General features: G+C 44.7%; 188 protein-coding genes and 4 pseudogenes (2 of these 192 only partly in view). 33 read left to right on the forward strand and 159 right to left on the reverse strand.

All coding sequences use genetic code 11. From position 1 onward, the window contains the following. From N288_RS21465 to N288_RS21475, 3 genes are all read right to left on the reverse strand, one after another. Positions 1–754 carry the 5' portion of a hypothetical protein gene (locus tag N288_RS21465; protein ID WP_009792766.1) on the reverse strand. 416 nt of this gene lie to the left of the window's left edge, so the window shows 754 of its 1,170 coding nt (coding positions 1–754); the start codon lies at positions 752–754; the stop codon falls past the left edge of the window. A gap of 124 nt (positions 755–878) precedes the next feature. Beyond that, positions 879–2,246 carry a type IV secretory system conjugative DNA transfer family protein gene (locus tag N288_RS21470; RefSeq protein WP_009792765.1) on the reverse strand — a complete coding sequence of 456 codons (1,368 nt, stop codon included), beginning with the start codon at positions 2,244–2,246 and terminating at the stop codon, positions 879–881. Continuing rightward, positions 2,246–2,983 carry a hypothetical protein gene (locus N288_RS21475; protein WP_009792764.1) on the reverse strand — a complete coding sequence of 246 codons (738 nt, stop codon included), beginning with the start codon at positions 2,981–2,983 and terminating at the stop codon, positions 2,246–2,248. The genes N288_RS21470 and N288_RS21475 overlap by 1 nt, the downstream gene beginning before the upstream one ends. A 461-nt stretch (positions 2,984–3,444) precedes the next feature. Between N288_RS21475 and N288_RS21480 the strand changes: the two genes are divergently transcribed. Then, positions 3,445–4,164, forward strand: coding sequence for a hypothetical protein (locus tag N288_RS21480; RefSeq protein WP_009792763.1), 720 nt, complete (start codon positions 3,445–3,447; stop codon positions 4,162–4,164). Between the two features lie 833 nt (positions 4,165–4,997). Here N288_RS21480 and N288_RS21485 read toward each other — a convergent pair. Together N288_RS21485 and N288_RS21490 are read right to left on the reverse strand one after the other, a co-directional pair. Beyond that, complete coding sequence (locus tag N288_RS21485) at positions 4,998–5,210, reverse strand: hypothetical protein (RefSeq protein ID WP_009792761.1); 213 nt, start codon at positions 5,208–5,210, stop codon at positions 4,998–5,000. Positions 5,211–5,217: 7 nt separating this feature from the next. Further along, positions 5,218–5,862 carry a competence protein CoiA gene (locus N288_RS21490; RefSeq protein ID WP_009792760.1) on the reverse strand — a complete coding sequence of 215 codons (645 nt, stop codon included), beginning with the start codon at positions 5,860–5,862 and terminating at the stop codon, positions 5,218–5,220. 189 nt (positions 5,863–6,051) lie between these two features. Here N288_RS21490 and N288_RS21495 point away from each other — a divergent pair, with 189 nt between their 5' ends. Continuing rightward, positions 6,052–6,909 (forward strand): UBA domain-containing protein, encoded by an 858-nt coding sequence (locus N288_RS21495; RefSeq protein ID WP_009792759.1) that lies wholly within the window; start codon positions 6,052–6,054, stop codon positions 6,907–6,909. A gap of 114 nt (positions 6,910–7,023) precedes the next feature. Here the strand turns inward: N288_RS21495 and N288_RS21500 are convergent, their stop codons facing one another. The 4 genes from N288_RS21500 to N288_RS21515 all read right to left on the reverse strand — a co-directional run bounded on the left by N288_RS21500 (position 7,024) and on the right by N288_RS21515 (position 12,991). Then, the gene (locus N288_RS21500; RefSeq protein ID WP_009792758.1) at positions 7,024–8,817 is read right to left on the reverse strand and encodes a dynamin family protein; all 1,794 of its coding nucleotides are present in this window, start codon (positions 8,815–8,817) and stop codon (positions 7,024–7,026) included. Next, positions 8,792–10,864, reverse strand: a complete 2,073-nt coding sequence (locus N288_RS21505; protein WP_009792757.1) for a dynamin family protein — start codon at positions 10,862–10,864, stop codon at positions 8,792–8,794. The genes N288_RS21500 and N288_RS21505 overlap by 26 nt, the downstream gene beginning before the upstream one ends. A gap of 9 nt (positions 10,865–10,873) precedes the next feature. Then, the gene (locus N288_RS21510; protein WP_009792756.1) at positions 10,874–11,329 is read right to left on the reverse strand and encodes a hypothetical protein; all 456 of its coding nucleotides are present in this window, start codon (positions 11,327–11,329) and stop codon (positions 10,874–10,876) included. 798 nt (positions 11,330–12,127) lie between these two features. Then, the gene (locus N288_RS21515) at positions 12,128–12,991 is read right to left on the reverse strand and encodes a DUF4839 domain-containing protein (protein WP_022544468.1); all 864 of its coding nucleotides are present in this window, start codon (positions 12,989–12,991) and stop codon (positions 12,128–12,130) included. 208 nt (positions 12,992–13,199) lie between these two features. Here N288_RS21515 and N288_RS21520 point away from each other — a divergent pair, with 208 nt between their 5' ends. Continuing rightward, positions 13,200–14,855: a hypothetical protein gene (locus tag N288_RS21520; protein WP_022544469.1), complete on the forward strand. Its 1,656-nt coding sequence runs from the start codon at positions 13,200–13,202 to the stop codon at positions 14,853–14,855. A gap of 276 nt (positions 14,856–15,131) precedes the next feature. Beyond that, positions 15,132–16,052: a hypothetical protein gene (locus N288_RS21525; RefSeq protein WP_035402077.1), complete on the forward strand. Its 921-nt coding sequence runs from the start codon at positions 15,132–15,134 to the stop codon at positions 16,050–16,052. A gap of 505 nt (positions 16,053–16,557) precedes the next feature. Here N288_RS21525 and N288_RS21530 read toward each other — a convergent pair. Further along, positions 16,558–17,820 (reverse strand): ComEC/Rec2 family competence protein, encoded by a 1,263-nt coding sequence (locus N288_RS21530; RefSeq protein ID WP_009792750.1) that lies wholly within the window; start codon positions 17,818–17,820, stop codon positions 16,558–16,560. A gap of 445 nt (positions 17,821–18,265) precedes the next feature. Between N288_RS21530 and N288_RS25905 the strand changes: the two genes are divergently transcribed. After that, entirely contained in the window at positions 18,266–18,478 is a 213-nt protein-coding gene (locus N288_RS25905) for a patatin-like phospholipase family protein (protein ID WP_022544471.1), read from the forward strand. Between the two features lie 1,305 nt (positions 18,479–19,783). Here N288_RS25905 and N288_RS21540 read toward each other — a convergent pair. Beyond that, entirely contained in the window at positions 19,784–21,013 is a 1,230-nt protein-coding gene (locus N288_RS21540; RefSeq protein WP_009792747.1) for a multidrug effflux MFS transporter, read from the reverse strand. A 552-nt stretch (positions 21,014–21,565) separates the two neighbouring features. On the opposite strand from N288_RS21540, the gene N288_RS21545 reads away from it, so the two are divergent. Then, the gene (locus tag N288_RS21545; protein WP_009792746.1) at positions 21,566–22,573 is read left to right on the forward strand and encodes a hypothetical protein; all 1,008 of its coding nucleotides are present in this window, start codon (positions 21,566–21,568) and stop codon (positions 22,571–22,573) included. Positions 22,574–24,128: 1,555 nt separating this feature from the next. On the opposite strand, the gene N288_RS21555 is transcribed toward N288_RS21545, so the two are convergent. Next, the gene (locus tag N288_RS21555; protein ID WP_009792744.1) at positions 24,129–24,425 is read right to left on the reverse strand and encodes an AAA family ATPase; all 297 of its coding nucleotides are present in this window, start codon (positions 24,423–24,425) and stop codon (positions 24,129–24,131) included. Between the two features lie 402 nt (positions 24,426–24,827). On the opposite strand from N288_RS21555, the gene N288_RS21560 reads away from it, so the two are divergent. Together N288_RS21560 and N288_RS21565 are read left to right on the forward strand one after the other, a co-directional pair. Continuing rightward, positions 24,828–25,457 (forward strand): GIY-YIG nuclease family protein, encoded by a 630-nt coding sequence (locus N288_RS21560; RefSeq protein ID WP_022544472.1) that lies wholly within the window; start codon positions 24,828–24,830, stop codon positions 25,455–25,457. Positions 25,458–25,516: 59 nt separating this feature from the next. Further along, on the forward strand, positions 25,517–26,260 hold the full coding sequence (locus N288_RS21565; RefSeq protein WP_022544473.1) for a hypothetical protein: 744 nt from the start codon (positions 25,517–25,519) through the stop codon (positions 26,258–26,260). 211 nt (positions 26,261–26,471) lie between these two features. Here N288_RS21565 and galE (N288_RS21570) read toward each other — a convergent pair. Beyond that, positions 26,472–27,473, reverse strand: a pseudogene (gene galE / locus N288_RS21570) (UDP-glucose 4-epimerase GalE). Between the two features lie 174 nt (positions 27,474–27,647). On the opposite strand from galE (N288_RS21570), the gene N288_RS21575 reads away from it, so the two are divergent. After that, positions 27,648–28,064: a hypothetical protein gene (locus tag N288_RS21575; RefSeq protein WP_009792739.1), complete on the forward strand. Its 417-nt coding sequence runs from the start codon at positions 27,648–27,650 to the stop codon at positions 28,062–28,064. A 1,163-nt stretch (positions 28,065–29,227) separates the two neighbouring features. Here the strand turns inward: N288_RS21575 and istB are convergent. From istB to N288_RS21725, 30 genes are all read right to left on the reverse strand, one after another. Next, positions 29,228–30,001, reverse strand: a complete 774-nt coding sequence (gene istB / locus N288_RS21580) for an IS21-like element helper ATPase IstB (RefSeq protein WP_009792737.1) — start codon at positions 29,999–30,001, stop codon at positions 29,228–29,230. Continuing rightward, on the reverse strand, positions 29,998–30,966 hold the full coding sequence (locus N288_RS25585) for a Mu transposase domain-containing protein (protein ID WP_022544475.1): 969 nt from the start codon (positions 30,964–30,966) through the stop codon (positions 29,998–30,000). Before N288_RS25585 ends, istB begins: the two co-directional genes overlap by 4 nt. A 34-nt stretch (positions 30,967–31,000) precedes the next feature. Further along, positions 31,001–31,531, reverse strand: a complete 531-nt coding sequence (locus N288_RS25590) for a transposase (protein WP_009792735.1) — start codon at positions 31,529–31,531, stop codon at positions 31,001–31,003. Between the two features lie 545 nt (positions 31,532–32,076). After that, positions 32,077–33,078 carry a UDP-glucose 4-epimerase GalE gene (galE, locus tag N288_RS21590; RefSeq protein WP_035402071.1) on the reverse strand — a complete coding sequence of 334 codons (1,002 nt, stop codon included), beginning with the start codon at positions 33,076–33,078 and terminating at the stop codon, positions 32,077–32,079. Positions 33,079–33,522: 444 nt separating this feature from the next. Beyond that, on the reverse strand, positions 33,523–34,647 hold the full coding sequence (locus N288_RS24435) for a NeuD/PglB/VioB family sugar acetyltransferase (RefSeq protein WP_009792733.1): 1,125 nt from the start codon (positions 34,645–34,647) through the stop codon (positions 33,523–33,525). Then, positions 34,648–36,645, reverse strand: a complete 1,998-nt coding sequence (locus N288_RS21600) for a dehydrogenase E1 component subunit alpha/beta (protein ID WP_022544476.1) — start codon at positions 36,643–36,645, stop codon at positions 34,648–34,650. It abuts the gene before it with no gap. Positions 36,646–36,701: 56 nt separating this feature from the next. Next, the gene (locus N288_RS21605) at positions 36,702–37,355 is read right to left on the reverse strand and encodes a helix-turn-helix domain-containing protein (protein ID WP_022544477.1); all 654 of its coding nucleotides are present in this window, start codon (positions 37,353–37,355) and stop codon (positions 36,702–36,704) included. Positions 37,356–37,540: 185 nt separating this feature from the next. Further along, positions 37,541–38,551 carry a UDP-glucose 4-epimerase GalE gene (gene galE, locus N288_RS21610; RefSeq protein ID WP_022544478.1) on the reverse strand — a complete coding sequence of 337 codons (1,011 nt, stop codon included), beginning with the start codon at positions 38,549–38,551 and terminating at the stop codon, positions 37,541–37,543. An 88-nt stretch (positions 38,552–38,639) separates the two neighbouring features. Beyond that, positions 38,640–39,653 (reverse strand): Gfo/Idh/MocA family protein, encoded by a 1,014-nt coding sequence (locus tag N288_RS21615; RefSeq protein ID WP_009792729.1) that lies wholly within the window; start codon positions 39,651–39,653, stop codon positions 38,640–38,642. A 32-nt stretch (positions 39,654–39,685) separates the two neighbouring features. Next, positions 39,686–40,816, reverse strand: coding sequence for a DegT/DnrJ/EryC1/StrS family aminotransferase (locus N288_RS21620; protein WP_009792728.1), 1,131 nt, complete (start codon positions 40,814–40,816; stop codon positions 39,686–39,688). A 17-nt stretch (positions 40,817–40,833) separates the two neighbouring features. Next, the gene (locus tag N288_RS21625; RefSeq protein WP_009792727.1) at positions 40,834–41,397 is read right to left on the reverse strand and encodes an N-acetyltransferase; all 564 of its coding nucleotides are present in this window, start codon (positions 41,395–41,397) and stop codon (positions 40,834–40,836) included. A gap of 59 nt (positions 41,398–41,456) precedes the next feature. Further along, complete coding sequence (locus N288_RS21630; protein WP_009792726.1) at positions 41,457–42,782, reverse strand: nucleotide sugar dehydrogenase; 1,326 nt, start codon at positions 42,780–42,782, stop codon at positions 41,457–41,459. 344 nt (positions 42,783–43,126) lie between these two features. Beyond that, positions 43,127–44,389: a lipopolysaccharide biosynthesis protein gene (locus N288_RS21635; protein WP_009792725.1), complete on the reverse strand. Its 1,263-nt coding sequence runs from the start codon at positions 44,387–44,389 to the stop codon at positions 43,127–43,129. Further along, positions 44,370–45,479 carry a glycosyltransferase family 4 protein gene (locus N288_RS21640; protein WP_009792724.1) on the reverse strand — a complete coding sequence of 370 codons (1,110 nt, stop codon included), beginning with the start codon at positions 45,477–45,479 and terminating at the stop codon, positions 44,370–44,372. The genes N288_RS21635 and N288_RS21640 overlap by 20 nt, the downstream gene beginning before the upstream one ends. Then, on the reverse strand, positions 45,480–46,703 hold the full coding sequence (locus N288_RS21645) for an O-antigen ligase family protein (RefSeq protein ID WP_009792723.1): 1,224 nt from the start codon (positions 46,701–46,703) through the stop codon (positions 45,480–45,482). Then, positions 46,700–47,881, reverse strand: a complete 1,182-nt coding sequence (locus N288_RS21650; RefSeq protein WP_009792722.1) for a glycosyltransferase — start codon at positions 47,879–47,881, stop codon at positions 46,700–46,702. Before N288_RS21650 ends, N288_RS21645 begins: the two co-directional genes overlap by 4 nt. Positions 47,882–48,063: 182 nt before the next feature. Beyond that, positions 48,064–49,191, reverse strand: a complete 1,128-nt coding sequence (locus N288_RS21655) for a glycosyltransferase family 4 protein (protein ID WP_009792721.1) — start codon at positions 49,189–49,191, stop codon at positions 48,064–48,066. Positions 49,192–49,285: 94 nt separating this feature from the next. Continuing rightward, positions 49,286–49,930, reverse strand: coding sequence for a sugar transferase (locus tag N288_RS21660; protein ID WP_009792720.1), 645 nt, complete (start codon positions 49,928–49,930; stop codon positions 49,286–49,288). Beyond that, on the reverse strand, positions 49,930–51,060 hold the full coding sequence (locus tag N288_RS21665) for a DegT/DnrJ/EryC1/StrS family aminotransferase (RefSeq protein WP_009792719.1): 1,131 nt from the start codon (positions 51,058–51,060) through the stop codon (positions 49,930–49,932). The genes N288_RS21660 and N288_RS21665 overlap by 1 nt, the downstream gene beginning before the upstream one ends. Before the next feature lie 184 nt (positions 51,061–51,244). Beyond that, positions 51,245–53,065, reverse strand: a complete 1,821-nt coding sequence (locus N288_RS21670; RefSeq protein ID WP_022544480.1) for a polysaccharide biosynthesis protein — start codon at positions 53,063–53,065, stop codon at positions 51,245–51,247. Between the two features lie 274 nt (positions 53,066–53,339). After that, positions 53,340–54,104 carry a tyrosine-protein phosphatase gene (locus N288_RS21675; protein ID WP_009792717.1) on the reverse strand — a complete coding sequence of 255 codons (765 nt, stop codon included), beginning with the start codon at positions 54,102–54,104 and terminating at the stop codon, positions 53,340–53,342. A gap of 98 nt (positions 54,105–54,202) precedes the next feature. Then, positions 54,203–54,907 (reverse strand): CpsD/CapB family tyrosine-protein kinase, encoded by a 705-nt coding sequence (locus N288_RS21680; RefSeq protein WP_009792716.1) that lies wholly within the window; start codon positions 54,905–54,907, stop codon positions 54,203–54,205. After that, a complete protein-coding gene (locus N288_RS21685; RefSeq protein ID WP_009792715.1) occupies positions 54,897–55,637 on the reverse strand; it encodes a YveK family protein in 741 nt (246 codons plus the stop codon). The genes N288_RS21680 and N288_RS21685 overlap by 11 nt, the downstream gene beginning before the upstream one ends. 580 nt (positions 55,638–56,217) lie before the next feature. Further along, the gene (locus tag N288_RS21695) at positions 56,218–60,801 is read right to left on the reverse strand and encodes an endonuclease (protein ID WP_022544481.1); all 4,584 of its coding nucleotides are present in this window, start codon (positions 60,799–60,801) and stop codon (positions 56,218–56,220) included. A 70-nt stretch (positions 60,802–60,871) separates the two neighbouring features. Further along, complete coding sequence (locus tag N288_RS21700; RefSeq protein WP_009792712.1) at positions 60,872–63,484, reverse strand: 5'-nucleotidase C-terminal domain-containing protein; 2,613 nt, start codon at positions 63,482–63,484, stop codon at positions 60,872–60,874. A gap of 495 nt (positions 63,485–63,979) precedes the next feature. Then, complete coding sequence (locus N288_RS21705) at positions 63,980–66,385, reverse strand: S-layer homology domain-containing protein (RefSeq protein WP_009792711.1); 2,406 nt, start codon at positions 66,383–66,385, stop codon at positions 63,980–63,982. Positions 66,386–66,944: 559 nt separating this feature from the next. Beyond that, positions 66,945–68,042, reverse strand: a complete 1,098-nt coding sequence (locus N288_RS21710; protein WP_009792710.1) for a glycosyltransferase family 4 protein — start codon at positions 68,040–68,042, stop codon at positions 66,945–66,947. Next, on the reverse strand, positions 68,039–69,499 hold the full coding sequence (locus N288_RS21715; RefSeq protein ID WP_009792709.1) for an O-antigen ligase family protein: 1,461 nt from the start codon (positions 69,497–69,499) through the stop codon (positions 68,039–68,041). Before N288_RS21715 ends, N288_RS21710 begins: the two co-directional genes overlap by 4 nt. A gap of 180 nt (positions 69,500–69,679) precedes the next feature. Next, the gene (locus N288_RS21720; protein WP_009792708.1) at positions 69,680–70,393 is read right to left on the reverse strand and encodes a WecB/TagA/CpsF family glycosyltransferase; all 714 of its coding nucleotides are present in this window, start codon (positions 70,391–70,393) and stop codon (positions 69,680–69,682) included. 22 nt (positions 70,394–70,415) lie between these two features. Next, positions 70,416–71,690 carry a nucleotide sugar dehydrogenase gene (locus tag N288_RS21725; protein WP_009792707.1) on the reverse strand — a complete coding sequence of 425 codons (1,275 nt, stop codon included), beginning with the start codon at positions 71,688–71,690 and terminating at the stop codon, positions 70,416–70,418. A 346-nt stretch (positions 71,691–72,036) separates the two neighbouring features. Here N288_RS21725 and csaB point away from each other — a divergent pair, with 346 nt between their 5' ends. The 3 genes from csaB to murJ all read left to right on the forward strand — a co-directional run bounded on the left by csaB (position 72,037) and on the right by murJ (position 75,941). Further along, positions 72,037–73,146: a polysaccharide pyruvyl transferase CsaB gene (gene csaB, locus N288_RS21730; protein ID WP_009792706.1), complete on the forward strand. Its 1,110-nt coding sequence runs from the start codon at positions 72,037–72,039 to the stop codon at positions 73,144–73,146. Between the two features lie 13 nt (positions 73,147–73,159). Beyond that, positions 73,160–74,332, forward strand: coding sequence for a glycosyltransferase family 4 protein (locus N288_RS21735; protein WP_009792705.1), 1,173 nt, complete (start codon positions 73,160–73,162; stop codon positions 74,330–74,332). A gap of 79 nt (positions 74,333–74,411) precedes the next feature. Further along, positions 74,412–75,941 (forward strand): murein biosynthesis integral membrane protein MurJ, encoded by a 1,530-nt coding sequence (gene murJ, locus N288_RS21740; protein WP_035402059.1) that lies wholly within the window; start codon positions 74,412–74,414, stop codon positions 75,939–75,941. A gap of 620 nt (positions 75,942–76,561) precedes the next feature. Here the strand turns inward: murJ and N288_RS21745 are convergent. From N288_RS21745 to N288_RS21755, 3 genes are all read right to left on the reverse strand, one after another. After that, positions 76,562–77,794: a DUF4367 domain-containing protein gene (locus tag N288_RS21745; protein WP_009792703.1), complete on the reverse strand. Its 1,233-nt coding sequence runs from the start codon at positions 77,792–77,794 to the stop codon at positions 76,562–76,564. Then, on the reverse strand, positions 77,754–78,305 hold the full coding sequence (locus N288_RS21750; protein ID WP_009792702.1) for a sigma-70 family RNA polymerase sigma factor: 552 nt from the start codon (positions 78,303–78,305) through the stop codon (positions 77,754–77,756). The genes N288_RS21745 and N288_RS21750 overlap by 41 nt, the downstream gene beginning before the upstream one ends. A 345-nt stretch (positions 78,306–78,650) precedes the next feature. After that, positions 78,651–80,126, reverse strand: a complete 1,476-nt coding sequence (locus tag N288_RS21755; RefSeq protein ID WP_022544483.1) for an S-layer homology domain-containing protein — start codon at positions 80,124–80,126, stop codon at positions 78,651–78,653. Positions 80,127–80,500: 374 nt separating this feature from the next. Here N288_RS21755 and N288_RS21760 point away from each other — a divergent pair, with 374 nt between their 5' ends. Beyond that, complete coding sequence (locus N288_RS21760; RefSeq protein ID WP_009792699.1) at positions 80,501–84,748, forward strand: S-layer homology domain-containing protein; 4,248 nt, start codon at positions 80,501–80,503, stop codon at positions 84,746–84,748. Between the two features lie 99 nt (positions 84,749–84,847). Here the strand turns inward: N288_RS21760 and N288_RS21765 are convergent, their stop codons facing one another. From N288_RS21765 to N288_RS21800, 10 genes and pseudogenes are all read right to left on the reverse strand, one after another. Next, the gene (locus tag N288_RS21765; protein WP_022544484.1) at positions 84,848–89,221 is read right to left on the reverse strand and encodes an S-layer homology domain-containing protein; all 4,374 of its coding nucleotides are present in this window, start codon (positions 89,219–89,221) and stop codon (positions 84,848–84,850) included. Between the two features lie 426 nt (positions 89,222–89,647). Beyond that, positions 89,648–91,618 carry an S-layer homology domain-containing protein gene (locus N288_RS21770; RefSeq protein WP_009792696.1) on the reverse strand — a complete coding sequence of 657 codons (1,971 nt, stop codon included), beginning with the start codon at positions 91,616–91,618 and terminating at the stop codon, positions 89,648–89,650. A gap of 141 nt (positions 91,619–91,759) precedes the next feature. Further along, complete coding sequence (locus tag N288_RS21775; RefSeq protein ID WP_022544485.1) at positions 91,760–92,761, reverse strand: C40 family peptidase; 1,002 nt, start codon at positions 92,759–92,761, stop codon at positions 91,760–91,762. A 198-nt stretch (positions 92,762–92,959) separates the two neighbouring features. Further along, complete coding sequence (locus tag N288_RS21780; protein WP_009792693.1) at positions 92,960–94,882, reverse strand: S8 family peptidase; 1,923 nt, start codon at positions 94,880–94,882, stop codon at positions 92,960–92,962. A gap of 174 nt (positions 94,883–95,056) precedes the next feature. Further along, positions 95,057–96,448 carry an N-acetylmuramoyl-L-alanine amidase gene (locus N288_RS21785; protein WP_022544486.1) on the reverse strand — a complete coding sequence of 464 codons (1,392 nt, stop codon included), beginning with the start codon at positions 96,446–96,448 and terminating at the stop codon, positions 95,057–95,059. A 310-nt stretch (positions 96,449–96,758) separates the two neighbouring features. Next, the gene (locus N288_RS21790) at positions 96,759–101,159 is read right to left on the reverse strand and encodes a S8 family serine peptidase (protein WP_022544487.1); all 4,401 of its coding nucleotides are present in this window, start codon (positions 101,157–101,159) and stop codon (positions 96,759–96,761) included. A gap of 269 nt (positions 101,160–101,428) precedes the next feature. Beyond that, a complete protein-coding gene (locus N288_RS25745; RefSeq protein WP_022544488.1) occupies positions 101,429–101,560 on the reverse strand; it encodes a hypothetical protein in 132 nt (43 codons plus the stop codon). Between the two features lie 62 nt (positions 101,561–101,622). Then, positions 101,623–102,501, reverse strand: coding sequence for a helix-turn-helix domain-containing protein (locus N288_RS21795; protein ID WP_009792689.1), 879 nt, complete (start codon positions 102,499–102,501; stop codon positions 101,623–101,625). Positions 102,502–102,687: 186 nt separating this feature from the next. Further along, positions 102,688–103,692, reverse strand: a complete 1,005-nt coding sequence (locus N288_RS25910; RefSeq protein WP_410110758.1) for an S-layer homology domain-containing protein — start codon at positions 103,690–103,692, stop codon at positions 102,688–102,690. Between the two features lie 228 nt (positions 103,693–103,920). Further along, positions 103,921–107,541 (reverse strand): annotated as a pseudogene (locus N288_RS21800) (bifunctional 2',3'-cyclic-nucleotide 2'-phosphodiesterase/3'-nucleotidase); the annotation flags it as partial. Positions 107,542–107,901: 360 nt separating this feature from the next. On the opposite strand from N288_RS21800, the gene N288_RS21805 reads away from it, so the two are divergent. Then, on the forward strand, positions 107,902–108,471 hold the full coding sequence (locus N288_RS21805; protein WP_022544490.1) for a transposase: 570 nt from the start codon (positions 107,902–107,904) through the stop codon (positions 108,469–108,471). Between the two features lie 118 nt (positions 108,472–108,589). On the opposite strand, the gene N288_RS21810 is transcribed toward N288_RS21805, so the two are convergent. Both N288_RS21810 and N288_RS21815 read right to left on the reverse strand, forming a co-directional pair. Then, positions 108,590–109,759, reverse strand: a complete 1,170-nt coding sequence (locus N288_RS21810; RefSeq protein ID WP_009792686.1) for a synaptonemal complex protein 1 — start codon at positions 109,757–109,759, stop codon at positions 108,590–108,592. Positions 109,760–110,107: 348 nt separating this feature from the next. Continuing rightward, the gene (locus N288_RS21815; protein ID WP_009792685.1) at positions 110,108–110,335 is read right to left on the reverse strand and encodes a hypothetical protein; all 228 of its coding nucleotides are present in this window, start codon (positions 110,333–110,335) and stop codon (positions 110,108–110,110) included. Between the two features lie 210 nt (positions 110,336–110,545). On the opposite strand from N288_RS21815, the gene N288_RS21820 reads away from it, so the two are divergent. Together N288_RS21820 and N288_RS21825 are read left to right on the forward strand one after the other, a co-directional pair. Beyond that, positions 110,546–112,168, forward strand: a complete 1,623-nt coding sequence (locus tag N288_RS21820; protein ID WP_009792684.1) for an SWIM zinc finger family protein — start codon at positions 110,546–110,548, stop codon at positions 112,166–112,168. After that, positions 112,161–114,989 carry a DEAD/DEAH box helicase gene (locus tag N288_RS21825; RefSeq protein WP_009792683.1) on the forward strand — a complete coding sequence of 943 codons (2,829 nt, stop codon included), beginning with the start codon at positions 112,161–112,163 and terminating at the stop codon, positions 114,987–114,989. Before N288_RS21820 ends, N288_RS21825 begins: the two co-directional genes overlap by 8 nt. 3 nt (positions 114,990–114,992) lie before the next feature. Here the strand turns inward: N288_RS21825 and N288_RS21830 are convergent, their stop codons facing one another. After that, a complete protein-coding gene (locus N288_RS21830) occupies positions 114,993–115,409 on the reverse strand; it encodes a hypothetical protein (protein WP_022544491.1) in 417 nt (138 codons plus the stop codon). 201 nt (positions 115,410–115,610) lie between these two features. Here N288_RS21830 and N288_RS21835 point away from each other — a divergent pair, with 201 nt between their 5' ends. After that, on the forward strand, positions 115,611–116,021 hold the full coding sequence (locus tag N288_RS21835; RefSeq protein WP_009792681.1) for a helix-turn-helix domain-containing protein: 411 nt from the start codon (positions 115,611–115,613) through the stop codon (positions 116,019–116,021). A 129-nt stretch (positions 116,022–116,150) separates the two neighbouring features. Here the strand turns inward: N288_RS21835 and N288_RS21840 are convergent, their stop codons facing one another. Further along, positions 116,151–120,047 (reverse strand): S8 family serine peptidase, encoded by a 3,897-nt coding sequence (locus N288_RS21840; protein WP_009792680.1) that lies wholly within the window; start codon positions 120,045–120,047, stop codon positions 116,151–116,153. A gap of 210 nt (positions 120,048–120,257) precedes the next feature. On the opposite strand from N288_RS21840, the gene N288_RS25285 reads away from it, so the two are divergent. Next, positions 120,258–120,407 (forward strand): hypothetical protein, encoded by a 150-nt coding sequence (locus tag N288_RS25285; RefSeq protein WP_156917030.1) that lies wholly within the window; start codon positions 120,258–120,260, stop codon positions 120,405–120,407. Between the two features lie 80 nt (positions 120,408–120,487). On the opposite strand, the gene ssb is transcribed toward N288_RS25285, so the two are convergent. After that, on the reverse strand, positions 120,488–120,853 hold the full coding sequence (gene ssb, locus N288_RS21850) for a single-stranded DNA-binding protein (RefSeq protein WP_009792678.1): 366 nt from the start codon (positions 120,851–120,853) through the stop codon (positions 120,488–120,490). Positions 120,854–121,118: 265 nt separating this feature from the next. Between ssb and N288_RS21855 the strand changes: the two genes are divergently transcribed. Beyond that, positions 121,119–121,550 (forward strand): YwpF-like family protein, encoded by a 432-nt coding sequence (locus tag N288_RS21855; RefSeq protein WP_009792677.1) that lies wholly within the window; start codon positions 121,119–121,121, stop codon positions 121,548–121,550. A 31-nt stretch (positions 121,551–121,581) separates the two neighbouring features. On the opposite strand, the gene N288_RS21860 is transcribed toward N288_RS21855, so the two are convergent. From N288_RS21860 to N288_RS21885, 6 genes are all read right to left on the reverse strand, one after another. After that, positions 121,582–121,971 carry a hypothetical protein gene (locus N288_RS21860; RefSeq protein ID WP_035402049.1) on the reverse strand — a complete coding sequence of 130 codons (390 nt, stop codon included), beginning with the start codon at positions 121,969–121,971 and terminating at the stop codon, positions 121,582–121,584. Between the two features lie 110 nt (positions 121,972–122,081). Next, entirely contained in the window at positions 122,082–122,417 is a 336-nt protein-coding gene (locus tag N288_RS21865) for a hypothetical protein (protein ID WP_009792675.1), read from the reverse strand. Between the two features lie 231 nt (positions 122,418–122,648). Then, positions 122,649–123,083, reverse strand: a complete 435-nt coding sequence (gene fabZ / locus N288_RS21870) for a 3-hydroxyacyl-ACP dehydratase FabZ (protein ID WP_009792674.1) — start codon at positions 123,081–123,083, stop codon at positions 122,649–122,651. Positions 123,084–123,180: 97 nt separating this feature from the next. After that, positions 123,181–123,447, reverse strand: coding sequence for a DNA-directed RNA polymerase subunit beta (locus N288_RS21875; RefSeq protein WP_009792673.1), 267 nt, complete (start codon positions 123,445–123,447; stop codon positions 123,181–123,183). Between the two features lie 15 nt (positions 123,448–123,462). After that, on the reverse strand, positions 123,463–124,287 hold the full coding sequence (locus N288_RS21880; RefSeq protein WP_009792672.1) for a flagellar hook-basal body protein: 825 nt from the start codon (positions 124,285–124,287) through the stop codon (positions 123,463–123,465). A 49-nt stretch (positions 124,288–124,336) separates the two neighbouring features. Continuing rightward, the gene (locus tag N288_RS21885) at positions 124,337–125,176 is read right to left on the reverse strand and encodes a flagellar hook-basal body protein (protein WP_009792671.1); all 840 of its coding nucleotides are present in this window, start codon (positions 125,174–125,176) and stop codon (positions 124,337–124,339) included. Positions 125,177–125,446: 270 nt separating this feature from the next. Between N288_RS21885 and N288_RS25290 the strand changes: the two genes are divergently transcribed. Beyond that, on the forward strand, positions 125,447–125,617 hold the full coding sequence (locus N288_RS25290; protein ID WP_022544492.1) for a hypothetical protein: 171 nt from the start codon (positions 125,447–125,449) through the stop codon (positions 125,615–125,617). Positions 125,618–125,774: 157 nt separating this feature from the next. Here the strand turns inward: N288_RS25290 and mreB are convergent, their stop codons facing one another. Continuing rightward, complete coding sequence (gene mreB, locus N288_RS21890) at positions 125,775–126,776, reverse strand: rod shape-determining protein (protein WP_009792669.1); 1,002 nt, start codon at positions 126,774–126,776, stop codon at positions 125,775–125,777. 441 nt (positions 126,777–127,217) lie between these two features. Then, positions 127,218–127,490, reverse strand: a complete 273-nt coding sequence (gene spoIIID, locus N288_RS21895; RefSeq protein ID WP_009792667.1) for a sporulation transcriptional regulator SpoIIID — start codon at positions 127,488–127,490, stop codon at positions 127,218–127,220. 732 nt (positions 127,491–128,222) lie between these two features. Here spoIIID and N288_RS21900 point away from each other — a divergent pair. Then, entirely contained in the window at positions 128,223–128,903 is a 681-nt protein-coding gene (locus N288_RS21900; protein WP_009792664.1) for a LysM peptidoglycan-binding domain-containing protein, read from the forward strand. An 89-nt stretch (positions 128,904–128,992) separates the two neighbouring features. Here the strand turns inward: N288_RS21900 and N288_RS21905 are convergent, their stop codons facing one another. The 6 genes from N288_RS21905 to N288_RS21930 all read right to left on the reverse strand — a co-directional run bounded on the left by N288_RS21905 (position 128,993) and on the right by N288_RS21930 (position 135,088). Next, positions 128,993–130,663 (reverse strand): sodium:solute symporter family protein, encoded by a 1,671-nt coding sequence (locus N288_RS21905; RefSeq protein WP_009792663.1) that lies wholly within the window; start codon positions 130,661–130,663, stop codon positions 128,993–128,995. Between the two features lie 40 nt (positions 130,664–130,703). After that, a complete protein-coding gene (locus N288_RS21910; protein WP_035402044.1) occupies positions 130,704–131,006 on the reverse strand; it encodes a DUF4212 domain-containing protein in 303 nt (100 codons plus the stop codon). Between the two features lie 124 nt (positions 131,007–131,130). Beyond that, positions 131,131–131,313, reverse strand: coding sequence for a hypothetical protein (locus N288_RS21915; protein ID WP_009792661.1), 183 nt, complete (start codon positions 131,311–131,313; stop codon positions 131,131–131,133). Between the two features lie 152 nt (positions 131,314–131,465). Then, on the reverse strand, positions 131,466–132,068 hold the full coding sequence (locus N288_RS21920; protein WP_009792660.1) for a pyroglutamyl-peptidase I: 603 nt from the start codon (positions 132,066–132,068) through the stop codon (positions 131,466–131,468). Between the two features lie 12 nt (positions 132,069–132,080). Next, on the reverse strand, positions 132,081–133,649 hold the full coding sequence (gene ggt, locus N288_RS21925) for a gamma-glutamyltransferase (RefSeq protein ID WP_009792659.1): 1,569 nt from the start codon (positions 133,647–133,649) through the stop codon (positions 132,081–132,083). A 473-nt stretch (positions 133,650–134,122) separates the two neighbouring features. After that, positions 134,123–135,088 carry a M23 family metallopeptidase gene (locus N288_RS21930; RefSeq protein WP_009792658.1) on the reverse strand — a complete coding sequence of 322 codons (966 nt, stop codon included), beginning with the start codon at positions 135,086–135,088 and terminating at the stop codon, positions 134,123–134,125. 139 nt (positions 135,089–135,227) lie between these two features. Here N288_RS21930 and N288_RS21935 point away from each other — a divergent pair, with 139 nt between their 5' ends. Then, on the forward strand, positions 135,228–135,647 hold the full coding sequence (locus tag N288_RS21935; RefSeq protein ID WP_022544495.1) for a VanZ family protein: 420 nt from the start codon (positions 135,228–135,230) through the stop codon (positions 135,645–135,647). Positions 135,648–135,668: 21 nt separating this feature from the next. Here the strand turns inward: N288_RS21935 and spoIID are convergent, their stop codons facing one another. The 34 genes from spoIID to rpiB all read right to left on the reverse strand — a co-directional run bounded on the left by spoIID (position 135,669) and on the right by rpiB (position 169,992). Beyond that, complete coding sequence (gene spoIID / locus N288_RS21940; RefSeq protein WP_022544496.1) at positions 135,669–136,697, reverse strand: stage II sporulation protein D; 1,029 nt, start codon at positions 136,695–136,697, stop codon at positions 135,669–135,671. A gap of 270 nt (positions 136,698–136,967) precedes the next feature. Continuing rightward, positions 136,968–138,275, reverse strand: coding sequence for a UDP-N-acetylglucosamine 1-carboxyvinyltransferase (murA, locus tag N288_RS21945; protein WP_009792654.1), 1,308 nt, complete (start codon positions 138,273–138,275; stop codon positions 136,968–136,970). A 33-nt stretch (positions 138,276–138,308) separates the two neighbouring features. After that, positions 138,309–139,058, reverse strand: a complete 750-nt coding sequence (locus tag N288_RS21950) for a YwmB family TATA-box binding protein (protein WP_009792653.1) — start codon at positions 139,056–139,058, stop codon at positions 138,309–138,311. 256 nt (positions 139,059–139,314) lie between these two features. Beyond that, positions 139,315–139,551, reverse strand: coding sequence for a DUF1146 family protein (locus tag N288_RS21955; RefSeq protein ID WP_009792651.1), 237 nt, complete (start codon positions 139,549–139,551; stop codon positions 139,315–139,317). Between the two features lie 204 nt (positions 139,552–139,755). Continuing rightward, positions 139,756–141,270 (reverse strand): NADH-quinone oxidoreductase subunit NuoN, encoded by a 1,515-nt coding sequence (nuoN, locus tag N288_RS21960; protein WP_009792650.1) that lies wholly within the window; start codon positions 141,268–141,270, stop codon positions 139,756–139,758. Between the two features lie 6 nt (positions 141,271–141,276). Beyond that, positions 141,277–142,791: a complex I subunit 4 family protein gene (locus N288_RS21965; RefSeq protein ID WP_009792649.1), complete on the reverse strand. Its 1,515-nt coding sequence runs from the start codon at positions 142,789–142,791 to the stop codon at positions 141,277–141,279. Next, the gene (gene nuoL, locus N288_RS21970) at positions 142,788–144,653 is read right to left on the reverse strand and encodes an NADH-quinone oxidoreductase subunit L (protein ID WP_009792648.1); all 1,866 of its coding nucleotides are present in this window, start codon (positions 144,651–144,653) and stop codon (positions 142,788–142,790) included. The genes N288_RS21965 and nuoL overlap by 4 nt, the downstream gene beginning before the upstream one ends. Before the next feature lie 141 nt (positions 144,654–144,794). Further along, positions 144,795–145,109, reverse strand: a complete 315-nt coding sequence (gene nuoK, locus N288_RS21975; protein WP_009792646.1) for an NADH-quinone oxidoreductase subunit NuoK — start codon at positions 145,107–145,109, stop codon at positions 144,795–144,797. Then, positions 145,106–145,630: an NADH-quinone oxidoreductase subunit J gene (locus tag N288_RS21980; RefSeq protein ID WP_009792645.1), complete on the reverse strand. Its 525-nt coding sequence runs from the start codon at positions 145,628–145,630 to the stop codon at positions 145,106–145,108. Before N288_RS21980 ends, nuoK begins: the two co-directional genes overlap by 4 nt. Next, a complete protein-coding gene (nuoI, locus tag N288_RS21985) occupies positions 145,627–146,046 on the reverse strand; it encodes an NADH-quinone oxidoreductase subunit NuoI (protein WP_009792644.1) in 420 nt (139 codons plus the stop codon). The genes N288_RS21980 and nuoI overlap by 4 nt, the downstream gene beginning before the upstream one ends. A 67-nt stretch (positions 146,047–146,113) precedes the next feature. Continuing rightward, positions 146,114–147,121 (reverse strand): NADH-quinone oxidoreductase subunit NuoH, encoded by a 1,008-nt coding sequence (nuoH, locus tag N288_RS21990; protein WP_009792643.1) that lies wholly within the window; start codon positions 147,119–147,121, stop codon positions 146,114–146,116. Next, positions 147,121–148,221 carry an NADH-quinone oxidoreductase subunit D gene (locus N288_RS21995; RefSeq protein WP_009792642.1) on the reverse strand — a complete coding sequence of 367 codons (1,101 nt, stop codon included), beginning with the start codon at positions 148,219–148,221 and terminating at the stop codon, positions 147,121–147,123. The genes nuoH and N288_RS21995 overlap by 1 nt, the downstream gene beginning before the upstream one ends. A gap of 3 nt (positions 148,222–148,224) precedes the next feature. After that, complete coding sequence (locus N288_RS22000) at positions 148,225–149,637, reverse strand: NADH-quinone oxidoreductase subunit C (protein WP_009792641.1); 1,413 nt, start codon at positions 149,635–149,637, stop codon at positions 148,225–148,227. 4 nt (positions 149,638–149,641) lie between these two features. Next, positions 149,642–150,154 (reverse strand): NuoB/complex I 20 kDa subunit family protein, encoded by a 513-nt coding sequence (locus tag N288_RS22005; RefSeq protein ID WP_022544498.1) that lies wholly within the window; start codon positions 150,152–150,154, stop codon positions 149,642–149,644. Beyond that, positions 150,145–150,519 carry an NADH-quinone oxidoreductase subunit A gene (locus N288_RS22010; RefSeq protein ID WP_022544499.1) on the reverse strand — a complete coding sequence of 125 codons (375 nt, stop codon included), beginning with the start codon at positions 150,517–150,519 and terminating at the stop codon, positions 150,145–150,147. Before N288_RS22010 ends, N288_RS22005 begins: the two co-directional genes overlap by 10 nt. A gap of 1,214 nt (positions 150,520–151,733) precedes the next feature. Further along, positions 151,734–152,141: a F0F1 ATP synthase subunit epsilon gene (locus N288_RS22015; protein ID WP_009792638.1), complete on the reverse strand. Its 408-nt coding sequence runs from the start codon at positions 152,139–152,141 to the stop codon at positions 151,734–151,736. Positions 152,142–152,163: 22 nt separating this feature from the next. Beyond that, entirely contained in the window at positions 152,164–153,585 is a 1,422-nt protein-coding gene (gene atpD, locus N288_RS22020; RefSeq protein ID WP_009792637.1) for a F0F1 ATP synthase subunit beta, read from the reverse strand. Between the two features lie 172 nt (positions 153,586–153,757). Further along, complete coding sequence (locus N288_RS22025) at positions 153,758–154,618, reverse strand: F0F1 ATP synthase subunit gamma (protein WP_009792636.1); 861 nt, start codon at positions 154,616–154,618, stop codon at positions 153,758–153,760. Between the two features lie 157 nt (positions 154,619–154,775). Beyond that, entirely contained in the window at positions 154,776–156,284 is a 1,509-nt protein-coding gene (gene atpA, locus N288_RS22030; RefSeq protein ID WP_009792634.1) for a F0F1 ATP synthase subunit alpha, read from the reverse strand. A gap of 24 nt (positions 156,285–156,308) precedes the next feature. Beyond that, on the reverse strand, positions 156,309–156,845 hold the full coding sequence (locus tag N288_RS22035) for a F0F1 ATP synthase subunit delta (protein ID WP_009792633.1): 537 nt from the start codon (positions 156,843–156,845) through the stop codon (positions 156,309–156,311). Beyond that, positions 156,842–157,375: a F0F1 ATP synthase subunit B gene (atpF, locus tag N288_RS22040; RefSeq protein WP_009792632.1), complete on the reverse strand. Its 534-nt coding sequence runs from the start codon at positions 157,373–157,375 to the stop codon at positions 156,842–156,844. Before atpF ends, N288_RS22035 begins: the two co-directional genes overlap by 4 nt. A gap of 217 nt (positions 157,376–157,592) precedes the next feature. Next, the gene (atpE, locus tag N288_RS22045) at positions 157,593–157,805 is read right to left on the reverse strand and encodes a F0F1 ATP synthase subunit C (protein ID WP_009792631.1); all 213 of its coding nucleotides are present in this window, start codon (positions 157,803–157,805) and stop codon (positions 157,593–157,595) included. 76 nt (positions 157,806–157,881) lie between these two features. Continuing rightward, entirely contained in the window at positions 157,882–158,592 is a 711-nt protein-coding gene (gene atpB, locus N288_RS22050; RefSeq protein ID WP_009792630.1) for a F0F1 ATP synthase subunit A, read from the reverse strand. Positions 158,593–158,613: 21 nt separating this feature from the next. Further along, on the reverse strand, positions 158,614–158,988 hold the full coding sequence (locus N288_RS22055) for an ATP synthase subunit I (protein ID WP_009792629.1): 375 nt from the start codon (positions 158,986–158,988) through the stop codon (positions 158,614–158,616). A 6-nt stretch (positions 158,989–158,994) separates the two neighbouring features. Then, positions 158,995–159,216 carry an AtpZ/AtpI family protein gene (locus N288_RS22060; RefSeq protein WP_022544500.1) on the reverse strand — a complete coding sequence of 74 codons (222 nt, stop codon included), beginning with the start codon at positions 159,214–159,216 and terminating at the stop codon, positions 158,995–158,997. A 327-nt stretch (positions 159,217–159,543) separates the two neighbouring features. Beyond that, positions 159,544–161,784, reverse strand: a complete 2,241-nt coding sequence (locus tag N288_RS22065; protein WP_009792627.1) for a S8 family serine peptidase — start codon at positions 161,782–161,784, stop codon at positions 159,544–159,546. Positions 161,785–161,838: 54 nt separating this feature from the next. Next, positions 161,839–162,825: a nuclease-related domain-containing protein gene (locus N288_RS22070; protein ID WP_022544501.1), complete on the reverse strand. Its 987-nt coding sequence runs from the start codon at positions 162,823–162,825 to the stop codon at positions 161,839–161,841. Between the two features lie 607 nt (positions 162,826–163,432). Further along, positions 163,433–164,581, reverse strand: a complete 1,149-nt coding sequence (wecB, locus tag N288_RS22075; protein ID WP_022544502.1) for a non-hydrolyzing UDP-N-acetylglucosamine 2-epimerase — start codon at positions 164,579–164,581, stop codon at positions 163,433–163,435. A gap of 15 nt (positions 164,582–164,596) precedes the next feature. After that, positions 164,597–165,226 carry a uracil phosphoribosyltransferase gene (upp, locus tag N288_RS22080; RefSeq protein WP_009792624.1) on the reverse strand — a complete coding sequence of 210 codons (630 nt, stop codon included), beginning with the start codon at positions 165,224–165,226 and terminating at the stop codon, positions 164,597–164,599. Positions 165,227–165,389: 163 nt separating this feature from the next. Continuing rightward, positions 165,390–166,631 carry a serine hydroxymethyltransferase gene (locus tag N288_RS22085; protein WP_009792623.1) on the reverse strand — a complete coding sequence of 414 codons (1,242 nt, stop codon included), beginning with the start codon at positions 166,629–166,631 and terminating at the stop codon, positions 165,390–165,392. Between the two features lie 132 nt (positions 166,632–166,763). Beyond that, the gene (locus N288_RS22090; protein ID WP_009792622.1) at positions 166,764–167,762 is read right to left on the reverse strand and encodes an anti-sigma factor; all 999 of its coding nucleotides are present in this window, start codon (positions 167,760–167,762) and stop codon (positions 166,764–166,766) included. Beyond that, complete coding sequence (locus N288_RS22095) at positions 167,743–168,288, reverse strand: sigma-70 family RNA polymerase sigma factor (RefSeq protein ID WP_035402039.1); 546 nt, start codon at positions 168,286–168,288, stop codon at positions 167,743–167,745. The genes N288_RS22090 and N288_RS22095 overlap by 20 nt, the downstream gene beginning before the upstream one ends. Before the next feature lie 679 nt (positions 168,289–168,967). Beyond that, on the reverse strand, positions 168,968–169,531 hold the full coding sequence (locus N288_RS22100) for a TIGR01440 family protein (protein WP_009792620.1): 564 nt from the start codon (positions 169,529–169,531) through the stop codon (positions 168,968–168,970). A 20-nt stretch (positions 169,532–169,551) separates the two neighbouring features. Further along, the gene (rpiB, locus tag N288_RS22105) at positions 169,552–169,992 is read right to left on the reverse strand and encodes a ribose 5-phosphate isomerase B (RefSeq protein ID WP_009792619.1); all 441 of its coding nucleotides are present in this window, start codon (positions 169,990–169,992) and stop codon (positions 169,552–169,554) included. Positions 169,993–170,202: 210 nt separating this feature from the next. Between rpiB and N288_RS24440 the strand changes: the two genes are divergently transcribed. Beyond that, on the forward strand, positions 170,203–170,718 hold the full coding sequence (locus tag N288_RS24440; protein WP_009792618.1) for a C40 family peptidase: 516 nt from the start codon (positions 170,203–170,205) through the stop codon (positions 170,716–170,718). A gap of 27 nt (positions 170,719–170,745) precedes the next feature. Here the strand turns inward: N288_RS24440 and N288_RS22115 are convergent, their stop codons facing one another. From N288_RS22115 to N288_RS22205, 20 genes and pseudogenes are all read right to left on the reverse strand, one after another. Then, positions 170,746–171,378 (reverse strand): NUDIX hydrolase, encoded by a 633-nt coding sequence (locus N288_RS22115; protein WP_009792617.1) that lies wholly within the window; start codon positions 171,376–171,378, stop codon positions 170,746–170,748. Positions 171,379–171,496: 118 nt separating this feature from the next. After that, positions 171,497–172,444: a methyl-accepting chemotaxis protein gene (locus N288_RS22120; RefSeq protein WP_410110759.1), complete on the reverse strand. Its 948-nt coding sequence runs from the start codon at positions 172,442–172,444 to the stop codon at positions 171,497–171,499. Further along, positions 172,436–172,789: pseudogene (locus tag N288_RS25915) on the reverse strand (HAMP domain-containing protein); the annotation flags it as partial. The pseudogene N288_RS25915 and the gene N288_RS22120, both read right to left, overlap by 9 nt. A 16-nt stretch (positions 172,790–172,805) precedes the next feature. After that, positions 172,806–173,243, reverse strand: coding sequence for a low molecular weight protein arginine phosphatase (locus tag N288_RS22125; RefSeq protein ID WP_035401974.1), 438 nt, complete (start codon positions 173,241–173,243; stop codon positions 172,806–172,808). 745 nt (positions 173,244–173,988) lie between these two features. After that, on the reverse strand, positions 173,989–174,546 hold the full coding sequence (locus N288_RS22130) for a manganese efflux pump MntP (protein ID WP_022544503.1): 558 nt from the start codon (positions 174,544–174,546) through the stop codon (positions 173,989–173,991). Positions 174,547–174,766: 220 nt separating this feature from the next. Further along, positions 174,767–175,807 carry an L-threonylcarbamoyladenylate synthase gene (locus N288_RS22135; protein ID WP_009792612.1) on the reverse strand — a complete coding sequence of 347 codons (1,041 nt, stop codon included), beginning with the start codon at positions 175,805–175,807 and terminating at the stop codon, positions 174,767–174,769. A 176-nt stretch (positions 175,808–175,983) separates the two neighbouring features. Then, on the reverse strand, positions 175,984–176,424 hold the full coding sequence (locus N288_RS22140; RefSeq protein ID WP_009792611.1) for a GNAT family N-acetyltransferase: 441 nt from the start codon (positions 176,422–176,424) through the stop codon (positions 175,984–175,986). 157 nt (positions 176,425–176,581) lie between these two features. Next, positions 176,582–176,968, reverse strand: a complete 387-nt coding sequence (gene gsiB, locus N288_RS22145; RefSeq protein ID WP_022544504.1) for a glucose starvation-inducible protein GsiB — start codon at positions 176,966–176,968, stop codon at positions 176,582–176,584. A 186-nt stretch (positions 176,969–177,154) separates the two neighbouring features. Continuing rightward, positions 177,155–177,853 (reverse strand): stage II sporulation protein R, encoded by a 699-nt coding sequence (gene spoIIR / locus N288_RS22150; RefSeq protein WP_009792609.1) that lies wholly within the window; start codon positions 177,851–177,853, stop codon positions 177,155–177,157. Positions 177,854–178,468: 615 nt separating this feature from the next. Then, positions 178,469–179,347, reverse strand: a complete 879-nt coding sequence (gene prmC / locus N288_RS22155) for a peptide chain release factor N(5)-glutamine methyltransferase (protein ID WP_009792607.1) — start codon at positions 179,345–179,347, stop codon at positions 178,469–178,471. Then, a complete protein-coding gene (prfA, locus tag N288_RS22160) occupies positions 179,340–180,413 on the reverse strand; it encodes a peptide chain release factor 1 (protein WP_009792606.1) in 1,074 nt (357 codons plus the stop codon). Before prfA ends, prmC begins: the two co-directional genes overlap by 8 nt. Positions 180,414–180,799: 386 nt before the next feature. Then, on the reverse strand, positions 180,800–181,261 hold the full coding sequence (locus tag N288_RS22165) for a hypothetical protein (RefSeq protein WP_141195050.1): 462 nt from the start codon (positions 181,259–181,261) through the stop codon (positions 180,800–180,802). A 139-nt stretch (positions 181,262–181,400) separates the two neighbouring features. Next, entirely contained in the window at positions 181,401–182,021 is a 621-nt protein-coding gene (locus N288_RS22170) for a thymidine kinase (protein ID WP_009792604.1), read from the reverse strand. 163 nt (positions 182,022–182,184) lie between these two features. Then, positions 182,185–182,397, reverse strand: coding sequence for a 50S ribosomal protein L31 (gene rpmE / locus N288_RS22175; RefSeq protein WP_009792603.1), 213 nt, complete (start codon positions 182,395–182,397; stop codon positions 182,185–182,187). Between the two features lie 156 nt (positions 182,398–182,553). Next, complete coding sequence (gene rho, locus N288_RS22180; protein ID WP_009792602.1) at positions 182,554–183,828, reverse strand: transcription termination factor Rho; 1,275 nt, start codon at positions 183,826–183,828, stop codon at positions 182,554–182,556. 431 nt (positions 183,829–184,259) lie between these two features. After that, positions 184,260–185,222 carry a class II fructose-bisphosphatase gene (gene glpX, locus N288_RS22185; protein WP_009792599.1) on the reverse strand — a complete coding sequence of 321 codons (963 nt, stop codon included), beginning with the start codon at positions 185,220–185,222 and terminating at the stop codon, positions 184,260–184,262. Positions 185,223–185,259: 37 nt separating this feature from the next. Continuing rightward, positions 185,260–186,546, reverse strand: a complete 1,287-nt coding sequence (locus N288_RS22190; RefSeq protein WP_009792598.1) for a UDP-N-acetylglucosamine 1-carboxyvinyltransferase — start codon at positions 186,544–186,546, stop codon at positions 185,260–185,262. Between the two features lie 319 nt (positions 186,547–186,865). Further along, positions 186,866–187,513, reverse strand: a complete 648-nt coding sequence (gene fsa, locus N288_RS22195; RefSeq protein ID WP_009792597.1) for a fructose-6-phosphate aldolase — start codon at positions 187,511–187,513, stop codon at positions 186,866–186,868. Between the two features lie 110 nt (positions 187,514–187,623). Next, positions 187,624–188,481, reverse strand: a complete 858-nt coding sequence (locus tag N288_RS22200; RefSeq protein WP_009792596.1) for a class II fructose-bisphosphate aldolase — start codon at positions 188,479–188,481, stop codon at positions 187,624–187,626. A 300-nt stretch (positions 188,482–188,781) separates the two neighbouring features. Further along, on the reverse strand, positions 188,782–189,156 hold the full coding sequence (locus tag N288_RS22205) for a response regulator (RefSeq protein WP_009792595.1): 375 nt from the start codon (positions 189,154–189,156) through the stop codon (positions 188,782–188,784). A 442-nt stretch (positions 189,157–189,598) separates the two neighbouring features. On the opposite strand from N288_RS22205, the gene N288_RS22215 reads away from it, so the two are divergent. Then, positions 189,599–190,129 (forward strand): DUF2529 domain-containing protein, encoded by a 531-nt coding sequence (locus N288_RS22215; RefSeq protein ID WP_022544506.1) that lies wholly within the window; start codon positions 189,599–189,601, stop codon positions 190,127–190,129. 264 nt (positions 190,130–190,393) lie between these two features. Here N288_RS22215 and N288_RS22220 read toward each other — a convergent pair whose 3' ends face one another. The 10 genes from N288_RS22220 to N288_RS22265 form a co-directional block, all read right to left on the reverse strand. Further along, positions 190,394–192,001 (reverse strand): CTP synthase, encoded by a 1,608-nt coding sequence (locus N288_RS22220; protein WP_009792592.1) that lies wholly within the window; start codon positions 191,999–192,001, stop codon positions 190,394–190,396. A gap of 221 nt (positions 192,002–192,222) precedes the next feature. Beyond that, positions 192,223–192,789: a DNA-directed RNA polymerase subunit delta gene (rpoE, locus tag N288_RS22225; RefSeq protein ID WP_009792590.1), complete on the reverse strand. Its 567-nt coding sequence runs from the start codon at positions 192,787–192,789 to the stop codon at positions 192,223–192,225. Positions 192,790–193,138: 349 nt separating this feature from the next. Further along, entirely contained in the window at positions 193,139–193,318 is a 180-nt protein-coding gene (locus N288_RS22230; RefSeq protein WP_224948820.1) for a hypothetical protein, read from the reverse strand. A gap of 169 nt (positions 193,319–193,487) precedes the next feature. Beyond that, positions 193,488–196,754, reverse strand: coding sequence for a fused isobutyryl-CoA mutase/GTPase IcmF (gene icmF, locus N288_RS22235; protein ID WP_009792588.1), 3,267 nt, complete (start codon positions 196,752–196,754; stop codon positions 193,488–193,490). Continuing rightward, positions 196,751–197,428 carry a TetR/AcrR family transcriptional regulator gene (locus N288_RS22240; protein WP_009792587.1) on the reverse strand — a complete coding sequence of 226 codons (678 nt, stop codon included), beginning with the start codon at positions 197,426–197,428 and terminating at the stop codon, positions 196,751–196,753. The genes icmF and N288_RS22240 overlap by 4 nt, the downstream gene beginning before the upstream one ends. Positions 197,429–197,550: 122 nt before the next feature. Beyond that, positions 197,551–198,690 carry an acyl-CoA dehydrogenase gene (locus tag N288_RS22245; RefSeq protein WP_009792586.1) on the reverse strand — a complete coding sequence of 380 codons (1,140 nt, stop codon included), beginning with the start codon at positions 198,688–198,690 and terminating at the stop codon, positions 197,551–197,553. 42 nt (positions 198,691–198,732) lie between these two features. Beyond that, entirely contained in the window at positions 198,733–199,863 is a 1,131-nt protein-coding gene (locus N288_RS22250; RefSeq protein WP_009792585.1) for an acyl-CoA dehydrogenase, read from the reverse strand. A 38-nt stretch (positions 199,864–199,901) separates the two neighbouring features. After that, positions 199,902–200,753, reverse strand: a complete 852-nt coding sequence (locus N288_RS22255) for a 3-hydroxybutyryl-CoA dehydrogenase (protein WP_009792584.1) — start codon at positions 200,751–200,753, stop codon at positions 199,902–199,904. A gap of 37 nt (positions 200,754–200,790) precedes the next feature. Next, complete coding sequence (locus N288_RS22260) at positions 200,791–201,978, reverse strand: acetyl-CoA C-acetyltransferase (protein ID WP_022544508.1); 1,188 nt, start codon at positions 201,976–201,978, stop codon at positions 200,791–200,793. Positions 201,979–202,329: 351 nt separating this feature from the next. After that, entirely contained in the window at positions 202,330–204,441 is a 2,112-nt protein-coding gene (locus tag N288_RS22265) for a (Fe-S)-binding protein (protein ID WP_009792581.1), read from the reverse strand. A 275-nt stretch (positions 204,442–204,716) separates the two neighbouring features. On the opposite strand from N288_RS22265, the gene cls reads away from it, so the two are divergent. Both cls and uvsE read left to right on the forward strand, forming a co-directional pair. Continuing rightward, a complete protein-coding gene (gene cls / locus N288_RS22270) occupies positions 204,717–205,856 on the forward strand; it encodes a cardiolipin synthase (RefSeq protein ID WP_009792579.1) in 1,140 nt (379 codons plus the stop codon). A 63-nt stretch (positions 205,857–205,919) separates the two neighbouring features. Beyond that, entirely contained in the window at positions 205,920–206,876 is a 957-nt protein-coding gene (uvsE, locus tag N288_RS22275) for a UV DNA damage repair endonuclease UvsE (protein ID WP_022544510.1), read from the forward strand. A gap of 934 nt (positions 206,877–207,810) precedes the next feature. On the opposite strand, the pseudogene N288_RS22285 reads toward uvsE, so the two are convergent. From N288_RS22285 to speE, 5 genes and pseudogenes are all read right to left on the reverse strand, one after another. Then, positions 207,811–207,989: pseudogene (locus N288_RS22285) on the reverse strand (XapX domain-containing protein). Between the two features lie 127 nt (positions 207,990–208,116). Next, positions 208,117–209,787: an arginine--tRNA ligase gene (gene argS / locus N288_RS22290; RefSeq protein WP_009792576.1), complete on the reverse strand. Its 1,671-nt coding sequence runs from the start codon at positions 209,785–209,787 to the stop codon at positions 208,117–208,119. Beyond that, entirely contained in the window at positions 209,784–210,236 is a 453-nt protein-coding gene (locus N288_RS22295; RefSeq protein WP_323131895.1) for a YwiB family protein, read from the reverse strand. The genes argS and N288_RS22295 overlap by 4 nt, the downstream gene beginning before the upstream one ends. Before the next feature lie 491 nt (positions 210,237–210,727). Further along, complete coding sequence (gene speB / locus N288_RS22300; RefSeq protein ID WP_022544513.1) at positions 210,728–211,603, reverse strand: agmatinase; 876 nt, start codon at positions 211,601–211,603, stop codon at positions 210,728–210,730. Between the two features lie 42 nt (positions 211,604–211,645). Further along, positions 211,646–212,473 (reverse strand): spermidine synthase, encoded by an 828-nt coding sequence (gene speE / locus N288_RS22305; RefSeq protein WP_009791651.1) that lies wholly within the window; start codon positions 212,471–212,473, stop codon positions 211,646–211,648. Between the two features lie 264 nt (positions 212,474–212,737). Here speE and N288_RS22310 point away from each other — a divergent pair, with 264 nt between their 5' ends. Beyond that, positions 212,738–214,810 (forward strand): transglycosylase domain-containing protein, encoded by a 2,073-nt coding sequence (locus tag N288_RS22310; RefSeq protein WP_022544514.1) that lies wholly within the window; start codon positions 212,738–212,740, stop codon positions 214,808–214,810. Positions 214,811–214,973: 163 nt separating this feature from the next. On the opposite strand, the gene N288_RS22315 is transcribed toward N288_RS22310, so the two are convergent. Then, positions 214,974–215,486 carry a YwhD family protein gene (locus tag N288_RS22315; RefSeq protein WP_022544515.1) on the reverse strand — a complete coding sequence of 171 codons (513 nt, stop codon included), beginning with the start codon at positions 215,484–215,486 and terminating at the stop codon, positions 214,974–214,976. 72 nt (positions 215,487–215,558) lie between these two features. Next, positions 215,559–216,221: a site-2 protease family protein gene (locus N288_RS22320; RefSeq protein ID WP_035401327.1), complete on the reverse strand. Its 663-nt coding sequence runs from the start codon at positions 216,219–216,221 to the stop codon at positions 215,559–215,561. Positions 216,222–216,436: 215 nt separating this feature from the next. On the opposite strand from N288_RS22320, the gene N288_RS22325 reads away from it, so the two are divergent. After that, positions 216,437–216,625: a 2-hydroxymuconate tautomerase gene (locus N288_RS22325; protein ID WP_009791655.1), complete on the forward strand. Its 189-nt coding sequence runs from the start codon at positions 216,437–216,439 to the stop codon at positions 216,623–216,625. A gap of 47 nt (positions 216,626–216,672) precedes the next feature. On the opposite strand, the gene N288_RS22330 is transcribed toward N288_RS22325, so the two are convergent. The 3 genes from N288_RS22330 to N288_RS22340 form a co-directional block, all read right to left on the reverse strand. After that, entirely contained in the window at positions 216,673–217,179 is a 507-nt protein-coding gene (locus tag N288_RS22330; RefSeq protein ID WP_009791656.1) for a YwgA family protein, read from the reverse strand. A gap of 49 nt (positions 217,180–217,228) precedes the next feature. Then, positions 217,229–218,527 carry an HD domain-containing protein gene (locus N288_RS22335; RefSeq protein ID WP_009791657.1) on the reverse strand — a complete coding sequence of 433 codons (1,299 nt, stop codon included), beginning with the start codon at positions 218,525–218,527 and terminating at the stop codon, positions 217,229–217,231. 302 nt (positions 218,528–218,829) lie between these two features. After that, positions 218,830–219,054 (reverse strand): YuzB family protein, encoded by a 225-nt coding sequence (locus N288_RS22340; protein WP_022544517.1) that lies wholly within the window; start codon positions 219,052–219,054, stop codon positions 218,830–218,832. Between the two features lie 316 nt (positions 219,055–219,370). On the opposite strand from N288_RS22340, the gene N288_RS22345 reads away from it, so the two are divergent. Next, positions 219,371–220,150, forward strand: coding sequence for an RsfA family transcriptional regulator (locus N288_RS22345; RefSeq protein ID WP_009791660.1), 780 nt, complete (start codon positions 219,371–219,373; stop codon positions 220,148–220,150). A 105-nt stretch (positions 220,151–220,255) separates the two neighbouring features. On the opposite strand, the gene N288_RS22350 is transcribed toward N288_RS22345, so the two are convergent. Together N288_RS22350 and pta are read right to left on the reverse strand one after the other, a co-directional pair. After that, positions 220,256–221,110 carry a lipoate--protein ligase family protein gene (locus N288_RS22350; RefSeq protein WP_022544518.1) on the reverse strand — a complete coding sequence of 285 codons (855 nt, stop codon included), beginning with the start codon at positions 221,108–221,110 and terminating at the stop codon, positions 220,256–220,258. Between the two features lie 398 nt (positions 221,111–221,508). Beyond that, positions 221,509–222,486 carry a phosphate acetyltransferase gene (gene pta, locus N288_RS22355; RefSeq protein ID WP_009791662.1) on the reverse strand — a complete coding sequence of 326 codons (978 nt, stop codon included), beginning with the start codon at positions 222,484–222,486 and terminating at the stop codon, positions 221,509–221,511. A gap of 454 nt (positions 222,487–222,940) precedes the next feature. Here pta and hemQ point away from each other — a divergent pair, with 454 nt between their 5' ends. The 3 genes from hemQ (at position 222,941) to gerQ (ending at position 225,081) form a co-directional block, all read left to right on the forward strand. Continuing rightward, positions 222,941–223,684: a hydrogen peroxide-dependent heme synthase gene (gene hemQ / locus N288_RS22360; RefSeq protein WP_022544519.1), complete on the forward strand. Its 744-nt coding sequence runs from the start codon at positions 222,941–222,943 to the stop codon at positions 223,682–223,684. Between the two features lie 451 nt (positions 223,685–224,135). After that, positions 224,136–224,558 carry a cell wall hydrolase gene (locus N288_RS22370; RefSeq protein WP_009794337.1) on the forward strand — a complete coding sequence of 141 codons (423 nt, stop codon included), beginning with the start codon at positions 224,136–224,138 and terminating at the stop codon, positions 224,556–224,558. 22 nt (positions 224,559–224,580) lie between these two features. Then, a complete protein-coding gene (gene gerQ, locus N288_RS22375; protein ID WP_009794338.1) occupies positions 224,581–225,081 on the forward strand; it encodes a spore coat protein GerQ in 501 nt (166 codons plus the stop codon). Positions 225,082–225,116: 35 nt separating this feature from the next. Here gerQ and N288_RS22380 read toward each other — a convergent pair whose 3' ends face one another. The 4 genes from N288_RS22380 to N288_RS22400 form a co-directional block, all read right to left on the reverse strand. Further along, complete coding sequence (locus tag N288_RS22380; protein WP_009794339.1) at positions 225,117–225,488, reverse strand: DUF423 domain-containing protein; 372 nt, start codon at positions 225,486–225,488, stop codon at positions 225,117–225,119. 23 nt (positions 225,489–225,511) lie between these two features. Then, a complete protein-coding gene (locus N288_RS22385; RefSeq protein ID WP_009794340.1) occupies positions 225,512–225,793 on the reverse strand; it encodes a YwdI family protein in 282 nt (93 codons plus the stop codon). Between the two features lie 476 nt (positions 225,794–226,269). Next, positions 226,270–226,944 (reverse strand): uracil-DNA glycosylase, encoded by a 675-nt coding sequence (locus N288_RS22395; RefSeq protein WP_009794342.1) that lies wholly within the window; start codon positions 226,942–226,944, stop codon positions 226,270–226,272. After that, positions 226,928–227,704, reverse strand: a complete 777-nt coding sequence (locus N288_RS22400) for a DUF4230 domain-containing protein (protein WP_022544521.1) — start codon at positions 227,702–227,704, stop codon at positions 226,928–226,930. Before N288_RS22400 ends, N288_RS22395 begins: the two co-directional genes overlap by 17 nt. Before the next feature lie 178 nt (positions 227,705–227,882). Between N288_RS22400 and N288_RS22405 the strand changes: the two genes are divergently transcribed. Continuing rightward, entirely contained in the window at positions 227,883–228,206 is a 324-nt protein-coding gene (locus N288_RS22405; protein ID WP_009794344.1) for a general stress protein, read from the forward strand. Positions 228,207–228,305: 99 nt separating this feature from the next. Here N288_RS22405 and N288_RS22410 read toward each other — a convergent pair whose 3' ends face one another. The 4 genes from N288_RS22410 to mobA form a co-directional block, all read right to left on the reverse strand. Continuing rightward, positions 228,306–229,325 carry a ThiF family adenylyltransferase gene (locus tag N288_RS22410; RefSeq protein WP_009794345.1) on the reverse strand — a complete coding sequence of 340 codons (1,020 nt, stop codon included), beginning with the start codon at positions 229,323–229,325 and terminating at the stop codon, positions 228,306–228,308. 13 nt (positions 229,326–229,338) lie between these two features. Beyond that, positions 229,339–229,569: a molybdopterin converting factor subunit 1 gene (gene moaD / locus N288_RS22415; RefSeq protein WP_009794346.1), complete on the reverse strand. Its 231-nt coding sequence runs from the start codon at positions 229,567–229,569 to the stop codon at positions 229,339–229,341. After that, positions 229,562–230,026: a molybdenum cofactor biosynthesis protein MoaE gene (locus N288_RS22420; RefSeq protein WP_009794347.1), complete on the reverse strand. Its 465-nt coding sequence runs from the start codon at positions 230,024–230,026 to the stop codon at positions 229,562–229,564. Before N288_RS22420 ends, moaD begins: the two co-directional genes overlap by 8 nt. Before the next feature lie 71 nt (positions 230,027–230,097). After that, positions 230,098–230,686, reverse strand: partial view of a molybdenum cofactor guanylyltransferase gene (gene mobA / locus N288_RS22425; protein ID WP_009794348.1) — the 3' portion only. It continues 8 nt past the right edge of the window; only the last 589 of its 597 coding nucleotides appear in the window; the start codon falls outside the window, past its right edge — the gene reads right to left on this strand; the stop codon is at positions 230,098–230,100.

Genomic DNA, 230,686 nt, shown 5'->3' on the forward strand with positions numbered 1-230,686 from the left:
GGATAGTCCAAATAATAAATTCTGTATCAGTTAATATGGAGACACTTTGACCGAGCTCCACTAGGTATTTCTCGTTACCATTTATCTTAATTTCCTGACCAACTGGTAATATAATAGAATTGTCCGCTAAATTTTGTATTTTTATATCTTCGTAATTATGGGAAGACTCCACTTCTTCTACATACTCAATTGTCCATAATAGTTTACCTGCAAAAATCGGAGCATATTTTTTAAATAAGACTATTGCTTTTTGTTTGTCACACTTAAATAGTTCACCTATATTTCTTAGCACATCTAGAATGGAATTATTTCCGCTAGCTGAAATCCATACCTTGTACTCTTCCTCTGACAGAAACACTCTCTCACCAGCATTATTATGAGCTCCTACGCACCAATTTCCCTGTTCAAAGCCTAATGCAACTCCATTACGAACTACCATATACCCTTTCAGTTCTTCCCGAAATGGACCCTTAATTTCCACCAGCAACTTACTCTCTCTATAGAAGTCTACAAGGGCTTTGAATTCTTGTTCTGAAAGAGATAGCCCTAATTTATTGATTTTAATCTTCCAGCCTTCAAAAGTTGAGGTTGCATCAAGCAAAGAAAGGATTTGCATTTGCTTCTTTGATAATTGGATAGGATTCAGCGTTGAACCAATAATATAGCTATCCTCCTTATCCTCCCACTTACCAAATTTCCTTCCGACACCTATCACAAGCGATGATTCCTTTTTCTTAAGAACCTTCTTTAACATGAACAATACCTCCTTGACACTAATCACAATAATTAACTATTTTTGTGGAATTTTAAAAAAGAAGTCAAATAAGGATTATCCTCATTTGACTTCTTTAATTAAACCTTGATAAAATTTGTGGTTATTAAATCGTATCCTCATACATTAACGGATAAAACAGAAATGGTTCATCGTTATATGGAGAAACAATACATTGACCAATTTTTAAATTAGTAATGTTCCAATCTTCTATCACATTTCCATCGTTTAATGTATCAATAACGCCTTTACCAGCATTTGAAGAACCAATACTGACAATCTTTTTTGTTCTACCATGACGGTAGGCAACCAATGTGCGGCTGGCTTCGTCAAATAATCTAAACGTGAAAATCGTGCCGAAACCACTTATGATACTTCGGCCCAGTGACGGTCCGTATACATGATCAACCTGCCCAACATTCTGAATGCCAGCAATTACTTTTACGCCGAGCGATCTTCCAAAGTTCAACGCATTATCCATATAACTAAGCTTTGGAATTAAAGGAAACTCATCAAGGATAAAGAAGATATTTCCTTGCTCACTTGATTCCTTTCTGCCTAAAACATCCTTCATGGCCAGGTCTAATAAAAGAGTAAAAACTGGGCTTAATACATTTCCGCTTGCCATATCATATTCCAAAAAGATTGCTTTCCCTTGCTTTCTTTTAATTGCTTCTGTAATTGAAAAATCCCCTGATTTTGCAAATCCACCAGAAAAAATATTGAAGATGTTTTGGTAAAGGTGCATAAAAAAGCTTTGTTTAGAAGAGGTACTATTTTCTTTATGGATGTAATTTCTTACCCAAGTTAAATCTTCGTATTCCTTTAATAAATTTCTAACCGTAATATCTGTCGCTCTTCTTAACCAGCTTACAAGTTTTTCGTTATCCCAAGTCTCACCTTTCGTTTCAATATTCCTCACTTGACTGCTGAGAATCGCTGCGAACAAATCCCTCGCACCAGCTGCAAAGATAGGAGAACTCGAACCCTCGATATCCTCTTTAAATAGAGTAGTTGCAATTTCGCGGACTGTTTCGTCTCTTTTTTCCGGGGCAGTAGCCATTATATCTTGATAAATGTTCCAATTCACCGTTCCTTCAGGTGGATTGGCTTCATTTGAAATAACATAATCACCAGGCTGATAAAATTTCTCCAGATAATCTCCTTTAGCATCAAAGAAAATAAATACATCATTACTCGTTGCACTTTTGCGGGTGGCATTTATTATTTGATACAGTGTTTGAGACTTTCCACTCCCGATTGAGCCTAAGCAAAGAATATGTCTTGCTAATAGATCATCATGGATTAGTACACCCGTTCCATCCTGACCCCGGATCCCAACCTTTGACTTTAAACCATTCCTCTTGTATTTAGGCTCCATACCTGGGATCTCTTCATTTCTCCACTTGATTTCACCCGGCTCCAAAAACTCCAAAGCCTGGCCTTCAATAACATCATTTCTTAAATACCCCATTAATTAAAGTACTCCTCGTCGCTGCTGGCTTTTCGGAGTTCTTGTACATTATTTGAAGCATTCTCCTGTTGACCTTTTAGACTCTTTACTACTTTTGATCCCTTTGAATTCTCAGCTTTTGTCGTACTTCCCATCCAGCGAATCGCTGCATGTTCACCCTTTGCTTGAATATCAAGTACCAGTGCACCGATCTCTTTGATCATCGCCAATGTGTCTTTTCCCGGAGCAGCAGACACTGACATCCAAGCATGGTTACCATCGAAGCCTTGCTTGCTGAATAGTGCGGAAATAATACTGCCAGACTGCGCCGCAGCACTTATGCTAATCGAGCTTGGTGTTTGATTATCCGCCATTATAATCATACTCATCATGCTAGTTTTTAACGGATTCTTAATCAATTTATAGACAATAAAGGCGGGAAACAATAATCCTAAATAAAATACAGGTAAAAGACTGCCTAGAATCAATGTAACTATCGTAAAGACTGCAATCAAAACGATTTGAGAGAAGTTATTTCCGCCACCAATGAATGCGTGAACACCAGTCACATGGTCCATCTTAACATCTTTGACAATCATACTCTGACCCTTCAAACCCTTTGCTTCACCACTAAAAATTAAGCGCCGGTCTGTAGCAATGATGTACCCTTCTGTTTTGGGATTATCAAGCGTTGTTGCTTCATACTGACGAATTACCTTCTCCCCATCAGCCAAGGCTATTCCTCTTACGTATTCCATCCCTTTACCCCCTTTTCATAATTGAAATATACCAGAACATGGAAATTGTACCACATCCATTTTACCAGGACAATATAATTATTTATTTATTCTAAATATTATAAATTATATTAGGCTGAAGAATAGTTTTTAAAATTTCCAGCTCTTAACATATATGCGGCAGCAGAAAAAAAAGCACTCACTTTCTCCTATTTGCAGTTTAATGAATGGTTTATTATGACACTTTCCAATGCTTGAAAACAGTTCGGTTCCCCAGCAGGAATATCTTACAGCACTCAAATATTTCTCTTTTTGATATGGCAACCTATGTCTCCCATCTCAATCTCTTTCCGTTTATTCACGCCCTAATTTGAAAAAGGAAAAGGCTTTTAAAATCATATTATCAACCAGAATATTTTAAACGTATAAGGGAACGGTTACAGGAATATATTACCAGCATTACGCGATGGGGAGGACACCAAATGGAGAGAAATGACTTGTTGGCAAACATTCAATGGACAAAAGAAGTGGTGATGGAATTAGAGGGGGCCGTAGAGAAGCATAAGGGTATTAAAAGTCATCAACATTTATTATTAAATTACAAACCTTTAGAGGATTTCTATAACCCCTTTATGTTTCGGTTTTATTTTGTTCCCATTTTGTTTATCACTTTAACTTTGTATGTCTTTGGTGATCCCTTGGCGAGTCTTTATTATATATTGAATCCTAGTGAAACGGTTTCATTGGGGATACTGGTCGCTTTAATTCTATTCCTTATCGTTCCGTTGGTTATTTACTTTACATTACTTAGAATCCTATCAAGATATTTGATAAAAAAGTCAGAAGTGGAGCGAATGGAAGAGGTAAGAAAATGTCAGTCCTCCATTGATATGTTTCAAGACAATATTCAAGAATTAAATGAACTTATAACAGAAAGAACGATTTTACCACATGCATATCGAAATTCTTATTGTTTAATAAAATTTGAAGATTACTTTCTTAAACACAGGGCCGACTCCTTAAAAGAATGCATCAATCTATTTGAGCAGGATGAAGCGAATGAAAGGCAACGGCACGAAGCGAACATCCGTCACCAGGAGCAGTTGCAGGTAATGGAAAAACAAAACAAAGAAATGGTGAGGGCTGTTAACAAAGTGAAGGATCAAGTAGAGAAGAGCCGTACAGACTATTTCCGCCATTAACATAAAATAAGCAAGCGACAGGAGTATTTTCTCTGTTGCTTGTTTTGTTTTGGAAACAGAGACTATTCTCTGCACTATGCAGTTTCTTCATTATATATTTGATGGAGATTTCCAGAGGGAGAATTACGTGGTTGGTAATAAAGCAATAAGAATGAAGAATGTGGAGCATTACTCTGCGGGCATCTTTCAAAATCAGGTCAATGAACAAAGAATATATATTTGAGAAAATCCCATTAAACATACACTCTAGAGCTGCACCATCGCTAAAAGAATAGAGAACCTTCCAATTACAAGGTTTTAATATCTTAAGTATATTACATACTGGTTCATGTACCGCAGAGACCCCCACAAAAGAGTGAAGTTCTTAAACATCACTCTTTGTGAAACTATTATGTGAAACAATATTATTCGGGAGGTACCTGTCACCTCCTAAGGTTTTAACAAGACTTCCTACCTTTACTTCAATACTTAACCAAATTTGGGGTCAGGCTCCAATTTGCATCGGATAAAGTTGAGCTCATTAACAACATGAGGATTCCCATTACCTGCTTTTTAACTTGCTTTTGCTACTCTACTTACCACTCCTCTTTATGATGTTTACTAAGTAAGTTCTCAACGTATTTGCAAACCGTGCTTTCTTGATAACCCAAAATTGCTGCTGCTCCTTTTGCGTACTCATTCCTTAACAAGTACGAACCACCTGGCTTATTACATGCAGTAGCCAACTCATTAAAAACGATATCCTTCCAATTTGGTCTTTTTGGTCTAGCCTCTCTTCCAATATTTGTTTAATTCCATATATCACTTAGAGGAGTAATTAACATTATTCAATTCTAAATTATGTAAAGAATCAATACTGCAAGTGACATTAATCTATCAATTAGTAGCCCTGGAATTTCACATTTTCTGATGGCTTCAACTTCTAAATCGAATGTTAGAGTGGACTCTGAATAATTTGATTTATCAATGTCTACAGATTCCACATCCTCCACCCCAAAAAACTCTCCATATAAATTAATTCCAACCTTCTTCAAACTCATTCCCATGACAGCCTCATTTACTGTAGTAGGTACGATTATTCACCCGCTCTAATCCTCTAAATATTTCAATGAAGTCGGTTGCCGGATTAAATGAGACTAATGTAGGTTGATTAAAGGATTTCTCAATTAAAGCTTCAGCAGCTCTCTTGACGGTATATGTAACCAATCCCGAAGAGTTAATTAGATTTTCGCCTATTATCCATATATCTTTAATACCAGCTTTCTGATAGAGCTTTTTTCTTTCCTGTATCTTCTCTGGGCTTATATTAGAGCGCTGATATTCCACAACCCACTGAACTCCATTTTCAAATTCAATAAAAACATCAGCAATCTGCCTCGTTTCCGGTATATAATGCTCAATTTCGATACTTCTTACCTTATGATTCAACAAGCTTTCGAGGTAATTAAATAGCTTTACTTTTCCTAATCGGTGACTTTCAGTTTCGCCCCCACCTTCATAAATGCACTCCAATGTCTGCCTGTGACTGAAGTGCGGAATTCTCTTCGGAACTTCGGCCCAGTTGATAACGACCTTTCCATTGCAATAAGGACAAATATATTGATCTTTATTAGTATCCGACTTCAGCCTGCTTCTTTGATCTTTATAATGAGTTGATGCAAGGTTAATCAATTCATCCCTTAATAAGGCTTTTAGCATATATCCCACCCTTTCGGTGTTTATCCAATATGAAAATTATACCAAAAATTCCAGTGATGAAAGGGAGGAGTCGGCGAGTTTATAAACAAGAATGATAGTCATCATCGTATATTACCAAAATTTTCTTTTATCTATATTAGTTTACTATTATACTTAGTCTAGTTAACGACAAACATTCGGAGGAATTCCATGTCAGGCAGCAATGAGTTTTTACAAATCCCATATGAAGAAAGGCAGCTAATCTTAGTTGTCAAAAATGAAGATGAAAAAATAGAGAAAATAAAGAAGTTACAAAGAGATAAGGAATTTGGCAAAAAACTATTATCTGGTTTGTCAGTTGCACAAGCATTGGCTTTTGTAGCACCAGGTGGATTTTTGGTTAAATCAGCTTTATCAGTAGCAGCTAGTATAATAAAAAACCAGGCTTTAAATAGTACTAAAAAATCAACTAATAAGAGGGAAGGAATATTTTATATTGCCACAATGAAAGAAGTAGAAGCAGTTAAGTTCCCTACAGTAAGGCCAGTTAACGAAAAGGTCTATGCCGTGAATCCTGCGGCACTAGATATATATTATGAGGCTCCTGGATTCCATAAAGCAGTCGCTGATCATAAATTTGCGGAAGCCATTAACCTGCTCCAGTCATTAGGTGCTACCAAAATTGAAGCAATAAACTTAGAAGATAAAGGGAATTCTGCTGGTGGTAACGTTTCTTTTAATCTTTTTGGAAAAGGGGATCTCAGCTCCCAAAATAACCTTTCATCCAAAAAAGTTTTTAATGCAACTTATAAACCCAAACATGAACCAACTTTGCCGGCAGAATTAAATTGGTTTCATATTGAGAAACAGTGGCAAAATATTGCAGATGGCAGATTGAATAGAGGGTTGGAATCATTCGAGCTTGAATTAGAAATTAATTCGGATTTTGGAGTAGATGCAGACCTGATGGTAAAGGTTGATAAAGCATTAAACTTAGGTTTAAAAGCTGAATATAGTGATTTTAAAAAGACTTATTTAAGAATATACGGGGAATTTAACCCTATATAAGATTAGGAGCCTCTCCTGCAAACTAACTTTCACAATAGAACCTCCAGCTGTACCATTACAGTTGGAGGTTTTTGCAACTCTAGCGGGGAATGACAGGTGGAATAAGGGGGAAAACTATATCGTAACTTTCACCAAACTTCCAACTTGTATATCTGCCAGATAGCTTTTGACTCTTGATTTAATATTGGAAAGTTCTTCTTCTGAGTAGCCATTGGCAAGGGACTGGCAGAATTCATTGTATAAATGGTTGGCAATTTTATTGCTTTCTGATTCCAGGTCCTTCAAGACTTCTGGTATAATTTTTAGTTCGATGTGGCGCTTAATGTTTTTTATTGCTTCATCCACACTCTTCATGAATTCTTTCTTCTGCTTGCTGAAGCTAAGCAGTTTCACAACCGCTCCAACGGCAGCACCTGTTATTAATACAGGGGGCAGGATGGCTCCCAGAGCGGTTCCCAGCGAAACTGAAGCTGCATACGGACCAAGCCAAGCTGTATAAGCAGCTACGGTTGTCCCATAGGCACCGGCAATGACCATCCCTTTCCCCATGCCATCCTTCATCTGTTCTTGTCCCGTTGGTACCTCTTTAGTAATGCTTTGAATGGACAGCCACAGCTGCTGGTTTGAATCATTGAAGTGTTCGTTTAAGTCTTGCTCCATACGTCTCTGGATGACATCCATCGCACTTTGCCATTTGCTTTGAAACTGCTTGTCAATAGATTTGTATTTTTCCGAGATGGTTCTTCTGATCTTGTCATCGGATAACTCTTGTTTAAATAATTCTTCGATTTGCTTTTTATCCTGTTTATTAGAGAGTAGCTTTAAATCCTGGATTTTTGATTTTAGTATTTGTTCTTCATCAGCCAAGAACTCCAGTTCAAACCAGTTTCGCAATTCTGCTGCCATATCTCCTTTGATTTGGCTGTTGAAATGGTTGATATCATTTTTTCTCTTTTCCATATTTACAATCAAATCATCTGCTGCGTCAGCAAAGTGTTTATGTATCGCTATCTCCTTTTGCAGCAGGGCCTCCATTGAACTTTTTAAAGACTCTTCGTGTATAGAATCATTTTGCTCTACTTCTTCTTCCAAAAAGGTGAATAGCTTTTTATATCCAGACTGCTCCAATAACAAAGGCTGGTTTTCAGTGATGCCTTTAAAGGCTTGCTTGGCTGAAAGAGGGAATACATCGGTGATGTATAAGTTTAAGCGAGTGTCTAGATAATCAACAAGCTTTCCGATGTCTCCTATTACTTCATCAATCCTGTTGATGATTCCGACAATAGGTTTTCCAAGTTCATCGACTTCCTCTACTTTATCTTCAATATCAGCCTGGCCCAGATGGTGAGCACTGAATACCCAGACTACGACATCCGACTGTTGAATGTAATCTTCTGTCTTCTTTGCATTTTGTTTGCTTACTGTTGCCAATCCCGGTGTATCGACAATGTGCAGTTTCTGTAAGTTCGGAAGGGGAAAGCCAAGTTTAATTTCCTCAACATCTTTGAAAAAGTCCAAATCCCCATGATGCTCTTGAAGAAGATCATAAATTTCCTCAGGAGAGCCATTAATCTCTGTACAATTGGATCGAATGATTTTCCCCACTCTTTCCGGGCTGTGATAAATCTCAATAATACTGGCGGTAGCCTCTGCTATATTAACAGGGGATACTTCAGCTCCTGCCAAGGCATTTAGCAATGTGGACTTCCCCGCTTTAACTTCTCCCATTAGCACGACCTTCACTGGCGTCTGGCATTTATCTACGAGCACTCCTGCATCTTTTATGATCTGATCAAGCAGACTGTTAATTTGAATGACTGGGATCTCTAAATTGTCCTGACGAAGCGGGGATCCAGCAAACCGTTTTTCCTTTTCCTGAAATTCAAGTTGAAGCTTTTGAGACATCATACTCTCTCCCATCATAAGATAAGGACACTGACTTCTTATTTTTCTCCGAAAGCAGCGCCTGTTCTTTTCTTTTTGATTTTATATAGATCTCTTCTGCTATAAATTCTTTGAATGAAGTCTCGACTTTCCAGTTGCTTAACTCAGGTCTGAATGCTTCAATTTCATCAAGAAGGAGTCCAGCCTCTTTGCCGTCCCCATGAAGACCGGCGAAAGATACAAATGCTATTTCTTCAATCTGTCCTCTGATTCCCCTAAAAGTTTCTCCAACATTGTTTCTGTATTCAGCTTTCATATCCTTAGCCGATTTCTCAAACGAAGTTCGCAAATCTCTTTTTAAATCACTTAGCTTAAACTTTCTGGCTAGCCATTTATTAATCCCTAAAAATCCAGATAGCGGGCCCAGCAAAAGGCCAATTGGCCCGAGAAAAATTGTAGAGATAATTGCAATACCAGTCCCGGAAGCGAAACTCCAGCCGTCTGTATCAAAATTTGCTTCTGTGATCGTATGGCTTCCGGCAGCAGCATTGCGGTTCAATTCTGCCAGCTCCTTCCCTTCAAGCAATTGATACTTAGAAAACTCGACTTTTCCGCGATAATAATTGAATATTTCTACAGACTGTTTGTCCGTCTTATTGTATAAATCCTCTACTTTCTTCGTTAAATGACTGATTTCAAAAATTTTGTCTTTGATTTTCCTTTCCCTTCCGCTCTCACTTTCGATATCAAATAATGAATCTGCATAAAGATCAATGTTCGAATCCACTAACTGCTTGTGGGCTTTTAAAATACTTTCCATCTCTCTCAACAAATCATTTTCTTTATTTTTTATTTCCGAAATAAATTTCCCCATAAGCATATCCAGCTTTTCTTTATCATCTTTAAGTCTTGAAAAATATGCATTGATATGATTTGCAGTAGAATGCAGCAATGATTTTAGAGAGAACTTTTTGCTCATCATCCTGATCTCTCGGCTCTTTCTTAAAAAAGCGGACTCAATTTCTGCTAGCAGGTTTTCAATTCCACTTTTTTCAATCAGGTCTCGATCTTTATTTTCAAAACCATTGAAAGCTTCCTGTGCCGAAATCGGAACAATTCTGGAGAAGTATCCTTCATATATCCGCTCTGCCTCTTTCACAATACGTTGGACACCCTCTTCCCCATGGTTTTCCCTTATGTTATCGATTCTGTTTAAGACTTCAATGATATTCTGGGGATTAATTTGCCCTACTGCATTTAAGTGCTCTGATAACTCCATAATGAGCTCCTTTGATTTTTCAGCGGAAATGGTATTGGCATCGAGCATCCATAGTACCCCATCTGCTTTATGGTAGTACTCACGAACACTTTCCTTTACTTCACCCATGACCTTCTGAACAAGTCCAGGAGTATCCACCAAGAAGAAATTTTCAAGCAGGGGAGCAGGATTAACTGGCCAATGCACTTCAGCTAGCTTAGACACGTACAGAATTTCTTCCATAAGGGCCTTTTTGTATTCCTTCAGTTCTTCTTTGCTTACTCCCTTTTTTTTGAACTCTCTCAGCTTTTGATTAACCTGCTTTTCGGAGTCAATTCTTTTGAGTTCTTCACTCTTGATTAACGTCTGTGCAAATTTTACTGAAACTCTTCTCTCCTTACCGTCTTTATACTTCATTTTTGCCATGGTTTCTTGAGGATCCGATTTGAATACATCAATTTTCCATGTTTTCGGCAGTTCATCAACTTCTGCGGCTTTTTGCTGCATGAGAGCATTCAGCAGGGTGGATTTTCCATACTTCCCCATACCTACAACAAAAAGCATGAATGGCTCATCCATACTTTTAACAAGGCCGCGGAATTTCTCCACATACTCCCTGAAACCTTCATTCATAGGAAGCAAGATAGTAGATTTCTTATAACCTGAGAGTCCATATATAAATTCTTCAACCTCTTCTGATATCTCAATAAAACCTTGCGTCTCTTCCTCGATCTGTTGGGTTATATATTTAATATATCTGTCTGAGATCTGATCATATAGAGATTTCATTCTGTTCATATTTTCAATAGACATACTCTTCACCTAACCAAAAATAAAGATGAGAATGACCAGCAGATTTGCCAGTACAGATGATCCCAAAGTATAATACAGGAATTTATGGGTCCTGGCTGCCTGGCTTTCCATCTCCATTTTATGAGCACTTATCTCTTCCGTCATTTTTCTTATGATTGCATTTTGCATGCGATCTGTCTGAGTGCTTAATTCATTACTTTTCTCAAAAAAGAGGGCTCGAAGTTCTAACATCTCATGCTCCTGTCTTTCTCGGTGAAACTCTGATATTTCGTTCAATTTAGTAATTTGTTCTTTAAAGCTTTCACTTTCTTTTATAAATTGATTCACCATTGGCAATACTTCTACAAATGTTTTCGTAGACCAATGAATTTCTTTCATAATACCTTTTTGGAGCACTTCCTCTGTCAGTTCTTCAATCATTGCTTGATATTCATGATATAAATCATTCGCTTCTGTTGTCTGCACTTAAAAGTCCCCACATTTCTATTAATTTAGGTTTCTAACTTTTACGTAATAAAACACCATTGCATAGCGCTTAAACTGTCCGGCTGTCTTATGTGATATCTCAATAAATAGGCCTATAGATTCACAATCTTTCTTTAGACAGGTATTTCGAGTATGTAAATTATCATTTATAATGATATTATACCCGAGACTTTAGATTGACATAACTACAATTTCCAAGAAATTGAATATTTTCATTGCGGTAATAGGGATTGCTTCTAACTTGGCTTCTATCAAGCTGATCAGACTGAAGGAATATTTAACACTGTTGTCAATCAATATTCTAGTCGAGTAAAATACCCTGTGAATTATTCATTGATGATGCCAAGTAAATTTTGTTAATTTAATATAAAATGTAAAATACTAGAAATTAGCTGCTATTTAGGCAGAAAGAGTAAATGCGAGAGATGTCAGGGAACGGTAAGGTACTAGATGGTTCTTTTCCAGGCGGTGTAAAAACTTGCCCCCAGTACCAAGGTAATGAGAGCTGGTGGAAATAATACTTTAATCTATTACTAGTAAAAAAATCCTCTTAACAGCGCTGTTAGGAGGATTCTTTATCTTAAGGACTTAGTAAAGAGAAATATTAGAGGACGAACCAGTTGGTAAGCAGGATGTCATTGATCGCACATTTTATTTGCTGTTATCAACCTGTTGAACCTGTGAAATAAGAAAATTGGGGGAGTGAAAGGAACCTATAAATATTTCATTATATTAACACTGTCCTGCCCAATTAATAAAATTTATTTTCCAATAATTTTATTTTATTTCAGTAGAAACTGGCTCAAGCCTGAATAGTCCAGTTGATTCATTGTATTCTTTAACTTTAGCAGTAATATGAAGATTTTGCCCCTGACCCAGAGTATCCGGTATGTTAGAACCAGTAAGATTTAAATCGGACGTAACATTGACATCCTTGAATTGAAAATTAGGTCCACTAAAAGTCGTCTCACCATTATCACCAGCTAATATCAGGATATTATATCTTGTTTTCTTATTCCCATGAAGCATCATATTTGCGATATATCCATCAAATTCAATGGTTCTACCTGCATATTTTTTCGCAAATTCACCGATAATTGGATCAGCTTCATTCTTCACTGCCAAGACAGCCGCTAAATCTTCATTATTTTCTGCCGTTAATATTTCCTGATCGCTTTTGGCAAATGTTTCATTGCCTGATGGGCCATTTGTCTTAGAACGCTTTTCTTCAGCAGACTCGGTATCTCTTTTCTTTTCTTCAGCAGATTCGGTATTTTTTTTCTTTTCTTCAGCAGACTCGGTGTCTTTTTTCTCTCTTTCTGGGAAAGTGTGGTATGTTATGACTACTTCTACGTCGTTAGAGTACCATACATCTGGCGAATATTCTTTATCTCCATCAACTGAGACAGATTCAACTTCGCCATCTTTTGTCAACCAACCAGTTATTAAATCTTCCAGCTTCTTTATTTTAATGTTCTTGAATCCCTGCTCCTTAAAAACATTAACAACTGCTTGGTAATCACTACCTTTTTGTATACTTGAACCTGACGGTGTTTTTGCTTCCCCCTCATGTGAATTTCCAGCACACCCCATCAATGTGATAATAATAAAACTTAAAAAAATACTAATTATTATTTTCATTTTGTTCCTCCTCATTTCATACATAGATCATACCAGAAGCTAAATGGATATGTTACTATTTTCCATATTTTTCGCAGTATGTAGTCTAGTAAGTAAAAACAATTTAACATGAATAATGTCAACAACTACCCAAACCATATTTTCCCACATTTCTCCATTCATGATACAATAACAAATATTAGCTATGCAGAGTGTGCGGAGGGAGAACATGGTTAGCAAAGATTCAATTTTACAGGTTCTCGGAAGAGACCTTGATACACTTATAAAATCCTATGAAAATCAAATCACACAGTTAAGAAGAGAGAATCAGTCCCTTCTCAGCAAGAAAAAGGAGTTAGAACGTGAGAACCAGGACTTGCAAACACAAGTCCTACGTTCATCTCGGGTACAAGTGGACATACGTGATGAAGAGTTCTTCCAGTCCCTCTTCTCTCAAATGATCAATGGTATTAGTTGTGAGCTTATTGATAAATGGTTTCTTTCTTCAACTGAAATGACATCGTACATTTTATTGTTAACACTAAAAAATATGGTACAAGATCAGGATTATGAGATGTCTCGCTACATCATTGATTGTCTTGCACATAACCAAGCACCTCTGTTCTATGAAAGTAAGCAGAACGACGATATATTTGAAGAAATTTTAATCATGATTTTCTTGAATGACAATCAAGATATCAATTCTCAATTTGATGAATTACTCATGTCTGCACTTGATTTACTCAAACTGCTTCATAAAACGACGAAAAAGAAATTAATTATTGATTTTGTTAAAGATTATCTTGCAGATCTCACCGATAATATCTTTTATTTGAATGAACCATTGATTATGACGAATTTTCTACGGGTATGCTTTGTTTATCATTTAATAGATGAGTTACGTGAAATCCTTACTTATATGCTGAAGATCGAATGGGGATTTTTAGATAGTAAGCTCTCGAAGGAGGAATTCACCTTTTTGCTATGGTATTCCTATCTTTTTAACCTTGATCAAGAATTGCTTGAAAAGGCAGTATTCAGTATGAAGTGGTTCCAAAATTCAAAGGATTTATCATTATATTATTATTTGCAAGATTGTCTTAATCAAAAGATATCCCACAAAAAATCTACTTTTAAATTGAAAAAACAAGAGTTACAAGCAAGTCGATTACTTATTAATGTGGAAATTGAGGAGATTGTGGCAAAGATAGAAAAGGAATTAATAGCCTTTGCGCCAAAACCCAACCGAGCTCCTTTGTATGACAGCAATTTGAGAGTTGTGAAAGATAATTATTTTGACACGGTTATTAAGCAAATTGGTCTAAAAGAGAAACTTATGACACTGCCACTCTATCAGTCTATTAATGATAATTTTGCGAGTAAATACCTACAAGTAATGGTATGGATGTCTGAGGACGGAAGAGCTGCCTATCTATCAGAGAAACACCTGAGAGAAATCAAGAAGCAGTATTATCCGGTAAAACCAAAGGTCAAAGAGTATTCGATGCCAATCGTCAAACAAATGACAACTCCTGCTACAACGAAAATTTCTGATAAGTTTAAGTGGCCAAATACGGATATCGGGGAGAAAACCCATGCAGAAGAACTCGACGATACCAAATTAAATGAACACAGTGCCCTCAAACTGATGGGATATCAAATCACCGGCCTCACACGTGACAAGAGATGGTCGATTCTGAAAAATGCTGTTCCAACATTAGGGTTAAAAAAAGTAGCCACAATTATTGCCTATAATGTCAAGCTTAGAAAAGGACAAAAGAATGGAATGAATAAATTCCAATATGCTATTACTGAGTGGGAGCATGACTTAAAGAAACTTAAGGAAACTTACTATAAGAAGGATTTTAAGTGGCCAATTTCGTAAGAGGGCTGGTGGGGTTTCAGAAGCTTTAAATTGCGTGGTGATACCTCAACATCTCATCCCAAATTTCGCATGACTTTATAGAATAATAAATTAGCTATCCTGGGTACAAAATGAAATACACAGAATTATTCTGCGGTTAGCGTCTGTAATTTACTGGTACAATCTTTCTTGCTAGGTGGTTAAAATAGTGACAGTGGTAAAATTCACTGGCGGGATTTTTTTGAAAAGGCTGGAATTGAATAGTATCTAACAGGAAGGAAGATACAAGTGAATAACATGCGTTCAAAGATTGTACCGAAAGAAACTGTCCCAACTTTGGAATCTGATGGGTGTATAACTTTTGAAGAAAATCTCCCATACCCTTTTGTCCATTATCCTTCAAGATTTGGTTCCTTTTTGGGTTTTCAAGAGAATGAAAACACTCCTATATATTTTTGTTCATGCCAAAGAAAAGGTTTGGAAATTTACCTTTTTAACCAAGAATTTAAGTTTGGGCATATTCCAAAGTCCCTGCGATACAATTTGGGAGAGCCTTCTCAAAATACACTTCTATTCAAAGACAAAGTATGTCATGTGTGCAATAAACACTGCCCGAAATTTGCATTTGGAAAAACTCTCAGAGGGACAAAGTTTTATTCAATCTATGGATATTACATACATGGATTATCTTTTGAATACGGAATTGGTTCTCTTGGCAGAGTATATGCACCAGAGCTTATACCGCATGAAATAGTTCCAAACCTTATTACACGTTCATATGTTGATAAAATGCTCGATGAAGAATCTTTAACAGATTTCTTGCGTTATTGTGAAGATGTAATACGGATTCGCATGGGTTACTTTGCAATCGGCAAGCAATGGACAACGGAAGTTAAACTCCTTGAAATCATAAAGAAACTCTATCCAAACCATACGGTTCTCCATCAATATCCCCTCGACCATTTAAAAGCTGATATTTTCATTGAGGAATTAAGCCTTGTAATTGAATATCAAGGAGAACAGCATTTCAAACCAGTTGCTTTTATGGGCGGAAACGAAGCATTAGAAATTACTAAAGCAAGAGATAAGGGAAAAGCTGAATTATGTAATTACTATAAACTTGGAATTGTTTATTTTGACTATAATGATGACTTAAATGAAAGAATGGTTAAAGAGAGAATTTCATTGTATATGAAAAAAAGAAATGATTATTATTGATTACTAAGGTTCCATGGAGGGGAGTTGTACAGAAGGATAAGGTAAACGTCTATGTATCTAAGGTTTTGAGGAATTAGTGCTGGCTTTTAATCCAATCTTACCTTTTAGGATATGATTCAAATCTACATGAACCATGTTCCGCAGTATGTTTCCGTGCCCTCAAGGTCAAAATCCCCCTCTAATCTATTTCAGCTTTGAGCGCTAGTGGCATGCTACCAGTTTACAATTCCAATGAGGTTAAGAAATTTGGTATTCGAATTAGACATGGGGAAAATATTAAGGGTCAAATTCCACAGGAGTCCACTAAAAAGGGTGAGGCTCTTCAATTTCACCCTTTGTAGAACTATTATGTAGAAAGAAATTTCAAAGGTACCTGTGACCGCATTTGTCAAAATGGCCACGAGGGCAATAGCGTCGATTCAACTAGGCGGTGGCCATCGTGGGTCAATCTCCGTTTAATTCGGTAACAATTTCAATACATTATACAGTACGTTTATCCATTCACTTAAAGGATGATTTCTGGATCTTTAACTCCTTCATCAGTTCTTACCCAAGTAAATCCATGATTATCTAGTTGACTTTTTGTTTCTTCAAAAGGATGGCCATAATTATTCTTACCTGTCGATGTAATAGATGCCCCCGGCATTATCATTAAATCTTTTAAGGCTCTTGTTATACTACCAGCTTTTCCACCATGATGAGGCGTTACTAAATTTAAAGGTATATTCTCCGGCAATTCTGTATACATATTTCTAAAAACTTGATAATAAGTGTGGTCAGCTGGAAGAATTACGCTTTGATATTTGCCTATAACTGCAAGAGATAATCCAGACTTATTTCTATCACTAGACCGTTCACCTCTAAATAGGGCCAGATTATCAGTACTTTTAATTAGTTTTGAGCTAATTTTTCTTCCAATAAGCTTTTTGCTACATTCTGGAATACGAATAACTTTATTTTGTGGAAAGAGTTTTAACACTTTCTCACTTGTTTTATTCGGCAACCTATAGGGAACAATAATGTTTCTAAACTTATTAAAATCTAACTTTGGAAATTTAACCAGGGCTAAGTAATGGTCGATATCCCAATGACTAATTATCAGAACGGGATGATGATTTAAAGGAGTATTATTGATTAGATTTTTCACAACATTAACATCATAATATATTGAACATCCAATATCATAAATAATTTTACAAGATCCGTTTGAATACACTTCATTCCAGTTTGCTTGTCCTACATTTCTAATTATTATTTTAAGCTCTTCATTTTTTATTTTCACATCTTCTATTATTTTTATAACATCTTCTTCCCAGTTAAAGTAGCCAGCTTCTGGCAGAATTGATCTTTGTGAAGCAGCACTTGTTTCGAAACTTATATCATTATCACCTCTTAAAGTAATAAAGAATGCTGTAATTTGTTCAAGCATTATTCCATTTTCATTAATGGGGGAATTCTCAAATGTATGTTTTTGATCAAATAATTCCTCTGGGATGGGGTAATGAAACCCCTCCTTTGGTTCTGCTTTTTTACTAATTCTAATGTTTCTTATGTATAACATTGTACGGTTTTCGCTTTGCTGTGGATTCACATTCTTGCGTAGACAAAATTGTTCAAAGTGTTGTTGTGAAACAAAGTCTAAAAGCAAAATTTCTTTCTCAGGAATATACTTTTCAATATAAACTCTAATTTCCTTACCAAGTTCATCAGTTTTTTTCTCTTTTAAATTCTCTACATTTCTTTTAACATTATCAATATTTTGTCGCACGAGAAGCTTAGCCCCCTATAATAAGAGTACCTACATAACCCCTGTCACTTACATTTTCATGTAGTAACTGGGAGAGTTATACCCATTATTCGCAGCGTAAATATACACTTTCCAATCCGGCATCCATAAAGCACCTACTTTATCCTCTAGACTGTATCTAATAATTGCAGAAGTGTTGTTTGGACTTTCACCATTTCCAGCCTTTTCTATGCAGCTTTAATATCACTATTTTTCATATCTGGCCATAAAATTTCAATCCATGCAGAGCCTCGTTCCTCTTCCCCTTAATTCAAAAGACAAATTATCTTTTCCCCTTTTTAAGCCTTTCTTTTTAGGAAGTAGTTTTCCAATAATCCACATTACAAATATACCATAATTTACCGATTGGTGTTAAATTAGTTTATAAAGCTATATTTTTTAAAGAAGTATAAAGAGGGGTGAGATAATGTCCAACTTCAAAATATCCTTTTCAGGCGGAGGCTTCCGGGCTACCTTCTTCTGTTTAGGTGCCTTTCGTAGACTGGTTCAATTAGGTGTTAGTTCCAACGTATCACATATTAGTTCAGTTTCTGGTGGAAGCATAACTGCTGGTTTGATAATGTTAGCTTTATCTGAAAGGGACTTTAAAGATACAAAGGATTTTTTGATAATCGAGTAACAAATAAATTAATTAAGCTTGGTCATGTAATCTTAGAAATGAACTCATTCGCTCCTCATTAAAATTCAATAAAAATAATTTAAAATTCGAACTTCCACGTACTCATTTCAGCCGCTGCTTCCAAAATTATTAGACGATAAAGTATTTGATGGCAAACACATGAGCGGGCTTGTTTCTTTTCCTGAATGGAGTTGTAATACGACATGTTTGAACACTATGAAACGATTCCGATTTAAACAAAGTGATATGTATGGTAACCACCTTGGTTACTGTAATGACATTAATGATATAACAGTTTCACAAGCTGTAGCTTCATCTGCTGCATTTCCAATGATGTTTGCTCCATATGAATTAAATGTACAGAATAAAGATTTTTATTGATAAGTATGATGGTAATAAAGTAAATAGATTAGATACCTTATATTTTACAGATGGCGGGGTTTATGACAATCTCGGATCTGAAAACTTGTTAAAAGAGACAATACCTTTCCTGATTTTTGACGCATCAGCAACAGCAAACAATTGGGCTTCAAACTATAAACCTAGTTATTTACAAAAATACTGGCGTATCCTAAATGTTAGTATGGCACAGATAGTTCTTCTTCGAAGAAGGTTAGTTTTTCATCAGGCAAATTCTCATGGTATACTTCAGAAATTATAAATACTGAAGAAAAATCCCGGAACTTTTCTAGGGATTTACCCTCTTTTAGATATCTGAATATTCAGATGTCTAAAAGATGGTTGCAGGTTTAAGAACGGACCTTGACTCATTTCACAAAATAGAATTCAAATTTTTTAATGTGGGCAGGTGCCTTAAAAGCAGACTTTGCCATAAAAGTACTATTACCAAGTATTATAAATAATAATCTTTGGGAAGATATCTCTGTTATTCCTAAGTACAAACCTGAAGAAATAAATCTAATTTTAAAAAGTGGAGGGAAAACTAAAGTAATACGAAAGAATACATAAGGAGCCAATAATGTTTTACCAATCTAAAATGACCAAAACTTGATGATTGAAATCGTCCGATTTTTGTTGAAAACATAAATAAAATACAAATACTGGATTTTCAGTGCTGTTACTCTTTAGCAACTTTAGATGGAGTGGTGGGCATGAAACATAGGGACGTATCTCCCCGTTTTTGTAATTCAAACAGCCTTCATACAGATACTTTAATACTACATCAAAGGTGGGGATTAGGCTCCAATATTTAGAGCCAAGGAACTGTCTCATAGCCTCCAAAATAAAACACCTTTCTGCTCGGATCCGTTACCAAGCAGAAAGGTGTTTTTTTTATTGAATATATTACAAGTTATTATGAACAGGAGCATCTGATCCTTTTTGACGCAAAGACCCTTTCCTCACCAACAAAAAGTAAGACAAAAAAGCCAACAAGCTAGCAGCCAAAATAATAATCCCCATTGGAAGAGCTGAGTACTCACCCGCAACTCCAACGAGTGGAGCTGTTATGGAACCAAGAAGGAACGGCAGCACCCCTAATAAAGCAGATGCACTTCCGGCCACATGCCCTTTCGTTTCCATCGCGAGAGAGAATGATGCTGTTCCAATAATACTGATGGACATGACTAAAAAGAAAATAGGAAGCGCAACTAACAGAAGCGGTGCCTTTAGTAAAAGGGCTGTCAGTAAAAGAATAGCAGCTGTATTGGAAAGCCCTAATCCAATTTTCAAGAATGTTTTTTCCGGTATATAATCTGCTAATCGGCCAACCAGTTGAGTTCCTATGATTAAGCCCACTCCATTTACGCCGAATAAGAAGCTGAATACTTGAGGGGAAACTCCATAAATGTTTTGGTAGACAAAAGAAATACCTGACACATAGGCAAAGATCCCGGCTGTTATAAATCCTTGAGTAAAGGCATATCCCGCAAATTCACGATCCTTTAATAACATGCCAAAGTTCCCGATGACTTGCTTGAAATTTCCAGGTACCCGTTTTTCAGCTGGCAGCGATTCTTCCAGTTTCAAGCTGACAATGAAGGTGAAAATTATGCCGATACCAGCCAGGACAATGAAAACTCCTTTCCAGCTCGTAAACGTCAGAATCGCACCGCCTATAATGGGCGCGATAATAGGACCAAGATTTCCAACCAACATTAAAGAGGCGAAAAACTTTGTAAGTTCCCGTCCGCTAAACAAGTCCCGTACAATGGCTCTTGAGATGACCAGCCCCCCTGCAGCTGCAAAGCCTTGAAGAAAACGGGAAACGATCAATGTATATATATTGGGTGCGATGGCACAAGTGACAGAGGATAAAAAATACAAAGTAAGGAAGATGAGCAATGGTTTACGGCGGCCATGCACATCACTCATAGGTCCTATAACTAATTGACCTAATCCGAGTCCTAATAAACAAGTGGTCAAGCTGATTTGAACCAGCGAAGCATTCGTATGAAAATCATTAACTATAGTAGGAAATGAAGGCAAATACGTGTCAATCGTAAATGGACCTAAAATGGCAAGTGACCCCAACAGAAAAGCTAGCTGTACTCTTTTTTTCTTTGATAAGTTCAATTTTCTATCGCCTTTCTAATGAAGTAGATTAATGGTTTGGAAGTTCCTTTGTCATTGTATAACTTTATGAAAGGTTTTTCACATAATATGCCGCGTTTCTTTAAATTTAAAGAGCCAAGGGGACAGGTTCCCTGGCTCATTTTTTAGAATGAGCCAAGGTACCTGTCCCCTTGGCTCATACTGCAGCGCATTCTGCTATCGGTAAATGTAATGGCACAGCCCGGCCATCCCTTGACTAAACAAACCTGATAAACCTGGTCAGCCCTCACCATTATCTTTATTTTAAAAATCCCACACATCAACCCAACCCTCTTTGTAACACATTTGTGAAACAAGAAAATGCGGGGTGTGACAGGCACCCAAACCTTTTTTTACTTTGCAAAGTTCTGCACACTTATTTTGCAATACACAGTCCCTAAGGTTGACAAAATACTTTAAGGAAAACGTCGTATAAATATGGGTCGACAATTAGACATTTATGGTTTATATATGAAAGGGTAATACTGGTTATTCCCACAAAAATTTCCATAACCTAGGAGGTGTTAGCCGCATATGGAAGTGCAGAAGGCGAGGACTGTAAAAAACCAGAAACAGGTGTTTCAAAGATATTTGTTCCTTATCACAATTATTTCATCAATGCTAATGTCAGGTTTAATCGGATATACAACTAGTCATATAGTTATCAACAATAGTGTGGGTGGTGAGCCAAAAGAGATTAATACTAAAACAGAGTTTAATACAGCAACAGAATATTTTGCTTTGAAAAACCAAGTAAAAGAGGCTAGAAATAATTCGTTAAAAGTAATAGATACAGAACTACCAAAAATAATTAGCGACCTAGAAAAGTACAATGAGGATATAAATGTATTAGTTGAAAATATTGAGTGGCTAAAGGAAAATTTAGATCTAATAAGGGATTCTATAGGCAAAATTGACTCAGCATTTTCCGTCGTTAAAGGAGTCAACACTGTTGTTGATATTCCTATTGTAGGTAACATAGGTGATAACTTAAGTATTAAAATAAGTACTAATTTAGCTTTAACAAAGATTCAACTTGATGAAATTAATAGTATATTACTTGATTTGGAGAATTTAACAGTTATACAAAAAGAAATGAGTGATTCTCATGAAAAGTTAAATACTTTATTTGAAAAATATCAAAAAGAAAAAAACATTGAACAGTTACTTCGAATTGAACAAGAGCTTAACTCGAACTTAACTTTTCAGATTGACGAATTAAGAAAGTCTACCATAGAAGCTCGTAAAGTTTTTGAACTATCTTCAAGTGTTTTAATCACAGTAGATAAAACTGGATCGCTTTTTAATTCAATAAAGGAAATTGGGAAAAATACGCTGGATGCAATTCAGTTTTGGAAAGAAAATGAAGTTCCGGCCGATATAAACAAAAAAATAGAAAAAGATTTAGTCGCTTCCATGGAAAAGATTCAAGAGTTACCTAATGAATTGACTACGCGATCCAAGAGTAGCATTTCATCAATAAGCACTGTTCAAAGAGAGCTACAGACTATAAAGATAGCACGAATGATCATTACTGAGTGAAAGGGGGGCCCTTTTTCGCAAAAGTAATAAAGGGACGGTTCAACCTTTCCTTTCTGAGCGGTGATTCGAACTCCAAACTATAAGGGAACTCAAAAACCTGCTACTATGTTTTTAGACCAAGAGAACCGTCCCCTAGTCTACTAATACTGCTTTGCTTGAGTGCAAGATTGTTGTTTTGTAAATGTTAATATCTTTCTATAATATTTTATTTCATAGTATAAATAAGCTATTCAATAAAAAATAATAATCCATAATTAGCACGATTGTGAAAACCTATGCCTAATTCCTCGGTAAAGATAAGGCGGATTAGGCATTTTTCCTTCAAATCTTTGACATACTTCTGAAGTTTCAGCACTATAAGCAAACTCGAAATTTAAACCTTCGGGTTTGTAGGAAAGCCGATTTAAAAAGCAAAGGGAAAATAGAAAACGTTGTAGGATTTATTAAATACAATTTCGCCAAGTATAGAGTGTTCAATAATATTGACTCTTGGAATGAGCAAGGATGGGAATGGTTAAATCGTACAGGTAATCGAAAAATTCATAACATAACAAAAAAAGACCGGTCGAAGTGTTCTCCTTGGAAAAGCAACACTTAAGACCAATCTCAGGAAACATTAATTTCCTAAAAAATCATGCAAATAGTATAACAATAAGCGTCCATAAGGACAATACTATACGGTATTTATCCGGAACTTTTCATAAGCATGAAATGGTCTAAATAAAAGAAACACAAGACAGAGAACTATTAATCTATAACTCTGAGACAGGAGAACTCCTGGCCAAACATCAGGTTCCGGATGGTAAAGGACAATTAATTAAAGACAGAAAGCATACAAGAGATCGCTCAAAAGGAATCGATGCATTTATTGATACTGTGGCAAACCGATTCGAAGAAACAGAAACGGCCTACGATTACTTGGATAAATTTCGTGAGAAGTGTCCACGGTATATTCGTGATCAGTTACAAATGAAACTAAAAGAAACAAAACAAAATAACGAGCTGCTTCTAACAGCAGCCCTCTCGAAATGTATCAAGAGAAACTTATATAGTGCAACAGATTTCAGCGATATCATTTTATACCTCAAGCGACAACGACAGGTTCATGATACAACAAACGACAAAGCTGAGACTGTTTCACCATTAAATAGCATATCCGGTTGGATAATAGAAACCGAAGCACAAATAGAAATGTAGATGCCTATATGGTCTTACTGGAAGAAGGTGACCAAAGTTTAATCAGCTTCAGGAGGTCCAAGATAAATTAAGGTCCCTTCGGTTAGCTGAAAACAGCTTATCGATTGCCAGAGTTAATAAGAGAAGCTGAGAAAAGGGACTTATCCTTTACTCAGTTCCTATTAGATGTAGCAACCTATGAACAAAAATGCAGAGATGAAAAGCAGCTGGAAAGGCAATTTAAGTGGTTGACGATTACATAACCCTGACGGACCTGGTCAGCCCTCACCATTAACTTTATTTTTGAAAAACCAAACATCGACCCAACCCTTTGTGAAACACATCTGTGAAACAAGAAAATGCGGGGAGTGACAGGCACCTAAAACCTATCCTCACTTTCATACATTAACTTTCCTTTGATCATTTTTAGAGTTATCATCACATTATCTTTAAATGTTATTTTTGCTTTAAAGTCCTTTTCATCCTGCCAAAACAAGTTTGTGAATTTCTGATTACTAATATCCTCTATTACTTCTAGGAAAAATCTAATTAAATTTGATTTACCTGCATTGTTTGGACCAATTAATAAATTGATCGATCCTAAGTGATCAAATATAACCTCTTTGTATGATCTAAAACCCGCAATTTCAATTTGTTTTATGTGTTGAGTAGACACTCTGTTACTCCTTTTTATATTAGTTTACAGAAATATTTCTTCCTGTTATGCAAAATATGTATTAGGTGCATGTAAAAACATTTCCATTTCAGTAATCCTTCTATTAGCAAATCTATCATGAGCTAATTCACTAAAATAATCATTCCTTTAAATCTCTTAACCTCTCATAATAGCCACATCTGGAATCCCGAATGAGAAATATAAGGCATTAGTTGCCCCAGAACGAAGGGAAAATATTTATTTAGTGTCCTTCAAGGAGGAGCAAACCAATGAGCCAACCTTACAAATCACTTCCATGGTTTAGGTAAGGACTATGAACTTCCTGTGCATATTGAATCTAGCCAACATACAAACTGGCATAAAAGAAATGAAAGAATCAAACAAAAAACGTTGGGAGTATATGTGATTTTTGATGCATATAGCGGTAATTACCACCAGCCTTGTAGCAGTGAAATGTTTAACAAGCAGCGGTCTTGTTTATATATTGGTGAAGGTGATATTCGTACACGACTCAATTCCCACAATAACACTGGTAGATTCGGAAAATTAGCTAGGGAAATAGTTTATTATAGAGTTGAAGATCAACTTGAAAGAAAGCTATTAGAACGAATTTTAATTTATCACTATAAGCCTCTTTTTAATAAAGAAAAAGGATTATACGATAGACCTAATGAGAAGGTTGAAATAATAGGAACAATGAATACGATAAGAAGCTCTGTGCTTAGAAATATTGGAATACTAAAATCATTTCTACAATTACATTGCCCAAGTTTAACTGGGAAAGATGAAGAAGAAATTTTACAAGAGATGTTAAATGTATCTTCACTTAATATAGTAGCTGAGGATATACGTCGAAAAGCCGATACACTGGCAAGACTCAAAGACTTAAAAGAATTTTGGGATGAGGACATGCCACAGTACCGCAATAAAAGTATTGAGGATATACTATCCAAATTGCTTAAGGAGGCGCCACTCGACTATGTTGAAGACGATGTACAAGCTGCTTGGATGTCATATATGTCGAAGAGCTAATTACACATTTGATTACTCAGTTGGATAATATTAAAAACTTAATATATGAGAAGGTGACCATGCTGATAGATTTACTCTCTATTGAAGACTCATGCAGAACGCAAAAAGAAAGCGAAAAATTCACAAATGTAAATGACTGTTTAATATCTGAACTAATAAAATTGGTTCCCGAATCTAAAGAATTATTTAATGCTGTAATTTGTAAAGCACTGAAATGTAATAAAATACTTAAAATTAGGATAGCTAAGAAAGCCGATTCTTCTTTTGAAGCTTACACTAAATCATATAAAAATGAGATCACTATTTGTTTAACAAGTCCGATTGAGTTAGAAAAACTATCTTCAATTTTAGTACATGAATTAGGTGAGGCAGATTATGTAACAAGTCAATTCCCCTTCCTAGATGATCCAGAGATCCAAGAAATGTACAAAATTGTCGAAATATTTAGCCATCCTCATATTAGACAACTAGCCACCTATCACAAATTAGAGTCAATTGAGGGCCTTTATAGGGAACGTTTGACAGAATTTTTCTTACATAATGACTATATTAAAGAGTACTTAAAACCGTGGAAAATAATTCTAATGATTTGTTGGGCAATCCAGACGTTTCCTGTTATTAAAGAGTACAAAGAGAACTTAAAAGGATACCAGGATTATAAAAATTCAGTTGAAAGAATTCTAGTGATAAGAGATTCTCTAAACACAAACTTTTGTACTAAAGAAGAGGTAAGATTTGCATTTGAAGAAATCGTTGAACATCTAGAGTCTCTCGGTATGCCGGATCCCGGAGAAATAAGTTAGTTTTCAGGATGCTTACGGAAGGTTATCTTCACTATTTTTCACAAAAATAGTTTTGCACAAGCCTCTAAATTAAATCAAATTATATCAAAACAGACAAAAGCAGCTAGTTTACACCAAACTACTGCTTCTGTCTTCGGCTCTCTCAAGGTATTTTATTCTTTCCAATAAAAATCTGTGACACAAGAAAACGGGTAGTGACAGCCATTCAAAACTACTTCACTCCCACCAACCCACGCTCAAACCCCCAAGCATCTTTACACATCTCATAAATCCCTTTCTCCGCTCGCCATCCAAGTTCTAGTTCTGCCTTAGATACATCAGCATAACACTACGCAATATCCCCAGGACGACGGTCCACAACCTCATAAGGAATCACTACACCGGTGGCTTCCTCAAACGCATGCACTAGTTCCAACACACTCGTTCCCTTACCTGTACCTAAATTATACACATGTACTCCAGGTGTTAACTTCTCTAACGCTGCCACATGCCCTTTAGCTAGATCCACTACATGTATATAATCACGCACACCTGTACCATCTACCGTGTTATAGTTGTTGCCAAACACCATTAGCTTTTCACGTTTTCCTCTTGCCACTTGAGTAACAAAAGGCATTAGGTTATTGGGAATCCCATTTGGTGCTTCTCCAATCTCTCCACTTTCATGTGCTCCTACTGGATTAAAATAACGAAGAATTGACACACCGAGATTAGGCGTTACATTGGCCACATCCATTAAAATACGTTCACTCATGGCTTTCGTTTCTCCATAAGGATTGGTGGTAGGTAGTAATGGTAATTCTTCATGAAAAGGAACTTGATTATCTCCATACACAGTAGCAGACGAACTAAACACAAATTTATTTACACCATATAACGCACAGTACTTCGCCAGCAGCATCGTACTTACTAGGTTATTTTGATAATACATTACAGGCTGCTGCACAGATTCTCCTACTGCTTTGTATCCCGCAAAGTGAATCACCCCAACAAAATCGTGTTGCTCAAACAGAGCTTGAACAACCGGCTCTATCGTTACATCTGCTTGAATAAACGTGACATTTCTTTTGGAGATCTGTTCAATTCGGTCAATAACATTACTAGAACTGTTACTCAAATTATCAACAATAACCACATCATAACCACTAGCAAGCAACTCCACACAAGTATGAGAACCAATATATCCAGCCCCACCTGTGACCAACACTTTCATCATCTACAAGCCTCCTAAAAAAGCCCTGCCAAATGGCAGGGCTTCCTCATATTTAAGTAAAAAAATGTTCGAGCATTTGGTTTCAAGTTATCAATTCGACAAATATCGGGAAGTGACAGGCACCTTGATCTATGGAGAGAAAAAACAGGCAAAAATAAAAATAAGCCTGTTGATATGAAACTTGAAGAATATATAAACGGGTTTTTTGCGGATATCATGGTATTTGAATTTTTTCAAATACTCGGTAGAAGTATAGTGGTTGAAGTAGATGGTGGGCTTAACCATCCAGACATGCCTAGAATCCCTTTATATAAGGAGAATTCTAAACAACTATGTGAAGGCGAAATAAAAAGATGGGCAAACTATGGACTTCAGATGGGTTGGTATTTGCATTGTAAACACAATGACGCCAGGAAAAATAAATGTTTCGAAAAAAAAGATATGATTGTAATTCGTATTAGAGGCGACTGGATTAAAAATGATTATATTTCTGCAAAACAGGCAATTTATGATGCTCTAGATGAATTATTATGTAATCCACCTGACCATGCAAAATTAATACGGTTAGAACCATCAAGCAATATAAATTAAGAAGGCTAAATGCCTTCTTTTTTCTGTTAAAATTACAGGAAAGCACTAACTACAAACATAGCAAAATTCTGCTGCACTTTAAGGAGGGCCCTTCGAGTATACTTGAAAGCCTACGAAAGAGCCTTTTCGCTCGTATTCACTAAAACGGATATTAAAGAAGCTATTTTGTAAGATAAAGCGTACACCCAACTCAAAGATAAAAGAAGCACCTAACTGCTTCATTTCCCCCCCACCCTCTTTAAGGAATGCAATTTAAAGTTACCTGGTAAGAGCAATGGTAGTATTACATGGCGAAATGGGATTTTGTAGATCTTAATCAAACCTTATACCGACACTTTAGCCCTTCACCGAATGTGGGGTCAGGCCCCGCTCTCCTCCATTTATTATTTCAATTTATATATGAAATGTATGAGCTGCATTTATCCTTATATCTAATACTGGATCGTCTCCTTCATCGGAGTGAAATTTTGACCTTCAGCGAAGAACAGGACAGTATCAGAATGAAATACAGAAAAGCGTTATTTGATAACCAGAGTGTTGAATCTTAATTGATGAAAACTGTTTAATCTTATTTACTAAAAATTGTGGAATTCTACTTGACGGTTACACCCGGCCAACCCTTAACTAACACTCTTTACAAAACTGACAGACCTGGTCAACCCAACCCTCTGTGAAACACATCTGTGAAACAAGAAAATGCGGGGAGTGACAGGCACCTAAATCTGGGCTTTATATTTAAGTAAAAAATGTTCGAGTTATCAATTCGACATATATCGGGAAGTGACAGGCACCATAAACTAAGGCTATGGCCTCTTGCAACTTTTCCTGCCACACGTGCCCTTGCTAACTTAACCACTTTCTTTACCCTCCTTCTACTCATTTGCAGCACCTCTACTTAGTTGTTATAAACAGTATATGTGAAAAGACGAAATGAAGCGTGCTACTTACGCATATTTTATCTAACTAAGCATTAAGCAGTCAAATAATTGGAATAAATATACATAATACTCAAATGTGGAGTCAGGCCCCCGATTTCCCTTGGCTGTAATCAGATAAGGGATGGGTGTTAAGGGTGGTCAACTTTTTGATTAGCGAAAACCGCTTGTAACCGTCAAGTAGAAATCAACAGTTTTTAGCAAATAAGATTAAACAGTTTTCATCAATTAAGATTCAACACTCTGGTTATCAAACAACGCTTTTCTGTATTTCATTCTGATACTGTCCTGTTCTTCGCTGAAGGTCAAAATTTCACTCCGATGAAGGAGACGATCCAGGATGGCTGTCGTAAGTGTCGGATCCCCAAGGAACTTTCCCCATTCTCCAGGACCTTTATTAGAGGTAAGGATAAATGCAGCTTTGTCATACATCTCATATATAAATTGAAAGAATAAATGGGCATCCTGTGGTTCATAAGCCATATACATGACATCATCAATGATAATCAGATCAGATTTGACTATACGGTTATATCTTGTTTTAGATTTACTAATGTACTCTCTTGATTTTAAGACATAAATTAAACGATCCATTGATATAAAAGAAACCTGGTACCCACGCTCTATTGCGTGGATACCTAAGGCAGTTGATAGATGGGTCTTGCCGACACCTGTTGGTCCCATCATAATTAAGGTATAAAATTCATCAACCCATGATAAATGTTTTAAAATATTTAGCTGTTTTTCTCCAATCGCTGTCTGTTCCTCAAGTCTAAAGTTTTCAAATGTTAAAGCTTCTGGAAACTCAGCCCACTTCATTAATCTTTCACTGTTTTTTCTTTCCCTACAACGCATTTCATGACTAAGAAACTCATGGATAAATTCATGATAGGTCCATCCCTTTGCCTCAGCTTCCCTTAGAAGAGAAGGTAATTCCTTGGCTGTCTCAGCCAGACGTAAGGTTCTGCATTTATCCTGAAGTGATTCGTAAGGTTGACTCATTGATTTGCTCCTCCTTGAAGGACACTAAAATAAATATCTTCCCTTCGTTCGGGGGCAACTAATTCCTTATATTTCTCGTTAGCGATTCCAGTTTCTTTATGTTTCTTTCGGCTATGGATTTCTAAAGTAATGGCAATATCCCTAAGATCATTTGCACTAGTCAACCGCAACCGTTTCATTTCGCTAAGTGCCTCATCGATGAAAGATGGATGTTTTAAAATGACAGATTGTACAACTTTAAGCTGATCTACTATATGGCGTGGATATTGATCAGAGAGAATTTCAATCAGCCAACTTGCAGCTTGTTTATCGGTTAACATTTCTTTGATTTGCTGTATTAATAGATCCCGTTTAGGCTGTTCACGTTCCCGATGGGAAGGCTCTGAAATAACAGCACCACTTCCTTGTGCAATTTTATGCTTGGCTAGTGGTTGCCCATTTTGCTGCAGTCGTATGTATAGATACTCAGTATCTGTTTCGACATAAGCTATATTGGGAGCTCCTTTTCGGTAAGTACCGCGCGGTACGCTGTACCTGTTCCCATCAAACCGTATAACATTGTCTTTGTTTATAGTTCTTGTTATACTGGTACCTAAGATATCTTCAAAAATGTAAGTACCGGAGACCGGTTGTAGGTGTGGCTTTTCCAGGGCGAACACCTCGACAGGTCTCTTTTTTATATTATGATGTACTTTATAATTCCCGGTTCTCTTTAACCAACTCATACTAGATTCCTGCCAATCTAGTAGATTATCAAAAGTACGGTTTTTCGCAAAGTTATTCTTTACATATTTAACTACCTGCTCTATTTTCCCTTTAGACTCTGGATCAGACTTTCTGCATAGGTAGACCTTAAACTTTCTTGTCTGTTGATATTTTGTGAATTCCACCGTCATGATAAGATCTCCAGCGTTTTCACTAACAGCGAGTAAACGATCTTGGTCGTAGACGATTTCAATAGACATGCCCCCATAAAAACGGAAGGCATTTTCATGCATTCTAATAAGATCTGATGCTCGAAAAGGTCGGTCTAGCCCATTCTACATATTTATATCTTGAATGGGCTAAAACGAATCCAATAAAGTAGAGCCGTTTAAATGTTCCATTCGTTGTAGAGACCTTCACCTGGCCAAAATCTACTTGTAACTGTTGAGCCATTGGAAGGTCCGGGACTGTACTATAACTTCTCTCAGAAACCATTTTAGGGATATGATAAGCTTCACGTAACTCATTGACATAATTCCTCACAGTTCCTTCTGAGACAGCACTAACGTCTAATTTCTCCCCCAACCAGTCCAATACTTGAGCTCCTGATAAGTCTGGGTGTTCCTTTAACCATCCAATGATTTTTTCCCGAAAGGGATCTAGCTTTTTACTCCGGCTTTGTAATGAGATTGAAAACGAGTAAAACTCTTCTGGTGACATCTTTCCATATTCAATTACTCTATTCCTAGAAATCTTTAATTTTCTAGCTATCGCACTATTTGTAAAACCCTCACTGCGAAGCTTGTGAACCTCGTTGTAGATCATCAGTCTTTCCACTCCTGTTTATTCCTCACTTTCCATAGACTGCTTTAAGTATATAGAAAGGGGATCAATTAAGATAAACTGTTGATTCTTAATTGTTGGAATCTGTTTATCTTTATTTGTGGAAAACTGTTGATTCTAGTTTATCGTTTACACCGCTAAAGTGGTCAACTTTTATTTTAGCGTTTACATGGGGCCATGGTTAGATCTCTTACAAACACTTTAGCCCTTTACCGAATGTGGGGTCAGGCCCCCGATTTCCTTAAGTTTATCAATAATTTAGTGGCCCTAAAACTTTAAAGAATCTAGAGAGATAATCTTCAATTACTTCAGTAACCTCACTAAGTATTTATTCAACAATAAAAGCCAAAAAAGCCCTACCAGATTCCTAGATAGTTAATCTGTAGGGCTTTTTTATACAATGGTAAACCTTTTGGCGTAGCCTGGTAACTTCCTTGGCGGGCAGCGGTAAAAAAGGGAGCAAAGATGGTGAGATTTCTTGGCTGTATTCCCACAAGAAAATGCGAGTAGTGACTGACAACATCTAACTACTTCACTTCTACCAACCCACGCTCAAACCTCCAAGCATCTTTACACATCTCATAAACCTCTTTTTCCGCTCGCCATCCAAGCTCACGTTCTGCTTTAGTCACATCAGCATAACACTCCGCAATATCCCCCGGACGCCGATCCACAATCTCATAAGGAATCGCTACACCAGTGGCTTCCTCAAACGCATGCACTAACTCCAACACACTTGTTCCTTTACCTGTACCTAAGTTGTACACATGTACTCCAGGTGTTAGCTTCTCTAACGCTGCCACATGCCCTTTGGCAAGATCCACAACATGTATATAATCACGCACACCTGTACCATCTACCGTGTTATAGTCGTTGCCAAACACCATCAGCTTTTCTCGTTTTCCTTTTGCCACTTGAGTTACAAAGGGCATTAAGTTATTAGGAATTCCATTCGGCGCTTCGCCAATCTCTCCACTTTCATGTGCTCCTACAGGATTAAAATAACGAAGAATTGACACACCGAAATCAGGCGTTACATTGGCCACATCCGTTAAAATCCGTTCACTCATGGCTTTCGTTTCCCCATAAGGGTTGGTGGTAGGTAATAATGGCAATCCTTCATGGAAAGGTACTTGATTATCTCCATACACAGTAGCAGACGAACTAAAGACAAATTTATTTACACCATACAACGCACAGTACTTCACCAGCAGCATCGTACTTACCAGGTTATTTTGATAATACATTACAGGCTGCTGCACAGATTCTCCTACTGCTTTGTATCCCGCAAAGTGAATCACCCCAACAAAATCGTGTTGCTCAAACAGAGCTTGAACAACCGGCTCTATCGTTACATCAGCTTGAATAAACGTGACCTTTCTTTTGGAGATCCGCTCAATCCGGTCAATAACATTACGAGAACTATTACTCAAATTATCAACAATCACCACATCATAACCACTAGCAAGCAACTCCACACAAGTATGAGAACCAATATATCCAGCTCCACCGGTGACCAACACTTTCATCATCTACATGCCTCCTAAAAAAGCCCTGCCAAATGGCAGGGCTTCCTCATATTGAAGTTAAAAAATCTTCGACCATTTTGTCTCAAGTTATCAATTCGACAAATATCGGGAAGTGACAGGCACCTCATACTAAGCCATTTTATCAATAATACTATTTGTAATACTTTCTATATCCTCTTTTGATAGTTTCACAGCGTTTCACCTCCCCTTGAAAATTATACCATTCAGGAGACAAGAAACGAATAACGAGCGATAATGCGGTTTTCTTATTATCTCCCTACTAGTTCCTCTTATTAATTTCCCTTCATAAAATGTAAAAAGCCCACCTCCCTGATTTGGAGATGAGCCTGATTGGTTGTTTTTCTTCTATAGAAATGAAACCAAACTACAAATTATTCATTGACATCAATCTGATAAAGAGCTGCTTTATCTACTTTTAAGATATTAATAATGATCTTTAATGTACTGATTATCATTTATATTTCTAGTAATTCTACAGTTATTTTGAATAACCACATTACTTCCGATTTCAACTTGTAAGTACACAGTAGTGCCCATACCTACAATAGTATTATCTCTAATTGTTACGCCTCCTGCTAGAATAGCACCTGGGGTAAGATGTACATTGCTATAGATAGTTGAGTCATGGGAAACAACTGTGCCACAATTAATAATGTTGTTACTACCTAACTTAACTTCACTTCCAATAACGGCATTAGCCATCACTTGGTTACCTTCACCTAATAAAGCAGACGGTTCAATTGCTGCCTTTGGATGAATGATATTTGGGAAACGAAAACCTTTGTCTTTTAGTAGATTAAATATCTGTTCTCTTAAAGTATGGTTTGTTATAGCACCAACACCAATTACGATTAAACGATATCCTTCATCATATAATTGATCTAAAATACTTTTATCTCCTAAAACAGGAACGCCCACTACATGGGAACCAACTTCTAGACCATCGTCGATAATACCAGCAATGGATAAGTTATGCATTTGTCTGATGATATCGATACACATTTTTGCATGGCCACCGCCACCATATATTAAAACCTTTTGAGAGTGATCACTGATATTTAAAGGTGTACGTTCATTGTTCATTGGCTGAGATTTAGTCGCTTTTGATTTTTTCTCTTCACTAATTTTATAAATATCAACTTCTTTTAAAATAACACCTTTAGGAAGTTGGTCATAACTAATATTTAATTTTTCAACCAGTGCTGCGGCTTTCTTAGTTAATTGAACATCACCAGGTATTTCTGATTGATTTTCCTTGGACTCATTAGATTGATTTTGCTTGAATTTTTCAACTAGGTCTCTATTCTTTTCAGTCGTTATAATAGCAATCGTAGTCCCTGGCGTTACCTCTTCTCCTTCTTCTACGAGACGATATAAAAAGCCATTACTTTCTGCTTCTAATTCAATAGTTGTTTTTGTTGTTTCTACTACTACTATTCCCTGACCGTCTTTAATTCCTTCGTCATCCTCGATAAGCCACTCACTAATAGTCGCAAATTCATCATTTGGTCCTAATGTAGGGACCTTTAATTCAAAAAAATCAACCATTTAAAACAACTCCTTAATTTTTTCTGCAACTTGTTCTGTATTAGGCAACATCTTAAGTTCAAGAGGTTTGCTACTTGGAATTGGACAATCTGGAGCTGCAATTCTTAAGGTCTTTTTAACGGTAGGCACAACTTGTAATTGCGCCAGAACTTCTGCTCCCCAACCAAACTTTCTTGTGCCTTCCTCAATGGTCACGATCGTATTCGAACTACCTACAAAGCCTTTAATTTCATCTATTGGTAGTGGAGATAATAATGAAGGAACAACGACATCCACTAATATTTCTTCGTCAATAAGGAGTTGCTTGGCCACTTCTAAAGCAACAGGAACACTTCCCCCATATGCCACAATCGTTACATCAGGCATATCAAAGTTTGATAGACTTAGATGAAGGGTTGGAAACAGTGTATTTGATTCTCTAACAGAAAACACGTCCAGTTTATTATTTTCTGGTCGTGTGACATATTCACTATATAAAGCTTTATTTTCAATAAATAGCAGTGGGCTTCTATGTTTTAGCACAGAACGTTTGAGAAGTTCACCTGGCTCATGAATATTAGATGGTGATACAACCGTTAATCCTGGAATGCCAAAAAACATCTTTTCAATGGATTGACTATGGGTTGGACCATACCCGCGTTTTCCACCCATAGGTGCCCGTACTACTAATGGTACTTCTACTTTATTGTTATACATCCACTGGTACTTACTTGCGTGATTTAACAATTGATCAGCACCAAGCGCTAGGAAATCCCCAAACATGATTTCTGCAATAGGTTTAAGACCACGCATGGCTAAGCCAGTTGATAATCCTAAAATGCCTCCCTCACTAATAGGAGTCGTTAGCACTCGATCAGGATACTTGGTTGACAATCCTTTACTTACTTTAAAAGCACCTCCATAGGGATCAAGAAGATCTTCACCAATAAGGAGAACATCTCCATCCTCATTAAACAACTCATGTAACGCATTGTTTAATGAATCGACTCCTCTATATTTCTTTGCCCTTGGTAGATTGTTCAATAATTGATTCTCATTTTTAGGAGAAATAGTAATAATATTTTCATATTCGATATTGTTTTCAGAAGTGTATTCTGCATCTTTTGCTTCTTTTATTGCATTTTGAATATCTGATGTTACTTCAGCCATCACAGTTTTTTTCGTTTCATCTGATACATTTTTGCCTAAAATAATTACCGGGTCCTTCTTCTTCCATGCATCTATTTCTGCTTGATCCCTGAAGTCGTCACCCTTACTATGTGGAACAGTTCTATAAGTATCTATTATTTGGAAAAAAGGTTTTCTTTTGTTGCGCACATAATCAAATCTTTTTTCAAATACTTGATACAACTCTACTGCGTCATTACTTTCAATTTGATCCGCTTCAATTCCAAAGCTCTTTGGTCTCGCTAGCATAGATCCACTTATACCTAGTTCATTTGGTGTAGTTTGAGCATATCTATTATTTTCTAAAATGAATAGAATTGGGATATCCCACAAAGAAGCAAAGTTCATAGACTCATAAACTAATCCTTCACCTAAAGTACCATCACCAATAAATACAACCGCTATATTATCCGTTCCTGTTAACTTATTAGCAAGAGCTGCTCCTGTTGCATTCCCTACAATTCCGCCTTGAATCCCATTTGTATAAAAATCATTGTAACAGATATGCTGGCTTCCACCTCTACCACCAACTACCCCAGTAACTCTTCCCATTACTTCAGCAATTAATTGATCAACTGGCGCTCCGTAAGCAATGTAATGACCATGACACCTATGATTACTAAATACAACATCTCCGTTTTTAATATGTGCCATGGATGCAACAGCATTAGCTTCTTGGCCAATCGATGTATGGGTTGTCCCAAAAAGTTCCCCCTTTGAAAATAGATCAAGTAACGTTTCTTCAAGGGTTCTTATCGTTATCATTTTTTTGTACATGCTATCGATAGTTTCTTGAGACAGTTTAACATCGTTAATTACTGTAGTATTCATACTAATCATTCATCTCCTCATTTTTGGTTTGATAAATTATTCATTTGGTAAATTTATTAATGTGAATCTAATATTCCGTTTGACGCTAAGACGTTAATCAATTTTTCTTCTGGATAATTTAATTCGCTCAACCGTGCTTTTATCTTATCTTCAAATGCCATACTCGTAATAATTAGAGCATCGGCAGTGTATTCAAAAATTCGAGAAGGACTAATTATTTCACACCCTAATATATCCTTACCATGCTTTTGTGAATCATCGTCCAAAATAGCGAGTATCTTAAAATTGCTATCTTTCCTCGTTTCTTTTATTGTAATAAGGGTTTCAGCAACTTCTCCAGCACCATATAACAAGATCGATTGAAGTTTTTTTTCTTCAATCTTCTTAAAAAATGATTCAATATTTTGTTTAGCAAAGTTATAGTACTTAATTAATTCATAAAGGTAGGACATTAATAAATAATTTTTTCTATCAATTCCTTCCTTGCTAATATGATAAGTAACATTTTTAATTGATATATATCGCCTAGTTAATAAACCCCTGTTTTCCATATCACCTAAATACTGATTGATCATGGATGGTGCGACGTTTATTAACGAAGAAAGTTCTTTTTGCGTCAATTTTTCATTGTCCTCGATGGCTTCAAGTATCTTTAATTCCTTTAAAACACTTGTAGGGTTTAAAAAGCTAATATCTATGGTCAGATTCATAGCCTTCTCTCCTTTCATTCATTCGACGAACGAATGATTTTATTGTACCATTGCTCCTTCTATTATTCTAGCCCTTCATACAGAGGAGTTCATAATTCTTTTGTAGTGAGTACTTATTTACTTAGATCACACCGATACAAATAAACCCGCCAAGTCACATATGACTTAACGGGCATAATCATCATCTATTTAGATTCAACTAAATCCTTATAATTCTTTTCGAATCGCCAAGCATCTCTGCACATAGCGACAATATCACGTTTTGCTATCCAGCCGAGTTCTCTTTTTGCTTTTGAAGCATCAGCATAACAAGAAGCGATATCTCCAGGTCTCCGCTCTACTATTTCATAAGGGACTTCAATACTATTTGCTTCTTTAAAAGCTTTCACTAACTCTAATACGCTGGTACCTTGACCAGTTCCCAAATTATAAACATGAGCACCTTCTTTAAGATTATCTAACGCTGCAACATGTCCTTCTGCCAAATCCAATACATGAATATAGTCTCTTACACCGGTACCATCTATTGTTGGATAGTCGTTACCAAAAACTCGAAGTTTCGCTAGTTTTCCTTTAGCTACCTGAGTAACATATGGCATAAGGTTATTTGGGATACCGTTAGGAGCTTCACCAATCAATCCACTTTCATGAGCTCCTATTGGATTAAAATATCGAAGAAGAGCAACCGAAAATTTCGGATTTGCTTTAGCTATATCCGAAAGAATCCTCTCACTTATCGCTTTTGTTTCACCGTAAGGATTAGTAGTAGATAAAAGATCCATTGTTTCTACAAATGGCACAGTGTTGTCTCCATATACAGTTGATGATGAACTGAAAACAAAACGGTTTACACAATATTTCTGACATGCTTTAACAAGAATCATAGTGCTAACTATGTTGTTATAATAGTAAGTTAATGGTATGTCTACTGATTCGCCTACTGCTTTTAAGCCAGCAAAATGAATAACACCATCTATTTTATTTTTATTAAAAACTTCATCAACAGCTTGTTCATCCGTTACATCAATCTCAAAAAAAGTTATTTCTTTATTTGTAATATCTGTAACTTTCTCAACGGTCTCACGCTTACTATTACAAAGATTATCAGCAATTATTACTGAATGCCCTGCTTCCAACAAAGCAATACAGGTATGGGACCCTATATATCCTGCACCACCGGTAACTAATATATTCACAAGTATAATTCACCACCTTTTACGCTTTTAGACTATTAACTTATAAAAAATCCTTTAACCCTGAGCTAAAAAATCTAAAGAATAACTATCATCTATAATTAACTGGTTGATTTAACTTAGCAGATTCATAGAGAAATAGTACTAATTTAAGAACACTCTTACCGTCTTTACCGGTAACAGCTGGCTCCCGATTTTCATTAATAGCATTTATCATGTCCTCAATAATCCATTGGTGACCTGGAGTTCCCCAAGGGTCTGCTTTAATACTATCTTTCAAATCCTTAGTTTCATCATCTGTCATATCCATAATATCAAGATGCTCAAAATACAATGCGTTTGTACCACCAATTTTCACGGTACCTTTTTCACCGAATATTGTAATAGACTCTTCATAGTTTTTAGGATATACAGTAGTTGAAGCTTCTACCGTTCCAAGTGCGCCTGAATCAAACTTTATTGTTCCGACAGACACATCTTCAGCTTCTATATTCCTAAGTCTTGTTGCTTCCATACTAAACACTTGGTCAGGAGTTCCCATAAACCATAACAATAAATCAAGATTATGAATTGCTTGATTCATTAGTACTCCACCATCATGCTGTTTAGTTCCTCTCCAAGGAGCTTGGTCATAATATTCCTGATTTCTGTTCCAATTCACTATACAGCTTGCATGGCTAATCTTTCCTAATAACCCCTGGTCCATAATTTTTCTCAACTCTTGAACAACCGGTCTAAAACGATTTGGATGAACCACCGCTAATTTCACATTATTTAAGTTACAAGCGCCTATGATTTTATCGGTATCTTCAATTGACATCGCAATTGGTTTTTCTACAATAATATGCTTTTTTGCTTCCGCTATTTGAACTGCAATGGAAGCATGGAAACCACTTGGAGTACAAATACAAACTATATCAATATCATCTACTTCAAGCATTTGTTCTAGTTCTGTATAAGGTTCTGCATCATATTCTTTTTTGTAAAATTCCATTGTAGCTGGAACTTTATCACAGACTGCAACAAGCCTTGCAGCATCAGTTTTATCAATTGCTGCTGCATGCTTTTTGGCTATAAAGCCACATCCGACAATTGCAAAATTCATAATGAAGCCTCTTCCCTTTTCATATATTGATGCTAAGCATTTATAAATTCTTGTATTACATCACATACCTTTGTAATTTCTTCCTCTTTTAAATATGGGTGCATTGGGAGTGAAAGAACAGTGTCACAAAGTTTGTTTGTAACAGCATAATCTTCCTCATCAAATGGTAGATCTGCGAATGCCAGTTGAAGATGCATTGGTTTAGTATAGTAAATCATACTTGGAATATCATCTTCCTTCAGCTTGGCCTGTAGTGCATCTCGTTGTTCTTTCGAATTAAGTTTGATTGTATATTGGGCAAAACTAGAGTAATAACCTTCTGGAATATAAGGTATTTCTACAACATCTTGCAATTTTTCACTATACAGTTGATATGCTTTATTTACTCCATCAAGCTCATGCTCTTTAAACGCATGCAATTTTACTTGCAAGATAGCTGCTTGCATCGTATCTAGTCTGGAATTAACACCAATTCTAACATTGTCATATTTATTTACACCTTTTCCATGAACTTTATAGGAACGAAGCAATTCAGCTGTTTCGTCACTATTAGTAAAGATTGCTCCGCCGTCTCCATAACAACCTAAAGGCTTAGCTGGGAAAAAGGAAGTAGTTGCAGCGTCACCGAAACTGCAAGCCATTCTACCATTAATATTTCCACCAAATCCTTGTGCACCGTCTTCTAATACAAGCAAATCGTACTGTTTAGCAACCTTCTCAAGCTTATTATAATTAGCCGGGAGCCCAAATAAATCAACTGGTATAACTACTTTTGGATTTAATTTTCCTGCATTTTTCACTTTTTCAATTGATTGTATAAGCTTATTAGGATTTATATTAAAGGTCTTTTCATCAACATCTACAAAAACCGGTGTAGCCCCATTAAAGGAAACTACTTCTCCTGTTGAGAAGAATGTAAAGTCAGGTACGAAAACAGCGTCACCCTCCTTTACATCCCAAGCCATTAAAACCAATGACAAAGCATCTGTTCCATTAGCACAAGTAATACAGTGCTTAACACCTACGTATTCAGCTAGTTCTTTTTCAAGTTCATTTACTGGTTTGCCACCTATATATTGGCCAGTGTTTAGCACATTTTGAATAGCATAATCAATAGCTGATTTATACTGAGTATATTGAGCTTTTAAGTCGCGAAACTGCATACTTTTCCTCTTTCCCTTTATTTAATTTCAAATAAACTACCATCTTTTAATTCATAAGACCTGTTACATTTTTTACAATTATAGTCTTCCTTTAAAGGAAGACCGCATTCACAAACCCAACCAATTTGTTTTGCCGGAACCCCAGCCATTAATGCATAGTCTGGAACATTTTTTGTTACAACGGCTCCAGAGGCAACCATTGCCCAGGAACCAATAGTATTACCACATACAATCGTTGCGTTTGCTCCTATAGAGGCGCCGTATTTAACTAATGTCCTTTTATATGAAGCACTACCTTTAGGATATTTACTTCTTGGAGTTAAATCATTGGTAAATACCATTGATGGACCACAAAACACATAGTCCTCTAATTCTACACCCTCATATACTGAAACATTATTTTGAATCTTTACTCCGCTACCAATTTTCACGTTGTTTGATATATTTACATTCTGCCCGATTGAACATTTTTCTCCAATTTCGGCACCAGAATGGATGTGACTAAAATGCCATATCTTCGTTCCTTCACCAATTTTTACATTCTCATCAATGTAACTACTTTCATGTACAAAATAATGCATTCGAATGTCTCCTTATCTATCCCTAAAACTAGGTAAGGAAGGCCCATTTGGCTACCTTCCTATAATAACTCAATATTTTCTCTATTTGTTATATCTTTCATTGCATTTTTTGTATCGAAAATAGCTTTGGCATGCTCTTGTACCAGAGAATAATCTACCATTGTATGATCAGTTGTTATCATAACTAGATCTGCTTTTTCAATGAGTTCTGCTGTTAATCCATTTTCTCCTCTTTTAATATCTCCATGATCGTTATACTCCGGTATATAAGGATCAAAATAAGTAACTTTTGCTCCTTCTTTTTCTAACTCTTTTATTACTCTAAGTGCGGCACTCTCTCTATAGTCATCGATATCTTTTTTATAAGCCACACCTAGTACAAGAACCCTGGAACCATTCATTGCTTTTTTAACTTTATTTAAGATTTTACTTGCTCTCTCAACGCAGTATTCAGGCATTCGATCATTCACTATCATAGATGATTCAATCATTGATGTATGAAAGCCATATTCACGTGCCTTCCAAGAAAGATAATATGGATCAAGGGGGATACAGTGGCCCCCAAGGCCTGGTCCTGGATAGAATGCTTGGAACCCATATGGTTTGGATTTAGCGGCTTCTATAACTTCCCAAATATTAATCCCCATCTTTTCACTTAATATTGCAAGTTCATTGACCAAGCCGATATTGATATTTCTATATATGTTTTCAAGAATTTTTTCCATCTCTGCAACTGCAGGTGAAGATACACGATGGATTGGTGCTTCTAAAATACTCTCATAGAGTGCTGCAGCTACATCTGTACATTTAGGAGTAATCCCACCCACTACCTTAGGGGTGTTTTTTGTTTTAAAGGTAAAGTTCCCCGGATCCACACGTTCTGGTGAATAAGCCAAGAAGAAATCTTCACCACATTTCAATCCCGATTCTTCTAGTATTGGTTTAAGAAGTTCTTCTGTTGTTCCTGGATAAGTTGTAGATTCTAATACTATTAACATGTTTTTATGCATGTAAGGCACAATACTCTCAGCTGAAGTTTTAACATAACTGATATCAGGTTGTTGATACTTGTCTAGAGGAGTTGGAACGCATATACTTACACAGTCTGCTTGAGCTACTTTTTCGAAATTTGTAGTAGCCGATAAATAGCCAGAATTGACCAGAGACTCAAGGTCTTCATTTACCACATCACCAATATAGTTTTTCCCCTCGTTGACCATCTCTACTTTGGATTTTTGAACATCAAAACCTATAGTTTTATAACCTGCCTTTGCTTTTTCTACGGCTAATGGGAGACCTACATAACCTAGACCTATGACTCCAAGTGTTGCAGTTTTATTTAATAATTTTTCCTTTAAGTCATTTTGTAATATTGTACTTTTCATTATAAAAATTCTCCTTTAGTAAAATAAAAAAAGCTAATTCCTTTAGCTACTACAAGTGGGCTAATATGTTAATTAGCATTTAATACAAGATTTGAATTAACTTCTTTTATATTAAATTTATTGCAATCAGTCTTGAAAATTTTGTTTACGGATTCTTTTTAGGAGTCCTTTCCCTCTCTTAAATTGCCAACAAATGGATTTATCTACTAGTTTGAATTAGATTCAATAATATAATTCTCGGAAAAACATCTTTGAATTAATAATGTGCCAGCTTAAATATAATAAAAGGCTTCTGACAATTACGTATAAAATTAATTACTAATTTTATTTTAATTATTGATAACCTATTCTTCTGTTTCTCCATTTCTAATCAGATCATTTTCTTTACAAATTCTATAAATCCAATAAATTATAAAAATGTAATACACTGACATTAGTAATGAGACAATCTTTAAAGAATTACTGAATCCCCAAAAGTAAAATCCTAGAAAGAATATTGTAAAATATCCTATATTTGAAACTATTGATAGAATTGCAAATGTCCCTTGACGGTTTAGTAAGGTTGGAATTAAGGATAACGGTGATGATATAAAGTTAAAGAATATAAAAGGCATCAAATATTCTGCATACATACCAGCATCCTTCCATTCATCACCAAAAAAGAATATAAATAATTCTTTACTAAAGAAAAAAAGAATAGTGAATGGGATAATGCCTATTACGGTTAATATAATGATCAACTTTTTTAGTGTTGGTAAAATTAATTTTTTTGAATTTATCTGCTTTGCTAGTTCCTGATAATATACTTGTCCAATTGTTGTTCCTAGAATAGAAATCGGTGCTCTAACTACTCTGATTAAAAAAGCATAATTACCTACCAAAGCTGATGAATATAAAACTCCTAATAAAAACACCGTTCCCTGTTGGTTTAATGCATCGAACAATGCATGAGGTGCATTTACTAAAGGGAATTTTTTATATTTTCTCAATATAAAATTAACATTAGAACTATTATTGAGATCAAATACTTTTTTCAGTATAGAGTATTTAACATAATACACTGCTTGAATAAAAATCCCGATAATAAAGCCTAATATTAAACCAGTATAACTTGGAAATAATTTCCCGTATAGAGTTTGAAATGTAATCATTGATGCAGAGTTATTGAACTTCCCCATACTAATAGCTTTATATTTTTCATTTCTACTTAAAATATAATAAAAGATTTCAGAAATAGATATGAGAACAGCCAACAAAAGTACTAGGGTTACTATAATAATATTTGTATCTGAAGCCACAACATAGAAGATCCCAATAATTATGAATATAGGTAAAACAGCCATTAGAATTCTTAATGCCGAGTTCGATATCATATTAGCTTCTTCTTGAGAGTCTGGAATTATTATTGCTCTTTCTACTTTAAAAGTAAAAAAAATACTTATTATGATAGCTACAGATAAAATAACTGAATATATGCCAAACTCTTTTGGTGTATATATTCTAGACAAAATGGGAGAAGCAAGGATTGGTATTGCTTGAGCTAATACTGTACCACTCAACAGTGTAGTAACATTTTTAAATACTTTATTATCTTTTAGTAACTTCATATAATTCTGTCCATATTTCTATTAAGTATTCTGCAAAAATTTCAACTCTATGATTTTTTTTGCATGACTCCTTTGCCTTTTTTGCTAATTTAGATCTTAAATCAATATCTTTCATTAACAACTCTAATCCATCCGTTAGTTCAGTAACATTCTTCCCGCTAATAAGGATTCCATTTGAGGGATTAACAAGTTTATTGGTTTCACCAACATCAGTTGCAATAACAGCATTTTCACAACTAATAGCTTCTAGTAAGGACTGCGAAGGATAGTTTTCATTTTTCTGGAGCGAACAAAAAATCACAGATTTAGATAATACTTCTTGTGTTTTTCTAGTACTATATATATATACGGATTCTTCTAGCCTGTTCTCAATGATAAATTTTTTTAATACAGGTTCTAGCTTTCCACCTCCCACTAAATGAAATTCCCACCCCTTACGTACATTCTTCTTCAATTTATTAATAGCTTTCAAAAATAGCATAGGATTTTTTGATTCAATAAATCGACCACAAAAAGTTATGATATTCTCTTTTTCTGTTGGCATATAACGTTTATAATCTGTAAATGAACAAGGACTAACTCTTATTTTATTTTTATGTTTAATGCCATAAGTTGAATTTCGAAAGCTCTCATAAAGTGAATCAATAGTTTTAGCATGTTTAAAAAGATACTTTCCAATGACCTTTGTCATTAAATCTAACTTATCATTAGTTGAAAAATAGTATAGTGCTACTGTAATAACAAAAGGGATTCTCTTAAAAACCAAAAATTTATAAAATGGAATCAGCGACTTCTGTATCAATGGTAAATGGACAATATCAATTTTGTCTTTAATAATTTGTTTTTGTACCCATATGTTGAATTTAAGTATTTCTATTTTACTTCCATTATAGTCATCATAACTAACAATATTTTGCTTTATATTTGGCCCTATTAAATTTACAATTTCCTTTTCTAGCTGCTTATTTACATATAGGTAAACTTCATTTTCTTGGCTAACTAAGTATTCTACTACTCGAGCAAATCTTCTCTCTGCTCCTCCCCCCATACTTAAGGAAGCTCCTCCGTACATGACTATTCCTATCTTCAATTAACTCCCCCCCTTAAATTTCACAAAAGTTATTCCAAAAAGCATCCACCATGTCCATAATTGCAAAACATTTCCTACAGTTAAACTAATCGGAATAAAAGAAACTAATATTGACAAGTAAATAATTCTATTCTCATGGTTAGCAATTAAATTTGTAACTATACTCTTAGAGTATAGGAAAACAAATAATAATGATCCGAGAATTCCTGTTTCAACAAGAATCTGAATCCACCAATTGTGAAAGGCTAGAACTTTACTATTTAATACTTCTTCATATATTACTGAGTATGAGGAACCAAAACCGTGTCCCAAAAGAGGGTTCTCTTGAAATTTTTCTATACCTACTTTCCAAACCATGTTCCTGCTACCAAAGCTAGAATCTGCACTTTCCCATACTTCACCCGAGAAAATATCAGAGATCTCATATAATTTCAGCTCAATTTCCCTTGGTAAATAATCTTTCTCTAAAAGGAATATAGTTAAAACTGTAATTATTACGCAAGAAATTATAACTTTAATAAAATATGTTCTCTTCTTTGTAAAGTGGAATATAAATATTAAGTAAACTAGCGTTAAAGACACTACTATCCCTTTAGATCCTGTTCGAAAAACAAAGTATATAACCAAGATATTTATAAAAACATTAAACACTAACTTTATTTTTTTTGATGTTAGCGTCCGTTGAATTATAAATGGAAGTAATAATACCATTGTTGCTCCAAAGAACGCAGGGTTAAAAAATAGGGATATTATTTCATTCTTAAATTCGGATTGCGTTGAGATTTGTAGCCGAAATCCTAGAATAGCATCTAATGAAGCAAACATTAATGAAATTAGTAGAATAGTATATGCAAGGCGGTATTCAAGATTTTTTGTTTTTATATATATTCCCAAGTAAAAAAGTATATAAGAAATAATCAGGAAAGTGAAAGCCTGTATAGCCCCTGCCTTATCATTGTTCCATGAAATACTAAGGAATGAAAATACTATTAATATCATAAAAACAGGTTCTGTTCCTAGATTTACAACTTTTATTTTTTGATTTTGAATAATCTTAAACGAAGTAACAACTAATGCTAGTATTAATAAAATTCTATTAACACTAATCGCAGTTCCTAAAACACTAAAGGGTAATAGTAAAGATGCATCAAATGGAAAAAGTATTGCCACAATGAACCAAAGTTTAACTAGAAAGTTACCTTTGTAATGATTAAATATCATCATAATCCTCTAATTAAACTTTCATAGGTCTCTTTTAGGAGTAAAATAGAGTCTTTTTGGTTATACTTTTTTTCTATTTTTTCCCTATTTTTTAACCCCATTTTAATAATATCCACATTATGCTTAATAAATATGTTTTCTAATATTGTCAGTAATTGTACTTTATCTTTAGGTTTAAATAAAAAACCATTTTCCCCTTCTTCTACTATTTCAGGTACACCTCCAACATTGGTTGATATCACCATTCTTTGACACGCACCTGCTTCCATAATGACAGTTGGGAGTCCTTCACTATGACTAGGCAAGATAAGAATCCCAGATTTTTTAATTTCAGTAAGAACACTTTTATTATTAAGGGATCCTAGTAAACTTATATTTTTTATATTATTAACCTTAATAAAGTTCTCAATATTTTCTTTTTCTATACCGTCTCCAATTATCTTCAGTCTTATTTCTTTAGAAGAAAATTTATTATTGAACATTTTAATGGTATCAATTAAATCTAAAACTCCTTTAGAGTTTAGTAGGTTACCGACATAAACCATTTCTCTTAAATTTATCTGACTGTTCTCTTTAATAGTCTCGTCAATACTATCTATATTTATCCCAATTTTATTTGTAATTACATTTACGTTTGAACTAATCTTTTTTACCTTTTTCCTTAAGTCTTCACTAACACTAAGGACTAAATCCATATTGGTGAGAGCATGTTTTATAGCATTATAATACTTATTATTTAATGTAGGATATTTATTAATATCACTCCCATGGACTGTTAATATAGTTGGTATATTAACTTTTTTTCTTATATTTGCCACTGCGACACCCACTGGTATTGCAAAATGTGCATGAATCAAGTCAAATTTTACATCACTTTTGTGAATATAAGATAAAATTAACCTTTCTATTTGCTTTGCAGCAAAAACTTGGGAAAGATTTCTTGGTAGATTCAGAAATCTTTTCCTTACATAGTTTAACTTGCTGTTAGTTTTAGTTTTGTTCTTACTTAAATTACTCATATTTTGTATAAGGTCAGATATCAAAGAAGTACAATGCAAAACATAAAAATTATAATCTTTATATTCACTTTTAAAATAATTTATTTGATTTTCTATAAAAACCCCACTGTATTTTTGAGTACTAGTAGGAAAAAAAGGGGTAATTACAAGAATATTTTTCATTTTACTTCTCCTTGATACATTTTTAATAATCCATTCTCACATGTTACTCTTACTCAACATATACCTATACTTTTAATGAATAAGAAACATCTTTTAAAAATATCAATGTCATTCATATTTTTTGTATGGATTACTATGTCGAAAAAAACTCACAATTTAAAGCATAGTATCTCTAAGTTTATTTACTTTATCATTGTTAAATAAATATTTCTCATTTCTATTAAAACATCATTAAGTGAGTATGCCTTGACAAACATTAAACTATTTTCCCCAAATGTTTTTCTAAGATTTTGTGATTTATATAACTCTTCAATTGCTCTAGCAAAGCCTTCTATATCATTTTCCCTTAATATATAACCATTTTCCCCCTCATGCACTAAATCCCGATTCCCTCTACACTCAGTGGCGATTATTGGTAATCCAGTGGCCATAGCTTCCAGAATATTGACCGGTAGTCCTTCTCTTCGAGAAGATGAAACACCAATATCTGAAATAGCTAATAGATTAGGTATATCGTTTCGATAACCTAAAAAATTCACACTATCACTTATCCCAAACTTATTAGCCAATTCTCTATAACTGTCTTTTAAAGGACCCTCTCCAGCCAGTAATAACTTTACATTTGGTATTTTATTTATAATTTGGTAAACAGCGTTAATAAGCAAGTCTTGATGTTTGTTATAATTCAGTTCGGCAGCAAAAAATAGTATAAAATCTTCGTTATTATAAGAATATTCCCTTCGAAGAGACGATTTTCTTTCAGAATCCTGTACTGAAAACTTGTTCAATTCAATACCGACACCATGAATTTTATAAATAGAATTTTTGCTTTTTAGTTTAAATTTATTAGCAAAAACATAATCTTCTTCGTTCATTGTTATGATTGCATCCGTGTACTTTGCTGCAATTTTTTCCATGGGGTAAAATAATAACCAGTTCTTTATTGGTGCACCCTTAAAAAAGTGAAAACCGTGAGCAGTATATAAAATCTTCAAATTAGACATTTTTCTACATGCAACCCTTGTTAATAATGATGCTATTGGAGTATGAGTATGAATAATGTCATAACCTATGTTTTTTACAATTTTTTTTATTTTTTTGTAAGCATTTAAATTCTGTTTTTTCAAGGGTGACCTTTGAAATTTAATATCGTGAATTTCACATCCTAATTTAATTAACTCTGGATTTACTTCTCTTATAATATTAAATGCAACATCAACTTGGTGTCCTTGTCTTACCAAAAGTCGTATATGAGGTATCAAAAATGCATCAACTGTACTGGAGACTGTTGTAACAAATAATATTTTCATTATCTAATTCCTCATTTTAAATATGGTTTCCCATTAATATATTTTATGTTTAATACTTATCATAAATCTGTAGAGAAACTACTTTGTCTAATTTTTAATCATTTATTCTCTCCGCTTTACTACCTTTAAAGTACTCCATTGTAGCAGCAGTCTCTGAATTAATTCCTTCTCTTAAAGTAACCTTTTTTATTGTCGAAAAAATAATCTTCCAATCATTTTTAAAACTCAAATTATCCACATACTTTAAATCTAAATTAAACTTATCTTCCCAACTAATAGCATTTCTACCACTCACCTGTGCTAAGCCGGATAAACCAGGTCTTACTTTATGCCTTTTCTTTTGTTGTTCAGTATACAAAGGAAGATACTGCACTAACAATGGTCTTGGACCTATAATGGACATATCCCCCTTCAAAATATTAAAAAGTTCCGGCAGTTCATCAAGAGATGTAGAACGCAGCAGTTTACCAAACTTCGTCAATCTAACACTATCAGGTAGTAACTCCCCATTCTTATCTCTCTCATTCGTCATTGTCCTAAATTTATACATCATAAAAATCTCTTCGTTCAACCCAGGTCTCTGTTGTTTGAAAAGAACAGGACTGCCTAACTTCGTTCTAACAAGTACGGCAACTACTAAAAGTATCGGACTAAGAACAATAATGGCAATCAATGATAGAGTAAGATCCATAGGTCTTTTTAAAAACCTTCTATATATACCGCCCTTGGAGTTTCTCATTACCTAAACCACAACCCCTTAATAGCCTTCACAACTCTTTCTAAATCCTCATCCGTCATTTTAGTATCCGACGGCAAACATACACCATTCTCAAACAACTTCACCGATATACCTTCACCAACAAAATCATACTTCTCAAAGAAAGGCTGCAAATGCATCGGCTTCCAAACTGGTCTTGACTCAATATTCTCTTTTTCAAGAGCATCCATAATATCAATCGGTCTTACCTTGCCATTTAATGTTATAGAGCTTAACCAATAATTCGATTCATCCCACTCATTACTAGGCATGAACTCTACGCCCTCAAGCTCACCAAGCTCTCTTTTATAGAACTCATAAATGGCTCTCTTCTTAGCAACCCTCTGATCCAATACCTTAAGCTGCCCTCTCCCAATCCCAGCAACAACATTACTCATCCGATAATTAAAACCTAATTCACTATGCTGATAATGCCTTGCTTGGTCCCTGGATTGAGTTGCCCAGAATCTTGTCTTAGCAATTCGCTCTTCATCATTAGAAACCAGCATCCCACCACCAGAAGTAGTTATAATCTTGTTTCCATTAAAAGAGAAGATCCCATAATTACCGAGGGTCCCTGTTTGCTTACCTTTATAGTAAGTTCCCAATGATTCAGCAGCATCCTCTATAACCGTTACATTATGGTTTTTACAAATTCCCATAATTTTGTCCATATCTGCTGAAAGACCATATAAATGAACGACAATAACTGCCTTCACTTCTGGATAGTTTTTAAAGGCTTCTTCCAGCGCTTTTGGACTCATATTCCATGTTTCATAATCGCTATCTATAAATACAGGAATTGCATTTTGGTAGATAATTGGATTTGCTGTTGCAGAGAAGGTAAGGGTTGGACAGAATACTATATCTCCTTCTCCCACTCCTGCTGCCTTGAGTGCTAGATGAATAGCTGCAGTTCCAGAGGAAAGAGCAGCAGCCGCTTTAGACCCAACCTTTTCAGCTAGTTCTCTTTCAAAACCATTTACATTCTCACCAAGTGGTGCAATCCAATTTGTATCAAAGGCTTCCTTAACATATTGCATCTCATAGCCTTCATCGCTCATATGTGGAGATGAAAGGAATATTCTATCTTTTACTTTTGTGGATTCCATCTTGATACTTCCTTCCTGTTGAGGTATTAGTAAATTAGGACTTAGCTAGAAGCTTATCTTCCAGTTAACTACTAAAATACTAATTACAATATCGCATAGTGCGTCTTCTAATTAAGCCGAATGGATAAAAAGAATCTAGACATACTTAAAATACATAGTATGCCTAGAATGTATTTAACTAATTTCACTTCGCTATCGAAAAAATCTTATTCTCTCTCCGATTAGCCACATTAATCACAAACTCACTAATCTCCTGCACTGTCATCGTTTCAAATCTATCAATTAAATAATGCACTTCATGCTCCTGCTCGAGCACAGCTTTCCCAATATGTATTTTCGGAAATACTGCTTTTGTATGCACTTCTTTTTCATTGAGAAGCTCTTCAAACATTTTCTCCCCAGGACGGATTCCTGAGAAGTTGATGCCGATTTCTTCTATAGTATAGCCTGACAGCTGGATGAGGTTTTTCGCCAGGTCGACGATCTTGACTGGCTCTCCCATATCGAGGACGAAGATTTCTCCGCCGCGCGCCAGGGCCCCTGCCTGCATGACCAGTCTGGATGCTTCCGGGATGGTCATGAAATAGCGGGTCATATCCGGGTGGGTGACCGTTACCGGGCCGCCTGCCTGGATCTGCTTTTTGAATAGCGGGATAACACTGCCGCGGCTGCCAAGGACATTGCCGAAGCGGACGGCGACGAATTTCGTTTTGCTCTGCTCGTCCAGCGCCTGGATGACCATTTCGGCAATCCGCTTGGTAGAGCCCATTACGTTGGTTGGGTTGACTGCCTTATCGGAAGACACAAGCACAAATGTGCCGACCTCAAATGTATCAGCTGCCTCGGCCACATTCTTCGTACCGATGACATTGTTTTTCACAGCTTCTTTAGGATTGTATTCCATGAGCGGCACATGCTTATGAGCTGCTGCATGGTAGACCACATCCGGCTGATGCTCCTGCATCACTTCAAAGATCCTTGCCCGGTCCTGGATATCAGCAATAACCGGCCGGATTTCCAAATTCTCGATTTTGAGATTACGGAGTTCCATGTCGATCAGGTAGATGCTGTTCTCCCCATGGCCGACGAGAACGATTTTCTTCGGATGGAATTTAATCACCTGGCGACAGATCTCAGAGCCGATGCTTCCGCCTGCCCCTGTCACCATAATCGTCTTGCCTGTCAGCTTTTGTGAGATGCTTTCTGTATCAAGCTGGACAGGCTCCCTGCCAAGAAGATCCTCAACCTGGACATCGCGGAACTGATTGACCGAAACGTTTCCAAGCATAACATCCTCAATCAGCGGCATGATCACCGTTTTGGCATCTGTTCCTGCACACTGTTCATATATTTTCTTCATTTCTTCCTTATTCATGGAAGGAATGGCAATGATGATTTTATCGATTTGCAAAGTTTCAACGGTTTTACTGATGCGCTTAGAACCTCCGACTACCGAAAGCCCGTGTATTTGGAGACGGAATTTCTTCGGGTCATCATCGATAAAGGCAACCGGCTTGATTCCAGCGTCTGTATTTTTCAGCAGCTGGCGGGCAAGCATGGTTCCTGCTGCTCCTGCGCCAATGATCAATGCCCTGGACTGTTCAACCTGCGGCTTGATATAGCGGTCGCGGTAGACACGCCATGCAAAGCGAGAGCCCCCAATCAGGAGAACGTGAAGCATCCAGGCGAGCATAAGTGCCCGGAAGTAAATGTCCTGTATGACAAGCTGCTGAACAACGGCTGTCATCATAATGGAAAGGCTGACTGCCTTTACAATGCTGACAAGCTCGCCTACGCTCGCATATTCCCAGGCTTTGTTATAGAGCCTGTAGATGCTGGCGAAGATATGATGGCTTAAGAGCAGGGTAATGGATGTCAGCATCAATGTTTCGTATTTAAAAATCTGAAACGTGGGATGAAGGGTAATATAACTAAGATAAATAGCGGACAATACAATAAGTGAATCCAACGCAACCAGAAAAGTTAAGCGTTTCTGAAATGTCATCCATAATCCTCCTATAGCTTTAGTATAATAAAGTACACATGCAAATAAATATCTAATGAAAAAACACGAAGGTTCATGTGTTTCCATTAGATATTTATCATTTTTATGTAAAAGGGCATCCAACCCGCCCTCACACCACTCCAATGACGACAAGCGTCTAAGGAAAAGATCCCTGATCCCACAGAATGGCCGAGTGCCCCCTTGGATAACGGCGAGGAGACATCACCGGTTCTTTATGTAAAATTCAAAATGACTGATATTTCGAACGATCAAATTAGAACAGACCCATGAACTTCTTCTTTTTAACCCGGCTGGGTATTTCTTTAATTACGTTCTGCCCCTGAACAAGGAGCTCTGCATTCTCTGTAAATAAGAAGACCGTATCAACACCGTATCTGCTGTCAATCTCAGCGAAAGCCTCCGCCATTTTGAAGCCCCGCTTTGTGGTGTTATGGGCATCTGAAGCGATAAAGTGCGTCAGATTGGCTTCAATCAGCTGATGGGAAAAGCCTTTGATCTTCTTCCCGAAGTACCCGCATAAGCTGGCAGCTGTCACTTGTGTTAATGACCCTTTTTTGACCAATTGGTATAACACGTCAGGACGTTCCATGATTTCAGCATTGCGCTCTGGATGCACAATGACCGGTGTCAGGTCTTTCATCTGCAGATCATATAAGAGCTGCTCTGTGTAGCGCGGTACATGCCCGCTTGGCAATTCAATGAATACATAAGGCGAATTGGCAAGGGGAAGGATTTCCCCTTTATCCAGGTCAGCCAGCAGATCCCCATTAATCCGGGTTTCCTGTCCGGCCAGAATTTCAAGGCCGATTTTTTCCTGCTTCAGTACATCATTCACTAGAGAAACTTTATTCTGTATCTCTACTTTAGTATTATCGTAGCTTTCATTTCTATGATGGGGTGTCGCAATGATTGTATGAATCCCTTCTGAAACAGCCTGCCTGGCCATTTCTATCGTTTCACTCATATCCTTGGCTCCGTCATCAACTCCGGGCAATATATGACAATGGATATCAATCATTGCGTCAAACCCCTTCCAATTAAATGTTAATAATCTAGGACTTTTTTAATATACCATTCTGCTCCTATAGGGTAAATAAGAGATTTTGTCGAATCTTCTTATTTTCCGCCATAGTAGTAATAGTAATGCGAATCCTGAAGCTTTTTCTGATTCAGCACCGCTCCAAGCAGCTTGCCCTTGGATGTTCGGAGAAGCTCTGTCGCTTTTTCTGCCTGTTCCATTTCTGTGTAGCCGCTGCTGATCACGAGCATGGTGCCCTCTACCTTGTTAGCCAGGATCTGGGCATCAGCTACAGCAAGAATCGGCGGAGTATCGAATAGGACGACATCAAATTCCTTCTGGACATTTACCAGGAATTCTTCCATCGCCTGTGAACCAAGTAGTTCAGCAGGGTTTGGCGGAATCGGTCCGCTTGTCAGCACAGAAAGATTTTCAATCGCTGTTTCTTTAACAGCTTTTAACAGACTGGAGCTTTTCGTCAATACATTTGTCAGGCCGTTGTTGTTGGTCAGGTTGAAGGTATAATGGGCAGTCGGCTTCCGCAGGTCGGCATCAACGAGCAGCACCCGCTTGTTCTGCTGTGCAAACACGACAGCAAGATTGGCCACTGTTGTGGACTTCCCTTCCCCCGGACCGGATGAAGTCACCAGGATGGAACGGACATCCTGATCAACGGATGAGAATTGAATATTGGTTCTTACGGTCCTGTACTGCTCGGCAATCGGAGATTTTGTGTTATAAGCTGCCACCAGCTTTCTCCTGCTGTCATTCACAGATGCTTTCGGCTTATTCTTAAACAGCATCCCGTTCACCTCCACGCTGCTTTCGTGCTGCTTTCTCTTCCATGGCTCCTGTTTCTTCATTAATAATGGCAATCGTGCCAAGTACAGGCAAATCCAGGAGCTTCTCGATATCCTGCTCTGTTTTTACCGTGTTGTCCATGTACTCTAATAGGAAGGCAAGTCCAACTCCTGCCATCAAGCCGACTACAAGGGCAATAGCCATATTCAGCAATTTGTTCGGTTTGATAGGTGCCGGATTGTCAGTGAGCTCTGCTTTCGCCAGAATTTTGACGTTATCAATATTCATGATTTCAACGATTTCACGCTTGAAGACATTGGCCGTCGTGTTGGCGATATCAGCTGCCATGTTGGGATCAGGGTCTTGGACTGTAATTGCGAGCACCTGTGAATCCTTCTGGCTGCCGACCGTAATCTTTGAATCCAGCTGGCTTGTCGTTATATCAAGATCCAGCTCTTCTTTAACTAAATCAAGAATGGCAGGACTCTTTATGATGACATTATAAGTATTGATTAATTGCAGATTGGTCTGGATTTCACCAGGATTATATACCGGCTGGTCGCTCTTGGCCTGGTTAACCAGCAGCTGTGTTGAAGACTGGTAAATGGGAGTGAGATAAAAGTAACTGATGAGACCGCTCGTTGCTACAGCAACGAAGGCGATAGACAAAATGAGACCCAGACGCTTCCTTAATGTCTGGAAAAGCTCTTTCAAACTTATTGTTTCCTCCATTGGGTTCCTCCTGAAAAAAATGTAAGGTTATTGTAAAACACATAGTATTATAGCATATCATATATCAAAAAATGGTTATAATGGCATGATTTTTACAAGATCCGCTCGACTTTGACAGCAATCTGGCAATTATTTTCCTCATTAGTCCATTAAACTATAAAAAACTGCATATTTATAGATTAAATTGAATTTTGGAAGAAATTACAATATGCTGTCCTGCCGTTCAATTCCTTAAAAAAAGCACTCCAAGGAGTGCCAACGGAAATTTGGGAATTGAATATGGGGAATGTGATAGCAGCAGGAAAATTCTCATGGCCAGAAGGTGCCAAGGAAATCGCAGCTGACTATCTCACTCTTTTTTCAATTGATAACCTTACATCCATATTATCACCTTATCTATACAGATTGTCTAATCATGCTGTATTCCCAGCATTTTTGTATTCTGGGTATTTTTTGAATAAATAGACCGCGAAACGTCTTTTTATATAACTGTAGGCATATAGTAAATTTTTAGTTCTTTATTCTGTTGATTTTTCCAAAATAAAAAATCAGCTTCCCTCTTAGAAGGAAGCTGATCTCATTAATTGGCTGTTCTGAAAATCTGATTGGCCCACTCAGGATGGTCGATGAACGGATTGCGGTTTTCCTGGATACTGTAGATGACGTTATTGCGGTTCATTTCAAACGCATCAACAGGATCCTGTTCATTCCACTCGAGCAGGACAGACAGCTTGCCATGGTAAGGATTCGAGCCGTTGTTAAGCAGGTCATTCAGCTCAAGATCCACCCTGTCTCCATTTTCGTAGCGGACTGCCATATAAAAGAGCATTCGCGCTACATCGCCTTTTACGCGGTCAGGCGGCTCAAAGGAATTGGCGCTCCTTTTGCAATCGCTGCAGTTCGTTACAGCACTGCCGCCATTGGCAAAGTCCAAATTACCGCGCGTGCTGTTGACCTGGACATCTGTTGGGCGGAGATGGTGGATATCTGTTCCCGGTCCATTGGTTGTACCGAAATCGCCATGGGACTTGGCCCAGACATGCTCCCGGTTCCAATCGCCGACATTCCCGCCGTTTCTGTCTTTAGATCGGGAAAGGCCGGAATAAAGAAGAATGACGTTGTTCGGGTTGTTTGGATCCTCATCTGTTTCTTTCAACGCATCCCATACCTGGCTGTAAGAAAGAACTTTATGAGTCTTGATAATATCGTGCAGAGCAGCCTTCAGCTCACTGCCTGTCTTGCCTGCAGCAGCGGTATAATAGGAATCAACCGGCTGTTCAGTCTGTTCTCCTGTAACAGTTAATTGAAAAGTAAGCTGAGCTTCTTTATCGCCATCAGTGGCTTTAACTGTTACCTGATACGTGCCTTCCTCAGACTCAAGGAAGGTAAGCGTGCTGCCGAATACATTTCCCCTTGTGGATGTATAGGTGAGCTCATCCCCGTCCGGGTCAGTAAAATAATTGCTCAAATCAATTGTTAAAGATTTGTTTACTTGAACAGTTTGATTGCTGATTGCACTGGCTGCCGGAGCCCCGTTTTCTACAGGGTGAAAAGGAGAAGCAATAGCTTCCCCTTTCACATTAGTGAACTTGATATTCGATGTATCGACGCCGTCTGTAACTGTCCATTTCTGAACGTTTTCAGCACCGCGGATATCTTTTACATTGCTATTGTCGATGACTACTTCTTGCACCTCTGCACCGCTTAAGTCAATGATTGCACCGCTCTGGGCAGGGCTGATAATGACCTTCGTGGTTTTAAGGCCTGCACCTTTAAGGGTTACAGACGTTTTCAGAACGATTCCTTCACGGATGACAGAAGAAGCATCCATGTTAACAAGAGAATTGTGTGCTGAAACTGTCAGCTTCTTAGTAGAGAAGCCTGAAAGATTATACACTTTGTCATACACTGGCTCTGCCTTCGGCTGAAGAGCTGTCTGGATTAATACAGGGTCATGGTCACTTGCACGGCCATGCTCTTCCATGAAGCCGGAGTTGATGTGGACGATGTCCACAGCTGTTGCAGCTGCCAGATTATTGGATACCAGGATATGGTCAAGAACCTGGGCATTGCCCTGGTAAGAGTATGAATAGCGCTCTTCTGCCGGGACTTGTTCAATCATGTTAGTCAGTTCTTGACCTTTAAGAGCCTTCAATGGATTTGAGAATTCAAAGTCATTGAAGTCACCTAGCAGAACGATGTTAGCATTTGGATCTTCTGCTTTAACATCCTTCACAAAACCATTGACGATATTGGCAATCTTCATGCGCTGCACTTCACTGCCAAGCACTGGAGGCTGTACCTTGCCGAATAGTGGCTGGTCTCCGCCTTTGGAGTTAAAGTGATTAGCAACAACAATTACACTTTCACCTTTGAACTCAAACTGTGCTGCAAGCGGCTTGCGGCTTGATTTATATGCTTCGTTTGTCGGATCAATCCGGCCGGGATTCAGTGTAAGCTTGCCGTTTTCAAAGCCGACAGATTGAGTGGAAGTTCCTTTTGGAGCTCCTTCTGTAAGAGATACTCGCTCTGCATTATATAGGAAGCCAACACGGATGTTTCCGCCTGGTGCCCCGCCGTCCTGATTGTTTACAGGTGCAATGTCAGTATAAGAATACTGCGGACCGCCAAGCTCCTTGATTTTCGCGGCCAGTACATTAAAGCTTTCTGTCGCATCTGTTGTGCCATCATTTGTTTCACCGTTGTTGTCCTGTACTTCAGTCAAGCCGATGATATCCGGCCGTTTCAGGTTTTCGACTACAGCTCTTGCCAAACGTTCAATCTTATCAGCAGATACTGCAGGCGAGAAGTTCTCTACATTATAAGAAGCAATTGTCAGCTTGTCTTCTTCTTTTGTAAGAGAAGTAGTTTCACGCTCGATGTCAGCTTCTACAAATTCAGGCAGATCAGTTTTGTCTGTCAATACTTTATAGTTGCTGAATCCATAGCTGACTACACCCTGGACAGACCCGTTAAAATGGTCGCCCATTTTGGCAACAAAGCTTTCATCATCAATCAGAAGAGTCACTCTTTCAGGGTTCATGTCTTCTTCTGTAATGCGAAGGCCGCCATTGTCAGTGTTTGTTTCATAGCTGCCTGGAACAACTACAAGCTCACCATACTTCTGAGGAGCTACAACCTTAGGGCTGTTTACTTCAACCAGCATGCCTTCAAGGCTTTCCCAGAAGTCGATACCGTCTTCTTCCGGATCAAATTCTGCAAATCCGTCATTATCAATGATTTCAGTTGGAATCTGGCGGTCTACACCAAGGATGACCGGCGCAGGAAGCTCTGCTTCCGCTTCTGTCACTTCAATTGCAGACGCACTGATTTCTGTTACAGGCAGATCCGTTTGTGCTTTTTCTGCATAGCCGTCAAGGACATATTCCTTAACAGTTCCGCTGACCTTAACTTTATTGCCTACTGTAAGACCATGGTTGCTTCTGTAAACAAGGATACCTTCAGCCGTCTTATCATTATCATCCGGCTGCGGATCTTGCATATAGAAGTTTCTTGAATCTACTACTTTGGTAACGATACCTTCTATATTATTGACGTTTGAGTCCTGATATAAAGAGTAATGTCCTTCTCCCTGGATATCATGGATGCGGATTTCCTCTTTCTGGATTGCATAATTGAAAACCGCTACATCACTGTCAGTCATCCCGCTTTTCACGGCAACTGCTTTAATAGTAGTCGCTTCTGAGATGGTAATTGGTCCACTGTATACAGTGCTGTTTTCATCAGGGTTCGAGCCATCCGTCGTGTAATAAATGGCTGCGCCTTCTGTACCCGTTGTCAGTGTTACTGCATCTCCCTCATTTACAAGGCCGGAAGCCGGATTTGCTACCACTGCCTGCACCTTGCTGGAATCAAGGATGATATCGCCGGCATTGCGGGGGATCAGCTGGAATGCATTATTATAAGCGCTCAATACACCGGTAATAGAATCATAGGTTGTATTCACTGCCAATAATGAGCTATCCGATGGACGAATCTGGAAAGTAACTCCGTCAGCATCCGTTGCAGTGTAGTTCCCTCCTGAGAAGGATCCTACAGACACATCTGTTAATGTTACAAGAGTCGACTCAATGTCTTCATTGAAGTCTGCAGCCTTTACTTCTGCCGCTGCAGGAACTTCTTCTTTACTTAGTACCTTAACATCACTAGGCTTTACATTGATTTCTAAAAGTGAGCTGTACTCAGTAAGCTCTCCGGATGCCTGGACACGGTCACCAGGGTTGACGCCAAGGTTTGCCCCATAAAGGACAATTCCTGCCGTTTCATCCTGGATATAAGTTGCACTTCCAAGAACCGCTGTAACGATTCCAGTGGTCATGACATTTGTCCCCTGCTGCATCGCTCTTACTTCAGCTATTGATTTAGCAGAAAGAATCGTATATTCAAAGCTTGCAATCTCGCTGTCTTCTAATTCAGATGCAGAAGCAAAGGCTTTGATTGTTGTGTTTTCATTGATGGTGATTGGGTCTGTGTATGTGCTGCTTGATGTGGTTGGGGCTGAACCATCAGTTGTATAGTAGATCGTTGAATCTGCTGTTGCAGAAGTCAAAGCCACTTCTGTTCCCGCAGCAACAGCACCTGGTGCAACACTTGCTTCAACTCCTGCTGTTTTAGTTGCTCCCGCTTCATTGCTTGTCCATGAGATATTATCAACGACTACCTGTTTTGTAGCAGCATTAGCTACTTTAATCGTGAAAGGTCCTGCAACATTCAGGTTATTGACTGTGAATGTATGAACAGCATCGTCACTGAAGGCTTCTGATTTACCAATGGATTGTCCATTTATGAAGACTTCCACCTGACGGTCAGCAGTACTTGTGAATGCTTTTTTCAGATCAATGGAAATACTGCTGATTCCGCCACTAATTGAAGATGATTCAACTGCTTTGCCCGGATCTCTGAACATAATCCCTGTTCCGTCAATACCATAAGTATCCTGATTTCTTGCGCCAGTATAGGTCCAGGTGATTCCATCTACGCCAACAAAGCTTCCATCAACATAGCTTGACCCGGTAAGGCCAAGATTATCAAAGGTTTCTGTTTTTTTGGTTTCAGCCAAAGATACTGAGCTTGGCAGCAGTATGTTCAGCGACAAAACAAAAATCAGGAACAAAGAAACTTTTTTCATGAATTTATTATTCAAGTGAGTTTCCCCCATTAGTTTTAATTTGCAATGTAAATCCTTCTGGCGGACCAGAAGGATTCTGCAATGATTAATCTAAAAACTCAGTCTCACCATCAACCTCAACATTGTTAAATTCAATGGTAGAAGCGTCGCCTTTGATGTACAGGTTTCCTTTTACATGTGCATACTCAAGTTTCGCCGTGCCAGTTGCATCCACCATTACATCACCGTCATACACTTTAGGCGCAGCTGCAGTTCCGCTGAAATCAGCACCGTCCACTTCAGCTGGTTCTTCTGCTGTCGCTTTGTCAATGATGCGGCCTTCAACAGAAGGATTAACAATATCGTTCGGCTGGGCATTGATATAATCCCTCAGCATTTCCCAGTCAACATAACCAGGCTCGCTAACTCTTCCTTCTTCATAAGCTTTCGCAAACATTGTGTAGCCGTCTCCGCCTTTAGCAGTGAAGACATTCGTAGCCACTACATATGTTTTAGTAAGATCCAGGTCATTGAACGTTCCATTTTCATTTACTTGGACAGAAAGTACCCTTTCTCCAACCGGCTTACTGCTATCATACGTATATTTCATGCCTGATACCTGAAGGAATCCGCCGAATGCACCAGGTGCATCTTTAACGCTGAGTTCAAGAGCAGCCTTAATCTCATCCCCAGTCAACTGCATTAGTCCAAGTGAGTTGCCGAATGGCAGTACTTCAAGAACCTTGGCTAGGGTAATATCCCCCTCCGGAACTGTCACACGGATTCCTCCTCCATTTTGAAGGGCTATGACTGTATCAGGATTGATCGTTTTTGCTTTTGCCAGCATCCCATCAGTGATGAAGTTGCCAAGGTTGGTTTCCCCTGTACGTGCTGCCGGGTTGCCTCCGATCAAATCTACTGCTGCTTGTCCAACTACTGTGTTTTGTTTTTCTGTCACAACTGGCTTATATTTTGTTTCAAGAATCTGCTTTGCCTGTGCATCTTCGGCAAACTTGCCAATATCCAGCAGTTCACCTGCATGGCCGATCACTTTGCCATCTTCATCAAATTTCACATCAAGCGTACCAAGGAACTTGCTATATTCGTTAGCTTGAACGATGATAGTTGGCTCTTCCCCAGTATTATCAATAACAGGATCTGCCAGCTTATCATGAGAGTGTCCGCCTACAATAACGTCAATTCCTTCGACTTCTTTAGCCAGAGTCAAGTCATTGTCACCGCCGCCATCATTATAACCAATATGGGTAAGTGCAATGATCTTATTGATTCCCTGCGCTTCAAACGCCTCAACAGCCTTCTCTGCCTGTTCGATATAGTCTTCAAATACTACATCTTCTCCTGGGCTGGAGATATCTTTTGTTTCTGCAGTAGTCAAACCGAAGATCCCAATCTTTTCTCCATTAACTGCTTTTACAATTCCGTTATAAATTTCGCCATCTTCCGGGTTCGAAGAAATTTCGTCATTAAACTGGTCTTTTAGATTTTCATCTGCGGAAAAATCAACGTTTGCAGAAACAAATGGGAAGTTTGCACCTTTTACGAATGGAGCCAGTGTTTCAGTACCCTTATCAAATTCATGGTTACCGAATGTCATGGCATCATAGCCGATCAGGTTCATGAACTCTTGATCTGCAAGACCGTTGAATTCATTGAAGTACAATGTGCCTGAGAAAACATCCCCGGCATCAAGCAATAATGAATTCTGGTGATTTGCTCTTTCTTCTTTAATGGCTGTAATTTTCTTGGCCACATTGTCCAAGTGTGCGTGTGTATCGTTTGTATGCATAATATTCAGATCATACGTCCCATCTCCACTCGCCGGAGGAGGCGTTACAGGAGGGACTGAAGGAACTTCGAATGAAATATTCCCAACAACTGCGTTGCCGCTGAATGAGTTCAGCTTATATATTTTTCCAGGTTCCTGGAAGGATGTTTTTAATTCAACCATTGTATATCCAGCTTCCGCTGCAGGCATAACTTTAGCTTCTTCCACTTTCAGTCCGTTATCGAACATAAAATCAGAAGCTTTTACATCAGCTGCATCACCTTTAATTTTGACACGCAGCACGGTGCTGCTGACTGATGTTACGCTTACGACCTCAGGGGATGCTTGAGTTGTAATGGAGGCTCTATGTAGGAAGATCGCATAATCCCCGCGTTTTGCATTTAAGTTAACGCCAAATTCTGTATCTGAAATGCCTTCTGTAACACTATTGGCAGCCAAAGCTTGAACTGCTGACTCATAACGTTCTGTGACATCTTTAAACTCTATACTCGTTGAACCTTTTAAGTTAAAGCCTTTATGAATCCAGATAGCCAGCTCTCCGCGGGATATTGGGCTGTTCGAGTCAAACATATTGGCTGTTTTACCTGAAGTGATGCCAGCTGCTTTCAGCGCATTCACCGCACCTGCTGCACGGGCAGGAACATCCTTAAAGCCTGATGCTGGTGCTCCTTGAATATTTAACCCGAGGACATTCGCCAGTAATACAGCAGCATCGACACGTTTAATCTCTGCGCTTGTGCCAAACATAGTCGAGGACATACCATTTGCACCTTTAGAAACCACGAAATCTACGGCTTCCTTATAACGATCTGTTACATCCTTAAATCCGACAGCACTTGCAGCCGGGGCAACTGCTGATACTACGACAGCTGCTGTAGCTGCAGTCGCAATAAATTTACGGTGTTTCGACATAATTTTTGCCTCCTTGGATATAGTTAGTTTTGACAACCAGTTAGATATTTACCCTAAAATTTACTTACTATTCAATAAATTAGTAAAAAATCTTTAATTAAGAATAGTAAGTACTCAATCTCTCTCATTATAACAAAAGACCTAGTTTTTTTGCATGATATTTTACAATTTTTACGGATTTTTTACTTAAATTCTTAGTTTTTGTCGAATATTAATTTAAAGTAAAGTCTATAATATTCGTGTTTAAGCAATAAAAGCGCTTACATTATTTTTTTAAAATAATAAAATATATTAGCGTTTTCAACTTCTTTATTATATTTAGTCTATGTTTGGGTAGCAGATTAAGTATGAATGTTATTCTGAAATTATTTCTGTTTAATATGCTTTAAAGAGATGTCAGATCTTCAGTTAGTATGACAAAATCAGGATTCTCTTAAAAATATTTATAACACAAAAAAAGGAACCGCAGGAGCGGTTCCTTTTTTTGTAAATCTATTATTTTGTAACTGTAACAGTACCAGTAGTTGCAAGGCTGTTGCCGTTAGCATCTACAACGTTGTTTCCAGAAAGTACTTCAAGAACAACTGGCTTGCTAAGATCAGTTACAACATTAGAGAAAGTGATTGCTAAAGTCTTGTCTCCAGCAGTGTAATCCCAGTTAGTAACAGTGCGGTCTACGCCGTCAACTTTAACTTTGAAGTCTACAGTAGCATCTTCAAGGTTAGCTTCTTTCATTGCTTCAGAGAAAGTAACTGTTACTGTGTTAGCTGCAGTTAATTTAGCTGCAGAAATAGTTGGTTTAACATTCTCTTTGAAAGGAGTCAGTGCAGTGTAAGTGTCCATGGCATTGCCATTAACGTCTCTTACACCAGAAACAGATACAGTGCGAGTTCCATCAATCAGGATAGAACCTTCTCTTAAAGTCAACTCAACAGTTTGCTGGTTGCCTTTGAAGATTGCAGAAGTGAATACTGTTTCACCTTCCACTTTGTAGTTAGCAAGGTTAAGAGCTGTAGCAGCTGTTACAGGCTCGTTGAAAGTTACAGTTACTTTGTCTGCATTCACAGAATAAGCAGATACTGAAGGCTTATCAGAATCAGAAGCAGATCCCAGAGTGAATGTAGCAGATTTAGCAACTGAATCATTGCCAGCTAGATCTTCAACAAGTCCGGATGGAAGAGTCACAGTGTAGCTGCCAGGGTTGTTTCCAGTCAACTCAACTTTAACTGCTTCGTATTTGCCGTCGTTGTTTACATCGTGAGAAGAAACTGTGCCAAGGTTAGACACTTCACGTGTAACAGAGTTAGCATCTACATATGTGCCATATACAGCTTTAGCTGCAACTGGAGTTACTTCTTCATTGAAAGTAACAACCAGGTACTGCTTGTTGCTGATCGTTTTAACTTCGTGGCTTACATATGTTGGTGCAGTAGTATCAGCTTTGAACTCTACCAATTGAGAGAACGCAGCACCTTCGTTGCCGCTGATGTCTTTATAGCCAGCAGCTACAGCAACTGTTTTAACACCAGTTTGAGCAGAGCCAAGAACTACATTGTACTTAGTAGAGTCTTTTGAATCTACAGTAACAGTAGTGCCGGCAATTGAAGTTACGTCAGTTCCGTTAACAGTGATTGTTGGGTTAGCAGCCAATGCTTCAGAGAATTTCACTGAGAAGCGAGTAGTGTCTTGAACATCTACAGAGCTAACTGTTGGTTTTACACTGTCAGTTTTAACTTTTTGAACATTAGCAACCACTGGGTTTGGAGATACCAGGTTGCCTGAGTAGTCAGTAGCACCTACAACTGTTACAGTGATGTTTTTGTCCATTGCCACATTCGCATTTGATAAGTTTACAGTGATGAACTTATCCCCAGGAGTGTGTGAGTAAGTTGCGTTCGCATCGCTGATTTGAACGTTTCCAGCGCTTTGGATTGGCTCAGAGAACCAAACTTTTGCAGTATAGTAGTTATCGTAAGTTACAGTTGTCAGTGTAGGACGAACTGTATCTTCGTAAGAGTAAACTGAAGTGAATTTCTTTGTTTTAACATCTGCATTTGCAGCTGTCTTAACAGCATCAACGACTACAACGCCGTCTTTAACTTCTACTAGATTTGCTGAAGCATAACGCAATGTAACAGTTTTGCCGTCTTCAGAAAGAGTAGCCTTAGTTGGGCTAGTTCCATTGATAGAGTAGCGTGCTACAGTTTCAGCATCAGTTTTGTTAACAGCTGTGTTGAATTTAACTTCAACTTCTAAAGCGTTAAGAGGAGTTACGCTAGTAACAACCGGCTCTTTTACTACTTCAGCAGCTCTCTTAAGGAAGATCGCAAGGTCACCGCGAGTGATGTTCATGCTTGTTCCGAAAGTTGTAGCTGTTTTACCTTGAGTAACTTCGAACTCGTAAAGAGCCTTGATGTAAGGACCGAAGTTAGGGCCAAGGTCAGTGAAAGGAACTGCAGCATCTGATTTCAGATCGTAAGCGTTAGCAAGGATCTTCGCCATTTCGCCGCGAGTTAAAAGTGCATTAGGTTCGAAAGTTGTAGCTGTTTTACCAGAAAGAACGCCTTCTGATTTAAGTGCAGATACAGCAGCATCGTAGCGGCCAGTATCAGTGAAGCCTGAAGCTGGTACGTTAGTCAGGTCAAGCTTAAGAGCTTTAGCCAGCCAGATTGCAGCATCACCGCGTTTTACGTTGTCGTGAGTGCCGAATGTAGTATCAGTAGTACCTTGAGTGATTCCGTTTGCTACAAGGTAGCTTACAGCTTCCTGATATTTAGCAGCTACATCTTTGAAATCAGATACAGAAGCTGCGCTTGCAGCAGGCGCTACAGCAGAAGCAACGATTGTTGCAGTAGCAGCTGTTGCGATGAACTTGCGGTAAGACTTAGGTTGATAAGCCATGTGTTTGTTTCCTCCCTGTTTTGTAAATAAAGGTTTTTAATATTTTCGAAGATTGAATCTTCGATGAACACAATTTGTTGCAGTTTAGCAGCTTCCTATTTCCGTCAAATTCCCCCATGTTTCGCGTTGCTATGTAGGTGAAAATGGAGCATTCCTGGAAGAAAAACAGTGCTTCTCTCCTAAATGACAGAATAGAACTACTATACACGTATTCTATTCTACCAAAAATGGATGATATTTCAACTGTTTTTTACAATATTCTCCCTGCAAACTGTTTTTTGCCAGAAAACCCACTTATGCCATGCATTAGGAGTGTAATACCAGCAACAAAAATTATTATACAGGTAATTTACTTTAGATGGAAGAATTACCATGGCAAAATAATACTAGTTTGACATAGTAATTGTTTCCAGCACTTCCACCTCTTATTATAGACGATGTGAGTTTTGATTTAGTTTCAGGTTTTTTATATTATTTTCCAAGAAAAAAAGCATGCAGAAGAGCTGCATGCTTTGCTGAACTCACCTTGCCAGTGTATGCACATCGGCTTTGGTGTATGCTATATTTTTTTGTATGTTTCCAAAGTCTGATCGGCGAGCTGTTTGACAGAATAAAGAGCCGATGCTTTTTCGTAGAGTTTTTCTCCCATTTTTGAGAGTTTTCTCTGATCCTTCTCTTCAGCTGCAGCCAGAATGGCTGACTCTATCGCAGATGCATCTTTGACAGGCACAATCCAGCCCAGCGAAGGATCGGAAATCAAATCCTTCACACCGCCCACATCTGTAGAAATGACCGGAACATGGGCGCGGGCCGCTTCCAGAATGACGAGCGGAAAGCTTTCGCTGTAGGATGCCAGCAGCTTGACGTCAGATAGGGACAGATATGAGTGAACATCATCATGGAAGCCGAGGAAGCGGACTTTTTCCGCGATCCCTTTCCTGGCAGCTTCCTTTTCAAGCTCCTCCCGTATCGGTCCGTCGCCGATCAAGAGCAGCGTTGTATCCGGTCTTTTTTTCAAAAGGCTCTGGAAAGCATCAAAGACAACGGTGTGGCCTTTGATTGGATGCAGGCGCGCCACCATGATGACGGCAAACTCCTCTTCTGAGAGCCCTAAATCTCCCCTTGTCAGATTGTTTTTCAATTCTTTATCAAAGGAAATGCCGTTATAGATAGTCGTAATTTTCCCTGCCGGGATGCCAAAGCCGGTGATCATGCTTTTGAAGCGTTCAGATACGGCAAAGAAATGATCAATTTTACGGATGACATTCATATTGATTGCAGTAAAGACACGACCTTTAATCCCGCCTTTGATAAAGTCCTGCTCAGGATTGCTGTGGATTGTGGTGACCCATTTGAACGGAATCATTTTTCTCACCATATAGGCGAAAAGGTTTGCCCTCGGCCCATGAGTATGGACAATGGTGATTCCTTCATCTTTGATCACCTTTTTAATCCTCGATAAGATGGACAAGTCATAGCGGGATTTCTGGTTGAAGAAGACCAGCGGGATTCCAAGCTCCCTTGCTTCCTGTGCGAGCTTCCCTTCCTGGAAGACGCCAAGCAGGATGTCCTCAGACTTTAGATGGCTTAATAAAGAAAGAAGGTGGTTTTTTGAACCACCTGTCTCCCCTCCGCTGATTAGATGCAATATTTTCATGACTGCTCATTCCTTTTGACTGTAAATGTTCCGGCAACAGCTGCCAGCATCATGAAGAAATACGTTGTATATGTTTTATCTTCCCAAATATTGTAGAGCAGCGCACAGGCAAATACCGCCAGCAGGACGCTCATAAGGGCGATTGCCGCTTTAGATTCCTGTCTGTTTTTCCACAGGAAGAACAGCATGCCTAAGAGAAAGACAGCAAACAGGATGACGCCAACTGCCCCTGTCTGGGCAATGATCTGAATATACTGGTTGTCCGAATAGATGTCATTCTCGATGCCATAGTCATCATAGATCGGTGAAGAATAGCTCTTTGCCGCTGAATCGCCGTAAGTGGCAAAGCCTGTGCCGATAACGGGGTGGTCTTTGAAGATTTCAAAGCCCTTGTTCACAATGAATAGACGGCCGGTTGTCTTGCTGAGCTCAACGGTCGACATCTCGAATGTTTCCTTGAAGCGCCGCTCCTCATCTGAAGGCTGTTCAGTCTGGTCTGCAGGCGTTTCGGTGCGCGGTACATCCTGATCCAGGCCCTGGAGCTTAAAGTAGTTCGCTCCTTTTGTCACGGGAATATTGACCAGGACAACTGCAATCAGGATGCCGATTACGATATTGCGGGCCCTCTTCCACTCTTTTGTGAGCAGGATATAGACAACAAAAGCAATCACAAAGCCGATATATGTCCCGCGTGAATAGGTCAGCGTGATGACGCCAAGCATAAGCACAAGGCCGATATTGATGAACAGCCTTGTCTTGCCATTATTGACGAGCTGTTTCAGGTACACGCCAAGCATGAACGCAATGGACAGGTACACAGCCAATACGTTCGGATTGTCGATCAGTCCGTAGATCCTGACGCGGTTATTGTAGGACAATGAGCGCCCGACCCATTTTTCCGGCATGAGGAGCGTCCTCAGGGAGAGCTTCTCTACGAGGCCGTGCAGACAGAGCAGGATGGCCATGAAGAAGGTTGTCCAAAGAAACTTCAGTATATCTTCTTTTGTAATATTCAGGCGCCTTACAACATAAAACACGATATACGTGATCAGGAAGGCTCTGAGCTGAAACACGATGGCAGTTAGCGATACACCGGTCAGGAACGCCGAGATGGCTCCCACTGCACAAAAGGCGAAGAACGCCCATTCGAAAATATGGAATTCAAATATCTTCTTCCATTCTTTCTGAAGAAGATATTTCAGCACCACACTTGCGAATGCCGCCAGGATGATCAGATCTCCTGCCATCTTCAGCGATGGATTTATTTCAATCAAAAACGAACGGGTCGGAAAATAAATCAGCAGGTTCAGCAGGCCATTCTTCGGCGAGAAAAACGCATACAGGGCCAATAGCGCCGATACCCCAAGCCCGACAAGTGAATGGGGAATTACGAGTGCAAGGATGATCAGAGGCACGCTTATGAGTGCAAAAGGAAAATCTCTCCATGAAATATTCATCAATCTAGGTCCTTTCTTGCCTTTTACTTTGCTTATGCAGGATAAAAGGCTTGAAAAGTAGTCTTTCAAGCCTTTTGTGTTCTAAGAAGGCAGTCCAATAAAGTTCTCTCCATTTATAACATGGGGAACTGGAGCAGTCTATATTAAAAAGTTGAAAATCCTGTGAATCTTAACCAATCCCTACCGGCGGGACATGATCTTCAGAAGGAACCTCGGCAGGGCGAGCTGCCGCTTGAAGCGGTGCGGCTCCTTCATCAGGCGGTAAAGCCATTCAAGGCCGAGCTTCCGGTAAAAGGACGGTGCCCGCTGCACCTTGCCGGCAAAGACGTCAAAGCTTCCGCCGACACCCTGAAATACTTTAACGTTAAGGTTCGGCATATGCTCACGGATCCACAGCTCCTGCTTCGGGCTGCCCATGGCAACGAACAGCAGCTCGGCGCCTGATTCATTGATTTTCTCAACAAGCGCCTGCTGGTCCTGGACATAGCCGTTTTCATAGCCGGAGATGATGAGCCCCGGATATTTTTCCTCAAGCTTCCGTTTAGCCTCTGTGACAACCTCTTCCTTGGCGCCATACAGAAATACTTTATGGTTTTCCTCAGCAGCGAAGCGGATCAATCTTTCCATCATATCCACGCCGGTCACCCTGGAGGTGATGCTCCCGCCCTTGAGCTTAGAGGCAAGCAGGATGCCGACGCCGTCAGGGATCTGATAGGTGGACCCGTTGATCAGGCCGCGCAGTTCTTCGCTTTCTTCCGCTTTGATGACTTTTTCAGGATTTACGGCAATAATGGTCGACTGTTTCCCTTCCATCATCCTGGTTCTGAGATCATCAATAATCTCTTCATAATTAAGAGGGGAAACATCGACCCCTAAATATTGCTCTTTTCCCATTCTACTCATCACTTTCTTTTACTCATAATGTAATGGGCGCCAGCATGGAAAGGTCGCCGATGCGGTATACCTTTACATGATCAGCATCCATGTCTGTACAGTTCTTCGTATCAAACACAACAGGAGAAGCCATGCCTGCAAAATCCTCTGCCTTCAGTTCGCGGAACTCAGAATGGTCTGCAAGGACAGCGACCACATGGGCACCGTTCACTGCTTCCTCAAAAGAAGACAGCTCAAAATCCACCTGGTGGTTCTGTACATGCGGATCATAGGCATGAACCTCGAAGCGCGGATTGCTTTTCAGCATTTCGTAAATTTCAAGTGCCGGGCTTTCGCGCACATCATCAATATTGCCTTTGTACGTCAGGCCGAAAACAGCGATCTTCGGCTTTTCCAGCTGTACAGTAAGCTTCTCGATATTCTCAACCACAAAATGAGGCATAGAGTTGTTGATGCGGCGGGCTTCCTGAATCAATGGCGATTCTGCCTGCGCTTTTTCCACGATGAAGTAAGGATCGACTGCCAGACAGTGGCCGCCTACTCCTGGTCCAGGCGTATGAATGTTCACGCGCGGATGCTTGTTGGCAAGCTCGATGACATTATGCGCATTGACGCCAAGCTTCTGGCTGATTTTCGCCAGTTCGTTGGCCAGTGCGATATTGACGTCGCGGAAGGTGTTCTCCATCAGCTTGGACATTTCAGCAGTCACTGCTTCTGTTTCAATCACATCGCCTGTGACGACGGCACGATAGACATCTGCCGCTTTTTTCGCAGCAACCGGTGTCGTTCCGCCGACGATGCGTGTGTTTTCAATCAGCTCAATCAGGATTCGGCCTGGGAGCACGCGCTCTGGGCAATGGGCCACATAAATATCATTCTGTGTATCAAATCCGCTTTCCCGAAGGATCGGTGCCACAACATCATCCATCGTTCTTGGCGGGATCGTTGATTCAACAATGACGACATTGCCTTTTTTCAAAAATGGTACGATTGACTTTGTAGCATTGACAACATAGTCGACATTCGCTGTATAGTCTTCGTGGATCGGCGTCGGTACGGCAATGATGAAGACATCTGCTTCCTCAGGTGCTGTGGAGGCGCGCAGTTTGCCTGTCTCCACTACCTCTTTCACAAGCTCCGGAAGGCCGACTTCTTCTATATGGACTTCCCCTTTGTTCAGTGAATTGACGACACGTTCGCTGACATCCATGCCAACTACTTCATAGCCGGCTTTTGCAAAAATGGCCGAAGTTGGCAGGCCAATATATCCTAATCCAATTACACAAATCTTTTCCATCAAATAGGACCTCTCTTTATAAGCTTCAATAGTGATATACCGGGCTTTTTTGTTACCCGGTGAACAATCTCAAATAATTTCTAACATAGTATAACAAATCCTGACAAACCTTGCATCATTGACATTGTCTGAAAGCAGTTATAATGATAAAATATTGTTTAGCTTTTTAGGGGGCGTTTTCACCGGCTCCTTTTCTTTTATGTTGCGAAAATATTCTGCTTTGCATTCGCAATTTTTTACCAAGAGGCTTAATTTTAATGCCGGATGAAAGCATATGTGCATACTAAAAGAAAAGCTTTCTGGCGGGAAATGCAGCCTTAACCCACTATAAGGAGGAAATACTTCTTTGAAGATTGTCATCTCAGGATTCTACGGACTTGGAAACACAGGCGACGAAGCCATCCTGGAATCTATTGTCGATAATTTGCGCGATCAATTGAATGAACCAGAAATTACCGTTTTTTCACTATCTCCGGAACAGACTGCAAAGGAACATCATGTCAAAACCGTTTACCGGGGCTGGCGCCAGGATTTTAAAGGCAAGGTCAGAGCACTGAAGGAAGCCGACCTGCTCGTGTCCGGCGGCGGGGGACTTTTGCAGGATACATATCCGACTAAGTTTATATTCGGACCGCTTCCTTATTATTTACTGATTGTATTCCTTGCCAAGCTTTGCGGCACAAAAGTCATGTTCTTCTCCCAGGGTATTGGACCTGTCAACTCCACCTGGGGCAAGATACTAATGAAGGTTTTTGCCAATATGGCCGACTTCGTTACAGTCCGTGACCAGTTCTCTAAGGACCTGCTGCACAAGCTTGGCGTCAAACGGCCTGAAACGGTTGTCACATCAGATATCGTATTTGCTTTCCATCCGAAAAAAGATACAAGCTGCATCGACAGCCTTGATCTTGAACGAAAGGATAATCTGGTTGCCGTTTCTGTGCGTCCATGGTTTGAGAAGGTAAAGCAGTTTGAACAGATTGGCCAGATCCTTGACCGCTTGATTGAAGAGCGTGATGTAACTCCTATATTCGTGCCGATGGAAGGCCATCATGATGATGAGGCGAGCAAAAAGGTGCTTGCCCACATGAAGCATGCTGACAAATGCCATATCCTCGGGACGAAATTTACGCCAAATCAGTATTTAAACTTTATCGGCGAATGCCAAATGACGATCGGCATGCGCCTTCATGCCCTGATTTTCTCAACGCTTATGGGTGTTCCGCATATCGGCCTCAGCTACGATAAAAAGGTGGAAAGCCTGCTGAAGCGCAGCGGGATGTGGGAATTCTCGGCCGTCCTTGAAGAAATGGATGCTGAAGAGCTCACCAAGAATTCACTTCACCTTCTGGATAACCGCGATAAATACAGCACGGTGGTCAAAGCAAATGCTGAAGGTATGAGAAAAGAAGCTGTCCGCAATGTTGAGCTGCTGAAAGAAAACTTTTTACGTTAATGGAGGCGCCAAAATGAAAATATTAATTGCTACCGCATACGATTATCCGCACGCGGGTGGACTTTCCACCCATGTAGCGACATTAAAGGCCGGGCTTGAAGAGCGCGGGCATGAGGTTGATGTCCTGTCTTTTTCTGATATCAGCCCTGCCGTCCGCAAGGTGTATGCCCAGGGGCCAAGCTTTGTCATTCAAAAGCTTAAGAAAGGACGCGGCATCCTGTGGAGCCATCATGCCCGGAAGAAGCTGATCCAGAAGCTGATTGAAAAGAACAAGCATAAGCAGTATGACCTGATCAATGCACAAGATCCATTTACCACGCTTGCTGCCATCGAAACGGGCATCCCGACTGTCTCGACTGTCCACGGCTATATGGCATTCGAATCTGTCAGCAAGGGCAGCATCATTGAAGGAAGCCCTGAGGCAAAGGAAATGCAGGATATCGAGATCAAGGCCTATAAAGGGACACGGAAGATCGTTACCGTCGACCAGCGCCTGAAGGACTATGTAAAGGAAATGTCGGGCGTGGAAGGCAATGCCATCCGCAACTTCATCGATATTCACAGCTTCAAGCCTGATAAAGATAAGAAAGGCCAGCTTCGCGACCAGTACGGGGTATCACGAGACGAGCATGTCTTGTTCGTGCCGCGCCGCCTGACAAAAAAGAACGGGGTCATCTACCCTGCCCTGGCTTTGCCTGCTGTGCTTGAAAAGTATCCAAACACCAGATTAATTTATGCCGGAAGCGGCGAAGCGTTAAATGAAATTAAGCAGATTGTCGCGGAAAATAAAATGGAGGACCGTGTTACCCTGCTCGGTGCCGTCCCTCATGAAAAGGTAAAAGATTATTATGCCCTCTCCGATATCGTTCTTGTGCCGAGCGTCCACTCTGCAGGCGTGGAGGAAGCTACCTCCATTTCGGCTCTTGAAGCGATGGGCTCCGGCTCTCCGCTTGTCGCCTGTGCAGTCGGCGGCCTGAAGGAGATTGTCGATCCCGGCAAGGACGGCTTATTGGTTGAGGAAAAGAATGTAGAGGAGCTTTCCGAAGCTATTCTGTACTTCCTCGAAAATCCGGAAAAAGGTGAAGAAATGGCGAAAAATGCACGCGAAAAGATTGAGAAGGAATATTCTCACCTTGCCGCTGCAGCCAAATATGAGGAAATCTACCTCAGCGCGCTGAAGAAATAATTGTGAAGAGCCTCAGGGAGAGCACCAGCTTTACCTGGGGTTTCCTTCTACCCTTAAATAGAAAGTGAATGAAGAATCCATGTCAGGATTAAAAAAAACCGCCATCTGGATTACGCTGCTTGCCCTCGTCCTTAAGCTGTCAGGCTTCCTGCGCGAGAGCATCATTGCGAGAGAATTCGGCGCAACCGATTTCACAGACGGCTATTTGCTTGCTTTTTCTTTTATCACACTTGTTGTGGCCATGATTTCAGGCGGATTCAATAATGTGTTTCTGCCCTTGTATATAAAGCACCGGAATGCTGACACAGCTGCCACCGAGCGGAATGCGAGCGGCATCATGAATGCGACAGTGCTAGTCTTCCTGATTGTTACGGTTGCCGGCTATTTCTTCGTCCCGTATATCGTCCCATTCATCTACGGATCGATGAACGAGGTGCAGGAGAAGGTCGCCGTCGATATCACGCAATTCTTCTTCCTTTTCATGACAGCGATTGCCTTGAACGGAATTCTGGAATCCTACCTGCAGGGCAGGCGCGTGTTTGTTCCATCCCAGATTTCGAAGCTCCTGGCAACATTGATGGGTGCCGTTTTCGCCCTGCTATTCTCTGATTCCTGGGGCATTAACAGCCTTGCCTACGGCTTTATCGCTGGTACGCTTCTTGGAACCGTCCTGCAGATTTTTTATCTCAGGAAAAGCGGCTTTCATTGGGAGCCGACGATCAAGGTGGATAAAGTATTCCGCAACACCTTTCTTGCCCTTCTTGTACCGGCCTTGCTCAATTCAGTCGTCGGGCAGATCAATATGTTCGTCAATAAAACATTTGCCGCCGGGACGATTTCCGGTGCTGTCACTTATCTGAATAATGCTTCCCTCCTGGTGAGCATCCCGCAGGCGATCTACGGCACGACGATTGCTGCGATCATCTTTACCCTGCTGTCAGAGCAGGTGGATAACCATAAAAAATTCCAGCAGACCTTCTTCATGGGCATGCAGATCTCCCTTGTCACCCTGATGCCAATCGCCGTCGGGCTCCTGCTTGTCGGTGATGCGGCCATTGCCTTCATCTATGAAGGCGGGAGATTTACGGCCGAAGACACGCAAAATACCTATCTTGCACTTCTCTTGTATCTGCCATTGATTGTGACGCAGGGCCTGCAGTACATCGTCTCGAAGTCAATGTATGCCCGCGGGAAGACGGCGATCATCCTCCGGATCAGTGTAACGACGATTCTATTGAATGTGCTGCTCAACTGGCTGTTTGTCGGTCCGTTCGGCTATCCGGGGCTTGCTTTGACCAGCTCTGTCGTCTCCTTCTATTATCTGGGCGTATCTACCTATGTGGTCTACAAGGACTTTGATGCAGGCGAAAGAAGGAAGCTTATCTCCTTATTCATCCGCGTGCTGCTGCCATCTGTCATCATGGCAGTGCCGCTCTACCTGATCAAGCAGTTCACACCGGTCTCCGATTGGCTGCCGCTGTTCGAGCTGAGTATTCTTGTACCGCTTGGCGCCATCCTTTATGCGGGAGGATTATATTTCTTCTACCGCCAGGGATTTGTTCAGCTGCTTTCTGTTGTCCGGAAAAAACGGGGCGGAAGCTCTGCTTGAGTATAGCGCGAAAAGCGCCAGCTATCTTGCTGGCGCTTTTTTCTATGGCTCTTTGTTGCTATTCTGCCGTCCATATTAATGATGATAAAATACTCTTTCAGGAGGCAAATGCTGCTCCTGCTTTCCACTTTCTTATGTGAAATATTAAAAACCAGGTTGGAAGGACTGTATTTCTTATTCCGATATATACTGCTCAATTGTGGGGCATCAAGAAAAGCTATTTAAGAGCCACTTTTTACTTCCCCTCAAAGAGTGGACCTTCCTGGCCTGAACGAGGTAATCAGTGCCAGGTTGAAAAATAGGCGGAGAATTTCCCTCTAATTTCCAAAAACCTCTAAAAAAAGCTCAAATAGACGGAGAATTTCCGTCTATTGGCTCAAAGAATAAGAAAACCGGCAGTTTTGCTCCGCTTAACGGGAATTTCTCCCCTTATTTACACCCACGAGTGCCATATTCAGCAGCATAACCGGAAAATCTCCGCTTATTTTCAGGCATGCTGTTCACGGACTTCCTGTTTTTTCAAAACCATTCCTTCACTATCCTGCCGCGTTGGCTGATTAAGCCTCTTTTTACACACAATACTATAAAATGTAATTTATTCCTTAAAGGCAAAAGAGCCTTTAATATTGGTGCTCAAAATCAGTCATGATCCACTTGTTTTCCACCTTGCTGATTGTGATGACGATGGTGAGGACACCGTGAAGATCGCTTTTATGTTTCTGGGTGATTTTATATTCTGAAGGGCTGGTCTGCTTCAGTTCATAAGGCTGTGATGTGTCCAGGAATATCGGCCCTTCGGTAGCAACAAGATAAAGTCCATCCGCCTTTTCTTCAACTATATAGCCAAATCTTTTCTTTGCGAGCTGTTTGGTCATAATGGAAGAAAATTCAGTGTAAAACTCTTCCTCTGTTTTGAAGGTTGGATGCTTCAAATTAGCATCAAACTTTTTTAACTGCTGATCAAACAGCGTCATGGAACTTGCCGAGAGCCCGCTTGCTTCTGCCCTGCTCAGCCCGCCCTGCTCCACTGGTTCTTCTTCCTGCTGATGATCCTCAGGTTCGTTTGCTTCAGGCTGTTCTTCCTGTTCTTCCTCTGTTTCCTCTGTTGGCGGAAGATTGTTCTGTTCTGGATCTTGTTCTGTGTTTTCCTCTGGTTCCTTGTTTTCGTTCTGGTCCGGCTGATTGTCGGGGGCCTCTGCTTCTGTATCTTCCTGCTTTTCGGTGTCTTCTATATTTTCGAGCAGCAGGCTGTTATACCCTTTGGCTTCAAGGATGGAGTCTGCAATCTTGAATAATTCTTCTTCCTTTAGGTCTCCCTGCTTCTCAACGACCTGATAGAAGCCTTCCGCTTCCCAGATGATATACGACTGCCCGTCTTCTCCATGATAATAGGTGCCGGCCAGATTATCTGCCAGCATGAGGTCAGAGCCTGCCTGCTGATCGTCCGACAATTCCTTGCGCATCTGATAGGAAAATGTATTCTGCTCGTTCGCCGAATTGGTGAATATATGCTCATATAACTCTCCTACTGTATGCATATGCTTAAACACATAATTTTCCGGTATATAGGGAGGTGTGATCAGCTCCGGTTTCTTTTCGGCAGTTTGCTGCTGATCTTCTTCCTGCTGGTTCACCAATGAATAGACCCCTGCAGAGGAAGCGGCAAGAAACACGGCTGTCAGCATAACAGGAACCCATTTTCCTGCCTTCTTTCGGGAATGTCTTTGGGCTGTCCTTGTTTCCTTCTGCCTTATGGTTCTCATAACATTTGCTTTCATATCAGGAGTAAATCGGAATTCCGCAAGTTTTCCGCTATGCTTTTGATCTTTTACTTCTTCCAGTTCTTTCTCCATTCCACTCACCTCTCTTCGTCAAAGACTTTTTTAATATTTCCTTGCCTCTTGTCATGCGCGATTTCACGGTATTCAGGTTCAGCCCGCATATATCGCCGATCTCTTTCTGGGTGCATTGCTGATAATAATATAAGAAAATGATTTCGCGGTATTTTAAGGGAAGCTGCAATATTTCATTCAGCAGCTCTGTCTTTTCCTCCTGTTCGATTAAATCCTGTTCGGCACTGCTGCTGCCGCCCGTGAAATAGGAGGAAATCACATCGCTGGCATGCATTTTCCGGTAATGCCAGCTGGTGACATAATCTTTGCAGTGATTAACTGCCACTCTGTAGAGCCAGGTATCAATGGATGAATTTCCCTGGAAGGTATCCAGCTTTTCATAGCATTTGATGAAGATTTCCTGTGCGAGATCTTCTGCGGTCTGATGATTGCGGACATACGAATAGGCAAGATGGAGCACATCCGTGCCATGCCGGTCCATCAAATCGCTGATGATTTCATGTTTATCCAATCATGTCCCTCCTCTCGGGGAGATTTATTTATTTTTTAGACGAGGCGTGGGGGAAGAAGGTTGATTTTATTTTTTTGGGTGGGCATGGAAAAGCGCCGGGGTTTTGGCCGGCGCTAAGATATAAACTATTATTTTTAATGGAGCTGTTGATTTCCGTTGCAGGCACTTCGCTTTCCGCGGTGCGGCGCTGAGCCTCCTGGCGCTGCACGCTGCGGGGTCTTAGCTTTGCAGCTGCAATCCCGCTGGATTCTGCGTGTCTGGAACGAAGATCCACAGGGATTAATTATTTTTCTGCAGTTCTTCAACCGAGTAAGATCACATAGCATTTGCCCTTTAAACCACTTATTAGTTTTTCGCTTCCTTCATCTTAACGGAGCGTTCGAGAAAGAGCGCGTATTGGCCGCGGTCGACTGTATTGTTTCCGTTGTATGGAACCGAGTTGGTGATTTTGTTATAAGCAAGCTTGCTGATATCCGTGCGGTTTGGATGGAATGGAGCGATTCCAGCGAAATGATAGCCTGCTGGCGGCTGGTTATAGGTGTCCCCGAATGAACGGACCAGAATGCTCGCCATTTCCGATCTTGTAAGCGGATCATAAGGTTTGAGCTTTCCGCCTGCGCCCATGATGCCGTTCGCTTCCGCGATGAGCATATATTCATAGCCCGGGCTGCCCGGCTTCATATCATCAGCTTTCATCTTATAGCCTGCCGGCAGCTTCAGGTCCAGCGCCTGGACAATCAGCTTGGCAGCATGATAGCGCAGCAGCTTCACTTCAGGGCGATAAGTGCCGTCCGTGTAGCCGTTAATGGTATCCCTTGTCTGCAGGAAGGTCACCGCCCGGGAAACTTCCTTATTATACACATCTTTGAAATAAGTTAATTCATTGGAAGTGACAAGATTGGAGGAGGCCATATACCCTTCGAAGCCTGTCCCCTTCACTTTGTAGAATACATATTGGTTATAGATGCTCGATCCGCTTTCGTACGGTCCGCCTGTGATTTCTACCGGTGTATAATGCAGGATGGCTTCCGGTGTCGCATCAGTGATAGAATCACGCAGGTTGGAAGTAGAACGGGCAGTGTTATATGTATATGCGACTGCTTTGTTCTTATAGTTCTGCGTTGTTTTCGTGCTGGTTGGCCATGTATAGTCGACTCCTGCCGGGAATGTCATCAGCTCAGGACGAGATGCATCCGGATAGCGGATATCCAGCTTCGGCGTTTCCCCCAATTCCACCAGGCTGTTTTCCCTGATTGTCTGGAATACCTTCTCCTGGTAGGCATTGCCGCCTGCATGGTTCGGGTCATTTCGTTTGGAGAGCCCATTATAGCTCATGATTGCAAAATACCAATCTTCAATCTTCTCTTTCTCATGATTGTTCACCTGAGGAAGATTGCTGTTATTCCACTTGCGAAGCAGCTGATCTGCTCCCTGCTCGATATTGTAGCGCGTATCCTTTTTCAATCTTTCCACGTCAACGTTATATTGGCTGATTTCTGATGGCGTCAGCGTCAGCTGCATAATGCCGATTCCGCCGTCATTGGAAATGATCGGAGACCCATTGCCGTCAAACTGCATCATACCTGTTTCCACATAAGCGATCGCCTTCAGAATTTCTGCCGGGATGCCTTTCTGAACAGCCACCTCGCGCAGCATCTTCTGCACCTCGGCAATATTCACCTGGGCATTTGCTGCCGTGATCAGCGGCTGGACAGAAGAAGCTGCCTTTGTCACTCCTTCAGCCTGCACTCCTGCACCCGCACCCAGGCTGAGCATAAATACACCGGCCGCAGCCATTTTCACTAGTTTTTGAGATTTCATGCTATCCCTCCTCTTCCAGTATTTTAACATATTGGGAGATTGGGAAGAAATATTTGTCATTATGGAGGGTAAATTTTGGTAAAAAATGTATAGTTGGGCGAATAAATGAAATTTTGGGGCGAATCACCTTTAATTTGGGTAGAATCAACGAGATTTTAGGGCGAATCAGCAAAACATTAGGCGGAATCCTTTTGAAAAAGATAGAGGAATGAAAAATTCACCTGCTGATTCGCAGAAATTAGGTCATTCTTCCTATCTCCGGCTAAATCCTGTCCTGAATCAGCCGATATTTAATATAGTGAATGATAAAAATGACTCTATCAATCAGTCTTTTACCTTTTGCTATATCTTATTGACTTGTGAGGGAAAACTCTATGCTAGATAAGCATAAATCTTACCGTAAATTCATGGCGGCTTCTGTAACAGGTGTTATGGTCGCAAGTGCCGTATCACCCCAGCTTGCAGGCGCCCAGCAGCCTGTGCTTTTTTCTGATGTAGCACCAAAGGATTATTACTACGAAGCGGTCACCAGCCTTTCAAAAAGGGGAATTGTGAAGGGCTTCGGACAGGGAGAATTCCGGCCCGGCGAAATGGTGACAAGAGCCCAGGCGGCCAAAATGGTTGCTTTAGCATTAGATTTAAAGACCGATCAATTAACAGATCCAGGATTCAAGGATGTACCAAAGACCAATTGGGCCTATCGCTATATCACCGCCCTGAATAATGCCGGAATTCTTCATGGCTATGGCAGCCAGTTCAAGCCGAATGACCCGATTACCCGGGCACAGCTGGCAAAAATTCTGACGCTTGCTTTTAAACTGCAGGAAAGCCCGCTGAAGGATCAGCGTTTTACTGATGTGCATGCTAAAGACTGGTTTGCAGGCTATGTGCAGCCGCTGATTGAAAACAAAATTACGCTCGGAACGACGGCTAACACTTTTTCACCTTCCCAAATCGTGACCCGCGGCCAGATGGCGGCATTTATATATAGAAGCGAACAGGCTGTCAATACCATGCAATCTGCCGCTGTCATTAAAGAGATTACAGAGGAACAGCTTATTACAGATAAGGGGATTTTTCTTCTCTCTCCTGAACAGAAAAAATGGATCACTCCAGATAATGCCCAGATTCTTAAAAATGCAGTCATTCACTATCAAGCTGATGAACATGTAATAGAGAAGATTGCCTCTATTGAAATCAAGGCCAGCGGGAAGCCCGCTGCAGAGAATGCCGCTGAGTTTTCCGGAAACCTGTTATTTGACGGGAAAGGCGCTGTGATTGAAGGGAATGTAAAAGTGTCAGGCGATTTCCTATCCTTGAAGAATCTGACCATCATGGGGGATTTAGAGATTGCAAAAGAAGTAGAAAATGACTTCTATATGGAAGATGCCATCGTCCATGGGAAAACCCTGGTTAATGGCGGCGATTCAAATACGGTGGTGTTCAAAGATTCCCGTTTAGGGTCTGTGGATGTGAATAAGCCTGAAGTGCGGGTCGAATCGCTCGGCCATTCTGCTGTTGGAGAGCTTGCTATTCATACCAATGCTACTATCACCGCAGATTCTGGCGTCACTTTTCCGAAGGTATCCATTACAGGCAGCGCAAGCCAGATCAATCTGCAGGCTAATATTGATTCTCTCACTATTTCCAGCAGCAAAGCACTGAATCTCACTGGATCAGGTAATGTAAATAAATTAGAGGTGAGCTCCACCGTTCCTGTTTCACTGGACTACACTGGACAGGTTCAGACCTTGTCTATCACCCAGGCAAAAACCAGCCTGGCGATCGGGTCTAATATGCAGATACAAAACCTTGTGACACCGGCAAAAGTGGAGGCGCAGCAGGTTGTAAAGAACTTTGAAGCCATCCAGTCCCAGGTCGCCAACCTGAACGGGTCAGCCAATCCGGCCGCTGCACCAAGGAATAATCCTCCTGTGCAGGCAAATCCGGTATCAAATAAAACCATTAACCTGGAAGACGGCCCTATTGTGATCGACGTATCAGAGGTTTTCACTGATGCCGATCAAGAGCCCCTTACCCTAACTGCGATGTCCCGTGCACCCGGGGTGGCTGCCGTGCAGCTGGCTGGAACACAGCTGACCATCACACCTGCAGCTGCGGGTACAGCACTCATCCAGATGTCTGCAACCGACGGGAAACAGTCGGCTGTTTCACGATTTAGCGTTTTTGTAAATACAAAGCCGTCCGGTACAGACCTTCCTGCCCAAACCCTGACACTTGGCTCTGCAGGCGGGACGCTTGATTTATCCTCTTATTTCCAGGACGGAGATGGCGACACGCTGACCTATACAGCTGTATCAGACAATCCGGCCATAACTGAGGCTGATATCGATGTCAGTACGCTTTCCATTTCTGCTGTCAGTGCAGGCACTGCCACAGTCACAGTGACAGCGGATGACGGCCGCGGAGGAACCATCAGCAAGACATTGCAAGTGCTGGTGAACCGCGCTCCTGAAGCGTTTCTGAACATTATCGACCAGACCGGGACGATTGGCGAACCGGATATAGAAATAGATATAAAGAATGTCTTCCGGGATCCTGACAGCGATTCTTTAACCTATGAAGTGACGTCAAGCCACCCTCCCGTTGCCGGCGCTTCACTGGACGGTACAGTTGTCAAATTGCATCCTGCCGGACCAGGTGAATCAGCCATAACCATCAAAGCCAGAGACGGAAAAGGCGGTTCTGCAGAGATTTCATTTACAATCAATGTCAACCAGGCACCAGCGGGGACTTCTATCGCTGATCATATTCTCACCCTTGGTTCTGAAGAAAAAACAATTGATCTCGCCAGCGTGTTCAGCGATCCTGACGGAGATGCGTTAACTTATAAGGTCGTATCACAGGATTCTTCCATTGCAGGTGCAGCCGTCAGCGGTTCTCTATTGAAAATAAAGGCTGAAACTGCCGGAACCTCCGTCATTACTGTTACAGCGGAGGATGGAAAAGGCGGGAAGACATCCAGAAGCTTTACTGTGCGGATCAACAGGAATCCTGTTGCCAGCCCGATTGCAGATCAGACGCTTTCCTTGGGGAGTGCAGCCAGGATCATTGATTTGTCCCAAAATTTCACAGACTCTGATGGTGATGAATTATCATTAAGTGCCGTATCAGCGGATTCCAGCATCGCTCAAGCGGCGCTCACTGGAAAGGTCTTAAAAATCTCTTCGATTGGGACTGGGGAGACTACTTTGACCGTCACAGCTTCTGATTCTTTTGGTGGAACTGTCTCTCAAGCTTTCAGTGTTACAGTAAAACCAAACGAAGCACCTGTTGTTCAGCAGGTAATCGGGGACAGGAAGTCAAAGCCGGCTGATGAAATTGTCATCGATCTTGCTGATGTGTTCACCGATCCGGAGCAGGATGAACTCATCTATGAGGCAGAATCATCCAATCCTTCTAGTTCAGACGCTGAAATATCCGGCAGTTCACTCACAGTCACCGGCGTCCAGGATGGGAATGCTGTCATCACCGTGACAGCAGCCGATGCTTCCGGCAACAAGGTCAGCACCACTTTCACGGTTACCGTTTCATCGAATGCTGCGCCTTCAGTGTCCGGCTCTATCCCTGAACAGGTCATTGGTGCAGGGGTGCCGGGAAATCAGTTTTCAATTGACCAATTATTCTCTGACTCCGACGGCGATCAGCTGACCTATTCAGTAACGGCAGCGGACGGAGCCCTTGTCAATGCCAGCATCAATGGGAATCTCCTGACCCTTATGCCGGGAACAGGCTATGGAAAAACGACTGTCACTGTCCAGGCAGATGACGGCAACGGCGGGACAGCAGCAGCCATTATTGCCGTAAACGTCGCCAAAGTTGCACAATACAAAAAAATCACAGCGAAAAAGGGTATTGCAGATGTGTCTTATGATATGACATCCCTCTTCCCGGCCCAGAATAACCTGACCGTCTACCGCCAGATCAAAGGGCAGCTGACACAGAGCGGCACCCAGCCTCTGAACGGAAAAGTGTTTAAGATAGTACCAGGTGAGACAGGATCTATTGTGAATTGGTGGATTACAGCGGAGGATGGAACAGCCGTATTTATTGAACTCACCGTTCAGGAACAGCAAGGCCCAGAAGTCTTTTTCTCAGAATACACCCGGGGAGAAGATGGCAGGATTGCTTTAGAGATTTATAACAAAAATGACAATGCGCTGAACTATCAAGTGATAGGATACCGGTACAATACGAAAACCAGCCAGATGGAAATAATGAAAAACAGTGATATTACTCCTCAACCTTTTGGAAGAGTCAGCGGAATTTATCCGGGTATGTACGGGATGGTCATTAACTATACGTTCTATGATTTAATGGATATCGCACCGGTCCCATACTACAATGACGAATTGGCCATGACCACTAACGGCAAAGACGGCTATGTTATTTGTGCCTTCGAGCTTTTAAAGAACGGACAGGTGGTTGATGTCATCGGAGATAAAAACTGGACACCAGGCTCCACTTCTGAAATCCTGCCTGAATTTGGCACAATGATCCGGAAGAAGGGGATTGGCACAGGGTCCACTTCCTTTGATTTGAGCGGGGAATTCGATGTGACTCCGACAACATATGCCAATCTGGGTAGTCATACACCTTGATAGATTGGAAGCTGCCTTGGATGGGGCAGCTTCTTTTTACATAACAAAGAGCCAGCATTGTAAAAGATGCTGGCTCTTTGTTTTGAGGCAATATGCTATTTAAGGAGCAGGAGGATATGTGCCGATATCATCAATATAATCCGTAGGTAATTCTATCCACTGGCTATCATCATAAGCTGCTGACCCTTGTGTTACTCCGCTTTGTCTTACCAGTGTTTTATCCTTGAAATATTTTACAGAGTCGATTAACTGCTCTCCATACATCAGTTGAACATCAACGTATTCAACACTTCTTTCAGGCTCTATAGGAAAAGGAATGCGTAAAACTTTAGATGGGATTTCTTCATCAGTCCACCAGAAGTTAGACTCTACAATTGCCAGTATTTCTTTAGACTCTAGTGTAAGTCCAAAGCTTTCAAATGTAATATCTTCCCCGGCAACCACCAGCTTTAGCTGTGATAGATCAACTTCAGCCGCCGTAGGATTATAAATCTCTAAAGCCAGGTCAAATAATCCCCAGACCGTTTCAGAAATGAATAGGTTGGGAGCAGCTGGAGAAGCACTTTGGACAGTTAATTGGAATGTCCTGCTGACTGTTCCCCCTTTGCCATCCTCAGCAGTGATTGTAATTGCCGCTGTTCCTGCATTTACAGGTGTGATTGATAAGGCAGTTCCTGTCATATTCACAACAGCAACTTCTCTATCTGAAGAGTCGGCTTTCAATGTTAGGGCGTCGCCATTAGCATCCCCAAATACCTGGCTCAAATCCAATATCATTGGGGCTCCGCCTGCCATCACTGTCTGATCCGGAATTCCATTCTTAACTACGGGAGCCTGATTCGGTTCCTCTACTGTTATATAAAAGCTTTCCTCTTCACTCCCGCCCCGGCCATCAGCTGCTGTAACACTGATCACGGCTCTTCCTTTGTTTAACGGCGTTAATTTCAGATATGTTCCGTTCACATCCACTGCTGCAATTCCGCTATTGTTGGAGATGGCTGTCAGAGTAAGTTTGTCTCCATCAGGATCTGAAAAGACATTGCTTATATCTATCATAAACGGTGCTTCTCCAGCCACAGCCGTCTGATTGACTATTTCCTTTGCCAATACAGGCGCGCGGTTCGGACGCTCTATTGTTATCGTGAAACTTTCTTCCACGGTTCCGCCGCGTCCGTCATCAGCTTTTACCGTGATGGTGGCTGTTCCAGCGCTTAACACTGTTACCTTCAGGTCAGTTCCGGCAACCTCCGCTGATGCTATTGTGCTGTCTGATGAGGCTGCTGTCATCGTGAGGCCGTCCCCGTCGGCATCCCCAAATACCTGGCTCAAATCCAGTATCATCGGAGGTCCTCCTGCCATCACCTTCTGGTCAATCATTTCTTTGGCCACTATTGGAGCACGGTTCGGCTGCTCTATTGTTATCGTAAAGCTTTCTTCCACCGTTCCGCCGCGTCCGTCATCAGCTTTTACCGTGATGGTGGCTGTTCCAGCGTTTAACACTGTCACCTTTAGGTCATTTCCGACAACCTCCGCTGACGCTATTGTACTGTCTGATGAGGCTGCTGTCATCGTGAGGGCGTCCCCGTCGGCATCCCCAAATACCTGGCTCAAATCCAGTATCATCGGAGGTCCCCCTGCCATCACCTTCTGGTCAATCATTTCTTTGGCCACTACTGGAGCACGGTTCGGACGCTCTACTGTTATATAAAAGCTTTCCTCTTGACTTCCGCCGCGGCCGTCAACGGCTGTAATAGTAATCGTCGCTCTTCCTGCGTTTAACGGTGTTAACTTCAGGCCTGTTCCGATTACTTCCGCTGTTGCTATGCCAGCATCGTTAGTGCCGGCAGTTATAGTGAGTGTGTCTCCGTCAATATCTTCAAATACATTGGTCAAATCTATTAAAGACGGTTCATCACCTGCTATAGCCGTCTGATTGACTATTTCATTTTTCAATATAGGCGCATGATTCGGCCGCTCTGCTGTAATTGTAAAACTTTCTTCCACCGTTCCCCCGCGTCCGTCATCAGCTTTTACCGTGATGGTGGCTGTCCCAGCACTTAACACTGTCACCTTTAGGTCATTTCCGGCAACCTCCGCTGATGCTATTGTGCTGTCTGATGAGGCTGCTGTCATCGTGAGGCCGTCCCCGTCGGCATCCCCAAATACCTGGCTCAAATCCAGTATCATCGGAGGTCCTCCTGCCATCACCTTTTGGTCAATCATTTCTTTGTCCACTACTGGCGCGCGGTTCGGCTGCTCTACTGTTATCGTAAAGCTTTCTTCCACCGTTCCCCCGCGTCCGTCATCCGCTTTTACGGTAATCGCCGCTGTTCCCGGGGCAGATGGCGTCAGCGTTAAAGTGGTTCCATCCGCACTTGCAGCCGCTACCCCTGAATTTGAAGATTCCGCTGTAATAGTCAATGAATCATGATCGGCATCCATAAATACATTGCTTAGATCTACTGTGATCGGTGCTGTTCCAGCCACAGCCATCTGGTCCGCTATCTCATTAGCTACCACGGGAATGCTGTTTGGCTGCTCAACATTCACAAAGAAACTCTCATAGACAATTCCGCCCCTGCCGTCATCAGCGGTTACTGTGATAGTGGATGCCCCTGCAGTAACAGGTGTTATCAGTAGCGTTGCACCCTGGAGGGAAGCATCTGCTACATCTGCAGCTGAGGAAACCGCAGTTAATTGAAGGGCATCACCATCAGGATCGGTAAATACGGAGCCCAATTCAATTGAGAAAGGGGCACTGCCTGCTGTCAAGTTTTGATCGGACACTTCAGCCGCTACAGCAGGCGCCCTGTTTGGGATGACAGTTGCGCCGCCTGGTACATAATCCGGATTGTCCTTGCCACCGATTTTTTGTATATTGTTTTTAACACTTTCATAGTTTGATATGGCCTCGGCTGGCTCCACTCCAGCAGGAAGCTGCATATCAGCAATCCTTGTATATCTGCCAAGAATGAATCTGGAATCCTTATCGACAGTCTTCAAAAGTCCAACTTGGCCTGTGGATTCAACCCTCACAATAGAAGCTGAAGAGGCAGCCATTTGACCGAAGCTGGCATTTCCGCTTATCGTAATGTCTCCATTGCCAATGATACGTACTTCTTCTACATTTGAATTAATTTCAACACTTTCCACACCGGCTTCGATCGTGATCTTCGGAATAATCGTTTGGGATTCTGCAGTGAATCTTGTTTTGCTGCGGATCAGCACAGAATCTGCTTTTGTTTCGCCTGAAGCTTCGACGATTGCATTCCCTTTTGTAATCTCAAGTACCCCTAAGTTTGAATTATGAAAGACAATATGGGAAGCTGCAGATAGATCCATCGTGTCTGCTTTAGCCTCATACTGGCTTTGGGCTGTTTTATAAGAAAGGGAGTTATATACCTTGCCTGAATCCGCAAGAGTCGCTGCAGCTCCATCCGAGACGATAGTTTTTCCGGAAACACTTATGTTTTCTGTGTAAAATGAATGCTGCACTGACTTTATGATTTCAAGATTTCCTTTGATATTCATATCTTTGAGAATGATAAAGTCACCATTTACAATCAAATCGGCATCAATCAGAGCATTGTTTCCATTCAATGTTCTATGATTATAGGTACTGCCATTTGGGCTTGCTTGCCCGCCCGCTGTCAGTTCGACCGAAGTTAATTTAACAATCTTGTCTCCGTCAGGGCTGAATGTGATATTCGCTCCTTTAAGGGCTCCTTCATTCTCGGCATTAAACCATGATTTCAAAGATGCAGTTAAGGAGAATGTGCCTTTATCCGTCACTACAAGCTGATCAGTAATGCGCGATACCGCTGCTGTAATTTGCAAAGGCTTCGCGGCAAGCTCGCTGCGGTAAATAAAAGCTGCCATCTGGCCCCGGCTTACTTTCTCATTCGGTGAGTAGGTTTTTGCTGTTGTCCCATTAGTGATGCCTTTTTCTATTAAAGGCTGCAGGTAGCCTGCAAACCAATCTGAAGGATTTACATCATGGAACCGCTTATCTTTCAGGGGACTTGATTTAAAATCATAGCCCAGAGCTATTATTTTTGCCATCTGTGCACGTGTAATGGGTTCATTCGGCTTGAACTGGTCTCCATATCCCTTTACGATGCCCTGCTCAGCTAAAGCAGCAATATAGCTGTATGCCCAGTTGTTTTTCGATACATCTTTAAACCCTGGGTCCTTAACATGGTCTGTTTTTATATTTAGAGCAAGCGTAAGCATTTTGGCTGCCTGGGCACGGGTCACACTTTCATTCGGTTTAAAAATGCCATTCCCAAAGCCCTTGATAATTCCTTTTTCCGACAGGCTGGAAACAGCTTGATAATAGTAATCGTTATTTCTCACATCTGAAAAACTGGTACCTTGTGCGTAAGGAAGGAGAGGCGAAACCGAACCTGCCACCATGACACCTGCTGATGCTGCTAAAAAAAATCTCCAATTAGACCTATGCTTATACCGCATATCATTTCCTCCAACATAATAAAATGGCAAAAATAGAACAGCATTGTTCATTAAAACCTATTAACAAACACAGCTACTACAATGATTATCGGCAGATTTCAGTCTACATTTAGAGCATTTTAGTTCGAATTAACTATATTTTAGAATAGTCAGCTGCCCTTTTAGGAAGAAATATACTAAATACAGACTGCATACATCCCGGTTTACAGCTGCCCTTTTCTGGGAAAAGAAGCTAAGCCGGGGCGGGGGTTCCTCCGAGCAAAGCCAACGTGTTCCCCGCTTCCGGCTTTGTCTGTTTAAGTGCATAAAAAAACCGGCTGCAGCGATTTCGAATCGTCTGCAGCCGGCAAAACCTTTCAGGGGGATTAATAGTCAGTATCCCCATTTGTCTTTCTTTTATTCAATGATGCTTAAAGTCTTTTAAAATTATTTCACTATCGGCATCAGTTTGATGTACTGAGCTGACACATAGGCTTCAGAGATAGTGTTGTGGTCCGAGATAATCTTGCTCCAGCCATTGCTTGTGCTTTGCACCACAATCGGCATGCCTGCATTTTTGTACGTATATTGCAGGTTCAATGCTGAAACCTCAGGTGTGCTGCGCACATTCAAGCCTGAAGTAGTTGTTTCACTAATCTGGTAGAATCCAAAATCTTTCTTGCCTAAATAACTGTCCACCCTATACATATGGCCGGCGATCTTCTGGCCCCAGAAAGGATCTGACGCATATTTCACATTAAATCCGCGGGATTTGTTTCCTGTCGCACCGCCGTTAGGGTAGGCGCCGAGCGGGTTAATGTAATTTTTGTTCAGGTACCTTGTGGCCAGGGCATCGATCGCTTCTGCCGGTGCAGCAAATTTCTCTGCCTCATTCAGGTTGCTGTCATATGCCTTCAGTCCAAAAAGGTTGTTTCTTTCCTGTGAAAGCCTGCTCATGCCATAGTCGCTTTCGTGCATGGCCATGGAAAGAATCAAGAGGCCATTAATTCTATGCTTTGCTTCGGCTGCTTTAATGGCAGCGCCAAGTCCCTTGATCTTACTGAGCTTTGCAGCATCCTTATAGCGTACAAAGGCTGCCGGATTGCTTCTGTATAATGCATCCAGTTCGCCGAGCCTCATATCAATGAAACGATTCAGCTCTTCTGCCGTATAATTCGTTGTTGTCCTGGCAGGGAGATAATTGAAGTATTGATAGGCTGTCCCGATTGTTTGTCCGGTTGTATTTGTAAATGTTCCTCCATCCCAGCTGTAGTACTTGTTCCCGGCTGTAAGGAATGAAGGAGCCTTGCCCATGGAATATGAAGCATAGGTATTGGTTGAAGGCGTGTAGATGGAATGAACCAGCTCACCATTCACATTGACAGAATAATAGTTTCTGCCGGCTACCTGCTGATTGGGAATCAGATAAGCTTCGGTGTGCTTTACATATGCAGTCATCCCCGCAATGATCACTTTTACATAGTTTTCATTAGAATCTACATATTTCATTTCCTGCTGGGCAGGGACATAGGTAATATTATTCTTAAAGCTTGAATCGCTGTATATATACGTTAAAGAGCTGCCTACCGGCGGTCTGGAAATGACAAGTCCCGCTGACATTTTGACGATCTGTTCATTCAGCGTCACCACCTGACTGGAGCTTGATACAGCTTTATTGGCCGCATCAAAGGTTGAGTATGAACGGGATCCCGGCTGAAGGTTTCCACTGCTATCGATTGTCGACACCCGGAAAGCGCCTGATTCGGGCTCTTCTCCCCCAGGGCCCTCTCCCACAAAGGATTCAGCTGTTTTAATCATCCTGTATATAAAGGCTGCTGCCTCTGCGCGGGTAGCTGACTTCTGCGGAAGAAAGCGGAAGCTTCCATCGCCGTTGGGCACGCCCTTTATAATCTGGTCATATAGGTTTCTTGCTACTGCCTGCCTGAAGCTTTTATTAATCTGGCCGGCATCTGTAAAACTTAAAGGAGCCTCAGTTCTGTCCACATTCAAGTAGATAAGCGACCTGTCAATCATGACCGCCATTTGCTCTCTCGTGACCGGATCATTCGGCCCGAATTTCCCATTGGCATATCCTGTCACAATTCCTGCAGCACCTGCGCTGTTGATTCCCGGCGCCAGACTTGAGGATAGAGGCACATCCGCAAACGACACAGGTCCTTCAGGAAGCTTCAAGGCCCTTGCTACAAACGCAGCAAACTGCCCCCTGGTCACCATCTCGCCGGGCTTATATACTCCGTCTCCAAATCCGTTGATAATGCCTTCACTTACCATCGCACGCATTTCGGTCTCCAAAGTAATCCCTGAGATATCATCATTGGCAAATGCTGACTGCCCGGTAAAAGAAAACAGGCTGACTGCCAGCATAAGAGCGAAAAGCATGCTGAATTTGTTCTTCATTTTTCTCCCCCTAAGATTTTACAAGATTCCCTCTTATTCTACCAAAACTACCATGGCAAAATGAACATGAAATTCAAGTTTCCGGAAAAAAAAGCAAGAAAAAAACCAGGAGTGCGGGACTATCCTCCTGGTTTGCATGAATTATCTGGAATTATTCATAGAGTTATAGATTGCCGCTGAAAAGACGGCTCTTGTTGCGTTGCTTGACGAACGGTATTGGCTGCCGCCAAAGATGGAAGTCGTATCGATCTGGTGCATGACCATGATGGCATTGAAAGCCCAGTAGCCAGGACTGACATCTGTATACACGGTGCTTGCGGCTGTGACACCTTTATTCTTGAGATTGAAGGCCCGCTGAATGATGACGGCCATCTCTGCACGTGTCATATTGCTGTTTGGACGGAATGTGCCATCGGCAAAGCCGGTGATAATCCCGGATTCTCTTATAGCTGCAATATCATTGGCAAATTGATAGTTTGGCGATACATCCTTAAAAGCATTCAGGCTGGAAGCATCCTTTTTCAGCACTCTGTTGATGATGGCCGCAGCCTGTCCTCTTGTAACCGGGTTCTCTGGAAGGAAGGTTGAATTCTCAAAGCCTTTAATGATGTTCTGGCTGCTGAGCGCATTGACTGCTGCATATGCCGGATGATTGGCATCAAGGTCTGTATACTGCTGTGATGCCGCTGCCGCTGCAACCACCCTTTTCGCACCTGCAAACTTTGGTCCCCAGTATGTACTGCTCAATGAATCAATCTTGATGCCGCTGCTCGTTGTTGCACTGATGAACTGATTGTCGCCTATGTAAATGCCTGAATGGGTGATACCTGCTTTATCATATGTTTTTTCAAAAAAGACAAGGTCACCGACCGCCAGATCAGACTTTGAAACCGGAGTGCCGACATTATACTGATCAGCCGATACACGCGGGAGAGTGATGCCCACTTTTCCAAAAACATAGAAGAGGAATCCTGAACAGTCAAAACCGCTTGGAGCAGTGCCCCCATATTTATATGGCACACCAAGATTGTCTTTTGCTATAGCTGCGATCTGTTCCTGCTGTGACGATGCAAACGCTGATGATACAGGCAGGATAGCAAAAACCATCACTGCAATGAGTAGTTTTGACAATAACCGTTTCATTTTTTCACCTCTGGGCTTTTTTTCATAAATAATATCGAAATATGAATTTTATAGGCTTATTTTATCAGATAATTCCGGACTATTACTTTACGATTATGTTACAAATGGGTTTGATGGGAATATGTGACGAAAAAGGAGGGTATATATGTAAGTTGGCATATCTGAACATAAAAAAGACAGGCATAAAGCCCGTCTTTTTTATCTTAAACCTTTATTTTCCGCCCTTGCCAGGAATACGGCATAGGAGGAGCGGAGCATCTTTTCTCCCGGCTTGAATGTACCATCAGGATAGCCTTCTGAAATATGAGCTCCGGCGATTTTCAGAATTTCCTTTGAACCGGCTATGCTTGGGCTCACATCTGAAAATGAGACATTTGAAGCCTCAGGCAGTTTATAGCCTCTCGCTATCAAAATGGCCATTTCTGCGCGTGTCACCGGCTCATTCGGCCTGAATGTCCCGTCTTTGAACCCGGTCAATATCCCGCTGGCTGCAGCTCCTTCAATATAGCCAGAAGCAAAGCTGGCAAATGGAACATCCTTAAATCTGGTAGCCTTCTGGGTGCCTTCGATACCCAGCGCCCTTCCAATCATTGCAACAGCTTCTGCCCTGGTTACAAGCTTTCCTGGACCCATCATTTTTTCCTGATAGCCGTTCAGTATACCTTCCCTGTTGAGGTATATTAAGTGCCTGCTGTACCAAAGCGAATTTGTCATGTCCTTGAAGTAAGGAGAAGCAATCTCTGCAGAGACAAGCGTGCTTCTGTCCAGTTTCTCTTCCTTCCCGTTCAGGGGCACAATCATGTAAGGGACCTGTCCTTTTACCCCGTAGTCCTCAAAAACTGGTTCTGCGGCCCCTTCTGCGATCAGTCCGCCGAAACGATATACATTATAGGCCTTGAATTCCTTCAAAACATTCTGCATATCCAGTGAGATTTTCCCGCTGTTGTCTGCCTTGGCCGAGACGGGTATCGGATTTACCTTTGCTGTGTCTGCCTGAACGAGGCCGTATCCGTAAAGATGATCTTTTCCCTGAGTGCCAAGGTCCTTGGCATTTGTCTGCAGAAGCTTCCTGATCTGCTTATTCGTGTAGCCGGGATATTTCTGCATATATAGTGCTGCCATTCCGGCTACGAAAGGGGATGCCATTGAAGTTCCCGTCATGTACCCATACCCTTGAGGCGTTGTGCTGTAAATAGAGCTGCCCGGTGCGGCTAGCTCTATTTCAGCCCCGCTGGAGGATGAAGGCACCTTCACATTCGCTTTATTGACGGCGGATACGGCAATGACACTCGGGAACTTGCCGGGATATTCCACAGTATTCACATCGTCGCCCTTCCCCGAGTTTCCGGCTGCAGCAATGATCAGGATTCCTTTTTCATAAGCTTTATCTATCATTGTCCGGATACCAACATCATCATATGGTGTGGTGAGACTCAGATTGATGATATCCACATCGTTTTTGATGGCCCATTCCAGTCCTGCCATGACAGTGGATGAAGTACCGTCCCCTCTGCGGTCCAGCGCCTTGACCGCATATAATTGTGCTTCAGGGGCCACGCCGACTATGCCGACCTCATTGTCCAGGGCACCAATGATACCTGCCACATGGGTTCCATGCCCGTTCTCATCCTTATAAGAATCCTTGCAGGCCAGCGGATTATAATTAAGATCCAGTACACAGGCACCGCCAGCGATGGAAAGATCCTCATGCTCAGCAGCACCGGAATCGATAATGGCAATCTTTACGCCTTTGCCTGTCAGGCCTGCCGGCTGCATGGACGTTCGGTTTATATTCCCGTGCGCCCATGGAATCACCTGTCCGCCCACCTGTACCTTCTGATCCTTCTCAAGGCCCGCAAGCTCACCGGAGAGGCGCAGTACTTCTGCCGAGGCGGCAGGCAGCTTAACTGCAGCGGCATGGATCAGCCCATATTCCCGCGTTACTTCCCCGCCTGCCGACTCAATCAGCTTTTCATTGATCTCCCCGTTAAAAAACGCGATGTAATTAGCCTCCTGTGTCTCCGGGGCGGCTTTTGCAGCAGTGCTGCCATTATTCATGACCGGAAATAGGATATTGCTTATTAACAACATAACTGCCGCAGGCATCAGCCATTTTTTCATAGTTAAAGACTCCGTTCTACTAGATTCACGAAAGCGGGGAACGGCTTCAGCAAGCTGCCGAATCGCTATCATTCTTTCATTCTATCATTATCTTATATAAAGGCTGAACTATAAAACAAAAGGAGCTTAATCAGCTCCTGTTGTTGTTTATATCTTATAGAGTCGGGGTAAATATCAGATATTATAGTAAGAGGACACATTGTACCCTTTTTGCTTATAATAGTCTAAAATCCCGAAATAAATCGCCTCTGCCGCTTTCTGTCGCCAAGCTGACGATTTGAGTTTTTCATTATCTTTCTGATTGTCAATGAAACCAAGCTCTACAAGCACTGCAGGCATGGTATTTTCACGGATTACGTGGAAGTTTCCGTGTTTAACGCCTCTGTCATAGAGTTTCCAGGCGTTAAGCAGCCTGTTTTGGACTGCTGCTGCCAGTGCCTTGCTTTCAGCTGTATTTGGATTCGTTGCAGCCGAATTATAATAATAGGTTTCGGTTCCGTTGGCTGTTCCATTGAATGCATTTGCATGCACACTCAGGAATATATTCGCTTTAGCAGCCTTGGCAAATTCTACCCTTTTCTGCAGGGAGATAAATACATCGGTTTCCCTTGTCAGCTTTACATCAAACGGAGTCCTGCTCAACAGGCTCTTTACCTTTAAAGAGGTGTCCAGCACTACATTCTTTTCCAGGATGCCAAAACCGCCTGCACCTGGATCGGATCCGCCATGTCCAGGATCAATTACGATTGTCTGCAGGGCAATCGGATCATTATTTACATCCCCCGGCTTATAGCTTCCATCCAAGTATGCACCATGTACCAGCCCTTCAGCAGAGCCGGACTTTATGTACACCCAGTCTCCTACATTATAAGCAGCCTGTACGGTTGTTCCCTGTGCTAAAGAATCAACCTTTGGATAATCTGTGTTCGGCCCTGTCCGTACATTCAGGGAATCTGCGTTTACCGTAAGTTCACCTGTAAATGAAACACTTGCGCCGATCCTAAGCTTGTAATCTACCGATCTGGCGAGGAATACGGAAAAATCCGCCCTTTTAATATTGGAATCATATCCAAAATTCGTTGGTGAAATCCCCTGGGCTATCCCCCTGGCCATCAGTGCATTCGCTGCACCGCCCGTACTGTTCTCCCCGTATTGGAAAGCACGGCTGATCAGCAGGGCCATTTCTCCCCGTGTCACCGGCTTGCCCGGCTTGAAGGAGCCATCGGAATATCCTGAGATGATCCCTTTATCTACAGCTGATTGAATATATCCAGAAGCAAACGACTGACTGTTGACATCTTTAAATTGTGTGACTCTTTTCGCTCCATTAAGGTTTAAAGCCCTCCCAAGCATCGCCGCCGCTTCTGCGCGGGTTACCTCCTTGTTGGGGCTGAAATATCCGTCTGAGCTTCCCGTGACAATATTACCTTGAGCCAAGTACATGATTTCCTTGTAGGCTCTGTAATCAGCTCCTACGTCCTTAAAGGATCCAGCTGCTTCAGATGTTGTGCCAAAGAACGGCAGCATCATCAAAGCCAGCAAAATCACACAAAAAAATTTCCTCATTATCTAGCTTGCTCCTTTCGCCATTTTCCTACATTTTAACACACTGGAAGCTGTACCTGTATAATCCATTTTGTCTATAAACATGAAATTTTGTAATAAAATATTTCCAATTTCTTTATTTTGTGTCTTTTTCTACTATATTAAGAACCTTTTTTATGAGTCTATTGATTCTGGCTGTGAAAAAATAAGGGCATTAAGAATTACCCCTTTTAATATGAAAAACTAAAAAAGCATCAGTTCCCGGGACCAGGAGCTGATGCTTTTTTAGTTTACGTTTTCATTTCAATTCGATTTCAAAGATTTTGCGTTATTAGATCTCATCCAGCAGGGAAAGCTGCCTGTACAGCATAACTGCAGCTTCCGCCCTTGTTGTGTCCGCTTTCGGAGCAAAGGTTCCGCCGGCTTTTCCTTTTACAATGCCAAGGGCCGCTGCCTGGGATACTGCTTCCCGCAGACCAGGACTCACTGTACTTTGATCCTTGAATTTCTTTTCGGAGGATACGCCGTCCAAAAGATCTTCATTCAGGTAGCGGATGGACCTAACGATCATGGCGGCCATCTGCTCACGCGTTATTTCCTCTCCCGGATTATACTTTCCTTTCAAATCGCCCTGTACAATGCCTGCACGGCTCGCAGCCTCAATATGGAGCACACTCCATGATTGCTTGGCCGTAACATCGGGGAAGACACCCCTGTAGGATTCTGTCGGTATATTTAAGGCTCTTACAAGCAATACGGCAAACTCTGCTCTTGTCAGCTTATCGCCGGGAGCAAATCTGTCTGCCGTCTTCCCTCCTGTAATGGAGCGGGAAGCCAGCACCTCGATTTCATCCTTTGCCCAATGCGTCTTGATATCGTTGAATGTTTTGCTGTTTTCTAATACTGCATACTTGGAGAAGTGATTCACCGAAAATGTTACTGAATCCCCTTCAGCCTTGCCGCCTGTGTATTCCCATTTGTTCTGCTGTTCATTCAGGTAATAAGCGGCAGCCTTCCGCTTGTCATTCAATTCGGCCCCTTTGATTGAAAGGCTTACTGACACCGGCTCGCTGAAGCCTGTCAGATAGCGTTCCTTGCCATCTTTAGTGTAGATGATCTTTAAATCATACACATCCGAAATTCTCCGCTGTCCTTTTTCTGCTGCTGGAAGCTCGGATTTTTTCGGCTGAAGCTCTGAAACACTGAACTTGATCTCTCCTGATGAAAGTCCTGCTGCCTCTTTTAGAACCTTGGCCGGAATGGTGATGCTGGCATTACCTGTAGCCACTGTAAGAGACTTGTTTTTGTCTGCTATCTTCTTAATCGTTTCAGGCTTTACAACTGCCTGGAAGGAAGAAGCGTCCTTCTGTGAAGATGAGAGATCAATAGTAACAGATGATTTAAGAGGATCATTGATAGCGGCAAGAATTTTACCTTCATCAACTGTCAGGGTTGCCGTGCTTCCTTCAAGCTTTAAGTCGCCCTGGCTGTCTCCAGCAGGAGGTGCCGGCGGTGTTCCGCCCCCGCCTCCAGGGCTGCCTGGATTACCAGGGTCTGGATCTCCTGGATCACCCGGGTCGCCTGGGTCCTCACTGTCTTCTTCAGCCTCGAACTCTTTTTCTACTGCGTTTCCTGCATAGTCAAAGGCAGCTACAATGATTTCCTGGCCTGCTTCCAGGCTGTCAGGAAGGATGTACTCTACTGCATCGCCCGGCAGTCCGGGGGTTTCTTCTGTTGTGAAAAGCGTTTCTCCATCAATGAAAATATCAATATAGGCAATGCCGCTTCCTTCCGCGTCATCTTCTGCCTTGAATGTTAATTTCTGTCCGCTGTAGCTCGCTTCTAATTGCGGTTTTGTATTATCAATCTTGACCGGAATTTTGAAGCTTTGGAAGTCTGCTCCCTGATAATCAATTTTTGCCTTGATTTCGTAGAAATAGTCTCCCTCAGCGATTTTGTTATTTACTTTTCCATCCCAGCTTCTTGCAGGGTCAAGAGAGTAAAGCGGACTGCTGCCGCTATCATAATAATTTTTCGTAATATTATTTTCTGTTCTCAATTTCCTCAGCAGCTTACCTTCATCATCCAGAATATTGAATTCTGCTGTTTTGGCATTTCTCAGGAAAGATAAAACAGGGATTGCCTGTTCCTGTATTCCGTCTGAATTGGGAGAAATGGCAATGGACTCAGGGAGGGTTGCCTTTGTGAATGCATTATAGCCAAGATAGCCATACTCCCCATCCATCACGGTTACCATTCCTGCCATTTTATAAAAACTATCTGCCTCCCATACAAATCCGTCCAGGATCGGAGGGGCATTCCAGTCTCCCTTAAAGCCTGTATAAGGGACAGTCAGCGGAGGATTTTGATCTTCCGTATCTGTAAAAGTTACAAATCCTTCAGCAAAATACCCGTTTGCGAAAATTTCTTCCGGTGAAACTGTGCTTGTTCCGTCCTCACTCAGCACTTTAGCTTCTGAAAGGTCGATGTCCACTTTGATTTCTGCGGATGAATTTGCCGGCACCGTGATCACTGGTGCCTCCTCTCCATTGATGGCCACTTTTGCCCCCTGGAGTTCCTGTGCTTCCAGCTGGCCTGGCTGTACACCCAGATAGCCTTCTTCAGCCAGATCTGTCTGGGCATTGACATTAACCTGGTATACGGCCGCAGCATCTGAGTAGTTAGTGGCTTTAAGCGTAAAGGAAATAGAATCAGCTGAAATTTCCTTCAAAGCCACTTTTGCCTCGTTTGTCGCTGATTCTGTTACAACAACAGGAGTGTGCAAGGCTGCATTCAGCTGCATCATGCCTGCTCCCTGGCGGCGCGGCGAATAGAAATTATTCTGGGCAAGCTTGCTCTGCGCTGGGCCTTGATCCACAATCGGCTTTGCCGTATTCATAAGAAGGTTCTTGGCGAAAGCTGCCCGCTCATAGCCAGCCAGGCTGAATTCCTTGTCCACTCTCTCGAGGATAAGGGCTGAGCCGCCGGCAACATGAGGCGCTGCCATGGATGTACCACTCATCATCCCGTATTGATTATTATTCAATGTAGAGTAGATCTGTCCGCCGGGAGCTGTGATTTCCGGTTTGAAATCAAGATTAGGCGTAAGCCCCCATGAAGAGAAATCACTCATTTTCCCGGATTCCGGGTTTGCTACCTTGGCACTTTCCCCATTAAAGGAAACTTTCACTTCCTCACCGCTATCAAGGGCTGTTTTCAGCATTTCCCCATCCTGCATCTGCATCTCTATCTGAGGGATTACAACCGCACTGTCAGTGGCCATTCCAATCATTCCATCGGTATGATTGTAGATAATGACTCCGACTGCTCCAGCTGCCTGTGCGTTCAGGGCCTTATCTACAAAGCTGATTTCTCCGCGCTGGATCAGTGCGAATTTCCCTTCAAGATCAGCAGCCCGGGTTTCTTCCGGCTTGCCGAGTCCTGCATCGACCACTGAAAACTCTTCTTTATCCAATGCACTTGGATGGACGCTTCCTGCCGACAAAAACGGAAGCAGGCTTTCTTTTTCCCCGATTGAAACAGAAGCAGCTTCAAGATCCATAAAAGAGTTCTCTGAAGAAGCAACCTGAAGGGAATCATAAGATACTCCCGGAGCTCCGGAAACACCGATATCAGGATTTGAAGCATAAGGATTGTTTTCAAACCCGTAGCCAAAATGGGCAGAGTTGCCGCCTGAAATAGCCACAAGGACACCGCTGTCTACTGCCCTTTTCACAGCCATCTGCTCTGGGTCATCAGCAGAAACAAATCCTGCCGTTGAGCCAAGGCTCAGATTAAGGACATCGGCCCCCAGCTTGATGGCATCATCCATAGCTCTTATATAGATATCTCCGTAAGTTGACTGAAATTCAGGGTCATTTCCGAACACCTTCAAGGCCAAAAGCTGGGCCTCAGGCGCGACTCCCTTAATTCCGCCATTCTCCTCATCCCCATTTGCCCCTACTGTACCTGCCACATGCATTCCGTGCATGCTCGCATCAGGTCCAAGATCAAGGATGGTATCGTTATCATCCATATAGTTATAGCCATACGGGACTTTATCTGTATAAAACTTGCCCGGAAGCTGATTGGCAGAGATAAGGCTGTCTGTATCAGCCTGTGATAATTCTGCTGTGGAGCTGTCCGTCAGCACCATATCTTTATGATCCGGGTCAATGCCGGTATCAATGACGCCGACAATCATGCCTTCACCTTTGACTCCGTATTCCCTCCATGCTTCCTGAGCCTGGATAAATTCCTTGCTGTAAAGCATCTCCGGCTTTTCTTCCGGGCGTTCATATTCATTGACGATATGTACTTTCGCCACATTCTTTAATTTTCCGATGGCTTCCATGTCGCCATATTTCACTTCGGCGCTGAAGCCGTTGACAATCGTTGTAAAGCTGTTGAGATATTTGATTGCGACTTTTTTGGATTTGATTTCATTTTTAACCGCGCTTTGTGCAGTCACCGCATCTTTTTGAAGCTTATTTTTAACAGTTGGTGCTAAATCACCGAATTTCACGCCGCTTCTGCGCGCGTATTCTATCGCTGGTTCATCATCAAGCTCGACCAGTACACGGACCTTATCATCCGGCTTATATTGCTTGTCCAGCATCAATTTCTGCTGAACCGTTTTAGCTGAAGCCTTTGCAGGAGCAGCCGCTCCCATCGCCCCGGTTGCAAAAAGAAGGAGCATGATCATCAAAATAGAAAAGCTTTTCTTTATCACTGTCTTCCCCCCATGTTCTTTTACTATTTTTCCAGACTAATATCCCTTCTTTATTTGTCAGAATAGTAGATTATTGTTAATGTACCAATATTTTAAAGAAATGTAAATGTTAGCATAGGGGTCGAAAGTACTGTTTGATGGTGAGTGAGGTATTGTTTATTCAGGAATTTTTTCATAGAAGGGGGCTCACTGCAGAGAGGTGGGAGAGAGGAGAAAGTGCCGGTCAAAAGGAAAAAGCGACAGGCAGAAGCCTGTCACTCTGTTTTAAATTAATGCTGTGGTGGAAGGCCTGTTGTTGTTACTCCTCCGCCAGGCGTTACAGATGTATCAACTAATCCTAATCCAAACACTCCAGTTACAAGTGCACTTGCAAGAGTAAGGCCAGCAATAAATTTTTTCATACCGGAATTCCTCCTATCCTTTTTATATTGTAAGCATATTCCTGTTGTTACATATTATGTTATCATTTTTTTAATAACAATGCCATTTCATTATTAACCAAATCTATGAATTTTTCATTTCGCTGTATGGAGAAGACCGTTTTTGAGCTTTCGATAAACTCAATCCCTTTATCTTCTTCCCCAATTTTGAAGTAATTTTCTCCGCTTTGATAATTGAGTTCACCCAGCAGATACATGGTCTCCGATTCAATGCACATATCAATGCCCCTGTTGCTGTAGACAAGTGATTCATGATATTTGCCCATCTCCGACAGTGTCTGAGACAATCCGTAAAGTACACGAATTTTGATTTGGCTGTTTTTAATAAAAGGCAGGCTCTCAAGGCGGCCGTAGGCTTTATAATATGTTTCATACGCTTCGTGAAAGCGCTGTTCCTCGTAATAAATAACGCCGATGCTGTTCAGGATTTCAATTTCCCTTTCTGTCCAGACATTGGTGTCCACCTTCGTAAGGTCGATGGCCTCCCATAATACATCAATCGCTTGCTGCACATTCCCAGAATTATAATAAATGGAAATACCTTCATGCCATTTTAAAAATTGAAGATGAAAAGGCGTTTGAAACAGGGGATTGTTCATCTCCCTTTCTACTATCAGCCCGATGGATTTATACTCCCTGTTCCGGATATACTTTCGGATTATCTGCTGTACGGCTTCTATGTAGGTAGATGAGGTAGATTCGCTCACATCAAAGAAAATATTGATCTTCAAGCCCATCTTCTCCCCCAGCTTTTCCAGGATGTCCACGGACGGATATGACTTCCCTTCCTCGATTTCTTTTACTGCCTGCGGAGGACAAATATTCGCTGCCAGCTCCTCATGCGAAAGATTAGCCGCTTTTCTCAAACGATGCAAAGTTCTGCCGATACTCCCAAGATCCATTTTCGGGCCTCCATTCCAGGAATGTATTTGGTTACTAGATAACTATTCTGTGCTTGTTTTGAAAATCCTTCTTTTTTTGGTGACAGGCACCTCCCGGAATTTGTCGAATTATATATTTTGTTTTCTTTCGGGAGATGCCTGTTTAAAGCAGAAGAAGCTCCCTAGGGAGGGAGCTTCTTTCTGCTTTTACATCATGTCAGAGAAAGTGAGGGCATTTTGGATCATTTTAACGATTTGAGCCCTTGTTGTATTCCCTTTAGGATCAAACTTGCCGTCAAGCTTACCGCTCATTACGCCGGCTTGAAGAAGAAATTCAATATCTTCCTTGGCAAAGCTGCTGATCTTCTTCTGATCTTTCAAGCTGTCAAGTGACTTGGACTTATCTGCTTTTGAAGCATCATAGCTCATGTAATCCATTGCACGCTTGATCATGGCAGCTGCCTGCTCACGGTTAACCGTTTCATTTGGATCGAATTTGCCATCCTGCTTTCCTTTGATAATTCCAGCCTCTACTGCAGCCATGATTTCTTCAGCATACTTGCTGCTTTTGCCAATGTCCTTGAAACGTCCATCGTAGTCTGCTTCAGGGGAGAGCCCTAAACTTCTTGTCAGCAATAACGCCAGCTGAAGTCTGGTTGTAGAAGTATTCGGCTTGAATGTGCCGTCTTCATATCCCTGGACGATATATTTAGAAGCAAGTGTTTCAATATCTTCTTTGTTCCAAATCTTAGAAATGTCCTTAAAGCTTACAGAGTTTTCAACAACTGTATATATGCCGTTTGTCAGGCTCTTAAAGATTGCTTCTTCACCCTTGAATTTCGTCGGTACAGCTGAGAAAGTTCCGTCGGCATTCAACTTTACAACTGTTGCATGCTTTGGATCAACCTGTTTGTTGAGTGTAATCACTCTTTCATTGTATTTAGGAAGTCGGCTGATTTCCTGTACCTTGTCGCCAGCGTTAGCCGAAACATTGAATTCAACTAGTTGAGATACTGGCTTAAGAGTGTTTTTGCTGATTACACCAGCAGTGTCTGCCGCCTCATTAACAGAGATAGACAGTTTAACATCTTCAGCTTTGGCACCCAGCTGTTTCGCAATGTCTTCTACTTTAATATCATCTACAGAAAGCTTGTAGTCAGCCTTATCTGCATTCACTTCAATTGTGAATTTCTTATGCTGATTTTTCAGCATTTCAAGAATTTCAGCAGAGATTTCTGCTTTTACTTTTTCCTGCCCAACAGCTGCTGGAAGTGTAATCGCAATTGACTTTGCATTTTTATCTGATGCCAGATAGCTCTGGATTTTCTGCTCATCAAGCTTTGCTACTGCATATGCTTGTCCATTCACAGTTTGCTTTTCAACTGTTACATATGGCAATTCCGGAGTTGACGGTGTACCTGGATTGCTTGGCGGAGTTGGAGCGGCTACTTTCTGAATCCTTCCTTCCACACCATATGTGAACGGCTTTTCCAACGTCTTTACAAAGTCAACCGTTGCATCCAAGTCGATTTGCCCAACTTCAAGGTCTGTCGCAAGTTCTGCAATCCCATATGATAGATTGCCATACATATAGTTATTCATAACAACCGTATATTCTTTATTCTTATCAATCGGTGTGCCATCTTCATTAAGAATATCCACTACTTTGCCTTTTTTAGCTGCACTGTCCCAAGAATATGTGTACTTGAAGCCGGCAATGTGGAAATCAAGGCCTTTTTCAGTGATTTGCTTATTTAATACTGTTTCAAGATCGGCTCCGCTCAGCTTCACTTTGTTCAGAACATTTCCGAAAGGCTGGATGGCGAATAGGCTTCCAAAGGTTACTTCTCCTGCCGGCAGGTTCGCACGCACTCCGCCGCCATTCATCAGGGCGAAATCTGCATCCATTGATGCAATCATCCCATCAGCAATCAGATTACCCAGTCCGTTATCAGCATATTCACTGTTCACAGATGGATAGCCTTTTGCAAGCTCAGTGGCATTTTCACCGACTACAACAGCTTTAATCGGCTCTACTTTATCCGCATACTTCTTAAGGATAGCAGCAACATCGGCATCCGGTGTATAGTCGCTTTGCTTAACCTGAACAATCTCAGCTGCTTTTCCGACAATGTCGCCGGTAGCTGGATCGATTTCGATATCTACATCAGAAAATGCTGTTCCATAAGAATAGGCTTGGACAATCAGCTTGTTGTCTACTACTTTATTCACTTTCACGTGGTTGTGAGCCGCAAAGATAATATCAACTGCATCATCTACATTTTCAGCGATAGTTGATGCATCATACAAATCAGCTTTTTGCTCCTGGAATGTAGGATTATGCGCCAGTACGACAATGGCTTCAACACCTTGCTCCTGAAGCTCTTTTGTATACTTGTTGATTGCTTCTACTTCGTCGGTAATCTTAAGGTTCTCATTTCCTTTGCGTACAATCATGTCAGGCGTTTCTTGTGTCACAACCCCGATAAATCCAATCTTTTGGCCGCCTACTTCTTTAACAGCATATGGCTCAGTAATCAGCTCATCAGTGCTGTCGTCGTAGACATTTGCTGCGACAACAGGAAAGTTCATTCCATCATAGTCTTCTGTGCCATTTGGATGCTGGCCTCCATTGATCATCCGCTTCAGTTCATCGATACCTTCATCAAATTCATGATTCCCCAGTGTACCAACGTCAAAGCCCATTGCTTCCATGATTTCTACTGTCGGCTCATCCTGGAACAGAGCTGATACAAGCGGACTTCCGCCGATCATATCCCCGGCATGTACAAGAAGTGTATTCTGATTATCAGCTTCCCTTTCCTTCATCGCTGCAGCTGTGAAATCAATTCTTCCAGAAGCTATGCCATCTACCTTAGTAGTAGTGTCCAGCTGTCCGTGAAGGTCGTTTAATCCCAGCAATTGTACTTTTACATGATCATTTGGCTGTTCAGCAGGTGTACCTTTTAGATCGATATTGAAAATACCGAAGCCTTGATCATTTTTTTCTCCAGTATAAGAAATGTTTCCATCTTCTTTTAAATAGGCTTCTGCCTTAGGAGAAGTAGTAAAGGTTACCTTTACATCTGCATCTATCGGAGCGATTGACCAGTTATTGTCAGCAGTAGGCGTAATTGTTTCTTCTTCTGTGATGTAGTCCATCAAAATCTGACGGTTTTCATCTGCAGAGTCCACAACCAGCTCGCTTCCTTTAACGCCCGGGAAGTTTCCGCCGCCGCCTGCACGGTAGTTATTTGTTACAACGATAAAGTCCTGATCAGGATCAACAGGCTGGCCGTCATATGTAAGGTTAATGACACGGCTGCTGTTTGCATTGACCACTTTTCCATCTTTATCATATTTGGCCGGCTTGGTTACATCGATTTGATAATTAACTCCATCAATAACATCGAAGTTGTAAACTGGGAAAGAAGGATTTAAAAGCTCCTGCGTTTCTGTCTTGGCAGGATCAATTGTGTTGAATTTCCCTGCGGTCATCTCAATCCATTCTTTTACGACAGAACCCTTCACCTTAACCGCCTTTAGCGTGTTGTCATAAAGGTAAAGATCTCCTGCACTCCGGATCGTCAGGTTGCCTTTTTTAATCTCAGTATATTCTTCTGCACCGTTTCTTCCGGCTTTAAAAGGAGCACCTACTGATAAAATTGGAAGATCTTTGTACTCTGGCTTATTAAGATTAATATACTTTTCTACAAACCATTTCTGGGCATTGGTTACAACTTGTACGGAAGGGTCATCCTGTACAAGGGCGAAATAGCTGTAAATGTCATCTGTTGTTGTGCCAATCGGCTGATTTACATAGTCAATTGTCTTATTGTGGGCTTCAGTAACTGCATCAACCACCTCTTGGTCAAGAGCCACCGAAGTTGAAACTTCACGTGTTGAGGATTGAGATCCCGTTACAGTCCAGGAATCACCCTGCTTCTCCAGTGTCAGGTCGATTAAGCCAAGAGAACCTCCGCCGTATCCAGCCTGTACAGCTGCCACTCCATTGATTGTCCCTTTTGCATTGTCAACTCCAGGCAGCACCTTGCCAGAAGCGTCTTTAAACAGGATATCAAGGGCGGCTTCAGTTTTAGCAGGGAATACTTTATGGGTGTGTGAAAAAGTAATGGCGTCAATGCCTTCTACTTTACTAAGACTGTATACAGTGTCCTCTGTGTTTTCCTCATTTCCGTTAAAGCCGGAGTGTGCCATTGCAATTATGACATCAGCACCTTCTTGCTTCATTTGAGGGATGAATTTATTGGCTGATTCTATAATATCTTTTGTAACTACTTTCCCATCTAGATTGGCCTTGTCCCAATCATTGATCTGAGGAGGAGCAAATCCAATATAGCCGATTTTAATTGTTTGAGGATTTCCTTGTTCGTCAGTTACTTCTTTATCTACAATTCTATATGGTGTAAATTCATTAACATCATTCTCGGGATTGTCGTCTTGATCATCTGTGTACACATTAGCATTAACGAAATCAAAATTTGCATCATCATAAGCTTCATCAAGGAAGTCCAGGCCATAGTTAAACTCATGGTTCCCTAAAGTGGCCATGTCATAGCCCATGGTATTCATAGCGGCAATGGAAGGGTGAAGCTCGCCATCTTCAAGCGGATCAATCTTGGCCACGTATGTACCAAGCGGAGTTCCCTGGATAAGGTCCCCGTTATCTACCAGGACACTATTGGGTTCTTCTTTACGAGCGTCTTCTATAAGGGTTGCTGTTCTGGCCAGTCCAACTTTTTCAGAAGCGGCATTTTTGTAATAATCAAAGTTTAAAAGGTTTGTATGAATATCGGTTGTTTCCATGATTCGAAGGTTCAGTGTTGAAGCGCTCTCCTGCGGTACTGCCGTATTGTAATTCACTTCTGGTTTTTCAGCCAAAACATTTACAATTGAAGCTTTCTGCACAGATTGTGAAAGCGCTTGATTATCAGCCGCCTCAGCACCTGCTTGAGTTGAAACGAAAGGAACGGATACAAGGCTTAAAGCCATTGTTGAAGTTAGAACTTTATTTATACTTCTCTTCTTCGACTTTTTCATACCATATTCACCCTTTACTAATAAGTAGAATCATTACAAATTTCGCTAAAATGTAACAACCCAGTTATAAATATATCAGAAATAAATAGCGAATAGTGTAAAAATTATTTAGCATTACAAATATTTTGTAAATGAGATAGTGGTGAATAGTGGTGACAGGCACCTCCCGGATTTTGTCGAATAGCGTTGGAATTAGCCAGATCGAATGGAAAAGCAATGTTTTTTTGCTAGAAATCCTTTCACACCGGGCAATCACTTTTCATCTTAATCTGTTCAATTTCCATTCCAACAGGAAGGAAAATTGTGGTCTAAAGTCAAATAATTAACAATGCGTTCTATCTATTTATTAGGGAGGTAATTATGGCAAGACCAAAAAGAATCTGGAGCCCCAGTCACTTCCACCATGTGGTGAGCCGTGGGAATTGGCGGGCCGATCTATTCCAGGAAGATCATGACTTTGTATCCTTTATGAATCTTCTGCATTACTTTCACCGTAAAACCGGCCTGGAGCTGGCAAGCTATTGCTTAATGAGCAATCACTTTCACCTGCTGCTCCGAACCCAGCAAGTCCCGCTCCCCGGAGTAATGAGAAATTTGAACAAAGGTTATGCTGATTATTTTAACAAGCGCTATGGAGTGCAAGGGCATGTATTTGAGAAGAGGTATTTCAGCAAGCCCATTTATGATGCATATGGCCTCCTTGAGGTCAGCCGCTATATCCACTTAAACCCCGTCGAAGCCTCAATTGTCGATCATCCACTGGACTACCGCTGGTCCAGCTTCCGCTACTTTGACCCCACCCGTAAAAACCTTCCCGATTATTTGAATATTTCTGAGGTGTACAACCTCTTCGCAGGCAGAAATGACGCCCAGAAAAAAACGGCCTATTATAAATGGCTGATGAAGAAATTTGAAGAGAGTTTGAGTTAGAAATTGGTGACAAAATTGGTGACAGGCACCCATACCACTTGCCCAAAGTGGTATGGGTGCCTGTCACTTAAAAAAGAGGATGCCATTTCAGGCATCCTCTTTCTTATTTAGCAGTATCTCAAGAAGCATCTTCGGAAGTGCTGTTGTTGTCTTGAGCTGAACCTGTATCAGGGTCTGTGCCAGCATCCTGCTGGTTGTCTGGTGCTTTTCCGTTATCTGCTGGTTTGTCTGATGCATTGTCCTTTTGCTCTCCTGCAGGTGGGGCAGCCTTCTCCTCATCCGCTGGCGGGACTGCTTTTGATTCTCCCGGATTTGCAGATGAATCTTGATTAGCAGGTTTTCCGGTATTATCCGGTTTCTCTGCAGGAGGAGACTGATTGTTCTTCTCTTTTTCAGCTTTCACTTTAGCTGCTTCTTCTGCTTCAATCTGCCCCTTTACTTTTTCAATGTTGCTTTTAATACTGGCTATCTCATTTTCCAGCATGGCACTTTCGGTTCTGTATCTTTGCAGGCTATCTGTGTAAGACTGAAGGTTTTTCTCGGATTCATCAAGCAAACTTATAAAACTGACTTCTTCGTCCTCCAGCTTTTTTAAGATTTCTTTCAGCCCTTCTGTAGCTAGATTCATTGGTGTGAGCACTTCAGAGAAATAGGCCTTCTCATATTTGCATTCATTAATAGCTTTATCTTTAAATCCATTTATTTCGGCCAATAAATTTTCTAATTCCATTAACTTTAGGCTGCCGTTTGTTTTACTTTCTTTTAAGACGCTTTCCAGATAGCTCTTTATACTTTGTGAATAAGCTGCCAGCGCTTTAGACTCATTTTCCATTTCCTGTATTCCACTGTTAACAGCTCTCAATTGGCTTTTTACACTGTTCAATTGGCTTACCAGTGAATTCTTTTGCAAAGTAAGTTGATTTACCGCAGTTCCGCCCCCTGCACCAGTATTGTCTGAGTTAGTCTCGGAATCATCTAATTTGTTGTCATTAAGAGATTTCAATTCTGAGATTGAGATTGCAGTATTTTTTTCTTTTAGCTGCTCTCCAGCTATCATAGCAGCTTTGGCCTCCTCAATAACTTCTTCAGATAAATTTACCGCAAAATCCCGATAATCTTCTTCAATTACTTTAGGAAAAATAAAACACGCTCCAATTTGGATTTCTTTTTCCTGGGTAGAATTGAATTGTGCATATGTAGGCGACGCCAGTTGGGCACCTCCGAGAATCATGGAGGAAAGCGCTGTACTCGCCGAAAAAGCCTTAAAAAGCCTTTTGCGCTTTTCCATTCTTGCCCTCCTTATTTTATCTGCTCTTGGCTCCACTAATGAAATCCCTCCTCCTGAAAGAACCCCTTCTTCTTTAAGTTCACTAACGTTCGTTATATAGAATAATTATACATGGTCATCTTATATAATAAAAGAAAAAAGTAATTAATTTTTTCCTCTTGTTCTTCGAGGTCCGCTTAGTTAATTATTATTCTTCAACCAAAGGAATAAGTACAAGCTGATAAAGAGTCCCCTAAAAAAGAAGCCCCCATCAGGATCTTCTATTTATTATAAATCTCCTTATACGCAATCACCTTAATGCGAGAATCTCCTCTTCGATTGCTTTCAAGCTTTTGGATTACTCCTTCTTTAGGTACTGTTCCTTCCTGTATCTGCTGTAGTGCCCTGAATCTCAAATATGCTGACCATTCTTATCAAGGCCCGTGCATCCTGCTCCCTCGTTTTGAAAGGCAACTGGCTCTCATCCACTGTTTCTGCTTCCTCAACATACTTCTTCAGCTCTGGGTAGCTTTCTACATATTCTTTCACATCTTCCAATTGACCGCTGTTCTTCAACTCTGTTGTTACCGTATCCATTACTCATCAATTGGTGACAGGCACCTATACCACTTCCTCTAAGTGGTATAGGTGCCTGTCACCATCAATAACTCCCCCCCGCCTTTTAGACTCCCGCCAAATGCGGTATAATAAAGGAATATGTATTTTATCGGAATGCTGTTGTTTTTGTGTGCTTTTTTGTGTTTTTTCACCCGGTTTTTGCCGGGTTAGAGTATAGGGGGGATTGTTATGGCGCAGATTCCTGAGCGGTATTTGGAGGGGCTGCAGTTTGCTGCGGGCGAGCTGAAGAGCCTGCTGAGGCCGGAGGACCAGGAAGATCAGAAGGTGGTCCAGAAGGGCCTGCTTTTGTATCATCAGGGGCTTGTGCATCAGCTGAAGTATGAGGGTGACCAGATTACGGCCGTGGTCCAGGATGTGACGCTGGCAAAGGTATCGCTTGACCTTGACTTCATTAACCATAGTGAATGCTCCTGTCCGCATGAAGGGTTCTGCCGGCACCGGATGGCTGCGTTTTTCTATCTCTTGTCCCAGGGCAGCAGTGTGGCCGCCTGGCTCAATGACTGGCGCCAGCCGGTCAAAGAGACGAAGACGGCCGCTCTGCAGGGACTGAAGACGGCAAGGGATCTGCTGAAGGCGAACAAACAGCAGCAGGAACCTGACTATGACAACTGGAAATCTTCCATAGAGGAAAGTTTTGATAAAATCCTGCTTGGCCAGGGTGACCCGAAGCCTTATGTGATGGCAGAGCTGTTCCAGGTTCACCTGCGCCGTCTCAGGGCGGCGGCCCCGGTCGAGCAGGAATGGCGGCTCCTTTATATGCTGATTGCGCATATTGTTTCTTTTAAAAAGCTTATCTCCCTGAGCATGGAGCTCGGCTATTTCGAGGATACGATCAACCGCTATTACCGCCACCTCTTCCATCTCATGACCGAAGAAGCGGCTGACATTACCGGCAAGCTGACGGTCCAGTCTGTGCCCTTTGCGTTTGATGAATTCATCGGGAAGCTGAAAGAGGAAACAGCGGAGCTTCTGACGAACGACTTTGAGATTGAATATGAGCGCGCGCATCTCTACCGTCTGCTTTGGACTCATCTCTTCAAGAGCAAAGAATGGCGGGAAGAGGAAGTCAACAAGCTTAACAGTCTTCAGGATGAGCCAACAATGCCCCTCGTTGTGGGAGTGACCCATCTTCATATCCTTCTTCGTGAGGATGAAGATGCGATGCGGAATATCCAGGTCCCTAACGCGGAGATGACGCCATATATGTTATACTGGCTCGACTATTTCACCGCCCTTAAGGAATGGAAGCGGATGGCTCCGTTTGCTGAGGTGTTTGTCTCACGGCTGAAGGAGTATCTGAGCTGGAACAATGACTATAATGCGAGCATGGATTTTTCCAGGATGGCTTTGAAGGCACTGCGCCCCTATACCGGCGAGACGCGGCGGTCTGATCTGTATGAGAAAGCCATGATTCAGACGCTGCCGTACAGTTACCGGGAATATGAGGATGTTCTTTTTGAACAGGAAAACTATGAAAAGTGGGCAGAGCTGCAGGCTTATATCGGCTTTGATATCAGCATGCTCCCTTCTGAGCGGATCAAAAGGATTCAGCAATCCGAGCCTGAAATCCTGCTTGGGCTTTACCATCAGTCTGTGCAGGGCCATATCAACATGAAGAGCCGGGATCATTACCGGGAGGCTGTCCGCAAGATGAAGAAGCTGCGGACCATCTATAAGAAATTAAAGCGGCAGAATGACTGGGAGCTTTTTCTGGAAATGATTCTTGAAAAGACCAGGCGCCTGCGTGCCTTTCATGAAGAATGCAAAAGGGGTAAGCTGATCGATGCTTAAAACACGTTTTATAAAAGTGAACGTCCAACAATATGATAAAGATACTTTTTTCATTGGAGCTTCTGATGAGCACGATAAGTGGATGGTACCAAACGAATGGCAGAACCTGCTGTTCAACAATCACAAGGAAAGCTTTTTTGGGACGATGCTTGTACAGGCTGAATTGGATGGCACCCCCGGCCTCCTGGTCAACGGCTGGCAGCTCGCTACGCTGTTTGCGAACGAGCAGTTCAACCGCCTGATCGAATGGGACTGGGACGAAACGGCCGAGATCTGCCTGGCTGCCGGACATGCGCTTGAGGAATCCATTCTTGAAAAAGAGTGGGTCCCTGATTTCAAGGCATGGGAACAGAATGAATTTCACTGGGCGCTGCCTGAGAATGTCCTTTACGAGTTTGATGATTCCTTCTGGGAGCGCCCCCTTGCTGAAGGAGAAGAGGAACGCTCTGTCAAAGCCTTCGTCCAGCATTGGTTTGACCGCTCTCTGAATGATTATTTGAACCGCAATAAAGAAATGAAAGAAATGTTCGGGAAAAAAATAGACAGCCTGCAGAATGAAGATATTGCGCCAAGCCAGCTGGCTGCTTATTTTGACGAAGAAAGCTGGCAGGAATGGATCGGGCTGAAGGAAAATGATGTCCCATTTACAATCGGACTTAAGCTTGAAGAGCCTGCTGATATCGACAGCTTCTGGGACTTGTCTATTTTTCTGCGAGGAAAAAAGAATCCCGATCTGTTTGTCGATTACCGGGATGAAAGCAACTATCCGCGCGGCTGGATGAAGTATCAGGAGGTCATTGAACGGGAGCAGCAGCGCTGGATCAATGTATTTCCCTGGCTGAACGGCGATCGCGGCATTTCAACCCGCCTGACGGAAGACGAAGCATGGACTTTCCTGACAGAAGCAAGTGAAACGCTGCTTGCGCTTGGCGTCGAGATTCTCCTTCCTTCCTGGTGGCAGGCGATGAAGAATGCGAGCATGAAGGTGAAGGCGAAGGTAAAAGGAAATTCCGGCAGCCACCGCCCTTCCTTCGTCGGACTGCAGGCGATGCTTGATTATGACTGGCGCTTCAGCATGAACGGAGTCGAGCTGTCAGAGGATGAGTTTAATAAACTGGTTGAAGAGAAGCGCCGCCTTGTCTATATCCGCGGCCGCTGGATCAAGCTCGACCACGGCTTTATCCGCCAGATTCAGGATTTGATGAAAAAAGCGGAAAAAGAGGGGCTGCATGTCCGTGATTTGATTGAGCAGGAATTGTCCGGAGAAGATGATTCAGAAGATGAGCTCGATAATCCGAAAGCATTCGCCCGCATCCAGATTGAATTGAACCGCCAGTGGAAGCAGATGGTGAAGCAGCTGCGCGAGGTGAACAATATCCCGCTCGCTGATGCGCCGGAAGCACTTCACGGCGAACTCCGTCCCTATCAGCAGCTTGGGATGAGCTGGCTGTTATTCCTTAGGAAATACGGATTTGGTGCCATTCTCGCTGATGATATGGGGCTCGGAAAAACCGTCCAGCTCATTTCTTATTTATTGAAGGTTCGCGAGCAGGAACAAGATGGTGCCTCTCTCATCATCTGCCCGACGTCGGTGCTCGGCAACTGGCAAAAAGAGATTGAACGATTTGCCCCTGATCTGAAGGTTTATCTCCATTATGGACAGAATCGCCTGAAGGGTCAGATGTTTGCGGAAGAAGCAGAGCGTGCGGATATTATTCTAACTTCCTATGGTCTGACACATATGGACCTGCCTGATTTCGAGGCTGTGACATGGAGTGCTGTTGCTATTGATGAAGCCCAGAATATTAAAAATGCGCAGACCAAGCAGTCCCGTGCGGTCCGGAAGCTGCGCGGCAAGCATCATATTGCCCTGACCGGGACGCCGATGGAAAACCGCCTCAGTGAGCTGTGGTCGATTTTTGATTTTACCAATCACGGCTATCTTGGCAGCCTTGGGCAATTCCAGAAAAGGTTCATCCTTCCGATCGAGAAGGAAGATGAAAAAGAAAAAGTCCAGCAGCTCCAGGCAATCATCCGCCCCTTCCTTCTGCGCCGGACGAAGAAGGACAAAGAAGTTGCCTTGAACCTGCCGGATAAGGTGGAGCAGAAGGAATATTGCCCGCTGACCGCAGAACAGGCATCGCTTTACGAGCAGCTGGTCAAAGACACTTTTGCCGAGATTGAGAAACTGTCAGGCTTTGAGCGCAAAGGGCTTATTCTCCAGCTGCTCAGCCGCCTGAAGCAGCTTTGCAATCACCCGGCTCTTTACTTGAAGGAAGAGAAGCCTTCCCATCTGCTCGAACGGTCATCTAAGCTTGAGAAGCTGAACGAGCTCGTCGATGCCGTCCTGGAGCAGGAAGAAAGCTGCCTTATTTTCACCCAATATATTGAAATGGGACATATGATCCAGAAAATCATGAAAAAGCGGCACGGAATTGATGTGCCATTCCTGAACGGAAGCGTCTCAAAGAATGAGCGCGACCGCATGATCACCAGGTTCCAGGATGGGGAGTTCCCTGTCTTCCTGCTGTCCCTGAAGGCAGGCGGAACCGGATTGAATCTGACAGCGGCGAACCATGTTATCCACTATGACCGCTGGTGGAACCCGGCTGTAGAGAACCAGGCGACAGACCGTGCCTACCGGATCGGCCAGGAACGGTTCGTCCACGTTCACAAGTTGATCTGCACAGGAACCTTGGAAGAGAAAATTGATCTGATGCTAGAGAAAAAGCAAACGCTCAACGACCAGGTAATCCAAAGCGAAAGCTGGATCACGGAGCTGTCCACCGATGATCTCCGTGATCTTGTGCATCTGGCTTAAATTTTATAAAGTCCGTTTCTGTCTTTTGTATTCCACAAGAGATGGCAGCGGGCTTTTTTCTTTGGTTTTTACCCGGCTGTCAGGCACCTGCATCGCAAATGACACACTATTACGGCTGGTTTTTATCAGAAGGCTTGATAGGAGACGATAGTTGATGCCGTTATTTTCACGGAGAAGATTCTCCCGGCCGCCCGGCTCGTTGTCATACTGCAGCTGCTTCATATCAGTGTGATTTAATCTGGAATAGATGCGGTGTGAGGTGTTTTGATCAAAGAGGATTTGGCAGAAGTGGGCTGATGGGTAGGGCTTCAGCAGCTGAAGGGCATCAAAAAAGCCTGGTTTAAAATCAATGTTGATTTTCCTCGCATCTGTTGTTTGAAAGTAAAGCTGATGTTCCACCCTTTTTGGATTTTTCTCCATAAATAAAATACACTCCTTATCATTGGTATTCGTTTCCATTTTTCTATTTCGACAGCTTTCTTCAAATTTCCTCTATTCTTTTTTCTCTTTTATTAACGTGCGTGATTTTCACTATTATAAGTGTGAACCATTTTCACAGATGATTTATTCATTCCCGATTCTCGTTAGATTAAAGGAAAGTGATGAACGAGGGTGGACAAGATGAGCCTAGCGGATAAATTGAAAGAATTGCGGAATGTGAGGAACTGGAAACAAGAATATGTGGCTGAATTGATGAGGATTGACCGTTCAACGATCAGCCGGTATGAAAACGGCAAAAGCATACCTCCCTATCAGATCGTCCTTCAATTTGCAGATATATTCGGGGTGGATAAGGAATACTTGATCGAAGAGCTGGATGAAATGCTGAAAAACGCCAATACTTCCTATGTGCTAAAGGAAAATCCCGAAGATTTGGACATGGAAATGATTCGTCGTCTCCTCGCTCAGACTCCTTCCTTGAAGGAACCATTGCTGGAATTGGCATTATTCGATAACTGGACGAATGAATATATTGCCGGAATTTTAAAAGCGGTCATTAAAGAGCATAAAAAGTTCAGGAGAATGACGTGAATATTATTTTTGGGCGCTCTTTTAGCGGAAGGGTGCTTTTTTGTGCGGAGGATTTAATAGTCAGCAGGGAGATTAGAAATGATAAAAACCGGCAATCCCATTCGGAGACTGCCGGTTTCTTATTAACTGCTACATTTTTTGTTTTCCAGGCTGGACAGGCAATGGCTTCCCAATCTTGACCGGATCTGGTTTTACAGGTGTCGGATTGATTGGCTTGCCTTTTTCCGTGTCTTTACCTTTGTCTGGTGTTTCACCTTTTGCTGGCGGTGTTTCACCTTCTTTCAGCTTATAAAGCTCTATTGTCCTTGCCGTCTTGTTCCCTGCCAGGTCGACAGCTTCAAAGACGAACTGGTTCTCACCTTCCGCAAGTTCAAGTTCAATATTTTCAAAGACCTTCTCAATGCTTCTCATAGCATAAGGCTCTTTGAATTCGTTATAGAAGAGCTCGCTGCCATTCAAATAGAAGCGCAGTTCATCAAAGTTGTCTGCTACCTTGACGTTGACAACCGGGTTGTCGGCATCATGCTTGACATATTTTGTTGAAGGTAGTCCGTTTACCTCTACTGAAGGTCCGGTTGCATCCACAAGAATCGTGCGCTTGAAGGAGATAGAGTTTTTCGCTGTGTCTGTTGCTTTAACCACAAACGAATGAACCCCATCTTCAAAATGCATAGTAGTAGAGAACTCATATTGCTTCTTGTCTTCATTATAAGTGACATCGACTGATTTGCCGTCAATGGTGAATTCCTTTATGCCTGATTCTTCTTTGATTGTTCCTTTAACATTCAAGTCATTTTTATTGTACACTTCCAGTGCTGCAGGCTCAGTCAGGTAAACATATGGAATCGTTTTGTCTTTGCTGCCAACTTCAGCAGTAGACTCAGAGTAGTTGCCTGCATTATCGACTGCGACAACCGTTACTGTATCGCCAACTTCAAGTCCTTCCGGAAGAACGAACTCAGCAGTATCGCCATTTAAAGGAATCTCCAGGATAGATTCGTCATTGATATAGATATCAAGATAGGAAATTCCTGAACCTCCTGCATTATCAGCTGCTTCAATGGACAGCTTTGTATTATCATCCACTAGATCAGCTTTAACGCTTGGCACTACAGTATCGACTTTAACAGGAATCTTGACGCTTTGCCATTCAGCATCAAGGAAATCTATTTTAGTCTTGATTTCATAGTAATACTGCCCGTCGGCGGCAATTTTGTTATTCAGCTTGCCGTCCCAGCCTCTGGCAGGAGTAAGTGAATAATTTGCTGCGGCTCCGCCATCATAATAATGCTTGCGAAGATCGTTTTCGGTCCTCAGCTTCCTTAGAACCTTGCCGTTCTCATCAACAATAGAGAATTCAGCTTTCTTTGCATTTCTAAGGAATGAAAGAATCGGAATCAGCTGTTCCTTCACTTTATCCCCGTTCGGAGAAATGGCGATTGCTTCGCTCTCAAATGCATCAGCAACAGGGTTGTAACCTAAATAGCTGTAACTGTCTCCACTTTCATAAACAGCCCCTGCCATACCATAGAATGATTCTTGATCATCATATTTCATGCCATCAAGGATTGGCGCTTTATCCCACTCGCCCTTGAAGCCGACATACGGTACAGACAGTTCTGCATTTACATCATTTGAGTCTGTCAATGTGACAAAGCCTTCTACAAAGTAACCGTTCGGGAATACTTCGTCAATGTCCACCTGCGTTTCCCAGTCTCCAGTAATACTAGGCTCTACAACCTTAGCATCACTCACATCAACCGTTACATCAAAAGTGACAGAACCATTTGCCGGTACAGTAACTTCTGCTGTATCCCCGCCATTCACTTTAATGGAAGCATTCAAAATCTCCTGTGCCTCCAGGCTATCTGGATCCCAACCTAGTTCCCCGTATGCCGCAAAGTCAGTCTGAAGGTTCGCACTTACATCATATACAGCTTCTTCATCGCTGTAGTTTTGCGCTTTTAAAGTAAACTCAAATGTGTCGCCTACTTCTTTAAGAGCAACCTTACCTTCATTGCTCGCTTCTTCCGTCACAATTACCGGAGTCTGAAGGGCAGAGTTCAGCTGCATGATACCTGATCCCTGACGTCTCGGTGAATATGGAAGCCCCCATCCAAATGCTGCGTTAACAGTTCCCCGGTCAATGACCGGCTTTGCCGTATTCATCATCAGGTTCTTCGCTAGGTTTACACGGTCGAAGCCTGTTACGCCAAATTCATTGTCAACACGTTCCAGAACAAGTGCAGATCCTCCAGATACATGAGGCGCAGCCATGGAAGTACCACTCATCATTCCGTACTGGTTGTTTTCAAGTGTAGAATAAATCTGTCCGCCCGGGGCTGTGATTTCAGGCTTGAAATCCAGGTTAGGCGTTAACCCCCATGAAGTGAAGGCACTCATTTTGCCAGCTTCAGGATTTGCTGATTTTGTTTTTTCGCCATTAAAGGAGATTGTTACAGTCTCTCCTCCATTAATTGCTTCAGCCAGTTTATCTCCATCCTGCTTCAGCATGAACAGCTGCGGGATGGTGATGGCTGGATCTGTCTGCATGTTTACATACCCATCAGCGTTGTTATAGATAATAACGCCAACCGCTCCTGCAGCCTGGGCATTCAGCGCTTTTTCGGTGAACGCCAATTCGCCGCGCTTGATAAGGGCATACTTTCCCGCCACTCCTGTAAGTTCGGCAGGCTTGCCTAAGCCGCCGTAAGCTACTTCATATGTCTTTTGTGATACATCATTCGGATGTACGCTGCTGGCTGATAAGAAGGCCGCCTTTCCACTTTCATCACCAAATGTATAGTTCACTGCATCAAGATCCATGTAAGAATTCTCAATGGAAGCTACTTGAAGTGAGTCATAACTCACACCTGGGGAACCTGACACCCCGATATCAGGGTTAGAAGCCCATGGGTTGGCATGACCATTACCAAAATGGGCTGAGTTGCCTGCAGAAATAGACATTAAAATACCATTCTCAACGGCCCTCTCAATTGCTTTTTGCTCCTGGTCCTCTGGAGAAACAAAGCCTGCTGTAGAACCAAGGCTCATATTCAGGACGTCTGCGCCTAATACGATGGCATCATCGATTGCTTTTACATAGATATCACTATAAGTGCTTGGCATTTCCGGGTCATTACCGAAAACCTTCAATGCAAGGATCTGGGCTTCAGGCGCCACACCCTTGATTCCGCCGTTTTCTTCGTCACCATTGGCTCCAACAGTTCCGGCAACGTGCATTCCGTGCATGGAAGCATCAGGACCGATATCGCGGATGGTATCATTTTCATCCATATAGTTGTAGCCATAAGGTACTTTTTCAGTATAAAATTTGCCTGGAAGTCCATTGGTATTAATAAAAGTTTGAACTTCTGCACTGGACAATTCCTCTTCAGTTTCATCGGAAAGAATCATATCACGGTGGGACGGATCTACACCTGTGTCAATGACACCAACGATCATTCCCTCACCCTTGAAATCATACTCTCTCCATGCTTCCTGGGCCTGTACGAGCTCTTTGCTGTAGAGCATCTCAGGCTTTTCTTCAGGGCGTGTATATTCGTGGACGATCTGTACACTTTTTACTCCGGAGACTTCCTTCACTTTTTCGATATCTCCGAACATTACATCTGCACTGAAGCCATTGACTACAGTTGTAAAGCTTTCACGCTCAATAAGCTTTACCCTGCTTTTCTTGACCGAGTCTTTAACCTTCTGCTGCTCGGCAAGCTTTTGGCTGCTCAGCTGCTTCTTGGTTGCAGCCGGAAGCTCTTTAAATCTCTTATTCTGTTTTTGTGCATAAGAAATGGCAGGCTCGCCTTTCATTTCAACAATAACACGGACCATATCCGTGTTTTTATATTGCTTTTCAAGGTCCGCCTTCTTGATTTCCTGAATGGACTTTTGATTCTGCTGGCCTTTTGTGCTTCTTGCCTTCTCAGGCAAAGCGGCTGCTGATACAGAAGATGAGAAAACCAATAAAAATAGTGTGAATAATGCTAAAATTTTCTTAGCAGACTTCATGTCGTTCCCCCTTGCATCCTATTTATTCTGAATCTTTTTAATACTCTACTAAATTAACATAGTGTCAAGACAGTAGAAATGGGTATTAATACCTATTTGTTAGACAATTTTTCCACTTGCTTTTTTCCTAACGCAGGAATCTACACACCTTTCCATTAAAAGAAAAAATCCGACAGAAAATGTCGGAAAATGGAGTGATGGAGGGGGTGATTGATTTTCTATAATGAGGAAGAGGGGGTTGAAATCGGGCTACTGCGATGCAGCCAATCGGAGATCTTTGCTTATTCCGGATTCAGCATCTGTGTGTATTTCAATGAGCATACACTCGAGCTGTTTAATTCTGATTGCCAGCTCTTCTGATTTTTGATTGCTCCTTCCTACCATTTTAATCAGAGTTTCTAACAGCGCTTCAGTATTGGATTTACATTCAGGCTGCTGCCTCACTGGCTTACCAGCTCCTTCCCGCTGCTGCCGGCGGCAATTTCCCGTTTCGGCTCAAGGAATCTTACTGTTTCAGCAATCACTTCGGTCACATAAACCTTCCTGCCATCCTGGTTATCGTAATTTCTTGTCTGGATTCGGCCGGTTATCCCGATCAGAGATCCTTTCCGGCAATATTGGGCTGTGTTTTCTGCTGTTTTTTTCCATAGAGTACACTGAACAAAGTCTGCTTCAATTTCACCCTGCTGATTGCGGTACTGCCTGTTCACAGCCAGAGTAATATTTGTAACCGAAACACCCTCTGCTGTAATTTTCAGCTCTGGATTTCTTGTTAGCCTTCCTACTAAGATAGCCTGGTTGATCATGTCTCATCTCCTCTCTTTGTGATATGTCCAGTTTATGATGAATCACTGACTGCGTAAAAAGGATAAAAAGGTGTTATGGTGATAGTTTAGCGGCCTCCCAAATAGGAAAATCAGCATAAAATGCAATTTTCACCAATCTCTTCTTATCAAAAAGGGGAATTTGGCCTATCTGGCATTTTTTTTTCGACAAGGAGAAAAATTCGCTTTCATATATGGCTATGCTATAATTTAAAACAAAATAATCTAATAAAACCGGGAGGCCATTATGAAGACTTTTAAGTTGATCTCACTGCAGGTTGTTGAAGAGGATGGCTTGAAGGAAATCGCTCTCGATGACGGCCTGATCATCAATAAAGAGGATGAGTATAGCAACTGGCTTATTGAGGCTTATACAGACAAATCTTATACCCGTTATTTCTCCGACGCTCTTGACCAGCAAAAAGAGTTGGTTGTCCAGGCCGTCATCACAAAAAAGGAAAATGATCCAGCTGCCTTCGTGACCAGGGTTTCATCCATTAAAGAGCTGGAAAATCACATTAGCGTTCTGCTTGAGGGCAGCCTTAAAAGAACTAAAAGTGATTATGCAGAACTGCTGCTGGACAGTCTCCTTCAATCAGGCATGGAGGGCGATGTGCTGCTGAATGAATTTAAAACTAAGATGAAAAGCAAACCAGGGCTTGCTGCTGTTAAAAAATAAAAAAATCTCCTTCTGCCAGGAGATTTTTTCTTTATTTCTGCTTTTTTCTTTTCTTGAGTTTCTCAATCAGCTGTTTAGCCTCTGTCTTGCATGAATAATTGTATTCTTCACCTAATTCAGCCTGGAGATGTTCAATTTCTTCCATCTGCTCCTTGGAAGGCTCTTCCGAAAGGATCTTTTCAATCGTTTTATTTATTTTACCGGCAAGCTGTTCATGAAACTCCGGATCTGCCTTTGTCTCATCACTGAGCTGCGCGTACCAGGAGGCATGATTTGTAATATAGTCCTTCCAGCTGTCGACAAATTCCTGCAGATTGAATTTATCTTCATTCCAGCCGATTTTATTCATATATTGTTCGAATGATGTTGAGATTGATCTTGATATGCTAATTTTCACTCCTGGTGATAAATCTTTATACATGGAAATAAAGTACCCCCCAGTAAATTCTGTCTCCACAAGCATCATACCATATTTGCCTCATAGTATAAACTGCACGAAAAAAGAGCAGGTTCCCCTGCCCTTCTCATTCATTATTTATCTTTATTATCGTCATCCTGCATGTCAAGATCGTCTTCGACCGCATCTTCGCCAGGATCATTATTATCTTCCATCATATCCTTGTCTTCGTCAGTGTTGATGTCGCCGTTTTCGCCATTATCGTCGATAACGCCGTTGTCATCTTCGCTGATGTTGCCATTGTCTTCGTTATTGCCATTCATGTCGCCGTTTTCTCCGTTCATGTCGCCTTCTTCAACAGGCGGCGTGTTATCGTCTTCCGGAGGCGGCTCCTGGTCATTATTGCATCCTGCCAATACCATTGCTGAAAGCACCGATCCGCCAATTAATGTTAAAAGCCTTTTCTTCATAAGTAAAAAGCTCCCTTCTGGTTGTTTATATTGACCTTGGTCTTTTCATATGATGTCCAAAAAAAGAAACAACTTGCATATAAAAAATTATTTTAGGGGGATTTTTATATGCAAGTTGTCACCTGCTGGCCAGGATATTATATACATACACGTATATGGGACAAGCTAAACGTGTTAGTTTGTTTTTTCGGCATATTAAAAAAGAATGTCCGGCAGCCGGACATTCTGAATTTATTCCTGCTTATCTCCAAGGGCAAACGTCAGCTCTGCTTCGCAGACAAGCTCCCCATCTACTGTTGCGGTGCCTTTCCCTTTTCCGATGGCTCCTCTTACACGTGTCATTTCAACTTCAAGACGGAGCTGGTCGCCCGGCTTTACCTGTCTTTTAAAACGGCAGTTATCTATGCCTGCAAAGAAGGCGAGGCGCCCGCGGTTTTCCTCTTTTTTGAGCATGGCCACGGCACCGACCTGCGCCAAAGCTTCAACAATCAGCACTCCTGGCATAACCGGGTAGTCCGGGAAATGCCCGTTGAAGAATTCCTCATTCGCCGTCACATTTTTTATCCCAATTGCCCTCTGCGCCTCTTCAACCTCAAGGATGCGGTCCACGAGCAGGAAAGGATAGCGGTGGGGAATGATTTCTTTGATTTGGTTTATATCCAGCATAATTTAGTACCTCCTACTAATAATAGGTATCATATGTCTTTATTGTACTGTAAAAGAACAGAAAAAAGGAAGGGCAAATCCCCTTCCCGGCAAAAATTTATTCTTTTTCAACCAGATCCTTGATATGCATCCAGGTCGATTTTTCAAAAATATCGGATGCTTTGCCGCCGCCCATTACACTGTAGCCCACAAATGCTCCGAGGATGAGGCTTCCGGCGATTAAAATCAGCACAATGATGACTCGAAGCCAGATCGGGACAAGGCGTATGCGGATGATCCTTTTGCCGGCCGCTTTCTCTTCCGCTTTTTGTTTTTTCTTTTGTTCACGCGTGTTGGCCGCTTCCTGGTTTTTCTTCACTAGCATCAATTTTAATCCCCTTTACCTGATCCCGTTTACAAGCCCCATCATCTGGTCTGCCATTGAAATGGCGCGTGACTGGAACTGATAGGCACGCTGTACGGTAATAAGATCAGTCATTTCTTTTTGCATATTCACATTCGACTGCTCAAGCGCCCTTTGCTGGACACCTGCCTCGCCGCGCAGTGCGCCTGTCAAATCAGTCAATACATCGATCCCATCCGCGCCGGCTGCCAGTGCCAGCAGATTGCCTCCCTGCTGCTGCAGGAACTGAGGCTTATTGACTCTGACAATGCCGAGGCTGAATTCCTGCTCCTGGCCGGTGCTGTCCTTTGCTGTCAGGATGCCGTTCTCTGTAATGGCAAATTCACCGGGCTGCCCATTGATGTAAATCGGATTATCATTCTCATCCAGGACTGCGTTGCCGGCGCTGGTGACAAGCATGCTTTCTGTGTCGGATACCGGCGTCAAATAGAACGCACCATCCCGTGTATATTGAACCTCTGAGCCTGTCTCTGTCTGGACAAGAACTTTATAAAGCTGATTCTCTTTCGTAAAAGCCGTGTCCAGCTGGCGGTCCGTCGTTTTAATGCTGCCCTGCGCCATCACGATCTGCGACTGGGCCAGCATCGCCCCGGTGCCCTGCCTCAGCCCATTAGGCGTCAGCCTGTTTTCATCAGCCGAGTTCGGCTGATTGGCAAATTGCTGCACAAGCAGGTCTGTAAACGTGGCTTCCCTGCGCTTGTAGCCGGTCGTATCGACATTCGCCATATTGTGGCTTGTTATATCCATCTGCTTTTGCAGCTGGGCCAGCGTATTGGTGGCTGTAATCATCATTCTGCTCATAATATCCCCCTTATCGGGCTGCTGTTATTCGGAAAGCCGATGGCGGCCATCATCCGATGCGGCCGACCTCATTCGCCATTTTTTCCATACTGCGGTCATAAGCCTGCAAAACCTTCTGGTTAGCTTCAAAAGCCCGGTAGGCTGTCATCATATCGGTCATCGTCCTGCTTGCATCCACGTTTGAGGATTCCAGGAATCCCTGCTGCAGCGCGAAGCCGGCTTCCGGATTATCTACGGCCTCTGCGAGCGGCGCTCCATCTTCAGTCCGGAACAGGCCGTCGCCTTCCTTGATCAGCTCTGCCGGATTTTCCGAGAAGCCGAATCCAAGCTGTGCGGTCTCACCATTTTCACCTGTGATTTGGCCGGCATTCGAGACAGTGAAGCGGTCGCTTCCAAGCTGGATCCGATTATCCTGCCCGTCGAGAACGTACATGCCGGAAGCTGTAGTCAGGAAGCCTTCCCCATCAAGCGTGAAGTCGCCGTTACGCGTATAGCGCGTACCGCCGTCAGCTCCTGACACCTTGAAGAATACAGAAGCGCTGATCCCCGTTTCTTCATCCTCCGGCATTGTGATATCTACAAGAGCCAGGTCAGTATTCTGTCCGGTTTCCCTCAGGTCTCCCTGAAGGAAGTTAGGTGTGTTCTCCTGCATATAAACACCCGTGTTGATGCTGCCGATTTCCTTGTTCAGCGGCATCTTAAGCCTGTTTTGAACGGGGATTTCCAGCTGCCCCGCACTTTGGAGGAGCATTTCCGGAAATGCCCTCATCGAGGACTGGTCCGCCTTGAAACCTGGTGTATTGCTATTGGCCATATTATTCGTCAGCATTTCCGTCCTGCGCTGCTGGGACAGCATCCCGGAAGCAACCGTGTAAAAACCTCTAAACATGTTCCACCTCTATATATTGACCGGTAACGACCGGACATCATTTCACCATCAAAAGGGACATACAACTATTCTTACTTTACTTTCTATTATAAAAAAAATCCGCCCAAGAAACAGCAGATTTTTGCAGAAAAGTGTCAATATGTGAAAAAAACAGCGGATTTTGCGGTTTGAGGTTAGGATTTCAGAGGGATGGAGTAATTTTAGGTGGGGTGGTGGTGCCTTGTTGGGAGTTGGCGAATTTTTATGCTGGTCAGATGCAGGGGGCTTGGCTTGAAGATTTGTAAGTATATGGAACAAGGAATGATTATGGCTGAAACTGGAATGATTATTCGCAAATCCGGAATGATTATTGCCGAATCCGGCATGATTATCAGCCAATCCGGAATGATTATGGCTGAGACTGGCATGATCTCTTCAAAATTTCAAAAAACTGCCTCCTAGATGGCATGCTCCCCCCTCCATTCTAATAACATCTCCTCGAAGATACCTAAATTTATGCCCATTCCCCCAAAGAACACAGCAAAACAGAGTCAAAACCTTCCCAAACTCCGGCCCAAACCACAGAAAAAAGCGCACGGACCCCCGCACGCTTTTTCCATTAGCCCAATCTTCTCTTAGGCAGTTTATCGATATTGTCCAGCATGATGCCGGTTCCGATTGCTACGCAATCCATCGGGTTCTCAGCCACAAGGACCGGCACTTTAAGCTCTTCTGCCAGCAGCATGTCGATGCCATGCAGAAGGGCTCCGCCTCCTGTGAGAATGACACCGCGGTCGATGATGTCGGCTGAGAGCTCAGGCGGTGTCCTTTCCAGGACTGTTTTGGCAGCCTGGACGATGACCGCGACTGATTCGCGGAGAGCCTGTTCGATTTCGCCGGAACGGACTGTGATCGTCCTTGGGAGGCCTGATACCATGTCACGGCCGCGGATATCGATTTCTTCATCCCTCGAATCCGGGAATACAGTTGCGATATTGATCTTGATGTTTTCGGCCGTCCTCTCACCGATCAGAAGCTTGTACTCACGCTTGATGTAGTTGAGGATTTCGGCATCAAATTTGTCGCCGGCCATCTTGATGGAAGAAGATGTAACGATATCGCCCATTGAAAGAACAGCTACATCTGTAGTTCCTCCGCCGATATCGACAACCATGTTTCCGCTCGGCTGGAAGATGTCCATGCCCGCGCCGATTGCAGCGACCTTCGGCTCTTCCTCAAGGTAGACTTTCTTGCCGCCGCTTTTTTCGGCAGCTTCCTTGATTGCTTTCTGTTCGACGCTTGTAATATTGGTCGGGCAGCAGATCAGGATGCGCGGCTTGGATAAGAATCCTTTTACATTCAATTTGTTGATAAAATGCTTCAGCATAGCTTCAGTCACATCAAAGTCGGCAATGACGCCGTCCTTCAGCGGGCGGATGGCGACAATATTGCCGGGCGTACGCCCTACCATGCGGCGCGCTTCTTCGCCGACAGCCAGCACTTTATTATTGTTCCTGTCAATCGCCACTACAGATGGCTCATTCAACACAATTCCCCGGCCTTTTACATGAATCAGTACATTGGCAGTACCCAGGTCAATTCCAATATCTCTAGCAAACATTTTACTTTTTTTCCTCCCTGCACTTAGCCAGCGCGGGCTTCCGGCTCCTGAATGAAGTCAATAACGATTTTTCCTGGCTGGCCAGTTGCCGCTGCTTCATATTTTTTATGGATGCCTCCTGCGCCTTTCCTGCTTTTTGGCGGAAGCTGCCAAGCAGGTTCGGCCAGGCGGCCTTTATGCAATAGCTTTAAACCGCCGCAAATCCTCCCATTAAGGAAGCCTTTCCAATTCAAGGTTTCGGCGGCTGACGAAGCTGCAAAATATTTTTTTCCAAGTTCTATCCTAATTGTTTATTTTATCACAATCAAACCGTAACTAGAAACATTTTGTAAAAATTATGTAGCATTCCCGCAAAATTTGTCGCTAAATTTCCAATAAAGCAGAAAAAAGCACAAATCCTGTCGGCTGCGCTTTCTTCCTCTCTCATATTCAATTCATAGCCTACTGAACAGGCTCGCCTTCCAGTTCCTCTTTCTTGTATTTCATTTTTGTTGCTTCTCCCCCGCGCAGGTGGCGGATCGATTTATGGTAATCAAGTATTTCCTTTACTTCGTTTGCAAGATCAGGATTGATTTCAGGAAGCCTTTCTGTCAGATCTTTATGGACTGTACTTTTGGATACGCCAAACTCTTTCGCAATCACGCGAACTGTTTTTTTCGTCTCCACGATATACTTTCCAATCTTGATAGTTCTCTCTTTGATGTAATCGTGCACACCACTCGCCCTCCCTAAATTGGTTGTGAGGAGTGTAAAATGAGACCCGTTTCGCTTTTTCGAAATTCTCCATTCCGCACATTCTGATACAACAGCTGGTAGAATCGGCTTTTTTTGCGGCAGAAAGCTGTGCTCTCTAATACTGCAGGGAATAAACATGTCCTTTGGGGCCTGCTCTTTGTTGGTGTCAAAACGACTCTGCACCTCATACTCTCTCTTTTGTGTAAGGTTTGTAACAGTTTATTAGCTTGGTTGAGATTATATGCACGATTACGGCAATAAGGACAAGGCATACCTGAAATTATTTGAAAAATCGGACATTCACTATTCTCTTATAAGTCTCCTCTGGAGATACAATCCAGATTCCTCCTCCCTTTGTCCCTTGGGCTATGAAGGGCGAAATAACCTTTTTTCGACATAACCCGACATTTCTCTGGGTGTTTCTGCCCTGCGTGAATTGTCTATCTTTTATCCGCCTGCTCCTCTTAATAGGAAAATCTTTAATCATTTTGCTCTATATTTTTAGAGATAATCTGCTCAGAACTGGGCATAAATCCTCCTATGCAGCAAAAAGAATGGTTCTTCCAGCAGGATAGAGCCCCGTTTTTATTCATGAGTTTATCCCTATTGCCGGAGGGTATTGATTACCATAAAATGAATTCTGGCTCAGCGTTCATAAATTTGGTTACACATCCAAACTTATCCAAAACATATAAAAAGGCGGGTTAATCAATGGAACATACAATTACGATGACGAGAAAGGAACGTATAGAAGCAAGCAGGAAAAAAGACAAGCATAAAGGCAAAAAGAAGGGTGCTGCCATTTCCCTGTCAGCGGCCATGACTTTGTCTTCTTTTATGGCGGCTGGGACCAGCTATGCAGCGGCCGAGGAACAAACGGTATACAGCGTGAAAAAGGGAGATTCTCTTTATAAAATCGCAAGAACCTATGACGTTTCTGTTTCTGAGCTGAAAACAGCAAATAAGCTTCATGCTAATCTTATTTTTCCAGGGCAGGAATTGAAGATACCTGAAGCAGACAGAACGGCAGAACCACCGGCATCTGACCGGAAGACACGTGCAGATGTTTCCGTCTATACTGTGCAGGCAGGAGACACTCTCTGGGAGCTGTCACAGCGTTTCCAGACCCCGATAGAGACGATCAAAAGGCTTAACGGCCTGAACAGCAATTTCCTCTTGATCGGCCAGAGACTGATCATTCAAGAGGAAACTCCTTATGTAGATGCACAAGTAGTTGGGGCAGCAGATAACTTCACAGTGGAATTTAAGACTGAGGACGGATATGTGGCTTTAAAAGTGGCGTATGGAACCGCCCAGGACTATCAGAAGCTCTCAGGCCAAAAAGTATCTATTGCCTATAAAGACGGTGCACTTGTTTCTATGAAAAAATAATATTTCCCGAGAAATTTGTCGATAGCCGCAAAGAAAAGCCGTACAGCTTCTCTAAAAGGAGAGAGCCGCACAGCCTTATTAGAAATCTGTTAAACGGATTTGGATTTCCCCTCATCCATCCATACTTCCCCATCTTTATAAATCATCTGTTCAGGATAGCGCAGATTGATTACTTCCTCCTGAATCTTTTTGGATGGGGCCTCGGTGGCCTTCGATACAATGATATTTGTCAAGAAGGCTGCTGCTGCCCCAAAGACGCCCGCTCCTGTATCGATAATGCCCAGGATAGTGAAGCCGCCGTATTTTGCGGCAAAGATATAAGCCAGGGTCACTCCCAGACCGACAAGGAGCCCGGAGATGACCCCTTTTGCATTGGAACGTTTCCACCAGACGCCAAGAACGAGTGCCGGGAAGAAGGTTCCTGTAGCCAGAGCGAATGCCCAGGCGACAATCTGGGTAATGGCTCCCGGAGGATTCAAGGCGATCAGGCCTGCCAAAAGCGTGGCGACCACAATGGACCAGCGGGCAACACTGAGCCTGGTTTTTTCAGTAGAATTAGGCTTCCAGACCCGATAGAAAATATCGTGTGCAAATGAAGATGAAATGGCGATCATCAGCCCGCCTGCTGTTGACAGGGCGGCTGCCATAGCACCGGCGGCAACAAGGCCGATGACGAATACACCAAGATTGGCAATCTCCGGTGTAGCCATGACGACGATATCATTAGAGATGATCAGTTCACTCCACTGCAGAATGCCGTCCCCATTGCCATCGGCAAGCTGCAGCTTTCCTGTGTCGACCCATGTTTTGGTCCAGGCCGGGAGCTCGCTGATGCTGCTGCCGGCAACCTTTGTCATCAGGATGAAACGGGAGAAAGCAGCATAAGCCGGTGCAGAAAGATAAAGCAATCCGATGAAGAGCAAAGCCCAGGCCCCTGACCAGCGGGCCGCCTTCATTGTAGATACCGTGTAAAAGCGGACAATAACGTGCGGGAGTCCTGCTGTACCCGCCATCAAGGTAAACATGAGGGCAAGGAACTGCCATTTAGTCCCGTTCGTAAATGGAGCGAAGTATTCAGAGATCCCAAGCTCCCTATCAAGCTCACCCATCTTGCCGACGAGCTCTCCATAAGAAATCCAGGGAAGCGGATTATTGGTAAGCTGCAGGGACATGAAGATGACCGGGATGAGATAGGCAATAATCAGAATGATATACTGGGCCACCTGTGTCCAGGTGATTCCCTTCATCCCGCCGAAAGCGGCATAAAAGGCGATCAGTACAACGCCGATCATAGTACCGAGCTTGGCATCGATCTCAAACAAACGGCCGATTACTACGCCCGAGCCTGACAGCTGGCCGATTGAATAGGTAAATGAGATGACGATTGTACAAATTGCAGCTATGACCCTTGCTGTATGGCTGTTATAGCGGTCGCCGATGAATTCCGGAACGGTATAGCGCCCGTACTTTCGCAGCTGGGGCGCCAACAGGAACGTCAGGAGCAGATAGCCGCCCGTCCAGCCCATAATATAGGCTAGGCCGTCGTAGCCGAGAAGCATGATCGTCCCGGCCATCCCGATAAAGGAAGCTGCACTCATCCAGTCGGCACCGATGGCCATTCCATTGAAAATCGGCGGGACACCGCGCCCTGCCACATAGAAATCTGAGGTGGCACGCGCCTTATTATAGACCGCAATGCCAATATATAAAGCAAATGTAGCCAGAATAATTGATAATGAGACCAAAAACTGTGTATCCATGTAATCCCCCTTAAAAGGTTTCTATCTACACAAAAGCATTTTAGTGGTCCAGCACCTTCCCTGAGCTGATCTGTTCGTTTTTATCCTCATCAATCCCATATTTGCGGTCAATTGAATCACTAAATTTCGCATTCACAAATAATAGAATGATAAACGTGATGACAGCTCCCTGTGCACCCATGAAATAATGGAACGGGAAGCCATTGATCGTTATTTCACTGAGCGGCTCTGCAAATAGCACGACACCGTAGGAGACGATGAACCAGATAGCAAAATAGATGATCATGTTTCTCGTTTTTTCGCGAAAATAACTGTCTGCAGTTGCCTTATCAATTTTTTTCAAACCTTTGCACCTCGCAATTAATGGATTTCCCCTCATTTGGAAGCGTATTCATTTATTGGCTCGATTCCCTCCTTCTTAAAAAGTTATATTCTAATCGGCCCGCCTTAAAGAAGGCAGGTCCGGATCAGCTGAGGCTGAAAATAAACTTGATGGTATCGAGAAAAGGCGCAGGGACCAGGATGATTTGTACGAGGAAGTAAACGAATATCCCTAGAAAAGGAATCGCAAGGAAGATAGTTTTCTTTTGGCGCAATGCCAGAAAGAGGCAGAATGCTGTCAATAGCAGCACAATAATAAGAGTCGGCAAGTAGATCCCCCCAATGCTGGTGAATTAAAAGACTAAATTTTATGAAAATTTTAACTATATTATCACTTGAAACTCTCTCAGGGTCAAGATAATTTGACAGACAATTTTCTTGATAGTCTTTCAAAATAAAAAAAGGGACAAGAATCTGTCCCCTACAAAGCCTCTATCATCTTTTTCACTGCATCCTGCAAATCGCTGTCAGACCAGCTTGGCAGGCTGCGTTTGCTTTTGGCAGCGAGCTGGTGGGAGGCCGGAATGTGAATGAATCCAGCCGGGATCTCCCTCCCGCTCTTCTTTATTTCATGCAGGATGGTGTACATAACGTTATTGCATAAGTATGTTCCTGCTGTGTTTGAGATTTCAGCCGGCAGACCGTTCTCTTTTAATCTGTTGACCAACTTCCTGATTGGAAGAGTGGAGAAATAGCCGTCCGGCCCTTCTTCATCAATCGGTGAATCTTCCAGTCTTGCTCCGCTGTTGTCAGGTTCGCCGTCGCGGCAGTTGATGGCGATCCGCTCTGGGGTGATGCTGTTCCTGCCTCCCGCAAGTCCGAGCGAGATAACAGCATCCGGCTGGTGCTCATGGTAGGCTTCCAGTATTTTAACCGGTGATTCTTTAAAGTCGACAGGGAGAAGGACTCCCTTAATTTCATAGTCTCCGATCTTTGTTCCGTTCAGGGCTTCAACGACCTTTTCTGTCGGGTTGATCGGAAATTCCAAAAAAGGCTCAAAGCCTGTTAAAAGCAGTTTCTTCATTATGCTCCTCCTTTACCAGCTGGCAATCGTTCCATCTGTGCGCGGCTCTGTTCCACCTGTCAGTACGCCTGTTTCCGGGTTGCGGGTGATGACCTGCCCGCGTCCGAAGCCGCCTGAATCGTGGGCCACCTTGATTTCGTGCCCTTTGGCGGCAAGCTGCTTCACAAGATGGTTTGGCATTGTATATTCAACCTCTATTTTATTGCCTTCAATCCACTGCCAGCGCGGTGCATCAAGAGCGGCCTGCGGATTCAGCTTGAAGTCGATCATGTTCATGGCAACCTGCACATGGCCCTGCGGCTGCATGTATCCGCCCATTACACCGAACGGCCCCACTGCGTCACTGCCTTTTGTAATGAAGCCAGGGATGATCGTATGATAGGTCTTCTTGCCTGGTGCAAGAGCATTTTCGTGGCCCGGATCAAGGGAGAAATCATGCCCCCGGTTCTGCAGGCCGATCCCGGTGCCTGGCACCACCACACCTGATCCAAAGCCCATATAATTGCTCTGGATAAACGAAACCATATTGCCTTCCCCATCCGCCGTTGACAGATAAACTGTGCCGCCTTTTGGCAGGGAGCCCGGCTCTGGGAGGCGCGCTTCGCCTGTAATTTTCCTGCGGGAGGCTTCTGCATAGCTTTCAGAAAGCATATCCTCCACCTTCGTTTTCATGAAGGCAGGATCGGTAATATAAGTTTTGCCGTCTGTAAACGCCTGCTTCATCGCTTCCAGCTGCAGATGGAGCTGTTCAGCGTCTTCGCGATGGGTGAACTCATACCCTTTTAAAATATTCAGGGCCATCAGTGCTACCAGCCCTTGGCCATTCGGCGGGATTTCCCAAATATCGTAGCCGCGGTAGTTAACGGAAATCGGGTCCACCCATTCAGCTTTATAGCCTTCCAGATCCTCTTTGGAAAGGAAGCCTCCGCCCTCTTCGGATGCCTTGGCAATCTTATCGGCGAGTTCGCCGCGGTAGAAGCTTTCAGCGTTCGTTTCCGCAATCGCTTCGAGCGTTCTTGCGTGATCTTCAGACTTCCACATTTCACCGATTTCCGGAGCTTTGCCATTCGGCGCGAACACCTTGAACCATTCTTCATATTCAGGGCCGGTAAAGCGCTTTTTATAAATCTTATGTGCCCCTTCCCAATATTTCCCGAGAATCGGGGATACAGGGTAGCCATAACGTGCATAGTCGATGGCCGGCTGGAGCACCTCTTTCAATGGAAGGCGGCCAAACCGCTTGGACAGCTCTGCCCATGCAGAAGGAGCACCAGGAACGGTGACAGGGACCCAGCCATGTGATGGCATGGTTTCATGACCCTTTTCCTTCACCTTATCAATACTGATGCTCTGCGGGGACGGTCCGCTTCCGTTCAAGCCGTACAGCGAATCATTTGTCCATACAAGCGCAAAAGCATCGCCGCCGATCCCGTTTGAGGTCGGCTCCACGACCGTCAGGCAGGCAGCCGTTGCGATTGCCGCATCAATGGCATTACCGCCTTTTTTCATTATGTCGAGCCCAGCCTGGGCAGCAAGGGGCTGGGAGGTTGCAACCATCCCGTTCCGCGCAATTGAAGCCATCCGCTGTGACTGATATGGATAAGTAAGATTTGAAGACAAATTCTTTTCCCCCTCTATTGACGGTGCCAGGCACCAGCTAGGCAAAACCTTCGCCTTGCGAAATATTATACCAGAGAAAAGGGGGAGATGTCGAAAAATTATGAATGAGTGAGTATTCTGGGTATAGTTTTGGTTGGGGAGTACAGTGTTTAGATGAAAGAGGGGGGATTTTGAGTGTAATTGACCATTGGAGGAGCCGGGGATTTCGTTTATTAGCAACTTTTTGAGTTTATTAGCAACTTTTTCCGTATATTAGCAACTTTTCCTTTTTATTAGCAACTTTCCGGATATATTAGCAACTCTCCCATTTTATTAGCAACTAGCCTCAGAGAGCAGCCAGTCCCATCGACCGAGCAGCCAGCCCCGTCTAAAAACCAACCCCTCATCCACTACGAAAAAACCCGCCATCATCACGGCGGGCTTTTCCATTCTTATTACGCGTTTTCGTTGTTCAGGCTGGCGTCAGATGAATCTGTGGACTCTTCTTCCTGATCTCCGGAATTGTTTTTGTCCTGGTCTTCTTTATCGCCTGCATTTTCGTCTTCTTTATCTTCTGCTGCTTTATCGTCTTCAGCAGCTTTTTTCTCATCTGCTGATTCTTCTGTTCCAGTTGCGGCATCGTCTGCTTCTTCACCTTCAGCTGCTGCATCGCTGTCATTTTCTTCAGCGGCACCGCTGTCGTCGGCTGCACCTGTGTTATCGGTCGGGGCAGCTTCCTGTAGCGCGCTTAATGGCTTATTGAAGTAGTCAAGCGGGTTGACAGGCACATTGTCTTTGCGGATTTCAAAGTGTACATGGACGCCTGCTTCTTCGTTAAATAGGCTTTGGCCGGCTTTTGCAAGAGCTTGTCCTTGTTCAACCTGGTCGCCTTGCTTTACACTTACATCTGTAACAGATTGATATTGTGTTACAATACCTTTGTCATGCTCGATTTCGATGACATTTCCTAACAGCGCATCTTCATCCACTCTTGTAACAGTTCCGCTTAGGGCTGCTTTCACTTCGAAGGATTCGCCATCTTTTTGGGCGATATCAATTCCAGTGTTTGGATGGTACGTGTTATTGTAGAAAACCAATGCTGCTTCCTGTTCTTCTTTCTTGCCTGTGTAATCATAGAACTGCTTTTGGATTTCGACTGAATCCTGGTTGGCTACCGGCATGACGAAGTTTTCCATTGAGCGGGTTACTTCTACTGATGGCTCATCGTATTTCTTCTCGGCAACATCAGTATCGCTGTAATCATACTCATCAGACGCATTGTTCGAGTTTTGATACCAAAGAACCGCGGTTAGAATGATTGCTGCGCTCGCCAGATAGATAGCCGGGAATGCCCACCTTTTTTTCATAAAGCGCTTGAAACCTGAATCTTGAGAAGATCGTTGCTTTTCTTCCTCTCTCATTTATCATCACCTCAGCAATCATTCTGAACAGATTGAGGGTTTTATATACATACCTTGAAAAAAATTTTTAATGCTTATTTTTCGACAAAGCTTTCCGCTTTATGCATGAAAGATCAAAATAATTCTAAGGAGAAAAATAATGAAGTGGATCATACGAATTTTGCCCCTCTTATATATGGGTCTGATCTGGTTTTTATCGAGCATGCCGGCTGATGCTGTCGTCGCCCTGCCTGATTCAAAGGTCGACAGCTTCCTGAAGGAATCCATGCATCTGATAGAGTTTGCCATTCTTTATATCCTTTTGGTGCTGGCCTTTTTAACAGGAGGCTCTTTTACTAAAAAGCTCAATATCATCCTCGCGTTCATTGCCGCCCTGTACGGCGTGACAGACGAAATTCATCAATCCTTCATCCCGGCACGGTCTTCTTCGCTGATCGATGTGGCCAAGGACTGGATTGGCGTAGCTGCGGCTTATTATTTTGTCTATCAGGCCAGGTTCGGCGGACGCTTCAAGCTGCTTGCCAGCTTTTTAAAAAGAATAGAGAATATAAAAAAATAGGACTGGGGTCAGACCCCGGTCCTATTTTTTTGCGGTTATTTTCGTCAATGCCTGATCGGCCGAGGCAATTTCGACGCCTTTATAATAGTATGTGACGATATCCTTGAAGGTTTTCCCTTCTGCTGCCATCCCGTTTGCCCCGTATTGGCTCATCCCGACACCGTGGCCGAACCCTTTGGTGGTGATGACAATATTATTGCCCTTGCGCTCCCATGTGAAGTCGGTGGACCTCAGCCCGAGATCTGTGCGTATCGTCGTGCCTTCCAGAATCTTGCCGTTAATATCCACCTTGCCGACCCTCTTACCGGCCGTTCTTTCAATAACGGTCCCGATCGTATTGTCAGCAGGCAGCTTTACGCCAAGCTTTGCTTCAAATTCTGCCACTGTAATCTCTTTTTGCGCCTGGTACTTAGGCGTACCCACATCCCATGGGCTTTCCACACTTTTTAAATATGGCATGGCATTGGACCACACTTCTTCCGAGCTTTCGGTATACCCGTTTGCCGTGGAGAAGAATTGGGCTTCAATCGGTTTGCCTTCATATGTCAGGATCTGTCCGCTTGTTTCACTCACGGCCTCTTTTATTTTTTTTATCTTCCAGCTGTAATCCTTCTGCCAGATTTTCTTAAGCTCAGCTTCATTCTTGTAGACCTGATGGTTCTCCGTGTCGGTAACGATGGCTCCATCCGGCAGCCCTTCTGTCACCTTGCCCATCATTTGCCTGACAATATAGGTCCTGGCTGTCAATGCCTGTGCCTTCAGGGCTTCTTTTTCAAAGTCGGCAGGCATTTCTGAGGCGACTACCCCGACTACATATTCCTCAAGAGGAAGCGTTTCTACTTTTTTGGCCATTGTGCGGTATACAGACACGTCGATTGCCGGTCCGGCAGGCTTCGCCGCTGCCGGCGGCTCTTCCTGCTGCTGAAGCTCTTCGCCCAGCTTGCCGCTGACTTTCGCATCCTTAAATGGGAGGACGAGCAGTGTCGGAATCATCAGGGTTGTTACGAGCAGTAGGGCGGATAGTAGTAGGATCGGTTTAAATTTAATCATGAATTATGCCTCCATATCGAATGATTGTCAAATAACCAAATGGCCATCTCCATTCATTCATATGGTCCGGGACAAGCTTTTATGACAAGAATCATCAGATGGGAGAAGGGTTTTGCATTGAGACCAGGATGATATTAAGAATAGGTTACATTCAGCATAAACAGTCGTAAAAACAGCTTTTCCGCATAAAATCAAAAAACCGCAGAACCTTATCGTCGGATATCAGACAACAAGGTTCTACGGTTTTATTGAACATCATCCGGAATGCTATTAAGCATTCATATCGGATACGTAAGTTTCTTCAGTAATTGTTTCTTCCACTTCTGTGATGCGTTCGATGTCAGCGCCAAGTGCTGCCAGTTTGTTGTGGAAGCCGACATAGCCGCGGTCAAGGTGCTTAAGCTCTGTTACACGGGTAACGCCGTCAGCGACCAGGCCAGTCAGGATCAGGGCTGCTGCTGCGCGAAGATCGGTTGCTGCAACTTCTGCTCCCTGCAGATTGGATGGTCCATTCATGACAACGGAACGGCCTTCAATCTTTACTTCTGCATTCATCCTGCGGAATTCCTCTACATGCATGAAGCGGTTTTCGAATACCGTTTCAGTGATCATGCTGGTTCCTTTTGCACGAAGCAAGAGGGCCATCATCTGGGACTGCATGTCAGTCGGGAAGCCAGGGTGAGGCATGGTCTTGATATCAACAGCCTTCAGCTTATCAGGGCCGATGACACGGACTCCTTCGCCTTCCTCGATGAAAGTGACACCCATTTCCTCCATTTTGGCAATCAGGGATGTCATGTGTTCCGGAACTGCATTCTGTACCAGCACGTCTCCGCCTGTGATAGCAGCTGCTACCATGAAGGTTCCTGCCTCGATGCGGTCAGGGATGATGTTATGGACTGCTCCGAAAAGCATGTCTACGCCTTCGATTTTGATCGTTCCTGTGCCTGCGCCTTTTACTTTTGCCCCCATTTTATTGAGGAAGTTAGCGAGGTCGACAATCTCAGGCTCTTTTGCAACGTTCTCGATGATGGTTGTGCCCTTTGCAAGGGTTGCAGCCATCATGATATTTTCAGTTGCCCCGACACTCGGGAAGTCCAGATATATTTTTGCTCCCTGCAGGCGGTCTTCTACTTCCGCTTCAATGAAGCCATTTCCTACTTTTACCTTAGCACCCATGGCTTCAAAGCCTTTAAGGTGCTGGTCGATCGGACGTGATCCGATGGCACAGCCTCCTGGCAGTGCGACACGGGCACGGCCATTGCGCGCGAGCAATGATCCCATTACGAGTACAGATGCGCGCATTTTGCGAACATATTCAAACGGTGCCTCAACCTTAAGCTCTCTTGATGCATCCACGATGACTTCGTTATTTTTAAACTCCACTTCGGCGTTTAAATAGCGTAACACTTCATTGATGGTATATACATCGGAGAGAGTCGGCACATCACGAATTACGCTTTTTCCATCACTTGCTAACAGTGTAGCGGCGATAACAGGCAAGACAGCATTTTTTGCTCCTTCTACTTTAACAGTACCGCTTAGCCTTTTTCCGCCGCGGACGATGATTTTTTCCAAAGTGTATTCCCCTCCGCGTCCAATTTCTCTATATTAATATTCAATCGTAATGATTGGTGTTCCAACTACAAGGGTAGTCTTTCCGCCCAATCCTTGAGTTCTTAATCCAATTTGTAAATTCATCTCATCATTGTTGCTTTCAATCGACCCGGCAAACATTGGAGAATACGCCGATGCTGATATAAAAGAACTTTCTTTTAATGACTCAATTTCCTTTGCATCAAAAGCTTTCATCAATTCATTTACATTATCAGGCAAAGTCTTTTTCATCTTATCACCGAACTCGCCTTTAATACAAGAGAAAATTGTGGCATTTCCACGAAATATGTCGGAGAGCTTATCGGAAAGTTCCTCTTTTAGGAAGGTCTCCGTTCCCTTCCCCCAGCCATGGCCTGTGGCCTCATAAATTAAATACGTATGAGCCTTGCCATTTGTGAGGGTCGATAGGATTTTTATGCTCTCTTTTTTATTTCCGTCTGCCTGGAAAACCGCTGAATACTCGGCCTTATCCTTGCTGGAGCTTGATGTCCACTCCCATTCCGGATAATCTGCCTTCATTTTCCCGGCAAGCGTTTCGGCGTCCCGAAGATTTTCGACATTTTCCATATTTTTTCTTGCATGGATCGTCCAGTCTTGAATCAAAATATCTTTGTTTTGAAGAACCGCGGCCATAGTCAATAGGTCATGCTTTCCGATAGCTACAGTCGTCTTATTCCCAAGGTTTATAGTGACAAAACCAATAATAGCGATAATTGCAAAATAAAGTGTGTACTTTTTCAACATGTATCTCACTCCCCTTATTACCATTGTTGCCAAGCTGGGGGAGAGCATACCAGGGAAAAGTCGTCACTTTTTGACAAATACAGAAGCCGGAAAGCTCACATTATGTTTATACGTGACTTTTTTCACAAAAGTGCGCATATGTATTTGCAGCAAGAAAGCTGCTGACATACAAAAAAGATTTTACTAAGATTCCTGCTGGAATGGAACATGCATGAAGACCTATATTTCACATTTTTCTGCTGCCAAAACCTGCTTTTTATTGAAGAATGAGCGGCAGCTGCTGAGACCATAGCAGATAGTCGAGAAAAAAATTGCTGACAATCGATCCAATGACGATGGAAAGCATGACGAACAGCACTCTTGCCTGGAACACATGGTGGGCTCTCAGAAACTTTTCATAGTTGACTGACTGCAGTGCCCACCAGGCAATCGCGATGAAAAACAAGTGTGAGATGATGCTTAGTAATGCCTGCTGGCCGAAGCCTGAAATCATTTGGCAATCCCCCTAGAACTTTTCAGTACTTAGATTGTAGCACCAATTGCCATGCAAATAAATCGGCTGGCGCACATTGCTTCCCGAAATGCAGGCGAAGCGGATGCCTCCTTTCATTTGACGTAAGCTCCCCTGCAAAGGTTTCACACTTTTATAGAAAAAATAAAAAGGAGGCTGGCGCTTTTCACCAGCCTCCTTTTCTTCTCATTGAAGAAAATCAGCAAATTGATTGAAGTTGCTTTGCAGAAAATCAATGGCCAGATTCGGCAGGATCCCAAACACAATGACCGCACAGGCGCAGAAGCCGATGACAATGGATACAGAAGCAGGCTGGGCCGGTTTCTCCCGATCAGCTGCTGGCCTGAAGAACATCTGCGTAAGGATTCCAAAATAATAATAGTAAGAGACAACCGTTGCGGCAACCATGATCGACACGAGCACATAGTGAGCCGGCTCTGTCATAAGGGCGCCTGTGATGATATTGAGCTTCCCGATAAAACCTGCGGTCCCCGGGATGCCTGCTAAAGAGAGGATGAATATCCCCATCGCAGCAGCAAGCAAAGGCGACCTTTTATACAGGCCGGAAAAAATGCTGATGTCTTCTGATCCTGCTTTTTCAGAAACAGCCTGGATGACCGCAAAAGCCCCGAGGCTCATCAGCAGATACGCACCCAGATAGAACCACAGCGAGTCGAACATAAATACCGATGCAGCCGAGATCGCAACAAATATATAGCCGGCATGGGCAATGCTTGAGTAGGCAAACAGCCGCTTGATATTCCGCTGCCTCAGGGCAATCACATTTCCAACGATCATCGTGGCCCCTGCCAGGAAGGCCATATAATCCTGGACCTTGATGATGAGCGGCAGCGAGCCCGGCCCTTCAGACGGTGCTGATAAGGCTATGACGAGCACCACACGTGCGATCAGTACAAATCCTGCTGTTTTTGAAACCACACTCAGGAAAGCAGTGACCGGAAGCGGTGATCCCTGATACACGTCCGGTGCCCACATATGAAAAGGCACAGACGCTATCTTGAAAGCGAGCCCAGTCAAAATCATGAAAAAGGCCAGGCCAACAAGGTACAGATACTGTGATTCCGTGATGGATGAGAGTACCAATCCGATTTCCTTCAGATTAGTCGTTCCGGCAATTCCGTACAAATAGCTCATCCCAAACAGAGTGATTGCAGTGGAAATCCCGCCATTGATGACATACTTCATGGCCGATTCATTGGACTGCAGATTCCTTTTCTGCATGCCGGCCAGGATATAGGAAGAAATCGACAGCAGCTCAAGCCCTGTGAAAAGGGTGATCAGGTCACCGCTTGAAGACATCATCATCGCACCAAGAAGCGCCGTCAGAAAGAGATAGTAAAACTCTCCCCTGTATTCCTCCAGTCCCTCTTTCCCTCTATATCCGAGAGCGAGCAGCATTACAAAAGCGGAGCCGATCAGGAGCAGCAGCTTGAATGCCTTGGCAAACGAATCGAGGCGGAAGGTGTCAGAAAGGATTGATTCCGTCCCGCTTCCCAGCAGAGCAAGAAGGGAAGCCAGTGCACCAAGGATGCCGGCTAAGGCAAGCCAGCCAAGGATCTGCCTGCTTTTCTTAGAGGGCATGAACAGATCGATCAGGGTTAAGATGGCTGTGCTGCCAAGGATGATGAATTCCGGTATCATCAAGAGCCAATTATATGAAAGCAATGTTTCCAGGTCCATCCTTCATCACCCTCCCATTCCTGGCAAAATCGTTTCCAGCACCGGCTGGAGCGGCGCGCTGATGGCGAGCGGATACACGCCGATCAGGACAATGGCTCCAACCAGGAGCACCGCCGGCATCATTTCCAACGCTTTTAGGTCCGTAACATTCCCATAGTCGGACCTCGCTTCTCCGAACGTCACTCCAAGGACCGCCCTCAGAAGATAGACAGCTGTCAGAATGATGCCCAGTGCGGCAACAGCAGCTACCGCTGGCCGGTTTTCAAAGAGGCCGAGAAAGGCCATGAATTCACTGATAAATCCGGACATGCCGGGCATGCCGAGCGAAGCCATCGCCCCGGCGAGCAGGAAGCCGGCCGCAAGCGGCATCTGCCGGGAAAGCCCGCCTAGCTTCTTGATGGATGAGGTCTCGACCCGCTCATATAAAGCTCCGACAAGATAGAACAAGAGCGCAGAAATAAGTCCGTGAGACACTACTTGAAAAATGGCCCCCTGTACGCCCGCTTCATTTAATGCGCCTAATCCGATTAGGACGATCCCCATATGGGAAATGGAAGAATAGGCAAGCACTTTCCTGAAATCATCCTGGATGAAAGCAAGGAATGCCCCATACAGGAGATTGACTGCACCCAGTATGCTAATCAGCAGGCCGAGCTGCTGGAATTGCTCCGGAAAAAATCCGAGGCCAAAGCGGATGAGGCCGAATGCCCCGATTTTCAAGAGGATGCCGGCATGCAGCATCACAACCGAGGCCGGCGCCTCAGCATGGACACGGACCATCCAGCTGTGAAGCGGAAAAATCGGCAGCTTGACGCCAAATGCAATCAGGAGGGCAATGAACAGCCCCAGCTTCAGCTCCTCAGAGAAAGGCGAAATGGCCTGTGCTCCTCCCTGCATGATGATTTGAAGCTCTTCCATATTGGCCGTTCCGGTTCTGGCAAATAAAACAATGAACACAATCAGCAGGATGGCTGAGCCTAGGCCATTGTAGATCAGAAAGCTGAAGGCAGCTTTTTCTTTTTCAAACAATCCCCACTTTCCGATCAGGAAGAACATCGGGATGAGCGTTATCTCAAAAAACAGGAAGAATAAGAACAGATTTTCTGCTGCGAAAACGCCAAGCATCCCCGTTTCCAACAGAAGGAAAAGCATAAAATAACCTTTCCATTCTTTAGTGATCCGGAACGATGCAGCCGCAGCAAGCAAAGCAAGGAAGCTGGTGAGCAGGATCATGATCATTGAGAAACCATCGGCCCCGAGTTCATAGCTAATTTTAAAATAATCGCCAACGAGATCAGGATGGCCAAACTGGATCCAGTCTGCCCTTTCATCCATCTCTTCGAGCCCTGCTCCTGAATGGTATATAAAATAGGCAGCGAGGGCGAGTATGGCAGCCGGCAATGCTGCGGCCAAGCCTATCCACTTTATCGCCCTTTCTTTGGCTTTTGGCACAAATAGGAGCACAAGCAGCCCTGCTAACGGGGAGAATACCAGCACAGATAGATAATAAGGAAATGTCATTTAAAGAACCCCCCTGTCAAAGCAAATACAGCTGTCAGGATAGCAAGGCCAATAAAGGCGGCCGCCCCATATGTCTGTACCTGTCCATCCTGGAGCCTGGAGCCTGCTTTTCCAAGGCTCTGCACCGCAGAACCGATTCCCTTTACGGCTCCTTCTACAATGAAAGCTTCAATATAATGAAGGAAAAGACTGAACACCTTCATTCCCTGTACAATGCTGAGCCGGTAAAATTCGTCCACATAAAATTTGTTCAGCAGGATGCTGTGGGCAGAAGGCATATAGCTGCTGAGCCAGGTGCGCGATACCGTCCTCCTGCCGTACATCAGCCAGGCAAGAAGGATGCCGGCAAGTGAAACCGCAGTCGCTGCAATCATGATCCAGACAGGCGCTTCAATATGGCCATGCCCTAACAAATCATTGCCCTCTGCCAGCCAGTCGCCCAGGAAGGTACCGAACCAAGGGGTATTCACATAGCCTGCAATAATAGCCAGTACTCCCAGCACTAACATCGGGAAGGTCATCACACCCGGTGATTCATGAACACTATCTGTTTTTGTACGAGGTTCTCCGGCAAAAACCATGAAGAACAGCCTGAACATATAGAAAGCGGTAAAAAAGGCGGCAAGCAGTGCGAGCCAGAACAGGACCGTATTTCCGTGCACCCAGGCAGACGCCAGTATTTCATCTTTGCTGAAGAAGCCTGAAAAAAGCGGAACCCCGCTGATGGAAAGCGTCCCGATCAAAAACAGCGGACCGGTCAGCTTCATTTTTTTCCATAAGCCGCCCATTTTCTCGATATCCTGTGTATGGACTGCATGGATGACGCTCCCTGCCGCAAGGAAAAGAAGCGCTTTGAAAAAGGCATGTGTCATCAGGTGGAACACCCCGGCCGTGTAGCCGGCCGAGCCGAGGGCAAGCATCATATAGCCGAGCTGACTGACTGTCGAATAAGCGAGCACCCTTTTAATATCCGTCTGGACAAGACCGATGAGGGCGGCAAATACCGCCGTCCCTCCCCCAATGGCTGCGACGGTGAATAATGCTGTTTCACTGGCTGCAAATAGAGGGAAAAGCGCAGCAACCAGATACACACCAGCTGCCACCATTGTTGCAGCGTGGATGAGTGCAGAAACCGGGGTCGGCCCCTCCATCGCATCGGGAAGCCATGTATGGAGCGGGAATTGTCCTGATTTTCCTACTGCTCCGATAAAGATAAGGATCGCTGTCAGCGTGATCATCCCTTCAGAGATGGCACCTTCCGCGACAGCAGCAAAAATCTCGTCGTACTCAAAGCTTCCTGTCTGCCAGAAAAGCAATATAAGTCCGATCAGGAGGCCGACATCGCCGATCCTTGTCATGATGAAGGCTTTCTTGGCAGCCTGCTTTGCTTCATTTTTGTAAAAATAGAAGCCGATCAGCAGAAAGGAGCCTAGACCAACGAGCTCCCAGAAAATATAGGTCTGCAGGAGGTTGGGCGAGAGGACCAGGCCAAGCATGGCAAAGGTGAAAAGCCCAAGGTACGCGTAAAAGATATGGAATCTTCCGTCCCCGTGCATATACCCTTTTGAATACATATGTACAAGAAAACTTACCAGAGACACAATGATCAGCATTAATGCGTTCAATTGATTGACTTCATACCCCGCTGTGATCTGCAGTCCGCCGATCTTGAGCCAGATTCCTTCCGCCTTGAAACTCGGGGAGGCAAATCTGTCAAACAGGACGAACAGGGATAACACAAAGGAGGCAAGGCTTAAGATCATCCCGATATAGGCGCTCGCTTCCTTGAGCCTCCTGCCGAAAAGCAGGAGTATGACAAATGATAACAGCGGGAACAGCGGTATGATCCATGCACTTTCCATCAATATCACGATCCCCTTTTGCACACCGCAAGCCGGCGTGCTGGATGGAGGCCAGCAGCAGTATCATTTTTTCTGCCGGGCACAGCCTCTTTCTATCTGCTTGTTCCGATCCAGCGGACATCCGCTGATTTTTCCTAAGAGCTAATGTTTCATCGTATCCATTTCATCGATGTTGACCGTCCTGCGGCTGCGGTAAAGAGAAATGAGGATGGCGAGGCCTACCGCCGCTTCCGCTGCAGCAACAGCTATGGCAAATAAGGCGAATACCTGTCCTGTGATTGACGGGACCATCCCATATTTGCTGAACGCGACAAGATTGATATTGACCGCATTCAGCATCAGCTCAATGGAAATGAGGACGATGACGGTATTCCGTTTCGTAAGGGCCCCGTATAGTCCGATGCAAAATAAGATGAGTGCCAGCGCGAGATAAGCTGAAACAGGTACACCTGTCATCTTCCATCCTCCTCCGTTTCCTCATCATCCTTCCTCGACAGGACAATGGCCCCGACTAAAGCGACCAGGAGCACCACTGATGTCAGTTCAAACGGAATGACAAATTCGGAGAATAAGCTGATCCCGATTTGCTCTGTATTGTTTTCATGAAGCAGCACCTCCTGCTCCGGAAAATCCAGGTTGTAGATGCCGATATACACACTGAAGGCAAAGGCCAGGATCGCCAGAAATAATAGAATCCTGCGCAGTCGGCCGGCTTTCTGCCCGCTCTCGTCATGATGGCGGGTAAGCATGATGCCAAACAGCATAATGATCGTGATGGCACCCGAGTAGATCAGCACCTGGACAACGGCAATGAATTCAGCAGACAAAAGGATATAAATGCCCGCTATGCTGATAAAAGTAAAGACGAGCGCGACCACCATATGGACCACTTTTTCAAGGTTGATCAGCAGGATGCCCCCGGTCACTGCAGCGATGGCCAGCCCCAAAAAGGCAAGCAGCTCTCCTGTAAATGTCATGCTTTATTCACCTGCCGTATGTTTTCATCATTTTCATCAAGCCATTCAAGGTTTTTGAACAGCTCATCCCGGCTGTATTCTGCCAGCTCGAAGTTATTCGTCATGATGATTGCTTCTGTCGGGCATACCTCTGTACACAGGTCGCATAAAATGCAGATCTCGAAATTGATGTCATAGGTGTCAATGATTTTCCCTTTTTTTGCAGGGTCAGGATGCTTCTTGCCTGTCAGCTGGATGCAGTCTGTCGGGCAGATATTGGCGCACTGATTGCAGACGATGCATTTTTCCGGATAGAATTTCTGGATGCCCCTGAACCGGTCCGGAAGCGGCAGCGGCTCTTTCGGATAATTATAGGTGACTTTTTTTCTTGCCAGATTACTAAGGGTATATTTGAGTCCCTTTGCCAGTCCCAGCATGCTTTTTCACCCTTTCTATCAGTCTGGAATATAAGCGGCATTCCCGGCATCTGCGCCGGGCTGCATGTTAGAAGAATCTGATCAGCTCTTTAATGATCGCGGTCAGGAAGATATTTGCCAGGGCAGCCGGCAGCAGCACCTTCCAGCCGAACTCCATCAGCTGGTCGGCGCGTATGCGGGGGAAGGTGACCCTGAACCAGATGAGCAGGAAGACAACCAGGCTGAACTTAAGTGCAAACCAGACTGCTCCGGGAATGAAGCCAAGGAATGGCAGCGGGAGCCAGCCTCCGAGAAACAGCACCGTGGTCAGGGAAGCCATTGCGAAAAAATACACATATTCCGCGAGCATGAAAAATGCCCATCGAAACCCTGAATATTCCACATGGAAGCCGGCAACAAGCTCCGATTCCGCTTCCGGGAGATCAAAAGGCGCCCGGTTCAGCTCTGCTACTGATGCGATGATGAAGATGATGAACGCCACCGGCTGCCAAATGATGAACCAGCCGCCCCGCTGAGCCTCGACTATTTCATTGAGATTCAGGCTCCCTGTCAGGAGTACGATACCGAGCACAGACATGACGAGAGGGATTTCATAGGAAATCATCTGTGCGGCCGCCCTCATGCCACCGAGGAGCGCGTATTTATTATTGGATGCCCATCCCCCGGTCACAATCCCGATCGTCGTCAAACCGGAGATGGCAATATAGTAGAGCAGCCCGACGCCAATGTCGGCGAACTGGAATTTATCCGTGAACGGGATGACCGCCAGGACCATAAAGGCCGGCGTGAAGGCAATGACCGGTGCCAGGATGAACAGCGGACGGTCGGCCAGCTTCGGGATGGTGTCCTCTTTTATCAGCAGCTTCAGCACGTCAGCCACTGTCTGCAGCAGGCCCCACCGCCCGCCGACCTGGTTCGGTCCCTGCCTGAGCTGCATAAAGCCCATTACTTTCCGTTCGGCCAGGATGGCATAGGTGACAAAACCTAGCACTACGAGCAAAAGGACCGCAGCGAGCGCGAAAAAGATGCCAAAGTTCAGAAGGCCAGGTTCTGAACGGAGCAGTTCATTGACCATCAGCCGTCCACCTCCCCTAGTACAATATCAATCGCTCCTAAAATAGCAATCAGATTTGCGATATTCTCCCCCTCCAGGAGCTTGGGAAGAATCTGCAGATTATAGAAGGATGGCCTTCTGAATTTCAGGCGGTACGGCTCTTTTTTCCCGTTGCTGGCAATATAGCAGCCAATCTCGCCGCGTGGCGATTCAATCCTTACGAAGGCTTCACCCTTCGGCGCTTTGATGATTTTCGGAACCTTTGCTATGAAGTCCCCAGCCTGAGGAAATTGCTCTGCGGCCTGCTCCAGTATTTTAAGAGACTCTTCTATTTCCTCAAGGCGGCAATGATAGCGGGCCCAGGCATCCCCGCCTTCCCGGACAGGCACATCGAATTGGAAGCGGTCATAGATGGAGTATGGTTCATCCTTGCGGAGATCCCATTTGACGCCTGTACACCTAAGATTGGCGCCGCTCAGCGAATAGCTGAGGGCTTCCTCTTTCGTGTAGGTGCCCACTCCTTTTACACGGTTCATGAAAATTTCATTTCCTGTGACAAGATCGTGATAGCCTTTCAGCTGCTCCCTCATGTAAGGGACAAATTCTTTGACCTTTTCGATCCAGCCTTCCGGGGCATCCCATTTAACGCCTCCGACACGCATATAGTTAAAGGTCAGCCTGGCACCGCACAGCTCGTTGAGCATATTGATGATCATTTCCCGTTCGCGGAAGGCATACAGGAACGGGCTAACCGCCCCGATATCGAGCAGATAGGTTCCCCACCATACGAGATGGCTTGCAATTCTGCCGAGCTCCATCGAGATCACGCGAAGGTATTCGGCCCGCTCCGGGATTTCGATGTTCATCATCGTTTCCACTGCATGGACAATCACATAGTTATTCGTCATGGCAGCAAGATAGTCCATCCTGTCTGTATAAGGGATGATTTGCGTATACTGAAGATTTTCTGCCAGCTTTTCTGTACCTCTGTGCAGGTAGCCGATGACAGGCTTCGCTTCTTTAATGATTTCTCCGTCTATTTTGAGGACGAGCCTGAAAACACCGTGTGTACTGGGGTGCTGCGGCCCGACATTCAGGAGCATTTCCTCTGTTCGCAGCATCGGCTACACCTCCACATCATAGGGTTCATAATCTTTTCGGAGCGGATGGCCGACCCATTCTTCCCCGAGCATGATCCGGTACAAGCCTGGATGACCCTTGAAGCTGATGCCGAGCAGGTCATATGCCTCGCACTCCGGCCAATTCGCCCCCGCCCATAAAGGAGCCAGCGATTCAATAGCAGGGTCTGAACGGTCTATCTTTGTTTTCAATGCCACCGTCTGGCGGTTTTTATAAGAATACAAATGTACATAGACCTCCATATGGGTTTCAAAGTCAGTACCGTGGAGCTCGGAAAGATAGTCAAAGCCCAGCTGCTCGTTATAGCGCAGGAACTCTGCAATCTTGAAATATGTATCCTGCCTTGCGACAAGAGTCGGAACATCCTTCGAAAGCCTATTAATATAGGAGTCTTCCAATACGTCCCCTCCGAGATGTTCTTCAATTACCTGGTTGTACAGATCAAGGAAAGGCTGGTTTACGGAAGGCTTCTGTTCTGCTTCAGGCTCTGCGGCCGGCTTTGCGCCTGAAGCAGATCTTGCTTTGGCTGCTGCTGCGGCTTTCGCCTTGGCCGCGGCAATCGCTTTTGCTTTTTCATCATCAGCGCCGGCTCCTGAAGCTTTCGCGGCAGCAGCGGCTTTTGCTTTGGCTGCTGCCGCTGCCTTCGCCTTAGCGGCTGCAATAGCTTTTGCCTTTTCGTCATCTGTACCAGACTCACCGGCTTGCTTTGCCATAGCTGCCGCTTTTGCCTTTGCCGCGGCGGCTGCCTTGGCTTTTGAAGCGGCTGCGGCTTTTTTCTTGGCAAGATCCTCGTCCCCTGCTGCTTCCCCTCCTGATTCCTGTTCCTTTGCTTTCATTTTGGCGAGGGCTGCGGCCTTTGCTTTGGCTGCTGCGGCGGCTTTCTTTTTGGCAAGATCATCTTCCGGCTCATCTGGAGCAGAGGCCTCTGTCTGAGCTTCCTGTTCCTTGGCTTTCTTTTTAGCAAGGGCTGCGGCCTTCGCTTTGGCTGCTGCGGCTGCCTTTTTCTTCGCCAGGTCATCTTCTTGAGATTCCTCTGGAGTTGGGGTCTCTGTCCCGGCTTCCTGTTCCTTGGCTTTCTTTTTAGCAAGGGCTGCGGCCTTCGCTTTGGCTGCTGCAGCTGCCTTTTTCTTCGCCAGGTCATCTTCTTGAGGTTCTTCTGGAGTTGGGGTCTCTGTATCGGCTTCCTGTTCCTTGGCTTTTCTTTTCGCTAAAGCTGCGGCTTTTGCCTCGGCTGCTGCGGCGGCTTTTTTCTTCGCCAGGTCTTCCTCTTGATTTGGAGCTTCTTTTAGTTCAGCCTGTTCAGCTGCCCGCTTTTCTTCAAGCCGCTTTTTGGCGATTGCTTTGGCCTTTTCTGCTGCCTCTTTCTTCAGCTGCTCTTTATCCTTTTCATCGCCCATAAGCCTAGATCACCCGCTTCCCGGTCTTTGCTTCATATCGGATTTTTTCCTTCAGCTTGTTGATTCCGTAAATCAGGGCTGCCGGATTTGGCGGACAGCCCGGTATGTATACATCCACCGGAACAATCTGGTCAACGCCTTTTACAACTGAATAGGACTTTACATATGGCCCTCCTGCAGTTGCACATGAACCCATGGCAATGACCCATTTAGGCTCAGGCATCTGATCATACAGGCGGCGGACAATCGGAGCCATCTTCTTTGTGACGGTACCGGATACGATCATGACGTCCGATTGGCGCGGCGAGGTACGGAAAAATGAGCCGAACCGGTCCAGGTCATAGTGGGAGGAACCTACCCCCATCATTTCAATTGCACAGCAGGCGAGCCCGAAGGTCATAGGCCATAATGAGTTGCTTCTGGCCCAGGCTTTGATTTGTTCAAGGGTGGCCATAAATACGTTCCTCTGCAGTTCCTGCATTTCTTCTGGTGTGATATTCTCAAGCTTTAAGTCCATTTGAGCACCTTCTTCTTCCATGCGTAGATTAGTCCGATGACCAGCATGATGGTAAAAATGAGCATTTCAATCAGGGCAAATATTCCGAGTTTTTCATAGGCGACGGCCCAGGGGTATAAAAATACGGTTTCAACATCGAAGATGACAAACATGAGGGCAAAAATATAATAGCGGACATTGAACTGCACCCTTGAATCATGGAATGGTTCAATTCCGCTTTCATATGTGGTGTACTTTGCTTCTGACGGCTTGCTGGGGCGAAGGAGCTTTCCCATGAATAATGCGACCACTGGAAGCAGGACACCTAGACATAGAAATACGAAGACAATCAGATAGTTATTTTGGTATAAGTTCAGCAAATCCATGTCTTTTCCTCCCGAAACATATGAATTTTCAAAACTTTTAGAAATGTAATCGTTATCATTATAGCATCGTTGGTTTTTACTGTCGATAAAGCTTATGTATTATTTGGAAATATTAAGGCCCTTGTACATTTTACGCAGAATCGTTGGAGTTATGACCTAAGTTTTTGTGATATAAGGAACTGGGGGTTAGTAAGATAGCATATTCGGTTGAAGGATGGGGTTCTGATGATAATGGGGCTGTTGATTTCCGTTACAGGCACTTCGCTTTCCGCGGGGCGAAGTTGAGCCTCCTCGCGCTTGCGCGCTGCGGGGTCTCAACATTTTCGCTTCAATCCCGCAGGAGTCTGCGTGCCTTCCACTGCAATCAACAGGTTTTTTAAAATTTTGATGGATTTATGAAAAGATCACTGAGGAGCTAAAACTATTTACTTAAAAAACTCCGACAGTCACTTAAGATAAGGTATAAACAATTTATGTCCTTGGCTTTCTATTGGTATGGGGCTGCTGATCTCCGCTGCAATCAACAGGGTTTTTTAATTTTAATGGATTTATGAAAAGATCACTGAGGAGCTACAAACTATTTACTTAAAAAACTCCGGCAGACACTTAAGATAGGGTATAAACAATTTATGTCCTTGGTTTTCTATTGGTATGGGGCTGCTGATTTCCGTTGCAGGCACTTCGCTTTCCGTGGGGCGGCGCTGAGCCTCCTCGCGCTTGCGCGTTGCGGGGTCTCAGTTCTGCCGCTATCTCCCACAGGAGTCTTCGTGCCTTCCACTGCAATCAACAGGGTTTTTTATGATTTTTATGGATTCTTGACGAAAAAATAAACGGAGAAAATCCCTCTATTTTAAATAATTCTCTAAAAATAGCTAAAATAAAGGGAGAAATTCCGGCTCTCGACTCAAAAAACAGGTTAATAGGCAACTTCAGTCTTCTTAACTGGAATTTCTCCGCTTATTTACACCCGACCGAGCCATGTTCAGCTGCATAACCGGAAAATCTCCGCTTATCATAAAGATTGCTGTCACTCACTCAAGTAAGGATACGACTTCCTTTTATTCAAAACCATTCTTTCACTATCCTGCAGCGAAGAATAAGACTCTCTTCATCCAGTACCCAAAAATGAAATTTACTCCTTGTAATCATTAAAAGCAACATATTTACGAAAAGAGCAAAAGAAAAAACCCCCGGCATTTACCGGAGGTTTTTAATTATATTCTTCTTTCAGCAACTGAAATACGGTTAACTGCCCTTTGGAGGGCTAGTTCGGCCCGTTTGGCGTCGATGTTGTCACGCTTTTGATCGGCGAGGCGCTGTTCGGCGCGCTGTTTGGCGCTTTTGGCACGCTCGATGTCAATTCCTTCTGATTGCTCAGCGGATTGCGCTAGGATCGTTACTTGATCCGGACGGACTTCGATGAAGCCGCCATTGACTGCCAAGAGTTCAGTATTTCCGCCATTCTTCAGGCGGACGGCTCCAATTTGCAGCGGTGCGACCATTGGAATATGTCCAGGCAGGATGCCAAGCTCGCCGCTTTGAGCTTTGGTGCTGACCATGTCCACATCTGATTCGTACACCGGGCCATCGGGAGTAACAACACTGACTTTGATCGTCTTCATTTTTTACCCTCCTGGTCCGAAATTAGACCTCTACGCCCATGCTTTTCGCATTTTCAAGCACGTCTTCGATCGTTCCGACAAGGCGGAAAGCATCTTCTGGAAGATGGTCGTATTTGCCTTCAAGAATTTCTTTGAAGCCTTTAACAGTTTCTTTAACCGGAACGTAAGAACCTTTCTGGCCAGTGAACTGCTCGGCAACGTGGAAGTTCTGTGATAGATAGAACTGGATACGGCGTGCACGGTGTACAACAAGCTTGTCTTCGTCAGAAAGCTCATCCATACCGAGGATCGCGATGATATCCTGAAGTTCTCTGTAACGCTGAAGCGTTGATTGAACCTGGCGCGCTACTGAGTAGTGTTCTTCTCCAACGATTTCCGGTGACAGGGCACGGGAAGTTGAAGCAAGAGGATCCACCGCAGGGTAGATACCCATCTCAGAAAGCTTACGCTCAAGGTTAGTCGTCGCATCCAAGTGAGCGAACGTTGTTGCTGGAGCCGGATCCGTATAGTCATCGGCTGGTACATAGATTGCCTGGATGGAAGTAACAGAACCTACGTTAGTAGATGTGATACGTTCCTGAAGGCGTCCCATTTCTGTTGCAAGGGTCGGCTGGTAACCTACCGCTGAAGGCATACGGCCTAACAGGGCGGAAACCTCAGAACCTGCCTGTGTGAAACGGAAGATGTTATCCATGAAGAAAAGAACGTCCTGTCCTTGGTCATCACGGAAGAATTCAGCCATTGTCAAACCTGTCAGGGCAACACGCATACGCGCTCCCGGCGGCTCGTTCATCTGGCCGAATACCATCGCCGTTTTCTTGATTACGCCTGAGTCGGTCATCTCGTGGTAAAGGTCATTACCTTCACGTGTACGCTCGCCGACACCGGCGAATACGGAGATACCGCCGTGCTCTTGGGCGATATTGTTGATCAATTCCTGGATCAGAACGGTTTTACCTACACCGGCACCACCGAATAGACCGATTTTACCACCTTTGATGTAAGGTGCAAGAAGGTCTACTACTTTAATTCCAGTTTCAAGGATTTCAACCTCAGTTGAAAGCTGCTCGAATTTAGGTGCTTCCCTGTGGATGGAGTCGCGACGGATGCCGGCTTGGAGTGCCGGATCAAGGTCGATTGTTTCACCAAGTACGTTGAATACACGTCCAAGAGTGATATCCCCAACTGGTACAGAGATAGGTGCACCAGTGTCAATAACTTCAGCACCACGGGTTAAGCCGTCAGTAGAAGCCATGGCAATAGTACGAACTGTATCATCACCTAAGTGAAGGGCAACTTCAAGGGTTAAGCTGATTGCAACTTCAGATTCGTTACGCGCAGGGACTGAGATTGTTAAAGCATTGTAGATTTGCGGAAGCTCGCCGCTGTCAAACTTTACGTCAACAACCGGACCCATGATTTGAAGAACGCGTCCTTTGTTCATCATTTTCCCTCCTAATATTTCAATTCAATAGAGGATTGCGCCTGGCATGATATCAGTCGGGCATCTCTATCTTGCTTGCCTGGCCTGTGCCGTAAGATGCAGATGCTATGGCGCCATCAGCAGTGAAGGCACCTAAGCAGCAGCTTCTATAAGCGTCCAGGACTGGCATTTATTATTCCAGCGCTGCCGCGCCGCCGACGATTTCGGTAATTTCCTGGGTAATGGCCGCCTGACGCGCACGGTTGTAGCTTAGGCTAAGCGAATTGATAAGCTCCTTCGCATTATCCGTCGCACTCTGCATCGCTGTCATACGGGCCGCGTGCTCACTGGCCTTGCTGTCCAGCAGCGCGCCATAGATCAGGCTTTCTGCATATTGCGGAAGGAGAACTTCCAGAATATCTTCTGCAGAAGGCTCGAATTCATAGGATGTAAGCTTTCCGCCGGAAGAAGAAATATCCGTCAGCGGGAGAAGCTTCTTCTCTGTTACATCCTGCTGAATTGCACTGACATAGTGGCTGTAGTAGATATATAGTTCATCAAATGTTTCGTCTGAAAACATGCCGACTGTTTTGCTGGCGATATCTTTGATCTCCGCAAAAGCAGGCTGGTCCGCAACTGCCACGATATCCAGGATGACGTTCATGCCGCGCTTCCTGAAAAAATCGCGCCCAATGCGGCCGATGGCGATGATTGCATACTCATCACTTGATTTATGGCGTTTTTGGATGGTCTGGTATACAGTCCGCAAAATATTGCTGTTGTATGCCCCGGCCAATCCGCGGTCGGAAGTGATGACCAGGTATCCTGTCTTTTTAACGGGACGGGATGTCAGCATTGGATGGGATACGTCAGTGCTTCCCAGTGCGATGCTGGCAGTAACTTCCTGGATTTTTTCCATGTAGGGAACGAATGATTTAGCATTCATTTCTGCACGGTTCATTTTTGCCGCAGATACCATTTGCATGGCCTTTGTGATTTGGCTCGTCTTCTTTGTAGAAGTGATCCTATTTTTTATATCGCGCAATGATGCCACAGGTTCTCACCACCCTTTTCAAAGAATGTCAGGCTGAGAGCCTGCCCGCATAGGAGCAGCCCCGGCAGCCCTTCTATTGTCAGACCTTTAACAGCGATATCCATCCTCAAGGGAAAAAGCCTGAATCAGGCTTTTTCTGCTTGGGGGACTTGCGCTATTACTCGGTTACTGCGAAAGTCTTTTTGAAGCTGTTGATCGCAGAAGCCATATCATCGTCAGCAGGAAGCTCTTTCGTTGTAGCGATATGGTCTAACAAATCTTTCTTGTTATGGTCAAGCCATGTAAGGAATTCAGCTTCGAAACGGCGGATGTCCTGGACAGGGATATCGTCTAGGAAGCCGCGTGTCAATGCATACAGGATGGCTACCTGCTTTTCAACCTTAAGCGGCTTGTTAAGATCCTGCTTCAGTACCTCAACTGTACGGGCACCGCGGTTAAGCTTCGCTTGTGTTGCTTTATCAAGATCAGATCCGAACTGGGCGAATGCTTCCAGCTCACGGTATGATGCAAGGTCCAGACGCAGTGTACCGGATACCTTTTTCATGGCTTTGATCTGTGCAGATCCGCCGACGCGTGATACAGAAAGACCAGCGTTGATCGCAGGGCGTACGCCTGAGAAGAACAGGTCAGACTGAAGGAAGATTTGTCCGTCCGTGATGGAGATAACGTTAGTTGGAATGTATGCAGATACATCCCCTGCCTGTGTTTCAATGAAAGGAAGTGCAGTGATTGAACCTGCTCCCTTCGCATCGCTCAGCTTTGCAGCACGCTCAAGAAGGCGGCTGTGCAGGTAGAATACATCCCCTGGATATGCTTCACGTCCTGGAGGACGGCGCAATAATAGTGAAAGCTCACGGTAAGCAGCTGCTTGTTTTGTAAGATCATCATATACGACAAGAACGTGCTTGCCATTGTACATGAATTCTTCACCCATTGTTACACCTGCATAAGGAGCAAGGAACAATAATGGAGCAGGCTGTGATGCAGAAGCTGTCACAACGATTGTGTACTCTAATGCACCAGTCTTGCGGAGCGTTTCTACTGCATTACGTACAGTAGATTCTTTTTGTCCGATTGCTACATAGATACATACCATATCCTGGTCCTTCTGGTTCAGGATTGTATCGATGGCAACGGAAGTTTTACCAGTCTGGCGGTCACCGATGATAAGCTCACGCTGTCCGCGCCCGATTGGCACGAGGGCGTCGATCGCTTTGATACCAGTCTGCAGCGGCTCATGAACAGATTTACGGTCCATTACGCCTGGTGCAGGGCTTTCGATCGGACGTGTTACAGTTGTATTGATTGGCCCCATGCCATCAACAGGCTGTCCAAGCGGGTTGACTACGCGCCCGATCAGCTCAGGTCCTACAGGAACCTCCATGATGCGGCCCGTACGGCGGACCTCATCTCCCTCACGGATTTCAGTATATGGGCCAAGGATGATAATACCGACGTTATTTTCTTCAAGGTTTTGTGCCATACCCATAACGCCGTTTGAAAATTCAACAAGTTCTCCAGCCATGACATTGTCGAGGCCATGAGCACGGGCGATACCGTCACCGATCTGGATAACTGTACCTACATCACTCACTTGAATTTCCGACTGATAGTTTTCGATCTGCTTTTTTATCAGCGCACTGATTTCTTCAGCTTTGATGCTCATGAGTTTCACCCCTATCTATAAATCTCAGCTTAATAATTGACGTTCCAGGCGTTCCAGCTTGCCGCGCATGCTGCCGTCGAAAATCCTGTTTCCGATGCGGAGCTTGATGCCGCCGAGCAGGCCCGGGTCCACGATATTCTCGATGCGGAGGGACGTTTTTCCGACCCTTGATGCAAATGCAGCAGATAGCTCGCTGCTCTCAGCCTCTGTCAGCGGACGGACTGAGTAGACCTTTGCTTCCGCAATGCCCCTTGCGTCATTCGCAAGGCTGATGAATTCCTCCGCAAGATCAGAGAATTGATCTTCACGGTGGCGGTCAATCAATAGCATAAGTGTATTAAGTACTAAAGGATTAACAGACGCGAAGGCAGTTTTGATGATCCCTTTCTTCTCATCATTCTCGAGTTTCGGGGATTTCAGGACTGCATCCAGGCCCTTATTATTGTTTACGACATCTTTGACGATGCGAAGGTCTTCTTCCATTTGGCCAAGAAGCTGATGTTCATTCGCAAGCTGGAACAGAGCCAACGCATAGCGCTTTGCTACTGTAGAGCCGCTCATCGGTTTTCTCCTGCCTCTTGAATGTATTCATTGATCAGCTTTTCCTGGTCTGCTGCACTCAGTTCCTTCTCAATAACCTTGGAAGCAATAAGGACAGACAGTGAAGCAACCTGCTCCCGGATTGCGGCAACTGCTTTTTCTTTCTGCTGATCGATTTCCAGCTTAGCTGATTCTTTGACGCGCTCTGCTTCAGCACGCGCTGCGGCGATGATTTCCTCGCGCTGCACGTCGCCTTGCTTCTTCGCACCTTCGATCAGGTTCTGAGCGTCTGTGCGTGCTTCTTTCAGAAGGCTTCTCTGCTCTTCCAGAAGCTTATTTGCTTCAACACGGCTTTGTTCAGCCGCGCCGATTTCATTGGCAATATGCTCTTCACGCTGTTTCATGATGCCCATTAAAGGACCCCATGCAAATTTCTTGAGCAATGCCAACAAAATGATAAACATAGCCAGCTGGAATAAGATATCCCCGCCGTTGAATGCTGTATGTGCTGCGCCTTCTGCAGCGCCTAATACTAAATTGCTTGCTAACACCCTCGATTCACTCCCTTCAAGAGTCTTCCACTTTCCCTATCAACAAGTTAACGAATTTCATCATATGAATTCGGTTCTTTCAGATTCAAAAAGCCAGTTTGCATCCGCCTGCACAGGCTAAGCGGACCTCCAAGATTAAGGCGCATCCGCACCTGGGCATAAAGGAATGGCGAAGGGTCACATCCATGATCTTCGCCATTATGTGTACTGCTTATAATTATTGACCAATAACCATGAACGCGATAACAACTGCGATGATCGGCACGGCCTCAACTAACGCTACCCCGATGAACATAGTTGTTTGAAGCATTCCGCGAGCTTCCGGCTGACGGGCAATCCCCTCAACTGTACGTGATACGATAAGACCGTTACCAATACCGGCACCTAGTGCTGCCAAACCAATTGCAATTGCTGCTGCTAAAAGACCCATTATAAATTTCCTCCTTAGGATTGTATAAAATAATATAGTGTTTGAATGTTTTGTTCATAGAATGAACAGGTATATATTAATGGTCAGAGCTCACTTTATGGGAGAGATAAACCATTGTTAACATACAGAAAATAAATGCCTGGATCGCGCCGACAAATATTGAGAACCCTTGCCATGCAAGCATTGGTACAATCGCGGCCAGATGTCCGACCCACCCTGTTGCCAGGCTTCCGGCAATCAGTGTCAGCAGGATTTCACCCGCATAGATGTTACCATAAAGACGAAGGCCGAGTGTAAGCGTGTTGGCAAACTCCTCGATGATCTTGATCGGGAACATGAACCAGAATGGACGGAAAAATTCTTTTCCGTATTCCCCTACTCCCCGAAGCTTTACACCGTAATAGTGCGACAATCCAACCACCATAACTGCCAAAGTCAGCGTTACGGCAGGGTCTGCTGTAGGCGATTTCCACCATAATTGGTCATTGATGACCACGGAGAACGGAAGCCCCAGCATATTTGAAACAAAAACATACATAATAATGGTGATTCCAAGGATATGGAATCTTCCGCCATCTTTCCAGTCCATCGTACTGTTGATGATGTTTTTTACAAAATCCATGACCCATTCGAAAAAGTTCTGCATTCCGGTTGGTTTCATGGCGAGCGTACGAGTGGAAAGAACAGCGATGATGAAAACAATGGCACTGGCAACTGTAATCATCAACATGTTTGCCAAGTTGAAGTTCAAACCAAGAAATTCAACTATAGGTGCTTCATGATGCACAGTATTCACCTCTCTTCCCGGCTATTTACGTAAAACAAAAAGTTGAAGAAAATAATCTATCATAATGACAATATATGATGTCATTAATCCCAGAACTACGCTGATCAGGTGCACCTCATCCGGGTACTTCATGCTGATCATGACGGCAAGCACTGCCGTCGCCATCCTCGACAGCATCCCGAGAGACCGCATCCTTTGGCCATTCGCTGCCGCTTCCCCAAACTGGTCCGTCTTCCTTACCATCAGCCATAAATTGAACAGGCTCAGGCTTGTCCCCACTATCAGCCCCATAAAAATAGATTGATAAGAGGTGAACCCCCAGCCGAGAACATAGACTGACAGCAGTAGGAATATGTATTTGCGCTGCCGTATAAACATTGTTTTGAGGTCTGGCATAGGCTGTTAGTCTCCTGTAAAGAAACGTCTGACCAGGTGAAGCATGGCATAAGTCCCTGCGGCCAATCCTATAAGCAATCCGACTATCAGGAATAACGGCTCGGTTCCAATCACATCATCAAGCCATCTTCCAAGGAAGATGCCGATCAGGACGGAGCCTACTAATTGGGAAAGGATGGCGGACATTAAAGCCATGGCTTGAAACGGGTGGCGGTCTTTTCGACGCATGATAACGCATCCTCCACACTGGAAATGTATTCCTTTGACGTATTTATGTCTTGAGAATGCAGGGTTTCCTGCTAGTGAAAAGAGAATGGTGTTTGAATTGAGGTAAGTGTTTTCATTGTTGATATCATGCAGATTGCGGTTATTTTCTTCCGCATGAAATCTGTGAAAACCCTATCATTTTATACCCTTTGTAAGCATACAATAGGCATCTGTCAATGTCAATGCATTCGGAGTGAAAAAGTTCACAAACTCCAGTAACGGAAAAGTCTTTGTTCACACTATTTTCGAATTTTTTTTCGAATAATAACTTGCAATTGGAGCGAGGTATTATCTCGCTCCAATCGCACCCTCTTCCTCTTCTTTTCTTACCTCCAGATAGGCCTCAATCATATCCTGCCTGCCGGCTTTCCTTGCAAAGACCTGAGCAATGTAGACGCCGTCCGGAGGCAGATCATCGTTTGCTAATTCCTTGCGGATCTGGCCTTTGCCTGCTCCCCTCTTCCAGTCAAGGAACTGGACGAACCGGAGTGTATCAGGATCAAACAGCGCAATACCGAATTCTTCCGCTCCCCCGGGAAGGTAGACTTCATAGCGATAGCTCCCTCCATTGTCTCCCCTGCCAAAATCGAACCCCATGACACGCGGGTAATCCGGCTCTTCGAGGACATACAAATACGGGATGCCGACTTTCCTGCCTCCAGCGTTCAGGACAAGCCGCCCATCATGAATTTTCTGTTTGAATTCTTCCGGGTCTATTCTCATCTTGATAGCGACCTTCTTTTTCCCGCCGGGTTCAAGGCGAAAGGCGAGCGGCATCTCCCATTCAATCCCGCTTATGTTAGCAGGTACAGTGAATGAATACGATTCTGTTCGGCTGCCTGTATTTTTAACAGTCAGATACCGGACATGCTCATTCTCACGCCCGGCTATCTTGAACTTGCCAAACTGAAGTGAAGCAGGCGTCACTAAGGCAGGAGCCTTCACCGCGTCTTCGACCTGGATTCGGCCTGCCCCCTGTTCATAAGTCCTGTACAGCATGCCTTCTTCATTATAAAGAGGCAGAGCCGTATTCATGAGCGAGGCTTTGATTTCTTCCGGACTCCAATCAGGATGGGCCTGTTTAATCAGCGCACATGCACCTGCAACATGGGGGGAAGCCATACTTGTTCCCTGCAATGGCAAATACCCCCCGGGAACCGTACTGCTGATAGCCACACCCGGGGCAAGTACATCCGGCTTGATTTCCCAAGTATCGGTCACAGGTCCGCGTGAGCTGAAATCGGCAAGAATATCCTTTTCTTCTATTATATATGTCCGGGCCAGCACCGTTTCTTCCTGCAGGCGCTTCTTCAGCTGGTCCCCATCCTGCTTAGAGAGCGACACAACCGGAAGGCCGGCATCCTCCTCAAGATTGCCTGCAAAGCTTCCGTCTGTATTATTGTAGATAATGACTGCGATCGCGCCTGCCTGCCTTGCATTTTTGGCTTTTTGTGAAAAAGTAAGGCCACCCCTCTGAATGAGGGCAATCTTCCCTTTTATCCTCTTAAGCTCTTCAGGATTTCCAAGCCCGCCTAACGCCAGCTCATAGGAGCGGTCTAAATTCCAGAGAGAAGAGCCTTGAAGGGGATTCAGTTTTACTTTCTTTCCGCTGCCGAAATCAAGATAGGGAATCTGGAGCATTGGCGTAGAGGCGCCGACGGATATCGCTTTAGAGGCAGTACCCGGCGAGCCGACTGTCCAGGTATTCGGTCCTGAGTTTCCAGACGAAGTGACAGCGGTAATGCCCTTATCGACTGCCTTATTCAAGGCCAGGCTAATGGGCAGGTCCGGGCCATTGACACTGTTGCCGAGCGATAGATTCAGGATGTCGACTTTATCCTTTATGGCCTGTTCAATGGCTGCAATCACCTGCTCTGTTGTACCCGCACCGCCTGGACCGAGCGCACGGTAGGCAATAATCTTTGCATCTGGCGCCACTCCCCTCATTTTGCCATTGGCTGCAATCACTCCTGCTACATGGGTACCGTGAAAAGTATCCTCTCCTGCCGTCCTCACCGTTTCCATCGGATCATCATCCTGGTCCACCAGGTCACGCCCTCCGGCGTAATTCCTCCGCAGGTCCGGATGATTATAATCAATTCCCGTATCAATCACACCGATTGTAACACCCTTCCCCGACAGCCGCTCCCCCTTTTCATCAAACAGCCCCCTGACTGTATGACTCCCAATCAGGCTGATGCCATCCTCACTTTCTGCCTGATAAGAGACCGCCTGGGATATGGTTTGGACTTCCTCTTCTTTGGCAAGCCGGTCCAGCGATTTGACCGGACCCTTTACTGAAAAACCGTTCAATGCCTCCTGGAAACTTTGCCTAAGAATTAAATCCGGGTACTGCCGGAGAAGGATATTCCGATCCTGTTCGGTTTGCCCTTCTTTCATCAGGACAATTGCCACACGCTCTGCATCCTCCGGTTCAGCCGGAAGCGGAGGGATTTGTAATGTCCTTGCATTCACATGAGGACTGAGCATAAGCGCAAACAGACTGATGATGAGGAAGATTTTTTTCATGGGAGGCTCCTTTCGGCATTTTTCCTTATGGTTTGTCTTGAAGGGCGGGAGTATTCAGGAGGTTTTCGAGGTCCTCCCAGTTTTCTTCCGAGGGGGAATGGTATAGGCGGTTTTTGGTGGTGCCGGAGGATTGGAGGTTGAGTGAAGACAGAAATTTATAAATATTCTTTTTGGAATCGTATATAGGAAATTCCTGCATTGCTGGCTGGTAATGGAGTTTTCCAGCAATAGAAAATAGTCGAGAATAGCGCGGATGTGGGCATTTTTCGACTCGCCGGAGCACGCTTGGCAAATCCATCCGCCATACATTCGGGACATTGAATACTGCTCGCACCCAGGACATTGGATTCCGCGGATGATTTCTTCAGGCGAAATTTTATATGATTCCAGGATAGATGTAAAAAGTGGATCGTGGTTTTTCAGCAGTAATCTTTTCACTTTGTTCAGCTCTTTGCTGCTAAGAATTAGTGAAGGAGAGGAAAGTTCTAGTTTTTCCAGCTTGCCAGGCAGCTGTTCTGCATGGATCAAGGTTTTGTAAATGTGTTCATTACCTGGGTTGGTTTTGATGATCGTGGAATTGGAACTGATGATGACCAGCAGCTCGATCGGCAGTTCTGGAAGTTTCATCTTCTCCATCCAACCTTGCAGCTGAACTTTATGCCGCTGGACTTGAAGCAGTGGATTGGAAAACCCGTCCTCCCCTTTGCTGGACTGTCTGATTACTTGCTGGGAGTGCTTTTCAAAAAATAGCGTGCCGGAAATGTTCTTGATTTCAGCTGCTGTGATAAATGAGGGAGCAAGTATGAGGGTATCTATCTGGAAAGGATGCTGATGCACTAAACGGAGGCCATGAAATATGAGATATTCATCCGGCAGGAAGGAGAGGTGGTAGTCTACATTCTTTTCTCCGCGGTAACCGGCGCGGCGCTTGATGAGGTCCTGTTCAATCAGGGGGATTTTCGGATGATTGGGCGGCAATCTTCTCAACAATGCCTCAAGCTGCCTGATTTTTAAAGGAACGACTCTTTTTTTGGCAATCATATGGGCATTCACCTCTTGGGATCGTATAGTTTTGAGAATGTATTCGTGTTTCTGAGGCATAAATCCTCCTCCAGGTGGTAAAATCTTCTCTGAATCTCCGAACACCATTAATGATTATTCCCATTTTTTAAGTGATTCGCCCTACTATTCCATTTATTCGCCCCAGATCTGCGGTGATTCCACCCACTTTCCGGTTTAATATTTCCATCTTGCATTTATCGCCAAAAACCATATGCCATTTTAAGTGAATCGCCCTACTTTCTTATTTATTCGCCCCAGATTTGCGGTGATTCCACCTACTTTCCGGTTTAATTTTTCCATCTTACATTTATCGCCAAAAACCACATGCCATTTTAAGTGATTCGCCCTACTTTCTTATTTATTCGCCCCAGATTTGCGGTGATTCCACCCACTTTCGGGTTAATTTTTCCACCTTACATTTATCGCCAAAAACCACATGCCATTTTAAGTGATTCGCCCTACTTTCTTATTTATTCGCCCCAGATCTGCGGTGATTCCACCCACTTTCCGGTTTAATTTTTCCGCATTACATTTACCGCTAACAAAACAACTAAAAAAACCAGCCGCATTTCCGCGGCCGGTCCCATTAATTCGGATTATAATCTTCCGGTCTTTCTTCTGTCTGTTTGAAATAGTAACGGATGGCTTCTCCGATCCGGGCAGAGGCGTTTCCGTCTCCGTACGGGTTGGTGGCTTTGGCCATTTTTTCGTAGGCTGCCCGGTTTGTGAGAAGTTCTGTTGCCATTTCATAGATCGGCTGTTCTTCAACACCGGCAAGCTTGAGAGTGCCGGCATCAATTCCTTCAGGCCTTTCTGTTGTATCACGCAGGACAAGCACAGGAACGCCGAGTGACGGAGCTTCTTCCTGTACTCCGCCTGAATCGGTAAGGATCAGCTCTGCCCTGGAGGCGAAGTTATGGAAGTCAATAACATCCAGCGGCTCGATCAAGTGAATGCGCGGGTCATTTCCAAGGATTTCGTCCGCCACTTCCCTTACAGCCGGGTTCAAGTGGACAGGATATACCACTTGAATATCCTGCTGCTCTTCCACGATCCGCTTGATTGCCTTGAACATATTCCTCATCGGCTGACCAAGGTTTTCACGGCGGTGGGCCGTCAGGAGGACAAGTCTGTCATGGCCAAGCTTTTCAAGCACTTCATGCGAGTAGGCATCCTTGACGGTCGTTTTCAGTGCATCGATGGCTGTGTTGCCTGTCACAAAGATGCTTTCATTTTTCTTGTTTTCCCGGAGAAGGTTTTCTGCAGACATGGCTGTAGGCGAGAAGTGGATATCCGCCATGACGCCTGTCAGCTGGCGGTTCATTTCTTCCGGGAACGGAGAGTACTTATTCCATGTACGCAGACCTGCTTCCACGTGGCCAACCGTGATCTGGTTGTAGAAAGCAGCAAGGCTTGCGATGAAAGTCGTCGTTGTATCACCGTGGACAAGGACGATATCAGGCTTCGCTTCCTTCATGACCTTATCAAGGCCTTCAAGCCCTCTGGTCGTTACATCGACCAGCGTCTGGCGGTCTTTCATGATATTCAGGTCATAATCAGGCGTGATGCTGAAGATACCCAGCACCTGGTCAAGCATTTGGCGGTGCTGCGCCGTAACCGTAACGATCGATTCAAAGTGTTCCGGGTGCTTCTGAAGTTCAAGGACGAGCGGAGCCATCTTGATGGCTTCCGGCCTTGTCCCGAAAATAGTCATGACTTTAATAGGACGATTCATGTAAGACACCTCTTCTTATTTAGTTCCAAACAAACGGTCGCCAGCGTCGCCAAGGCCTGGTACAACATAGCCTTTTTCGTTCAGCTTTTCGTCAAGTGCAGCAATGTAGATGTCTACGTCTGGATGTGCTTCTTTCACTGCTTCCACACCTTCAGGGGCAGCAACCAGGCACATGAATTTAATGTTTTTTGCGCCGCGTTTTTTCAGGGAATGCATCGCTTCAATGGCAGATCCGCCTGTCGCAAGCATTGGATCGACTACGATGAAGTCCCTTTCCTCTACATCGCTTGGCAGCTTGGCATAGTATTCAACCGGCTGAAGTGTTTCCGGATCGCGGTAAAGGCCGATATGCCCTACCTTGGCAGCAGGGATCAGCTTTAAGATGCCGTCCACCATGCCGATTCCCGCACGCAGGATTGGCACGATTCCAAGCTTTTTGCCGGAAAGGACATTTGATTTTGTTACGCTGACAGGAGTTTCAATTTCTATTTCTTCCAAAGGCATGTCGCGTGTGATTTCAAAGGCCATAAGTGTTGCGACCTCATCAACCAGTTCGCGGAACTCTTTCGTGCCAGTGTTTTTTTCTCTGATGTATGTAAGCTTGTGCTGAATGAGCGGGTGATCAAAGACGTATACTTTTGCCATTGAAAATCTCTCCTTTATTCTTCGCTATGTTTCGTTTACACTTCGTCTAATTTTACAGAAAAATAAATGCAAGGGCAACTGAGAGCAGAAATTGTTAATAATTCGTAATGAGTCTTCGCTGCTCTCCGCAAAAAGAGCCCCCCGCAAAGGAAGGCCCTCCATTTTAAAGCTCTTTATAAAGGATGAATCTGCCTGTGAGTTCCTCAACACGGCTGCTTGCTTCTGCAAGCTTTGCTTCGTCTTCATGGTTCTTGAGGGTGAAGGCAATCAGGGATGCGATTTCCTTCATCTCTTTCTCGCCGAAGCCGCGGGAAGTAACTGCAGCTGTTCCGATGCGGATGCCGCTGGTAACAAACGGGCTTTCCGGATCGAATGGAATCGTATTTTTATTAACAGTGATGCCAATTTCATCAAGCACCTTTTCAGCCACTTTGCCTGTCAGGCCAAGGGAGCGGAGATCGATCAGAAGAAGGTGATTGTCCGTACCGCCGGAAACGAGGTCGATGCCTTCCTCTTTCAGTCCTTCTCCCAGTGATTTAGCGTTATTAATGATACTTTGCGCATAATCCTTGAAGCTGTCCTGCAGTGCTTCGCCGAATGCGACAGCCTTGGCTGCAATCACGTGCATCAATGGGCCGCCCTGGATGCCAGGGAAGATAGACTTATCGATCTTCTTCGCGAATTCTTCACGGCAAAGGATCATGCCGCCGCGCGGTCCGCGCAATGTTTTATGTGTAGTGGTTGTTACAAAGTCAGCATATGGCACAGGATTTTGGTGGAGTCCCGCTGCGACCAGGCCGGCAATATGGGCCATGTCGACCATCAGGTAAGCACCGACTTCATCGGCGATTTCCCGGAAACGCTTGAAGTCGATTTCACGCGGATAGGCACTTGCACCGGCTACAATCAGCTTCGGCTTATGCTCGCGCGCTTTTTCAAGGACATCATCATAATTGATTCGGTGCGTTTCTTTATCCACCCCGTATTCAACAAAGTTGTACTGGATGCCTGAAAAGTTGACAGGGCTGCCGTGGGTGAGGTGTCCGCCATGGGACAGGTTCATGCCTAGGACAGTATCCCCTGTTTCAAGGATCGTGAAATAAACAGCCATATTCGCCTGCGCGCCTGAGTGAGGCTGGACATTGGCATGCTCTGCCCCGAAAATCTGCTTCGCACGGTCGCGCGCCAGATTTTCCGTCACATCGACATGCTCGCAGCCGCCATAATAGCGTCTGCCCGGATAGCCTTCGGCGTATTTATTGGTCAATACAGACCCTTGCGCTTCCATCACCGCTTCACTGACAAAATTCTCGGAAGCTATTAATTCGATCTTCGTTCTCTGGCGCTTCAATTCATCCTGAATCGATTGAAAAACCTGCTCATCCTGCTGTGCTAAATGCTTCATTGTAATCCTCCCTTTTTGAAAAACTACATATGTATGCTTTTTTTTGTAAAATCCTCTTACATTCTATCATGTTTTGGTTTTAAAAAGGAACCCAACTTCAACACCCCGCCAAAAACAGGCGGGGCTCTTTGATTATTCCGTCCAGTTCCAGTAATCCATCTCGCCAAGCTGGGCGCCGCGCAGCTCTTTTACCTCTCTCAGCTTCAGCAGCTCCTTGACTGGCCCCGTTACAACAGCTCCGTATACCTGAAAGCCATTTTCTTTCAGATAAGCATGCCTTTCTTCAAGATAGCCTAGTCCGAGGAATCTCTCATAATAGCTTTTCCGCTCTTCTTTTAGAAGCTTCTCCATCTGTCCGAGCATCAGCTCCTTATTTCTGCCGAGCATTTCCTGTGTAAACTCGTATTCACTTTCTGACATGCGGTCATTGCTGATTTCCCTTCCGCCCGTCAAACCGAAGGCAGGAATCGGAGAAATGGAATTGCCGCCGCTGCCTTTGTTTCCTTTAAAAGTCTTTAATTCCCCTGTATACAAAGGCATCCACAGGACATCCAAGTCATACGGCTCAAGGAGAGCGAAGAGCTCCTCCGGCTCCATAAACCGGTCTGTCGAAAAAGCTGCCTCTGCCACCGTTCCCTCATGAACCTTATCCAAGGCCTCCCAAATGCCATTATCGTCCTCGGCATCCAGTTTCCCTCCTGTCTTCGGGTCTTCAGGAAAGTAGAAACGGAAACCCCCTTCCTGATCTGGCTGATAATAGGAAAGCGTGCGCGCCGAATAGCTGTTCAATAACCCTTTCCTGATCTGCATTTCACCCGCTGGCTGTTCTTCTTTGCCGACTCGCCTTGTTACAGGATAAGAAATCTTCTGTGTGAAAAATGGTGTGATTTCCGACTGTGCGAATCCGCCAAAGTCTTTATGGATATTCGGCTGGGTCCAATCCATCGCCAGCTGGGTGTAAAAAATATGTTTCCGATCCAGGTGCAGGCTGTCATAGCTGATTGTGACGGCCAGCATATATATCCAGAAGATAAATAATGCAGCAATCAGGACTTTGACTACTCGGAAAGTCAGGGCAAAACGGTATTTCGTCAGGATTTTCTTTTCTTTATCAGGGCTCCAGTCTGCCATCCTTTTTCCATCCTTTCTTTTCTGCGATTACAGCGAGCTTTTTCCTGGCACGATGAAGATCAACCTTCACCTGGCTTTCTGTCAGGTCAAGCGCTTCCTGTATTTCCTTATAGCTGAAATGCTCATATTCTCTTAAATAGAGGACCGTCCGGTATTTTTCCGGCAGCAGCCTCAGCATGTCAGCGGCGTCCTGCTCCAGCTCGGCAGCCAGGGCTTCTTCTTCCGGCAAGCCGTATGGGCTGAGCATCTCTTCTTTTGAAAAAAGATAGTCTGCAAACGGCACCCATTTGCGCCGCTGCCGTTTTCGCCATTCGTCCAAGTAGGCATTCCGGGCCACCTTGAACAGCCAGGCCCGCACATCCTCCTGCTGGTAAAAGGAGAGTGAAACAGTTGCACGCACGAAAGTTTCCTGGACAAGTTCTTCGGCCAGATGGTCTGAGCCGGAAAGCTTGAGCAGGTAGTAGTAAAGTGGTTTTGCATAGTGTGAGTATAGGTCATCGAGTTTTTCTTTTCTGCGGGCGTCCAACTGTTTTTTCCCTCCTTTCTTTGAATGGCTATAATGATAACGCAGGGGGTTGCTATTTGTTACAGGTTTTTTAGGAAAAATAAAAAACAGCCTTGGAATGGCTGCTAAATACATAGATTTATATTTATTTATGGAGCTGTTGATTTCCGTTCCAGGCACTTTACTTTCCGCGGGGCGGAGTTGAGCCTCCCCGCGCTGCGCGCTGTGGGGTTCAACTTTTCCGCTATTTCCCGCAGGACGTTGAATCCGCTCCTTCGAAACTTCATCGCACGAAGAAAATGCGCAGCATTTTATGAGGAGTCTTCGTGCCTTCCACTGCAATCAACAGGGTTTTAAAAATTTTATGGCAAGTTTCCGGTATCAGGCTGGTCTTTTCCACTTATAGACTTGCTTGAATGGCTGCTGATACATAGGATTTCTACTTGTTAATGAGGCTGTTGATTTCCGCTGCAGGCACTTCGCTTTCCGCGGGGCGGCGCTGAGCCTCCTCACGCTTGCGCGCTGCGGGGTCTCAGCTCTGCCGCTATCTCCCACAGGAGTCTTCGTGCCTTCCGCTCCAATCAACAGGGTTTTAAAAATTTTTTGCAGGTTTGCGGTACCAGGCAGTCTCTCTACAAATCAAAAAGGAGTACGTGTAATTTTACCCGTACTCCTTTCTCTAAAAAAGATATCTTTCATCTTAACACGATTCATTCTCCGGCAGCCTCTCATACACGGCGCGCCTTCCGCCGATGAGTTTTGGTCTTGTGGAGGCGAGGGTGACGTGGGCGCTGCCGATGCTTTTTTGTTTGGTTCTGATTGGAACTGCTACATGCTTCAGGTGCATGCCGATGAGGGTGTCGCCGATGTCGATGCCGGCGTCGGCCTTGATGAATTCGACGACGGCCGGGTCCTTGAATTGCCTGTATGCATATGAGGCCATGGCACCTCCGGCCTGGCGCACCGGTACGACTGATACTTCTTCAAGATTCTTCTGATCCGCAGTCTGCCTTTCCACAACGAGCGCCCTGTTCAGATGCTCGCAGCACTGGAAGGCGAGTCTGGCCCCTGTCCGTTCGGCAAAATTCTTTAGCTCTTCAAAGAGGATGGCCGCGGCTTCATCTGTGCCGGATGTGCCGATCCTTTTGCCGATTACTTCACTTGTGCTGCAGCCGACCACAAGCACGCTGTTTTCGTTAAGCGCCACCTGTCCGCCGAACTCATCCAGGATTTCTCTCAATTCAGTCTGAATCTCTTCGAACATGGTATCACCCTTCCAGTTGCTTATAGATCTTCGTAGGTTTTGATTTTTCCGATCCGGTTCGCATGGCGTCCGCCTTCAAACTCGGTTTCTAGCCAGGTTTTCGCTATTTCCCGGGCAAGTCCCGGTCCGATCACACGCTCGCCCATGGCAAGGATATTGCTGTCATTATGCTGGCGGGTCGCTTTGGCACTGAATACATCATGGACCAGTGCACAGCGGATGCCCTTCACCTTGTTGGCGGAAATGCTCATTCCAATCCCTGTCCCGCAGATCAGGATTCCTTTATCAAATTCGCCTGATGCCACCTTCTCCGCTACAGGAAGCGCATAGTCCGGATAATCAAAGGAGACGCCGCACTCGCAGCCGAAATCTTCATATTCAATGCCCATTTCTTCCATCAAATGTTTCATTTCTTCGCGGATATTCACTCCGCCATGATCTGAAGCAATTGCAACCTTCATTACAAGAACCTCCTAAATAAACACGATTTCTTCCTTTATTTTGACACAAGTAAGCTGAAATAGAAAGCTGGCCGGACTGTTTCTGCTGCTAAAAAAAATTACAGAAAGGTAACGCCTATTCACTGAAACTGTAAACAATGCTTAACGATTTTTTTCCCGCTGCCATTTACAATTACCAATGAAGACAAACCAAAGAAAGAAGGAATTCAAATGAAAAAGAATCTATTCAAAGGCCTTGCTGCCGCTTCTGTGCTGATGGCAGGATTGTCCTTCCATTCAGCAGGTGCATCAGCAGACGTTTTCACCGATACTTTCGGGAAGCTCCAGCCAAAACTGAATGTTGAACAAAAACTAAATGTCGTCATTGAATATGCAGATGCGCTTACCCATGCAAAAATCAAATACAAATACGGCGGCACATCAGAAAAAGGATTTGATGCCTCCGGTTTTGTTCAGCATGTGTACGGCAAAGCAGGCGTTAAGCTTCCGAGGACTTCTGCCGCAATGCAGCAAACAGGGAAAACCATTCAGAAGAAAGACCTGAAGCCGGGTGACCTTGTCTTTTTTAACACAGCCGGCGGCAGCAGCAAAAAGGCTTCCTTCGTGGGCATCTATGCCGGTCACAATCAATTCTTCGCTGTTACCGTCAAAAAAGGCGTCACCGTTGTAAAGCTGACAGACTCTTATTGGGCGAAGAAATATCTGGGTGCCAAACGGGTTATGTAACCCGGCGGCCTTTCCATCAGGAAGGGCCTATTTCTGTTCCGGCAGTTCATTGACAATCTCTATAAAATGCTGCAGGATCCGGGCGGTCAAACCCCAAATGACCTTATCCTCAAAATAGTAAAAGCATTCTTCCATTGACCTTGTCTGCCAATTATAGTTTTCGCCGCCGGCAATCCGGTCGAAAGGAAAACCGTTTTCCGGTTCCAGCCTGAAATTCATTTTATAAATTTCAGGCTTTGCCTTCAGCAGATAGGAAAGCGGTACGGTGAATACTTCCCCCACCTCTTTCGGGTTCACCTGGAAAGGCCGGGAAGGCTTCAGCATTCCTGCAAAAGGGTAGATGATCATGCCAAACGGGGATACCATATAGTCAAGGGGAACTGTCCCTCTAATTTCATCCATGGGGATTCCCAGCTCTTCGGTTGTTTCCCTGATTGCTGTATGCTTCACGTCCGGATCCGATCTGTCGACCCTGCCCCCCGGAAAACAAATCTCCCCCGGCTGCCTGCGCATTTCCATGGACCGGACCTCAAAAAGGACATGGACACCGTCTTCTTTTTCAATCAGCGGTACGAGAACTGAATAGTTTATAAATTTATTGCTTCCCAGGATGGCCGGTGTCCTGCTGCCCAATCCTGCGATAATCTCCTCTATATTCATTCACCCATCCACCTCCATTTATATTTATATCTATTCCCCTATTTATCCATCAGCAAAATCGCCTGCTGTGAAATAAAGAAGAATCCCCGCTTGTGCCGCAGAGATTCTTTCTTGTTGTTTAAACCCTGAACTTGGTGATCGTTTCCTTCAGCTTTTCCGCCTCATCCTTCAATTCAAAAGCAAGCTTCTCCACATTGGAAATGACCATTGATTGATTTTCAGTTGCAGAGGCGACCTCCTGGGCTCCGGCGGATGTTTCCTCCGCGATGGCTGCCACTTCCTGCGACTGGGTGGCAGAATGGCGGATGCCTTCCATCTGCTGCTCCACCAGGCTCGAAATCGTTGTGACAGACGAAGCCATCTGGTTGACGGTATTCGTCATTTCACCGATGACCTGATTGGTTTTGACTCCTTTTTTCCCCTCGGCAGATGCCGTTTCGACCTGGTCCGTAATTTGCCTAACAACATTTTGGACTTCATTCTGGATGTTTTTAATCAATTCGGAAATGCCCTGGACCGCTTTGGCGCTTTCATCAGCCAGCTTCCGGACTTCCTCTGCCACGACGGCAAAGCCTTTGCCGTGCTCACCTGCACGCGCAGCCTCAATCGAAGCATTCAGCGCCAGCAGGTTGGTCTGAGCTGCAATATCTCCCACCAGCTGGATGATCTGCTCTACCTTCGCAGCATTATCTTCGAGGCGCTTGACGGTCTGCAATGATTCCTGATTATCTTCCGCCAGCTTGGTAATTCCAGTTACAAGAGAGTGGATGACTTTCTTCGACTCATTCAGATCATCGACTAGCTCACCGGAAACCTGCTGGGACGTTTTCGCCTGCTGCTGTACTTCTTCAGCAATCCTTGTTGCATCCTCGACCGACTCGGCAGTCGCCTGAATCGACACAGCTGAGCTGTCGGCACCCAGGGAAATCTCGCCGATTGTCCTGGAGATGCTTGCAGCCTGCTCGGCAGCAGCTGATGCTTCCTGTGAAATGCTGATTACTTTATCATTGGTATGCTGAAAATTTTCATCGATTTTCGCGACCATTTCCCGGAGATTTGAAAGCATATGGTTGAACGCCGCTCCGAGGGAACGGATTTCATCATCTGATTTGGAAAGCTCCGCGTCTTCCCTGATATCGCCTTCTGCCGCTTTCAGAGCTGTCTTCTCCAGCTTTTGCAGCGGTTTCGTGATAAAGCCGGCCGCAACGAATGTCAATACACCGGACCACATGGCCCCAAGAGAAAGCGTGATAATGTTAAAAGCCGCTTCCCCGAACGGCAGATACTCCTTCACAATTGGATAAAGACCATAAATGAACACCGCACTCGTGGTGTAGGTAATGAATGCCAGTATGGTCGTTAACAGCACAAGCTTTTTTCTCAACCCGAACTTATAGCGCTTCTTCTCCATGATTGCCCCCTGGTCGTTACTTCTCTAATTTGTTAATAATCTGTTCAATATGCTTTTTCAGTTCATTAAAGGTTTCTCTGTATATTTCAAGGCTTCCGCCGAATGGATCAAGGATCTCACCGCCGTGTTCCCCTGCAAACTCTGTCAGTGTAAAGGTTTTGCCCTCTGCTCCCTCAAACATGCTGACCACATTCCATTTATGCCCGGACGTCATCGTCAAAATGACATCTGCCCACTCAACCAGCTCTGCCGTCAGTGCGCTCGAGGTATGTACATGGGCAATCCCCTGCTCCTCAAGAACCTGCTTCGCATGTGCGGAGGCCTGTCCCCCATTGGCAGCAAACACACCAGCAGACTTCACCTCAATCCCCGGAAGCTCCCTGCTCTTCAAAATAGCCTCTGCCATCGGGCTCCGGCAAGTGTTACCAGTACAAACAAACAATACGCGTCTCATCGATGCAGCCCCCTTTCCCTCCATTATAAGCCAATTGTCACAGTTTCAATAGACAAGCATGGAAAAATTTATAGAAAGTTCACAACCGAAATGCGGAGGGGGCTTGCTCAGCCCTGACAAGCATAAGACGCTTTAGGATAAAAGGCGTTCTTTGCCTTCAATCCTAAAGTGGCTTATGACTCGAAGGGCTAGCACCCGGAGCTGGACAACACGAAGTGCGGAAGGGGCTTGCTCAGATTAAGGATCGCGGACTAAAAACGCCACGTCCTGTGGCAACGTCCGCATGACCCGCATCCTGCGGGCCCAGCATAAGGCGCTTAGGAATAAAAGGCGTTCTTTGCCTTTAATTCCTAAGTGACTTATGACTCGAGGCTCTAGCCCCTGGAGCCGGACAAACCGAAATGCGGAGACGGCTTGCCCAGGGCCGACAAGCCTAAGACGCGCTAGAATAAAAGGCGTTCTTTGCCTTTAATTCTAGCGTGGCTTATGACTCGAGGCCCTAGCCGTCGCAGCTGGACAATACGAAATGCGGAGGGGGCTTGCTCAGCCCTGACAAGCATAAGACGCTTTAGGATAGAAGGCGTTCTTTGCCTTCAATCCTAAAGTGACTTATGATCGAGGCTCTAGCCCCTGGAGCCGGACAAACCGAAATGAGAAGACAGCTTGCCCAGCAAAAGGAACGCAACATAAAAAGACACCCGCCAGGATGCCTTTATTTTCTGCAATGAATGAATAGCCTCCCGCATTAAAAAAATGGCCATAACAGCTTTATGCCGAAAGCGAGGAGGATGGCTCCTCCGAGTGCTTCGCTGTAGGATCCAAGCCATCCCTGAACCTTGCGTCCGGCCAATAGCCCTGCCCATGTCAGAATCGCCGCGGCTGCACCGAAACATACCAGGACAAGCGCTGTTTTCGCTCCATAAATTCCAAGAGAGAGACCGACCGAAAAGCTGTCCAGGCTGACACTCAACGCAAAAATGAGCAGGCCGAAACCAACGGGTGTAATCAAGCTTGAATCATCATCCTTGATGCTTGACCAAATCATCTGGGCACCGAGCAGCAGCAGCAGCCCTCCCCCGATATAGGCCGCAATAGAGCCGAACTGCTCCGATAGGAACCTGCCGGCAATCATTCCTAACAGCGGCATGAAGACATGGAAAAGACCGATCGTTATTCCTATTTTAAAAATTTGCCTCAGGCGCAGCTCGAACATGCCCATGCCAAGTCCGACCGAAAAAGCATCCATCCCGAGGGCAAACGCCATTAACATCAACGTAATAAGTTCCCCAAAAAACGAAGTCATCCATTCTCCTCCTTGGACTTGCTAATTCAGCATATGCACGTCCAAGGGGAAATAGAATTAGAAAAGCGGAGGCGACTGTTCTATCGAGGAACGCGGACTAAGTACGCCACGTCGTATGGCAACGTCCTCATGACCCGCTTCCTGCGGGCCTAAAAAATGCCAGGCACCTCCCGCGGACAAATCACATTGAAATGTCCACAGACGGTGCCTGGCACTAAAATTATTTAATGATTCGATGGCCTGCTGCTTTGAGAAGCCGGTTCATAATGGCTTCACCGACACCTTCTGCGGGGAAGGATTCGCTGAAGATCACATCCACTCCAGAGCTGTTGAAGCTCCGTAATGCTTCGTAAAGGGAGGCTGCCACTGTTTCCAGATTCGCTCTCTTGCCGCATATAAATGTAAAATCGCTGTCGTAAAATTTTTCATTTTCGGCCGTTGTAAGCACACCGGCTTTCAGGCCTTCCGTATGCTGTTCGTTCACCAATTCCTGAATCCGTTCCCTTGTTCCTTCTACTATATATAAGGGAGCATCAGGTGCATAATGCCGATACTTCATGCCGGGGGAGCGCGGCGCCTCCTTCTCATCGGCAAGCGCAGGATCGGCCGCTACCTCTCCCACTACCCGCTCGAGCTGCTCTTTCGTCACTCCGCCAGGTCTCAGGATGACCGGAATCTCTCCCGTACAATCCAGGACAGTGGATTCAACACCTACTCCGGTAGGACCGCCATCCACAATTCCTGCAATCCTCCCGTTCAAATCTTCCTTCACATGTCCGGCAGTAGTCGGGCTGGGCCGCCCGGACCTGTTCGCGCTTGGAGCGGCTACCGGAACGCCGCTTTCACGGAGAATGGCGAGAGCCACCGGGTGATCCGGCATCCTGATTCCGACCGTATTCAGCCCTGCCGTTGCTGTCTCTGAGAGCTGCCCGTCTTTTTTATTGAATATAATTGTCAGCGGACCTGGCCAAAAGGCTTCCATCAGCTTATCTGCACTAGCCGGGACACTTTCCACAATCCCCTCAAGCTGCTCCCTGTCCGCAATATGAATAATGAGGGGGTTGTCAGAAGGTCTGCCCTTCGCTTCAAATATCTTCTTGACTGCTTCGTCATTTCTTGCATTTCCACCAAGTCCGTAAACAGTCTCAGTCGGAAAGGCAACCGTCTCATTTTGGGCTAAAAGAGCAGCTGCCTGTTTAATCTGTGGATAATCATTTAAACTATCCACATTTTTATCCACTGACCAAATTTCTGTCTTCATTGTTATGCCCACCTTCAATACTGTTCAAATTCTGTGTGGTATACCCTTTGTTTCAGCTTTTAAACCACAATCACTTTTGAAAGTATAAAAGAAGATGGAGGATAACTCAAGTTTTGTCCACAATTTGTGTATAACTTTTCGATAATAGTGGATAACTTTGTGGATATATCCACAATTCATAATGAAAGCTTCAGGAATGAAAAGTTATCCACAGTTAGAATATGCTGGACATGGGCGGAACTGTACAGTTCTTCCGGAAGCTCGCTTTTTTCATCCTGAAAGCCAAGCAGTTTGAAGAACTCTGCTGCTCCTTTTTTATTTGTCGCCATATATAGTGACTCGAGTTCCCTTTCCCTCGCAAGCCGCAGAATCTGCTCCACAAGCAGCAGCAGATCTTTTTCAGATGCTCTTTCCGAAAGTACCAGTGAGCGGAGGAGGCCCACACTTCCTAGAGGCTCAATGCCTAATGTCGCTTTAATATTTTCCTCTTCATCTTCCATAAGCAAGAAATAATTGATAGAATCAGAAATGCCTTCTGTCCCCAGATTGGCTTTTTCCAAAAACGCGGCCAGTTTATTTTCGTCTCCATTTTGTGCACAGCGGATCATTGTCTCCATACGCTCACCCCACTAAGATTTTGTAATCTAGTAATATATCTATGGGGCGCGGGAAAAAGTAGAACATAAAAAGAATAAAAAAACACGGCAGCCATCAGTTAACGGGCTGCCGTGCTATCTGGAATCTTTCAATTTAAACTTCCTTTACACTATAAACTTAGTCGTTGTTGTTGTTTCTTGAATTTCCGCCTTTTTCACCAATTTCGCGGTAGAAGTCTTTATCATGGTTTTCAGAAGTAGCTTCTCCGCCTTTTTGGCCGATCTCCTGGTAGAATTCCTTGTCATGGTTCTCAGAAGTAGCTTCTCCGCCCTTTTTACCGATTTCCTGATAGAATTCCTTGTCATGGCTTTCAGCAGTAGCTTCTCCGCCTTTTTGGCCGATTTCCTGATAGAATTCTTTGTCATGATTTTCAGATGTTGCTTCTCCGCCTTTTTTACCGATCTCTTGATAGAATTCTTTGTCATGGTTATTGCTGGTTGCTTCTCCGCCTTTGCGGCCTCTTTCCTCGCGGGACATTTTATCGTTGTTATTGTTGTTTGCCATGTCTTCCATCTCCTTTTCAGTAATTGTTGTTTTGGCTTACACTCCTTTAATATCCGCTTCTCCCAGAATCAAACATGCTCCCAGCATCTGTAAAAGGCTTGTCATGCACTTGTAACAATGGCATCACCTTCTCTTGTGCCGTTTTTCCTATAAAAAGAAAAGCCGCTCTATGAAAAGAGCAGCATACTATCCGAAGATTTTATCCCATAATTCTTTGATAAAAAACTTAACTTCCGGCTTTTCTTCCTCTTCTTTAACAAAGACCGGCTCTTTTTCGCTCGATGGTTCTTTAGACTTACTATCTTCCAGCACATTCCCATCTAGTTCTTTTTTACCAACTTCTCCCTTTTCCTGATTTTCCTCTTCGAATCCATCACTTACAGCTACTCCATTCGAGAAATCAAGAAAGCATAGAGGAGGAAAAAGAACACACCACCAGTTCGCTCCATCGCCTTCACCAAGTGTAATTAAAATTGCTTCGTATTCGCCGGCAGGATATAGAAACTGGCCATAGAGCTTAGTAGGAAAATCCACTTTGCCGAAATTGGCTTTAACTGTCTGATCAAAATTTTCTTCTTCTACCACGTTCTCTGCTATCTCCTGGATTTCCGGCAGGCGCGACTTGATTAATGAACGGGCTTCTTCTATTGAAGTCAGTTCGCTGACCCATTCAGTGATTTCCTTATTGACTGCGTCCCTCACCAGCCGTTTCAGCGCCTGGTCTCCTTCGCTGTCACTGTTTGCGAGGATGCGTAGGCGGATGGCTTCCTGCGGTATGACGAGCGGGTCTTCCGCTGCTACCTCTGTTTTTGGTATGTATAGGCTTAGCATTGTTCCTAAGGATAAGATAATGATATATAATTTCGCTAATGATTTTGCTGTCATTTCCGACACCGTCCCTTCACTAATCCATTGTGGACAGGAAGGGGGATTCTTAAACTAGCAAAATATAAAAAAAAGATCCCGTGTTTGAGATCTGTCATTTAGATTGCTTATAAATGGGGTCTGTTGATTTCTGTTCCAGGCACTTCGCTTTCCGCGGGGTCTCAACTCTTCCGCTATTTCCTGCAGGAGTCTTCGTGCCTTGCACTCCAATCAACTGGTTTTTCAAAAATTTTTGTGCATAAGACCAAAGGATGGAGACTAGATTCTGTTCTTTGTCTGTTGACCTTTCTGTATGGCACTATACTATTTGTGTTGCACTATCAACAATTGGAAATAAATGTATTTTATGTAGAATCTTTTGATTTTTATGTAGAATATATGGAATAAATCAAAATTTATGTAGAATAACACCCACAACGAGTAATTTCCGCCAATAATAAGGCAGGAACACCTTCAGTTTTCTCGAGAATTTATGAAAATGGTATGCCTGCTCACTTATTTAAAAATTCCTAATTAAATTTGAACATAAATACAAGTTCAAAATAAAAAAAGGAAGCCATTCCACCAATGGCCCCCCTTACTCTGGATCCAAATGCATAAATTCCCTCAACAAAACTAATCCTGCCAGCCAATCTCCGCAAAAACCATCCGGTCCTTCCCATTGATGTCGTAGACTATGTCTATGTTGGCATCTGGGAATGCGGTCCGCAGCAGTTCTGATACGGCTTTGCTTTGGCCGGCGCCGACCTCGAAGCCGACGAGTGATTTTTCTTTTAGGACGAGCGGCAGTTCTTCCATGAAGCGTCGGTAGAGGTCGAGTCCATCCTGGCCGGCGAATAGGGCGCGGTGGGGCTCGTTTTCGGTGACGACTTCAGACATCCCTTCCATATCGCTGAGCGGGATATAGGGAGGATTGGATATGATAATATCGAATTTCCGGCTTTCCTCTATGAAAGGCTGCAGCAGGTCTCCTAAAATAAACTCGATTTCAGCACCGTTCTTGTCTGCATTTTCCTTTGCCGTGTCAAGGGAAGGCCCGTACACATCTGTGGCAGTTACCTGGAGGTCAGGCGATTCCAATTTCAGGGTTACCGCAATCGCTCCGCTTCCGGTTCCAATATCAGCAGCCGCAGAGGCAGCCTCTCTGCCGAAAAGCTTTTCCTTCCTCTTCAGGGCTTCCAGCACCAGCTCTTCTGTTTCCGGACGGGGGATGAGGACATTTTCATTCACAAGGAATGTCCGCCCATAAAATTCTTCTTTTCCAATGATATATTGGACCGGCCTGCCGTCCGCGTGCAGCTGAACTGCTTCTTTGAAGGCCCCTTGCATCCTCGTATCCAGCTCTTCCCTCATCTCCGCAAGCAGGCGGGAACGGCTCATATTCAGAAAGTGGCCCAGGAGGATTTCACCCGCGTTGGAATCTCTCCCTGCCGTTTCTAAAAAAGAAGAAGCCCACTTCAGGGCTTCATAGACTTTCATAGGCTGATCAGGCATCTGAAGCTTCCTTCAGCTTGGCTGACTGCTCTTCCATGATCAAGGCATCAATCACTTCGTCCAGCTTGCCTTGAAGAATCTGGTCAAGCTTCTGGATGGTCAGGCCGATGCGGTGATCTGTTACACGGTTTTGCGGGAAGTTGTAGGTGCGGATCCGTTCAGAACGGTCACCGGTGCCCACTGCGGATTTCCGCTGCTGGTCGTATTCCGCCTGTGCTTCCTGCTGGAATTTATCATATACACGGGCACGAAGAACCTTCATTGCCTTTTCTTTGTTCTTGATCTGTGATTTTTCGTCCTGGCAGGAAACAACCGTCCCTGTAGGCAAGTGGGTCAGGCGCACGGCTGACATCGTCGTGTTAACGCTCTGGCCGCCTGGTCCGCTTGAAGCAAATGTATCGACGCGGATATCTTTATCGTGGATCTCGATTTCAACTTCTTCCGCTTCCGGCAGAACCGCAACCGTTGCTGTCGAAGTATGGATGCGGCCGCCAGATTCAGTTTCAGGCACACGCTGAACACGGTGGGCCCCATTCTCGAACTTCAGCTTGCTGAAGGCACCGTTTCCGTTGATGATAAAAATGATTTCTTTGTAGCCGCCGACACCTGTTGAGCTGGCCTCGATCACATCTGTTTTCCAGCCCTGCACCTCGGCAAAGCGGCTGTACATGCGGTAAAGATCACCGGCAAACAGAGCAGCCTCGTCGCCGCCTGCCGCTCCGCGGATTTCCATAATAACGTTTTTATCATCGTTAGGGTCTTTCGGGATCAAAAGGATCTTCAGGCGCGCTTCCAGAGCTTCCACTCTGTCTTCGAGCTCTCCTATCTCTTCCTTCACCATCTCGCGCATTTCTGCATCGAGCTTCTCTTCGAGCATCGCTTTTGCATCCTGGTATTGCCCGCGGACTTCTTTATACTCGCGGTATGCCTCCACCGTTTCCTGGATGCCTGACTGCTCCTTGGAATATTCGCGCAGCTTCTTTGTATCATTAACAATCTCAGGATCGCTCAAAAGCTCATTCAGCCTTTCGTAGCGATCTTCTACAGCTTGAAGACGATCGTACACAGTCCTTCACCTCATTTTGATTCTATTCTATATAAATCGGCTTTCACACCTAAAAAAGCTCATAAATTCATAAAATAAGTCCATTAAACCATCATGCCCATAACATTCTAATTATAGTATACAGCGCATCCCAGGTCAAAACCTAAAAAGCCCCGGAAAACCAGGGCTGGAAGTGCATAGGCAGTGGTATAGGTGACAGGCACCTTTCAAAAAAGAAGTGGTATAGGTGACAGGCACCTTTCAAAAAAGAAGTGGTATAGGTGACAGGCACCCAATTCAATACAAACCTACCCAAATCAAGGTCTTCGCACAGAAAGGTGGTACAGGTGCCTGTCACCATTTCAAAGAAGTGGTACAGGTACCTGTCACCATTTTTTCACCTTCTCCTACCGCTCACTCAACCGCACTTCAATGTTATACCGTGGAAGGGCTTTGGTGAGAGTTTTGTGCAGTTCGGCCTGGGCCTTGCGTTTTTCTTCGGCTGACAGGCTTTTGTCTGTGTGGGCCGTGACCCACATGCGGCCGCCGTTGATCCAGACTTCATCCGGCTCATATTCTGTGTATTGATTGACGACCTGGCGCGCTTTGTCAACATCAGATTGATCGTTGACCCGCCCTCCATCGATATTGAGGAAGTTCGGGTTCTGATCGCTCATCGTCCTGTCGCGGTCATCGTCAGACACTTGATCAAGGCCCCTTTTTACCTGGCCCCCGCCGTCAGTGATCAAGTTTGTCCCATTCTGGTCTTCGTTCTGCTCATGGATCCCCGCCACATTATCATCCTGTGCACATCCTCCCAATAGAGCGGCCAGAAGGACTGCTGCAGCTGCGAAAATGGATTTCATCATTTCAAACACCTCCATTAATAGGTTTTCCTTTCCCGGAGGTGAATCCGCAACCCAAATTCAGGCAGTTTGCTGGAGGAATCCGGCCACTCAGACAGCAAAAAACCCTGCTTTCACTAAGCAGAGCCTGAGCTTTCATCTATTAGGATAGCGTACGGGTCGTTTCCGAACTGTTGAGGACATTCGGCGATTTCGGAACTTCGTGGTGGTGGCGGCAGCGCGGCTCATAAGCCTCTGATGCTCCGACAAGAATGACCGGATCATCGTATGAAGCCGGCTTTCCGTTAATGAGGCGCTGGGTCCTGCTGGCAGGCGAACCGCACACTGCACATACTGCCTGAAGCTTTGTCACAAGTTCTGCAATTGCCATCAAAGCCGGCATCTGGCCAAACGGCTCACCGCGGAAATCCTGGTCGAGCCCGGCAGCGATCACCCGGTATCCGCTATCAGCTAAATGCTGGATCACCTTCACAACTTCAGCATCGAAAAATTGCACCTCATCAATGGCGATAATCTCCATATCTTCATCAATATGCTTGAAGATGTCCGTTGAATGGCTGATGGGTTTGGCAATGACTGATGTTCCATTGTGGGAGACAACTGCTTCCTCGCTGTAGCGGTTATCGATCTGCGGCTTGAACACAGCTATCTTCTGCTTTGCAAATTGCGCTCTTCTGACACGGCGGATGAGCTCTTCCGATTTTCCCGAAAACATGCTGCCGCAGATAACCTCAACCCAGCCGTGGTGCTTCATTACATACATGAGTGGCCTCTCCTTCCTTGCTAAAGAAAACACGGCGCCAAAGCGCCAATTCCCCTTTTACAACTTACACTTTTTGTTAAAAGTATAAACCTATCTAATCATCATATTCTTCTATCGGCAATAAAAAACAGGCAAGAAGTAAAAACTTGCCTGTTTCTTATCATTATTGCTGTTGACCTTTAAGACCGTATTTTTTGTTGAAACGATCCACACGTCCGCCTGCTTCAGCGAATTTCTGACGGCCAGTATAGAATGGGTGGCATTCAGAGCAAGTCTCAACACGAACCTCATCTTTTACAGAACCAGTTTCAAACTGATTGCCGCAAGCACATGTAACCGTGATTTTCTTGTAATTAGGATGAATTCCTGCTTTCATTTCTTTCATCTCCTTTTGCCCTGAGTCTTGCGAAACAGAGTTATATAGTACGATGCTTGGACACACCGTATAATTCAAAAACACACTGTTGTTATTATAACAAGGACATCATGTTTTTGCAAGATGGGATTTACTGACTTTCAGATTGTGAATAGATCAGGATTGGGAACGCCTGCCGTTCTTCATTTCTTCGCCGAGATTGGCAAAGAACTCTTCATTGGATTTCGTCTGCTTCAGCTTGCGGAGGAACTTCTCAGCAAAATCAGGCGCATCCGACATCGACTTCCTGATCGCCCACAGCTTGTCCAGATGCTCTTTCGGAATAAGCAGCTCTTCTTTCCGTGTACCTGAACGGCGGATATCGATGGCCGGGAAAATACGGCGCTCTGCAAGCTGGCGGTCAAGGTGAAGCTCCATGTTTCCTGTTCCCTTGAACTCTTCGTAAATGACATCATCCATCCGTGAGCCGGTATCAACAAGGGCTGTTGCTAGGATGGTCAGGCTTCCGCCTTCTTCAATATTCCTCGCCGCCCCGAAGAAACGCTTCGGACGGTGGAATGCTGCAGGGTCAATCCCCCCGGACAGCGTACGTCCGCTTGGCGGGATGACCAGGTTATAAGCACGAGCAAGCCTTGTGATGCTGTCCATGAGGATGATGACATCCCGTTTATGCTCCACGAGGCGCATTGCCCGGTCAAGGACAAGCTCGGCCACTTTAATATGGTTTTCGGGCACTTCGTCAAATGTCGAGCTGACGACATCACCGGCAACAGAACGTTCAATATCAGTCACTTCTTCCGGGCGCTCATCAATGAGGAGAACAATCAGCTCTGCCTCAGGATGATTCGTCGTGATGCTGTTGGCGATTTCCTTTATCAGCATCGTTTTACCCGCTTTTGGCGGAGCGACAATCAGTCCGCGCTGGCCGAATCCAACCGGTGCAAGTACGTCCATGATCCTTGTGGACACATGCTTCGGCGTTGTTTCCAGCTTCATCTGCCTATCAGGATATAAAGGCGTCAAAGCCGGGAAGTGGACACGCTCCTTGGCAGATTCCGGATCGTCTCCATTGACAGCTTCAACCTGCAGGAGGCCGAAATAGCGTTCATTTTCCTTTGGCGGGCGGACTTTTCCGGATACTTTATCTCCGTTCCTTAGATCAAATCTCCTGATTTGCGATGCGGAAATGTAGATATCCTCTGAGCTTGGCGAGTAATTGATCGGCCTTAGGAAGCCAAAGCCCTCAGACTGGATGATCTCCAGCACGCCTTCCATGAAAAAGTAGCCTTCCTGCTCAGCGCGGGCTTTCAGGATGGCAAAAATCAGCTCTTTCTTTGTCAGCTTGCTGTAGTAGGAAACTTTATATTCCCGGGCAAGTTCATAGAGCTCTTTTAACTTCATATTTTCTAAACTGGATATATTTAATCCCATATTGACACCACTCTTTTGAATTTTAAATCATTTTCCCCATATAAAATGACAATATCGTACTGTATTAAGAATATGAAAGGAAAAAGGAAAGAAAGCGTTTGAGGTTCATCGAAGCATTGGAAGGATGATTCAGCTTGTTAAAAAGGATAGTATCTTTGGTATGTTCCTGGCACTCAGGCTTAAACAGACCATATCTGCACTGCATAATCATCATAACAGATTTCAAAAACAATCTCTATTTTACCCTTATACCTGAAAGTTAATCAATATAATTTTTTCGTTCTTTCATAGATTGCCTTGTGTCGGGGGAATATATAAAGGGACCGGCTTCAGCCGGCAAGCCAGGTCCCCTCTCTTATTTCATTTTTTCTGCAGGCCGATTCCGATTCCCTTCAGTGAAAGGGTTTGCACCGGCATGCAAAAAAAAATCTTTATTTCATGACAAGGTGCGGCTTCTTCTTCAGGCTGTGACGCCCGTCGATGAAGCGGACCGTGCCTGATTTGGCGCGCATGACAAGTGAATGTGTAGAACCGTAAGAGCCCTTGAACTGGACCCCTCTCAGCAGCTCGCCGTCTGTGACGCCTGTTGCTGCAAAGATGGCATCATCACCTTTGACAAGGTCTTCCATGCGAAGAATCTTTCCAAGGTCAAGGCCCATGCTTTGGCATCTTTCAACTTCAGCATCGCTGTGCGGAACCAGCTTGCCCTGGATTTCGCCGCCCAGGCATTTCAGCGCAACTGCAGCGAGCACCCCTTCCGGCGCACCTCCGGATCCGAACAGAATATCTACACCTGTATGGTCAAAAGCGGTATTGATGGCACCTGCAACATCGCCATCATTGATCAGCTTGATCCTTGCCCCTGCTTCACGCAGCTGGCTGATGATATGCTGATGACGCTCCCGGTTCAGCACGGTTGCCACGACATCTTCAATATCTTTGTTCTTGGCCCTGGCGACAGCCCTCAAGTTATCGATAACAGAAGCATTGATATCAATTTCACCGACCGCTTCGGGACCGACTGCAATCTTATCCATATACATATCAGGTGCATGAAGAAGATTGCCATGATCAGCGACAGCCAGGACAGCAAGCGCGTTCCAGCCTCCGGAGGCAACGATATTGGTGCCTTCGAGCGGATCTACCGCTACATCGACGCGGGGGCCATAGCCTGTCCCAAGCTTTTCTCCGATATAAAGCATTGGCGCCTCATCCATTTCCCCTTCCCCGATTACAACAGTACCCTTCATTGGCACCGTGTCGAACACATCCCTCATGGCAGAGGTAGCAGCATCATCAGCTTCATCCTTTACGCCTCTTCCCATCCAGCGGGCTGAAGCAAGTGCTGCTGCTTCTGTAACACGGATAAGCTCCATCGATAAACTTCTTTCCATTCTGTTTTCCTCCCCGGGTTGTTTTCTCTATCTGTCTTCAGGCGTTTTTCATCTGCTCCATTTCTTCCTTGGTCAGATTCTCGCGCCAGATGGTCGCACCCAGCCCATTAAGTTTTTCAACAAGATGGCTGTAGCCGCGGTCTATATGCTCAAGTCCTGTCACTTCCGTTATACCTTCGGCTTTCAGCCCGGCAATGACGAGGGCGGCTCCCGCTCTGAGATCGCTCGCCTTCACCTTGGCCCCCTGCAGACGGATCGGGCCATTGATGATCGCTGAACGGCCTTCGACTTTAATGCTGGCATTCATTCTCCTCAGCTCATCAATATGCTTGAAGCGGGCACCGTAGATGGTGTCCGTCACCATGCTTGTCCCTTCGGCCCCTGTCAGCAAAGACGTGAAAGGCTGCTGGAGATCGGTCGGGAATCCCGGATACACAAGCGTTTTAATATCAACGGCCTTCATTTTTTCAGCTGGACTGACAAAAATCTGGTCATCTCCCGCCTCTATGTTCACGCCCATTTCACGCAGCTTGGCAATCAGTGATTCCAAATGCTGGGGAATGACATTATCGATCAGGATCCCTTCACCCGCAGCAGCACCGAGGATCAGATATGTCCCTGCTTCAATCCGGTCCGGAATGATGGTGTGGCGGCAGCCATGCAGCTGGTCCACCCCTTCAATTCTGATGACATCTGTACCCGCTCCCTTGATTTTCGCACCCATATTGGTGAGGAGCGTTGCCACATCGATGATTTCCGGCTCTTTCGCCGCATTTTCAATAATCGTCTTCCCTTTGGCCCTGACCGCAGCCAGCATAATATTGATCGTGGCACCGACACTGACGACATCCAGGTAGATTCTTGCACCTTTCAGCTCGTCTGCGCGGAGATAAATGGCACCCTGCTCATTTGTCACGCTGGCACCGAGCGCTTCAAAGCCTTTAATATGCTGGTCGATCGGACGCGGTCCCAGATGGCATCCGCCAGGCAGGCCGATCACCGCTTTTTTAAAGCGTCCGAGCATCGCCCCCATCAAATAATAAGAGGCACGCAGCTTTTTAACTTTTCCATTGGGCAAGGGCATGGAAATCATCGAAGAAGGATCAACGGTCATATCGTTATCAGCAAAATCGACACTTCCGCCAATTTCCTCCAAAAGCCCTTTCAGTATTTGAACGTCAGAAATATCCGGCAAACCTTCAATTGTTACGGGGGAATCTGCGAGAATCGTAGCAGGGATCAATGCTACCGCACTGTTCTTGGCTCCGCTGATTCTAACAGTTCCTTTTAATGGGTAGCCGCCCGCAATCATAAGCTTTTCCATTTTCGACTTCCTTTCCTGCCCTTAAGTGCCTTTGCAAATCTCTGAACATTGATTGCCAGCCTGCCGCTGCAGGCGAAAGTATAGCACCGTTGGACTTTTCATTCTCAGTATGGGATAGCTTGTCCATTATATCAAAAGCTACCGTATAGGGATAATTTTCCATGAGCAAAAGACGAATTCCGACATTATCCTCACCATCTAGTTTACACGAAAATTTAAACTTCATGTATGAGAATTGAAAAAAGTTAAATTTTTGAAGTATGCACTTACATTTCCGCCTATTCAGATAATTCCCGGCGCAGCAGTGCTCTCTTCGGGGTTATTCAGAACGCTTGTCCCAATCAGCCAAAAATGCTTCAATCCCTTTGTCAGTCAGAGGGTGATTAAACATTTGATTGATGACCTTAAGCGGGACGGTGGCAATATGGGCGCCTCTCAAGGCTGAATCTGTGACATGCTGCGGATGGCGGACTGAAGCTGCAATGATTTCTGTCTCGATTCCGTGGATATCAAAGATTTCCCTGATGGAAGTTACAAGGTCAAGACCATTATGGCCAATATCATCAAGCCGGCCAAGGAATGGAGAAACATAGGAAGCACCGGCCCTTGCTGCAAGCAAAGCCTGATTGGCGCTGAAAATGAGGGTTACATTCGTTTTGATCCCTTCTTTTGAAAAAGCATGGACAGCCTTCAGTCCATCCGGTGTCATTGGGACCTTTATGGTGATATTAGGGGCGATTGCCGCCAGTTCCTTCCCTTCTTTGATCATGCCTTCTGCATCAAGTGCGATGACCTCTGCGCTGACAGAGCCGGGTACAAGCTCGGCAATTTCCTTCAGCCTGTCATGGAATGAAATATTTTTTTCTTTTGCCACTAAAGAAGGATTGGTCGTTACTCCTGCCAGTATTCCCAGAGCATGGGCCTCTTTAATCTCTTCCAGGTTTGCCGTATCAATAAAAAATTTCATTTCGCTTCCCCCTAAGATTATTCGACTTATTTTTTAAAATCGACATAAATGAATTGAAACCGCCTTTCAGAAAGGCGGTTTCAAGTCTATTTTAACATACTGGATCTGTATTAAGCTTTGTTAGAAGAACCGAATTCGCGCATTTTGCCGATTACTGTTTCTTTAATCGCTTCACGTGCAGGTCCTAAGTATTTGCGCGGATCGTACACTTCTGTGTCAGCCGCCAATACTTCGCGCACGCGCTTCGCGGAAGCAATCTGGTTCTCAGTGTTTACGTTGATTTTCGCTGTTCCAAGGGAAACAGCTTTCTGGATGTCTTTAGTAGGAATGCCTGTACCGCCATGAAGGACTAAAGGCATGCCTGTAAGCTTTCCGATCTCTTCCATTTCAACAAAGCCAAGGTTTGGCTCGCCTTTGTAAGGACCGTGAACAGAGCCAAGTGCAGGAGCAAGGCAGTCAATGCCAGTCCGCTTGACAAGCTCGTCACATTCTTTAGCATCAGCATAGATGACGCCGTCAGCTACTACATCGTCTTCCTGCCCGCCGACAGTTCCAAGCTCGGCTTCAACAGAAACACCTTTTGAGTGTGCATATTCTACCACTTTAGAAGTGATTTCCACGTTTTCCTCGAAAGGACCGTGTGAAGCATCGATCATGACAGACGTGAAGCCTGCATCGATTGCTTCTTTACATTTATCGAAGCTTGAACCGTGGTCAAGGTGGATGGCAACAGGAACAGTGATCTTATAGTCCTCAAGAAGCCCTTCTACCATTTTCACAGTTGTCTTGAAGCCGCCCATATAACGAGCTGCACCTTCGGAAACACCAAGGATAACAGGTGATTTCTCTTCTTCTGCAGCCTGAAGGATCGCTTGAGTGAACTCAAGGTTATTTAAATTAAATTGACCTACAGCATAGCCTTCTGATTTAGCTTTGTTCAGCATATCAGTCATGGAAACTAAAGGCATATTTCTTCCTCCTTATTAATGATTGCATCGTTCTTTACAGGGATTCACATAAAGTTTTTCCCAGCATGCCCATGAATATGTACCCTATCTTGCAATAGGCAAAACGGACGCAATCCTTTGGAATTCATTTGTATCATACCAAAAGAGAATCAGAAATTCCATTAATCCAGCGCTATTTTTCGCTGCAGGACAGAATATTTTAAAGCAAACGCTATCATTTTAAATATTCATTTTTTTGGACCGGACCAGCATATTTTTTTAACCAGCTGGCATTTAATATTAGAATTTATCCAGACTCTCCTAAAATGAATTCGTGATAGGGACATACTTTTTGACAGCAGCCCTGATGTCATCAATATCAAATGGCTTGGCAAAATGGGTCAAAGCCCCCAGGTCCTTTGCCTCCTGGATCATGTCGAGCTCACCATAGGCAGTCATGATGATCACACGGATATCCTGGTCGATGACTTTCATTCTCTTCAGGATTTCAATGCCGTCCATGCCGGGAATTTTCATATCGAGCAGGACAAGATCCGGAGAATGTTTTGTAACGATTTCGAGGGCCTGGACGCCATTTGCAGCCTGATAGGTGTCATAGCCTTCCTTTTGCAGCACTTCATTCAATAGAATGCGGATGCCGAACTGATCGTCTACTATTAATATTTTCCCTTTCATACAGCCACCTCTTCCCTAAAATAGTTACATCTGATGCTGATAGACAGAAAGCGGAATTCTTATGTCCTGCCGGGCTTAGATAACCCTTCTATATTTTTGACAGCACATAAGAATTCCCGCTTTCCCGATAAGATAAGAAGCTCACTGCTGACACTTGCCGCTTCCCGCACGGAAGCTATGCAGACTGCTGTTATGCGGGATTCCAGCGCCAGTGAAATCAAACTCCTGCTTTTTTAAAAGTGACCATTGGTCATAGAAAATATATCCACTTCTCAACATTCTCCCTTTCCCGTCTGAATTCCTGCTTCTTTTTGTTCGATTCTGCCGAATATTTTACCTTTAGCTTTCATTTCACTATAATAAGACCACAAATAGTGTTCATGATCCTGCCGGGTTTATGACCTGCAGATTGATTATTGCACCAATTAGGAGGAAGTTCACATTGCTAAAAATGTTTTCAACCCAGCTGACGGGAATCTTCAAGAAGCTGATGGAAAAAGAAGAATTCAGCATTGAGGACGCAGCCCGGCTGCTGGCCCAGGCCCCTGCAGGCGAAGGCAGGATCCAGATTTATGCCACCCGCGAAATGAAGGCTGCTGCCCTGGAGGCCACGGAAGGAGCAGAACCGCTCGCATCCGCTGCCCATTGGACTGATGCTCATTCAGAAAATGATATCGCTGATACAGACCGCTTTCTGATCATCTCCCGCCACTCTAATGATGGACAGGCAGTCGCCCTGGCAAAAGCACTTTCTGAAAAAATGATTCCGTTTACCGCCATTTCCACTGCTGTAGAAGGAGAAGGCCCTTCCCTCGCTGAGCTTGCGGATGTCCATATCGACCTGAAATTAACAAAGGGACTGCTTCCCGATGAAGAAGGAAACCGCTTCGGCTACCCCTCTGCCATCGCTGCACTCTTTGTGTACCATGGTCTGAAGTTCACGATTGATGAGATATTGAGTGAGTATGAATAGCAGAACAGATGACTCCAAGTACAGTTTTCTGCCTCTAATGGGGCTGTTGATTTCCGTTCCAGGCACTTCGCTTTCCGCGGGGCGACGCTGAGCCTCCTCACGCTTACGCGCTGCGGGGTCTCAGCATTGCCGCTGCAATCCCGCAGGAGTCTTCGTGCCTTCCACTGCAATCAACAGGGTTTCTTACACTCTTTGGGCATCTTGCAGTTATTCACCCAGTTAAAAAACTAAGCCCCCTCAAATCCAGAGGGGGCTTTTGTATACTTAGTTATTTTCCTGATGCTTCAAGGATGCGCCGACGAAGTCGCGGAACAGCGGCTGCGGGCGGTTTGGCCTTGAGATGAATTCAGGGTGGAACTGGGAAGCGACAAACCAAGGGTGATCCTTCACTTCAATGATCTCAACAAGACGGCCGTCCGGGCTTGTACCAGAGAAGACAAATCCTTTCTCCTCCATTGCCTGGCGGTAATGGTTGTTGAACTCATAGCGATGGCGGTGGCGCTCATAAACAACCTCATCCTGGTAAGCAGCATATGCATTTGTTTCTTCATTCAGCTTGCATGCCTGCAGGCCAAGGCGGAGCGTCCCTCCGAGATCTTCAATGTCCTTCTGCTCAGGCAGCAGGTCAATGATCGGATGCGGTGTAGAAGGATCAATTTCCGCTGAATGCGCTCCTTCCAATGAAAGGACATTGCGGGCAAATTCAATGGAAGCAAGCTGCATGCCAAGGCAGATGCCAAGGAATGGGCGCTTCTGCTCGCGCGCATACTGGATGGCAAGGATCTTTCCATCAATGCCGCGGTCGCCGAATCCGCCCGGAACAAGGATTCCGTCAGCATCCTGAAGAAGCTCCTCCACGTTTCCTTCTGTTACTTCTTCTGAATTGACCCATTTGATTTCAATATCAGAATCAAAAGAATAGCCGGCATGCTTCAATGCTTCCACAACAGAAATATAGGCATCCTGCAGCTCAACATACTTTCCGACAAGGGCAATCTTCGTTGTCTTGGACAGATTGCGGACCTTGTTCAGAAGCTCTGTCCATTCAGCCATATCTGCCTGTCCGCAATCCAGCTTCAAGTGATCACAAACGATCTGGTCAAAATTCTGCTCCTGCAGGGCAAGTGGGACTGCGTATAATGTATCGGCATCACGGCACTCGATAACAGCCTTCGGATCAAGGTCACAGAACAGACCGATTTTATCCTTCATATCCTGGGAAACCGGCATCTCAGTACGAACAACAATGACATTTGGCTGGATCCCGAGGCTTCGCAGTTCTTTTACGCTGTGCTGTGTCGGCTTTGTTTTCATTTCGCCTGCAGCTTTGATGTAAGGAATCAAGGTACAGTGGATATACATAACGTTGTCGCGGCCGATATCACTCTTGATCTGGCGGATCGCCTCAAGGAATGGCAGGGATTCGATATCCCCTACTGTACCGCCGATTTCTGTGATGACGACATCGGCATTGGTCTCATGACCTGCACGCATAACTCTTTCTTTGATTTCATTGGTAATATGCGGGATAACCTGGACTGTTCCGCCCAGATAGTCGCCGCGGCGCTCTTTTTTCAGGACAGTGGAATAGATTTTTCCAGTTGTCACATTATTGAACTTAGTCAGATTGATATCGATAAAGCGCTCATAGTGGCCAAGATCCAAATCCGTTTCGGCGCCATCGCCTGTAACGAAAACTTCACCGTGCTGGTATGGGCTCATGGTTCCCGGGTCAACGTTGATATAGGGGTCAAACTTCTGAATGGTGACATTCAAGCCTCTGTTTTTCAGCAAGCGGCCCAAAGACGCAGCGGTGATCCCTTTTCCCAATGACGACACAACGCCGCCTGTTACAAAAATATACTTTGTCATGTTATTTCCCCCTCATATTCAGTTTGTGCATTTTCTGCATCCTTTAGGTAAGGCTTTTCCTAAAAAAAATTTGCTGTTCCTGGTTGTAGCCAAGAACAGCTAAAAATAAAAAGCGCTCCCTACCAAACAGTAAGGGAGCGCTATTGCATATACATTCATATGGTCCTTTTTTAAGGAGCCCAAAAATGATTCTACAAGCCTGGCTTGGAAAAGTCAAGCGATTATAGATCTTCTTCGTCTTCGTCGAGGTCCTCGTCTTCTTCATCAAGGTCTTCGTCTTCTTCGATATCATCTTCAAGAAGTTCATCATCATCTTCGAAGTCGTCGTCTGAGTCCTCATCGAGATCGTCTTCGAGTAGATCGTCGTCATCCTCGTCCAGATCATCATCGTCATCAAGGTCATCGTATTCGATGTCTTCCTCGTCGAGCTCATCATACTCGTCCAGATCAAGATCGATGTCTTCAGCCTTCGCCGCTTTCTTGGCCTTTTTCTTCTTCGGCTTCGCTGCTGTCATTGTATCTTCTTCCATTGTATCAACAGGGTACCAGCTGCGAAGGCCCCAGCGGTTTTCTCCCATTGCAATGAAGCGGCCGTCAAGGTTCAGGTCAGTATAGAACTGGGCGATCCTTGAGCGGATTTCCTCATCTGATACTTCAAGACGCGTTTTATATTCGTTCATAATGTCGGTAAAAGAAACCTGCTGCTTTGTGCCTTTAAGCAGTTCGTAGGCAATATCGATAAAGGACATTTCCTGCAGCTCTTCTTTTGTGAATTGGTCTAGACTCACTATACGCACTTCCTTTCCCTATATAACACTCGCTATCGGAGCGCAAATACTGTTAAAAACACCGGGGCTTCCCGGATATGCATTGCTTTTAAAAAGGCATAGGATTCAGCCGCTCCAAAAGCATCCCTAGATGAATAAAAGGCATAAGAATGCCTTTTGCAAGCTGGATAGACAGCTTATGTAAAATACATATTCTTCATTATAAACAAATTGCTGGTGTTTATGCTAGTTCTATCTCCAGTTTCCTTGCATTTTTGCTGTGAGACAAACTTTTGGAAGGCTTGCTGCTGCAGGTCTCCCGGATGGGTTCCTTCTTTTGCACGGGAAGAGCTTCTATCCGGGGACCCTTTCAGGTCTTTTTCCTCTTCCCCGGCCCCCTGCCTTTTCTTCCGGAGAGCTGGCCCATGGCCAGGTACAGAAAGTAGATGGACAGCAAAAAGAAAGCGACCGCACCAAGCTGCCTCTGGTATAAGAAGTAGAAGGCCGCTATCGCAGCAGCAAAAGCGCCTATTGAAAATATCTGTCTCAATCCGTTCACATCCTGCATATCAATATCACTTAGGACTGCATTCCCTTTCATTATAGCGGAGAAAAGCCTTTTATCCTAAACACATTATGATGTTTTCCAGAAAAATATATCCTTTTTCCGAATACAAGACAGAGCCATGGGCTGTCTTTGGCCCCTGGCTCTATCCTTGCTACATATTGCGGCGGTATTGTCCGCCCACCTCATACAGCGCCCTCGTGATCTGTCCGAGGCTTGCATACTTGACGGTTTCCATAAGCTCGGCAAAGATATTGCCGTCTGTCACCGCTGCTTCTTTCAGGCGGGACAGGGCTTCACCTGCATGATCCTTGTTCCGTTCCTGGAAGCTCCTGAGATTCCTGATTTGTGTTTCTTTTTCTTCCTTCGTCGCCCTTGCGATTTCCATGCTGTCCATCTGCTCTTCTGACGGAGGATTTGGATTCAGATATGTGTTCACGCCGATGATCGGGAGCTCACCGGTATGCTTCTTCATTTCATAATACATAGATTCATCCTGGATCTTGCCCCGCTGGTACTGCATTTCCATGGCACCGAGCACGCCGCCCCTGTCGTTGATCCGTTCGAACTCCTGCAGGACCGCTTCTTCCACCAGGTCTGTCAGTTCATCGATGATGAAGGCCCCCTGCAGAGGATTTTCATTCTTTGTAAGGCCATGTTCTTTTGTAATAATCATCTGGATGGCCATCGCCCGGCGGACAGATTCCTCCGTAGGCGTGGTGATTGCTTCATCATAGGCATTCGTGTGCAGGGAGTTGCAGTTATCATGGAGAGCCATTAATGCCTGCAGTGTTGTCCGGATGTCATTGAAATCAATTTCCTGGGCATGGAGTGAGCGCCCTGAAGTCTGGATATGGTACTTCAGCTTCTGGCTCCGCTCATTGGCTCCGTATTTATCCCTCATTACAGTTGCCCAGATGCGGCGGGCCACCCTGCCGATGACGGTGTATTCCGGATCGAGCCCATTTGAGAAAAAGAAGGAAAGATTCGGCGCAAAATCATCGATCTTCATGCCTCTGCTCAAATAGTACTCAACATAAGTGAAGCCGTTCGCCAGCGTAAAGGCCAGCTGTGACAGCGGGTTTGCCCCTGCCTCGGCGATATGGTAGCCGGAAATGGAGACAGAATAATAGTTGCGGACCTTTTTATCGATAAAATACTGTTGGATATCACCCATCATTCTGAGGGCAAATTCTGTTGAGAAGATGCAAGTATTCTGTCCCTGGTCTTCCTTCAGGATATCCGCCTGGACGGTACCGCGCACCGTCTGCAGAGTCGCCGCCCTTACTTCTTCATGCTCCGCTTCGTTAAGCTTTCTGCCAAGCTCTCCTTCTTTCTTTTCCACCTGCTGCTCGACCGCCGTGTTCATGAACATAGCCAGAATGATCGGTGCCGGTCCGTTAATGGTCATTGAAACAGATGTGGACGGATGGCAAAGGTCAAAGCCGGCATATAATTTTTTCATATCATCAAGCGTACAGATGCTGACACCGCTCTCCCCAACCTTGCCGTAAATATCCGGGCGGTAGTCCGGATCCTCGCCGTATAAGGTGACGGAATCAAACGCTGTGCTCAGGCGCTTTGCCGCATCGTCCTTTGATAGGTAATGGAAGCGGCGGTTCGTCCGTTCCGGTGTCCCTTCCCCGGCGAACTGGCGCTTCGGATCCTCTCCCTCCCGCTTGAACGGGAAGACGCCTGCGGTATATGGGAAGGCACCCGGCACATTCTCTCTGTAAACCCAGCGGATGATTTCGCCGTAGTCCCTGTATTTCGGGAGCGCGACCTTAGGGATCTGCAGGCCTGAAAGGCTCTTTGTCTTCAGGATGGTAATGATTTCCTTATCGCGGATCCTTGTTGTGAACTGCTCCCCGGAGTATTTCTCCTTGAGGTTTTTCCAGCCTTCCAGGATCTTTTTTGATTCGGCTGTCAGCTTTTCTTTTGTTTCCGCAGCCAGGTCCTCTAAGGAAACCAGAGTCTCTTCGCTTCCGCCTGACTCTTTTACGGCCTGGATTGCTCCTTCAAGCTGGAACAGCTTCCTGGCAAGGGCTGCCTGGTCTTCCGCTTTTTTATGGTAATTGCGGACCGTTTCAGATACTTCGCGCAAATAATAGCGCTGTTCATTCGGAATGATGACATTCTGCTTTTCGACCACTTCATTTTTGGAAAAAGAAGTGCTCCAGCCGAGGCCCGCTTTTTCATTCATTTTTTCGACCAGCGCGGCAAATAAAGCATTGGTGCCCGGATCATTGAACTGGCTGGCGATCGTGCCGTAGACCGGCATCTCTTCCAGCTCTTTCTCAAACAGCATATGGTTGCGCTGATATTGCTTCTGCACCTGGCGGCGGGCATCCTCTGAGCCCTTGCGCTCGAATTTATTGATGACGATCAGGTCAGCGTAATCGAGCATATCAATTTTTTCAAGCTGGGAAGGCGCCCCGAATTCACTTGTCATCACATACATGGACAGATCGCAGATTTCCGCGATTTCAGCATCACCCTGCCCAATCCCGCTCGTTTCGACGACAACCAGGTCAAAGCCGGCAGCCTTTACGACAGAGATGGCATCCTTGATGGCCAGCGACAGTTCGCTCTTGGACTTCCGTGTCGCAAGGCTCCGCATATAGACGCGCGGCGAAAAGATGCTATTCATGCGGATCCGGTCGCCAAGCAGCGCTCCGCCTGTTTTCTGCTTTGTCGGATCGACAGAAAGGATGGCTACTTTCTTTTCAGGGATTTCATTGATGAAGCGGCGGATCAGCTCATCCGTCAATGAGCTCTTTCCTGCTCCGCCAGTCCCGGTGATTCCGATAACCGGTGCTGTTTTTTCCAGTGTCTTGATTCTTTCCATGAGCGATTCTGCCGCAGCTGCCGCTTCTTTTTCAAGCCCGACGCCATGCTCGGCAAGCGTGATCAGCCTGGCGATGCTGTTCACTTCGCCTGCTTCAAGCTTTTCAAGCTCTGCTGCACTCTCCACTGAAACGGTCGGATAGTCGCACTCAGCGAGCATTTCATTGATCATGCCCTGCAGACCCTTCTGGCGGCCGTCTTCCGGCGAGAAGATACGGGCAATCCCGTATTCATGAAGCTCTTTTATTTCGCGCGGGATGATGACGCCTCCACCTCCGCCGTAGATGCGGATATGAGAAGCTCCCCTTTCCTTCAGCAAATCGTACATGTATTTAAAATATTCAACATGGCCTCCCTGATAGGAGGAAATCGCGATTCCCTGGACATCCTCCTGGATCGCCGCATTCACGACCTCTTCCACTGACCGGTTATGGCCAAGATGGATGACCTCTGCCCCGCTCGCCTGGATGATCCTTCTCATAATATTGATGGAAGCGTCATGCCCGTCAAAAAGGCTTGAAGCGGTAACGAATCGCAAGTGATGCTTCGGCCTGTAAATTTCTGCTGTACTCATTCGTCTGACTCCCCCTGTTCCTGGATTTTACTGCCGGCAGGCACTTTTGCCTGATCATGCTTTATCCCTTGAATCAGAAGCTCTGTCTGCAGTTCAATATATTCATCAAGACTGTACACCCTCTGCAGCGCCCAGCGGCGGAATCCCCACATCTGGCCCTGCACGAAAATATTATGGGCGATCATCTTGACCTCTTTTTCCGTCAAATGGAGTTCCCCGTTGTCCACACATCGCTGAATGACATCTTCAAACATGGAGACCATTTCAATTTCTTTTCTCAGCACATATGGAAGGGCATCCTTTGACAGGGATTTTGCTTCCTGGTACATGACCAGGACTTCATCCTGCATATCATCCACAACCCGGAAATAGTAGGCGATCCCGAGCTTCAGGCTATCGAGCGTCCCCCTGTTGGCATCAAGGGCCTCCTGCAGCCTGTCGCGGACCGAATCATAGATGCTGTCACAGACAAGGTACAGCACATCCTCCTTTGTGCGGATGTACTCATAGAGCGTTCCGATGCTGAATCCGGAGGCCTTTGCAATCTCCCTTGTCGTGGTGCGGTGAAAGCCTTTTTGCTTAAAAAGATTCACCGCTCCCTTGATCATTTCGTCCCGCCGCTTTTTCACCAGCTTTTCATCTTTTACAGAAGCATGGACTTCCCGTTTTTTCATAAATTTGCACTGCCCTCCTCTGGCCGCTCTTTATGAGGCAAAAGTGGACCTTTCCCTACTGGTGGCTGTTTTCGCGGAGGTTGTTTATTTTAAATTAGGAAAGAGCCCTATCCTCTTATGTTCTATTTGGTTATCATCCTGGAAATGACAAGGCGCTGGATTTCCTGAGTGCCTTCATAGATCTGCGTAATCTTGGCGTCACGCATATATCGTTCGACCGGATAGTCCTTGGTGTAGCCATAGCCGCCGAAGACCTGTACGGCCTCAGTTGTCACTTTCATTGCCGCATCGCCTGCAAACAGTTTGGACATGGCCGATTCCTTGCCGTACGGCAGACCTTCCGACTCAAGCCATGCAGCCTGATAAGTCAGGAGCCTTGCTGCCTCTACACTTGTCGCCATATCGGCCAGCTTGAAGCCGATTCCCTGCTGAAGGGCGATCGGCTTGCCGAACTGCTCCCGCTCTTTCGCATAATCGACCGCAGCGTCCAATGCCCCCTGGGCAATGCCGACTGCCTGGGCTGCAATGCCGTTCCTTCCGCCATCAAGAGTCATCATGGCGATTTTAAAGCCTTCTCCTTCTTTGCCGAGCATATTTTTCTTTGGCACACGGCAGTCTTCAAAGATGATTTCGGTTGTCGGCGAAGATCTGATGCCCAGTTTCTTTTCCTTTTTGCCGACAGAGAATCCAGGAAAATCACTTTCAATGATGAAGGCTGTGGTGCCTTTCTGCCTGCTCTCCGGATCTGTCAGGGCAAATACGACATAGATGTCGGCGATTCCGCCGTTTGTGATAAAAATCTTTGAACCGTTCAGCACATAATGGTCACCGTCAAGGCGGGCCGTCGTCCTCATGCCGCCTGCATCCGAGCCGCTGCCCGGCTCTGTCAGGCCGTATGCACCGATCTTTTCACCCTGCGCCATCGGCTTCAAGTATTTCTGCTTCTGTTCTTCACTGCCGAACTTATAGATTGGCCAGCCTGCAAGCGATGTATGGGCAGACAAAGTCACCCCTGTGGATGCACAAACCCTTGAAAGCTCCTCGACTGCAATGCAGTATGCCAGATAGTCGCTTCCAATTCCGCCGTACTCTTCAGGCCAAGGGATTCCTGTCAGCCCGAGTTCGGCCATCTTATCGAAGATTTCACGGTCAAAGCGCTCTTCCTCATCGCGCTCTGCCGCGCTCGGCGCCACTTCATTCTTTGCGTAATCGCGGACCATTTTCCTGATCATTTCATGTTCTTCCGTCAGTCGGAAATTCATCGTATTTTCCCCCGTCCATTTCAATATTGGCTTGCCTCTTACTTACAGGTTTTTGCTGATGACAATTCTCTGAATCTCGCTTGTGCCTTCATAGATTTCGGTTATTTTACTGTCGCGGAAATACCGCTCGACAGGGTAATCTTCTGTATATCCATAGCCGCCGAACACCTGGACAGCTTCTATGCTCGTTTCCACTGCTGTTTTCGAGGCAAAAAGCTTTGCCATGCTGGCCTGCATCCCGCAGCGCTCGCCATTCTGGCGCATCATCGCTGCCTGGTAGACCAGCAGTCTTGAGGCTTCTACATTTGTGGCCATATCAGCCAGCTTGAAGCCGATGCCCTGCTGATGGCTGATCGGCTTCCCGAATTGGCTTCGTTCCTTCGAGTAGGCAACCGCTGCTTCCAATGCCGCCTCCGCGATGCCGAGGGCCTGGGCTGCAATGCCGATGCGCCCCGCGTCCAGATTGGCCATGGCAATTTTGAAGCCTTCCCCTTCAGCACCAAGGAGATTTTCTGCCGGAACCCTCATATCCTCAAAGTTGAGCTGAACCGTCCGGGAACCGTGAAGCCCCATCTTCTCCTCGTCCTTGCCGATCACAAGGCCGGATGTCCCTTTTCCAACAATGAAGGCAGAAACGCCCTTTGTCCCAAGCTCAGGGCTTGTGGATGCGAAGACGATATACACATCCGCTTCGCCGCCGTTTGTAATGAATACCTTCGAGCCGTTGAGGATGTATTCATCCCCGTTTCGGACCGCCTTTGTTTTCAAACTGCCTGCATCAGAGCCTGCCCCGGCCTCTGTCAGGCAGAATGCGCCGAGATATTCTCCCGCAGCAAGTTTCGGTACATACTTCTGCTTCTGCTCCTCCGTCCCGAAATACAGGATCGGGTTGGTGCCGACCGATGTATGGACAGACAGGATGACTCCGACGGTTGCGGATACCTTTGACAGCTCATTGATGGCAATGATATAGGAGGTGAAGTCCATTTCTGCCCCGCCATATTTTTCGGGCACGGGAATTCCCATCAGCCCGAGTCCGCCCATCTTTTTCAATATGTCACGGGGAAACTCCCCTTGCTCCATTTTTTCAATGAATGGCGCAATTTCGCTCTGGGCGAAGTCACGGACCATTTTCCTCATCATTTCCTGTTCTTCTGTAAACCGTAAATTCATGGCTAATCCCTCCTGGTGTCCATTCTGGGCTTTCCAGTTCAGCTGTACTGATAAAAGCCGCGGCCGGACTTCTTCCCGAGCCAGCCAGCCTTCACATATTTGCGGAGCAGCGGGCATGGGCGGTACTTATCATCGCCAAACCCTTCATGAAGCGTTTCCATAATGTAAAGGCACGTATCTAGACCAATGAAATCCGCCAATGTGAGCGGCCCCATTGGATGGTTCATGCCAAGCTTCATGACTTCATCGATTGCTTCCTTTTCTGCAACACCTTCATAGAGGGTATAGATGGCCTCATTGATCATCGGCATCAGGATGCGGTTTGAGACAAATCCCGGAAAATCATTTACCTCGACCGGCACCTTGCCGAGCTTATGAGTCATTTCCTCGATCGCTGTGTATACCTCATCGGCTGTAGCAAGCCCGCGGATGATTTCAACCAGTTTCATAACCGGGACCGGATTCATGAAATGCATCCCGATTACCTTTTCCGGACGCTTTGTCGCGGCAGCAATTTCCGTAATTGGCAGGGAAGATGTATTGCTTGCCAGGATTGCATGATCCGGGGCAATCCCATCAAGCCGTTTGAAGATATCGGCTTTAATTTCAATATTTTCTACGGCAGCCTCGATTACCAGGTCCACCCTGCCGGAGTCTTCCAGATTGTCAGAAGGCTGCAGGCGGCGGAGCACCTCTTCCATCTCCGCCTCTGTCATGCGCTCCTTGGATACCTGACGGGACAGGTTCTTCTTGATCACACCAAGCCCCCGGTCAATATATTCAGCCTTCAAATCATTCAGCAGCACTTCATATCCTGCCTGTGCACATACCTGTGCGATTCCAGAGCCCATCTGCCCTGCACCGATGACCATTACTTTTTTCACTTCCACGGTTACTCCTCCATTTCTCTTCCAGTCTTCTAATCTATTATTTCGCCGGAACTTCAATCATGATGGCATCTCCCTGGCCGCCGCCGCTGCAGATTGCCGCGATGCCGACTCCTCCGCCCCTGCGCTTCAGCTCATAAATCAGCGTCAGGATAATCCTCGCGCCGCTTGCCCCTATCGGATGTCCGATGGCAACGGCCCCGCCGTTCACATTCACTTTATTTTCATCCAGATTGGCAATCTTTCCGCTCGTCAGGGCAACTGCAGCGAATGCTTCGTTTATTTCAAACAGGTCAATATCATCGAGGGACTTGCCTGTTTTTTTCAAAAGCTCGTTGATGACAAGTCCTGGTGTTTTCGGAAAATCCTTTGCTTCAACAGCGATTGCCGTGTGGGCCAGGATATATGCCTGAACTTCCTTGCCTTCCCGTTCAGCCCGCTCCTCACTCATCAGTACAAGTGCGGCTGCGCCGTCATTCACTCCCGGTGCGTTACCGGCAGTGATCGTTCCATCCCCATTGAATACAGGGGCAAGCTTTGCCAGCTTTTCAATGGAAGTATCCTTGCGCGGTGCTTCATCCTGCTTTACGACAAGCGGATCGCCTTTGCGCTGCGGCACCTCTACTGCCACAATTTCTTCAGCCAGCCTGCCGCTTTCGATCGCTTCGACAGCCCGCTGGTGGCTTCTGTATGCCCAATGGTCCTGTTCCTCCCGCGATATTTCCATTTCCTTTGCCGTTGAATTTCCGTAAGTCCCCATATGGACGCCTGTAAAACTGCAGCTGAGGCCGTCATGAATCATCAGGTCCTTCACAGTCGAATCGCCCATCCGCAGGCCCCATCTGGCTTTAGGCAAAAGATATGGCGCATTGCTCATCGATTCCATCCCGCCGGCCACAATCACTTCTTCATCACCGGCCCTGATGATCTGGTCGCCAAGCGTCACACTCCTCATTCCTGAGGCGCAGACTTTGTTGATCGTTTCTGTTTTAACTTCCCATGGAAGACCGGCTTTATTGCCTGCCTGCCGGGAAGGTATCTGGCCCTGGCCTCCCTGAAGGACCGATCCGAGAATCAGCTCCCCAACCTCTTCAGGACGGACATCGGCACGCTTCAATGCTTCCTTGACGGCTGCAGCTCCCAAATCAGAGGCAGTCAGGCTGCTTAATGCCCCTCCCATTTTTCCAAAAGGTGTCCGTGCTCCGCTAATAATGACTGTTCTTCCCATCTGTATCCTCTCCTCAAGGCAAATTGGTCTTTAATTTGCTGGGCAAATTTGATTTTAATTTGTGGGCAATTTTTGATTGCCAGGTGAATTTGGTGTTCTGTTTTGACTGAACGCTCGCTCGAAATGAAACCAAAGCCTGCTGAACTCAGCCTGTCTTCCAAGTCTTATACAGAATAAGGACAAAAAGGAGACCATTCGAAAAGGTTCTCCATCTTTGTAAGCGCTTTATTTATATTTCCATCTTACTTCATCCGCAGCGAAAATAAAAATATTTTCCTGAAGATTCTTAATAATCACGGCATTATTTTTCTAAGAAAGGCCCGGTGCGCCAGGCCTTTCTCAAGTTTCTGCTCAGGATACAAGAGTCTGCGGCTCGCCGATCACGGCTTTTTCAAGCAGCTCTGCCACATCATAGGTTTGGACTGTTTCTTCCGCTTCTTTAGCCTTCGTGCCATCTGACAGCATGGTCAGGCAGTACGGGCAGCCGGAAGAAATGACTGAAGGATTGACAGCCAGTGCCTGCTCTGTGCGGGCAACGTTGACGCGGTGTCCTGTTTCTTCTTCCATCCACATAAGTCCGCCGCCGGCTCCACAGCACATGCCTGTCTCCCGGTTTCTTTCCATCTCCACCAGCTTCACGCCAGGAATGGACTTAAGGATTTCGCGCGGCGGATCATACACCTCGTTATAGCGGCCGAGGTAACAGGAATCATGGAAGGTGATCGTTTCATTCACATCAAATTGCGGCTTCAGCCTGCCCTCTTTCACCAGCTCGGCAAGCAGCTCTGTATGGTGATATACCTCTGCCTCAAGCCCGAAATCCGGATACTCGTTTTTGAAAATGTTATAGGCATGAGGGTCGATCGTTACAATTTTTTTAACTTCATTTTTCTCGAATTCCTCAATGTTCTTTGTGGCAAGCTCCTGGAACAGGAATTCATTGCCGAGGCGCCTTGGCGTATCTCCGGAGTTTTTCTCCTTATTGCCAAGGATCGCAAATTTCACACCGGCTTCATTAAGGAGCCTTGCAAATGATAAAGCGATTTTCTGGCTCCGGTTATCATAGGAACCCATACTGCCGACCCAGAAGAGATATTCGAATTCTTCGCCGGATTTCTTCATTTCCTTCACAGTCGGGACGGATACATCTTCCCTTGCCTCGCGCCAGTCCTCGCGCTCTTTCCGGTTCAAGCCCCATGGATTGCCCTGGCGTTCAATATTGGTCATCGCACGCTGTGCATCCGCATCCATTTTTCCTTCTGTGAGAACAAGATAACGACGCAGGTCGATGATTTTGTCCACATGCTCATTCATGACCGGACATTGGTCTTCACAGTTCCGGCAAGTCGTACAGGCCCAGATTTCTTCTTCTGTAATGACATCGCCGATCAGGCTTGGGCTGTATGCAAGGCCGGCTGCCGCTTCTTCGGCACCTTTCCCTGCAGCTGCCAGTGCAAGCTGGTTGCCTTTCGTATTAGAGAAAGCAAAGGTCGGAACCCATGGCTGCCTTGATGTTACGGCGGCCCCATGGTTTGTCAGATGGTCGCGCAGCTTCAGAATCAAATCCATTGGCGACAGCATCTTGCCTGTACCTGTCGCAGGGCACATATTCGTACAGCGGCCGCATTCCACACATGCGTAGAAGTCGATCATCTGCAGCTGGTTGAAATCCTCGATTTTGCCGACTCCGAATGATTCCTGTGACTCATCTTCAAAGTCGATTTTCTTCAGCTTCCCGGCATTCTCGGTCCGGTCAAAGTACACATTTGCAGGCCCGGCAATCAAATGAGCGTGCTTGGACTGCGGTACATAGACCAGGAAAGCGAGGAGGAACAGCAGGTGGATCCACCAGGAAATATAGAAGATGACGATGCTGGCTGTCTCCCCGATCCCTGAAAATGCCCCGGCTATCAGCGAAGCAACCGGCTCTGTCCATGTCCCCTCATGGCCGTGCCAGATCATGCTCATACCGTTTCCAAGGAGAACGGACAGCATCAGTCCGCCGATGAAGATGAGAACAAGCCCTGCCTTGAAGTTGCGCTTCAGACGGACAAGCTTCTCCACATAGCGGCGGTGGAAAGCCCAGAGAACGGCGACAAGAATCATCAGCGTCACAATTTCCTGGAAGAAAGTGAACCCGGGATACAGCGGCCCAAGCGGCAGATGCGCCCCAGGCTTAATTCCTTTGATGATAAAATCGATCGCCCCGAATTGGACAAGGATGAATCCATAGAAGAACATAACGTGGATGGCCCCGCTCTTCTTGTCCTTCAGGAGTTTTTTCTGGCCAAAGACATTCACCCATATTTTCCCCAGGCGTTCTTTGACGTTTTTATCAAACTCCGCTTTCTTGCCGAGCTTAATATATTCAATTCTGGTTTTAACCACATAGACAAACAGGCTGACTGCGTAAGCGGTTACAAGCAGGAACGCAATTAAGTTGATCCATAGTAATCCATTCATGGCTGATAATCTCCTTTCGTCCTTTTTCCACCAGAAAATTTACAACCAACCAAATTTTCTGAAAAGATTCTTAGTACCATTATATAATGAATGAGCATTCAGTCAATAACTTTTTCTGCATTTTCCCACTTTTCCCAGTCTGCTCTCCTATTTCATAGAAACCGCCTTCAAAGGGGATGCTATCAGGAAAAGATCCGAGGGGGACATGCGACTTGAAAACTGCCATTATCATACTAGCCATAGGATTGGCGCTGCTGCTTTGGGTGTCATGCGATATGGCGCTCGGCCGGCGGAAGCAGCTGTCAAAGGTCCAGAGAAAAAACTATCCGGTCAGGCAGAGCAGGATCGATTTGATCACGGCCGGCCCGGACTTATTCGAGAAGCTGTTCCTTGATATCAAACATGCTAAAAAGCATATCCATATTTTATTTTATATTGTAAAAAATGATAAAATCTCAGGCGAGTTCCTTTCCCTTCTGAAGAAAAAGGCCGAGGAAGGCGTCGAGGTCCGGCTGCTGCTTGATTGGGTAGGCAGCCTGCGTGTAAAAAGGAAGCTGATCACCGGCCTGAAGGAAGCCGGGGTCCGTTTTGCTTTCTGTCATGTACCGAAGCTCCCCTACCTGTTCTATTCCTCCCAATCGAGGAACCACCGGAAAATAACCGTCATTGATGGGAGTATCGGCTATTTGGGCGGGTATAACATTGGCAAGGAATACGTCAACCTGGATTCGAAGCTGTGTCCATGGCGGGATTATCACCTCAGGATGACAGGAGAAGGCGTCAATGATCTTCAAAGCGAATTTCTTTGTGATTGGCGGGATGCATCCGGAACAGACCTGCTCAGGGATGCGGCCTATTTTCCAAGACTTCCACAGGAAGGCCTCCGGCACCAGCATATCCCATCAGAGGCCGGCTATCTGGAAGAAACCTTCCTCGCCATTATCCGGAATTCCAGGAGGAAGATCATCATCGGCACTCCGTACTTCATCCCGAGCCCCGCTCTTTTCCAGGAGCTGCGGCGGGCATTGGACAGAGGCGTAAGGCTGAGCATTATCGTCCCTTCAAAAACAGACCATCCCCTTGTAAAGGAAGCTTCCTATCCTTATCTCAGGGTGCTGCTGAAGGAAGGGGCACGGATCTACCAATACATGAACGGCTTCTACCACGCGAAGATCCTTCTTTCGGATGATACAGTATGCGATATCGGGACGGCCAATTTTGATAAAAGAAGCTTGTATTTAAACCATGAACTCAACTGTTATATATATGACAAAGCATTCATCCAGAAAGCTGAGAAAGTCCTTGAGCAGGATATGAAGGACTCAAAACTGCTTATGCTCAAAAATATTTCGGGCTTTAATGCAATCCGGTGGCTGCGGGAAGGAGTGGCGAAATCTGTTTCGTACTTTCTCTGAGGGCTAACGCCTCTCCTCCCTCCAGTGGTGCCGGACCCAGGCCATTTTTTTAAAGGAGTAATTATGAAAATACGATTCGGCTATGTGTCCCAGGCGGTAAGCCTATGGGAGGCATCCCCTGCGAGAACACTGACATTTACGAGATACAAGCAGATGACAAAGGAAGAAGGCATGCAGAAGCTGCTGGCTGCAACTGCAGAGAATCTGCGGAGCACGAGAAGGATGCTTTATTATAACCTCGCCCACGATATAGAATTGTACCGGTTCTCTAGCTCTATCGCCCCCCTTGCCACCCATCCGGAGGTCATGTGGGATTTTGTCGCCCCCTTCCGCGATGAATGGCAGGAGCTCGGCAGACTGGTAAAGGACAATGGCCTGCGGGTCAGCTTCCATCCGAACCAGTTCACCCTTTTTACCTCTCCCCGCAGCGAAGTCACAGCAAATGCGGTAATTGATATGGAATACCATTACCGCATGCTCGAGGCAATGGGACTTGAAAACCAGGCGCTGATCAATATCCATATCGGCGGAGCCTATGGCGATAAAGAGACATCCATTGAACGTTTTTACCAGAACTTGAAGACCCTTCCTGCACATATAAAAGCGGTTATGACCCTTGAAAATGACGATAAAACCTATAACGCCGAAGAAACGCTCGCCGCCTGCCAGCGGGAGCAGATACCGCTGATCTTCGATTATCACCATCATATGGCGAACTTGAGCGAAAGGCCGCTTGAGGATATGCTCCCGGATATTTTCCGGACCTGGGATCATTTCGGCATGAAGCCGAAGATCCATGTGTCTTCTCCTAAATCGGAAAAAGCCTTCAGGTCGCATGCTGACTATGTGGACGCCGAATTCCTGAAGCCTCTGCTGGATCACCTTCATGCGATCGGCGAGGATGTGGATTTTATGATAGAAGCAAAGATGAAGGACAAAGCTTTATTGAAGCTTGTTGAGGATATCAGCCGGATCCGCGGCGTGAAGCGGATCAGCGGCGGGGCGGTTGAGTGGAAATAGGTTTTTAGGATACACGAGGTGGGGTTTTTCGGCCGGGTCATGTACCTGTGGCTGCTTTTGGGATACATGAGTCGGGCTTTTTTCGCCCGGTCATGTATCTCAGACTGTCTTGGGGTACATGAGTCGGGCTCTTTTAGCCAAGTCATGTACCTCAGACTGCTTTTGGGATACATGAGTTGCGCTTTTTTCGCCGGGTCATGTATCTCAGACTGCTTTTGGGATACATGAGTCGGGCTCTTTTCGCCAAGTCATGTACCTCAGGCTGCTTTTGGGATACATGAGTTGCGCTTTTTTCGCCGGGTCATGTATCTCAGACTGCTTTTGGGATACATGAGTCGGGCTTTTTTAGCCGGGTCATGTATCTCAGACTGCTTTTGGAGTACATGAGTCGGGCTTTTTTAGCCGGGTCATGTATCTCAGACTGCTTTTGGGATACATGTGTCGGGCTTTTTTCGCCGGATCATGTATCTCAGACTGGTTATAGGGTACATGAGTCGCGATTTTTTCGCAGCGTCATGTATCTCAGACTGCTTTTGGGATACATGTGTCGGGCTCTTTTCGCCAAGTCATGTACCTCAGGCTGCTTTTGGGATACATGAGTTGCGCTTTTTTCACCGGGTCATGTATCTCAGACTGCTTTTGGGGTACATGAGTTGCGCTTTTTTCGCCGGGTTATGTATCTCAGACTGCTTTTGGGATTCACGAGTTGCGCTTTTTTCGCCGGGTCATGTATCTCAGACTGCTTTTGGGGTACATGAGTCGGGTTTTTTTGCCGGGTCATGTACCTCAGACTGCTTATGGGATACATGACTCCCTCGTTTACACAAATTTTATGTACTACAGTGGCCACATGCTCACTCTTTTCCGGCGGGTCATCGCCCCCTGCCTCTCCTCGCTTACAGGATTCCGCACTCTCCCCCTGCATCCCAATTCTTCATTTTAAAAAGCCTTCAAACCAAGGACCCACTTGTTCAAACGCCTTAAATCCCAAATAGATGCCGATGATACCCACTACTCCAGCCAGTGCTGGCGGGGCGGGTATCGGCAGTTGAACAGGGCAAAAATAAAGCCGACCGCAAAGCCTGTTATAAGTGACAGCAGAACAATTTTCATCAGATTCCTCCTAAAAATAAGCTCGTGTTGTTCCATAAATATCCTTTATTATGTGCAATAAACGCTCCATCATTCCACCGCCACTAAAACAGAAAAAACCCCGCTTCAAGGAAGCGGGGCATGAGTCTTACATTTTTTCAGGTGCGGATACACCAATTAATTTAAGTGCGTTTCTTAATGCTGTTTGTACAGCCTTGATCAGGCCGAGACGGGCTTTTGTTTTTTCAGGATTGTCGCTATCAAGCACTTTTTCGGCATTGTAGAAGCTGTGGAAGGCAGATGCGAGCTCGAAAATATAGTTTGTGATGCGGTGCGGCATACGCTTTTCTGCAGCCTCTGCAACTGCCTGTGGGAATTCACCAAGCTTCTTCAGCAGGTCGATTTCCTTTTCAGCAGAAATGAGGGAGAAATCAGCATCGGCACTTAATGCCATCCCCTGCTCTTCACCCTGGCGGAGGATGCTCGAGATGCGCGCATGTGCGTACTGCGCATAATAAACAGGATTATCATTGGATTGGGACACAGCCAGATCAAGGTCAAAATCCATATGAGTGTCAGCACTTCTCATTGCGAAGAAATAGCGGACTGCATCGAGTCCAACCTCGTCCACAAGGTCACGCATGGTAACAGCTTTTCCTGTCCGTTTACTCATCTTCATCTTTTCACCGTTCTTGTACAGGTGTACGAGCTGGATGATTTCGACTTCAAGGGCATCCTTGCCATAGCCAAGCGCCTGGATGGCAGCCTTCATACGCGGGATATAGCCGTGGTGATCGGCGCCCCAGACATTGATAAGCTTTTCGAAGCCGCGCTCAAGCTTGTCTTTATGGTAGGCGATATCAGGCGTCAGATACGTGTAAGATCCGTCATTCTTGATAAGCACGCGGTCTTTATCATCGCCGAATTCGGTTGAGCGGAACCAGGTTGCGCCTTCTTCTTCATATACATGTCCGTTCTCTTTGAGTGCTTTCAAGGCATCGTCAATCTTGCCGTTCTGGTAAAGGGAAGTTTCAGAGTACCACACATCAAAAGGTACGCGGAAATCTTCCAAATCCTTTTTCAGCTTTTCCATTTCGTATTTAAGGCCGTATTCGCGGAATGCATCGAAGCGTTCCTTTTCATCGGCATTCACATATTTGTCGCCAAATTCATCGGCAAGCCTTTGGCCGATGCCGATAATGTCTGCCCCATGATAGCCGTCGGCCGGCATTTCTTTTTCCATGCCAAGCGCCTGGAAATAACGGGCCTCAACTGACAATGCCAGATTATTGATCTGGTTTCCGGCATCATTGATATAATATTCGCGGGATACATCATAGCCTGCTTTGGCCAGGATGCTGCTCAGGGAATCGCCGACTGCTGCACCGCGGGCATGTCCCAGGTGAAGGTCGCCTGTCGGGTTGGCAGAAACAAACTCAATCTGCACCTTTTGGCCATTGCCTGTATTCGTTTCTCCGTACTGAGCTCCGGCGTCAAGGACGGTCGGGATCAGGTTCGTCAGGTAGCTGTTGTTCATGTAAAAATTGATGAAGCCCGGCCCTGCGATTTCAATTTTTTCAATGGATGCTTTGCTGCTGTCAAAATTCTCGATCAGCTGCTCGGCAATCATGCGCGGCGCCTTTTTGGCTATACGTGCAAGCTGCATCGCCATATTGGTAGAATAATCGCCATGCGCCTTCTCTTTAGGCGTTTCCAGGATTACATCCGGGATCTGCTCTTCTGCAGCAAGGCCTGCTTTAATGACCGCCTGCTTGATTTCCTCTTTCAGATTGCTTTGCACTTGTTCGACTATATTCATTTTTCTTCCTCCTCAAACGTAATCGCCAAATGATATGTACCTGCCTGTGATCCCTGCATTTTCATTTCATATAGAAGGTCAAAGGCCCCTGTTCCGCTGCCGTCGTCAAAGGACTGTGAGAGCCCTTTGGTCAGAGTCAGCATTTCCATGGTGCCGAAGGGCATTTCATAGCTTCCCCTCATCTTTTTGTTCATCCGGAAGGGCAGCCTCATTTTCACTGCTCCTGAACGGAGGATCAGGGCTTCTCCCTCTGCCATTTTTACAATCGTTTTAACTGTCCCCGCTTCATTTTCTTCATCATATTGAAGAAAGCGGGAGCCGTTTTTTTTATAGTATCGGCCAAACGCAGTCAATTCAAAAGTTTCTTTGCTGCCTCCGCTGCGAATATCGGTTTTTACTTTTATTTTAACAGGTGTCTGTTCCGCTGGGCTATTGGACAACGGGCACACTTCCTTTTCGATTAACTCTTTAGTATAACTTTTTAATTATAATTTTTTTGGGGTTGAAGTGCAAATGGGCTTTTTTTGGTGACAGGCACCTATACCACCACTAGACCAGTTTGAAAGCGGCCATTGCAGGATTATTAGGAGCATAACAGGATAGAGGTGCCTGGCACCATGGTAGTCAAAAACAAAAAACGGCTTTAAAATGAGGCCTGTTGATTTCCGTTCCAGGCATTCGCTTTCCGCGGGGCGACGCTGAGCCTCCTCACCGCTGCGCGTCTGCGGGGTCTCAGCATTGCCGCTGCTTTCCCGCAGGAGTCTTCGTGCCTTCCACTGCAATCAACAGGCTTTTTTAACTTTTTCAGCGGTATAGCCAAGACTCTAGGAAAAAGGCTTTTAAAAGACTTTAATTGCTCACTTATGGAAAATTAAAAGGGGTACAGAATTCATTCTGTACCCCCTCGATTACTATGACAAAGGCTTTTGCCTCCGCTTTTCTATTTCACCCAGCCAAGAATCATCTCACGAATTAACTTGCTGGCTGTGTTGGCTGTTTGTTCTGACGGGTCGTAGATTGGTGCTACTTCCACGAGGTCGGCTCCGACGACTTTTACGTTTGAGCTGGCGATTTCGTGGATGGACGCCAGGAGCTCCTTGGATGTGATTCCGCCGGCGTCGACTGTGCCTGTGCCTGGTGCGTGTGCCGGGTCAAGGACGTCGATGTCGATGGTAACGTATACCGGGCGGCCTGCCAGCTTAGGAAGGATTTCCTTGAGCGGCTGGTGCACATCGAATTTTGAAATGTGCATTCCGACTTTTTTTGCCCATTCGAATTCTTCCTTCATTCCTGAGCGGATGCCGAAGGAGAAGATATTCTGAGGGCCGATCAGGTCTGCGGCCTTGCGGATCGGCGTTGAGTGGGATAAAGGCTCCCCTTCATAGTTCTCGCGCAGATCTGTATGGGCGTCCATATGGATGATGGCAAGATCCGGGTATTTCTTATACATCGCCTTGAAAACCGGCAATGAAACAAGATGCTCCCCGCCCATGCCAAGCGGGAACTTGCCGGCAGCCAATAGCTTATCGACAAACTCCTCGATCAGATCAAGGCTTTTCTGCGGATTCCCGAAAGGAAGCGGAATATCGCCGGCATCGTAATATTTAACCTCCGCAAGCTCGCGGTCAAGATACGCGCTGTATTCTTCAAGTCCGATTGAAACTTCCCTGATGCGGGTCGGGCCGAAGCGTGATCCCGGGCGGTAGCTGACTGTCCAGTCCATCGGCATTCCGTAAAGGACCGCCTGGCTTTCCATAAAATTCGGATGGCTCCCGATGAATACATTTCCTGAATAAGCTTCATCAAATCTAACCAAAATGACTCCCTCGCTTTACATGCTGGTGCCTGGCACCAATCTTTATTTTACAAGATCCTGCACAAACTTAGGCAGCACAAACGCTGCTTTGTGCAGTTCTTTTGTATAGTACTTTGTGTCGATTTCGTGGAAGCGCTCTTCGCTTACTTCAAGCGGATTGTGCTTCTTGCTTCCAATTGTAAATGCCCACAGTCCGCTTGGGTATGTCGGGATGTTGGCCACATATAAGCTTGTGATCGGGAAGATTTCTTTTACATCCTTCTGGACGGTGCGGATCAGGTCTGCCTTGAACCAAGGGTTGTCAGACTGCGCAACAAAGATGCCGTCTTCCTTCAAAGCCTTGGAAATGCCGGCATAGAAGCCTTTCGTGAACAGGTTCACAGCTGGCCCGACCGGCTCAGTGGAATCTACCATGATGACGTCATATTCATTCTCGCTGTTGGCGATATGCATGAAGCCGTCGTCAACCTTCACTTCTACTCTTTCATCGTCAAGCATGCCTGCGATTTCAGGAAGATACTTCTTGCTGTACTCAATTACCTTCCCATCGATTTCAACCAGTGTTGCTTTCTTAACGCTTGGGTGCTTCAGCACTTCGCGGATAACGCCGCCGTCGCCGCCGCCCACTACAAGAACGTTCTCAGGGTTCGGATGCGTGAATAACGGCACATGGGCCACCATTTCATGGTAAACGAACTCATCCTTGATGGATGTCATGACCATATCATCCAAGAGGAGCATATTGCCCCATTCTTCTGTCTCTACCATATCAAGCTTTTGAAAATCAGTTTGCTCTGTATGTAAAGTCTGCTTCACTTTCATTGTGATGCCAAAGTTCTCTGTCTGTTTCTCTGTAAACCAAAGTCCCATTCTGAACATCCTTCCATTTTAAAAATTTGTATAGTGCGCATAAAACGCTCTCAAAACTTTTTAAAAGTTGTGCGGTTATCTTTATGCTTCCCTAACTGTTTAATTACAAACATGAGAAAAAGTATAGATGAATCTAGCAAAATTGCAAGAAAAAAATGAAACTCGCGAATAAATTCCTTCTCTTATTTCAATACTAGGAATAAAGACCAAATTCGGGTGCCGGAAACCATTGCGCGCACCGTTTATAAAAAGGGGTGAATTATGATGGAAGTCATGGCCGGTCAGCGGTACAAGAGAGCGAAGAAATATGTGCGGGCAGCCGCTGTCATCAGTTTAATAGGAATGATTGCTGCCGGGCTTGCCATCGGCGCCGTCCTGATATATGCCAAGATCCTTGGCCCTCCTCCGCTGGCCGTACCGCAGTCGACCTTGTATTACTCTGAGGACGGTGAAGTGATCGGGGAAAGCAGCAATGGCCAGAAGCGGTATTGGGTGGCGCTTGACCATATTTCCCCTCATCTGATTGATGCAACGGTTTCAGTCGAGGACCAGAATTTTCATTCCCACCACGGCTTTGATTATAAACGGATTGCCGGGGCTGCGCTTGCCGATTTAAAAGCGATGGCAAAGGTCCAGGGAGCCAGCACCATCAGCCAGCAGTATGCCCGGAACTTGTTCCTCGCACACGAGAAGACATGGAAACGGAAAATGATGGAGGCCTTCTACACAATCAGGCTTGAGATGAACTATTCAAAAGATGAGATTCTGGAAGGCTATATCAATACGATTTATTATGGCTATGGCGCTTATGGCGTACAGGCAGCAAGCCAGTACTATTTTGGGAAAGATGCTGAGGAGCTTAACCTTGCCGAGGCTTCCATGCTTGCCGGGATACCGAAGGGCCCTGGCGTCTATTCCCCGCTCGCTTCTTTCGAAAGGGCCAGGGACCGCCAGCGCATCATTCTGGATACAATGGCCATGCAGGGGAAAATCACCGCGGAGGAAGCTGATAGAGCTTTTGGGTCAGCGCTCAAGCTTGTCGGCGAATTTCCGCATAAAGCAATCGAAAAGGCGCCGTATTTTCAGGATGCGGTCAAAAATGCGCTGAAGAATCAGCTTCAGCTTGATGACCGCACAATAGAACTTGGCGGCCTGAAGGTATACACAACACTTGATACAAAAATCCAGGCAGCTGCTGAAAAAGCGGTAACCGGCAATATTAGCAAAGATTCGGAAATCCAGGTCGGGCTTGTGTCAGTCAACCCGATGAACGGACATGTAAAGGCAATGGTCGGCGGAAGAGATTATAGCGAGAGCCCGTTCAACCGGGCGGTTCAGGCAGTCCGCCAGCCTGGCTCGACGATTAAGCCGCTTCTTTACTATGCTGCCCTCGAACAGGGATTCACCCCGGCAACCATGATGAGGAGCGAGCAGACCACCTTCCGTTTTGATGACGGCAGGCAGGAATACACACCGCATAATTTCAACAATCAATATGCGGATGGTGACATCACCATGGCACAGGCACTCGCTTTGTCGGACAATGTGTATGCTGTAAAGACCCATCTCTTTTTAGGCGAAAATACGCTTGCAGAAACAGCGAAAAAATTCGGCATCACTTCCAAAATGGCTGAGGTTCCTTCCCTGGCGCTTGGGACATCGGGTATTAGGGTCATTGAACTGGCCAATGCGTACAGCCTTTTTGCCAATGGAGGAAAAAAGGTTTCCCCTGTCCTGGTGACAAAGGTTGAAAATCATAAAGGCGAAGTGATTTATGAAGAAAAGAAAGAGCCTCTGCCGGTGCTGAAGCCGGAGGATGCATATGTTATGACGCAAATGATGACCGGCATGTTTGACCATAAGCTTGACGGCTATTCCAGCGTTACGGGCAGCACCATCATCAGCAAGATGACAAGGCCATATGCCGGCAAATCAGGGTCCACCGACACAGACAGCTGGATGGCCGGGTTCACGCCCCAGCTCGTTTCCGCCGTCTGGACCGGATATGACCAGGGCGAGCCCATCACATTGACGGCCGATAAAGCTTATGCAAAGAATATCTGGATACAGTTTATGGAGGATGCCCATAAAGATTTGCCCGTCAAACGGTTCAAAGGTCCAAAAGGAACGGTCGGCGTGTATATCAATCCGGAGAACGGAAAAATCGCCACCGACCATTGCCCGGTTCAGCGCCTGACCTATTTCACCGCCGGGACCGAGCCGACCGAATATTGCACCGATCATCTGGAGCATATGGAAGGAGAGCCGGAACAGCCTGTGAAAAAACCCAAGGAGAAGAAAACCTGGTATAAAAAGCTGTTTCAGTGGGGATCTTAGCATAGTCAATAAAAGGAAAAACCCCGGGTTTCCGCCCGGGGTTTTTCGTGTCCTAGTTCTATACAGTGCATCAACACTGTAAATAAGTTTACTTTTTTTATCGCCGCTCGGCAAGTAGGTTGGAATTTAAGTTCGAAAATCTGTCACAATTTCGTCAAAATTTTTAACTGGAAGCCAAATCTTTTTTCAGCTGGTCTTCTGCCCTTTCCCACATGCCCATATCGTGATTCTTCAGGAAGTCTGCAAGGATTCCTTTAGACTTGTCATCCATATGGTCGACGATGATATGGCGTTTGATGCTTTTATCAAGCCTGTTGACATGCTCAGGCAGCAGTTTATAGCCGCGGCGGATTTCCCGGTCCACCGTCATAAAGCAGGCAGTGACACCGGCATAATAAGGGCCTTCCTGCTTGCGGTCGATCGTCACCCATACGAGCCAGTAAGGCTTTCCGTTCGGAACGTCCTCCTGGTTGGTCAGGAACTTGATTCCTTTTTCTACAGTGCTTCTTGCATGCATGGCGCCGATATCAACATGGGCATCTCCCGCTTCCACATCCACAAAGACCGGTGACACATTATCAAGGCTGAGGGAGCCTCCCCCAAAGCCGCCATGCCCGTCTGTCGGGTCGCTCTTAATGATGTTGAAGCCAATATTTTTTTTCTTCTTTTCTTCCATTTGATGTATCCTCCTTTTAAAAAGGTCAGTTATCATAATTTGATCTTTAATTTTGACCTGATTTCCGAATCGTCAGCCGCGCAGGAACAGTCCCGAGAAGAAGTCATGCATCCCGTTGATCAGGACCGGCAGCACAGTGCCGAAAATCGGCTGGATCGTATACTGATCAAGTGGTGTGATGACAAGAATCAGGAATATAATCGAACCATATGCCTCAAACTGGGTGAGCTTAGGCCTGATCCCCGCCGGGGCGAGATCCTCAATGATCCGGTATCCGTCAAGAGGCGGAAAAGGCAGCAGGTTAAACACAAACAGCATGAGATTCAAGTAAATGAACAAATCCAGGAACTCGGGCACAAAATCAGGCAGGCCCGCTGCTGCTCCGGCCGCGGCCAGTCCGTACCAGATGCCAAGGCCCAGGCCCGCCATCAACAGATTGCTGAGCGGTCCGGCAAGCGAAACCGATATCCCCGCAAGCCTTGGATTTTTGAAATGGAAACGGTTCACCGGCACAGGCCGTGCCCAGCCGAATCCCGCTATAAAAATCAGGATGGTCCCAAGGGGGTCCAGATGGTGGATCGGATTGAGCGTCAGCCGCCCCTGCTTTTGTGCCGTCGGGTCGCCGAATTTATAAGCAACAAACGCATGGGCAAATTCATGGACCGTAAAAGCGATCATTAACGTCAGTGCTACATAGGGAATCTCCCTGAAAGAAAAGGCTAAAAATTGTTCCAATGGTTCCAACGGCCATACCCCTTTTTTATCTTGAATAAAGTCCTTTAGCATACAGGCAGCTGCCTGCATACTTATCTATTTTTCAGTATACATGAAATGCCGGGCGAAGGGAAAACTCCGCTTCCGGGAAAAGCCCGGCATCAGCCCGCGCCCCGAACTGGCACTTCCCTTAAGCCTTCTGCTATAGTAAAAAGTATAAAAAGGAGGAAGTTATTATGCCATATGTAACAGTCAAAATGCTTGAAGGACGTACAGAAGACCAGAAAAAAGCTCTTGTTGAAAAAGTGACCGATGCGGTCAGCGAAACGACCGGTGCTTCTAAAGACAAAGTCGTCGTATTTATCGAAGAAATGAGCAAGAACCATTATGCCGTAGCAGGCAAACGCTTAAGCGACGAAGATTAAAACATCTTAATGACGCCCGCCAAACAAAGAAAAAGCTAAGCACACCCCTAGTGCTTAGCTTTTTCTTTCAGCTTTTCAATATATTGATAGGCCTCTTCTACCTCTTCTTCTGTGTACTTCTGCTTGCTCTTTAAAGTGAACACCTTCTCCTGCACCTCTTCGCGGGGAAGATTATCAAAATATAAAACCGTTGAGACAAGCTCCAGGAATCTTGCATTCTGGCTGTTCATATCCTCCAGACAGTCCGGCAGGCAAGGCATATCAACCTGGTTGACGGATAGAAATTCCCGGCCGTTGTCCGTCAGTGTGTACCGGTATTGAAAATAGCCGCCCTTCTTCTCTTTCACTTCATTCAGGAAGCCCATATTGCAAAGCTCCTCCACCCTCAGTGTCAGCTCCTCTGAATAAGGTCCGTAAAAGTGGAACTGGAACCGCTCCTGAAAAGGAAAAGAAATCTTCTTTGCAATAAAAATCATCTTCTGAAGCTTTTTCCGGCCGATGACTTCCCCGGAAGCCGCCAAAGCGTGCACCAAATTGGCATGATCTTTTAACAAAACCCCTCATCTCCTACTCCAAAGTAATTACCGCTTCTATGTATGTCGATTAGATCTCCAGCATTTCACGGATTTTTTTCTTAATAGTCTTCTTGCTGCCCTCATCCATAATCAAATCAGCAGGATAATATAATTTGTGGTCCGTCCGCCTTTTTCCGGATATCGCATCAACAATTTCCGATTCGCGCGACAGTTCCCGCAGGTCCCCGTTTTTCATCTGCAGGTGGATCGGAAGACGCTCCTCTTCCTCTCCCGGCCTGTAAAAGTCATACGGAAGATCTGAGGAGGAATCGACAACCAGATAATACTCAGGATCAAGCCCTGCCTTGCTGAACAGCACAGACAGCTCGGCCAGCTTCTTGTATTCCTTCGCCGGGTCAAATTCCACATATTTAAAGAGATTGCGGTCCATATACCTTTTGCACAAATCCCTCAGAATTGGATCTTCTTCTTCCTGCCACATCTGGAAATAATAGAGTATCACGGCTTCATCAAGCTTCAGATAGTCTTCCAGCGTCACTTCGCCTTCAAACAGTGTATAGAAATGGAGGGGAAGGTACTTGAATGCATAATAATTTTCATGGAGCTGTTTGGCCCTGTGCAGGATTTTCGTCAATATGACTTCCGCACTTCTTGTTACCGGGTGGAAATAGACCTGCCAGTACATCTGGTAGCGGCTCATGATATAATCCTCGACCGCATGCATCCCGCTCTGCTTGATGACAACCTGGTCCTCCCTCGGGCGCATGACCCGGAGAATCCTTTCCATATCAAAATGGCCATAGCTGACACCGGTGAAATACGCATCGCGCTGCAGATAGTCCATCCTGTCGGCATCGATCTGGCTGGAAATCAGGCTGACGACCTGCTTATTCCGGTAAGTCTTCGCAATCACGTCGGCTACATCCTTCGGAAAATCCTTCCCGGCTCTTGAAAGGACAAGATTTACTTCGGTATTGCCAAGAATGATTGCCTGTGTGTAATGCTCATGATCCAGGTCGAATACCTTTTCGAATGAATGGGAAAAAGGGCCATGCCCCAAATCGTGCAGGAGCGCCGCACAGAGGGATACAAGGCGTTCATTGTCATCCCACTCTTCCCGGCCGGCAAATACATCATCGATGATGCGCCTGACAATCTCGTAGACTCCGAGTGAATGATTGAAGCGGCTGTGCTCTGCCCCGTGGAAGGTCAGATATGTCGTCCCCAGCTGCTTGATCCGCCGCAGGCGCTGAAATTCCCTCGTCCCGATCAAATCCCAGATCATTCTGTCACGAACATGGATATAGCGATGGACAGGGTCCTTGAATACTTTTTCTTCGCTTAATTTTTCCGTTGAATATGGCATCTTTTCCCCTCTTCCTGTGCACCAGCCCGGCCTATTCCCGTTTTTTTCCTTTGTATCTATTATAGCCAGTTTTCACCGCTAAATCATTACAAAATCTGCTGTAATTCCCTTTTCTTCGACAAAATCCAGACACAGCAAGGCTTTCGGAAAAATAAAATTTTCCCTGTGTTCAGATGATGTTCTTTTTCCACAAACAGGCAGCAGGCTAAACGTACCGGGAAGAAAAGAAATTGCCTCATCTGCCGGAGCCGCACAGCATTTGGCGAATAAAAAATCACCTTAAGACAGGTGTCAAAGGCGATTTATTTTTTCAGCTTTTTTTCGATTTTCTCTCTTAGCTCTTCTTCTGACAATGCTGCCAGCGGACGGTTGTTGACAAATGCAAAAGTCTTCTTCCTGCCCGGCCCGCAATAGGATTGGCAGCCTACGTCCACTTTTGCCTCAGGGTCGATATCCTTCAGCATGGGGATCAGTGTTTTCAGATTAACTGCCTGGCAGTCGTCGCAAACACGGAATTCGTTTGCCATTTCGTACATCCCTTTCTCGGTCTATCATTTTTAAATTATCTATAGAAAATTTTAGTTGCTATCTCAATTAATCTGCCCGGAGGCACTAAAGGGTATTTTACATTTTCTGAACTTGTATTGCAAGCTGCAATCTTTAGCACCGCTGGCAGGCTGCAGGCATTTTTTCCAGCACATTCTCCCTTCTCCCCAGTCCCTAAATATATCAGAAAAAAAAACTACTATCCTTTTATTCCCTCTGTATAAAGAAAGAAAGATGTGGCCATGCTAGTGCTAGAAGGTTATATAAACCAATTTTGCCCAGGGAGTTGAAGAAAAAATGAAAGTAAGACAGGATGCATGGTCAGAAGAAAATGATTTATTGCTTGCTGAGACGGTATTAAGGCATGTCAGGGAAGGAAGCACCCAGCTGAACGCTTTCGAGGAAGTCGGAGATAAGCTGAACCGCACTTCTGCCGCCTGCGGATTCCGCTGGAACGCTGTTGTTAGGCACCGCTACGAAAAGGCGCTGCAGCTCGCCAAGAAACAGCGCAAACAGCGCAACAGGCTGCTCGGGAAAGAACAGGGCGGCAAGAAAAAGCTGCTGTACAATCCTCCCGTCCCAGCTGTTGAAGAAGTTGAATTGCTCACTGCTGATACACTGCCAATGCCGGAAGAAACAGAAGTCTATACGGAGACTTATACAGAAATAGATATAGATGCCGATGGAGATACTGAAGAAGAAACAATCGAAGCTCCAGAACCAGTATTCTCTTATCCTGCTTATCAATCGGCGCCGCAGCCGCGGGCCCAGCTGAATCTGGATTCGGTTATCAGCTATCTGCAAAGCCTGAACGGCTCCACCCTCAGCGCTGATCTGTTAAAAAGCGAGAATGAAAGATTGAGGCGCGAAATCGCCATGCTGAGGAGCCAGAATGAGGAATTATCCGGAAAAATCGGCATGCTGGAACAGAATACCGTCACGATCCAGGAAGATTACGAGACGCTCATGAAAATTATGAACAGGGCAAGAAAGCTGGTACTATTTGACGAGGAAGAACGCCCGGCCACCAAATTCAAGATGGACCGCAACGGGAACCTGGAAAAGGTAGCAGAATAAAGGACCCCGCTGTTTTATAGACTCGGAGAGAAGAAATGGCAGCAGCCTGCCCCCTTAAACAGAAAACCGCCCGGATTAAAGGGCGGTTTTTCTATTCCCGGATGGTCAGGCGGGATCCTGAAGGGTGCCGAATACTTTTTCATTCCGCTCGGCGACCCGCTCATAATAGCTTTCATAAAGGCCGGCTTCTTCTTCATTCAGCCCTCCGGCATACAGCCTGCCTGATCTGCTTTTCAGCACGTTCAGAAACCTCATCATCACATCTGCGACCGTCAGCTCGGACTGGAGCAGCTCGCTGAGCGATGCCATGACCGGCGGTGTAATGTCAGGGTACAGGAACTTCGTTACCGCATCCTTTTTCGCCCTGGTGTAAAACTCCCTTACCAATGCAGCCCGCCCGCTGCCGCTGCCGTTTACGCATAAATAGATCTGGACTGCCACACCCTTGCGCAGCCTGCGCTGGGAAATGCCGGCGAACTTCCTGCCGCCGATGCTCAGATCATAGCTGCCGGGGCAATAAGAACCTACAATTTCCCTTGCTTCTATTTCATATGGAAAGTCGCTGAACATTTCTTTTATCAAAAGCCACATAGCATCATAGCCGCGGTTGATATCAATCCCTTTTTCTGATTCCGGAAAAATGAGCGACAGATTCAGTACACCCTCATCCAGCACAACTGCCAGGCCGCCCGAGTTGCGGACAATCGCCCGGTAACCCTGCTCTTGCAGCCAGTCCACCCCGTCTTCCAGGTATGGAAGCCGTGAATCCTGGATGCCGAGCACGATCGTCCGGTCATGAACCCATGCTCTTGCCGTTGCAGGGGTTTTTCCCGATCCGACAGAAGCACAGAGCGTATCATCCATCCCGAACGAATGCATCGCATTCAAATGCAGTCCCGCACTCGACTGGTCTATTATCCGCCACTCCGGCTGCTGCAGCAGCTCACTTGCTTCGTTCATCTTCAGTACTCCTTTAAATAAACAATATGGGATTATTATAGCATACGGGCGGCGGGAAGAAGAAAAGGGGCGGAGCCGCTGATCGGGTGCGCAGTTGGTTATTGAGTTCAGCTTTTTGACTGCTTTTTCTGCTTTAAAACTGATCTCTCTGCCTGAAAACAGCCTATCTTTGGGGGGCAAACAGCGCGGGAGCAGCTTTCTGTCCAATTCGGGGCATATTCTACCGGGTCCCCCCGGGAATCTACCAACTTGACGCTATATTCTACCGACTTTACACTGTAATCTACCGAATTGAGCGTTTTTTCTACCAACTGGCAGCTGACAGCCCCACCGCGCCGCGCCACAACACGCTGCACCGCAAAAAAGAACCGGCACACCAGAGTGCCGGCTCTCTTCTATTACTGATTCAATGCCTGAGCTGCTGTGATCAAAGCAAGCTTATACACGTCTTCCTGGTCACATCCGCGGGAAAGGTCATTTACCGGACGGTTCAGGCCTTGAAGGATCGGTCCGACCGCTTCAAAGTTACCAAGGCGCTGGGCGATTTTGTAGCCGATATTCCCTGCTTCCAGGCTTGGGAATACAAATACATTAGCATCTCCCTGCAGCGGTGAATCCGGAGCTTTCTTCTCGGCTACGGATGGTACGAAGGCTGCGTCGAACTGGAATTCGCCGTCCACGATGAGCAATGGCTCACGAAGCTTGGCTTCTTCAACTGCCTGGGATACTTTTTCCGTTTCAGGGGATTTTGCAGAGCCTTTGGTAGAGAAGCTCAGCATGGCAACGCGCGGGTCGATGTCGAACATTCTTGCTGTCTTGGCGCTTTCGATGGCGATTTCCGCAAGATCTGCGCTGTCTGGTGCGATATTGATTGCACAATCGGCAAATACATACTTTTCATCTTCGCGGACCATGATGAAGACACCGGAAGTCTTTTTGACGCCTTCTTTTGTCTTAATGATCTGAAGAGCCGGTCGGACTGTATCTGCAGTAGAGTGAGCTGCTCCGCTGACAAGGCCGTCTGCTTTATTGGCATAAACAAGCATGGTGCCGAAATAGTTTTCATCAAGAAGAATGCGGCGGGCATCTTCTTCTGTCGCTTTTCCTTTGCGGCGCTCAACAAATGCAGCAACAAGTTCGTCCATCATGGCAAAGTTTTTCGGGTCATAGATTTCGACAGAATCAAGGGATACATCCAATGATTTTGCTTTATCCTCGATTTGTGCAATATCCCCGATCAGAATAGGGGTAAGAATTTTGTCAGCTGCCAGACGGCCTGCTGCAGTCAGAATCCTTTCATCTGTTCCTTCAGGAAATACGATTCGCAGATTATTGCCGGAAACCTTATTCCTTAATCCTTCAAAAAGATCACTCATATGAAAATCCTCCTTTTATATGTATCAAATCACTCGGCTTAAGCGGCGCTGAGCCTGCCTTTATCCATAGAAATGGGCCTGCGTCCGCTATTCTCACTCCCTTAGGATACTCCTCCACTGTGAAAATTCAAGAACAAGGAGAAGTGGCAGCGGTTACACCTGAAAAGTTTTTGTTTTCTTAACATTCTTATATTTATATCTGGGAATCGATTCTCTCCGGACGATGTTAATATGGTCCTTTTTGCCGGAAAATATCCGATTTCGCGCCCGTTCTGGTTGCTTAATCTGCTATTCTTTAGAATCCCCTTGTTTTCCCGGCCGGAAACCTGATTGAGAATAATTTTTGAACAGCTGGTAAACGACATATAATTTTCAAGTTTCAGGCAGACGTGTTATGGTGAAACTATGATATAGTATTGATGAGAATTCGAGTACATATATAGGAGTGATCAGAATGACTGAAGCAGCACAAACGCTTGATGGCTGGTATTGCCTCCATGATTTCCGCACAATGGACTGGACGACATGGAAAATGACTCCGAAAGAAGAGCGCGATGCAGCAATCCAGGAGTTTATGGGCCTTGTGGATAAATGGAATTCCGTGCAGAGCGAAAAGAATGGCAGCCATGCTTTATATACGATTGTTGGACAAAAAGCAGATTTCATGATGATGATCCTGCGCCCTACAATGGAAGAGCTGAATGAGATCGAGAATGAGTTCAATAAATCAAAGCTTGCGGAATATACCATTCCGGCACATTCTTATGTTTCCGTTGTGGAGCTGAGCAACTATCTGCCAGCCGGAGAGGATCCTTATCAGAATCCGCATGTCCTGGCACGCCTTTACCCGGAGCTTCCTAAAGCAAAATATGTTTGCTTCTACCCGATGGACAAGCGCCGCCAGGGTGAAGATAACTGGTATATGCTCCCTATGGAAGACCGCCGCAATATGATGCGCAGCCACGGCATGATCGGCCGCCAGTATGCAGGCAAAGTAAAGCAGGTCATCACCGGCTCTGTCGGCTTTGACGATTACGAGTGGGGAGTAACCCTCTTCGCAGACGATGTGCTTCAATTCAAGAAGCTTGTCTACGAAATGCGCTTTGATGAAGTGAGCGCCCGCTACGGCGAATTCGGCTCCTTCTTTGTCGGAAACCTGCTCCTGGAAGACCAGGTAGGCAGCTTCCTGAATGTTTAATATATGAATCAGGCCTCGGCTTTTGCCGGGGTTTTTTATTGAAAAAATAATTCAACATATGCATGCATTTGATTTGGGCTTCCAATTTTTCTACTTATTCAGTTACGCAGATAGATTCCTGCTTATAGAACAAGCGCCCTCCGCTTTTCTTTTTGTCCAGCTCCGGCTCCTAGGTGCTCGAGTCATAAGTCACTTTGGAACCGAAGGCAAAGAACGCCTTCCATTCCAAAGCGCCTTATGCTGGGCCCGCAGGATGCGGGTCATGCAGGCGTTGCCACAGGACGTGGCGTCTTTAGCCTGCGTTCCTTTATTCTGAACAAGCGCCCTCCGCTTTTCTTTCCCCCATCAGGCATAATACAGCATTTCCCACATATTTATGAAATAGTGAGTTTGGTTTTATACGGATACTTTCACTTACAGCCTTTGAATAGCTGCTGAGAGAGGTGAAGTTATGGCCGTTATTCCTTATACCGAAGAGGATGTGAAGCTTCTCGCAAGGCTGATGCGTGCGGAGGCTGAAGGGGAAGGAAATCTGGGCATGCTGATGGTCGGCAATGTCGGGGTGAACCGGGTCAGGGCCGATTGCCTGGATTTCAAGGAAATTCCTTCCATCCGGAAAATGGTTTATCAGCGGCCAGGCGGATTTGAAGCCACCATCAAGGGCTACTTTTATCAGCGGCCCCGTCAGAATGAGCTCGACCTGGCCAGGAAAGTCATCAAGGGGCAGCGCCATCATCCTGCCAGCAATTCGCTCTGGTTTTTCCGCCCCACCGGGGACTGCCCTGCCCAATGGTATAATCAGCCGAATGCCGGAAGATACAAAGCACATTGCTTCTTCCAGCCGGCCCGGGCAGACTGTCCCACTGTTTATTAATGACATTTAGGAGGGATTTATTTTGAAACAGCAATCTGTACCGCAGCAGCAATATGTTGATTACCGCACCTATCCGCCTTATCAGCAGCAGCAGCCGCAACAGCAGCAGCCTTACTATGGGGCCGGCACACAGGCACAGGGATACGGCGCCCAGCAGGCCTATCCGCAGATGCCGTCCGGTTCCATGCTCACCACATCTCCGCCTTCAGGTTCACCCGTTTCACAGGTTCCCGGGATGCTGCCTATTGAGCAATCCTACATTGAAAACATCCTCCGTCTGAACAAAGGGAAGCTGGCAACCGTTTACGCCACCTTTGAGAACAACAGGGAATGGAATGCGAAGATTTTCAAGGGAATCATTGAAGCGGCAGGAAGGGATCACCTGATCTTGAGCGATCCGCAGTCAGGCACACGCTATTTGATCCCGATGATTTATCTGGATTATATTACATTTGATGAAGAGATTGAGTATGACTATCCATATGGAGCGGCTCCAGGGCTGGCAGCCTTTCCGCCAAGATAATGAAAAGCCTGGCTTATGCAGCCAGGCTCATTTTTTTACAGATATTTAACTGCGGCAATGATCAGGAGAACCCATGCAGCAAGGAAGGCGACTCCGCCGAGCGGCGTGATGGCGCCGAGGACACTGATCTTTGTCAGCGTCAGGACGTACAGGCTTCCGGAGAAGAGGATGATTCCAATCAGCATCAGCCAGCCGGACCATGACAGTAAGGCCGTTGCCGGCAGTCGTCCCAGCAGAACACCGATGATCAGAAGTCCGGTGGCATGGAACATTTGATAGGTTACACCTGTTTTCCAGGTTTCAAGATACTTAGGTTCAACTTTTCCTTCCAGGCCGTGGGCGCCAAAAGCCCCAAGAGCAACAGCAAGGAACGCATTGATTGCACCGATTATGATAAAAATTTTCATGATTTCACCTCTTCATCGACTTCTTAAAAGTCGAAAATTGAATCTCCATTTGCTTCATTTTCCATATTCATCTTCCTGGGCTGCTGGATTGAAGCCAGCGGCACACTTTCCTGTACAGGCTGAGGAATATAAGATGCAGCCGGCCGCACCGGCTCTGAACTTGTCTTCTCACCTTCCAGAAGCAGCTCGCATAAAGCCTTTATAGAATATACCCGCTCCCGGATCATTTCCTCAGAAGAGCTTGATTTGGCCCCCTGCAGCTCCTTTTCCATCTTGGCAAGCAGATTTCCAACAGGTATCTGCATACTGTTCACCTCTTTTTCCTAAATCTCTACAGCTCCATTTTCGGCAGCAGGCACCCATGCTATTCAGGCAGCCGAAATTACTTGGACTTTCCCTCAAATTTAAGGCAAGGATGGCCTGAAGCCCTTTCAACCGCTTTGGACGGAAGCTGCCTTCCCTTAAATTGAAACGCCCTGCACCCTTTCGGGAACTGCCGGTCCCATGTCACGTAGAAATGCTTGCATTTAAAGCAATTTGGCTGATTGCTGTCCAATCCTGTCATCCTTTGCTGAGCCTTATTTCTAACTCATTTGGCTATCGGTTTCTATTTTACATGACTTGTACCCATTATACATCCTAAAACTCTGACAGTTCTTTGAATAGAGAAAGGCGAAAGCGTCTTGCCCCCCTTATTTTATACTTGTCTATTAAAAAATGCCGTCAGCTTTCGACGGCATTCTTCATATGCAATTTCCGTTCCACGTGAAACATGCCGGAATTAGAGATCTGGTATCTGCCAGTCTATCTCCTCTTCCCCATTATCCTTCAAAATCTGATTGGTTTTTGAAAAGTGATGGCTGCCAAAGAATCCTCTTCTTGCTGATAGTGGGCTGGGGTGGACTGATTTTAGGATAATATGGCTCGGATTATCAATCAGCTTGGCCTTTTCCTGGGCGGGCTTTCCCCAAAGCAGGAATACGACCGGCCTTTCCCTTTCATTCAGCAGGGCAATAACGCTATTGGTAAAAGTCTCCCACCCCTTATTTTTATGGGAATGGGCTTCCCCCTCCCGCACGGTCAAAACGGTATTCAGCAGCAGGACACCCTGCTCCGCCCAGCTGACCAGATACCCGTTATCAGGGATTTTGCAGCCAAGGTCTTCATGAAGCTCCTTGAAAATATTCCTTAAGGAGGGGGGAATCCTGGTCTGCGGCTTGACCGAGAAGCTCAAACCATGGGCCTGTCGCGGTCCATGGTACGGATCCTGCCCCAGGATGACCACTTTTACATCCTCATAATCGGTATACTTCAGGCTGTTGAAGATATCTTCCCTGGCCGGATAGACCGTCTCGCTCGCATATTCTTCTTCCAGGAATCTTTCCAGTTCATGAAAATACGCTTTTTCGAACTCCTCTTCCAGAAGCTCGCCCCAGCGGTTATTTAATAGCTGCATCAGAATCCCCCTTATAGCTGACAGAGGCCTCATAGCCCAGCCTGCCAAAAAATTCGCTGATCGTTTTTTCTGCGTTCTTCTCAGCAAGTTCAAGAATCCCCTGGTCAATCGCTTCCGCTTCTACCAGTTCCTTTGCCTCTGCTGCAAGGCTGTATGCCTCATCCCAGTTCACATCATCCCGAAAAATCCCGGAAGCCGAAAAGGTCTGGACATGCTCAAGATCGAGCGACGGCTCCTGGAGGATGCTTGCCTTCGGAAGGGAAACTTCAATCCTCTTATCCTCTTCCGACACCTTGATATCCTTTTCTCCAACCTGCTCAAGATCGACCCCTGCCGTTACCGTTCCCGGGACAATAAGCAGAAGCTTGCGCTTTGTCCCCGGCAGATCCGTTTCTATCTGCCTGCCAAACAGTTCATTGTCTTCTTTTTCAATCACGGCCTTCACGAGCGCCTGTGATGATGCCAGCGTTGACAGGCCGCGCACCTGTTCTATAAAACTCCCTTTCTCTTCTTGAGCTGATGACCCTGTATAAAAATAAAAGATTCCTGCTGTAAGCAAAATTCCGATCATAATAAGCGACAATAAAAGCAGCCCGATTTTCCAGCTCCACTTCCTGAATCCGTAGCGCAAAAACCGTGAAAACGTGAACGCACCCCCGCTGCCTTCAAGAGCGGCGGCACTTGCAGCCTGCTTGCGGGAAGTTTTCAGTTCCTTCATAAGCGCCTCCATCTGTTCTAATACTTCCTGTTCTTTTTTCAATATCTCCGCTCCTTTTCTATACCCGTTCGTTTCCATTATAAAATGAGAACTGCCTTTTTTGTAAAATTTTGCTGAAACATTGTACACAAAGATTGAAGTTTAAGTATGGAAAAAAAGGATAAATAAAAGAATAAGCGGACAGGCACATTGTCCAAAAAAATTAGAGGAGGAATTATTCATGTATAAAATTGAGGTTTGTGAAAACGGCGTACAAGCAACGGATACTATTAAGACTTTAACAGCAGAAGGCTATGAAAAGGACAATATCTTTATTTTTGCGCATGACGAAAACCGTTCCGAAGATTTAACTGATGCTACCAACACTGGGAGCGTCGGCTTGAAGGAACAGGGCTTATTTGATTCTGTCGGCAATATGTTCAATAAGCGCGGCGACGAGCTCCGCAACAAGTTCGAAGCTCTCGGCCTTTCAAAGGTGGAAGCTGAGCAATACGAAAAGGTGCTTGATGAAGGCAAGCTTGTCATTGTAGGTTCAAACGAATAAGTAAGAAGGTTCTCCAGCCGTTCCGGGACACCCCCCGGGACGGCTTTCTTACTGAAAAAAACAGAACCCCTCTGCAGCCAGGCAGAGGGGTTCCTGTATTTAACCCAGCAGACGCTGGTAGATGGCTTTTGCATGGGACTCATCCTTCGTGCCATGGATGAGGGCCCGGCCGTCACTGAAAAAGACGGCCCTTTCGGCACCCAGCTCGGCAGACAGAAGATAGGGATTGCCCTTTACTTCATAGCCGAGCCGGCCAAGCTGCCCTGCCAGCCCTTCGAGATCCAGGTCCCGCTTACCGGGCGGGCGGATCTGGACCGTATCCCGGCCGCAGAGTACGGCTGTCCTGGTCCGGTTATCCTGCTCCAGGTAAGGATAGGTCCTTTCAGCCCCGCATGAAGGGCAGCCCGGATCCTTGGCTTTGGCAGTCCCCATATTTGTATACTGGCTGTGCCAAAGATCGAAGCTGACAAACGAAGTCCTGACAGCGTCCCAGTCTTCTGCCAGGATTTTCAGCGCCTCTGCCCCCTGATGGGCTACGGTCATCTGGACGGCCGGTCCGATGATGCCGCCTGTATCACAGGTAAGCCCCTGCAGCGGAACAGCTTTCAGAAGGCAATTCAGGCATGGGGTTTTGCCCGGGATCACGGTAAAGCTCATTCCAAAGCTGCCGACACAGGCTCCGTAAATCCATGGTATTCCAAGTTTCTGGGACAGATCATTGATGACCATCCTTGTTTCAAAATTGTCAGTGGCATCAATCATCAGATCAGTTCCAGGCGCAAGCTCAGCCAGAAGTGAAGGATCTGCATCCCCGACAATGCAGCTTAAGTTGACGGAAGAATTTATTTCCTTCAGCCGCCTTTCTGCCGCCTTTGCTTTCGGCAGTTTTTCCCTGGCATCCTTCTCTGCATAAAGCTGCTGCCTCTGAAGATTGCTTTCTTCCACATAATCTCTGTCAATGATCGTCATACTCCCGACCCCCGCACGGATCAGGAGCTCTGCACAGCCGGAGCCCAGCGCCCCGGCCCCGATGATCAGGACATGCTTCCGGGCGATCTTCTCCTGTCCCGCCGTGCCGATTCCGGGAAAAAGCGTCTGGCGCGAATATCTTTCGTCCAACCTATTCCCCTCCTCAGCCGCCGCTGACCGGCGGGATGAAAGCGATGACGTCTCCCTCTTTGATCAGCTCGTGATCCAGGGCGAACTCTTCGTTCACTGCTGTCATTACGGTTTCCAGATTAAGGTGATAGGCTTCAGTTAAAATGGCTTTCAGTTCATTGATCGTCTTGCCCGCGGCGTCAAGCTCGATTTCTTCCTTGCCTGCACTTTCACGCAAGTGGGCAAACAGTTTGATTTTATTCATCCAGATCCTCCTTTTGCGGACGGCCAGCCGGATAAGAAACGGTTTCAAGCTGGTTGCCGATCCATTCTTCCCCGTCCTCCCAGTGTTCCTTTTTCCAGATAGGGACTATCTCCTTGATTCTTTCGATGGCATAGCGGTTCGCTTCATAGGCATCCGCCCTGTGCGGGGTAGATACAGCAATGACGACGGCTATATCGGTAATATCCAGCCTGCCTGTCCGGTGGGTGATGGCTGCCTTCGCGCCTTCCCATTTTTCTTCTATTTCATGACCGATCTGCTCAAGCTTCTTCACTGCCATTGATTCATATGCTTCATAGACGAGATACAGGGTTTTCTTGCCGCCCGTCAGCTCCCTGACCGTCCCGATAAACACGGTGACCGCCCCAGCATTGCGCTGGATGACTTTATCAGTGACAGCCTGAACATCAATCGGTTCTTTTGATAGTTCAAAATCCATTTTTTCACCTCTTAGGATTCTCGATGTTTTTATCTATATAGAATAGCAGGATTGGCTTTCCATTCCCAATTTTAAGATTCCCTGCCGAGCATACGCTTAGCCTGCTCGTATTCAGAAGGATGGTTCATATTGAAAAAACAGGCCTCCTCACCACCCCAGCCTTTTTCCAAAAGCTCTTTCTCTGATAAAATCCGGCTGTCCTCTGTGAGCAGATTCCTCATTTTGCGGTCGCCTGCTTCAAGCATTTCCTCTGCCCTCCGGTATAACCCCTTGTGATAGGCACCGAACAAGGGATGAAGCTGCCCGGAGATTTTCGGAACAGCGGCCTGGCATTCGCCCAGCTCGTTTAAAAGGATGCTGCCGAGCCCGGCTGAAAGAAAGGGCATATCACAGGCTGCGGCAAGATTATAGTCTGTTTGCGAATTTTTCAGTCCTGCATGGAGTCCGGCAAGCGGCCCTCCGTCCTGATAGATGTCACCAGCCATCGGGCAGCCGAGAAAATCGTAGTCTTCTGGGGAGTTGGTGACAATGATGATATCCTGGACTGCCTTTTTCAGCTCGTCACGCACCCGTTCAATGACCGTAACTCCCTCTAAGGTCATAAGCGCCTTATTCTGGCCCATCCGGCTTGAACGCCCGCCCGCAAGAATGATTCCTGTT

This window comes from Bacillus infantis NRRL B-14911, from assembly GCF_000473245.1.
Taxonomy (GTDB): Bacteria; Bacillota; Bacilli; order Bacillales; family Cytobacillaceae; genus Bacillus_AB; species Bacillus_AB infantis.

Coding starts and splice junctions, on each gene's coding strand:
- nuoI (WP_009792644.1), bottom strand. CDS start 146,046: ATGCTGGGACTGGCAAAGGGACTCAAATATACCCTTAGTAATCTGGCA.
- mreB (WP_009792669.1), bottom strand. CDS start 126,776: ATGTTTGCTAGAGATATTGGAATTGACCTGGGTACTGCCAATGTACTG.
- N288_RS21720 (WP_009792708.1), bottom strand. CDS start 70,393: ATGGGAAAAGAGCAATATTTAGGGGTCGATGTTTCCCCTCTTAATTAT.
- N288_RS21475 (WP_009792764.1), bottom strand. CDS start 2,983: ATGGAATACGTAAGAGGAATAGCCTTGGCTGATGGGGAGAAGGTAATT.
- N288_RS21705 (WP_009792711.1), bottom strand. CDS start 66,385: ATGGCTTATCAACCTAAGTCTTACCGCAAGTTCATCGCAACAGCTGCT.
- N288_RS21765 (WP_022544484.1), bottom strand. CDS start 89,221: ATGCGGTATAAGCATAGGTCTAATTGGAGATTTTTTTTAGCAGCATCA.
- N288_RS21490 (WP_009792760.1), bottom strand. CDS start 5,862: ATGCTAAAAGCCTTATTAAGGGATGAATTGATTAACCTTGCATCAACT.
- N288_RS22260 (WP_022544508.1), bottom strand. CDS start 201,978: ATGGGAAGAACAGTCATTATTAGCGGAGCACGGACACCTTTTGGAAAA.
- N288_RS21605 (WP_022544477.1), bottom strand. CDS start 37,355: ATGAATCTGACCATAGATATTAGCTTTTTAAACCCTACAAGTGTTTTA.
- N288_RS22010 (WP_022544499.1), bottom strand. CDS start 150,519: ATGGATTTGCTGAACTTATACCAAAATAACTATCTGATTGTCTTCGTA.
- icmF (WP_009792588.1), bottom strand. CDS start 196,754: ATGAGTACAGCAGAAATTTACAGGCCGAAGCATCACTTGCGATTCGTT.
- murJ (WP_035402059.1), top strand. CDS start 74,412: ATGTCAGGATTAAAAAAAACCGCCATCTGGATTACGCTGCTTGCCCTC.
- N288_RS21930 (WP_009792658.1), bottom strand. CDS start 135,088: ATGAGAGAGGAAGAAAAGCAACGATCTTCTCAAGATTCAGGTTTCAAG.
- N288_RS21630 (WP_009792726.1), bottom strand. CDS start 42,782: ATGAAAAGTACAATATTACAAAATGACTTAAAGGAAAAATTATTAAAT.
- N288_RS21880 (WP_009792672.1), bottom strand. CDS start 124,287: ATGAGCAGAATGATGATTACAGCCACCAATACGCTGGCCCAGCTGCAA.
- N288_RS24440 (WP_009792618.1), top strand. CDS start 170,203: ATGAAAAAGAATCTATTCAAAGGCCTTGCTGCCGCTTCTGTGCTGATG.
- fabZ (WP_009792674.1), bottom strand. CDS start 123,083: ATGCTGGATATAAACCAAATCAAAGAAATCATTCCCCACCGCTATCCT.
- N288_RS21865 (WP_009792675.1), bottom strand. CDS start 122,417: ATGAAGAAAAGGCTTTTAACATTAATTGGCGGATCGGTGCTTTCAGCA.
- pta (WP_009791662.1), bottom strand. CDS start 222,486: ATGAGTGATCTTTTTGAAGGATTAAGGAATAAGGTTTCCGGCAATAAT.
- N288_RS22405 (WP_009794344.1), top strand. CDS start 227,883: ATGTATAAAATTGAGGTTTGTGAAAACGGCGTACAAGCAACGGATACT.
- N288_RS22130 (WP_022544503.1), bottom strand. CDS start 174,546: ATGACTTCGTTTTTTGGGGAACTTATTACGTTGATGTTAATGGCGTTT.
- N288_RS22005 (WP_022544498.1), bottom strand. CDS start 150,154: ATGGACTTAAAGCTTGAGAATATCACACCAGAAGAAATGCAGGAACTG.
- N288_RS21805 (WP_022544490.1), top strand. CDS start 107,902: ATGGCAAGACCAAAAAGAATCTGGAGCCCCAGTCACTTCCACCATGTG.
- N288_RS21725 (WP_009792707.1), bottom strand. CDS start 71,690: ATGGAAAAGATTTGTGTAATTGGATTAGGATATATTGGCCTGCCAACT.
- N288_RS21700 (WP_009792712.1), bottom strand. CDS start 63,484: ATGTCGAAACACCGTAAATTTATTGCGACTGCAGCTACAGCAGCTGTC.
- N288_RS21825 (WP_009792683.1), top strand. CDS start 112,161: ATGCTTAAAACACGTTTTATAAAAGTGAACGTCCAACAATATGATAAA.
- glpX (WP_009792599.1), bottom strand. CDS start 185,222: ATGGAAAGAAGTTTATCGATGGAGCTTATCCGTGTTACAGAAGCAGCA.
- N288_RS22345 (WP_009791660.1), top strand. CDS start 219,371: ATGAAAGTAAGACAGGATGCATGGTCAGAAGAAAATGATTTATTGCTT.
- N288_RS22065 (WP_009792627.1), bottom strand. CDS start 161,784: ATGAAAAAAATCTTCCTCATCATCAGTCTGTTTGCGCTTATGCTCAGT.
- nuoN (WP_009792650.1), bottom strand. CDS start 141,270: ATGGACCTGGAAACATTGCTTTCATATAATTGGCTCTTGATGATACCG.
- rho (WP_009792602.1), bottom strand. CDS start 183,828: ATGGGATTAAATATATCCAGTTTAGAAAATATGAAGTTAAAAGAGCTC.
- N288_RS21875 (WP_009792673.1), bottom strand. CDS start 123,447: ATGCTAGTGAAGAAAAACCAGGAAGCGGCCAACACGCGTGAACAAAAG.
- N288_RS22100 (WP_009792620.1), bottom strand. CDS start 169,531: ATGTTCGAAGAGATTCAGACTGAATTGAGAGAAATCCTGGATGAGTTC.
- N288_RS22090 (WP_009792622.1), bottom strand. CDS start 167,762: ATGGCAGACTGGAGCCCTGATAAAGAAAAGAAAATCCTGACGAAATAC.
- N288_RS21840 (WP_009792680.1), bottom strand. CDS start 120,047: ATGAAGTCTGCTAAGAAAATTTTAGCATTATTCACACTATTTTTATTG.
- N288_RS22200 (WP_009792596.1), bottom strand. CDS start 188,481: ATGCCTTTAGTTTCCATGACTGATATGCTGAACAAAGCTAAATCAGAA.
- N288_RS21830 (WP_022544491.1), bottom strand. CDS start 115,409: ATGGAGAAAAATCCAAAAAGGGTGGAACATCAGCTTTACTTTCAAACA.
- N288_RS22060 (WP_022544500.1), bottom strand. CDS start 159,216: ATGCGTCGAAAAGACCGCCACCCGTTTCAAGCCATGGCTTTAATGTCC.
- N288_RS21815 (WP_009792685.1), bottom strand. CDS start 110,335: ATGGATACGGTAACAACAGAGTTGAAGAACAGCGGTCAATTGGAAGAT.
- gsiB (WP_022544504.1), bottom strand. CDS start 176,968: ATGGCAAACAACAATAACAACGATAAAATGTCCCGCGAGGAAAGAGGC.
- N288_RS21485 (WP_009792761.1), bottom strand. CDS start 5,210: ATGGGAATGAGTTTGAAGAAGGTTGGAATTAATTTATATGGAGAGTTT.
- argS (WP_009792576.1), bottom strand. CDS start 209,787: ATGAATATAGTCGAACAAGTGCAAAGCAATCTGAAAGAGGAAATCAAG.
- N288_RS21995 (WP_009792642.1), bottom strand. CDS start 148,221: ATGCTGCGAACAGAGGAAATGCTCCTGAATGTCGGGCCGCAGCACCCC.
- N288_RS22240 (WP_009792587.1), bottom strand. CDS start 197,428: ATGAAAAAACGGGAAGTCCATGCTTCTGTAAAAGATGAAAAGCTGGTG.
- atpE (WP_009792631.1), bottom strand. CDS start 157,805: ATGGGTCTTTTAGCAGCAGCAATTGCAATTGGTTTGGCAGCACTAGGT.
- N288_RS22265 (WP_009792581.1), bottom strand. CDS start 204,441: ATGAATGGATTACTATGGATCAACTTAATTGCGTTCCTGCTTGTAACC.
- N288_RS22135 (WP_009792612.1), bottom strand. CDS start 175,807: ATGAAGACAGAAATTTGGTCAGTGGATAAAAATGTGGATAGTTTAAAT.
- N288_RS22310 (WP_022544514.1), top strand. CDS start 212,738: ATGGAAGTCATGGCCGGTCAGCGGTACAAGAGAGCGAAGAAATATGTG.
- nuoL (WP_009792648.1), bottom strand. CDS start 144,653: ATGGAAAGTGCATGGATCATACCGCTGTTCCCGCTGTTATCATTTGTC.
- N288_RS22340 (WP_022544517.1), bottom strand. CDS start 219,054: ATGGCAAACGAATTCCGTGTTTGCGACGACTGCCAGGCAGTTAATCTG.
- atpA (WP_009792634.1), bottom strand. CDS start 156,284: ATGAGCATCAAAGCTGAAGAAATCAGTGCGCTGATAAAAAAGCAGATC.
- ssb (WP_009792678.1), bottom strand. CDS start 120,853: ATGATCAACCAGGCTATCTTAGTAGGAAGGCTAACAAGAAATCCAGAG.
- N288_RS21980 (WP_009792645.1), bottom strand. CDS start 145,630: ATGACATTTACAGGAGAGCTGCTTGCCTTTTTGGGGCTGGCCATCGCT.
- N288_RS21795 (WP_009792689.1), bottom strand. CDS start 102,501: ATGGATCTTGGGAGTATCGGCAGAACTTTGCATCGTTTGAGAAAAGCG.
- N288_RS22015 (WP_009792638.1), bottom strand. CDS start 152,141: ATGAAGACGATCAAAGTCAGTGTTGTTACTCCCGATGGCCCGGTGTAC.
- N288_RS21520 (WP_022544469.1), top strand. CDS start 13,200: ATGGTTAGCAAAGATTCAATTTTACAGGTTCTCGGAAGAGACCTTGAT.
- N288_RS25905 (WP_022544471.1), top strand. CDS start 18,266: ATGTCCAACTTCAAAATATCCTTTTCAGGCGGAGGCTTCCGGGCTACC.
- N288_RS21495 (WP_009792759.1), top strand. CDS start 6,052: ATGTCAGGCAGCAATGAGTTTTTACAAATCCCATATGAAGAAAGGCAG.
- N288_RS21525 (WP_035402077.1), top strand. CDS start 15,132: ATGCGTTCAAAGATTGTACCGAAAGAAACTGTCCCAACTTTGGAATCT.
- N288_RS21745 (WP_009792703.1), bottom strand. CDS start 77,794: ATGGAGAAAGAACTGGAAGAAGTAAAAGATCAAAAGCATAGCGGAAAA.
- N288_RS21905 (WP_009792663.1), bottom strand. CDS start 130,663: ATGGATACACAGTTTTTGGTCTCATTATCAATTATTCTGGCTACATTT.
- spoIIR (WP_009792609.1), bottom strand. CDS start 177,853: ATGACAGCAAAATCATTAGCGAAATTATATATCATTATCTTATCCTTA.
- N288_RS25910 (WP_410110758.1), bottom strand. CDS start 103,692: ATGCTGAAAAATCAGCATAAGAAATTCACAATTGAAGTGAATGCAGAT.
- N288_RS21635 (WP_009792725.1), bottom strand. CDS start 44,389: ATGAAGTTACTAAAAGATAATAAAGTATTTAAAAATGTTACTACACTG.
- N288_RS21665 (WP_009792719.1), bottom strand. CDS start 51,060: ATGGAATCCACAAAAGTAAAAGATAGAATATTCCTTTCATCTCCACAT.
- N288_RS21645 (WP_009792723.1), bottom strand. CDS start 46,703: ATGATGATATTTAATCATTACAAAGGTAACTTTCTAGTTAAACTTTGG.
- N288_RS22250 (WP_009792585.1), bottom strand. CDS start 199,863: ATGAATTTACGGTTTACAGAAGAACAGGAAATGATGAGGAAAATGGTC.
- N288_RS21480 (WP_009792763.1), top strand. CDS start 3,445: ATGGAGAGAAATGACTTGTTGGCAAACATTCAATGGACAAAAGAAGTG.
- N288_RS21860 (WP_035402049.1), bottom strand. CDS start 121,971: ATGTATAAAGATTTATCACCAGGAGTGAAAATTAGCATATCAAGATCA.
- N288_RS21950 (WP_009792653.1), bottom strand. CDS start 139,058: ATGTTGAAAAAGTACACACTTTATTTTGCAATTATCGCTATTATTGGT.
- N288_RS21515 (WP_022544468.1), bottom strand. CDS start 12,991: ATGAAAATAATAATTAGTATTTTTTTAAGTTTTATTATTATCACATTG.
- nuoK (WP_009792646.1), bottom strand. CDS start 145,109: ATGACAGGTGTACCTGTTTCAGCTTATCTCGCGCTGGCACTCATCTTA.
- N288_RS21650 (WP_009792722.1), bottom strand. CDS start 47,881: ATGAAAAATATTCTTGTAATTACCCCTTTTTTTCCTACTAGTACTCAA.
- N288_RS21575 (WP_009792739.1), top strand. CDS start 27,648: ATGAAACTTGAAGAATATATAAACGGGTTTTTTGCGGATATCATGGTA.
- atpD (WP_009792637.1), bottom strand. CDS start 153,585: ATGAACAAAGGACGCGTTCTTCAAATCATGGGTCCGGTTGTTGACGTA.
- N288_RS21670 (WP_022544480.1), bottom strand. CDS start 53,065: ATGACATTTCAGAAACGCTTAACTTTTCTGGTTGCGTTGGATTCACTT.
- N288_RS21675 (WP_009792717.1), bottom strand. CDS start 54,104: ATGATTGATATCCATTGTCATATATTGCCCGGAGTTGATGACGGAGCC.
- fsa (WP_009792597.1), bottom strand. CDS start 187,513: ATGAAATTTTTTATTGATACGGCAAACCTGGAAGAGATTAAAGAGGCC.
- N288_RS21735 (WP_009792705.1), top strand. CDS start 73,160: ATGAAAATATTAATTGCTACCGCATACGATTATCCGCACGCGGGTGGA.
- N288_RS21955 (WP_009792651.1), bottom strand. CDS start 139,551: ATGATTTCAGGCTTCGGCCAGCAGGCATTACTAAGCATCATCTCACAC.
- N288_RS21810 (WP_009792686.1), bottom strand. CDS start 109,759: ATGGAAAAGCGCAAAAGGCTTTTTAAGGCTTTTTCGGCGAGTACAGCG.
- N288_RS21785 (WP_022544486.1), bottom strand. CDS start 96,448: ATGAGGAAATTTTTTTGTGTGATTTTGCTGGCTTTGATGATGCTGCCG.
- N288_RS21770 (WP_009792696.1), bottom strand. CDS start 91,618: ATGAAGAACAAATTCAGCATGCTTTTCGCTCTTATGCTGGCAGTCAGC.
- N288_RS21620 (WP_009792728.1), bottom strand. CDS start 40,816: ATGCAGTTTCGCGACTTAAAAGCTCAATATACTCAGTATAAATCAGCT.
- N288_RS22085 (WP_009792623.1), bottom strand. CDS start 166,631: ATGAAGCATTTAGCACAGCAGGATGAGCAGGTTTTTCAATCGATTCAG.
- N288_RS22205 (WP_009792595.1), bottom strand. CDS start 189,156: ATGAAAGGGAAAATATTAATAGTAGACGATCAGTTCGGCATCCGCATT.
- N288_RS21855 (WP_009792677.1), top strand. CDS start 121,119: ATGAAGACTTTTAAGTTGATCTCACTGCAGGTTGTTGAAGAGGATGGC.
- N288_RS25590 (WP_009792735.1), bottom strand. CDS start 31,531: ATGATCTACAACGAGGTTCACAAGCTTCGCAGTGAGGGTTTTACAAAT.
- N288_RS21775 (WP_022544485.1), bottom strand. CDS start 92,761: ATGAAACGGTTATTGTCAAAACTACTCATTGCAGTGATGGTTTTTGCT.
- upp (WP_009792624.1), bottom strand. CDS start 165,226: ATGGCAAAAGTATACGTCTTTGATCACCCGCTCATTCAGCACAAGCTT.
- N288_RS22385 (WP_009794340.1), bottom strand. CDS start 225,793: ATGCAGATACCTGTTGGAAATCTGCTTGCCAAGATGGAAAAGGAGCTG.
- N288_RS21710 (WP_009792710.1), bottom strand. CDS start 68,042: ATGAAAATATTGCATCTAATCAGCGGAGGGGAGACAGGTGGTTCAAAA.
- N288_RS22190 (WP_009792598.1), bottom strand. CDS start 186,546: ATGGAAAAGCTTATGATTGCGGGCGGCTACCCATTAAAAGGAACTGTT.
- N288_RS22035 (WP_009792633.1), bottom strand. CDS start 156,845: ATGAGCGGCTCTACAGTAGCAAAGCGCTATGCGTTGGCTCTGTTCCAG.
- N288_RS22350 (WP_022544518.1), bottom strand. CDS start 221,110: ATGAACGAAGCAAGTGAGCTGCTGCAGCAGCCGGAGTGGCGGATAATA.
- uvsE (WP_022544510.1), top strand. CDS start 205,920: ATGAAAATACGATTCGGCTATGTGTCCCAGGCGGTAAGCCTATGGGAG.
- nuoH (WP_009792643.1), bottom strand. CDS start 147,121: ATGGTCAATGAACTGCTCCGTTCAGAACCTGGCCTTCTGAACTTTGGC.
- prmC (WP_009792607.1), bottom strand. CDS start 179,347: ATGCCTGATCAGCCTATGAAAGTCTATGAAGCCCTGAAGTGGGCTTCT.
- N288_RS21935 (WP_022544495.1), top strand. CDS start 135,228: ATGAAGTGGATCATACGAATTTTGCCCCTCTTATATATGGGTCTGATC.
- N288_RS21920 (WP_009792660.1), bottom strand. CDS start 132,068: ATGAAGAAACTGCTTTTAACAGGCTTTGAGCCTTTTTTGGAATTTCCG.
- N288_RS21500 (WP_009792758.1), bottom strand. CDS start 8,817: ATGATGTCTCAAAAGCTTCAACTTGAATTTCAGGAAAAGGAAAAACGG.
- N288_RS22395 (WP_009794342.1), bottom strand. CDS start 226,944: ATGCAGCTATTAAATAACCGCTGGGGCGAGCTTCTGGAAGAGGAGTTC.
- N288_RS22420 (WP_009794347.1), bottom strand. CDS start 230,026: ATGGATTTTGAACTATCAAAAGAACCGATTGATGTTCAGGCTGTCACT.
- N288_RS21965 (WP_009792649.1), bottom strand. CDS start 142,791: ATGACATTTCCTTATTATCTATCTGTGCTGGTATTCTCCCCGTTAGCA.
- N288_RS21615 (WP_009792729.1), bottom strand. CDS start 39,653: ATGAATTTTGCAATTGTCGGATGTGGCTTTATAGCCAAAAAGCATGCA.
- N288_RS21885 (WP_009792671.1), bottom strand. CDS start 125,176: ATGTTTAGAGGTTTTTACACGGTTGCTTCCGGGATGCTGTCCCAGCAG.
- N288_RS24435 (WP_009792733.1), bottom strand. CDS start 34,647: ATGGTTGATTTTTTTGAATTAAAGGTCCCTACATTAGGACCAAATGAT.
- N288_RS22170 (WP_009792604.1), bottom strand. CDS start 182,021: ATGTATGTAATGAAGCACCACGGCTGGGTTGAGGTTATCTGCGGCAGC.
- N288_RS22220 (WP_009792592.1), bottom strand. CDS start 192,001: ATGACAAAGTATATTTTTGTAACAGGCGGCGTTGTGTCGTCATTGGGA.
- N288_RS22000 (WP_009792641.1), bottom strand. CDS start 149,637: ATGGGCGATGAAAAGGATAAAGAGCAGCTGAAGAAAGAGGCAGCAGAA.
- N288_RS22335 (WP_009791657.1), bottom strand. CDS start 218,527: ATGCCATATTCAACGGAAAAATTAAGCGAAGAAAAAGTATTCAAGGAC.
- N288_RS21545 (WP_009792746.1), top strand. CDS start 21,566: ATGGAAGTGCAGAAGGCGAGGACTGTAAAAAACCAGAAACAGGTGTTT.
- N288_RS21900 (WP_009792664.1), top strand. CDS start 128,223: ATGGAACATACAATTACGATGACGAGAAAGGAACGTATAGAAGCAAGC.
- N288_RS25585 (WP_022544475.1), bottom strand. CDS start 30,966: ATGTCTATTGAAATCGTCTACGACCAAGATCGTTTACTCGCTGTTAGT.
- N288_RS22055 (WP_009792629.1), bottom strand. CDS start 158,988: ATGCCAGACCTCAAAACAATGTTTATACGGCAGCGCAAATACATATTC.
- N288_RS22115 (WP_009792617.1), bottom strand. CDS start 171,378: ATGAATATAGAGGAGATTATCGCAGGATTGGGCAGCAGGACACCGGCC.
- N288_RS21505 (WP_009792757.1), bottom strand. CDS start 10,864: ATGTCTATTGAAAATATGAACAGAATGAAATCTCTATATGATCAGATC.
- cls (WP_009792579.1), top strand. CDS start 204,717: ATGGCGCTCGGCCGGCGGAAGCAGCTGTCAAAGGTCCAGAGAAAAAAC.
- N288_RS22325 (WP_009791655.1), top strand. CDS start 216,437: ATGCCATATGTAACAGTCAAAATGCTTGAAGGACGTACAGAAGACCAG.
- galE (WP_035402071.1), bottom strand. CDS start 33,078: ATGAAAGTGTTGGTCACCGGTGGAGCTGGATATATTGGTTCTCATACT.
- N288_RS25745 (WP_022544488.1), bottom strand. CDS start 101,560: ATGAAAAAATTTATTGCTGGCCTTACTCTTGCAAGTGCACTTGTAACT.
- N288_RS22370 (WP_009794337.1), top strand. CDS start 224,136: ATGGCCGTTATTCCTTATACCGAAGAGGATGTGAAGCTTCTCGCAAGG.
- N288_RS21820 (WP_009792684.1), top strand. CDS start 110,546: ATGGCGCAGATTCCTGAGCGGTATTTGGAGGGGCTGCAGTTTGCTGCG.
- N288_RS22315 (WP_022544515.1), bottom strand. CDS start 215,486: ATGGAAGAAAAGAAGAAAAAAAATATTGGCTTCAACATCATTAAGAGC.
- hemQ (WP_022544519.1), top strand. CDS start 222,941: ATGACTGAAGCAGCACAAACGCTTGATGGCTGGTATTGCCTCCATGAT.
- speE (WP_009791651.1), bottom strand. CDS start 212,473: ATGGGACTTTGGTTTACAGAGAAACAGACAGAGAACTTTGGCATCACA.
- spoIID (WP_022544496.1), bottom strand. CDS start 136,697: ATGATTAAATTTAAACCGATCCTACTACTATCCGCCCTACTGCTCGTA.
- N288_RS21625 (WP_009792727.1), bottom strand. CDS start 41,397: ATGCATTATTTTGTACATGAAAGTAGTTACATTGATGAGAATGTAAAA.
- istB (WP_009792737.1), bottom strand. CDS start 30,001: ATGAGTCAACCTTACGAATCACTTCAGGATAAATGCAGAACCTTACGT.
- rpiB (WP_009792619.1), bottom strand. CDS start 169,992: ATGAAGGTTGCAATTGCTTCAGATCATGGCGGAGTGAATATCCGCGAA.
- N288_RS21565 (WP_022544473.1), top strand. CDS start 25,517: ATGCTGATAGATTTACTCTCTATTGAAGACTCATGCAGAACGCAAAAA.
- N288_RS21780 (WP_009792693.1), bottom strand. CDS start 94,882: ATGAAAAAATGGCTGATGCCTGCGGCAGTTATGTTGTTAATAAGCAAT.
- N288_RS21470 (WP_009792765.1), bottom strand. CDS start 2,246: ATGGGGTATTTAAGAAATGATGTTATTGAAGGCCAGGCTTTGGAGTTT.
- N288_RS22120 (WP_410110759.1), bottom strand. CDS start 172,444: ATGCTTTCAAATCTCCGGGAAATGGTCGCGAAAATCGATGAAAATTTT.
- N288_RS21685 (WP_009792715.1), bottom strand. CDS start 55,637: ATGGAGGAAACAATAAGTTTGAAAGAGCTTTTCCAGACATTAAGGAAG.
- rpmE (WP_009792603.1), bottom strand. CDS start 182,397: ATGAAAGCAGGAATTCATCCTAATTACAAGAAAATCACGGTTACATGT.
- N288_RS21680 (WP_009792716.1), bottom strand. CDS start 54,907: ATGCTGTTTAAGAATAAGCCGAAAGCATCTGTGAATGACAGCAGGAGA.
- N288_RS21660 (WP_009792720.1), bottom strand. CDS start 49,930: ATGAGAAACTCCAAGGGCGGTATATATAGAAGGTTTTTAAAAAGACCT.
- N288_RS22125 (WP_035401974.1), bottom strand. CDS start 173,243: ATGAGACGCGTATTGTTTGTTTGTACTGGTAACACTTGCCGGAGCCCG.
- N288_RS21835 (WP_009792681.1), top strand. CDS start 115,611: ATGAGCCTAGCGGATAAATTGAAAGAATTGCGGAATGTGAGGAACTGG.
- N288_RS22140 (WP_009792611.1), bottom strand. CDS start 176,424: ATGGAGACAATGATCCGCTGTGCACAAAATGGAGACGAAAATAAACTG.
- N288_RS21600 (WP_022544476.1), bottom strand. CDS start 36,645: ATGAATACTACAGTAATTAACGATGTTAAACTGTCTCAAGAAACTATC.
- wecB (WP_022544502.1), bottom strand. CDS start 164,581: ATGAATCGTCCTATTAAAGTCATGACTATTTTCGGGACAAGGCCGGAA.
- N288_RS22165 (WP_141195050.1), bottom strand. CDS start 181,261: ATGATGAAATCCATTTTCGCAGCTGCAGCAGTCCTTCTGGCCGCTCTA.
- N288_RS22380 (WP_009794339.1), bottom strand. CDS start 225,488: ATGAAAATTTTTATCATAATCGGTGCAATCAATGCGTTCCTTGCTGTT.
- N288_RS22245 (WP_009792586.1), bottom strand. CDS start 198,690: ATGAATTTCCGACTGACGGAAGAACATGAAATGATCAGGAAAATGGTC.
- N288_RS21715 (WP_009792709.1), bottom strand. CDS start 69,499: ATGAATATTTCATGGAGAGATTTTCCTTTTGCACTCATAAGCGTGCCT.
- N288_RS22070 (WP_022544501.1), bottom strand. CDS start 162,825: ATGATTGCCAAAAAAAGAGTCGTTCCTTTAAAAATCAGGCAGCTTGAG.
- ggt (WP_009792659.1), bottom strand. CDS start 133,649: ATGGCTTCAATTGCGCGGAACGGGATGGTTGCAACCTCCCAGCCCCTT.
- N288_RS21755 (WP_022544483.1), bottom strand. CDS start 80,126: ATGAAATCTCAAAAACTAGTGAAAATGGCTGCGGCCGGTGTATTTATG.
- moaD (WP_009794346.1), bottom strand. CDS start 229,569: ATGAATAAAATCAAACTGTTTGCCCACTTGCGTGAAAGTGCAGGCAAG.
- N288_RS21760 (WP_009792699.1), top strand. CDS start 80,501: ATGCTAGATAAGCATAAATCTTACCGTAAATTCATGGCGGCTTCTGTA.
- N288_RS21655 (WP_009792721.1), bottom strand. CDS start 49,191: ATGAAAATATTATTTGTTACAACAGTCTCCAGTACAGTTGATGCATTT.